The following is a 230,686-nucleotide window of genomic DNA, read 5'->3' on the forward strand; positions in this document are numbered from 1 at the left end:
CTTCTTCATCACTGTTAAAAATAATGTGGACATTTTTATAGGCATCCGATCCATTGTCCATTAAAGCCTTCAATGCATACAGGACCGAAACATGGCTTGCTTTTTCATCACTGACACCAGGTCCATACGCTTTATCGCCAATGACTTTATATGGCCGTTTCTCCGCCTCTCCTTCGGGAAAGACCGTGTCCATGTGGGCAATGATGATGATTTTCGGATCACTGTCCTCCTTATACTTTATCTCAAGATGATCCCCAAATTCAGTTTCCCTGTGGACCTTTACATACATACCGAGTTCTTCAAACTTTTGCCTGATGATATCTCCAACTTGATCCACACCTTCTTTATTGTAGGATCCGCTGTCGATATTAACGAGTTTTTCAAGCAAATTGTTCATTTCAGGCATTTTCCCTTCAAGATAGCTTTCTATTTTATCCATAAAAAGCCCTCCTTCCTCTAGTTTCAATTCCTCCCTTTAGGCCAGCCTAAACGTTTTTTTACAGGCCAATAGCTGCTCCAGGCCTGCTTGAATCGGCAGCACCATACAGCTTCCCTTCTTCCTGGTCAATCAAGATCGCCTGGACATTGCCGATTGGCTTCGCACGTTCAAGGAACTCGAATCCCATATCTTCGAGCTTGATTTTTGCCTGCTCGTCCATACCTTCTTCCCACCAGATGAATGGTCCTGTACTGTTATAAATTCTCGGTTCCTCGATCGCATCTTTTAAATCCATATGATAGTCCATGATATTGATGATCATTTGGGCAACAGAAGCGATGATGGTCGGGCCGCCTGGTGAACCCACCGTCAGGACAGGCTTCCCTTCTTTAAAAACAATCGTCGGGGTTTTCGTGCTGACCGGAGATTTTCCAGATTCAATGCTGTTGATGTGATTCGGCTCAGGATAAAAATCAGTCAAGTCATTGTTTAACAGGAAGCCATAACCCGGCACCATGATTCCCGAGCCCATGACATGTTCAATGGAAGATGTACAGGCTGCAACATTTCCCCATTTATCCACCGCAGTAAAATGGGTGGTTTCTCCGCCGGTCTTAAAAGCTTTGACTTCAGCATTGCTGCTTTCAACTCCTTCATACTTCCATGGATCACCAAAGTCGATATCAGGATTCCTGGAAATCCAGTTGATCATGTTCTGTCTTTCTTTGATATATTCCGGGTGAAGGAGCCCCTTTTCAGGTATGGCCTGGAAAGCAGGATCCGACATATAGGCTAGTTTATCGGAGAAGGATAACCTCATCGTTTCCGCAAGCAGGTAATATTTTTGCCAGGATGTCTTTTCATACTTTTCCAGGTTGAAGCTCTCAAGAATTTTGAGCATCTGGATCAAAGTAATACCGCCGCCGCTTGGAGGGGCCGGGGCTGCAATTTCATACCCCTTGTAAGACCCAGTGACAGGTTTTTCGATTTTTACTTGATATTCCCGCAAATCCTCCATGGTCATGAGACCGCCCTGCTCCTGGAGTGTCCGAACGATCGCTTCGCCGATCTCACCATCATATAAGGCATCAATTCCGTCCCTTTGGATAAGTCGGAGTGTCTTGGCAAGATCTTTATTTTTCACCCACTCCCCTTCGACTCTCGGAATCCCTTCAGGAATAAAAAACTTCTTAGCCTCGTCCCCCATCCGCACCTTAAGGATTTCAATCGCCTGGTCCCATTGCCAATTAACCCGGAAACCATTTTCCGCAAGCTGGACAGCGGGTTCAATCACCTTGTCCAAAGGCATGGTCCCATATTTCTTCAATGCAGTATCCATTGCCTTAATCGTACCTGGAATCGCCACGGCCGTAGGGTGGGTGGACCTATGGAAGTAATCCATCACACTTCCGTCTTCTTTGATGAACATATCTTTTGTGACAGCTTTAGGTGCTTGCGAGTGTCCCTCTATGACCCTGGTTTCTTTCTTATGGTTGTCGTAATAGATGATGAAACCATTCGAACCGATGCCCGTATTGAAAAGTTCGACCACACTAAGAGCAAATTGCACGGCGACAAGTGCATCCATCGCATTTCCGCCCTGTCTTAAAATCTCTGTCCCTACCTCAGTCGCTTCACGGACGGCACTTGCCACCATGCCGTTCTGACCTGCTCCCCTTTGGCTTTCTACAGTCGTTTCCGTACTTTTTTGATTACGATAAATTCCCTTCATGTCCTATAACCTCCTGAACAAAATGCACAAGCGCCTTGTCCCGCCCCGACAAGCACTGGAGGGCCGACCAGTGAAGTTGTTCTTTGACTTCATTGGGCGGACCGAAATAGAATGTTTAGCACACTGTCCAGAAACGCAGAAACTGGAGACTCCGACAAAGAAGCGCTTTTTGCTTCTGCCGGCGGAGTTGAAGTTTCAGAGTTTCTAGGAGGCGACACTGGACAAGTCTGTCGAGGGGCTGGGCGCTGGAGCTAGATTAAAATACCTTTTGCTGTTATCCACAACTAAATCATTTTATAATTTGCAAAAAAACTATGAAAAAAACACACAGCCGTGTGTTCTCGTTCTATAAACACTCGTTAGATCTATGTCAGCGTAACCATGCTTGTATCTTCATAGCTATCCAGAATTCTTCTGTATAAAGAACAAAGTACCCGGTATCGATTTCTGTAAAACAATTGTGAGTAAAATGAGAAAAACCTGGCAGACCAGGAGCTAAAAGTATGTGATTATAGTAGACTAGTGCTACCAGATGATAAAGGCAGGGGAAAAATATGGATCGTCATGTCGTTTTTGACTGGATTGGAAGCCAAAATTCTTTCGTCGACCAGCCAAACATCCTGGAGCTGGGACATATCGTGATTGGCAGGTATGGAGGAAATTCCAGTTCAGGGCAGTATAAAAATGAAGATGGGTGCTTTGTGTTAGCAGACCTTGAGCAAGATTGGGAGTTTATGATTCTTTTAGATGCTCATAATACCGCAGCAAGTGCAGAATTGATTGTACGGAATTTTAACCAGCGAAAGAAAGATATTGAAGAAGCATTGGCTCGCACTCCCAATCTTGCATTTCAGGAGGTCCATGCGCTCGTGATCAATCTTTTTCAGAGCCAGGACTTTCTGGAAGAATGCAGGAATGTCCAGGGAGAAACTGCCTGCCTGATTGTTGCCCGCAAAAGCAAATATTGCTGGTGGTTCTCTGTAGGAGATTGCCTTTTATACCTACACCATCCCGAACTTGCCAGCCTGGGGCAATACCAACTGAATCAACGCCATTTTTACGAATGGATCGGGCAGGTGAATACATTCGATCTCCCCATACCTTGCTACAGCAGCGGCATCAGGGAATTGAGGAAAGGGTTGAACCACCTTTTCATGACAACAGACGGGTTGGTTGAATGTCCTGGAGAACCGTATCTTGAACCGAAAGCAATCTTCGAAGAATTTAATGTAGAAGCCAACACAGCTGCGGTACGCACCTTGCTTTCCAAGATTCAGGCTCACCAAGTAAGGGACAGCACGACCATCGTTTCCTGGATGGTCGAAGTGGAAGAAGAAGCGAGTGAACCTAGTGATATGTGAAATAAGGTCGAGGGTATGAGTAATTACCTTGCTTTTCCTGTCCGTCATAAGAGTTATGACGGACACTTTTTCTGGTTTTTCCGCTTTTTCTGTCCGTCATCGCGGGTTGTGAAGGACACTAATACATCCCTACTATTATCCTAAAAAAATTCCCAGTGAGAGATGGTCTATCATTCTATATAATATAAAACTGGCTTTAAAATTACGTGGTTCGAAACCATCCCACGATAAAAAACTAGGAGCGATGAAAAATGAATACGAAGATGATTGTCCGGAACGGGATTCTCGCTGCTTTATATATTGCCGTTTCCGCGATTATCCAGCCTTTTGGCTTCACTAACGTGCAGTTCCGCGTCTCAGAAATGTTCAACCACCTGATTGTCTTCAACAAGAAATACTTCTTTGGAATCGTTTTGGGTGTGTTTTTAACAAACCTGCTCTTTTCTCCAATGGTCGCTTATGACCTTGTCTTCGGAGTAGGACAGTCCGTGATTTCACTGCTGATTGCGATTTTTACGGCAAAATATATCAAGAATATCATCGGCCGCATGGTTGTGAACACTTTGGTTTTCACGTTCACCATGTTCCTGATTGCCCTTGAGCTGAACCTGGCATTCGGGCTGCCATTCTGGTTCACCTGGCTGACAACAGCAGCCGGCGAGTTCACGGTAATGGCTATTGGCATTCCGGTCATGCTTGCGATCCATAAGCGTGTGAACCTGGAAAAATTGGTCTAATTATGATTAAAACGCATGGATTTGGAATCCATGCGTTTTTTCAATGTTAAAGCTTTTATTATTCCCATGCCGTTCAAACTATGAATAGACGAGTTCTTTCTTGCTCCTTTTCGACTGATACATATTTGCATCGGCAGCAGACATCAACTCTTCCATTTTCCCCAAGGATTTGCTGGAATAGGCGCAGCCTATTGATATTTCTATCATGGGACCTATTTGATCCAAGTTTGCACGATTTATTGCAGACTCAATGAATTCTATAAAATCGAATACCTCCTCTTCCCCTTTCCCATTGATCAGTATGGCGAATTCATCGCCGCCAATCCTTGATGCAGAGATGTTCTTAGATGAAAAAGAAGCTAGTACCCGGGCTGTCTCAATGATGAGCTTGTCTCCTTGTTTATGTCCAAGTGAATCATTCGTTTTTTTCAGGTTATCCAAATCGCATAAAATGATGGCGATTCTGTCATTCTTTTTTGAATTGAAGAATTCTGCCTGTTTCTCGAAGTAACTCCGATTGAAGATGCCCGTCAATCCATCATGGTTTACCCTGTATTCCAAGTCTTCCTGCAGCTTTATTTTCTCATCAATATTCCGGATGATTCCCTGAACCGCCACCAGCTGTCCACCCTCGTAAACAGGTGTGGCATATTCCTCAAACCAGAGGTATTGGCCATCCGGTCCCTGCCAGCGCTGGAGAATCGTTTTGGTAAAGTCGAGATTGCCTGTTACTTTATTATGAAGCTTGTCAACATCATCCGGATGGGAGCGTTCAAAACAATCATACGGATTTTCCATTGCCGCTTTTACGACACCCTTCCCTAAGTAGGTATCCAATGACGGGCTTATGTATTTGAATTTATACTCTGGCTTTACTTGATAATAGTAAATGACATCCTTTGAACTTTCGACCAGTCTCGCGATCCTGTTTTCCTGCTTATCTTTTTCTTTAAGCTCAGCCTTTTTTCTTCTTAAACAGAAAGCAAGCGTAAGCCCTATTCCCATAACCAGTCCTAAAATAACCTCCATAAACACCCATCCTCTGTACGTACAAGATGTTAACTTCCCATATACTGGATTTTACCATACTAGAGTAATAGGAAAACAGTAGGAGAATCTTCTTTTAAAAACTATATTTTATGAAACTGCCCCCCACATCCATGATCGGCACTGTGTCTGTGATGTCTAGCTGACTGCAATAGCGGACGTCCTCTGCAAACCCTCGTTCCCGCAACTCACGTCCACTGCCGCATTCCCATACCAGATCCTTCATTCTTCCTGCAGAACCGTTAAAAGCTGCCGCACATACTTCTGCCTCGGGTGATTTCTCTCCGTTCATCCTGGAGATGATGGCACCTGCCCCCAAATAGTCTTCGACCGAGGGGCGCAAACTGCTCTCATTTTCTCGCACATCATTCCACATTTCACCGCACGGGACCACCGTAATGGCTGCGCCTGTTTCCTGCTGGAGCTTCTCGGCTGCTGCTGCCGCTGCTGATGCATTGAGCAATGACCCTGTTAGCAGCGCTGGGACTCTGGAGACAATCCAGCAACAATGTGCTCCGTTCAGTGATGACAGAACATAGCGCTTGTTACGGTGAACCTCACTGAATGACACAGGAGATAAAGTTGGCCTCCCTGCTCTGGCTGCTTCTGACCTGCCAAGAATATACTCGGCATCTATGCTTTCTGCAAACTTTTTCCCATCCAGATCCGGTGGATACGGGAAAATGACAGCCCGTGATTTTAACGCTGAAACGACCGTGGACGAAAAGCTGAGCACATCGACAATGATGACAATGTCCCCTCGTTCTGATGCCTCGCGGGCCCCGCGTCTTCCCCATTCCATTTTCACTTTAAAAGGAGCCTGGCTGAACATGAAACTCACCTCGTATTTTTTCTAACGAAAATATATTCTCGTTTTACATGCCGATTCCTTCTCAGTGTTAAGCCCTATATGAAAATCTGTCTCTGGCTCATTATGAAACTTCAGCATGAGGGATAAAATGGAAATATCTAAAAGGACAGAAAAAATTTCTTGATTTTGCCCAAAAAATCATACAGCACCAAGTATAAATATGAAAAAATATCAATAAAACCGAAAAAACTAGTTATTTTTTCCTATTATTATGTGTATAATCTGTTTTTGGGTGAATAAAATAGAATTTTTTTACAATCCTATTTTGCAATAATATTGGGGAGGATTTTATGAGTTTATTGAGATTCATTGTTCAAAGAAAAATTTTGGTCAGTTTAATGGTTGTATTAGTTTTATTGATTGGCAGCTTTTCAGTTTTAAAGCTGGATAAAGAGCTCTTTCCATCAATAAAGATGGATGGTGCTTATGTGGAAATCTATGCCGGGGAGATGCCGGCAATTGAAGTGGAACGAACAATCACTGCTCCGCTTGAAAAAAAGATCCTCGGAATTGAAGGCGTAGAGGAAGTCCTTTCGAGCAGCAACATCGGGAAAAGTTCCATGCAGCTCACGTTTGAACGGGGACTTGGTGAAGAAGTTTTCAAAGAAGTCGAGTCAGTGGTGAATTCCACAACCTCCGACATTAGCGGTGTCAAAGACGTGATGACAGGACAATTCGGCACAAGCCAGGCTTACGATTTTTTCATGGATGTTTCTGGCTCTGACATGGAGAAGATGACCGCCTTTGCCAAGAACACCCTGGAACCGAGGCTGGAAGCTCTGCCTGAAGTACATGATGTATTGCTGTCAGGCAGCCTGGAAAAAGAAGTGACTGTTGAGCTTAAGCGTGACGAACTTGCAAAAAATGGGCTGGACGCTGCACAGGTGATTGGTGCAATCCAGCAGGCAAACAATGAAGCAACCCTGGGCCAGCTGAACAATGAAACAAACTCTCCTTCCCTAAGATGGAATACACAGCTGGAATCAGTTGAGAATGTTAAAAATTTGCAAATTCCGGCAGCGAGCGGTTTTATCAAATTATCACAGATTGCGGACGTAAAATTACAGCCGCTCGAAAGCTCCTCATTCGTTTGGAAAAACGGCTCAAAGGATTTCATTTTTGTCCAGGTAGGCAGAGTAGCCGATGCCACACAAATCGAGATGGCAGAAGCGGTACGTGCAGAAATCAAACAAATCCGCGAAGAAGGATTGGTCAGCGGCGTTGAATTGAACGAAATGGTCGCCCAGGCGGATTATGTCAAGGACTCGATTGATGGCGTGACGAGCAATATCCTGATTGGTGCCGCTATTGCCGTTGCTATCCTGATGCTGTTCTTGAGAAATATCCGCGCAACATTGATTGTCGGTTTATCAATTCCAACATCCGTACTGCTCACTTTCGCTTCGATGTGGGTTTTTGGTTACAGCTTTAATATGCTGACACTGATTGGCCTTGGACTTGGAATCGGAATGATGGTCGATTCATCCATCGTTATCCTTGAATCCATTTACCGTAAAAAAGAGCTTGGCATCAAGAATATGGAGGCAGTCATTCAAGGAACGAAGGATGTAGCTACAGCTGTACTGGCTTCAATGCTGACGACGATTGTCGTTTTCGTGCCGATTGGCCTGCTTGGCGGGGAGATGGGCTCGTTCATGATCATCCTTTCCGTTGTCGTCGCCATCACACTCATTAGCTCTGTCATTGTTTCGTTCACGCTGATTCCTTCTCTATCCGAGAAGTTCCTGAAGCTGAAAAAGAAAGAAAAAACCAACCAAGAAGGTAATCTTGTACGCGGATACAGCAAAATGATTTCCTGGACCATCAAGAAAAAACGCCACAGCTTTGCTGTCATCGGCCTGTTCTTCCTTATGCTCGTCGGTTCCCTTATGCTGGTGACAAAAATTCCAATGACCATCATGCCTGATATGATGAACAGATATGCTGAGCTTATGGTGACCGTTGAACCTGGTCTAAGCCTGGAAGAAAAACAGGAAATCGTAAGTGAGATGAACAAAGCATTAGATGAGATTCAAGATGTTGAATCAAACTATGTAATGGATAACGGCAACATGTTGTATACGATCATCAACATGACAAAAGGCGATGAAATAACAAGAGAACAAAAAGATGTAAATGAAGAAATTTTCAAGTCATTAAGAAGCCTTGAAGGGAAGGTTCCTTTGAAGAGCGCTGTGGCAGCCATGTCTGGAGGCGGGGGTTCCCCTGTTCAAATCAATATTTCAGGTGAAAGCTTTGATGAACTCCAGTCCATTGCTGATGGGTTTATAGAAGAGCTTAAGTCTATTGAAGGAATTGTTGCGGTTGAAAACTCGATTGAAAGGACCTCTGTTGAACAGGTCGTCCAGCTGAAAGAGTCTGAAATTGAAGAAGCAGGATTGTCCCATCCTCAGATCAAGCAATTCATCGAGCAGGCCTTTTTACAGATGCCTGTGGGTGAACTGAAAATCAATGAGGAAAACGTTCCGTTAAAAGTGAAGTGGGATGAAGAGATGGCAACCAAATCCGCTCTGCTGGATTTGAAAGTCCCGACCCCCTCAGGTGAGAAAAAGTTATCTGAGTTCATCTCATTGAAGAGTGTCGAAAATCCGAACGAAATTTCCCACAAGGATGGCGAAAGGTACATCTCGATCTCAGCAGATATTGAAGGAAAAGACCTTGGCACCATCAACCGTGAAGTCCAGAAGCTGATGGACCGGTATGACGTGCCAGCAGGCTACAGCATCGCACCTGCTGGCGATCTCGAAAAGCAGCAGGAACTGGTTCAGGATATGATTCTGATCCTTGCGATTTCCATCTTCCTTGTCTACCTGGTCATGGCCGTCCAGTTCAATCATCTTGGCCACCCGCTGATCGTCATGTCTGTCATTCCAATGACCATCGTCGGCGTCATACTTGGATTATTCCTGACCCAGCAAGAATTAAGCATCATGTCTGGAATGGGTATCATCATGCTGATCGGGATTGTCCTGAATAACGCAATTTTGCTGATTGACCGCACGAATCAACTGCGCAACGAGGGCCATTCAGTAGAGGAAGCCCTTGTCGAAGCAGGCAAAAACCGCATCCGACCGATCCTGATGACCACCCTGACAACTGTTGGCGGCATGCTCCCGCTGGCCTTGGCTTCAGGAGGATCAGGCAACTACCAGGCGCCAATGGCAACAGCCATCATCGCCGGTTTGAGCTTCGCCACCCTGATTACTCTGCTGCTGATCCCGGCTGTATACCGCATCTTCACGCGGAGTGCAGTCAAACGCAGCTGGTTCAGCCGGAAAGCCAGGAAAAATAACAGCACGGCAAATCCTGTTCCAGAAGCATTGAGCTAGGATTAAAAAAGCAAAGCGAATTGGATTCGCTTTGCTTTTTTGTATTATTGCAATGTACCCCCAGCTTGAATGTATCGGGCATTGAATTCCTGTACGAACTGATTGGTAATTGCGGCGTCATGGATGATCAGCATGTTTTCATCGTTTACATTGTTGCCGTTGTTACTCCAGTTGGTTGACCCTACTATAACTGTAGGATCACTGTCCGTATCGGCATCAATCAGCATGGTTTTGCTGTGGAGCTTACGAGCTTCTGCATCTTTATAAACGGGCGCTGGATTGTTCCAGCGTGTGTTCGGGTTATTGGCGCTTGTTTGTGAAGCCGTACGGCCCGTCATATCAACACTTGCAGACCACCACTGGTTCCAGAAATCGGAATCGAACAATCCTTTTACATCAAATCCAGTCAGATTCCCCTCCATATCATTATATGAACCTTCCCATTTATTCTTAAGTTCATCAACGAGCTTCTGTTCACTCCATGCGAAAATCGAAAAGTATGTATTGTAGTCAGCTTCGTTACGAATCAAGTCGGCCATTTTACCAACAGCATTATCACCTGCTGAAAAATAAATCTCCACCTTTTTTCCATTGATATCAATGATGTGTGTCGTGTTGTCCGTTTTCCGCGTGCTGAAGTTCGAAGCAACAGGGTCAGGCTCTAATAAATGACTGCCCCACATTTCATTAAATTCCGTTTCATAGATACCTGCGAGCTGAGGCCAATTGACTTCAACAATATGATTCTGGTTGCCGTCAAGGATGCCATTTTGCATATTTTCTTCAGTGCCATACAGACCTGTGATGGTAAAGTTCCAGGTACCCGTAAAAACCCAGCGGTTATCTACTATAGCAAATTTATTATGCATTTGGTTACCAGGACCATAATAGCTTCCTGCTGCTTTAGCCTCTGCATCGACAAACAGGCGGCCTGTGGTCTCACTATTCCCTACATTCACCGTTACTTGCTTAATATCATCCGCACTTGCCGGCAATCCTTTAGCCGTTCTTTTTTCTTGATCCTCGAGCGCAAACATCGGGGAATCGGAAAAAACAGTGATGTCATCTGCTGTGCCAATTTTCCCATCCTGCCCGCGAACCATTTTTTCAAGATACATCCGCATCACTTCAAAGCGTTCAGCGTAATGAGGATCTGCTGCATCCTTTGAGTCAGCAATGACACGGACATCAATCCCCTGGGCTGCCTTCTGTACCAAGGTATCAACCACTCGTGGAAGGTTGATTTCATATGTAGCAAAATCAATGCTTTTTGTAGCCGATTTGAGCCTGTTGATTAATACATCTTCAAAATTTACATTATAGTTCGCTTCGTTACCTGGCGATGCATACTGCGGGAAGGCGCACTTATTAAAATAAACATTTATGGCCCCTTCAGTCTCGTTTACATTATTAAGTCGCTGTGTCCTGTCACCGCATACGCTCGGGGCTTCAGGAGAAGGTGTACCGCCACCTGCATCTCCACCCGATCCGCCTCCATCAGTCCCGGTTGAATTGAACGCTTTTGGTGTTCCAAATCCATCTGCATAGCTTGCATTGGCAGTCGCCCAATTGGATGAATCCAATCCAGAAACGGCTGGGTCAATCCGTTCCATCGTTGCCTTTTTCGTATTGTCTCCACCATACCAGGAGTCAACTTCATCGACGACAGTCCCCGATGCATCCAACAGTTTCAGATGCTCAGCTGAATTTCCCAGTGTGCCGCTATATATAAGGTCTGCTTCTATCTCCGTTACCGATTGGTCATCTGTTTTTTCAAGTAAGAAATAGCCATTGGCTGGGATTGTCCCGCTTAGCGGAATTGCAGGCGCTCCGTCGACTGCGTTCAGGTGCCAACCGTCAAGGACTACATCAGACCCGGAATTGTTATAAAGCTCAATCCATTCATCACTATAGCTCTTGTTCGTCCCCATCCAGGCAATCTCACTGATGACCACCTTTGCATTCTCAGCTGCATTCACTGTTGGACGCTTTTCATGAATGATGGGTAAAGAGTTGAAAACAATAAGATCATTACGGTTAATAAAGAATTCAATTTCTTCAACTTAACTACCTCCTCAAAAATAAATCCAAGATAATCATAATGTAAAAATGTTGTCGAAATATGATGAAAATGTAAATAATGCGAAAAATGAATCTTTTTGAGGAGTTTAATCAACCTGTAATTTTCCCAATCAAACAATTGACCCAAAAAACTGCCAGCATGTTCCCAAGTATAATAAAAAAAACGATTCCAGCTAAATGGAATCGCTGTTAACTATTATATTGAGGATTTCTTGCCGAAACAAAACGCTATTCTATCACCTCGGCGCCAAAAGCACGATGGAAACGCCGATCAATCGGATTCCAGCGCCAAGCCAACCAAATAAATCCAGGGCTTTCTTTTCGATTCCCTATCCCCAAAGGACTGCAAGGATGATAATGACTCCGCCATATGCTGCATACACCCTGCCAAAGGTCGGGAAGTTTTGCAGTGTAGGGATGACTCCGTACAGAATGAGGATGCCGTTGCCCAGTAATCCGTACCAATAAGGCTTCCCTTCGCGAATCCACAGCCAGACAAGATAGCCTCCGCCGATTTCCGCCAGTCCGGCGCGATAAATAATAGTATAGCCAGAATCTTAACCACCTCCAATCACTTTTACAGGTAATAATCGGTTATCCCCCAATCTCCTGGATCTGTTCAGAAGGATAAATCGTTACTCCACTCCTATTCAACTGTGCGGCACGATACATGGCAGAAGCCACCGTCTTTCCTTCAATCGCTCTATATTTCTTGAAAGGGCCTGCAAAGAGGAATGGTACTTTCGTAAAAATAGCAGCAGCCGCCTTTTCTCCAAACCTGAACTCCTCCCTTTCGCCCAGCAGGAGCGAAGGGCGGAAGATCGCTGTTGTTTCAAAAGGTATCTGTTTGATTTCCTCTTCAAGTTTTCCTTTCATTTTAGAATAGAAAATCGGCGAATTCGGATCAGCATTCATCGAACTGACCAGCAAAAATCTCTTTGCTTCCTGTGAGCTGGCCAATCTGGCAATCGCTACAGGATAATCAACGTCGATTTTCCACATTGCTTCCTGAGTCTTGGCCTTTTTAATGGTTGTGCCGAGGCAGCAGAATACATCATCCACTGCAAAACTCTCTATATATTGATCCAGGCGATCGAAGTCCACGATTTTTTCTTCCAGCTTAGGATGAGCATTTTCCAACGGCCTTCTCACAATGGCGATTACCTTTTCATATTCGCTCCCATTCAAAAGAAAATGAAGCAGTTCCTTTCCAATCAATCCGGTCGAACCGGCAATTAACGCCGTTTTTCCTGCCAATTACAAAACCCCCTGGCAAAATAGTTTTATCATTATTATTTCACAAAAAATCTTTTAGTCTACAAAAAAACCTGCCCGATGTTTCTGAGGGCAGGTTTCGTTCTAATCAATCTTCCGTTCTTTTTGCATTTGTGTCCTTCTGGCTGCGATGATTAAATTCTCAACTGGAGAGACACGGCCCAATTCGTCTTTGTGGACGATATGCTTCCGTTCGAACTTTGTTGGGCTATCCAGGCCTGCTGCGGCGGCCAGGTTATACAGGCCTTCACGGAGAGAAACGATATAGTTGCAGACCCGGTACATCTTCTCGTCCACCACCAGGCCGTCCTGAAGCTTCTTATCCGTAGTCGCAACTCCGGCCGGGCATGTATTCGTGTGGCAAACCTGCGCCATGATGCAGCCGACGCTGATCATCATCCCTCGGGCGATGTTCACAAGGTCTGCTCCCATTGCCAGCGCAATTGCGACCTTATCAGGCGTAACCAATTTCCCTGACGCTATCAGTTTCACCCTGTCCCTGATTCCGTATTGGCGCAGCATTTCATCCACTACCGGGAGGGCTGAATGGATCGGCAGCCCGACAGTGTCTGCGAGTTCCTGGTAAGTCGCACCGGTTCCGCCTTCGCCTCCATCGACCGTGATGAAATCCGGGCCTTTTCCGCTCTCCTTCATATAAGAAATCATGTTTTCCAGTGCGTCCATGTCGCCGACGACAATCTTGATTCCAACCGGCTTTCCTCCTACCGAGCGCAATTCTTCAATCCACTCAAACATCGAAGGCACATCGCTGAATTCATAAAATCGATTCGGACTGTTGATGGTCTTCCCGACTTCAACAAGGCGGATCCTGGCGATTTCCTCGGTTACTTTTTCCCCTTCAACATGGCCGCCGCGCGTCTTTGCACCCTGGGCCAGCTTAATCTCGAAGGCTTTTACCTGAGGCATTTCACTTTTCTTCTTGAACTCTTCCCATGAAAACTCACCGCTTGGCTTACGGACGCCAAAGAGGTCCGGCCCGATTTGCATGATGATATCAGGGTTTCCGACTAGGTGATGGTTGGATAATCCGCCTTCCCCTGAATTCATCCATGTCCCTCCTGCCAGTCCCAGGCCCTTTGAGAGTGCCTGGATGGCTCTTTCACCAAGTGCCCCGTAACTCATTGCCGACTGACCGACCTGGCCTTTCACCCTGAAAGGATAACGGCACGAATGCTCTCCCAGGACAACTGCATCGTCATCCTGCAAAAGATATGGATCCACCAGTTTTTCCTCACTATGTTCCTTTCTTGTAAAAAGGCCTTCACCATCAATCTTATAAACTCTCGTCTTTATCTTATCCGCATTATCGACCTTCATCTCATCTGTCAGCTTCGGGAACAGCGTATTCCTGATGTAAAAGCCCTCTGCATCGAAATCACGCAGCGACCCGAACCCGATTAATCTCTCCTTATACTTCCCTGCCTTTACGACATCCTGGTATTCCTTCCTTGAAAAAGGTTTCCCTTCATTATCAGCGTTGAATAAATACTGCCTTAGCTCCGGGCCGATATGCTCGGTAAAATAACGAACCTTTCCGATCACAGGGAAATTCCTTAGGATGGAATGCTGCTTTTGCCTGTCATCTTTAAAATATAAGTAGATAAAGAGAAGGACAGGAACAAGGATAATCAGCGTGATGAAGATGAACAGGCCAATCACTAAGTAGTCTGTCAAACCCATTAAAATCCTCCTTTCCTATAATGAAGCAAGCGCTTTCGAAACTGTCGTATCCCCATCCGCCACTTCAAACGTTTTGTTGAAGGTTGCCTCGATTTCAAGCGATTGGACAAGAACTTCCGCAAGGTCTTCACGGGGGATTTCCAGCTCTGCTGATTCCAATGTTACCGCTGCTGATACTTTTCCATTGCCTGGCTTATCGGTTAACGCACCAGGCTGCACAACAGTATATGTCAGCTTCGACTGCCTTAGTAATTCATCGGGCATTTCTTTCGCAGCAATTTCACGGCTTTCATCTCCAATCGACTCATTGGCCGTGACAGCACTAAGCATCACAAAACGTTTGACTCCCTGTCTTTCCGCTTCTTTTACCGTCTCAATGACTGACTGATGGTCCACCATGACCGTCCTTCCTGAAGATCCCTTTGGACTGATCCCGGTAAGGTAAATGGCGGCTTCGTATCCCTCGAAAAGAGTTGGCAGCAAGCGTTCTTCATATACCACGACTTCGGCCGCTCCGCGTTTTTTAAGCAGGCCGATTTGGTTTTCATTTCCTACAACAGCACAGGATTTATATCCATTCTTCAGCAGCCTGCTGACAACATGCTCACCCACACTGCCATGTGCACCAAACACGATGACTTTCATCCGTTCCCCTCCTTTGGTTAACCAGGATAAGTTTTTAAAAAAAGAGAAACAGATAAAATCCGTTTCTCTTTTTTCCGTCTGTCACTAATTACACCATTCGATTCCAGTGGCGGTGTGCAACGACCGCATCGATAAATTTCTGGCTCTCGCCGGTTACTTCCTTGCTGTTCTCGAAAATAACCACACCTGATGCGCCTTCAGTACTGATGCCGGCAGCGGCGAGCAGATCAGAGCCCTCTTTTCCAGCTCCTACTGCCTTGAAGTGGCTGAATGCTTCATCCACGAAATAAACCGCTTCCTTCTTCTGCTTCAGGCTGTCCACGCTATGCTGCCCACCTGCGATATACAGGGCATCATACAACACCGAGCTGCTTGTAAGGAATGTGTGGTCCACTTCGATTTCTTTGCCATCATCGCCCTTAAGCATGCCCAGCTTCTGGCTGATGACTTCAGCGGTGATTCCGCTCTTTTTCAGCATCTCCATCAAGCCTGAAACTTCAGCACCATTGAAGCCATTGTCAGCCAGGAGTGCTACCTTCCTTGTGTTTGGCAGCTTTACAGTGTTCATTTGGCTCAAGGCTGGTGATGAAAGCGTCACTTCCATCGGTTTATTATCTGTCGGTGCCTTCATGCCAAGGCTGTCGGCAACCTGTTCCGCCAGGTACAAGTCAATGTTTGTGAGCATTTTGACTACCTTCATCCGGATATCCTTGCTTTTCACTTTGCCAAGCTCGAAGCTGTAAGCCTCGATGATATGCTGTTTTTCCACATCAGACATACTGTTCCAGAAAAGAATCGCCTGTGAATAATGGTCGTTGAAGCTGTCGCTGCGCTGGCGGACCTTCCTGCCTTCCACCTTCTCCTGATAATGCTCAAAGCCGCCATCGTTCGAAGGTGCAGGATGCGGATCATTATTCTGCAGGGAGTTCTTATGATAAGAAACCTGTCCGCGGTCAATCGTCATCCGGTGCATACCGTCACGCTGATTATTATGGAACGGGCATACCGGCCTGTTGATCGGGATCTCATGGAAATTCGGACCGCCCAGGCGGGTCAGCTGGGTGTCTGTATAGGAGAACAGACGTCCCTGCAGTAGCGGGTCATTTGTAAAATCAATCCCTGGCACGACATGCCCCGGGTGGAATGCGACCTGCTCTGTTTCAGCAAAAACATTGGTTACGTTTTGGTTCAAGGTCATTTTTCCAATGATCTTGACCGGAACCAATTCCTCGGGCCAGATTTTCGTAGGGTCCAGGACATCAAAATCAAATTTGAACTCATCCTCTTCCTCAATCAACTGGACGCCTAGTTCAAACTCCGGATAATCCCCTTTTTCAATCGCTTCATAAAGGTCTTTGCGGTGGAAATCCGGGTCTTTACCGGCAAGCTTTTGTGCTTCATCCCAAACCAATGAGTGTACTCCCAGAACAGGCTTCCAGTGGAACTTTACAAAACGTGCCTTCCCTTGCTCGTTGACAAGCCGGAAAGTGTGGACACCGAAGCCTTCCATCATCCGGTAGCTTCGCGGAATGGCACGATCTGACATCGCCCAAATAACCGTATGCGCGGACTCGGTGTTATTTACAACGAAATCCCAGAATGTATCATGGGCGGTAGAGGCCTGCGGCATCTCATTATGCGGCTCCGGCTTGAAGGAGTGCACCAAATCAGGAAATTTGATTGCATCCTGAATAAAAAAGACAGGAATATTGTTTCCGACAAGGTCGTAATTGCCTTCCTCGGTATAGAACTTCGTCGAGAACCCGCGGACATCGCGGACAGAGTCTCCTGACCCGCGTGAGCCCGCCACCGTTGAAAAACGGACAAAGACCGGCGTCTTCTTGCCTGGGTCCTGCAAAAAATTAGCTTTCGTATATTCAGCCATTGGCTCGTACACCTGAAAATATCCATGTGCTGCATACCCTCTCGCATGGACAACACGCTCAGGAATTCGTTCGTGATCAAAATGGGTCATTTTTTCGCGGAAATGGAAGTCTTCCATTAGGGTCGGCCCCCGCACTCCCGCTTTCAAGGAATGCTCATCATCGGTAACGCGGACACCCTGGTTCGTCGTCAGCGCCTCGCCATCATGTCCAGACCTGAATTGCTCAAGCTGCTGATCTTTTGAATTTTCGTTCACAGATTGATTCTTCTCGTCTTTCTTCACTGATTCATTCCTCCCGTTTCTGTTCTGGAAGCATGTCAATATGTATGAAACGTTCATAAGTTGCCATCCTATTGATCACCGAACCTGCGGCCATGCCCCTCTATGGACGTATACCACAACAAAAAGCCCGCTAAACGGATATTTAGCAGGCGCATTTGTTGCTAGAGGTTTTCCTCAACATATTGTTTCGCATCTTCAGGAGAAGCGAATGGTTTTACAAAAGTGATTTTTGTGCTGTCATACACCACGAGCAGGAAGCCATCTGCAACCTGGATAATATCAGCAGTTAGGTTTTCATCACTTGGCGGCCTGACTGTTTCCTGGATGGCCGCTTGTCCTTTGTCCTGCCATGTTTGTATTTCAACTGCATATGCATCGACACTCATTCCTTCGGTGAATCTTTCCTGGAGGTAATCGACTGTCACCGGATCCTCCTGCGTCTTTACTTCCGTTTCCGGCGGCCCGTCCTGTCCGTCCGAACTGCATCCCGCAAGCAGGCCCGCTGCTGCTAATGATAATAGTAGTTTCTTCATAAGATCCTCCTTATCGTAAGATTCTCTTATCGTATTGATACCCGTTTTGAGGAAGTGGAAAAGGGATTTCACGCATTTGGTTGGAATTGGCAGGTTAAAAAACAGGATTCCACGAGGAACCCTGTTTGCTCATCCTATTTTACTCTGGAGCGGTGAATGTGCGCTGTGCCAGTTCGTTTTCCAGCATGAAGAATGCATTGCTGTCCTGATCGATTCTGCGAAGCTTCTGGATCAGGCTGTCAAATAGAGCTTCTTCCTCCACCTGCTCTTCGATGAACCATTTCAGGAAGGTCATCGTCGCGTGCTCACGCTCATCCAAAGCTATATCGGCAAGATTGTAGATTCGGCGTGTTACTTCCTTCTCGTGCCCAAGGCCTTTTTCAAAAACATCGAGCACGGATGAGAACTCGTTTGATGGGGCTGGGAAACCATCGAATGTCACGCGCTCTCCCATATCATTGATGAAGTTGTAGAACTTCATCGCATGGAAGCGTTCCTCTTCTGCCTGAACCAGGAAGAAGTTTGCGAATCCATCTAGATTTTCCGCAGAGCAATAAGCTGCCATCGCCATATACGCATGTGCAGAATAAAATTCATAATTCATTTGTTCAATCAAACCATTAACCAACTTTTCACTGATCATCAGTCATTCCTCCTCTTTCTACTTTAAAACCAGTCTCGTCACACTCTCGATCTGGCTGGTGTGCGGGAACATGTCCACTGGCTGTATATATTCTACTTTATAATGGCTTCCTAATGTATGAATATCCTTTGCCAGCGTCGATGGATTGCAGGAAACGTAAACAAATGTCTTTGGCTTGATTTTCAGGACCGTTTTCAGGAATTCCTGGTCACAGCCTGTCCGCGGCGGGTCTACAACGATTACATCATGCCGCCAGCCTTCGTTCAGCCATTTTGGAAGCAGCTCTTCGGCTTTGCCCACGTAAAACTTCGCATGCTGAACCCCATGCTTTTCGGCATTTTTTTTCGCATCATCAATTGATTCGGGAATGACATCCATTCCTCGGACCTCACCGGCCTGATCTGCCATCCATAAGCCGATTGTTCCGACTCCGCAATAAGCATCCACCAGTTTTTCTTTGCCCGTGAGCTTTGCGGCGGACTTTGCCTCATTGTACAGCTTCACGGTCTGTTCAGGATTCAGCTGGAAAAATGTCCGCGCGGAAAGCTCGAACTGAAGGTCGCCAAGTGTTTCCTGGATAAAGTCGCTTCCTTCCAGGGTTGCGGTATCCTTGCCAAAAATGACGGACGTTTTCTCGCCGTTGACATTTTGGACAATCGAGTTGACCTCCGGAAGACGCTTCTTGATTTCCTGAATAATAATGTCCTTTTTCGGAAGTTCTTTTTTCGTCGTGATCAGGACGATTTGCAATTCCCCCGTCTTCACCCCTGTTCGGGCAACGATTGTCCGGACCAGGCCTTTATGCTTTCGCTCATTGTAAATCGGAATCTTCAAATCCTGAAGGATGCCTTTAACCACTTCTGTCGCCTTCGTCGTGGCCGGATGCTGAACGGCACATTGCTCGATGTTGATCAGATTGTGTGAGTTCAAGCCATAAAGGCCGGCCAGCACCTTGCCATCTCTTTCGCCAACCTGGAACTGGCTTTTGTTGCGGTAGCCCCAAGGATTCTCCATGCCGATTGTCGGCCTGATGTCGAGCGCATCGATCTTCAGTTTCGAATGGCGTTCGAGAGCCTGGATGACAATGTCACGCTTTTCATTCAGCTGCTGGTCGTAGCGCAAATGCTGGAGCTGACAGCCGCCGCACTGGTCATACACCGGACAGAGCGGCTTGATTCGATGCTCTGACTTTTTGCGGATTTTCTTGATTTTTGCTTCGGCGAACTTGGGGTGGACCTTCGTCGCTTCCACGACCACTTCCTCACCTGGCAGCGCACCAGGAACGAATACGACCTGCCGTTTAAAATAACCGACACCCTCGCCATTGATTCCAAGACGCTTGATTGTCAGCGGAAAAGTCTGCTTCAGCTGCAATTTCGCTGTTGTTTGTTGTTCTTTTTTCATAAAACTTCACTCCAATTACTCAATGCTTCTCCATAAATAGAGCGAAGCATAGCTCAAATAAGGATTCCATGGTTCTTTCCACTTTTCCATCTCGGCTGGTGTCGGCTTTTGCTCCATGTTGAAGAATTTCTTCAACGCGTTCTGGATGCCGACGTCCCCCATCGGAAACAGGTTCGGCCTGCCTAAAGCAAACAGCAGGAAATTCTCCACTGTCCAGGGGCCGACGCCGCGTATTTTGATCAATTCCTGGGCAATTTCTGCGTCTGATTTTGCTTTTATTTTTTCAAAATCAAGCTGCCCTGATGCCGCCAGTTCTCCGATGCCAATGACATATTCCGCTTTCCGGCCGCTGAACTGCAATTCCCGCAGCTGTTCGACCGTGAGCTCTGCCACCTTTTCCGGTGAAGGATAAAACCAGACACCGTCTATTTCATCGCCAAACGTTGTGACAAACCGTTCTGTTAAAGTAAACGCAAACTTCAGATTCAGCTGCTGATGGATGATGCTTTTAATCAAGCTCGAAAACGGATCGAATTCCAGCACCAGCGGAGTTCCAAAGTGATCGATGAACAGATTCTTAAGTTCGGTCGTTTGAAAATGCTCATGGACCTTGATCAATTCCACATCCCATTGAAAAATTTCCGTCAGGCGCTGAATCGTTCTTTCTTGATCATGATTGGCGCGAACGAGGAATTCAGGCTTCTCCAATGTACCAGTTCCGATGACCTCAGCGACTAATTTTTCGTTCCCGAACCTGAGCGGCACTTTTACGAGACGCTGTTCGATATTAACTATGTTTAAAGGATCCAGCGCCAGCCTGCTCAGCGCGAGATCAAAATCATATGGACCTGGAATTGCAACCTTCTCTTCCCACATACAAGTAACCGCCCTTTAGTATTTTCCCCGTATTATAGCATTTTCACGTCTTTTTTACGAAAAATAGACGATTTGCTGCACATCTTATGGACGGGAAACTAGTTTATTGGCGAAACCAGGCCACATATTGGCGATAATCTTTTTTTATTGACGAAAATAAAATTTTATTGGCGAAACTGCACCGTTTATTGGCGAAAACAAAGATTTATTGGCGAACTGGAAAAAATCCTTGTTTCTTTCCAGTTCAAAAAGTCCCGGCACCTTAAAATGCCGGGACAAAAATGATTAATACATCATCGGGTGCTTTATGCCGTTTTTGCTTAGCATCAGGTCATCGAGGCTTTTAAAAGTATATCCTTGTTCCTTAAGGTCGCGGATCACTTTTCCGAGCGCGTCGGCATTGTCTTTTGATACGGTATGCAGAAGCAGGACCGCACCTGGATGGATTTGGCTCATGATTTTATCGTAGGAATATTGTGCGCCTCTTTGCTGGTCGGTGTTCCAATCGACAAACGCGAGCGACCAGAATACATGGGTATAACCTGCCTCCCTGGCTATTGCCATTGTTCGTTCGCTGAAAATTCCGCGGGGCGGTCGCAGATAAGCCATGTCCTTCTTGCCGGTGATCCTTTCGGTTTCGGCCCGGACCATTTCAAGCTCCTTCATGATTTTTTCGTCGCTGATTTTCGTCATGTCCGGGTGATGCCAGGAATGGTTGCCGATGATGTGGCCTTCATTGGCCATCCTGGAGACAAGCTCGGGGGCACTTTCAAGATAATGGCCTGTCACAAAAAAAGCTGCCGGCACTTTTTCTTCCCTTAAGGTATCAAGGATTTTTTCGGTATAGCCATTTTCATAGCCATTGTCGAATGTAAGATAAATATCCTTTGATTTCTTGTCCCCTTTATAAACCGCTCCATGGTCTTCGAGGATGACTTCGAACATTCGGCCCGCATCTGCCTGCCTTCCGTTCCGCCCTTTCTTGAAGCCCCAATGCAATGGGGAATTGGAATTTTCCTCCGCGCTGACCGCTGCCGGCAATGCAAATAACAACAGTATATTCAAGGCAATCAATAGTTTAAAGATTGTTTTCATGATGTTCCTCCATTGATGTTTTCCCTTATTGTTTGCCAGCAGGAGAAAAAAATTCTTTCTAAAAAAAACACGCAACACAAAAAAGGAAGCTCGCGATAAAGCGAACCTCCTTTGTCATTTTATTTATAAACTCTGTCAGCGAACTGAGCCAATTTTTCAAGAGAAGATTTTTCTACATCTTCATGCAGGCTGTTGCCGTGGGAATCCATTGTGACCACCGCTGTGAAGCCTTCGACATTCAGGTGCCACATTGCTTCTGGAATACCGAAATTCATCAGGTCAACACCCTCGACCGATTTGATGCAGTCAGCATAATACTGTGCAGCTCCGCCAATCGCATTCAGGTAAACGCCGCCGTGCTCCTTCAGTGCAGCAAGCGTCTTCGCGCCCATCCCGCCTTTTCCGATGACTGCGCGGATGCCAAACCTCTTCATGATGTCACCCTGGTAAGGCTCCTCACGAATACTTGTCGTCGGTCCTGCAGCCTTCACATGCCAATTGCCTTCTTCATCTTTTAGCATAACCGGACCGCAGTGGTAAATGATCTGCCCATTCAAATCTACAGGTGAATCATGGTCTGACAGGTATTTGTGAATCGCATCGCGGCCAGTGTACATCATGCCGTCGATCCTGACCACATCGCCAACCTTCAATCCGCGGATTTGCTCTTCAGTAATTGGAGCTGTCAGGGTTACAACGTTCTGTTCAACCGGTGCTTCAACTGCTGCAGCGATTTCTTGTGCCGCAGGCTGAGCGAAGTCGATCTTTTCTCCCTCCTGGTACATCCATTCTTTGATTTCCCCAGTTTCAGGATTTACCGCTACACCAAGACGTCGGTATGCCCAGCAGTTGTAAGCTACAGATACGTAAAAGCTTGCGGGGATGCGGTTCATGACACCAATTTTGCATCCAAGCAAAGTTGTCTCTCCGCCAAATCCCATCGTGCCAATTCCTAGCTTATTGGCATTTTCCATCACATATTCTTCAAGGTCGCGCAGTTCCTCGTTCGGATTGACATCGTCAACTGAACGGAATAGCTGTTCCTTCGCCAAATCGTAACCGGAAGAACGGTCGCCGCCAATGCCGACACCGATGAAGCCGGCGCTGCAGCCTTGTCCCTGTGCCTGGTAAACGGAGTGCATGATGCACTTGCGGATGCCGTCAAGGTCACGGCCTGCACGTCCAAGTCCTTCAAGCTCAGCTGGAAGGCTGTACTGGATATTCTTGTTCTCACAGCCGCCACCTTTTAAAATCAGGCGGGCATCAATATAATCTTTTTCCCATTGTTCGAACTTGATGACTGGAGTGCCGCCGCCGAGGTTGTCGCCGCTGTTCTCACCTGTCAGTGAATCAACGGAGTTCGGACGCAGCTTGCCATTCTTAGTCGCAAGGGCAATTGCATTATAGATCGCCTTTTTCATTTCAATTTGGTTCGCTCCGACCGGGGTCTTGATTTTAAAAGTCGGCAGGCCAGTATCCTGGCAGATTGGCGAGACATTGTCATCAGCCATTTTGATATTATTCGTAATCGTATCAAGGCTCATCGCTGAACGGGTACCCGCATTTTCGCGCTCCGCAGCCGCTTTGATCGCCCTGCGCACATCCTTCGGCAGGTTCGTGGATGTTTCAACTATCAGCTCGTACATGCTTTCCTGAAACTTCTCGATATTCATCAGTTTACCCCTCTCTGCTCCCTGTTCGTGAATCTTATATGTGTAAATTTTATAACAATTTCTCCGATATCATTATACTCCTATCATCTATTGATTTAAAGATAGAATATGGAATCGGTTACAAGGAAATTAAGGGCAGTTTCTCATAAAATAAAAAGAGACCCGTAAAAGGGCCCCTTACAAATCGCGATTCTTGAACTCGCGGCATTTTGCATCCATTTCTTCAACAATCTGGATCATGCGGTCGATATCCTCAAGATCTGCCTCTTCAGGATCGATTGCTTCCAGCAATTCAGAGAACATATCCAGACGCTGTTTCAAAAATACAACCTGTGTATTTTTATCGTTAATCGGATTTCCCAAACTTTCTCGCTCCTTTCACTATCGTTAACATCCTACCTAAAATCTGTCTATTTTACAATAAATAATCAAACAGTTGGTTCTATTATTCCCCGAAGCTGGTCTGCAACAACACGTTTGTGAATGTCTTTTAAAGCAATAGTTTACGACAGGGACATTAAGTTAAAACATACATAGAGGTGAAAAGTATGTTTTTCAATTCCTGGGACGCGATTTTCCGCACATTGATTGTCGGGGTGCTGGCGTATAGTGGTTTAGTGATCTTGCTGCGGATTTCGGGTAAAAGAACTTTATCGAAAATGAATGCCTTTGACTTGATTGTGACGGTTGCACTTGGTTCGACTCTGGCATCAATCCTTCTGAATAAAAATGTGGCCCTGATGGAAGGCCTATCGGCATTTTTCATTCTGATTGCACTTCAGTACCTGGTTGCGTGGCTGTCTGTACATTCCGACAGATTCAAGAAACTAATCAAGTCTGATCCGCAGTTATTGTTTTACAGGGGAGAATTTTTAACTGATAAGATAAACAAAGAGCGTGTTCTCGAAGTGGAGATTCTCCAGGCAGCCCGGTCGAGCGGTATCCAATCATTGGATGATGCTGAGGCAGTTGTGCTCGAAACGGATGGCAGTATCTCCGTCATAAAAAAATCCGATTCAAATGCTGATACAATAGCTAATGTCAAAAAATAAGAAAGCAGGCTGATACACTCGTCAGCCTGCCATTGTTTTATTCATCGAGTCCGACGGCTTTCCCTTCCCTGCTTGAATCTGCAGCTCCGTAGAGAACTCCTTTTTCACGGTCAACCTGGATCGCCTGGACGTTGCCAATCGGGAATGGTTTTTCAGCGAATTCAAATCCTCTCGCTTCCATCTCACCCTTTGCCTCCATGTTGATGCCTGCTTCCCAGCCGATAAGCGGGCCGGTACTATTGAAGATTCTTGGCTCTTCAATCGCCTCTTTCAAATCCATGCCGAAATCAAGAACATTGACGATGGTCTGGAACACGGAACCCACGATGGTCGGGCCGCCCGGAGAACCAAGTGTCAGTACCGGCTCATCATCCTTAAAGATAATGGTCGGCGTCTTGCAGCTGACAGGGCGTTTGCCTGGCTGGATTTCATTAAGGCCGCCCGGCATTGCATCAAAGTCAGTCAGTTCATTGTTCAGCACGAAGCCATAATCATTCACCATGATTCCCGAACCAAATGGATGCTCGACCGTTGACGTGCAGGCAACAATATTGCCCCACTTGTCCATAACGGTAAAGTGGGTGGTCTCGCTTCTTTCCCTTTCTGGCTCAAACATCTGGCGGACCACCTTGATTTCCTTGCTGCCGGTATAGGCCCAGGGGTTGCCGAAATCCACTGCATCATTTCTGCGATCAAAATTGATTAATTTCCTGCGTTCAGCCAGATATTCCTCATTCAGCATTCCTTTTAGCGGGATATCACCGACTTCTGGATCTCCTGAAAAGGCAATTTTATCTGAAAAAGCAATTCTCATTGCTTCTGTGAACAAATAATACTTTTCCCATGATTTCGCATCATATTTGCTGAGGTCAAAACCCTCGAGCAGCTTTAAAATTTGCAGCATCGTAGTCCCGCCTGCGCTTGGCATATTGGACGAGGCAATCTTATAGCCTCGATATGTCCCCCATACCGGTTGATCGATGGTAATCTCATAATCCCTCAGATCGGACATTTCCATGATGCCGCCAAGCTCCTTTAGAGTCGAAATCAACGCTTCGCCGATTTCCCCCTCGTAAAAAGCCTCAATTCCGTCACGCTGAAGGATGCGGAAAGTTTTCGCCAAATGCTCCTTCTGGTAAACATCGCCTTCCTTAAGCGACTTGCCTCCAGGCATGAATAGTTCCTTCGCATGGTCTCCAAGACGGTAATCGAAGGTATTGAGGATTTCTTCCATCACCCAGTTGACCTCTACACCCTTTTCAGCAGCCTGGGCGGCAGGTTCGATCAATTCAGCCAGCGGCTTCGTGCCATATTCCTTCCTCGCAGCTTCCATAGCCTTCAGAATTCCAGGAACTCCGACTCCTATTGCATGTGTCGACCTTTCTTTAAAAGGAATGACCTCTCCCTTCTTATCCAAAAAAAGCTCTGGATGTGCTGCCTTCGGTGCCCGCGTGTGCCCGTCAAATATTTTTGTTGTTTTGGATTCAGCATGGTACACCATAAAAAATCCGCTGCCTCCAATGCCCGTCATCATCGGTTCTCCGACATTAAGGCCAAATTGGATAGCAATGGCTGCGTCAATTGCGTTACCGCCTTCTCGCAGGATTTTCTCTCCTGCGTCTGTGGCGATCGGATGCGCCGAAGCGGCCATCGAAATCTTTCCTGTTGCTGTTTCTCTATCAAAATCGCACTTGGCATTGCGCGGTTGAAAATCTTTTCCCATCGTCCTTCATCCTCCATTGGCTTGTCATATCTCAACTTTGTATAAGTAAATTACCCCTTTGCGTAAATTAAAAACTACCGAAATAATGGATGCCGCATTTCAGCATAAAAAACCAGCCCTGAAGAATCAGGGCTGGTTCATCATCTGAACTTATCGGTTATTGTCGTTCTTCTGCTCATCAGGTGAGACAGTGAAACTATTGGATGTTTTGCCTAGACCTGTTGTGTCGGATGGCTGGCTTTCCATGCCTGTTGCATAGCTGCTTGCAGCGTTATTCGAGCTTGAAGTGGATGAAGCAGAATCAGTTGCGGAATTCACTACAGGGTTATCCATAGCAGTTGTTCCCGCTTCCTTCACCTTAGAACCCACTTCTTTCAGCTCTTCCTTTGCGTTCATCACAGTCTGGACAACATCTGAAGAGTTTGATTTTGCCTCGTTCATTTTGCTGAATACATCCTCGTTAAGACGCTGGTAAAGGTTCTGCGCGTCACTGATTGCTTCTTTAAGGATGCTGGAAGCTTCTTTGAAGCTGTTCATCATCTGTTCCTTCACATCTGTCGGGTTATTCTTTACCTCACTGATGACATTCATGGAAGTATCCTTCACATTCACTGCAGTATCCTTTACTTTCGTACGAGTGTTGGAATCCAGCATAGCAAGAACACCGCCGATTGTAGCGCCGATCAGCAGGCCTTTCATCAGCTTGCTGTTGTTCGAGCTGCTTGTGCTGTCTGATGAATAGCTGTCAGAGTAGCCGCCCATGGAAGAATTGTTAGAGTAAGCGTTGTTCGCGTATGAATTATTTGAGTAAGAGTTGTTCGATGATGTGCTGCCATAGGTAGTCGTTCCAGTCGTTGGATCATAGCTTGCGTTCTGTGCTGATGAAGTGTACATATTGTCATTCAAATTGTATTGTCCGTTTGATTGATTGTTATTTCCGTTTGGTAAAATGTTCTGTGACATAATGTATTTCCTCCTTAATTTATGGTGGATTTAATTGTTATGCCTATCTATTTCCCGGGACGGACAAGAGATAAACAGGATTTATATACCATTTGTCAAGAGGGAAAAATTATCGGTAAGTTCCAAGAAAAAAACCTGACCGATTTTGATCAGGTTTTACTTCTATTCTATAAGACGTTCACCTGGATTCACGCTTATCCAGGTATTGTTGATCGTGCACTACAGCCAACCCTTATCTAGGTCTTTCACTGGAGACAAACCCGAAGCTGACATGGTCCTGAACAGGAATCCACGCTCCAATGCCCTGAGAAACGACATTTTTGACGACGATAAATTTCTTGCTTCCTTTAAGCATGAGGTAGACCTCGCCATAGGTCACCTTGCCTTTTTCATTAATAGCAGGCGCGTAGGCGTATAAATAGCCTAATCGTTTTGGCTGGATATTATAGATATGGTCTTTTTTCGTACCGGCACCGACTATGGTTTCAAAGGCAAGCGGAAGTCCTGATTTCTGCGCTGCTTTTAACAGCATCATCTTCTGGACATCCTCCGCATTCTTGATTTTTGCCGTCAATCCGCCTTTCACGACCTTTTGCTGCTCCTGAACATAATGAATTTGATAAATAGCATTTCCGCCGCGGTTATCATAATAGTTGGTATTGATCTTCTGAAACTCCCAGTTTGGCGAGGTTTCCGTCGACTCGTAATTCAATGGCCACTCCCCAAGGTACACGATCGCCCGGTAGCCAATCGCAAACGGTGTGCTGTTGATCGATGTTTCATTCAGCATCCTGATCAAATCAGGGTTTTCGATTTTCACCTTCGACGTTTTTAGCAGGCTCTTTGTCAGCTCGCTCGGCTGCAGGAACGGCAAATCCTCCGTCGGATTCGGATACGTATTATCCTTGGTGATGTTCATGACTGAACTGGGAACCGTATACTTCGCCTTCTCAGCCTGCTTCGGCTGCTGAGGTGCCTTCTTCTCCTTGTTTTCCTCAGCAAAACCCGGCATCAGTATGGACATCATGAAAATAACTGTCATAACAAGGATAGCTGCTGCTTTTTTCATGCTGTTGAACTCCTTTCACTACAAGAAACTTATAAGTTTGCTTATAGTGTTTTCGGAGTCGTGTGACTTTATCCAAACTTTCCATGAAAAAAAAGAAAAGGCTCTTTTCGAAAAGAGCCCTGCTTAATATGGATTATTTTTCAGACAACAAAACAAGCTTGTTCAATAATTTTTCGCAATATGGGAAGAAAAATTGAATCAATGGCCCAATCGCAAATGTGACGATCAAGGTACCGATGCCAATGGGCCCTTTGAAAATGAATGCTGCCGAAAGGGCAATCACTTCACCCAATGTTTTCGCCACCATCAGATTCAGTCCAAACCTCTCACGCAATGCCATCATGAAGTTGTCAATCGGGATCAGCGGGAATCTTGGCTGCAAGTAAACCGCAAGCCCAAAGCTCAGCGCAACCATCCCCAGCAAAAATACTGCAAACTGCTTCAAATAACCTGTAACCACCAGGTCATCAAACACTCGCAAAATCCAGAAGTCAATCAGCACGCCTGTAATCAAGAGAGTAATAATCGCTGCGAAATCCGGGCGCCTTTTTACCAGGACCGCATTGACGAAAATCAGGATGATTCCTACGATCACAACCCAACTGCCCGGTGTCAGCCCCACCGTTTGGGAAAGCCCGACGTTAAGCGCATCCCACGCCCCAGTGCCCAAACCAGCTTTAATGGTCATCGATACTCCAAAAGATAGAATCGTTAACCCAATGATGAAAAATAGAGTGCGATAAACAAAAGCCATATGATAAATTCTCCTCTTCTATAACCTTGCTGTTTGGAGGCTTGTTCAGCCTCAAGCTTTTACTAGAAATTTTGAAGTGATTACAACTCTGAAATGTCCTTAAAACACTTGCCTGGCAAAAGCCAATCCTCTAATGTCTTTCTTGTTGGATCCATCCTTTTTACTGCGAAAAAAGAACCCTGTCCTCCCGGAGCAGAGTTCATTAGTTCTATTATATTAAAGCAGGTTAAATCCAATACCGATTATACCATACAGGCCTGCAGGTGTAACGCCTGCTTTTTTGTCATTTTATTGAACGATTTCGAACGTCTCTTCGACTTCAATGCTGCCGACTACCGATTGGACCATTGAGCAATTCTTCCTTGTAAGAACCATGGCTTTCTCGATTTTCTTTTGGTCGAGATTGTTACCGGCAATACGGAAATGGACGATAATCTTGCTCACTCTGTTTGCTTCTTCCTCGACGCGTTCTGCATCTGCCTTGATATGGATGTCCTTCACGTCCATCCTCATTTTCTCCAGGACCTTGCGCAGAACTCCGCCGCTGCACACGGCAACCGAAGAAACCAGCAGCTGATAAGGCCTGAATCCGTAGGCATCATCACCTGCGACATCCAGTCTGCCAAAGTCTGTTTTTGTATAAAAACCCACATCAGGTTTCATTGTAAATTCCATAATACCTTCCTCCTCCAACGTATTTAACAGGAAAAACAAAATAGTAAATATTTCCGAATACCAAGAGATTACACTATTTTTCCCGCAATTTAAAATAAAAACCATTGCACTAAAAATTTTAAATCGTTAACATCTAAAGAGTACAAAAAGCTTAGGAGATCTAAATATGAATATAAACATAAATCTTCGTTTCTGGATTTTGGTTTCAATCGTCGCGATTTCTGGTTTCTCGCAGGGAATGCTGCTGCCGCTGATTGCGATCATTTTTGAGCAGGATGGCGTGTCGTCGTCCATGAACGGCCTGCACGCAACCGGCCTGTATATCGGGATCCTGATTGCCTCGCCGCTGATGGAAGCACCGCTCCGCCGGTTTGGCTATAAGCCGATCATCCTCATTGGAGGGTTGGCTGTCGCCCTGTCGCTGGCGCTATTCCCGGTTTGGAAGTCATTCTGGTTCTGGTTTGTGCTCAGGCTGGTCATCGGGATTGGCGATCACATGCTTCATTTTGCCACCCAGACATGGATCACTTCTTTTTCAGCGAAAGAACGGCTCGGGCGGAACATTTCGATTTATGGGTTGTTCTTCGGTCTCGGATTCGCTGCCGGTCCGCTGATGACAGGTCTAATAAAGGTGAATTCAGCCCTGCCCTTCATTCTTTCCTCTGCGATCAGTCTTGCCGCCTGGCTGACGGTCTGGCTGCTGAAAAACGAGCGCCCTGAACACGATATGGACAGTACCTCTTTTTTCGGGACGATGAAGCGGTTTGGAGTCGTCTTTAAATATGCATGGATTGCGTTCCTGCCGCCATTTGGCTATGGTTTTTTGGAGGCCAGCCTGAACGGGAATTTCCCGGTCTATGCGATGAGATCGGGGATTGGCGTCGAGGCGGTCGCGCTGTTGCTACCGGCATTCGCGATCGGCGGAATACTCTCCCAGGTGCCGCTTGGCATTCTGAGCGACAGGCTTGGCAGGCGGAATGTGCTAATCGCCATTACTCTATCTGGTTTTCTTTGTTTTACGGCGGCCGGTTTGTTCGAAAACTCTACAACCGGGCTGCTCATCTGCTTCTTTTTAGCGGGGACAGTTGTAGGATCTACTTTTTCACTCGGAATCAGCTACATGGCTGACCTGCTTCCAAAACATCTACTGCCGGCTGGCAACCTGATGTGCGGCATCTTTTTCAGCTTTGGAAGCATCAGCGGCCCGTTCATTGGCGGGGTGGCCATTGAATGGCTGAAAGGGATCAGCTTCTTTTACGTCATTAGTACCATGCTCCTGCTGATCTTCATCGCCCTGCTTGCTTTCCGGCATGAAGCGACAGTCCGCCAGGCAAAGTCGGCATAAGGAAACAGCCTCCCTATCTTGCAGGGAGGCTGTTTTTTGTACGGCGTGCTGGTCTGTTGACGAGGACGATTCCGGCAACGACCAATATCAGTCCGGCTATGACAAAGTAATGGAGCGGTTCCGCCAGAAGCACCGCTGATAAAATAACCCCAAATACAGGGACAAGGAACAAATACAGCGACACCTTGCCTACCTGGTTGTACTTCATGACATTGTTCCATAAAATGAAGCCTGCCGCTGATAGGAACGCCAGGTAAATCAGCATCAGTCCGGACTTCAGGTCAAACTCAAAGGGGAAAAACCCTACAGAAAATGCCCCAATCGCGATCAAACCAAGCGACCCCAGTATCATCTGGTATGCCGTTAAGTAGATGACTTCCATCTTGGAACTTCCTTGTTTCGCGAGGATGTTTCCATATGCGCCTGCGAGCATGGCCAACATCAGGAGAATCTCCCCGATCCCGAAACTGATCTCATACGCTCCGTTCGGCCAGTTGGCAAAAATAACCCCGGTGAAACCGATCATCAATCCAGCCACCTTCAAACGGTTCATCCGGTCATCAGGATACAGGAAGTGGGCAAGCAGGATTTGAAAGAACGAGGTTGTCCCAGCAATGATCGAACCCTGAATACCCGTCGAATAACTCAGCCCAATATAAAACAGCACATATTGCAGGAAAGTCTGGAACAGTCCGATTTTTAACAGCGGCATCGTCGTCGATGGCCTGAACTTCATATTTCGTTTCAGAAGCAGGAACATGATCAAAATCAGCATCCCGGCAAGGAAAAAGCGGTATCCGGCAAACAGCATTTGTTCCCCGATTTCTTCAGGCCTGATATCGAGGCTGCCGTAGCTTAATTTAATGAAGGGGAACGCACTTCCCCATAAAAAAGTCGCACCCACTGCGGAAACGGCGATTCCCAGCGGATGGGAAAAAAAGTCTTTTGTTGTCATCAAACAATCTCCTTAGACAAACGCATTATTCTTTTAAAAAGCATATAGTGTATGGTAACATAATAGTGAAAACAATATGTATTTTTGTGCTCTGGCTTTTCGCTGTCACCATTCTGGTGGCAGCTTTCGTGTTTTTTAAGGGTATTGATTGTGATTATTAGTATCATTTAGAGATTGATAAAGGAGGAGAAAAGGATGGCCCAGGGAGCAAATGCTTTAGCGAAGCAGAACCATGTACCTGAAATGAGTTTTTTGGAAAAAATGAAGCCGCACGCAGAATTGATCGCTGCCATCATAAGCGGAATCTTGATTGCCGCTGGATGGATTCTTGGCAAGGGTGATGCTCAGACAGCCTCCGTGGCTGCTTTTATCCTTGCTTATGTGATTGGCGGGTTTGCAAAAGCCAAGGAAGGCATCGAAGCAACGATTGAAGAAAAAGAACTCAATGTTGAAATGCTGATGATCTTTGCTGCAATTGGATCAGCGATCATCGGGTACTGGACAGAAGGCGCGATTTTGATCTTTATTTTTGCGATGAGTGGAGCGCTTGAAACGTATACCATGAACAAAAGCCTTAAGGAAATCTCGTCATTGATGGAGCTGCAGCCAGAGGAAGCGCTCAGGATTACTGACGGAGTGGAAGAAAGAGTCCATGTTTCAGAACTGACCATTGGCGATTTGATTTTAGTGAAGCCTGGCGAACGAATCCCGTCTGACGGAAAAATCGCCAAAGGACTGACAACAGTGGACCAGGCCGCGATTACCGGCGAATCAATTCCGGTTACAAAGGATTCTGGTGATGAGGTGTTTGCTGGGACTGTAAACCTGACCGGTTCTCTTACTGTCGAGATTACGAAGCCAAATAATGAAACGCTTTTTCAAAAAATCATCCAGCTTGTGCAGAACGCGCAGAGTGAAAAGTCTCCTTCACAGCTGTTCATCGAAAAATTCGAGGGCACCTATGTAAAAGTAGTTCTCGCTGTTGTCGTCTTGATGATGTTCGTGCCCCACTACCTGCTCGGCTGGAGCTGGACAGAGACATTTTACCGCGCGATGATCCTGCTCGTTGTCGCTTCTCCATGTGCGCTCGTTGCTTCGATCATGCCGGCTACACTGTCCGCCATTTCCAACGGAGCAAAGCATGGAATTTTGTTCAAGGGCGGCGTCCACCTGGAGAACCTCAGCCACCTGAAAGCTATTGCATTGGATAAAACAGGCACGCTGACAAAAGGAAAACCAGAGGTCACCGATGTAATGGTCGCGGAAGGACTGGATCGGGATGAAGTGCTGCTCAAGGCCGCATCGATTGAGAGCCACTCCAATCACCCGCTTGCAAACGCAATCGTTAAATACGCGAAGGAAACTCTTGGCAGAGAGCTTGTTCATCCGGAGAGCATCGAGGATGTTTCGGGCTGGGGTGTAAAGGCTCATTATGAGAACGAGGACTGGAAGATCGGCAAGGCCGACTTTGTCGGCAGGCACACTGCGGAAGCATTCAATGACGGAGCATCTTTAAAGCTTGCGGCGGCAGGAAAAACGATTGTTTTTATCGAACGGAACGGCGATCTCGCCGGTTTGATTGCTTTGAAGGATGTCGTCCGTGAAGAAACGAAGCAGGCAATCGACCTGTTGAAATCGGAAGGCATCCACACCATCATGCTGACCGGCGACAGCAAGAACACCGCAAAAGCGATTGCTGCCGAAAGCCATGTGGACGCCTATATCGCCGAATGTCTTCCAGAAACCAAGGTCGATGAATTGAAAAAGCTGAAGGAACAATACGGCCATGTCGCGATGGTCGGCGATGGAATCAATGACGCCCCTGCCCTGGCCACCGCGAACGTCGGGATCGCCATGGGGGAAGGGTCCGATGTCGCTCTTGAAACAGCAGATGTCGTCCTGATGAAAAACGATCTGCCGAAGATAGCCGAAGCGATCAACCTGTCACGCCGGATGAACCGGATCGTCAAACAGAACATCGTCTTTTCGATTCTTGTCATCATGGTCCTGATCGCGTCCAACTTCCTGCAGCTGCTCGACCTGCCATACGGGGTCATCGGACACGAAGGAAGCACAATTTTGGTTATCTTGAACAGCTTAAGATTATTGAAGTAAATTGTGAATCCCGCTGGATTAAGTTCAGCGGGATTTTTTTGTTTTTACCCGGATTTTTTTACAATATTAGGATGAAGAAGAGATTATAGACGATTTTCGCGCAATTAACTCGTATTACTAATTAATTAATTGGTTTAACCGTGCAATTAGCCCCTTTTATTAAGAGAATAATTTTTCCAGTTTTATTTTATCCTCGATTCTGTGATTCATGACCTTGATGACGAACAGTTTTTCTGTTTCCCCGCCAATTTTTTGTCCTTCATGAACCTTGATGACGGACAGATTGTCTGTGTCCCACTAATTTTTGTCCTTCATGAGCTTGATGATGACAGTTCTTTTGTTTTTCCCCGATTTTTATCCGTAATGACTTTCCCTGAGAATTATTTCAAATGTCGGGACACAGAAAAAGCGCCCTCCGATTGAGGGCGCCTCGTGTTAGTGATAGCCGTTTGATCCGTTTGCAGAGCCGGATGTTTTTTGGCTGTGGTTGCTCTTGCCTTTTTGTTTGGTGCTGCCGTCTTTTTTCGTCTTTTTAGCCATCCTGAAATCCCCCTTAGTCAATCAAAATGAGGAACATGCCTCGCTTATATCTTCCGCAATTTGCGGGGCTGTTATTGAGGTAATTTCAGGATACTTTAATCTTCAGCAGCCTTCTTTCTTTTCGCTGAAGTATGCATTGATTTCTCCGCCGATGATGATGATGTACGCGGACAAGTAGAGCCAGATCATCAGGACGATGATCGCACCAATGCTGCCGTATGTAGCGGTATAGTTGGCGAAATTGCTGACATAGTAGGAAAATCCGAGTGACACGAGCACCCATCCGCCCGTAGCAAAAATCGAACCCGGAACGCCGCTGATACAGCTCAGTCTCTTATTCGGTGCAATCCAATACAGACCAAGGAACACAATAAAAAGAATCAGGATACTGATCAGCCAGCGGAGCGTATTCCAGACGGTGATGAATTCTTCCTTCAGCCCGAAATTGGCAAACAGCCAGCCCCCGATCTCTTTCCCGAATACCGGAAGGAGCAGCGCAACCAGAAATACAAAGATCATCGCGAATGTAAGCAAGATCGCCATCAAGCGGCTGACGATGAATGACCTCGTCTCTTCCACCCGGTATGCTCTGTTAAAAGCCCTGACAATCGCGTTGATTCCGTTAGATGCTGTCCATATCGCCGCAATCAAACCGAATGATAACAGTTTACCGTCTTTTCTCATGATATCTGCCAGACTGTTTTTGATGAGCTCCATCGAATCGCCGGGAGCGTAATCATCGAAAAACGCAAGGATATCCAATTCGGAAATGGGCAGATATGGGACCAGTGTGACCACGAAAATCAACAGCGGGAACAAGGAAAGCAAAAGGAAGTATGCAAGCTGGGCAGCAAGTGCCGGAACATCGTCTTCCTGTATCCTGTGCCACATTTGCCTGAAAAATGATAAATCAACCATTGATTCACCTCGTTTTTGCTTCCCTTGCTGTAAAGGGGAACGTCATACTGCATCCTTCCACATAGAAGTGTTTTGCTGTTTCTTGTTCCTATAAAAGAGTTTGTCATACGTTATTCTCGCACGAGAAAATCGCTTGTCATACTTTAATCTTAATGTCTTGTCATTCTTTATTCTTATACGTTATATGGGTTGCCATATCTCATCCTTACACGTTAAATTGCTTGTCATTCCTTATTCTTGTTCATCTATATGCTTGGGTGTCTGGCCTGATGCGGCGATTTTCCGGAGCGTTTCTTTTGTGCCCTGGACCAGTTCGGTCACCTGTGGCGGAACATCCCTGATTTCTTCAACCTTCTCGGTGATGAAAGCAACGTCCTCTGTTACTTGTTCCACTGTTGTGCGGACTTTATTCGCAGCTTCTTTAATATCCTCGATCATTTCGTTTGGATTTTTTATCGCGTAGGCGACACCGCTGGATACTTTGCTGAAATCCTCTTTCACAGCCTGACGCGTTGGTTTGTCCAAAAGGCTCACTGCTCCTCCTGCCAATGCACCCAAAAACATGCCCATCCAGAACTTTTTAGAACTTCCCATGTTAACTCCTCCTAGATTGATCGTTCTTCTCTCGCAGGCTTCCTCTCTTGCCTGCTTCCTACCTAACATTTTCCACGATTGCCATCACTTCATGCAAGTGTTGAGAATTTTTTTATTTGCTTAAGTATCATTTTTCTCCTTTTAAAAGCTTGATGGCGACAACGTCCACAGCTTTTCCAATAATAATTTCTAACAATTACCTAGTGGTTATCGCTTGACTACCACCAATTATCAGAATATTCTTGTTGAAGAACATTTTTCGAAAATAGTTTTTTAGGAGGAGCAACATGACGTTTGAAGATTGGATTGGAAAAATCAGCGGCTGGGTCTGGGGACCTCCTTTGCTTGTCCTGCTTGTCGGGACAGGGATTTATTTGACTGTCAGGATTGGATTCCTGCAGATGAGGCTCCTGCCTTATTCACTTAAGCTCGCTTTTACAAAAAGACAGGATAAAAAATCCGAAGGGGACATTTCGCATTTCCAAGCCTTGATGACCGCACTGGCAGCCACCGTGGGAACCGGTAATATTGCCGGGGTCGCGACCGCGATTTTCACAGGCGGACCTGGTGCCGTGTTCTGGATGTGGATCACTGCCTTCTTTGGAATGGCAACTAAATATGCTGAAGCCGTTTTGGCGGTAAAATATCGGGTTGAAAACGAAAACGGCGAAATGTCCGGGGGGCCAATGTACTATCTTGAACGCGGCCTTGGCCAGAAATGGCTTGGTGTCCTGTTCGCCTTTTTTGGGGCGATTGCTGCGTTTGGAATCGGCAATCTCGTTCAATCGAACTCTGTAGCCGGAGTGGTACAATCGACTTTCTCGGTACCTGCATGGGTGACGGGACTTGCATTGACCATTTTCACTGCTCTTGCACTCCTTGGCGGCATCAAGAGCATCGGAAAAGTAACCGCCTTGTTCGTACCAGTCATGGCCGCATTTTATCTGCTGGCCGGCCTGGCTGTCATGATCATGAACTTTGACCTCGTTCCGGCAGCAGTCGCGCTTATTTTTACCGATGCCTTCACTGGTGAAGCAGTGGCCGGCGGTGCGCTTGGTACTGTCATCCGTATGGGTGTCGCGCGCGGTGTGTTCTCGAATGAAGCAGGTCTTGGTTCTGCACCGATTGCCGCGGCAGCTGCGAAGACAGATCTGCCTGGGCGCCAGGCTCTGGTATCGATGACACAGGTATTCATCGATACAATCGTCATCTGCTCGATTACGGGGATTACAATCGTGATGGGCGGATTGTATACAGGAGATGCAACAGCGGCAGACCTGACGTCGGCTACCTTCGCGAAGTTCCTGGGGCAATCTGGAGCCGTCATCGTCTCTGTAGGATTATTGTTCTTCGCCTCCTCGACAATCATTGGCTGGTCATACTACGGAGAGAAATGTTTCACGTATCTATTCAGAAATAATATCGTAATTTATTACCGTATTGCTTACGTGGCGGCTGTATTCATGGGTGCGATTACCCAGCTGGACATTGTCTGGGGCGTAGCCGATATCATGAACGGCCTGATGGCCTTCCCGAACCTGATTGGACTGCTTGGCTTGTCAGGTGTGGTCGTAGTCGAAACAAGGAATATCCTCAAGGCGATCAAGGAAGAGAAAAACCAATCCTTGAGTGCCTGACCAGAATCCGGCGTCATCCAGGCGCCGGATTTCTGATTGACTTTTTTTAGCGAACGTGGAAAGATGTTGGTACAACCATTGAAAGGATGAACGGAGTGGACTTAACTAAAAATTCACCTGAAAACGTTGATTTCATGATTGAAAAAATCAAGGAAAAATTGAATGTCATGAACTTTGGCGCAATCAAATCTTCTCATTTTGACGGCGAGATGTATGAAGAACTGAAGGAAATCTACGAGATGATCATGAGAAAAAGCAACTTCAGCCCGAATGAGATGCAGGCAATTGCTGAAGAGCTTGGCAATTTAAGAAAGCAGTAATGGAAGGCAGGCCCCGGTGAAGGTGCCTGTTTTTTGTTTTTGAGAAAAATGTCAAAACTTTTTAGTTTCCACTATACACATATTGTTATACGATAGTGTTACTACTTGTGAGGGAGTGAGGAACTGTGAAAAAGCTGTTGTTACCACTTTTCCTGTTCAGCCTGGTATTAATCAGCCACGGGTCACTTCCTGCCGAAAAAGCAAAGCCAGTCGACGACCAGGCGAAAGTCATCATCTCCATGGAGCACATACACGAAGAATTGCCCGGCTCCCAGCATGATGATAAGAAGTCCCCTTTCGCCCTGACTCCTGTAGCCTTGCTTGTATTAACCGGCGTCCTTCTCAAAAAACAATACCAATACAACAGGACAGCCTTTAAACCTCCATTTCTTACGCCAGTCTTTTTCCAGTCTAATTATGTGATCAAACCTCTTTGATTTAACGAACTAAAAATCAAGGAGGAATGAATATGTGGTTTCGTTTTTTGATGATTGGATTCTTTTCCCTGACTGCAGTGAGCTTCATTTTTTATCAGGGTGTCGAATTTTATCAAGCGTTCATCGATTTTTTCAAACAAGATAAATAAACATAATAAAACGGTCCTCTTAAATGATAAAAAGGGTCGGATTTCGAGTACAAAACAGTAAATAACAAGTCAATTAGCAGTTCATTCTTAACAGAATTGAACTGCTTCTTTATTGGTATTATGGATTTCCAAACAAATTTCCAATGCATCTGTACCTCTGAAATGGGAGAATGAGTTAGATTCCCCATTCTGCACTGCTTGGATGCCAAAAGGCAGATAGTGGAAGAAGGAATAAGTATTAATGTAAGAGAATTGATTATCAGTGGAACTTTTTATTAAATAAAAGTTGGTGAATTATGGAGTTGATTGATAGGCTTAAGGAATTTATTGATAGCCAGTACAGAACACCAAAAGGACTGATTGGAACTTATATCGGTGAAAAGATGGTACGACAACATAAGCCCGAAACATTATGGACTATTGAATTATTAAATATTCAACAAAATGAAAGTGTTTTAGAACTTGGATGTGGTTCTGGTTATGCAATAAAACTTATCCTGGAGCAAAATATGGCAACCAAAGCAGTAGGATTGGACCTCTCTCCAACTATGATTCGATCTGCTATGATCAGAAATAAAAAGGCTGTAAATGAAGAAAAGGCAGATTTGGTACAAGCAAACGTAAAGAGTTTGCCTTTCGAAGATGAACAATTCAACAAAGTATTTAGCATACATACAATATACTTTTGGGATGATTTATCTTTAACTCTATCGGAAATATTTAGGGTTTTAAAGCCTGGAGGGAGCTTCATACTGACCCTATGTGATGGCAAAAACGATGTGATATGGGATGGAATAAGAAAAATGATAGATGAGCAATTAATTCCTCTTATGAAGAACAAGGGCTTTTATGACGTGGAAGTTGTAAAAGGTCCAAATTCAAGACAATTTCATACTGTTGCAGTTTTGGGTAAAAAGAAACTTTAACTATTTTGCACCTTATTCCACTATTGGTACTTTCACTTAACAAGATAATGTATAGAAAAAATGCTCAGAGCTATTTTGCCTGAGCATTTTCTGCTGATTATTCTGTTATTCTGGAGCAAACGCAGGTGAAAATGACAGTATCTAATTTGCATTTTTGCATTCAAAACCGAACCAGTTAATAAAGTGAAGACCGTTTTTTCAGTATGTCAGGCCGCTTCCATCCACTCTTCGTTCATTACCTCTGCGTAAAAGCGGAGGAATTCCCTGAAGAACTGATGCTTGATTTTTGCATCCGCATACTCAAGCATCGGCTTGAGGACTGGCTTGATGTATTTGTTCAGCATCTCTGCTTCAATGTCTTCGAGCTGCTTCAGATGGTCACTGTCACCTTTTTGCTCGGCCTCAATTTCCCCCTGTAAAATTGAGCTCAGGAATGCGATCATGCTGCCGAAGTGGTCTGGCAATCTGTCCTGCTCGAGCGGGAAATAGAAGGCTGTTTTTTCATACAGGCCGATCAGGCATAATAAATCGTGCCTGCGTGCTTCCTCATCTTCATTATTTGTTACGTAGGATGAGAAATAAGGGGAAACAAAGTGGTCTCCCGGTATGAAAAAGTGATTGTCATACCAAAGCTGCACTTCATCCCGTTCATACGATGAATGAAAGGCAAGCTCCTCCCGCAAACCTGCAGGGACATTGTTCATGAATTCCTCGTATGTGCCCCAGTCCCCAAGCCAGATGCTTGTCATGATATTCGCAATCGCGAGCTTTCCATATCGTTCTTCCATCATTGTCTCCACCTTCATTTTTTAAGAAATTTCGGAGTTACCCCCGATGTTGTTAAGCTTTTTCCACATCCACGAAGACGTCCTGCTGGGCCGGCCCGCCGATGAGCAGGTCTGCAAGGTAACCTTCAAAGTAGCTGCCATCCCGGTCTGACAAGGCGTTGACGGAGAATCCGAGACCGCGTGGTTTCGCGTAGCCTGATTCTTCATGGAGCGGTTTATTGAATTCGTAGTTAGTGTGGCCGTATTTGCCGGCAGGTTCAATCGTTTTGCCATCGACTTTGACTGCTTTGGAGCCATAGGCGTCATGTCCGAAGCTGAAGTTTGCCCCGACTACACCCGGCTTGATCCCTGGGGTCACGAGTGCCCGGCCTTTCACTTTTGCATTGTTGGACGAAAGGACAATTTCATCGTCTGTCTTGATGCCCTTTTTCTTCGCGTCGATCGGGTTGATCCATACATAGTTTTCCGGCTTAATTTCACGCAGCCAAGTGTTGCCTTCGGTCCGGTGCGTCGACATATTCCTTGATTTCCAGTTGATGAACTGCAGCGGCTTGTTTGGCTTATAGATCTCGCCGTCGTAAGTCTTGATTTCCTCTGCGACCGGAACGCCTTCGAAGAACTTGCCTGTGTAGGCACTCTTGAAGCCTGCTGCCTTTTCATCGTAAAAATACACCTGTTTCGCCCACTGGTATTTGAGCTTGTTGCCGATATATTCATCCCCTGCTGCCTCAAAGCGGCCGCCGCGATTCAGTACATACACAACTTTTTTCCATTCATCTGGTTTGACTGCATTTTTCAGCTTGTTGATGTCGAAATACTTGCCGAGCGCTTTCTGCCTTGCTTTTTCAAAAATAGCCAGTTCTTCTGCATTCGCATCCCTGACTGGTTTCTGTCCGTCAAACGCAATGTTGACAATCCGTTTCAGATAGTAGTCTTCAGGCGTGTTGAGTGCTGAGCCATCGACGAAAGCATTATCTCCAACACCTGGAAGGCCCATTCCTTTTAAAAGATCGATGTAGACTTGTTCCGTCGGACGTGCGTCAGGAACAACTCTTGTCACCGGCTGGATGACACCGGCGAACTTATGCTTCAGGATCGGGAAGATATCCTCCGCATTCCAGCTTTCAAGGTAAGCAAGGTCCGGTAAAATAAAGTCTGCGTACTTGGATGTTTCGCCGATCATCGTATCAGATGAGACAACAAGTTCCACGACTTTAGGGTCTCGGATGAATTTTGCCTGCATATCCGATCTTGGTCCTGCCATGACAGGAGATGTCCTGTTGATCAGCAGTGCCCTGATTTTATAAGGATAGCCTTCAGCCGAGCTTGGAAGGACGTCCTGGATGAGCTTGTTACCCAACGGATACCAAGGGCGTTTCGCCGGGTAGCCATCTTTCTCAAACAATGATGTTTTTTCATAAGGAATCTTATGTCTTGTCACCGGGATTCCCCAGGCTGTGTTCGGAGCCGGAACTGTTGCCAGATCATAGCGGCCTTCTGTTGCCTTGAACTTCGCCCCTAATACCGTGTCTCCGCCCTTCCAGTCATGGTTTCCGACAAGGTGGTTCAGCATGTTTATGGCACGGACGCTGTAGTAGCCATTCGTGTGCATCGCCGGTCCGCGGTAAGCATGGATGCCTACCTTTTTCCCATGTGATGTGAATTCACGGGCAATCTGTATGATTTGGTCGACTGGCACATCTGCCAGCTTCGCATATTCCTCGATTGATTTTTCCATTACTTTATCCTTGAAAATCCTGAAGACGGATTTCACCTTGATTCCATTGATGGTTGTATCAACATCAAGCTCGCCGTTCCTTGCTTTTGTATGGGGAACAGGCTTGCCATTTTCAAGTACAACGAACTCCTCGCCGCCGATTCCCAGCTCCTGGGCACGGACAAACGGGCGCTTCTTCTCGTCAACATTGACCAGGAAGGATGCGTCGCTCCATGTTGTCTCGCCGTCTTCATTCGCTGCTTCCTGATTCGGATTGCGAAGGTAAATATCGTCATAGCGATTGTTCTCGATGATCCAGCGGCACATCGCCATTGCGAGCGCGCCGTCGCCGCCTGGTTTTACAGGAACCCAGACATGGGCTTTCTCTGCAGTCTTGCTGTAGCGGGGATCGATGACGACCATCTTCATGCCGCGGTCAATCGCATTTGTGATCTGCGGAGCGAAGGTAGTCGGCCCGCGGTTTGCGACCATTGGGTTTGTTCCCCAGACGATGACCATCTCGGCATTATCGTAGTCAGGGATCATCCGCTTCTTCGGCTTTTCAGAGTCATGCGACCTGGCATTGCCCTGGACGCTTGTGATTCCGCAGTAGCCGCCATGATCGTAATAGTTCGCTGTGCCAAGGCTTCCGATGGCCAGGCGCTCAATGAATTCGCGTCTGTGTCCTGCCATGATCGCGATCTGGTTCGCTTTTGGCCCAAAATCGGGATGGTTGGTATCAATCAACATATCCTTGTACTTTTTATCAAATTCCGCTTTCGTCATTTCACCGGCCTTCAGTTTTTCCCAGTCGGCCATGACGGCAGCTTCAGGAACGTATTTCCACATTTCTTTTAACCCAGGAGTTCCAAGATCCTTGCTGCCCCCAAGGATTTCCTTGTACGCCTCTTCCCAGCTGACCGTTTTCCATACACCGCTGCCCCGTTCGCCAACACGTTTCAAGGGCTTTTGCACCCTGAAGGCATCATAGTTCGTCTGGATTCCGGCCTGGCCCTTCAGGCAGGTACGCCCGCCGCGAAGGCCGCGGCCCAGTTTCGCCACGTCACCGGTGCCTTTTACCGCCTGGGTGATCGGGGTGTCATAATTGATATGGCCGATTTGCACCATATTAATCGGGCTGTATTGATTGCCGGCAATCTTGCGGACGATTGATGAATAAGCTCCGCCCGCGGCTCCGGCTGTGATATACGTTTTAATCGTACATGTGGCATTACATTGCTGGCATGATGTGAAGATGACGTTTTCGGCTGTGTAATCCTGATAATCGGTGCCTGTTCCGTGTGGTTCATCAATCCAGACATCGCCCATTACCTGCTTGATTGGCCCGACGAATGCCGGACCGACGAATGCGACTGCACCCAGCGTTCCGAGCGCTTTTAAAAAGCCCCGCCTTTTCATTGGTTTATTTTGCATGATGGTTCACCTCGTCAGAAGTTTCTTCAATTGGCAGCAGCAGCTCGCCAAATGAATAGATTAATAATCCCATCGCGACAACGCCGACACTGACCATCCATTCCTTGATTGTCGGTGCGTAATTGCCCCATGGCAGTTCGTGGAAAACTGGCACGACAAGCGGTGGCAGCACGATATTGAAGCGGACACCGATGATGCCGATGACGATCAGGACAGCGGCTGCGAGCAGCGCGTTGACGTTCTGGCTTGTTTTTTTCCAGAAGACGATTGTGATTGGCACGACAGCGCCGAGGAACATCTGCACGATCCAGAACGACCACGCTTTCTCGCTCGCCATCATCGTGGCCAGCGTATCAAGGTGTTCAGCTTCAAGTCCGTACCAGCCAATCAGATATTCATAGAATTGAAGACCCAGGTCGATGATCAGGAACCCGACCATCAGTTTTGATAAAGAAACAACCATGTCCTGATTGATGTGCTGCTTCTGGACTTTTTTCTTGATGATGTACATCGCTAAAAGCAAGGCCGTTCCCGAAACCATTGCGGATACGACGAAGATGATCGGGAAGAGCGCCGTATTCCATGCCGGGCGCGCTTTTACGACCGCAAAAATCGTTCCTGTTCCGCCGTGGACACCGAGTATCGCCAGCGGAATACCGATGGTGCCGAGGATTTTCATCCACATATGGTCACGCTTTTTCGTAGCGGCATTGATTGTTGCGTTATTAAAAGTTATGAATCTGGCAATAAAACCTTTTAGTGAGTTTGTTTTTGCCGCGCGTACAAGGTCTTCTCTCATCGCAATGTAAAGCTCAACCGTTAAAAGGCCGATGTAGACGAGATAAAAATGGACTTCCCATGCGAGCGGTGAAGTGACGTTCCAGTAGATGATCGCGTTCAGCATCCGCTCCGGACGGCCAAGGTCCATCAGCACGAATGTCAGCGCGACGATCATACAGACGATCGCTGTGAACAGCGCGGCCTTTCCGACTCTCTCGTATTCTTCCATTCCGAATACGTAAATCAGGGTTGATAATAAGAACGACCCGGCACTCAAGCCGACAAAGAAGATGTAGAAAGCAATCCACGCTCCCCACGGTGTGATGCTTGATAGATTCGTAGCTGCCAAGCCTGTGATGAAGCGTTCCACAATGAAATACCCGCCGACCAAAAAGGCAACGGTCAGAGCAGAAATCCATATTTTAAAAGCTTTTGACACGGTAACGTTTATTTTGGTTTTGGATGTGCTTTTCTGTTTTAAATCAACAGCAAGATTGGACATCGCCAGTCCCTCCTATCGTAAATAAATGACGTTTGGATGCGTTCCAAGCTCTTCCTTCAGGCGGAATGCTCTTGGGCTCGCAGCCAGCTTGGATACAACACTGTTTGGATCGCTGATATCGCCGAAGAAGCGGGCATCGCCAATGCAGGTTTCCACACATGCCGGCTCTTCTCCTCTCTGCAGGCGGTGGAAGCAAAAACTGCATTTGCGGACTGTTCCGATTGGCGTCTTGCCTTTTTCACGGTTTCCGCGTTCGACTCCGTATTCTGGGCTGGTTACATCATTTGCTCCGAGCATTTCCTGTTCATAACTGTCGCCGAAATCGAAGGAACGCGCGCCATAAGGGCAGGCCACAATGCAGTAACGGCAGCCGATGCAGCGGTCATTGTCGATCGCTACAATCCCGTTCTCCATTTTATAGGTCGCTCTCGTAGGGCAAACCTGCGCACATGCCGGTTTGTCACACTGCATGCACGGCCTCGGCAGGTTGACTGCCTTGATGTTTGGGAACTCGCCTTCGAGCGATTCCATGACGACGTTGTAGGAGATTCCCGGCGGCGTCCTGTTCTCAGCCTTACAGCTGACTGTACAAGTATCGCAGCCAACGCATTTTTTCAGGTCGATGACCATCGCCCATTTCGGACCGTCCCCTTTCCTGATGTCCGGACCATCTCCTGATGCGTAATAATTGCCGAATTCCTTTGTCAGCGAGGAAGAGTAAATTTTATGGAAGTCCTCGATGTTCAGTTTTCCGCTGATGACCTTCCTGGCATCCCGCGCCATGTTCAGGCCAAGCGCTGTGTCATACTGCGATTCATCCATTTCTTTCTTTCCGTCAGGCAGCATCTTGTCGACAATTTTGTCGTAATCTACTTTTTTCTCATTTGAAAATAGACCCATTTCCCGTCACCTCTTTTTGCGATTATATTTCCTTCTTGATTTCCTTGATGTCATCCGCAATGTCGTCGGTAATATCACTAGTCAGCTCTCTGGTCGACTTCTTGAACTCCTTCAGCGTCTGGCCGAACGCCCGGCCAATTTCCGGCAGCTTCTTCGGGCCGAAGATGATCAATGCCAACGTTAAGATTAAGATCAAACCAGGAACACCAATATTGGATAGCATAGTGCCACTTCCTTTTTTCAAATTTTTTCTTTGCTTATTTATAATGCAAGTGGTGTGCCAAGTTTTTCGGATTGGTGGTTTTGGTTGTTATTGGGGTGCTGTATTCCTTGCGGGAGTAAGGCTCCGGTAAAAGTGACACCTTTGTGAACAAGAAAAAGCGGCTGGAACGAGGTGGATGCTCGCTTCTCAGCCGCTTGTTTGTGTGCCATTTTGTCATGGTCTTGCAAATTTGGCATGTGCCATTTTGTCAGGGTGTGCAATCTTGGCATTCGTCTTTTCTTCAGGGGACTTTTATTCTGGCACGCTGTAGTTGAAACGGTTCAGGTAGGGATAATCGGCTCTCAGCTCCACAAATCGAAGTTTTTACCTGGTTTATAGACTCTTCCTTTTTTAGTACCGCTGCTGTCCAGGTCCATGGATAAAAGCAAACGCTTGGCCTGGTGGATGGATGAGAGTTGGAGGAAGTCTCTAAATTGCTTGTTCGTAATAGATGGGCCATAAATGAGATAGTAATCCTTCAGAGCATTGATATGAGCATCCTTTGAGAGGTGGCCGCACTTTCTACAGCCCCATACGCCATGGATTCTCTCCATGCCCAGAGTATGGCATGACGGACATTCAACGCCTGTCTGTAATTCATCAAATGGTGGATTCATAGCCTTTAAGTCAGGCAGATAAGGTGTATTTTTTCTCATCAACAGCCTAGCTATTTTCTTCACATCTTGATCCGTCAGTATCTCCTTTTGGTATTTTTCGAGGTATGGTGAGAGTTTATAGAAGATGCCTGGGGTCTTGAACACTCTTTGGCTAACTTCTTTATTCTGTGTAGGGTTTTTAATCAGGGCTTGTGAATAAGTTATGGCGACGAGCGGTTCAAATGGGGGTGGTGAGAATTGCTGGCTTTTAAGGAAAGCTTGGAGTTGCCGTGCTTGGGTTTTTGCCTGGAGGATGGGATCAAGATATGCCTTTTCAAACCCATTTAAATATTGGATCATTTGATTGAATTCCGGGTAAAATTCCAGCGTTCCTGCATAATATTTTGAGTCGATTGGGATGATTAAGGAGTTTGAGAGTAGTAAGGAATCGATTTGGAAGTGTGTACCGTTATAGGGGATTCTTAAATCATGCAAGATTGTAAGATTGTAGTGGTCGATTTGCGAGATATGGTAATCTAATTCTTTTTCACCTTTGTATCCTGCCCGTTTTCGGGATAACTTGTTCTCAAATTCTGCTTTCCGTGGATGATTTGCCGGAAATCGTCTTACAATTGCTTCGTAAACTCTTATTTCTTTTGGAATGGATCGGTTTTTTATGATCAAAAGCTTCCCTCCTCTTCTAATGTCCACCTAAATATTCGATTCAGTTGCTTAAAATACCTTCTTGCTTGTTGGTGAAAATTTTTATTGGCGAAGTTCACAACTTTATTGGCGATAATTTGATTTTATTGGCGAAAATCGATTTTTATTGGCGAAACCAACCTGTTTATTGGCGAAAATCAATTTTTATTGGCGAACTGGAATTCTGAGCGTTTTTTTCCAATTCGTCGAGCCACAGGAACCCCAACTTAGCAGCATTGCCGCTCTCCACCCAAAAAAAAGCAGGAAGCATGCTTCCTACTCTTTCAACCCATATTGATCGATTTTCCGATAAAGATTGCGGACGCTGATTCCTAACACTTCGGCTGCTTTTGTTTTGTTCCAGTTCATCTGCTTCAAGGCGTTTTCGATGTGCACCCTCTCGACTTCTTCCAGCGAGCAGAGCAGCGGGGCGGCACTAGCATTTGCCACCACAGGTACCACACCTTTAGCAGCATGCGGCAGGAGCAAATCCTCCGCTTCAATCAAACTGCCTTTTGACAGCAAAACGCCGCGTTCGATCAGGTGGCTTAGCTCCCTGACATTGCCGGGGAAATCATAGTGTTCGAGCGCTGCCAGGGCATCGGCAGATAGCTGTTTTGATGATGCTTTTGTTTTACCAATAAAGTGCTCAATCAGCGCAGGCAAATCCGATTTGCGTTCGCGCAGGGGCGGGATGGTCAGCTTTACCACATTCAAGCGATAATACAGATCCTCCCGGAAGCGTCCTTCTGCGACTTCTTTTTCCATATCGCGGTTCGTGGCGGCGACGACGCGGACGGAAACATGCCGTTCCCTCACATCACCGACGCGGCGGAATTCACCGGTTTCAAGGAAGCGCAGCAATTTTACCTGTAGGGCCAGCGGCATTTCGCCCAATTCATCAAGGAAAAGTGTGCCGCCTTTTGCCGCTTCAACCAGGCCCTTTTTCTCCTGGCTCGCACCAGTAAAGGCACCGCGCGCATGGCCGAACAGCTCGCTTTCCAGCAGATGCTCCGGCAAAGCACCTGAGTTGACCGGCACAAACGGCTCATCTGCCCGGCTGCTCCAATAGTGGAGGGCCTTCGCGAACAGCTCCTTCCCGGTACCGCTCTCCCCCTCGATCATCACGGGAACCTCGCTGTCGGCAATCCTCCTTGTCATCTCCAGCACTTCTTTAAAATTCGGGCTGTTGCCGATGATGTTGAATTCATTATGCTGGGCGATGATTTTCTTCATGCTGGCATTCTTTTCTTTGAGCGACTTATTTTCAGCTGCCTTTCCAATGGTCAGCTCCAGCTCGGACAGATTATACGGTTTCGTAATATAGTCAAATGCGCCAACCTTCATCGCTTCAATCGCGGTATCAATCGTTCCGTGCCCGGTCAATATCAGGACCTCGACATCCGGCTGGATCGCCTTTGTTTCTTTTAACAGCTCAATGCCATCCATGTTCGGCAGGCGGATATCATAGACGCCAATGTCATATTCGTTCTTTTTTACCAGCTCAAGTGCATCCTCGGCAGTGCCGGCGCTGTCCACATCAAAACCTTTCCGCTTCAGCCGCCTGATCAGCAGCTCAAGCAAATCCTGTTCATCATCAACGACTAGCAATCTGGTTGCTGACATTGTCTCCCACCTCCATTGATTCTCGTGCTGAATACGGCAGCTGGATTTCAACCGTTGTCCCTTGATCCGGCTTGCTGTCGATCTGGATATTCCCGCCAAACTGCTGGATGATGCCGTAGCAGACGGACAAGCCAAGTCCAGTCCCCTTGCCAACAGGCTTCGTTGTGAAAAATGGATCGAACAGCTTATCCATCGCTTCGGCCGGTATGCCGTGGCCATTGTCAGCCACTTTTATCGATACAGCTCCATCATTGTTCACGGCTGAAACGATCAGGCTTCCTTCGTTCTCCAGCGCATCGACAGCATTGTTGATCAGATTGACAATGACCTGCATCAACTTGAGTCCGTCACCCGTAACAGCCGGAAGCCCTGCATCAACTTGAAGCTCGAGCTGGATGCGCCGCTTTTTCAACTGATGTTCCACGAGGCTGATGCTGTTTTCGATAACTTCATTCACCTTGATCTGGTCATCTGTCCAATCACTTTTCCGTGAAAAATTAAGCAGATTCCCGGTAATCCTCTTGCAGCGCTCTGTATTTTCTTTGATTTTCCTCAGGTAAAATTCCATCTCATCTTCGTCCAGGTCCTCATCTCCCGCCTGGATCCGGTCAATCATATCCTCTGCGTATACATTGATCGTTGCCAGCGGATTATTGACTTCATGTGCGAAGCTTGAGGCCATTATGCCGAGCGCGCTTAGTTTATCTGTCTGGATCATCGTTTCCTCCATCTGCTTCTGCTCGGTGATATCCTCCAGAACGACGAGGAATTCTCCCTCTTCCTCAATGGCGTGATTGAGCGGGAATACTCTGTGCCTGAAAATCCGCTCACCATTCACTCCATCCTTGAATTTCATGACTTCATCGGCAATCCTTCCAAGATCAGGGCAGGTGATTGGGCAATTCAGGCAAGGGGCATTCTCTCCGCCAATCACGGCATAACAAGGAAGCGTCAGCCTCTCGTCCTTGAGCCAGCCTTTCAATATCGGGTTCATCCAGGTGATCCTGTATTCCTTTGTCACGAGCGCAAGCCCGGCGCCAATCCCGTTGACGACGACGTCCAGTCTTTCTTTTTCCTGCTCAAGCAATCTTGATTTTTCAAGTAGTTCCTTGCTCATCTCATTGAAGGAATCTGCAAGCTTCCCGAGTTCATCGGTCCGATTCATTTTCACCGGGGAGATGTTCCGTCCCTGTTTCAGGTTGTTCATCTCTCGGTCAATCGACACGATCGGCTTCGTAAAATAAAGCCCGGCCCACACACTGATCAGACTGACTGTTAAAATCAGCAGCGCCACTGCCCCTATGCCGTTTTGCAGCATTCTGTTGATCGGTGCGAAGGCAGTGGATTTCGGCTGCTCCATGACGAGCACCCAGTTCAAATCCTCTATTTCAGAGGTTACGCCAATTTCTTCATTTTGCGATTCGGCGAGCTGTTTTTGCCAGAGTTTGCTGTAATCCTGATGGGCAATGACCCGATTTTTTTCATCGATTAAATAAATGTAGGAGGAATGATCCTGGCGCAATGACGAAATCTTGCCGATCATTTTCTGCAGCTGCACCACGACACCAATCGCTTTTTTCGAATCCCCCTCGTAAAAAGGAACCGCAAGCTTCATCACCGGCTGGCCGTACTGGTTGAATTCCACCTGCCCGTAAACTTTGTCCCCGGTCCGGAGCTGGAACCACATATCATCGGAGAACCAGCGTTCAGTGTCCCCGGCGATATTCAGTTCATAGCGCGAAACCCTTTGTTCCACGATTCCCTTGTCATCGGCGACGATGACTTCCTCGATTGAATCGCTTTGCTGCAGCAACTCATACAGTGCGCTTTTTTCGCTGTTTAATTGATTAAGAGATGCAAGGACGTGAATGCGCTGGAATGTCTGGTTGAATTCAAACTCGATTTCGCGGGACAGATTCTCGAGCACAAGATGCTGTTTTTCAACAATCCTCGTTTCCAGGTCCGTTTTTACAAAAGAATAGTAGTATAAGCTGATGAGCAGCAGCGGAATCGTCGACATGGCCACCCCGAATACGAGAACCTTGTTGCGGATCGTCTGCGAATGCATGAAATTCAATAGTGCCTTCATCGCTTCCGCCCTCCCTGAATTTCAGGATGAATCAGTTCGGCGATATAAAGCAGTTCCTGATTGTACTGAAGTCCGAGCGAATCCTTTGTCTGCTGGTTAACGACAAAGCGGATTCCGTCCGGCAGCTCGACAGGCAGATCACCTGGCTTGTTTCCCTGAAGAATCAGGCTGACGAACCTTGATGCCTGATAGCCTTGCGAATAAAAACTCGAGCCGTAACTCGCCAGCAGGCCTTTTTCCGCCTCGAAATCATACAGTCCCATCGCCGGAATTCCCTTTTCTTCTGTGAGTTCCACGATTTCATCTGTCAGTGATTCGATCCTGTAGCTTGGCAGGACAAGGATTCCGTCATCCCTACCGGTTCCCTTCCATAAGGATTCAAGACACTTCCTGCTCGCATCACAAGGATTGATTTCAACCCCAAGGGTCATGGCCGCATTCTTTGTTTCTTCAAGGCTCAGCTTGCTGACATCAATTTTGCTGTCATAAATTACGTGTACCCTCTCAATCGTGGGCACAAGGGACGTCAGCATCTCGAGCCGCTTGCCAGAGATGCTGGTGTGATAATTATTGATTCCTGTAAAAAGTCCGCCCGGGGACTTGTAATCTTTGATTAACCCAAGTTCCTTCGGCGCAGCAAGGCCCGCGAATACAATCGGGATTTCAATATCCTGCTCATCCATTTTCGCTTTCAATGCCTGCGTTTCAATCCCGCCAAGCGTGACAATTAAATCCGGTTCGATTGCCAGGAGCTCACCACTCAACCGGCTTAGCTGGGTTTCATCGTCATTCGCGTTTTTGACAATGTATTGGACTTCTTTCTCTGTGAACCCCAGATCCTTCAGCCCAGACTCCAGACCATTGAGCTTTTCATAGCGATTCTCCCCGATCATCAGCACGCCGATCATGGCTGTCTTCTCCTCCTGCAATCCCAGAAAAGCATATAGAATAGCCGAAACGGCAATCGTCGTCAGAAAAAAGAAATACCACTTCGTTTTCACAGGCCGCGCCTCCATTTCCATCTTCACTACCACTATAACGGAAAAACCAACGTAGCCATCTTGCAAAAAAGGATAATTTTATGAACGTCTGTTAAATTCAGGCGGTTACAGAGCCGAATAAAAAAAGGCCCTCCTCAATAGAGGAGAACCAGGGGGAATCTTAGTTTTCTTTTCTTTCAACCGCATGGCCGCCAAACTCGTTTCTTAACGCGGCAACGACTTTTCCTGTGAACGTGTCGTCTTCAAGTGAACGGTAGCGCATCATCAATGAAAGGGCGATGACTGGTGCTGCCGTTTGCAGGTCAAGTGCAGTCTCGACCGTCCATTTTCCTTCGCCTGATGAATGCATGACACCTTTGATGCTTTCCAGCTTAGGCTCTTTAGAGAAGGCATTTTCCATCAGTTCCATCAGCCAGCTGCGGATGACGGATCCGTGGTTCCAGACGCGGGAAACTTCTTTGTAATCGTAATCGAACGGGCTTTTCTCGAGGATTTCGAACCCTTCTGCGATTGCCTGCATCATGCCGTACTCGATTCCGTTGTGGACCATCTTCAGGAAGTGGCCGCTTCCGACCTTGCCAGTGTACAGGTATCCATTTTCAATCGAGATGTCCTTAAAGATTGGCTCCACATGGGCAAAAACTTCTGCGTCGCCGCCGATCATCGTACATGCTCCGTTGCGAGCACCTTCCATGCCGCCGCTCGTTCCGACATCCATGAACTGAATGCCAGACGCAGCTAGCTTTTCAGCACGTCTTAATGTGTCCTTATAATTAGAGTTGCCGCCATCAATCAAGATGTCGCCTTCTTCGAGGTGTGGGGTGAACTTCTCGATCATCTGATCGATCAGTTCGCCAGCCGGAATCATGAGCCAGACCACGCGAGGCTTTGGCAGCATTTCGGCCATCGCTTTGTAATCTGCAGCGATTTGTGCCCCTTCTGCTTCGATTTTTTTCATTGCTTCTTCATTAATATCATTTGCCACAACCTCGTGGCCGTTTTCCATCAAATTCAATACCAGGTTATAGCCCATTTTTCCAAGGCCGACCATTCCAAGTTTCACGTAGATGCACTCCTTTTATCATTCTTGCTGTTTGCATAGTTTCGTCGCTACAAAAATAGTATCAAATATTTTTTCATATGTATATGATTAAATAGAAAAATATTTTCATCAGTACCTTTTTATCGAGATCGCTTCCCGGATTTTTTGCAGATTCCCCAGCGTTTCTTCCTGCCTGCGAACAGACACAGCCACATGAAGTACATCGATGAGGCTTAACTGGACAAGTCTCGAAGCAAGCGCCTCCGAGCGGAATGATGTCTCCTTCGAAGTCGTATACAATACATAGTCTGCTTCCTTCGTTAATGGGGATTTAAAATGATTCGTGATGGCGATGGTTGCCGCTCCATTAGCTTTTGCAATCCGCAGCGCTTCTATGACATCTTTATTGCTGCCGCTGTGCGAGATTCCGATTGCAGCTTGTCCGGGACCCAGCAATGCCGCAGAGATGATTTGCTGGTGCCCGTCGCTGTGGGCATTGCAGTTAATGCCTGTCCGCAAAAATTTATGATAGGCATCCATTGCGATTGCCGAAGATCCGCCCGACCCATAAAAATCAATCCTAGTCGCTTTGCTTAATATACCGACGATGCTTTCGAGCACTTTACCGTCCAAAAGGTTGAGCGTATTTTTCATCGCTTCAACATGGCCAGCAAACACTTTTTCCGCCATCGTAAAAACCGCATCGTCTTCCTTGATCTCTTCGTGAATATTCTTAATCGGTTCGACCACTTCGCTTGCAAGGGCGATTTTAAAAGCCTGGTAGCCCCGGAACCCAAGCCTCTTGCAAAAACGGAAAATCGTCGCTTCCGCTACAGAACTTTGTTCCGAAAACTCGGTGATCGACAAGTGGATGATTTCCTGCGGGTTATTCAATACATAATCTGCTACTGCCTTCTCCTTAGATGACAGCGATGGATACATGGCTTTAATTTTTACCAAGACATTTTGTCCATTCAATTCGCTCGCCACATGTATGCCCCCTTTACTGACTCATTTATTTTACCGTAAGATTTTCATGATTATCTGCTGAGGGTGAAAATTTTTTTCATCCTTTTCGTAAAAAATCGAGCCAAATCTGATTTGGCTCGATCGCCGCACACTAGCCCTGCTCGGTTAAAATTACGGGTCCGTCCTTTGTGATTGCGATAGTGTGCTCATACTGTGCAGAAAGTTTTCCATCAATGGTTCTTGCTGTCCAGCCATTGCTGTCCATTTTCGTCTTCCATTCGCCGATATTGACCATCGGTTCAATCGTAAAGACCATGCCTTCCTTGAGTCTTAGGCCCTTACCAGGCAATCCGTAGTGAGGAATGTCCGGCTTCTCGTGAATCGACGCCCCGATGCCGTGACCAATGAATTCGCGGACAACCGAGAAGCCTTCCCCTTCGACATACGATTGGATCGCGTGACCGATGTCGCCTATGCGATTTCCCGGTACAGAAGCCGCAATCCCGCGGTATAAAGACTCTTTTGTCACATCAAGCAACTTCTGGGTCTGCTCACTGACAGTGCCGACCGGATAGCTCCAGGCTGAATCAGCCAGGGCACCGTTCAGGTTAACGACCATATCAATTGTCACAATGTCCCCTTCAGCGAGGGCTTCTTTTCGCGGAAAGCCGTGGCAAACCTCATCATTGATACTCGCGCATGTTGCGTATTGATAATTGCGATATCCTTTTTGCTCTGGAGTCGCTCCATGTTTTTTTAAATACTTCTCAACAAACTCATCGATTTCCCAGGTCGTGACGCCCGGCTTGATCAAGCTGCGGAGCTCTCTATGGACAGAAGCAAGCAATTTTCCCGCTTCCTTCATATTTTCAATTTCCCGTGCCGATTTTAAAACGATCATACCTTCATCTCCCTGATTCAAACATCTCATTCTATCTTATCTTATACAATCCTTTTAGCAAAATGAACAGAATGGGCGGGTGTTAGGGAAAAATTAGGCAACCGCCCAGAAATTAAAAAGTTCGGCTGCGATTGATGTGTTTTGTGCAAGTACAAGGCGGCCTTTCCTTTTATACATTTTATGGAAAAAGTAGTGAAAATAGCGAAAATCGTAGTGATAAGTGGTTATTTCGTAGTGAAAGGCAGCTATTTCGTAGTGAAAGTCAGCTATTTCGTAGTGAAAAAGGTGATTTTCGTTGTGATGAACTGCTGTTTCGTGGTGATCAAGTCGAAGTTCGTAGTATTGGACAGCATTTCGTCGTGGTAATTACGAATTTAGATGATTTCCGTAGTAATGCCAGCTTTTTCTTAGTAAAGAAACCATTACTCATAGTAAAAAACCAACATTCATACTGCAGGACAGCTATTTTACAGTCTGAACCTAATTTTCATAAGGTTATGAGTCAATATCGATGTGATGTGATGTGCTTCATCTTCATCCCAAAGCAAGAAGGATGACAAAATTGTTATTTTTCATTCAAAAAACCCTCTTGCATCTGCAAAAGGGTTCTTGTTTAACTGTTTATTTTAACAGATTCAGTGCTTCTCGGTTGAATGCGGGGATATCTTTAGGCTCCCTGCTGGTTACCAGCTGGTTGCCGCAGACCATGACTTCTTTGTCCTGGTATTTTGCTCCGGCATATTCCATGTCGACGCGAATGGATTTATATCCGGTAGCGTCCCTGCCTTCCAGTGTCTTGGCTGTCAGGAGGAGCTGCGGTCCGTGGCAAATGGCGAAGACTGGCTTTTTCTCATCCATGAAGGCTTTGGCGAACTGGACGAATCGCTCATCTTCACGCAGCTGGTCTGGTGAAAAGCCTCCCGGGATGAATAATGCATCGAAATCTTCTGGCTTGACGTTATCAATGCTTTCATCGACTTTAACCTCTGATTTTCCTTGCTTGCCTTTAACGGTCTTTCCTTTTTCCTTTTCGATTGTCATCATTTCATGGCCCGCTTCGGCAAAAGCCCTTGAAGGTTCCTGGTATTCCACATCCTCGTATAAATCGGTAATTAAACAGGCAATTTTCTTACCCATGTATTAACAACTCCTTTTTTATATTCTCCACTATATTAGATTTCCCTGTACTGGGCCGGTGAAACATGCAGCGAACCTTCCATTTTATAGTATAAAACTGGTTCATAAGACCTATCTTAAAACAAAACTAAAAAAACGATTTTTTATTTCTCACATTGCTCTATAATTTACTTTAGGACATCAATAGGGAGAGAAGGAGCACCATGAATTTTAGATATGTTAACGTTATGGAAGAAGTGGTTTCCACTCTTGTCAATGTGTTGATGATGAGTCCTGATTACCAGACTTTCTGCAATTGCCAGAAGTGCCGGAACGATATCATCGCCATCAGCCTGAACACTCTTCCAAGTCACTATGTCACAACAGAAGATGGCCGCAAAATGGTATTCGAACAGCTCAATACCGCGGAAAACAGATCCTGGATCAATAAGAGGATCATCAGCGCCATCCATCTTGTCGGAAAATATCCGAAGCATTAAACAATAAGCTCTGTTAAACCTGGCTGTTGATTTTCGTTCCAGGCGCTTCGCTTTCCGCGGGCAGTCGGGGAGCCTCCTCGGCGCTTTATGGGCCTACGGGGTCTCCCCATGACTTGCTCATCCCGCAGGAGTCTACGCGCCTTCCACTACAATAAACAGGACTTTAAAACAACATTTTGTATTAACAGAGCCAAAAAATAAAAGCTGCCAGCTGGTTTGCCCCATTGAAAGGATGCAGCCAGCATGGCAGCTCTTTTTTTATATTTACAGTGATTTCGTATCCATACGCCTGGCGAAATCGACAAACCGGAATTTATCGGGTCGGTGCCTGGATTCTGTGTACTGGAATAGCGTGGCATCGTCGAAGTAAATATAGTTTTTCACAATGACGATCGCATGAAAGCCTTCCATATCAAGCAGCTGCTTATCTTCTTCGCTCGGTGCCTCCACGGTGAACTCTTTCTTCGCAAAGCTTATTTTCCGCTCCAGCTTCTTTTCGATAAACTCAAAGATCGAATTTTCACAGTGATCCCTTGTCAGGCCTGGAACGTGCTGTTCCACAAGGAAATCCTTGTCGAGGATGACTCGTTCCCCATTGATATGGCGGACCCTTTTCACCTTCCAAATCTGATCGTCATCTGCAACATTCAATTCCCTGGCGATCTCCCGTCCTGCGGGGTCGAGTTTGAATTCCTCCACACTCGTTTCCGCTGTACCGCCCATGTTCTCCGCCAGTTCTTTAAAACTGATCAGCCCTGAAATCGGGAATTGGTGACGCTTTAAATCGAGCACAAGTGACCCTTTGCCGCGAATTTTTTGGATAAAACCATTTTGAGCGAGCAGGTTCAATGCCTTGCGAATCGTTTCCCGTGAGGTTTGATAGCTGTCCGCAAACTCGTTCTCTGACGGCAAAATGGTCTTTGGAGCATAATGTCCATCCTGGATTTGCCTGGCGATTTCTTCATATATCGATAAATACTTTTTCTGCATCTTATCACCCGTACCTTGTCTGATTGCTATCATTTTACCTTTTTTTCAGTACTTTGAACAATGTCAGCACTTTATAAGTGCTATAAAGTTCAGAAAAAAAGTCGATAGTATGGATAGCAGAATATTTCCCAATACGACCTCCCCATTTTCTTGCCCAAATGGAGCAGGGTTTCGATATAATTGTTCTATAGAGTGTTCTTAATATGGAACTATTCATGATGATTTGTTATGATAAAAATATAAACTGATAAGGTGTGTGGATAATAGTGATTGGTGAGCGCGTCAAAAAACTACGACAAGAAAAGAGAATGTCCTTATCCGAACTGGCAGAGCAGGCTGGCGTTGCAAAGTCCTATTTGAGCTCCTTGGAACGAAACCTTCAAACGAATCCATCGATCCAGTTTTTAGAGAAAATCTCTGCTGTACTGAATGTCCCCGTGGACCATCTCATCCATGAACAGGCTGACAAGGAAAATATGGATTCTGACTGGGTGAATCTTGTCAAAGAAGCAATGGACTCAGGAATTACGAAAGACCAGTTCCGCGAGTTTCTGGAATTCAATAAATGGAGAATTAATAATAAATAGACGATCAGTGGACAGCACATGCTGTCCATTTTTTTTTATAAAAATAAAAAGCACCTCGATGAGAGCTGCTCGATGGCTTTGCTATGTTTTTATGTATGAGTCGTCCCTGCTCTGTTTGAATTGGCTAAAAACTCCCTGATTTCTTCTTTATTTATCCCCATTTCCAATGCTTCCATAATAAGCTGCATCCATTCTGTATCCAGTTCTTCGTTAATTACCTGTTCTTTTAACAAGTTCTTCCCCCCAAAATACGATTAGTATTCCAGGCAGTCCGGCCATCATAGTACCTTTACCTTAGATCCGTGACTTTGCGTCCTGATTTTTCAACCAGTTTGCCTTTTTCTGTACCTTTTCGCTTATCTCTGACTCACAATGTTATTGTATATGGTTCCTTTTCAGGACATTGTAAATATTTGTCGGTACATATGAAAGGATTTCCCCCTTCATATTCCAAAGATTTACAAAGTTTCATGCCAATCTGTTATTTTTCTGAAAATTAACAACATTTATCGCTCATAATTTGTCAGAAACTGCACAGAATTGTTGAACGTTTTTATAAAATTCACCCCCAAAAACTTGAACTTGGTGCTTTTTATTCAGGTGGATTTTTATAAAGGTTCTTTTTCCAACGGGAAGATATGGAGACTTTTTCAAGACTCACAGCATTGAAGAAAGGATAATTTGTTAGATCATGCCCACATACAGGGCAAAGCCATTCCCCCATTTCACTGCTGCTAAAAGAGGGGCGATTGCAGTGATCACAATTTTTACGGTACACGGTGAACCAGCCTCCTGTCATCTCAAATCCTTTCCAGCTTCCATTCGAGTATAGTCCATTGGAATCATTTATGAAAAAGCCCAAAATAAGCCGAATTTTCTCAAAAAAGAACGTTTTACGTTCTTTTTTAAGAAATACCTCCAAATATCTTACTTTTTCGTATTTTCTAAAGAACTATTTTGTTCGTTATAATGAATTTACGTTAGTTTAATAACAAGGAGATAACTATATGGTGGTTGGAGAGAAAATTAAAAACTTAAGGTTGAAAAAGAGGTATTCGATTACTGAGCTATCCGAAAAAGCCAATGTTTCGAAATCTTATTTAAGTTACATAGAAAGAGGCATCCAGGAAAATCCTTCCCTGCAGGTTTTAACAAGACTGGCAAAAACTCTCGATACCACCGTAGAATTCCTGATGGGCAACGAAATTTCGGGCAGCAATGGTGGGCAAGTTGATGCAGAATGGCTCTTGCTCGTGGATGAAGCCATCAAAAGTGGAATCAGCAAAGAGGATTTCGCCTATTACCTGGATTTCATGAAGTTTAAAACCCAACGAAAAGAGGGGCAGTAAATATCGTATTAATACTCTACAATCCTCATTGCGCTTTTAGACCACTTCCATAAAAAAAAGAACCAGCCCTTAAGGCTGATTCCTTATTCTGCAAGGCTGGAGGCGATTGCTGCTCCCACCCTGGCATTATTTTTCACGAGTGCGATATTCGCAACAAGACTCTTTCCTTCTGTTAACTCCTTCACTTTTCCGAGAAGGAACGGGGTTACCTCCTTGCCGGTGATTTGTTTTTCCCTTGCTTCAGCTAACGCTTTTTCAATGACATTCGCCATGAAGCTTTCCTCAAGGGCATCTTCCTCCGGAATAGGATTCGCGATGACGATGCCTCCATCGAGTCCGAGCTGCCATTTGGTTTTGATCATTTCAGCAGCCGCCTCGGCAGTATCAAGGCGAAAGTTCACCTTGTACGGACTTGTCATCGTATAAAATGCCGGAAGGATGTCTGTTCCAAATCCAGCGACAGGGACCCCCTGTGTTTCAAGATATTCAAGCGTCAGTCCAAGATCCAGTATCGACTTCGCGCCGGCACAGACGACAGCCACATTTGTCTTGGCCAGCTCCTGAAGATCGGCGGAAATATCCATCGTTGTTTCTGCCTCCCGATGGACACCGCCGATCCCGCCCGTCACAAACACTTGTATCCCCGCAAGCTCCGCGCAGATCATGGTCGCAGCAACCGTCGTCGCTCCGTTCTTTTTCATCGACAACAGGAATGGAAGGTCACGTCTGCTCGCTTTTTCAACATCCTTGCTCTGTCCCAGAAATTCCAACTCTTCATCTGACAAGCCGATCTTTATTTTACCATCAAGGATGGCAATGGTCGCAGGCACCGCCCCGTTCTCCCTGACGATAGCTTCAACTTCCCTTGCTGTCTGGACATTCTGCGGATAAGGCATCCCATGAGATATAATCGTAGATTCGAGGGCGACGATTGGTTTGCCCGCTGCTCTGCCTTCTGTTACTTCCTGTGAGTATTCTAGCCACTGCTCCAGCATGCTGTACCTCGCTTATTTAAAGTTTTGTTTATAGGTGTCTAGCAATTGTTCATTATTCAAAACAGGATTCACCGTTTCGATCGATTGTAATGTCAGAATCGAACAGGCCATGCCGATTTTGCATGCATCCTCCGTCTGGATCCCGTTCAAATGGGCATATATGATACCGGCAACGAGCGAATCCCCTGCTCCCGTCACATCAATGATGGAAATCGCCGGCGGAATCAGCACGCCAGCTTCCCCTTTGGCTGTAAAATAAATCAGACCCTTATCACCTCGGCTGATCACAACCTTCTCTACACCCATATGAATGATGATTTCAGCAGCTTTGAAAAAATCGCCCTCATTACGGATATCGATGCCGGCTAAAGCTTCTGCTTCCTCTTTGTTGGCAATCAGCCAGGTCACCCCGGATAAATCCTGAGGGAGCTTCTTTGCTTTCGGCGAAGAAACTGGGGTAATGCCTAGCTGGATATTTTCTTTCCGGCACCGGTCTATGATTCTTTCAAGAACCTCACCTGGAAAATTCGTATCCAGCATAATGAAATCAGCCGAGGCAAAATAACTCCACTTTCGGTCAATGAATTCTGGAGTGATAGAATCATAGATTGACATTTCTGCCAGCGCCACGGTCATCTCGCCATCATGGTTCAGTACTGCCGTATAGGTTCCGGTTGCATGGCCCTTGAGTGTTTCGGATGGAGACACATCGGCAAACGCCTTCGTGTATTGCATCAGCCAGTGGCCTTCATGGTCATCGCCAACTGCGGTCAGAACACTGACATCGTTACCGAGCCTGCCTAAATTCTCCCCGATATTCCTTGCAACACCGCCGCATGATTTAGAGCTTTCTGCCGGGTTCGAAGTACCAAGCTCAAGCACGCCTCTTGACCAGATTTTCCGGTCCACATTCGCGCCGCCCACACATAGCACCTGCCGCTTTTCCGGTAATATGTATGCCCGTCCAAGAATCTTCCCCTGCTTGGTTAATGATGAAATATAGCCGGCAACTGCTGAACGCGATAAATCTGTCTTCGCAGCAAGATCAATCAGTGAGATAAACGGATCCTCTTTTACTAGCTTTAAAATAAGGGCCTCTTTTTCGTTCATGTTGCGCACCTCGCTATTTCCAAAATATAGCTTACATGTAAATCTTAAACCTTTGTCCGAATATAAACAACTTTATTAAGATTATATTAATTTATTTGTCATGCCAGGAAATTCCCTAAAAGATTTGTCACAAAACCGCCATAAAAATCGTGTGCATCTCACTCTTTCCCCACCGTTTTTTCGTATTTTAATCACAACTGCCTGATAGGATAAGAATCGATTAAAGGAGGAGATTGCATTGAAGAAATTATTCGCTATGATGTTGGCATTCTTATTATTGATAATCGTTTCAGCCTGCGGGAATGAGGCTGCAGAAGAGAGTGAAAAGAAGGACGGCCAGGAAGCAGCACCAACAGAAGTGAAGCACGACCATGATGAAGACCATGCTGAAGGACCGCATGAGCCCGGGGCGGAGGATGTATGCGCTTTTTGTAACATGAAGGTATATACGGAAGCCGATCCAATGGGCGTATTCACGGCCCAGGCAAAAACAAAGGACGGAGAATATGTATTCTTTGATGATTCCGGCTGTCTGTTAAACTGGCCGAGACGGGACGAAGTCGAATACGAGGAAAAATGGGTGCAGGATTACCTAACCTCTGAATGGATCGAAGCAGACTCTGCGATTCCGGTAAAGGCCGACCTGAAAACGCCGATGAAATACGGCTATGCATTCTTCAAGGACGAAGATAGCGCAGAAAAATTCGTGTCTGAAAACGTGGATAAGAACCCTGTAATGGCAACATGGCAGCAAATAGATGAGATATCAAAAGAACGCTTTATGAAAAAGATGCAAATGGATGGCGGCAGCATGGACAAAAAGGAAGACAGTGATATGGAAAAAGAGAAAAGTGAAGAAAGCGGCCATTAATATAGAAACCCGGTGCAGTATCCCATGCACCGGGTTTTTCATTTTACAGAGGCCCTTTACCTAACGATTGCTGCTTTCTGGACCAAAACTAGAATTTCACCATTTTACTTGCATGGTAAGTGAAGGAGAAGCAAGAAAAGAGCCCCAAAGCTGGATAAAATGCGGGTAAAAAGCTGCATCTGAAATGAAGAATAAATGCGAAAGCAGCCTTAACCGAAGAAGACTGTTTCAAGAGGAGTATAGACGCCATCCTTGTGTACAAGGTATTCCACTGAATCGCAATAATGAAGTTTTCCTTCCTGCATGAAGGCCGCTCTGTCCGCCAGTTCCTCCACAAGACTGAGAATATGCGTTGTAAAGAAAATGGTCCTTCCCTGCTTTTTCTCTTCCAGGATGATTTCCTTGAAACGGAACACCCAGAATGGATCCAGCCCATTTGTCGGCTCATCAAGAAACCTCAGCGGAACATCAGGCAAAAGGGCCTGCGCGAGCGAAAGCCTTTGCTGCATTCCTTTTGAATACTGCTTGATTGGCATATTGCGCACGTCATACAATCCAACCTGATTGAGCCCTTCCAATACCTTTTCATCATGGATTCCTCTTAATCTTGCAAAAAACGTCAACACCTCAAGACCTGTCAATTGGCGTGGAAACAGCATTTCATCGGGCATGTAGGAAAAGTGTTCCTTAAACCCGCGGCTTCGAGGATCTACGGGCTTGCCTTCCATATAAACCTTGCCGGCTGTCGGCTTCATGATCCCGGTCAGCATCTTGATCAGCGTGCTTTTTCCAGCGCCATTGCCTCCGCAAAGCGCAAAGATTTCAGGTTTTTCAATCGTAAGGTGGATGCCGGTGATTTTCTTTGTCTCGCTATAATGTTTGGAAAGACCCTCAAGGCGGATCCATTCTTTACTGCTCATCAACAGCCCCCCTCTTTATTCTTCTGACGGTATACAGCAATGGCAGGACGGCCCACAGCGTAACTGCGCCTGCGAACAGTATTTTTCCGGTTAACCCGTTTGCCCAGATCGTCAGGTCATATAAACGCGGCCCGAAAACAGATGCTCCATCCAGCGAAAGGATGGACTGGACCCTGATCAGTTCAACAGGGTTCAGAAAAATGGATACTGTCAGCATTGGCAGCAGCCACTGCTTCAACATGATTAGGCTCAGTCCCATAATGACGAATTCGTAAAACAGCACGAGGAAGGCCCAGGCAATCAGGCTGACTCCCAGGGCCTGAAAGCGCGTTTTCGAAATGACTCCAATCAACATGGCCAATGACAGGAAAATAGCTGAAAGCAATACAGAGTATAAATAGAATAAAATGAGCAATGAAACGGAGACTGAGCCCCCAGTAAAGAAAATCACAAGCAAGGCCGCACCATAGCCAAATGTCAAAACAGACCAGACCGCGGCAAACAATCCGATATATTTTCCGAGGATGACGCTCCAGGGAGATACCGGATAGGTCAGCAGCAACATCAGCCCCCTGTCCTCTTTTTCCCCGGACAAGAACAGGCTGCCGACCAGCAGGGACAGGAGCGGAATCAACAGTAAATTAATATTCAGCAGGCTGGCTGTCATCCTGTTAAAACCATCAAAACCAGAGGAGCCTGTGTTCCCCAAGAACGCTACCAAGACAGCAAGGGCAGAAAACAGCAGGCCAAAGCCAGCCAGCCAGTGGCTTCGCATCATAAGTGTCAGCTGCTGCCTGGCGATTTGCCTCATTGACCCCAGCTCCACTCATGCTTTTTTAAGGCTTCATAGTCAAGCACATCGCCCATTCCCTGTTCCTTGACGTACCGGTCGGCACTTTCCTGATCCTTGAAGCTGACAACCCCATTGGCCATGGGTGTCCAGAAGTCTGGGTGGAAGGCATGATAGGCCTTGTGAAGCTCGACCCACTCACCACTGTCCACATCGCGTACATACTTCTTCGCTTCTTCCTTCCCCTCCAGCTCTGATTCCTTCTCAAGGAATTCCTCCATGCAGCCTATATCATCGAATTTATAAACTTCACCATCTGCCGTAACTACCTCTGTTGCGAAATGTTCGTGGGCGATTCCCATGTTGCAGACCTCACAAACGTCGATCTCTGGATTGATTTCCTCCGGTTCCATCGAACTGTTCTGGCAGCCTGTTAATGATGCTAATAGCAACAAGACGATTCCAAGTTTTTTGATCATGACATTTTCCTACCTTTCACAATGACGAATAACGAAATCACTATAAAAAATGCCCCGGCAGCAAGCGGAATGAACGGACTCTTCCTTTGCTGACTGTCTTCCTGCAGGATGACTGCAGGTTCAACGAGCGGGCGTGCATCATATACATTGGCAGAGCCGAATGACGGAAACAATGACTCCGCCTTTGTCCACAGCTTGATTGACGGGCTTTCGAAGAAAAACTGCCAGTAAGGCTGCTTTCGCAACAGACGATCATATAAAGACCCTGCCTTATAGGCTTCTTCGCCGATCCCATCACCTGAGAGGTCAAAGCTGCCATAGTCATCCCAGTAGTTCCCTTTCTCACCATCGTCCAGCCTCATAGCATTACCTGAAATCTTAGTCTGGACAACATTGCCGATGAAGTTGTTTTCGGTGAACGTGTTCTTCTCGTTCTTGCCCATGAACTCCAGGCCAATCTGGTTCGCGGCAATGAGGTTTCCGTTTATTTTCGTATCAACAGCGTATTCCAGTGATAATCCTGTGCTGTTCCTAAGGATTTCATTTCGTTCAACGAGCACATTCTTCGCCTCATAAGTCAGGATTCCATACCCCCTGAAATGAAAATGGTCATTGACCTTGTTTTCAATCAAGCTGATCCTGGCTGAATCCATCACCATGAAACCGGTCACGTTATGGTCAAGCCGGTTCTTCCTGGCCTCAATCTCGTCACTGTACATGAAATGCATCCCATATCGTGACTGGAAAATATGATTGTCTGTAATATAATTACTTTTTGTAAAATCAAAATAAATTCCATCCTGCACATCAGCAATCTCATTGCCTTCAACCAGATGCTCCCCACCCTTGAACAGATGGATGCCGTTCCCCCGTTTTGAAAAATGAGCTTCATAGCTGGTGATGGTATTTTGCAAGATCTGGTTCTTGCTGCTGTTGGCTATAAAAATACCGAAATGGACATTGTTGATTTGATTGCTTTTGAGCACGACTGCATTGGCTTTTTTAATGTAGATTCCGCTATTTTCCTGCCCGTCTCCACTGTGTTGGATCGTCAGGCTTTCAATTGTGACATTGGATGCCGTTACGGTGATCACATTTCCTTTACCTGATCCATCAATGACGGACCCATCTTCACCAATCAGCTTAACTTCCTTATTTATTTCGATATTTTCCTTGTAAACTCCAGGAGAAATAATGATCGTATCCCCTTTTTCAGCCATATTGATGGCAGCCTGAATGGATTGGCCTTCCCCCACCTTTAATTCTTCAGCCGAGGTGTGGACGGGAGCCAAAACCATCAGCAATACAATATAAAATGTCATCATTAATGGCTGCTTCAGCATAAGCCGCCCTCCCAGGAAGATAGTCTCCTATAAAACTAGCAAACAAATGTGATAAAACCTTGAAATTATTGTTGGGAAAAGTTGAAGATATCAAGGGGAATAATAGGGGGACGCAACGCGAAAATCAGATTTTCGTTAAGTTTTCAGAATCATCAAAACAAAATGTGTCTATTTTGTGACAAATGCAATATAATGTAATTAATATGCATACCTTATTAACCTTTAAGGAGGCCATGAACGTGACGATTGTTCATATCTTGAATTTCTCCATCCCGATTGCTATGATGCTCGTGATCGGCTTTACAGTAGATAAGATGTGCCAGCCAGATACGCCGAAACAGGAAGCCGAGTGATCGTGTGCTTCCTTTTTTTATTTGGTAAGTGAAATTAGCAGTAATTTAGCTATTGAAGCAGTCCTGCTTTCCCTGCAAGTTAGTTTTTATTTTTTTCGGGCAATGGAGCAGCAGCCAGAATTTAATCTATTCACCAATTGAAAAAGAGCAAAATCCCGCTGCCGGGATTTTGCTCTTTTTTCATTAACTCTTTGCTACAGCAGGGCTCGTTTTTACAAAAACCTTATTGCCCTGCACGAAAAACAGGATACTGCCTAGCACAGCGATGGCGACTACGGTGAATAAGATTGTTCCTCCTGCTTCCTTTAACAAGAATCCTCCTGCAATCGGGCCGATGAAGTGACCGATTTTTCGGAATTGCGCTGCCCCGAAATAAGTTCCTCTCAGTTCATCTGTTGCCAGCTGGTCGACAAGGTAGCTGCTCGACGGAAAGATCAGGATTTCACCGATTGTCACGAATACAATCGCCACAATGGCCATGAACCAGCCTGAAACAAACCCGAAGCTCAGCATTCCCACGGACAGGAAAACGGCCCCGGCCATCATTACTTCCATCGTCTTGAACCTCTCCGCAAAATGGCTGATTGGCATTTGCAGCAGGACCACCATGACGGCATTTATGGAGAGCATGACGGAATAGACAACCACACCGTTAGCAATCGCTGAATCAAAAAATTGAGGAACATTGGATTCCATTTGCGAGTAGCCGAAATTAATGATGATGCTGCCCAGAACCAGGTATCTTAATGCTTTATCTTTTCCGATAATCCTTAAAGAGCTGGCGATGGTCACTTTTGAAGCCCCTTCACTTACCGGGTTGCCAAGATTGTACTTGTTCATCATCAACGCCAGGATCAGGACATACAGGAAGTACATAATGCCTGTCACCATAAAAGCGGACTTCGCGGATACCACTGCCAGATAAGCCCCAAGCAGCGGACCGACAGATGCCCCGATATTGATCGCTGTATACCTTAGTGAAAAAGCCCGCATTCGCTTACTTTTTTCCGTCAAATCCGCAATCAGTGCCTGGCTGGTCGGTTCAAAAAACGAGCCGCTCAGCCCATTCAAGGCATTCAGAATAATGAACCACGCAGGAGTTTCGGCAATCATGAAGCCAAAATAGACGAGTGACATGGAAAGCAGCGACCCGATCATAATTGGCTTGCGGCCAAATTTATCCGATAGATGTCCGCCAATGAAGCCGCCGATCACACCCGAAAGGGGGCTGATTCCGATCGTAAGCCCGATCAGAACTGGGTGCAAATCAAGATTCCTGGTTAAATAGATTGCCAAAAATGGCAGCGTCGCAAACGCCGAACCCCTTGCCAGTACCGTTCCGCTCAGCAGCACCCACACAATCGGATGGAACTGCTTGTAATAGTTTTTCAGTTTATTCATCTGTTTTTACCTCGAAAAAGTTGGATTTCTAAATCATAGCAAATATCCAAAATTATGAAAATACCTATTTTATAGAAAATTCATTTAGGACCCTTGCAACATAAAAACCGCTGCCAGGGAATATTGGCAGCGGTTCTCTTTATTGTGGATTATTGCTTGTCCGAGGCAAAATCAGGATTTCGACCCGTCGGTTCCTGGCTTTTCCTTCCACGGTATCATTCGATGCCACCGGCTGGAATTCGCCAAATCCTTTGGCACTGAACCAGCGTGGCTCAAGCTGGTCTTTTTTCAAAATGATTTTCATGAATTCAACCGCACGCATGACGCTCAGTTCCCAGTTTGACTCATATCTGGCGGTCCTGATTGGCACATTGTCAGTATGGCCGCTGATGATGATATTCCGCGGCGGCTCCATGACGAGCATGTCCGCGATTTCATTGGCGATTCCCAGGTCGGCCACCCTTACCTCCGCACTTCCTGATTCAAAAAAGACATTGTCCCTGATTGTCAGGAGCAGCCCTTCGTCCGTCAGCTTCGTATTAAGCTTGTCGGTCAGCTTTTTGTCTTTTATATACGTATTGATTTTATGCTGCACCGCCAAAAGCTCCATCTGGTCCTTGGCGATTTCTTCCTTGTCATTCTGTTCTTCATCGTTCTTCTCGACATCTTCCTTACGCTCATCGGGCGACTCCATCTGTCCTTCTGGCATTGGGCTCTGGAATTCCAAAACGCCGGTACCACCAGCAAAAACATCATTGAAGGCTTTTGACAGCTGCTGGAATTTGACCGCATCAACCGAACTCATCGCAAACAAAACGATGAACAGCGCCAGCAAAAGGGTTAGCAGATCCGCATACGGAATCAGCCAGGACTCATCCATATGCTCCTCATGATGCTGCTTCTTCTTTTTCCTACTCATCCTTCGTCACGCCGCTTTCTTCAAGGATCAATTTACGTTCGCCAGCAGGGAGATAGGAAGCAAGCTTCTGTTCGATCACTCGAGGCGCTTCCCCTTCAAGAATCGAGAGAATTCCTTCGATCATCATATATTTCACTTTCGCTTCTTGCTTTGACTTCCGTTTCAGTTTATTGGCAAATGGATGCCATAGCACGTACCCCGTGAAAATCCCGAGCAATGTGGCCACGAAAGCCGCACTGATCGCTTTCCCCAGCTCTCCCGTGTTATCCATATGGCTGAGGGCTGCAATCAGACCGACTACCGCACCAAGAACACCCAGCGTCGGTGCGTACGTACCAGCCTGTGTGAAAATAGCCGCTCCTGATTGGTGGCGCTCTTCCATCGCTTCCACTTCTTCCGTAAGAACGTCCCTGATGTAATCGGCGCTCTGTCCGTCAACCGCAAGTGTCAGGCCATTTTTTAAAAACTCATCATCAATTTCACTTGTCTTCGCTTCAAGTGCAAGCAAGCCTTCTTTACGGGCTAGCTGTGCCCATTCGGAGAATAAGCGGATCAGCCCGGGTAAATCTGCACTCTCCTCTTCCTTGAAAAGGATTTTAAAAAGCTTTGGAACCTTTTTCAGCTCTTTTGCGGGGAAAGCAATTGTCACGGCTGCGACAGTCCCTACCAATATAATTAAGATTGCAGCTGGATTCATGAGCGCGGCGACACTTACACCCTTCATTACCATCCCGACTCCAACTGCAATGATCGCTAATATGACACCAATGATTGACGACTTATCCATTTACGACTCCCCTGTCTGCTTTACTTCTATTTCTGTCTCAAAATTTCATTTGCCATTATTTATCTTTATTTATTTCGACATATTTTCCTAATTCTTAAGTGATTCGCTCGGAAAAAATATTTTTATTGAAGAGTTAAAAAAATAGAATTTCTTTACCGATATAACATTTGTAAAGACATTCAACCTTGAGGAGGATTTAACGTGGAGGCTATTGAGAATCTCCGCAGACAGGATACGAAAAAGAAGAACATTTTGATGCTGAGCACTTATTCGGTATCCCTGGTTGCGACATCTGCATATACCATCCTGGAAAAAGAACCATTTGCGAAGACAATGGTTTATCTAAGTGAATTATCATTTTTCGTCTTGTTTTTCCTTCTATTTCAGCTATGGCTTAAGAAGGAATCCTTTTTCCCTTATGCGGCACTGGCTGCGATCTTTGTTCATCATTTCGCTTATATAGGAATGTTTGGAGGGAACGGCGGGTTCCTGCTTGTCCTCTTATTCCTGGCAATTTTCTCAGCCATCCATTTTGACACAAAGGTTTTTCTAACAGGCTATACGCTTGGTTTTGTGGCGTTGGTACTGAACACTGTGCTGGCTGCCGATGATAAGGCCTTTTTGGATGCCTATTTCTCGGCGATCCTGCTGTGCTACATCCTGATGGGCGCCGTGCTGTTCGTTTTAATCCGTTTAAACCGAAATGCGTTTAAATCGCTGGAGTCATTCCTCGCCGATTCGGAAAACGAAAAGACACGCAAGGAGCAGCACAGCGCACTGCTCCATGGCGAACTTCTTGTTGTGACTGAGAGTCTTGGAAAAATCAATGAACAAATCCAGACTCATCTTACTTCCCAGACGGAAATGAAAATCGCCGTCAATGAAATTTCTGCAGGAAGCCAGGTACAGACGGAGCAAATCAATCAAATATCTGAAAATGCGGAACTGACAAAGCAGAGGATGGATGAAATGTCCGAAATGTCTGTGCAGCTCTCTGAAAATACTTTGCAGGCTGCCAAATCTTCCGACAGCGGTTCTGGAAAAATAAGTGAGCTTCAGGGAGATATGAAGGAGCTTGCAGCTTCAATATCTGAATTGAGCCAGACATTCTCCATGCTAACGAAGAAAATCGAAGAAACGAATGGCTTCATCGTCAACATCCGTAATATCACTGAGCAAACAAATCTGCTCGCACTGAACGCTTCGATTGAAGCAGCGCGTGCCGGCGAGGCTGGAAAAGGCTTTTCCGTCGTTGCCAATGAAATACGCAAGCTTGCTGAAATGACGAAAGAAACCGCCCTTCAGATAACCGAAAACCTGACTTCGGTTAATGAAACAAACTCAGCAGCACTGGAAAAAATGAACGACAGCAGTGAAAAGCTGGCTGAAAGCAATGCAGCTGTCGAGGAAGTATCCGGTTTCTTCGCTGATGTCAGTTGCACTTTGCAAGTACTGACAAATCAATTCAGTCAATTCGAATTGATGGTCGGCGATGTCAAGAACCAGACAGGAGATGTGGAAGCCTCCACACGCGAGCTCGCCGCCATCATCGAGCAGGCAACCGCTGGCCTCGAGGAAATGAACGCGACAATCGAAACATTGAACGATGACAACCAGACCATCGCTGCTTACGTGAGCCAAACCGCTGCCGCAGCTGAAAAAATCAAAACACTGGGTGCATAAAAAAGGGCCAGGCTGGATTTCTCCGCCTGGCCCTTTTTCATTCATAAATTTTAGAGCAGCTTCTTCTCAATCTTCCGCTCGTAGTTCTTAAACAGGGAGGAATTTGTTTTCACTCCCCTGCTGGACATGATTTTATTGTACTTTAACAGTTTATGGCTTAGTTCCTGGTTGAGCCTGTCTTTTTCTTCTGGATTCTCACATGTGCGGATCAGGTCCTCGATCGACATAACTTCCTGTCTCAGCTTTTGCTCTTCCGGAGAGAAACCCGCGTTTTGCAGCATCTTGTATGCCATCCTCAATTCCTCGGGTATCGCTGACAAATCCTCAAGGTTCAAAGGCTTCCCATATCCCGGCAAATTTTCAAACTCCCCATCCTTATACGCACGCTTGATCCGATCCTCTGAAACCACCATTGAAAAATCCATCAGAATCCCCCCAGGTCTATTATTCAGCATATCTACTATTAGTATATTACTTACAGCCATTTTTTTCTAATTTTAAAAACTGGAATAAACATTTTATCGCTTTAAAGGTTTAGCAAGTTAGCAAGCGGGCTATTTAATATGTAAATAAATTACACAACAAGGGGTGTCAACAAAGATGATTTTTGGGGGTATTGGATTCACTTTGCTTTCGGCTGCCTTTTTCATGGGGCTGGTCGCATGGTATTCGTATGTAAAAACGAAGGGAGAAGTCAGCGATACTGCGGGATATTTCCTTGCAGGGCGCGGCCTCACCGGCGGATTCATTGCTGGATCGCTGCTTCTGACAAATCTGTCCGCAGAACAGCTGGTTGGCTTGAATGGACAAGCCTACCGAACCAATCTATCAAACATGGCCTGGGAGGTAACAGCCGCTTTTGCCATCATCATTATGGCGATTTATTTGCTGCCTAAGTATCTCGGCGGCAATTTCACGACACTTCCGGAATTCTTGAGCAAGCGATACGATGAAGGTGTCAGACAATACACCGTCCTCCTGTTCATGCTTGGATACATTCTGGTTACCGCGCCATCGATGCTTTATTCTGGCGCGCTTGCTGTGTTGCAGCTGTTCAACTTTCCTGAATTGTTCGGGATCTCTTATGAAGCTTCCGTATGGATCGTGATCTGGCTCATTGGCATCATCGGGGCCATCTATGCGATTTTCGGCGGACTGAAAGCTGTAGCGATTTCGGATACTTTGAATGGCATCGGCTTGATTATCATTGGGCTGCTCGTTCCAATCCTTGGGCTGATTGCTCTTGGGGATGGCAGTATCGGCGATGGAATGAAACAAATCGCTACAACGGACACGGAAAAAATGAACTCGATCGGAACGAAGCAAGATTCCGTTCCATTCGGAACCATTTTTACCGGAATGATATTCGCTAACCTTTTCTACTGGGCTTCAAACCAGTATGTAATCCAGCGTACATTAGGAGCGAAAAACCTTGCCGAAGGCCAGAAAGGTGTCTTGATCTCTGGATTCTACAAACTATTAGTTCCACTGACCATGATGATTCCCGGCGTCATCGCGTTCCATATGTACGGAGATGGGCTGAAGTCAGTCGACCTTGCGTATCCCGCGCTGATTTCCGACGTATTGCCAACCTGGATGTCCGGCTTCTTCCTGGCCGTCCTGCTGGGTGCCGTCTTAAGTTCATTTAACTCCTTATTGAACAGCGCAGCAACCATGTTTGCGCTTGATATATATAAAGCACGCTTCAACCCTAAAGCGGATGATCAAAAATTGATTTCCATCAGCAAAATAGCTGGCACATTGCTGGCCGTTGCTTCTTTATGCATTGCTCCGCTGCTGATGAACGCACCGGAAGGGCTATGGGACTTGATCAGAAGATTCACAGGCTTCTTCAACATCCCGATCATCGTTATCTTGCTCGTCGGAATCTTCACCAAACGAGTACCGGCGCTTGCAGCCAAATTCGTAATCATCTTCCATGTCATCACGTATTATATGCTCGTCTGGGGAACACAGCACCTGTTTGATTACGCGGTACCGATCCACTTCATCCACATTTACGCTATTTTATTTGTCGTTGAAGTGGCAATCATGATTGTCATCGGCTTCTGGAAGCCAACAGCCAAGCCATACACATTCCATTCCGACGCAGCCGTCGACATGGTGCCATGGAAATACTCATTGCCAGTATCGATTGTGCTGCTGGCACTAGTAGCAGTCATCTATGTCACGTTCTCGCCAATCGGATTGGCGTATGCAGGCGGGTATGTATCGTCAGCATTCTGGCCGATTATTGCCGGAATCCTTTTAGTCACAGTCGGGCTTTCCTATTTGGCGGTTAAAAAGTGGAACAAAGCCTATGCCGGATATTTACAAAAAGAAAATGCCGTCAAAGCGGATAAGGGAAGGACAACTCCACGAACAAAGCTTAAGCCGACCACGACAGAATATTGATTTGATATTGAGACCTATCAGCGTGCTGGTAGGTCTCTTTTGTTTATTTCCGGATTCATCAGGATTCCTCCAAAGGAATTTGGTCATTCCTTTTTGCGTCTGCCCTTACCTATGCTATTTAACTAGGCATTTGGAGTCTGCAGCCTTCAGTAATGGCCTGTCCAATTCCTTGAAAGTGAAAATCAGAACTCGTTTACTTCCTCAGAAAATGGAAAAGCGCCTGGACACACCCAGACGCCTTTTTTCATTGATATCCTTTTGCGGTTTCTTTTACGATTTTTTCCTTGAAGAGTGTGTAGCTCCACGATTGGTAGGCGATGATGATTGGCACGAAGACGATGGCGACGATGAACATGATGGTCAGGTTCAGCTTGCTTCCGGCGGCATCGAACAGAGTGACGCTATAGGCGCTGTCGATTCTCGATGGAAGCATGTTTGGGAACATGCCGACGAAGCCGAAGGCCATTTTTGTGAAAATCGTCACGCATACGGCTGTGAAGGCATAGCCGATCTTCTTTTTAAAAATAAAGAATGCAGTGAGCAGCATGGCGGCCAAAGTCAGTACTGGCACGACCCAGAGGACCGGCTGCTCTGAATAGTTATCGAGCAGCGGGGTCCGATTGACGGTAGCCATGAAAAACAGTGACAGCATCGCTGGTGCCACTCCCGCTAGAATACGGGAGAAGCGATAGGCACGGGTGGCCGTTTGTCCGGCTGTTTTCAATTGGATCCATAATGACCCTGACAACAGGAATAAGGAAACGAACAACAGGCCTCCGAGGATTCCGTATCCGTTCAAGAGGCTGAACAGATTGCCTTCATAGCCATTGGCGCCGATCAGCAGACCCCGGTACAGATTGGCGAAGGTCACCCCGAATAGGAAAGCGATCAGAAAACTGCCTGTGAAAAATCCCCATTTGCAGGCTGCCTGCCAGATTAGATTGTCGTCCTTATGCATGAATTCGAGCCCGATTGCCCGGATGAACAGGGCGATGAGCACGAGGAATAATGGTGTATATAAAAAGCTGAACATATCGGCATAGACTGACGGGAACGCCGCGAATGTCGCCCCTCCCGCGGTGATCAGCCAAACTTCATTGCCTCCCCAGAAGGGACCGACCGCCTCCTGAAGCTGATTGCGCTCCTGACGGTTTTTCGCAATGAACGGGAACAGCATACCCGTTCCAAGCGTGTATCCATCAAGAATGAAGTAAACCGTCCAGATCAAGCCCCATAGGCCGAACCAAATGATCGCAAGTGTATCATGAGACATGCTTCACGCCTCCTCCAACGCCAAATTGAACCTCTGATTCAGGCCCTTTTTTCGCATACTTAATGATCAGGTACACATCCGCAATCAATAATACGGTATAGAAAATGACCAGGGATGCCATTGAGAAGATCACCTGGGACAGGGCGATTGGCGAAACGCCTTCTGCCGTTTTCATCAGCCCGTAAACAACCCATGGCTGTCTTCCTGCTTCTGCGACCATCCAGCCGGCATTGATTGCGATATACGGCAGCAGGACCGAATAGAGAACAAGCTTTAAGTAGCGGGGCGAGTTCTCCAAATTATTTTTCCGGTAAAGGTAAAGGCCGTACCAGGAGACGGCCAGGAAGAAGACTCCGAGCGCGACCATCACCCTGAACGCGTAAAAGACCAGCTCCACATTTGGACGTTCATCCTGTGGGATATCCTTCAGACCTATGACTTCCCCATCAAAAGAATTGGTGTAGAAAAAGCTGCCGAGCCTCGGGATGCTGATCGCTTCAAATGCATTTCGCTCGTTCTCCTGGTCCGGAATCTGGATGAGGTGGAATGGCATATCCTTTTGGGTTTCCCAGACTGCCTCCATTGCTGCACCCTTTGCCGGCTGCATTTTTGCTGCGAACACGCCGGACTGGTGGCCGATGAATGGTGTCAGCGTCGCTGAGAACAACGCCATTGCCAGACCATACTTGAACGACTTTTTATAAAATGAGGTTTCATTTTTACGCAAAAGATGATAAGCGCTTATGGCCATCATAAAGAAGGCTCCGACGATATAGGCACTCACGACAGTATGAACGAACATGTACCAGGCATAAGGGTTGGTCACAAGCTCCCAGAAGTTATCGAGCTCAACCCGCCCATTTTTCAGGACATAGCCGACCGGGTTTTGCATGAAGCCATTGGCCGTTATGATCCACAACGCGGAAATATTGGTGCCCAGTGCGACCATCCAGATGGAAAACGCCCTGAGCTTAGGCGAAAACTTATCCTTTCCGAACAGCCAGATTCCCATGAACGTCGATTCAAGGAAAAAAGCCACCAGTGCTTCAATCGCAAGCGGCGAGCCAAATATATCGCCCATATACTTCGAGTACTCAGACCAGTTCGTGCCAAACTGGAATTCCATCGTGATGCCGGTAATGACGCCAAGCACGAAATTGATCGCGAAGAGTTTTCCCCAGTAATCCGCCATCCGCTTGTAGGTTACGTCAAGCGTGCGGGCATATTTCGTTTCCATGATGGCGACGAGAATGACAAGCCCAAGTGTCAATGGCACAAATAGAAAATGATAGAACACGGTGACAGCAAACTGGATCCGGCTTAATAACAGGACCTCATCCATTTTCGGTTCCTCCTAAATAATTAGTTTGTGAAATAGTTAACATAATGATAATTCTATTTTAAAAAAACTTCGTGAGTGATATCGAAGATTTATGTAGATATTTTGTGACAAATTTATCCTTTAACTGTGATTGGTATCACAGACAAAGAAAAACAGGCCCGGAAACGGACCTGCTTCTTTTAAATATTGCCAATATTGGAGGGGTCCGTGCTAATTCCCTCCTGGCCCGGCACCCAGTTTGCCGGGACTCCCTTGCCTGTTTGCTTTGCATACTCGAAGGCCTGCAGCATCCTGACATGCTCAGGAAGATTCCGGCCGACATTGCCCGGGTAAACCAGTTTCGCCCTGATTACCCCTTCTGGATCAATGAACACTGAGGCCCTGAAGGCTGCCCCTATATTTTCATCCAGCACCCTGTAAGCGCGGCTGATAACATGGGTTCTGTCGCTGACCATCGGGAAGGTGACATTTTTCAGCGATGGAGAAGTTTCCTTGAAAACCTTGTGGGAAAATGCACTGTCTGTGCTGATTGACAAAATCTCTGCATTTAGTGCTTTTATATAAGGATAAACAGCGGCGACCGCCGCCAATTCAGTCGGTCAAACAAAGGTAAAATCACTAGGGTAGAAAAATAAAATGACCCACTTGCCGCGGTACTCCTCCAGGTTGATTTTTCTGATATCCCCATTGATCACCGCATCCGCTGTGAATAATGGAGCCTGATCATCTCTTGTCGCACAAAAAACAGTCGGGCATTGCGATAAGTCCTCTGCGTACAATTTTTCATCCATTGCCGCCGCCCTCCTTTCGTAAAATTGGTGTCTATAAATCATATGCAGTTAATTGTTTATATTTCAGGTTCCATCAGGAAAAACTACTGTGGACAAGAAAGGAGGGTTCATGAATGGGCAGAGGCAAAGAGTTCAACCACAAGAAAAAAGGCCATCCTGGAGACTTGCCATCAGGAGCTTTGAAAGCGAAGCGCCCTGAGACCGAAGCGCAGGAGGACGAGGAATTCCTGGTCGTCCAGGAAGCATTCAAAAACCGTGTAGAGGAAGACGAAGTATAACTGGCAAGGACCTGGCATTGTTTTGCCAGGTTCTTTTTTGGGTGAAACTTTTCGTGACGGGTATCGTATATATTGTTATACACAGTTTATTCACAGCTTACATAAAAAACGGGGAGGAATAAGAGAATGATTGTATCCACAACACCAACATTGCAAGGAAAAGAAATCGAGAAGTACATGGGGATTGTATCCGGCGAAGCGATCATGGGCGCGAATGTCGTCCGTGACTTTCTGGCAAGCGTCACCGATGTGATTGGCGGCCGAAGCTCAGCTTATGAAAACAAACTCGCAGAAGGCCGTGAAATCGCGATACGCGAAATGGAAGACAAAGCACGCCGAATGGGCGCAAACGCCGTCGTCGGCGTCGACCTTGACTTCGAAACACTCCGCGAAGGCATGATGATGTGCATCGCCACAGGCACAGCAGTATACGTTAAATAACAGGGGGACGGTTCTCCTGTTTTTGGAAAAACAGAGGGACGGTTCTTGTGTTTTAATTACCGAGATAAACACAAGAACCGTTTTCATGTTTTAGGGTAGAAAACACATCATTCTGTTCGAAATCCAGGATGATTTCTTCAGCAATAACCGTTTCAATTCATCGAGCTTGGCCCAGCAGTATTCAGAGTGCTCTTCCGAAAGCCGGATTGATGCACTTTCACTCCTGCACATATATGTCAGCAGGACAACCTGCCTGGTTGGATTGGTCTTAAAGGTGGTCGCGTAAAGAATCTTCTCCACTTTCACATTCAACCCGGTTTCTTCGAGGATTTCCCGTGCAAGTGCCTCATCGAGTTCTTCCCCGAATTCGATTTTGCCCCCAACCTTTTCCCACGTGCCTGCACCAGTCACATCTTCAGCAGAACGCCTGAGGAGGAGCACTCTTCCCTTATGTAATATAACCCCTTTTACGACCACAACGATTTTATTCTCCACATTCATTTTGACAACTTATCCTTCCTTTATCGAAATGATTGAAACAGTAGAACCGTCCCTATGTTTTCTTAAAGTTAGCGATGACGAGTCCATTTTCGACGATTGTGTCTTCTTGTCGTTGGAAGCCGAGCTTTTGGTAAAGGTTTATTGCTGGGGTGTTGGCTGCGCCTGTTGAGACGATGATTTGGGTGTATTTTTGTTTTTCTAGTTTTGCGATCAACTTCTCAGCAATTCCTTTTCGGAAAAAGTCTGGATGGACCATGACCCGGTGGATATCGAGCATGGTTTCCTCTTTTTTAAAAGACACCGCACCCGCGAGCCTGCCGCTGATGTAGCAGCCGATGAAGGTTTCGCCGCAATTCTGCAGCTGTTCAAAGGTTTCTTTTAACGGAGGAATTTCCTCTGTACCGATCAGCTCTGCTTCTACTTTGTATGCTTTTTGTTGCAGAGCGAGGACTTCAGCTGCATCCTGGATTTCGTTCAGGCGGATTTCCCTGAATTCAGGCAAAATACCGTATTGTTTAATCTTGCTTAAAATCAATTCCGGCCTGCCCTGTAACGGAGGCAGATGGTCCAATGGGAAGAAGCGTAATTCCCTGCTTTCGCCATCCAGCATTTGCAGATTCCCTTCCCAGTCTTCGCATGCGTACAAAGCGATCGCATTATAAATCTCATCACCGTTTGGATATTGAAAATAATACTCTTCTCCCGCGAGCACATCCAAAAATTTCAAGTTCCCGAGATGAAGCCCTGTTTCCTCTAATAGCTCCCTCTTGGCAGTTTGTTCAAAGCTTTCACCAGGCTCCATCGCCCCACCCGGAATTCCCCACTTGCCAGTATCTGACCGCAGCTGCAGCAGTACCTCGTGTTGCTGATTGAAAACCAGTACTGCAGAGCCAACGAGAATGAACGGCCGTCTGCCGATCAGGCCCCGAATTTCTTTAATATAATCGCTCATCGTCTCCCCCATTACAAAAAATCGCTTTTTTCTATTATACTAAGTAAAGCATAAGCAAAACTGTGGTGTTTTGAAAGGAGCAATCATGAAATCATTGGTACTTGCAGAAAAACCAAGCGTGGCCCGCGAGCTGGCGCGTGTACTTGGCTGCAATAAAACGCATAAAAGTTATTTTGAAGGCAATCAATACATTGTCACCTGGGCTCTCGGCCATCTGATCGAGTTGAAGATGCCAGAAAACTATGATCCTAAATATAAGGTTTGGCGTCTTGAGGAGCTGCCGATCATTCCTGATAAAATGGGGCTGAAGGTCATCAAGCAGACGAGCCACCAATTCAAGGCGGTCGAGCATCTGGCTGAGCGCAAAGATGTCGGCGAATTCATCATCGCGACGGATGCAGGACGCGAGGGTGAACTTGTTGCCAGATGGATCCTTCAGCGCATCAACTGGCGCAAGCCAATCAAGCGACTGTGGATTTCTTCGCAGACAGACCGCGCCATAAAGGACGGTTTTAAAAACCTCAAGCCTGGCAAACAGTTTGAAGACCTGTATGAGTCTGCTGTCTGCCGTGCGGAAGCTGACTGGCTGATCGGTTTGAATGTTTCCCGTGCCCTGACCACGAAATACAAGGATCCTTTATCCGCAGGACGTGTACAGACACCGACACTGGCGATGATTTTGGAACGCGAGGATGAAATCAACAAGTTCGTGCCGAAGGATTACTGGACTATCCAGGCGAAGGTCGGCTCGTTGAATGCCGAATGGGAGCATAACGGTGAGAAGCGGATTTTTTCAAAAGAAAAAGCGGAAGACATCCAGAAAAAGCTTTCAAATAAAAAAGCAGAGCTTAAGTCACTGGACCGCAAACAGAAAACCGAACCACAGCCGCTGCCTTACGACCTGACAGAGCTGCAGCGTGACGCCAACAAACGGTTCGGTTTTTCGGCGAAGAAAACGTCCAATGTCCTGCAGGGCTTGTATGAGCAGCACAAGCTCGTTACCTACCCGCGGACGGATTCCCGTTATTTGACGACCGATATGGAAGCGACGATGGCTGACCGCCTTCAGGGCATCATGTCCGGCTACCGGGATGAAGCGAAGCCGGCGCTGGCGCAAAAAGGGAAAGTGCAGGCGCGCCGTGTGTTCAATAATGAAAAAGTAACCGACCACCACGCGATCATTCCGACAGAGGAACGTCTTCACCTGGCAGACTTGTCTCCGGATGAACGGAAGCTGTATGACCTGATCGTCCGCAGGTTCCTGGCTTTATTTTACCCGGCCTATCAATATGAGGTTCTCCACGCAAACTTCTTAGTGGAAGGCGAATCCTTATCTGCCCGGGAAACAAACATCCTTGAACTTGGCTTTAAAAAGGTCCTTGGCAAAGACGAGGACGATGCAGCCAGGCAGTCACTAGGACATCTGGAAAAAGGAAAAAGCTATGCTGTCGGCCAGGTTACTCTGAATAAAAAGATGACTGAGCCGCCGCTTCGTCTGTCTGAATCTGATATTCTCGCTAAAATGGAGAAATTCGGTCTCGGCACACCGGCGACACGGGCGGAAATTATCGAACGATTGATTTCATCTGAAGTGGTCGAGCGCCAGAACGGGCGATTGTATCCAACGAAAAAAGGCAAGCAGCTTATCGATCTCGTAAATGAGGAACTTACTTCTCCTGAACTGACGGCAAAATGGGAAAAGGAACTTGAGGAGATCGCCCGCGGCAAGGGTGACCCTAAAGCCTTCAAAAAACGAATCCGCGAGCAGACTGCCCGCCTCGTGTCGGAAATCAAGACGAGCGATAAAACGTACCGTGCCCATAACCTTACCGGCTCCAAATGTCCGGAGTGCGGGGAGTTCATGAAGGAACGGAAAACGAAAGAAGGACGTATCCTTGTCTGCTCAAGCCCGGAATGCAGTTTCCGCAAGCACAAGGATCCAAAGCTGTCCCAGCGCCGCTGCCCTCAATGCCGCAAACGGATGGAAATCCACAACGGCAAGGCAGGCGCGTACTTCCAATGCCGACCATGCAATGTCGTCGAAAAAGCAGAGGATAAGAAAAAAGGCGTCTCCAAGCGCGAGGAGCGCAAACTCAAGGAAAAATACTCACCATCCGATTCCAATTTCGGAACAAGCCTCGGCGATTTGCTGAAAGCAGCGATGGAAGATAAAGATTAAAAACTCGGTCAGCCCCGACAGGCATATGACAACCCGCGAGGAGGCATCTTCCCGCCACCACAGAGGAGCGGCTTATGACCCGAGGGGCTAGGCGCTGGTGCTGTATTATACTTATCCACAAATTGATATTTTATAATTTCGAAGACAATGGAAAAAGCGGCCCTCGTGCCGCTTTTTTTGTTGAAGGATTTTTGTTGTAAACTATTTCTGCGAAGTAGTATGATATTCGTTGGTTGTCATTTAGAGATAAAAGGAGAAGCATCATGAGGATTAGGGATTGGGATCGGAACCTGAAGATTCGCCTGTTTGGCGAGGCTTTGATGAATATAACTTTTTGGATGTTTTTCCCGTTTTTAACGATTTATTTTGCCGAGAGCTTTGGCAAGGATAAGGCCGGTTTCCTGCTGATTTTTTCACAGGTATTCTCTGTTTTCGCAAACCTGCTTGGCGGCTATACCGCTGACCGCTTCGGGCGCAAACGGATGATGGTCATTTCTGCTTTCGGCCAGGGCATCGCCTTCCTGGTGTTCGCCTATGCGGTGTCTCCTTGGTACACCTCTCCGATGCTCGGTTTTATCTGCTTTGCCCTCGTCGGGGTGTTCGGCTCGATCTACTGGCCTGCAAGCCAGGCGATGGTCGCCGATGTCGTTCCTGAAAAAGACCGGAGCAGCGTGTTTGCGATTTTTTATACTTCAATCAATATTGCCGTTGTCGTCGGCCCGATTCTCGGAGCGATTTTTTATGTGAAATACAGGTTTGAATTGATGATCGCCGTCGCCATCATCTCCATCCTGCTTTCGCTCGTACTCGCAAAATGGACGCGCGAAACCGTCCCTCCTGCGGCGAAGCAGGCACGTGCTGAGGGCGGGAAATGGTACGATTTTCTGATAAAACAACTTGCCGATTATAAAGTCATTGTTCAGGATAAAGTGTTCCTTCTGTTTATCGTCGCAGGGATTTTGGCGGCTCAGACGTTCATGCAGCTTGATCTGTTATTCCCTGTTTACACAAAGGATACCGTCCACAATCAGACGGTGCTTGAACTCGGCAGCAAGGCATTCACCGTGAACGGCGAGCAGGCATTCGGTTTGATCCTTTCGGAAAATGGATTGCTCGTTGCCATCTTCACTGTTGCTGTGACGAAATGGGTCACACGCTTCCGTGAGCGGAACGTGTTCGTATTGTCGTCGCTGATTTATGCGATTTCGATTTTGATGTTCGGTGCGACAAACTGGATCTGGGGCTTGATTGCCGCCATGGCTGTGTTCACACTCGCTGAACTGATGACAGCCGGCCTGCAGCAAACCTTCATCTCCAACCTGGCACCCGAGCATATGCGCGGCCAATACTTTGCAGCCGCCTCCCTGCGCTACACCATCGGCAGGACGATCGCGCCAATCAGCATCCCGCTCACCGTCTGGATCGGCTACGGCTGGACCTTCACCATCCTGAGCATCCTCGCCATTTTAAGCGCGGTGCTGTTCTGGATCATGTTCAGGATGTATGAAAACCGGAAGGCTGCCGGGGTTTAAGGCTGTGGAAATTGAAGTTGGCCGATATAATGGAAAATCCGCCGATATATCAATAGCCGTGGTCGATATCTTGGTTTACCTATTCAATTCATCTGATATAAAATCCATGCAGCTGCCTAATCTGCATGGATTTTTTTAAATTCTGTTAAAGTACAATGTTGATATTAATACCTGTTGATTGTAGTGGAAGGCGCGTAGACTCCTGCGGGATCAGCTGGACAGCTGAGACCCCGCAGACGCCAACGGCGGCGAGGAGGCTCAGCGCCAGCCCCGCGGAAAGCGACGCGTCTGGAACGGAAATCAACAGCCAAATTTAATAGAGCCTAAAATTTAACTTTGCAATTTCCGAACGAAACAACGTAGATTTGTTGATAAATTCTCTTATTTTAAATACCAGTTTAACAGGCTGGAAATTCTAGACATATTGACCTTTGCTGTCTGTCACAGTCGAATGTATTCAGTTTCTTTTTTCCTATAAAGTGGTTACAATATAAAAGAAGATTCAGAAAAGGGGCGAAATTGATGAGTGATTTCAAAACGAATTTAGAGAAATACGCAGACCTAGCTGTCAAGGTTGGCGTGAATATCCAGGAGGGCCAGACGCTTGCGATCAATACGACACTTGATTCAGCTGAATTGGTGCGTGCGATTGTGAAAAAAGCGTATGAAGCCGGCGCTAAAAATGTTGTCGTGAACTGGACTGACGATGTCGTGAACAGAACCAAGTACGACCTGGCACCTGACGAGGCTTTTAACGAGTATCCAGAATGGCGTGCTCGTGAAGTCGAAGAACTGGCAGAGAACGGTGCGGCTTTCATGTCAATCGTATCTTCAAGCCCGAACCTGCTAAAAGGAGTCAAGTCTGAGCGTATCGCAAACTTCCAGAAAGCTGCAGGAACTGCCCTTTCTAAATACCGTAAATACATACAATCCGATAAGGTCAGCTGGACAGTCATCGCGGCTCCTTCTGAAGGATGGGCCAAGATGGTCTTCCCTGAGGACAGTGTTGAAACAGCTGTACAGAAGCTCTGGGATGCGATTTTCAAGGCAGTTCGTGTCGATACGGAAGATCCAGTTGCAGCTTGGAAGGAACACGATGCTTCCCTGCATGAAAAAGTAGACTACCTGAACAGCAAGCGCTACAAGAAGCTTCACTATAAAGCTCCGGGCACAGATTTGACTGTCGAGCTTCCTGAAAAGCATATCTGGGTTGGTGCCGGCAGCGTGAACGAGCAGGGCCACTCCTTCATGGCGAATATGCCGACAGAAGAGGTCTTCTCTGTTCCGTCCAAAAATGGTGTAAACGGCTATGTTTCAAGCACAAAACCATTAAGCTACGGCGGCAACATTATTGACAATTTCAAGCTTACTTTTGAAAATGGAAAAATCGTCGGTGTTGAAGCCGAAGAAGGCAAAGAAATCCTGAAGCAGCTCGTAGCGACTGATGAAGGTTCACACTACCTTGGTGAAGTAGCTCTTGTTCCATTCAACTCACCAATTTCCCAGTCAAACGTGCTGTTCTTTAACACACTATTTGACGAGAATGCTTCAAATCACTTCGCAATCGGCAGCGCCTATGCATTCTGCGTAGAAGGCGGCAAGACCATGTCTTCCGAAGAACTTGCTGAAAACGGCCTGAACGAAAGCATCACGCACGTCGACTTCATGATTGGTTCCGATAAAATGGACATCGACGGCATCTCGGCAGACGGAACTGCTGAACCAGTATTCCGCAACGGAGACTGGGCACTTTAATCGAATTTGAACCATGCCAGCCGGACATTTCGTTCGGCTGGTTCTTTTTTTACCATTATAGGGTGCGTTTTATATGAATTTTGGAGTTTATGACCTCCCGTGCTGCGGATATTCCCCGTTGAAGGCGATTTATTCCCCGTTGCGCTGCGGATATTCCCCGTTGGAGACATTTTATTCCCCGTTGCGCTGCGGTTATTCCCCTTTGGAGACATTTTATTCCCCGTTGAAGCCCGGATCTTCCCCGTTGGAATTTCAAGAGCTCAAAGCTCCAACCTCGGTTCTAAACACATACGCTAAAAAACCGTAATTAAATGGTTTTGATTCACGTTCTACGGCTTTCCATATATTTGCCTATTGCTTGTTCACAGTGCCTCGGCCTTTACCGTTTGGCAGCTTTCTACTCGTTACGCATAATGAATACGCTTCCTGGTAAATTCCCTTATCCGCCCTAGTTTCGTGTGCTATAATGGAGTTATCAATCATGTATAAAGATATCATTGTTTATCTGGGGGCGACGTCTTGGTCCAGTTACAGATCATTGTGTCAGGTGAAGTTCAGGGTGTAGGATACCGGTATTATACACAGATGAAGGCGATCCAGTTTGGAATCACCGGCTGGGTGAGGAACCGGCAGGATGGAGGCGTCGAGATTCTGGCTTCTGGTGCTCATGCCGATCTTGAAAAATTCATTGATGAGGTGCGAAGAGGCAATCCATTTTCGACCGTTGACCATATTGAAGTCAACGAAACGGAAAAGACGGAAACCTTCAAATCTTTTGCAATAAAATACTAAAAGGCAGAGGACTCCCTCTGCCTTTCTTATATTCTATGATCATTTTATTTTGATGATCGTCCCATCCGGTTCTTTTAAAAGTGCCTGCTTCATTTTCTTCAACTGTTCTTCCTCGCTTGGCTTCAACCCGAGCAATGACAGCAATCCAAGGGAATCGAGCAGGCCTTCGGTCAGTTTCTCAAGCTGGCTGGTCAGAGTCGCATCTGTTGGGCACAGCTCCTTCAGCAGCTTATCCTCTTCCAGCGCCTGGTCAATCAGCTCCAGCGCAAGCTCCTTCGTGATTTCGCCTTGGGCGATGGCAAGCTTATCGCATGATGTTTTGGCGGTTTTATCGACCGTTTTCTTGACCGGCTCCACGACTGGCTCTGTTACTGTTTTTGCAGTATCGACTGTTTTCTTGGCAGTTTCCTGTACAGGTTCAGTCACCTTGCCAACAGTACCCTTCACTGGCTCCGTCACTTTCTCGACCGTTTCCTTCACCGGCGCGGTCACCTTACTAACGGTATCCTTCAGCGGGTCAGTTACTTTGCCGATCGTATCTTTCAATGGGTCGGTTAACTTGCCGATTGTCTCCTCCAGCGGGTCGGTCACCTTGCCAATCGTGTCCTCCAGCGGGTCGGTTACTTTACCAATTTCCCCTTCAAGCGGATCGGTTACCTTCCCTATCGTTTCATCGATTGGTTCTGTTACGGAATCTGCCACATCTTCAGCCGGATCGATAACAACACCGGCCGTATCCTCCTCCCCGTCTTCCCCGCCGGCGCCTTCACAGGTTAGCGGGAGCTGCCCCGCGGTGAGCTTTTCGATTTCTTTCTTCATTTGCTCAAGTGGGAGCGAGCTTAGGTCCTGTAATATTTTCAAGGGTCCTGGTTTTTGTATGCCGCCATTGCCATTGACCGTCTGCAGCTGCAACTGGTCAAGTGAGCTGTTGGCTGCGTTCATCGAATGGGCAACCATGTTCACGCCTTCAAGGGCGGCGTTTGGAATCACTTTTCCGGCATGGAGGCATGCTCCCTTGAATGAAATCGCACTTGCATCCACCTGCATCCCTTTGATCTGGACCGGGCCGCTTGCCTTCATTGTCAGGCTGACACTACCGCCGGGCGTCTGAAATTGTTTGGTCAGCCTCATTCCATATATTTTTGCAGAGTCATAGGTAATCCGCAGCATCGGCTTTGCGTGGGAGCTTGATGTCTCACCGGCAACAATCATCGCCTTCATATTCTCGCCTTCCACCCTGTCTGCCTCGATGATGAAGCCGTCCGCATCAAGACTGGCAGCCTCACCATGATGGATAAAGGGCAGCAAGGACAAAAATGCCAGCTGTATGCTCAAGCCGAGCAATAAAATCTTGTATTTTACCAGTCTGGTATGTTTCAATTTTTTCTCCCCTTTACCCTGTTTTGGCAGGCTGAGCTGCTGCGTCTGAACGAGGTGAGGACGCTGCTTCCTCTGCCGGCACGACCCTCCATGCTGTCAGCAATGCGCCGCCGATAATACCGAAAATCGTCCCGAACAGAAAACCGCCCAATGCCCCGATCACCGAGAGGATCGACAGGAATATGACGATGATCCCGAGCGCTTTAGAGGCACTTGGCAAAAATATGGACATCAGCCCCAACAAAGTGATCAGCCCCCCGAACAGCAATCCGATGACCGCTACGGAGCCAGGAAGAAAGGTGCTGAGGTAAAGGTTCAGCGGCACCCATAAGATCATCAGCCCGCTGACAATTGTCAAAATCGCGCCGAAAAATGGCCGTGTATGTCTCCACTTTTTAAATACCATCACTTGCCACCCCGCTTATTTCTTATCGATTTTTTCCACAGTCAATTTCATGCCATTCATATTGATGGTTTCCTGGAAGAGGTAATGCGTCTTCAGTTTTGCGTTTTCCAGGATGATAGTGCTGGAAGTCTGCTGGAACTGCTTTGTCCAGTCTGTACTGTTGTTTTCTTCAAGCACAAGGTTCTGGAACTTCGCATTCGCTTCGATCAGTCCGGCATAATGCTGCAGGCCGGAAATCTGTACTGGCTTGGAAGCCTGGATCTTCACCCGGATCCATTCCCCGCCCACCTGAAAATCCTTGTACAATTGCAGGTTATCAATCGTGAGTTTTTCAATGATATTCGTTCCCTGCGGTGCTGCATCTGAGCTGCTCGTTTCACCCAGCTTCGGATAAAATTGATAGCCTTCCCCTTCAAGCTTATCGAATTCAACATAGAAATCTCCTACACCGGCAATGGGTACCGCATAGGCAACACCTGACAAACCGAATGAGACCAGCAAAATGCCCAGCGCGAGCAGCCCTGACGCGAGGGCGCCCCAAAACACCTTTTTGTTCGTCTTGCTTTCCATTACGACAGCTCCGTTCAAGGAAGCCACCTCCATTAAGAAATATTTTTAAAATTCAAAAATACATTGCTACCTTATAAGTTATCTTCAGCAAATCAAGCTTACAACCGCGAAAAATATCGTTAGCATAGTGTTAACCCCGTAAACTGTCGGGGTATACGCTGGTGGACGGACAAAAATCTGAATATTTAAACGAATAATATTTTACCAGAATCTGAGAGTGGAGGCTTCCTGATGGAACATAAAATTGAGGATTTGGCGATGAGAGGGTTACGGCTGTTGAAAGAATGCGAGAAACCCTTTCTTAAAGAATGGTCTATTTTTAAAAAGGAACTGAAGGCATGGCAAAATGAGCTTGTCATCGATTTTGAGCAGATGATTGTTTTCGGCTTCCATCATCTTGGCCGGCCGGCGATTGAATCTTCGAATGATTTCATCCTTTCCTTGGTCCTGAAATGGCAAAAACGCCATCCCGAATTCGTTGATGATTTTGATGCGATTTTTTTAGTAAGTGCCATAGAGAATCTGTTCCATAAAGTTTTGAAAAAAAGGAATGCGAGCTTCCTGGAACACCAGGCAGTACAGGTGTTTTTCACAAGAATTCTTGACAAGGTCCTGCGCACGCAGCAGCTGGAGTACCAGGACGATAAATGGCTGCGGACGATGCTCGGTTTGCGGACGGTGCCCAGCAATTGGCTTGCTGTCATCCGCCATGACAAATCACAATTCAAAGTGAGCAAAGTGGTGTGTGCAGATAAAACGAAAACAAATGAGCAGATCATCACCATGTGCGAAGGCCTTCATGCCGACCGCCCGGAGGACTTATCGATCGCCCTTTCCCGGCTGCTGTCGCCTGGCCAGGAGCAACTCCAAATCATCACCGTCCCCTGTGTGACAGAAACGTTGATGCTTTGTGTGAAGGAGCATGGAGAAACAGTGACGAAAGAGCAAAAAGACATGCTGCGGAAAATGTATTTGAAGCAGATGAAGCTGAATCACCTGGAGAGCGAGCTTGAATGGAAGGACGCCACCCTGCTGTTCCAGCAGCGCCTGATCCATTCGCAAAGTGCGACGGATGCCGTCAAAATGATTACCCAGGGACTTGTTGATTATCTGCCTTTTACACGCTGCGCCCTGTTCATTTATTCACCTGGCGAGCATAGCGGTGTCGGGGTTCACGCCCACAATGTCACTACAGGTTCAGTCCAGCATATTAAAGAAAGCATCGCTGAATTTCCGCTGCTCACCAAGTATTTAAAGCATTTCAGCCACTCGAAGCCTATCTTCATCGAGAATGCTTCCGACATTTTCCCGGAAAAATACGTGCGTGAATACAGCCTGAAATCAGTTGTGGTCCTGCCCATCTATGTACCTGCAGAAAATAAACTCATTGGACTGGCCTTGCTTGACCGCGGAGAGAATCAGGCTTTCACCGTCAACAATCAGACGCTCACCGCCCTCATCAAATTCGGCCAGTATGGAGGCGAGCTGCTCCACCAATATTATGAGGATGCCGTCCAGCTTTACGGTGTCCAGCGCACTTTGCTGACCATCCGCGAGCGGGAAGTCCTCAAGCTGATTGCCGAGGGAGCTTCCATCAATGAGGCAGCCGAGAACCTGCATCTCAGCAGCTATACAGTCCGAGACTACATCTCGGCGATCATCCAGAAGCTCGATGCCAAAAACAGGACCGATGCTGCGGTCAAAGCTTTGAAAATGAGGCTGATTCAGTAAGCATTGGAAAGCATTCTGTCTGAAAGCAGATAAGGTCTTTCATCTTACAAAAACTTCTCCCCAGGCCCCGTTTACGCGGGTCCTATTGCTTTTTACTGTGTTATCTCACAAAATAGAAGGGATATCATTTTTAGGGGGTACTTACTTAATGTGGAATGAATTCAAGAAATTCGCCTTTAAAGGCAATGTCCTTGATCTCGCAGTCGGGGTCATCATCGGGGCGGCTTTCGGGAAAATCGTTTCCTCGCTGGTTGATGACATCATCATGCCGATTGTCGGGCTGGTCTCATTTGGAGGAGATTTTTCGGAGCTTACATACAAAACGTTAAAATATGGCGCATTTATCCAGACAATCATCGACTTTTTCATTACGGCCTTTGCTATTTTCATTTTCATCAGGATCATCAGCTCCTACCGTAAAAAAGAAGAGGCACAGCCAGCAGAACCTGTACCTGATGCAAAAGAAGAACTATTGATGGAAATCCGCGATTTATTAAAAGAGAAGAATTCCATCTAAAAATGAAACCTGCTGGTCCTGTCACCCGTATAAATAAACAAATATTTTTATGAGGTGACCCATACATGTACGCTTATTCAGAAAAAAGCATGATGCCATCGGTGATGCGCACATTCGCGATGTCTCTGGCCATCGCATTCATTGGCACAATGCTGGGCGTTTTCGTCCCGCCTGCTTTGTTCCTGCCGCTTGTCATCATTGAAGTCGGAATGCTGATTGCCATTTTCTTTTTACGAAAAAGAAAGGCAATCACTTATACTTTCTTATATGTCTTTACCTTCATCTCCGGAATGACGATGTATCCGGTGATCGCTCATTATGTCGCAACTGTTGGCGGCAATGTGGTCATCAATGCGCTTGGGGCGACGACGGTCGTATTCACGGGCCTCGCGATTTACGCGACGAAGACAAAACGCGACCTCAGTTTCCTTGGCGGCATGCTGATGGCAGCATTGCTGGCGCTGATTGCCGTAGGGATCTTCAACTGGATCTGGCCGCTCTCTTCGACAGGAATGTTAGCCTATTCTTTCATTGGCATACTCGTTTTCAGTGGCTATGTACTATTTGATTTCAATCGAATGAAGCATTATGGCGTAAGTGAAGAGGAAGTCCCATTGATGGCGTTGAATCTCTATCTGGACTTTATCAATCTGTTCCTGTACATCCTGCGTTTCCTGGGCGTATTATCGAATAGGGATTAAAGAAAGGCGGCCGATTGGCTGCCTTTTTGCATCTTCCATTTTTTGGCCAAAATACCAACTTTTAATGAAGTTTATGAAGTTTTCAGTTATTTCATCCGGGTATATGTATAGTGCAAGGCCAATACAAAATAAAGAAGGGACTGGTTAAGTTGAAAAACTTTACGGCGACTTCAGAATCTGTCATTGGCTTAGCACCCGGAGGAAGATTTGCGCTGCTGTCTCAAGGCACGCTGGTCTTGAATCGATGGACTTAAAATCGATTCGTCCCAGTGATTATTTGGATAGCACAAGCAGAACACTCCTCTAAAATGTCCGCAGGATTTGAGCAAGGCCAATACTAGTAAGGAAGGGACTGGTTAAGTTGAAAGACTTCACGGCGACTTCGGAATACGTCATTGGCTATGCAAGCGGAGGAAGATTTGCGTTGCTGTCTCAAGGCACGCTGGTCTTAAATCGATACATTTAAGATCGATTTACCCCAGTGAGCAAATTGAATAGCAAAACTGAATACTCCTCCCATCGTCCGTATGTCGGACTTAAAAAAGGTGCAGGCCCGGTGGCCCGCACCTTTTTTAAGTTCTCAGCAGAATCATTAAGTAGTTTTTAAGGAGAAGGAAGCTTGCCTTATATGAAAAGCGCTCTACATATAAACGCTTCTTCATTTTCCAATCTGCTCTCCCAGGTTTACAAGATTCCCGCAGCGGATATGTAATTACTATCATTCTCAAGGAGGTAATCTCATGGAAAAAGATCATATGATTCATAAAGATGGTGACGTCGATACTAGCAAAGTGGAAGAAACGCTTGACCGCATGGACACGCAGCAGGCCGATGAGATTCTTGGCGACTTCAATGAGTTCCGAAACTATTTGAGCAAGCGCATCCAGCTTGGCAGGACGGCTGGATTAAGTGAGGAACAGCTTGCCAAAACGGCTGAAAAAGTAGCTGATTACCTTGCAGAAAAGGTGACACCGCGCAATAAAGAAGAGCAATTGCTTCAGGAGTTGTGGAAGGTCGGCACAAAGGAAGAACAGCACGCGCTGGCACATATGCTGGTCAAACTGGCTGAATAAACATATCCATACAAAAAATCGCCCATTGACTGGGCGATTTTTCTCTGTGTTCTTATTCGAAAAAAGAGTCTTTCTTCTTCCCTTTGAGGATATCCCCCATCCAGCCTTTTTTTCTCAAATAGAGATATAGGCCGAGGGTCGAAACAAGGATCAATATACCTGCAAACAAATAGCCAAGCTGCCATTCAAGTTCCGGCATGATCTTAAAGTTCATTCCCCACAGGGCTCCCCATGCCATGACGGGCGTGAACAATACGGTCATGACCGTCAGGGTTTTCATGATTTCATTTCCCCGATGGGTGGAGACCACTTCCTCGAGGCGAATCATCGTATCGATCTCCTGCTGGTATTCCTCGATCAGCATTCTCGCCCTGTTTACCCGGGTATCGACCCGGCTGTATTCCGGCTTCTTCCTGATTTCCTCACCATATGCCTCTCGCGCTATGAATTTTAGTTCTGTAATCGGGATGAGAAGGTTCTTCCAAACCAAAAGCTCATGCCGATTCTCATATACTTTTTCAAGCAATTGAAGGTTATTGCGCTCTTTCATTTTCCACAACAATTCATGGAGATTTTCCTCATACCCATCAATTCGATTCAGATAGCTTAATAAGATTTCTCCTAACAAGACGAAGAAGCCTTCAACTCCATCTTCCGCCTGTTCCATTTGTCCATGCACCCCGGCTTTGTCTGATTCGGGGATATTGAAATCAAAGTTGAATGTAATGAAAAATTCTTTTGAGATATAAAAATGGAAGACTTTCTTATCTTCCTTTTTGTCAATATCCTGCTGATACACTAAGGAACCCCAAATATACTCCTTCCCTCTCGTCTGTGTATTAAGTTCAAGGAAATTCGATTTATTTTCTTTGACGTCTTCATACCAGCTGTGACAGGCCGGGAATTTTTCCAACAGCCCCTTTAATTCGACTTCCTGGCCTTCTTTGAAGTCATACCAAGCCCATTGGTCCTGATTGAATGTATATTGCATAGGATTCAGATCCTTCCGTTCTTTAAAATTGCCTTTTACCTCTTACTCTTCCCTTTTGCCGCTTTTTAAAACTCCCATTCAATACTTGGCAATCCTTCCAGATTTAAAAGGTTTTTCAGGAGGATGCAGCGGGTAAACAAGATAATACGAGGCAGATCACAAATCGCTTCAAAGCCTCTAAGCACTTTAAAAGGCCTTTTATAAGAAGGACCTTGTATAAAGTGTAAAAAATAGGAGGGACTTAAAATGCAAAAGAATGGATCAATGAAATCTGCAGTCATGCTAGGTGTCGGTGCTGCAGCACTATGGATGGCAATGAAACCTGAAAATAAAGCAAAACTGACAGATATGGCAATGCAGGCAAAAGAAAAAATCATGCCGTCCAAACCAGATGTCATCCCGGTGCAGAAGGCCGGTAACCCTGACCCAATGGACCTTGAAGACAACAAGATGGTCAGCGAAGGCGCAATGTACGGGGTCAACTATTACAACGAGAATCTTCAACATCAATAAGCCGGTCCGGGGAATGCCTTCCCCGGTCTCTTTGTGTTTATTTCACCCCTCGAAAACAAATACTATCAAGTGCGAGGGAGGCTGGAATCATTGGGTATTCTTTTTATCTTTATCTATTTGTTCATCGTTTTTACCGTAATTGAAATCAATACTAGCATCTTTGTGGCAACCGGCCTTGATCGAAAAATCGCCCGGTTCCAGGTTATTTCCATGCTGACAGGCACTGGTTTTACTACAGGAGAATCCGAGTTGATCATCGACCATCCTGTCCGGAGAAAGCTTGGGGCTTTTTTGATCCTGTTCGGGGCGTTCTCGCTTGCCGTGATCATTTCGGCAATCAGCAACTTACTGGCTGATAATTTCTTTACGATGGAGATTGCCTATATCGCAGGAGGTCTGCTGGTGTTGCTGTTGATTCTCAGGGCCCCTTCCACCCAGAAACTCATGGAGAAGAAAATGAAGGGTGAAATGGAGGAGAATTATGAGCTGGCGGACCTCCCGATCAAAGATGTGCTGCTAATGGACGATGAGGATGAGGTCAGGGAGATCTCCATTACTGAAGACTCCCGATTCGCCGGGAAAACGTTCGATGAAATCATCGATAAAGGAGACGACCTCATGCTTCTGTTCATTAAAAGAGGCGACATCAATATCAGAAAAAAAGCCTACCATACCGAAATTGACCCAGGTGACCGGCTGGTTGTCTATGGCAATGACCCATTGATCGAGGAAAAATTTAAAGATGCCTGACCCAATGACTAGCTCAGGGACAGGCATCTTTTATTTTCGCGAAGTTGGGCAATGCCTTCCTTGCAAACGCCGTATGACAGCCACGAACAATTTTTACACAAATACTCCAAGTCATCTGGCTTCACTTTTTCCGCGGTCATTTTCAGCAAGTCTGATTTTAAATAGCTTTCCCCTGGAACGAGACCCAGGTGGTGAATGACCTTGCCGTCCATAGACAGCACGTGCTCATTCGAGCCTTCGCTCGCCTCACAGATTTCGCGTCCCCGATGAGGGCAAGCCATGCAGGCGTCATCAAACGCCGCAACGACCTTTATGTAAAAGTCCTGATCGGGATCTCGAATACCCTCGACAATGCTTTCCATCTTCCTGACAAACTCCGGGCTGTAGCCCATTCCCCTGAATCCATGCACACACAGGAGATGGTGCCCGCGCATTACTTTTTCCACTTGATCACTCCTGAAAAAATTGTCCTGCTATACTATTTCTGCACAGCTATTGAAATTCCTTTTAATACCGCGGGTTTCGAATGGTCCTTTTTGCCATCCAGGTGATGCCGATTTTTTTGCAGATCGTCAGATAATGGAGAAATAGAATCACCAGGCTGCCGGTATTCATGCCAATGATGACTCCCTCCATGCCCCATTCCGGCCGCGAGCCAATCAGATAGATCAGTGAAAAGGTGACCACGGTTGCGTAAACAGAGTGGATGAATGCATCCTTCACCAGCCCAAGGCCGATCAAGTAGGCCTGCATCGGAATCGTGAAATAATGGAACAGGAAGTACGGCGCAAGCAGCTGCAAATAAACCGCAGCCTGTTCCGAGTGAAAAAACCTGGTCGTCAAAGGCTCAGCCAGAAAATAGAACGCCGTTACGGCAGGCAATCCATAAAGGAACGTCAGCAGCATCACCTGCTGAAGCAATTTCTGCAGCTTCGCGAATTCCTTCTCTGCATATGCCTTCGAAACCGTCGGAATCAGGATGATCAAGAACGAGTGCGCGATAAAGGCTGGAAAGAAACCTATTGTCATGGCGATTCCCGCCATCATCCCAAATTGTTCTGTCGCCATTTCCGTGGACAAGCCTGCGCTTACGATGGCAAATTTTATTAAGAATGGCTGGACGGCATGTGTCAGCGAGTGGAAAATCCGCAGCCCTGTCGTAGGCACGGATACCGCCACCAGGTTTCTCCTCACCTCATGCCCGCTGACAGGCTTTCCGGGGACACGCTTGATTTTTTGATATGACATGAAGAAATAATGCAATAAATAAAGGAACACAACAAGCTCGCTTCCTGCCAGCGTACAGAAGGCCACAAGGAGAGCAGTTTCACTGCCGAATTCAAAAAACTGAAAAACAGCTGTCAGAAGGGCAAGCTGGACAGCTCTCCGCAGGAAATGAGAGACGGCAATCCTTCCCATCTCCTGTTTTCCCATAAAAAATCCCCGGGCTATCGCGGAAATCGTCATGACCGGGATGAGAGCGAGCACCACCCACTTCATCAGCGGATGATAATCATTGAAAACAGGAATGATTGGAAGCACAATGGCAGCGCCAATCACCAGGACGGCCGTAAAAACCAGCGCCATCCTGACAGCATGCCGAATCATGCTTCTATGGTACGACTCGTCCTTCTCAGCGATCATTTTCGAAATCGAAACCGGCAGCTCGAAGCTGGCCAGCATCATGATCAGGAAAATCGTCGGCAAAATCGTCATGTAATGCCCCATCCCGCTTTCGCCAAGCTCCCTCGCCAGGATCATATTGACCAGGAACTCCACCACTTCCGCAAAAAAAGTCGCAATCACAAGGACAGTCATCCCTTTTAAAAATGTATTCATAGCTTCTCTCCCAATCCTGTCTCATTTACTCCTATAAACATATGAGACAAGTCCGGACAATATTAAGAAAATGTGCAAATCAGGAGTTTGGGGATGATTTTTTCGTTGGCGGTTCGCTTTCATAGCGATTTTTTCGTTTTTATAGCGAAAATCTTATTTTTATAGCGAAAAATTCTTTTTTATAGCGATTTTCAAATTTTTTATAGCGAAAATCGCAATTTTATAGCGAATTGGAAATTCCCCTTGATTTTTTCCAGAAAAAAAGGAAGAGCTGCTTACTGAGCAGTTCTCCCTCTCTGTTCTATGAAATCACTTCAAGTTTTGAATAGAGCTGATTGCGTTTTGATTCCAATTCTTCTTTTTTGGCGTGAAGGTCCTGCAGCAAGGCAAGGTCTGTCATGGCGGCCATTTGCTGATCAAGTGCGGCAATTGCTTCTTCATGAATTTCTATTTCTTCGAAAAGTGTGTTTTCGTCAATTGATTCTTTGACTTTTGCTTGCTTCACAGGAACAGTTGGCTTTACTGCATCAGCTGTGGCAGGCTCCCATTGCTTTCGCTTCTCTGCCATTTTCGTTCTGGCCCGGTCATAATTACCCTGAATCTCCGTCAGCTCTCCATGCTCTAGCCAATGAATCTTATCAAAGAGCTTATTCAGGAAATAGCGGTCATGCGAAACCGCGAGCAAGGTGCCTTCGAATCCATCGAGCGCTTCCTCCAGCACTTCGCGGGAATCGATATCGAGGTGGTTCGTTGGTTCATCAAGGATCAGGAAGTTGAGATCCTGGTACATCAGCTGGGCAAGCCGGAGCCTCATCCGTTCGCCGCCGCTCAGCTGGGACACTTTCTTAAAAACAGCAGGGCCATAAAACAGGAAACCTGCGAGCACATTCCTGGCTTCTCCTTCATTCATGACGACCTCGCTTCGGAATGCATCAAGTACGGTGCCTTCCCTGCTGGATAGTTCCATATGCTGAGATAAATAGCCGATTTTCACGTTGCTCCCAAGCTTCACTTCTCCGAAATCGGCAGCGAGCTCGCCCTGGATGAATTTCAGCAGAGTCGTTTTACCAGAGCCATTTTCCCCGACAATCGCTGCGCGGTCCTGATACTGTAGCAGAAGGTTGAGGTCCTTAAAAAGCTGCCGTGATCCAAACGTTTTCCCTACTTCCTTGAGGACAAGGACATCCTTCCCGCTCCGGCCCCCTGTATCCAGCTCGAAATTCATTTTCTTTCTGTTTAAAATTGGGCGGTCAAGCTTCTCCATTCTCGCCAGTGCTCTTTCCATGTTCGTTGCCCGCCTGTGCAGCGCCGAGCTAGGCGGATTCGACCTGTTTGCCCAGTCGCGCAGCCGCTTGATCGCTTCCTTCATTTTCTTGACTTTCCGCTGCTGTTCTTCATATGCCTGGAATTGGCGAAGCAGCTTCTCTTCTTTCTCTTTCATAAAACCGGAGTAATTGGCATGGTAAAGTTCAATTTCGCCATCCTCCATATCGAGGATTTTCGTCGCTGTTTCATCAAGGAAATACCGGTCATGCGAGATAATGACAACCGTACCCTCATACTCCCTGAGAAATTCGGCAAGCCACTCTGCTGCCATGATATCAAGATGGTTTGTCGGTTCATCCAGCAGCAGCAATTCCGGACTCCTGAGCAAACTCAGGGCGAGCCCTACCTTCGTTTTCTCGCCGCCGCTCAGGCTGTTGAAATTCGAGTCCAAGAGGTTGGCAATCTTCAAGCCGTTGGCAATACGGTCTATATTGGCTTCCATTGCATAACCGCCGCCAAGCGTAAACTTTTCTTGCAAGATTCCGTACTTCGCCAATAACCTCTCCAATTTAGCCGAATCTTCTCCGGCCCCAGCCATGTCTGTTTCAAGCTTCCCCATTTCCTCCTGGATTCGCTTAAGTTCTTCAAACGCTGTCTCCAAGACATTCCTCGCTGTCATCGCCTCATGATAAACCGGAATCTGGGCCAAATAGCCGATCTTCAAGCCTTTTTTCCAGTGGATCTGCCCCTGGTCCAGCTCTTCGATTCCGGCCACCAAACGCAGTAAAGTCGTTTTTCCGCAACCATTCCGGCCTACCAGGCCAACCCTGTCCTTCTCGTTGATCTCAAAGCTCAAGTCCTGAAAAATCAAATTGCCGCCGTACATTTTACTTATATGGTTAACACTGCATGCGATCATTATTTATTCCTCCTAAAATCGATCCCCCTTTTCGCCAAAAATGCACAAAAAAGCCAGGGGCAGATGACTCTGCTCCTGGCTCCATACATTCAATGAATACAAAAGGAGGGCATCGGGCCCTCCCCATTCACCGAATCATGCTTTTAAGCGGGAAAAGAGATGATCATACCGTTTTGTGTTTGATATTGAGCTGTTAAAAAAGGGCATACGTATCCCGTTGGCAGCTGCAACAGCAAATTTTGCACGGCAAAAATACAGGAATTCATTCCAGAAACTCCGCACAAAAACAGTCTTGATCATCTCTCTTCACCTCCGTTCATGAAATATTCACTCTTATTTTATAATTCAATTTACATTATAGCAAGTTTTTCCTGAAAGGTTCTCTGATTTTAAACCTTTTTCCAAGGATCACTTCTTCATCAAACGTTTGATGAACATCCCTTTAGGCCAGTTTTCTCAGGCTTTTCTCAATTTTTCCCAAAGTGTGGATTTTTGTGGATAAAGCGTTTAACCCAGCTTGGCCTGCGGGTAATGATAATTAACGAAGGAGTGGGTGGCAATGCTTAAAAACCTGGAACTTTCCGATTACCAGCTCTGGATGTGCAGAAAGATAAAGGAAAAGTTGGCTGAAAAGCATAACTATATAAATTGCGCTTCCCATTTTCCAAATGAATTTGAAGAACGGGAAGTCATATCCATAGCGTTAAGCGAGATGCTTATGAAATTAGATGTAATCGACGAAAAAGCGAACTGACATCACAGGGGCCACTGGCCTCTTTTTTGTGTTTGTACGAGTGTAATGCCGGGACTCCGCTATCCCTTTTTCGGTTCTACATCCGGTTATCGGGTAATGCTTCTCTTTCGGGCAATCCAGCATCTCCGCATTTATCTTTTCACCCATTTCTGGGATCACTGATTCAACTCATTCTTCCTTCTCAGCTCGACAAGGATTTCAGTCATCAATGTTACCTGCCTTTTCGTGCTGCTGACGAGCATTACAAACAGGACGATTAAAACGATTGGCAATCCGATCGAAATCAGTATTCCGAACAGGCCGAACAAACCGAAAAATGGTTCCATTCCCTACACTCCTTTATATTCGCTTAATAAGGGTTGTTATTTTACAAGTGAATGCCTGAAGGCGTAGATGACGGCCTGGGTGCGGTCCTGTACCTGCAGCTTGCTGAGGATGTTGCTGACATGGGTCTTCACAGTCTTCAGGGCGATGAAGAGTTCGTCGGCGATTTCCTGGTTTGTTTTTCCCTCGGCGATCAGTTTCAGCACTTCCATTTCCCGTTCTGTCAGTTCTTCATGCAGCTCGGCAATGTTTTTCTGCCTCATTTTCATCATCATCTTGCCTGTTACCTCTGGCTCCAGCACTGGCTGGCCAGCATATGTAACCCGGACGGCGTTAGCGATTTCACTTGCCTTCGATGTTTTCAGCATATAGCTGGTCGCACCTGCCTCCAATGCCGGATACACTTTTTCATCATCAAGAAAACTTGTGACGATGATAATTTTCGCTTCTGGCCACTGCTCGATGATTTTCCTGGTCGCTTCGATTCCGTCCATTTCCTTCATGACCAGGTCCATCAGGATGATGTCCGGACGAAGTTCCAGCGCCATTTGAACTCCTGCTTTGCCGTTATCCGCCTCACCGATGACCTCGATGTCCGGCTGGGCTGATAAATAGGAGGATACACCGATCCGCACCATTTCATGGTCATCCACAAACACTACTTTAATCATTTTTCTCACCCGCCACCGCTAAAATTGGAACCTTGACCTCAAGCCTGGTCCCCTTCTGTTCTACACTCACGATTTTCATGCTGCCGCCGATTTCCCCGGCGCGTTCATGCATGTTCTGGAGGCCATAAGAGCCTGCCTTCGCTTCCTCCACATTAAACCCAACCCCGTCATCGACGACCCTTAAAATGACTTTATCATCACGCTTGATTAGCAGCACCTCCAGCTGTTCTGCCTTCGCATGCCTTAATGTGTTCGATACGGACTCCTGGAGGATGCGGAAAAGATGGTCCTCCACTCCCTTATCGAGCGGGAACGGCTCCACCTTCCACTTAATATTCATGGTGACTTTCTGTCTTAATTCGATTAGCAGTTCTTCAATTCCTTCCTGCAGGCTTTTCCCTTTCAGCGCAACAGGACGGAGATGCAGAAGCAGCGCCCTCATCTCAAGCTGAGATTGATGGATCATTTCCTCGACCATCTTCAGCTGCTTCGCTTCACGGTCATCCTCAGCTGGCGCCTTCGTCTCATTGATGGCAGACATCAGCATCGATGCCGCAAACAGCTGCTGGCTGACCGAATCATGCAGCTCGCGAGCCAGCCGGTTGCGCTCCTGCGAAATGATTTCCTGGATGCGCGACTCCTGCTCTTCGGCTTTTTCGGTTGCCAGCCGTTGCGAGAGCATCGCTTTTTCAGAGATTTGCTTATGAAGTTTCCGGATCCGATTCGAGATGGACTGGACTTCGGCATAAGATTGATTGGAATCAATCTCAGGCTGCTGGCCTTCCTCTAGCTCGAATAGCCAGCTGTCCACGGCCTTTAATTGCCTTCTCCAGTAAGTCCCTGATGCCATACCAAACGCGACTCCCAGCACAACACTGATGCTGAAGGTGAAAATAATGAAAGGAATGTCCATCATTTCACGGTTCCACAAATCAGAAAGACGAGCCACCGGAAAAGCGAACATATAAGACAGGGTAAGCGCGATAAACAAAATCAGTCCAAGGGTCAATCCCCATAAAATCTGGCGCATCGCTGTCGTCATATCCGCTTCACCTCGATATTCCCGACCATCATCGAAGTGAAGATTTTCACCCTTTGATCGGCCTCATCATAGCCTGGTGTCTGCACATATAAACTTTGGTTCACGACTCTGTCTTCCTCATGTTCAAACACTTCTGCCGATCCGATGACCGCTGAGTGCCTTAGTGTCACTTCCAGGTCATACGGTACGAAAATTTTCACATTGCCGATGATATTGCGGATGAAGATGACAGTTTCCCCTTTAGGCAGCATCGTCATGCTCAGGTCGATCACACTGTCGCCAATCCCGGTCTGGATATTGACATCATTCCACTCATACACATGTGGCGGTGTCTCCTGATGGCCGAACAGGCGATTGTTGAATAAAGGCGGCTTTTCAATGACCGTTTCCTTGCTGAATGCTTTTTCAGGCTCCTGTAAAACAGGTGTGATGACTTCAGGCTTCTTTTTTGACTGGGCATACTGGTAAGCAAGATACACCAGCACGGCCAGCAGGAAGAACCTGAAGGTCATCATGCTGAAAACACTGCTCAGGAAAAAGAACAAACCTGCCCAGAACAGCACCTTTCCTGATTTTTTCGGCATGGAGGAGCGACCGAAATAAATCATCGCTCCGCTGGCGAGAAGGGAGAAGATCAGGCCTTCGTTAAAAAACGAGACCTCCAGCAAAAGCAATAGTAGTCCAGTAATCACAATCCAGCTGACGAAATCTTTTTTCACGTTGTTCAACATGCTGTTTCCTCCCCTCCTCTGATTTTTTGGGAATTCTATTTTTAGAGGAATGATTTGAAGTAATAGATGAGGTTATCGCCAAAAGGCGCAGCTGCCTGCGCCTCTTTAGAATACCATGTTTTGCCTATTAAATAGAATGTGTTTCTTTGTTTTTGAATTCTTTTTCCAGCTGGGCAATCCTGCCGTCAATCGTATTCCGGTAGTAAGAGCTGTTTACTTTTTCCTCAAGGTTGTCGAGATAGTTTTCCATTTCAGCAAACCTGGAATACGCTTTATCAGAATACGCATTGTTTTCCAGCACCTGATCCATCCTGTGATGAGCGCGCGTCACATTCTCACGCCCCATTAGTTCAAGGCGGCGGATATTCATATCCTTCAGCTTATGTTTCATTTCCTCATATTTCTGCTCAAGCTCCACCTGCTGTTTGCCGGCGTTTTCCATTGCTTCCTTCAGCCTTGCTGCTCTTTCCTCATATTGAGCCTGCTCCCTCGCCGCAAATTCCTGAAGCTCACTTTCACCAGCCCGCATCGCTACCTCTGACTGGTACTTCCGTTTTTCAGCCATCTCAAGCGCTTGATGATGTTCCCTTGCAAACTGTTCTTTTAACTGCCCCTGGCGCTCAAGCAGCTTCCTGACTTTCTCAGTTTCTGCTTCGCATTCACGCAGGTACTGGTTCAGGAGCGCAATTGGATTCTTTTTTTCCTTCTGGTCAAGTGCCTCATGAAGGTCTGCCATTACTGTGTTTTTGATTCTTGTTAATAGATTTGTCATTTGATATCTCTCCTTTTTAAAAAATATTATTTGTTGTTCAACTGTGCCCATTGCTTCTCGAAGTTGACGAATGGGTCGCTTTCTTCATGGATGGTTTCGTCTTTTTTGTCCCAGTTCTTGTATACAAGATACAGGACATAAGCAGCTGCGATCCCCAGAATCGCCGGCACATTTGAAGCAGTCGCCACCAAAATGATGAATCCGGCGATGCCCCAGCCGATCTTGGCGGCTGTCGAATCTGTTTTTAAAAACTGTTTCACCACAAAATACAGCACCAGCAGGCTGACTCCGAGTCCGACAAGCGGCCCGAGGTTGGAAATCAGCACCATCGCTGCAATGAAACCAGCAACCAGCAAACCAAATTTTTTCATGTTCAATTCCTCCTTTTCTCTTATGATTACATCTTACCTTTCTGGCTAAAATTCAATAACGTGCCTGAGCTTGATTTTGAAATAGGACCTGAGGCTGAGTGAGGGGCAGGACTGGTAAATGCGTGCATTAAAAAAACCCCGGTACCGCTTCACCGGGGTTCATGCTTATACCTATTTTGTGATGAACATCTGTGTCCAATAATGTCCGTAGTTTCCGCCAGGCGCATAACCTGAGCCCATATGTGTATAGGAAGCGTTAAGGATGTTCTTCCGGTGGCCCGGGCTGTTCATCCAGGATTGAACGACCTCGTTGGCAGTCCGCTGGCCGGCTGCAATATTTTCGGCTGCGCTTCGATAATTGATGCCGAAGCTCCTCATCATTGTAAATGGGCTGCCATATGTAGGACTTGTATGGGAGAAGTAGTTTTTATCTCTCATATCAGCAGATTTATACTGAGCAACCTTGGATAATTCCCAATCGGCGGCAAGCGACTTGATTCCGTTTTTAGCCCGCTCGGCATTGGTAAGCCTGAGAACATCGCTTTCGATGCTTCTGGCCGATCCAGTGCCCGGGATATTGATTTTTTGTCCCGGATAGATCAGGCTTGGATTTTTGATATGCGGGTTGGCGGCAATGATTTCAGAAAGCCCGACCTTATAACGCACTGAGATTTTCCACATAGTATCACCTGGCTGTACAGTGTGCACCTGCTGTGCGAACGATATGGCCGGAACAAGCCAAAACAGCAGTGCTAATGCCAGTATTACTTTTTTTCCCATCATTCATTCCTCCTCGAATGTTAGGATGAGAATTTAGCTGGAAAATATACACTTTAATTCACACAGGATGAAAACATTGTATGGGAGGTGCATATAGTTTTATCAAGGGAGGAATGCAGATTATGGGCTATCTTTGGGTGGTAACCATCGGTTTTGTCATTTGTCTCGGCCTGGTTGGCGGCATTTTGCTCTATTTTATTTCAACGGCTTTTAACCTGAATGATGCCAGTTCGATTGATTTATTGGATAGGAGGAAGGAAGAATAATGCAAGAGGGCTGCCATTTCCAGGCAGCCCTTTGCTTTTTCCGAACTTAATCGTCGATGACTTCGTTCGCACATGGAGGAGTGACATTTTAGCTTATTGCTCTTATTACTAAAGATGTTCATCCTTTATCAGTAAATAAGGACGCAAATTGGTCCCCATTACTCACGTATTGAAATCTTGTTCGGCTTGTATAGGTATTCGCCAAGGAATACTGCAAATGCCCCAAAAACATGTCAAAAGGCTGCCAGGATTGGCAGCCTTCTTTTATGACATATGGTTTTAAAAGTCGCGTGTGTTGTCAAAGCGAGTGTTGGCAGGGTTGTCCGATGTCAGCGGTGCATCCACCGTGTTGCCCGTTCTTGTGCCATCCAAACCAGCCGTTCTAGTTGTATTGTCATTCAAGCCAACTCTGTTTTCATCGCGCTCGACGACAACAAGAATTTTACCTTCTTTTACATAGCCTTCATAGCGGTCAGCTTCCTCTTCAGGTATGCCCATTCCAATCAGCGCACCAGCCAGTCCGCCGGCACCTGCGCCGACTGCAGCACCTGTAAGTGTCGCAGCGATTGGTCCTGCAGCTACGATTGGCCCGATTCCAGGAATCGCAAGCGCGCCAATGCCCGCCAATAATCCAGTCAGACCGCCTAGAATGCCGCCTGTTGCTGCACCTGCAGCAAGACCTTCCTCTGTCTTCGTACCGGTAGCTTCATTTACTTCATCCACTTCATCTTCGTTTTTACCGATAACGGAGATGTCCTCTGTTGAGTAGCCCTGTCTTTTCAGGTCCTCAACCGCCTGGATTGCATCACGCTCGTTATCATATACTCCAACTAGGTGTTTTTCATGTTCAAACATATTCATAGTAAAAGCCTCCTTTAGACGAGTAGTCCTTTTTAAAGATACCCGCCTACAGGAGGCGTAAACATGTTGTCGAACGTTTTATAAGTGCTATTTTACTTACTTAGAAGCAGCAGTCAGCGCTGCCTCAAATTGTTTCACGATATCGTTTCCATGTTCGATTCCTACAGAAATCCGGACAAGGCCGTAAGTAATGCCAAGCTCCGCCTGTGCTTCGGTAGGCAGGGCTCTGTGCGATGTTTTCAGCGGATGGGAGACCGTCGTTTCGACTCCAGCTAGGGTCGGGACAATTTTTACCCAGCCAAGCGACTTGAAAAACAAATCTGTATCAACATGTTCGGCTAGCTCGATCGTTACGATGGCACCGTATCCTTTTTCACCTTTTTCAAAAGGATAATAGACCTTGGCTACATCCTTATTTCCTCGCAGACTATCAGCCAGCAGCCTCGCATTTTCCGATTGGGCCTTTATCCTTAACGCCAGCGTCTTCAAACCTCTGCAGGTCAGCCACGCTTCGAACGGGCTCAAATTCGCGCCCAGGTTGACGATTCGGGCACGTGCTTCGGAGATGAGGTCTTTCCTTCCAACGACGACACCTGAAGTCACATCACTGTGGCCGCAGATGTATTTCGTCGCGCTGTGGACAACAAGATCAGCCCCCAGCGTATATGGACGAACGTGCAGCGGAGTGGCAAAGGTGTTATCAATCAGCACGACCAGATTGCTATTTTTCGCAAGCCCGATGACTTCCTCCAATTTTTCCACCCGCAGGAGCGGATTCGTGATCGATTCGGTATACAGCAGCCTGGTATTTTCCTTGATTGCAGCTTCCACATTGCTTAGTTCGGAAAAAGAGACAAATGAAGTCTCTATGCCAAACCGCTCCAGCTCTGCTTTTAACAGATGGAAGCTGCCCCCGTAGACATCATCAGCAGCGACGATGTGGTCGCCATTTTTCGCCACGGCAAGCACCCCCGCAAGGATTGCTGCAAGTCCGGAAGAAGCAGCAACTCCGTCTTCCGCCTGCTCAAGCGCCGCAACAGACTGGCCCAGTTCATCCGTATTGGGATTGCCTACCCTCGAGTAGAGGTAATTTCCTTCACCCTGGTAAAAGCCTTCGAGCTCATCAAGATCATTAAACGTGAAAGCCGATGTCTGATAAATCGGCGTTACCTTGCTTTTTATTCCTTGCGTCTTTTTATGTGCCGAATGGAGCACCTCTGTTTCAAAATTCCCTGCCATTTCTTCCACCTGCTTTTGTATGTAATAATGCTCTTCGTAAGTGTTCTGCTTCTCCTATGTAAAAAACCTCTCCAAATAAGGAGAGGTTTCGCACGCAGCCTCTCTTATCTTCAGAAATGAATCTTCAGGAATTAGCACCTTTTTCATGAAAAATGAAGGTTGCCGGGCTTCACAGGGCCTGTCCCTTTGCCGCTCTGGATAAGAGTTTTTATCGATTATTAGCTGCAGTATATCAGTCTGGCTGGCGCTCCGTCAATGCGGAGATACCAGTATTTTTTAATCCTCCGCCGGATCGCTGTCGAGCAGGTCCCATGGCGTGATGACGCCAATCGGCTTTCCGTGGCGGTCACCCGTTTCCGTAATGATGACCGCCTGGAGCTTCTTGCCCCTTGTATGGTAACGCTCGAATAACTCTTCAATATGGTATAGAGATGCATCTTCATCTACAAACGTGACGAAATAGTTTTTCCCCTTCGTCAGCAACTCTTTTACACGCACATCCTCAAAATGGACGACATTATCGGAAAAATGCTTCGCCATCCACTGGATGATTTCTGTCGAAGTCAACAGGGCGACATACTTATCTTCCTTGTCATAGACAGGGAATCTTGTAAAATCAAACTTGTTGATCACCTTAAGGACATCCTTAAGATACGCATCTTCATAATAATAGAATACCGGACTGGTCGCGATGGACAGCGCCGTCTGCGGCTTCTCAAATTCCTTCGCGATTTCCTCGATCCGCACCACCACTTCGATATGCGGCTCAGCAATATAATAATCCGCGTTCACACGTTCATGGACAATCGCATTGCGGAGCTTGGCAAATTGGTGCAGCTCACTTTTGTATTTCCGGATCAAGGCATGATTTTTATAGCCGGAATATAAGAGCTCGACAAACGCATCGCTGTCCGTTTCCCCCACCATCTCCCTGAGAGCCTTGTGAATGCGGTTGAACGCCGTCTCGAATTTCCCGGACTGCTCCTTATGCTTGACCTCATGATCCTCATATTTATGGCGGGTATCTTTTTGATTGGACGAATTCTTTCCGTTCTGGTTGGGAGTCTTTTTCCCGTTTTGTTCGGTATTCTTTTTTTCATTTTTTTCCGTATGCTTTTTTCCATTTTGTTCGAAAATCTTTTTTTCCAGTTGATTCAGTGACCTTCTTTCCGTTCCGGTCTGCACTCTTTATGCCGTTCTGGTCGGAATTCTTTCTATCATTCTGGTTAAAATTCTTTTTACCGTTCAGATTGCCGGATGCCTTGCTGTTTGTCTTTTTGCTGCTACCGTTCGAATTCGCATTCGATGCAGCCATCTGCTTTTTATTTTGGTCCTGTGTTTTTTGCTGAACATCCACGCGCTTCAGCTTGTTTTCTTCGTACTTTTCCTTCGGTTTAGGGTTCGTGCGGAGATACTGCTGGCTGTTCCGCTTTTTGTTTGCTTTGCCACCCTGGTGATTTTTTCGTTTATTTGAACCTGACTGGTTTGATCTATGTTTAACCTGTGTTTCATTAGCCAAAATGGTCCCTCCAAAATTTCATATAACTTACCCATCTCCATACCCCAAATCACAGCTTCTCTAATCCTGGTTAATTAAGGCTAGTTTCGCAAACCTTGGTGTTTTTTTGGCACAGCCCTTTTTTATTGCCCGATGTTGTATACCAAAAATTAATTGTAATGGAAGGCACTCAGACTCCTGCGGGCTTAGCTCGAAAGCTGAGACCCCACACACGCTAACGGCGGCGAGGAGGCACAGCGCCAGCCCCGCGGCAAGAGAAGTGCCTGGAATAAAAATAACACAAAATATAACAAAGCCTTGGACACAATAAACCATCATACTGTAAAAATACCAGAAAAACATAAAGGTTTGATACAATTAATACGGTAAAAACATTGTAAACTTATTCGAAAAGGGTTTGATATGAAATGGCAGCAACGAAGAAAAAGCGGGTCATCAAAGAAGTGACTCAGCTGGTGACAATCACCATCGGGGCAATTATCGCGGCCTTCGGTCTGGACATGTTCCTCGTTCCGAATGCGATCCTCGACGGCGGCGTCATCGGTCTATCCATCATTGCGGCAGAACTGACCAATGTCTCGATGAGTATATTTTTGATTGTATTGAACCTCCCCTTCCTTTATATCGGATATCGGCGGATGGGCTTGCGGTTCACGCTCCGCACCTTGTATGGCGTTATCATTTTGTCAGGGGCGACGGCATACTTGCATCATTTCGAGCCAGTCACCGATGATTTATTTTTGGCAACCATCATCGGTGCTGTAATCCTGGGAACAGGGGTCGGTCTGGTCATCCGGGCCGGCGGAGCGTTGGATGGAACCGAAATCATCGCCATCCTCGTCAGCAAGAAGCGCACCGTATCTGTCGGGCAAATTGTCATGGTCATGAATCTGTTCATCTTCATCCTGGCAGCATTATTGGTGTTCAGCTGGGAAACAGCAATGTACTCGATCATAACCTATTTCATCGCTTTTAAAATGATCGATGTCGTCGTCGAAGGTATGGAGGAACTGAAGTCGGTCACCATCATATCCGATGTACCTGAGGAAATTGCGGAAGCTTTGCTGAAACAACTCGGCCGCGGCATGACCTATATCCAGGGCCAGGGCGTTTTTTCGAACGAACCAAAGAAAATCATCTATACGATCGTCAGCCGGATCGAGCTATCCACTCTGCGCTCGGTCGTTAATGAAATCGATCCAACTGCGTTAGTCGCGATCGAGAATGTAGCAGACGTTTCCGGAAGCAATTTCGATAAAGCAGGAGGGCATTGATTGGGATTTTGAGGATACATAATTTGGATGTGGCCGATATATTCGGAAATTCGCCGATATAATTCAAAATGTGGTCGATATATTGAAAAATCCGCTGATATATCTCTGGATGTGGTCGATATATCTAAAATTAGCTAATATTTTACCATGCTGGGGACAATTTTGTTTATGAAATTACTGATCTATACCTGCGTGCCGGATTAAATTTTCTAAACCCACCATATTTTCCTGGATTTCTGCAATATATTCGTTAATATCATCCAGATATTCCTTAACTTCTGAATATATTCCTTAAACTTCTTAATATATTCCTTAATTTCTGGATATATTCCTGATTAACGTAAATCACCAAAAAATGAAGTGCCCCGGCAACACGCCAGGGCACTTTTTTAGTCAATTGGGTTGTTGAATTTCTTTTCTTTTTGGCCGGTTGTGAACTCGACTAGTTCTTCCGGTGTGTTATTGCCTTTTTTCTTGTTGTTGTTGCGCTGGGCGTTGCCGTTGCCTAGCTTTTGTTTACCCATGCTTCCTCGCTCCTTTTGATGGATTCAAGAAGTAGTATGGATTTTTTCAGTTGGCTTTATTCCCAGTTCAGGGGCCCGGCGTATGTTGGTTGCCTGTTCGTAGGCATATGCTAGCTTGATCAGCAATGGTTCGCTGAAGGCTGTTCCGGTGAAGGTGATACCTACCGGCTCGCCGTCAGCGGTAAAGGCTGTTGGCACTGTCACAGATGGATAGCCGGCTCTTGAAGCGATTGTCGAACCATCCATCGGAAAAAGGATCGCGTCGACTCCGTATTCTTTCAGGACATAGTCAATGCCCTGCTCTCTTGCCATATACAAGCAGTATTCTAGCTCTTCCAGGTATTCTGCCTCAGTTAAGGTGCCGCTCGTTGCTTCTGATTCGATCAGGATTTCCTGGCCGTACTTCAGCATTTTTTCACAGTGTTCATAGTTATAGGCGATGACGTCTGCCAGCGTTTTAACCGGAACACGCGGTGACAATCGATTGAGATAGGCATTCAAACCAGCCTTGAATTCATAGCTCAACACCTTGTATCCCCACTCTGCCTTGGCAGCCGGAATTGCCGCTTCCACCATCTCGGCACCGAGTTCTTCTAGCAATTCAACCGCTCTTTGGAAAATCTCTTCCTTTTCCTGAGACAGTTTTCCAATATACTCTTCTCTTGCGACACCGATTTTTGCGCCTTTTAAAGCTTGTTCATCAAATAATTGCTGAAGCTCCGGCATTTCAACCATTGTTGCCGGATCTTCCGGGTTCTTTCCGGCAATCGCCTGTAAAAGATAGACGGCATCCTTAACCGTCCTAGCCATTGGGCCAGCGGTATCCTGCGTATGGGAAATCGGGATGATCCCGCTGCGGCTGACGAGCCCGACTGTCGGCTTGATGCCGACCAGGGAATTTTGTGAGGCCGGATTTAAAATCGAGCCATCCGTTTCCGTCCCTACCGCAACAGCTGCCAGGTTGGCTGCAATTGAAGCACCAGAGCCAGCACTGGAACCGCCGACTTCGAATTTTTCAGGTCCGTATGGATTCAATACTTGTCCGCCGCGCGAGCTGTAGCCGCTTTTCATGTTATTTGCCATGAAATTGGCCCACTCCGTCATATTCGTTTTCCCAAGGATGACGGCACCCGCTTCCCTGAGCTTCGTAGCCACGAATGAATCCTTAGGTGCAATCGAATCCTTTAGCGCCAGCGAACCGGCGCTCGTGTGCAATTTATCTTGTGTATCGATATTGTCTTTTAACAGGACAGGGATTCCGTGCAGCGGCCCTCTTGGACCCTTTTGATTCCGTTCCGCATCAAGCGCAGCTGCGATATGCAGAGCATCCGGATTCAATTCCAGTACTGAATTGATCTCCTTATCATAAGCAGCGATCCTTGCCATGTACATCAGCACAAGATCATGGGAAGTCATCTCGCCTTTTTCCATCTTGTCCTGCATGTCATCAATCGTCGCTTCCGGAAGCCATTCTTCCATTAATGTATTTAAACGAGGATTTTTCACCATCAACAATTCCTTTCCAACATAAACTCCGTTATATATATTCTAAACCATTGTGGAATAATCCTTTTTCCACTGTAAAAAAGCTACAGGCCGTGAGCCTATAGCTTTTAAGACTTATTTTTTCACATCGACGATTTTGCCATTGTAAAACTCTTTAAGAGCTGGCTCAGCATTGAGTGCCTTGCTGAACTTTTTCAAATCGCGTTCTTCACGTTCATTGACAATCGAGATGACAGTTCCCTCTGCACCGAAGCGGCCGGTGCGTCCTGAACGGTGGACATATTGTTCCTGCTCCCTTGGAAAATCAAAGTGAAGGACGTGCGTAACGCCTTTGATATCCAGTCCGCGTGCGGCAATATCCGTCACAAGCAGCATTTCACTGTCGCCTTCACGGAATTTCGTTAGATAACGCTGACGGTCCTGCTTCGTCAGGTCGCTGTGCAGCTGCCCGACGTGTATGTCCTTGAACTTCAGTTTTTCAGCAGCGATGGTCAGGTTGGCGATATCCTTAATAAACACAAGCGTCTTGATCCCTTTCAGACGTGCGATTTTCTCAAGGATCTTAATCTTGTCACGCTGTTCGCTGCGGAAGTAAATATGCTCGATTTTAGCAGCATCGATGGTTTCATCCTTTTTCACCCGGATGATCTCGGGCTCATTGGCAAGGTTTTTTATTCCCTGCTCAATCGCTGGCGGAAGCGTTGCAGAGAACAAGAGCAGCTGGCGCTGGTCTGCAAGCGTCGATTTCACGATATTTTTTACCGTTTCATTGTGCTTCGGTGTCAGCAGCTGATCGCCTTCATCAAGCACTACCGTCTGGACCTTATGCATCTTCAGCTTTTTCTGCTTGATCAGTTCGTATGTCCGGCCAGGTGTTCCGATAATGACGTGCGGACTCTTCTTCAGCTTGTCGATCTGGCGTTTCAAGTTGGCCCCGCCGATCAGAGTCGCTGCCTTTATGTCACTGCCTTCTCCCCATTTCTGGATTTCGGACAGAATCTGCATCACCAGCTCCTGAGAGGAGGCAAGGATCACGGCCTGCGTATTCTGCCTTTTCGGATCGATTTTATTTAAAACAGGCAGCAAGTACGCCAGGGTCTTGCCCGTCCCGGTCGGTGATTCCGCGGCCACATCTTTTCCTTCTAAAATAAGAGGGATTGCCGTCGACTGGACAGAGGTCATCGTCTCGAATTCAGCCTTCTCCCAGGCCTGCTGCAGGAACGGCTTCAATTGTGGAATAATTGGTTGTGTGTCTGACATGATATTCTCCTTCAAGTTAAACATTCTAGTAATGATACTAGCTAAAAAGGGTGTATAAGTCCAGTATTCCCCTGCTCCATGTGATTTCTTCAAAAAAAGAAGAGCGCAAAGTCTGCACTCTTCCTTAAGAATTTTAATTTAATTTCGTTACACGGCCTTCGACTTTTGGATCAACACTTTCGTGTGCTTTGAGATAATTGACCAATGCGTCAAGGTCAACCACGTCGATTGTGCGGTCTGTAATCGTTGCGAGGATGGCATAGCCGTCACCGCCGCCAGCCATATAGTTATTGACTGTGATGGAGTACTTTTGGTCCATCGCAAGAGGAGTGCCGTCATTCTTCACGACAGAAACAATGCGGTCTCCAGCTGCTCTCGTTTCATCATACGTCACTTTAAGACCGGAAAGCGGCATGATGCGGACTTTGCTGCCCCATTGCTGTTCAAGCAATTCCTTGATTTGAGCGCCAGTTACATTCATTTTTACAAGGTCGTTGCCGAATGGCTGTACTGTGAAGGCTTCCTTCCAAGTAATTTCTCCTTCGTTAATGTCTCCGCGGACTCCGCCAGAGTTCATGAACGCAAAGTCTGTTCCTGTCTGCCAGCGCATCGCATCAGCGATCAGGTTGCCCATAGCCGACTCGCCTGCAGCGTTGGCAGTACGGCTGATATAGTTTGGCGTGTATCCAATTACTTCGTTTAAAATCGGGGCCACATCATCAACATAGCGGTCAAGCATCGCTTTGATTTCTGCATCTGGTTCGATCTTGTCACGGAAAGTTGAGACGATTGCAGCAGATCCGGACATGACATCCTTCGTTTTAGGATGGATCAACAGGTCTACATCAGAGAAAGCAGTACCTGAAGAATATGACTGGACAACAATTTTGCCGTCTACCACTGTATTTGTGTAAGCGTGGTTGTGTCCGCCTAATAATACATCGACTTCGTCGTCTACATTCTTAGCGATTTCCACCAGTTCTTCCCCTGCACCCGATCCATCAGGTTTTGAGAAAGATGGGTTATGAGCTAAAACAACAATCGTTTCGACACCTTGTTGTTTCAATTCCTCTGTGTATGTGTTGATTGCTTCTGTTTCGTCAGTAAACACAACATCTTGTACTGCGCTTGGAATAACAATGCTTGGTGTATCGGAAAGTGCGACACCGATGATTCCAACAGGAACACCATTTACTTCCTGGATCGTGTATGGCTCTACAATATGTTCGCCAGTCGCTTTATCCAAAACATTTGCAGCAACATATGGGAAGTTCGCGCCTTCAAATTCACCATATTTTTCAACTGTATTCGGATGGCTGCCGCCGTTGATCAGGCGGAGCATTTCCTCAACACCTTCGTCAAATTCGTGGTTTCCTAAAGTACCTGCATCAAAACCAAGCTCGTTAAGGATTTTGATTGTAGGCTCGTCCTGCAGCAAAGCAGAAACAGGAGAACTTGCTCCTACAACATCTCCAGCATGGAGCAATAAGGTGTTCGGGTTTTCTGCTTCATGTTTCTTAAGGTATGCGGCAAGGTATTCTACTCCGCCTGCATTGATACTCTGATTATACGTATCAAGCTGACCATGGAAGTCATTGATGCCTAGAAGCTGAAGGCCAATCGGCAAGTGCAGCTGGAACTTAGCGAATCCGCTGTCCAGCGTTCCGAGATAATCAACTAATCCATTCTCCGGCAATGCGTTCTGTGCAGCTGGCGTAGAGTTGAACGTGACGTTCAGCTCTTTGCTTACGCCGGCAAAACTCCAGTTCTGATCAGCAGATGGGTCGATTGTTCCCACTTCACGGATATAATCGATAATGACCTGGCGATTTTCATCGGGATACATTTCAACCGCTGTCATATTTTTGACCCCAGGGAATGTACCTGTTGCACGGTAGTTGTTTGTGACAACAAGGAACTCCTGCTCAAGGTTAATTGGCTGGCCGTTGTACTGAAGGTTCTTAATTCGGCTCGCATCAGCGTTCACCAACTTGCCATCCTTATCGTACTTAGCCGGTCCTGTGACATCAATCTGATACGTAACACCATCGATAACATCATAGTTGTAAACAGGGTAATTCGGATTGATCAGCGCTTGTTCTTCTGTTCTGTTTTCATCAATTTGGTTGAATTGTCCTGCAGACATTTCAAGCCATTCTTTTACATCGCTTCCCTTGATCTTAATTGTCGCAACTGTATTTGGATACAGATAAAGATCCGCTACGTTCTTGATGGCAATTGTTCCAGCAGGAATATAAGTATAATCACTTGCCCCGCCTCTGCCTGATTTGAATGGTGCACCAGCAGAAAGGATCGGAAGGTTTTCATCAGGCGTGCCCTTCACTTGCTTTTCCACATACCACTTTTGCGCATTTGTCACGATCTGGATGGATGGATCGTCCTGCACCAATGCGAAGTAGCTGTGGATGTCCCCAGCTGTATTTCCAACAGGCTGGTTGACATATTTAACCGTACCTTCGTGATCTTCTTTTACCGCCTCTAAAATGGCTGGATCAGCATCAACTAAAGGTTTCTTTGCTACCTTGTCCCAAATAGCTCTTAGTTCTGACTTGGAACTCTTAACACTCCACTTGCCTTTTTCCTTGGCAATCGTCAAGTCCATGACTCCTAGCTGGTTGCCCCAGTTTCCTGCCATGACAACAGGCACGCCATTGATTGTTCCATTGGCTGGGTCCACGCCTGGAAGGTTCTTGAAATCTCCTGGGAATGTCAGGTGGTTATGCCCAGTGATAATTGCATCGATGCCATCAACCAAAGAAAGGTCATATGTTGCATTCTCTTCCATCTCGACAATCTGCTCATCGCCAATACCTGAGTGGGAAAGTGCGATGATCAGGTCTGCACCCTCTTCTTTCATCTTAGGAATCTGCGCTTCAACAGATTTCACAATATCCTTCGTAATGACCTCGCCTTCAAGATTTGCCTTGTCCCATTGCATGATCTGCGGCGTCACGGCACCGACAACACCGACCTTGATGACATGCGTTTTACCGTTTTTATCGGTTACTTTCTTATCAAAAATCGTATATGGCTTAAAGTAGTTTTCATCGTTGTCAGGATTGTCGTCACCATCATCTTTGTACACGTTTGCATTCACGTATGGCATTGGCGCGTCATTCAGTACTTCATCAAGGAAGTCCAGGCCGTAATTGAACTCATGGTTTCCGACTGTCGCTGCATCATAGTCCAGCAGTTCCATTGCTTCGAAAACTGGGTGCATCTCGCCATCCTCGAGAGGATCCACCTTCGCTTTGTAATCGCCAAGCGGATTTCCCTGAATCAGGTCGCCATTATCAAAAAGAAGATTGTTCTTTCCTTCCTTTTCTGCCCTTGCCTGTTTGATTAATGTAGCTGTTTTCGCAAGGCCGAACTCATGCGAAACAGTATCTTTGTAATAATCATAGTTATATAAATGTGTATGAATATCTGTCGTTCCAAGAATTCGCAGCTGTACTTCATGCTTTCCAGCCTGTTCTGGCTTTCCAACCTGAGCAGGTTTTCCTGCATGTTCAGGCTTTCCTGCTGCAAATGCTTGCCATGAAACCGGTCCTGCCAATACAGATAATGCCATTGTTGTCGCAACAACGGATTTTCCAAGTTTGCGCAAAGGCTTGTTCAAGAAATCCATCTCCTTAATAAATAGATTGATAGCATACGTGTTAATTATAGTAGGATTGGAGAATAAGCAAATGGACTATAAGACCTGAATTTTCTTAACTTTTTGTAAAGTTCCAGTAAAAAAACAGGACTTTACTACCTGTATTTGTAAATACCCCTCGAAAATTGTCAGCTGAATCGAATTATATTATTAATATTTTTACTGAAAAAGCCCTACCGAAAATATTCCAAGATTGATAGCACACTTGAGTGGTAATGTAAAAGACAGACCTTTATGAGGAGTGTTTGCGTGATGAAGGAATTATTGAAGGAATTGCTCTTGATTGACAGCTCCACTCAGGAAGGTGCAAATCAGGCGGTGGAGTTTTGCAAGCAATGGCTGCTGGAGCATGAATTAGAACCCAATCTGATTGAAAACAAGGGCTATAAAATGCTGGTTTGCGAGATTGGTGAAGGCGATGCAACGATTATTTTTAACGGACATGTCGATGTTGTCAGCGGGAAAAAGGACCAGTTCATTCCTGTTGAAAAAGACGGCAGGATGTACGCAAGAGGGGCAGCTGATATGAAAGCTGGCGTTGTGGCAATGATGGTTGCGATGAAAGAGCTGCGCAACGAAAAACTCGGCGTGAAAATTCAGCTGCAAATCGTCTCGGATGAGGAAACCGGCGGCAGCAATTGCACTGGCTACCTGGCTGAGAATGGCTACCGCGGCGACTTCGTTATCTGCTCGGAGCCTACCCAGCTGGGACTTGCGTTGCAGGCCAAGGGTGTTTTGCGTCTTGAAGTAGAAGTGCACGGGAAATCAGCGCATGGCAGCAGGCCGTGGGAAGGCGACAATGCGATTGTCAAAGCCTATCAAGCCTACGAAAAGGTGCTCGAGTTGCCTTTTACAAAGGAAAGCTCGGAATTCTATCCCTCCCCCTCTGTCAACCTGGCGATCATCTCCGGCGGCGAGGTATTCAACAAGGTACCTGACCGTTGCGTCATGTCCCTCGACATCCGCTACCTCCCGGGACAGAATCCGGATAAAATTGTCCAGCAGATTGAAAGCGTCACGGATGGAGAGGTACGAATCAGCATGATGGGAATTCCTGTGGCAACCGAGAGCGACAACCCATTCATTCTCGAATTAAAATCCATTTTGGAGAAGCATATCGGCGGTGAAGCCGTCATGTTCGGACAGCACGGGGCAGCAGACACCCAATACTTCTCCGCCCACGGAATCCCGGCAATTGAGTTCGGACCACAAGGAGGCAACTGGCATGGCGATGATGAATTCGTAGTGCTTGAATCCATTGAGAAGTACAAAAACATTCTGGTCGATTATGTAAAAATATACTGATGAGAAAAGACAGCCGACCCGGCTGTCTTTTTAACTGCTGTAACGATATTTCTTGGACCATGAATAAAGCAATAAACCCAAAACGATCACGATTTGCAGCAAAAAGACAACCGAATCCCAAAAACGAATGCTGTTGATTGGTTCCGTTAAACCAGGCACCATAATTTCTTTAATAGCGAAAATCATTTGTGGAATGTAGTAGTAGGCGGTGATGGTTAGGGTGAGGAGGATGCCGGATAAGTAAAAACCAGCATACCTGCGGACGATTTTCTCTTCCCCAGCAAATGTTTCCGTTTCTTGCACACGCAGGAATGGCAACCACCTGGCTAAGAAGTTGCGACCATTCTCCATCAGATTATAGCAGCCTGTTTTGTTTTCCATTACATAGTATAAATCCGTCTTCATGAATACGGCTGCCTGATAAATAAGTCGGATAAACGTATTCAGCACAATCAACTTCAGTATCCCCATCCCGAGGCTACTTTCGCTCACGAATAACTGGGCAGATAAAGCCAGGAACAATACAACAATATCAAAATACATCCCCGCCAGGTAAAGCTTATTGCGCTTTTCAGCAGGCAATTCCCACACATGGGACATATCTGTCTGTAAAACAACGTAAAACAACCGATGTCCCAATTCAATTTTAGCCGGCAAACCCTCTGACCTGGCCGCAAGCACATGACCAAATTCGTGCAGGATCACAAGCAAGAAGCTGATTAACATCAATGCGATGATATTTTGGAACATTAGGTCAAACGCAAACAGGTCAGAATACCGTGGAAATATATCGGGATTAAACAGAGTCAAACCTGTACTTGCTATGAGTAAGAGGAAGTACAGCTTTGAACTGATATTGTTGAAGAAGAAACGACCAAAGCTTTCTGGGAGCCAGGAGAAGCCTGGATAGTTACTCTGTCCTGAACTACTTGATATTTCTTCACCATCTAGCTTGCTAATTAAATTGAATTCAAGGAGCTGGGAGACAAAGTTCAATAAATCTATATCTTCATGTGGATATCTAATAACCAATGCTTTTTCCACTTCATACAATGGTTTTTCTTGATTAATCAGTTCAATAGCACTAATACAAACCTCTGGCATTTCGTAAAACTCGCCATTCATTACATCTTCGACAATAAAATGTTTTTGATCTTTACGAATAGCTAGTTGTTTAAGTGTAACCTCTGTCTCATAGGTAAAAACCATACCCATCACCTTACCAAAGTAATGTAAAGAGGGATGTTTGCAGAAACTTAACATCCCCCTTCTTAATTATTGTTTAGAAAATGGACACCACCAGCAAGTTGTTTTGATTTTCTTTAGCTTACGAATCTTCATGCTCTCACCTCCTCTAAACTACTATGTTTTTGATCAAAATGATTTTGATTCCACACGGAATTCGTATGGAATGCAACCCATTCAGAAAAAACCTCCTTAAACTTTTCAACAAGTTCAGGATCAAATTGTGTACCTTGACCTTCTATTATCCTGTTGTACGCCACTTCGAAAGGCATGGCTGAACGATAGGAGCGGGAGGAAGTCATAGCATCGAAGGCATCCGCAATGGAGACTACTCTTGCTGAATAAGGAATTTCATCTCCCTTTAATTGTTCAGGATATCCCTTCCCATCCCACCTTTCGTGATGAGATTTTATAATATCAATACTGTCTCCTAATACATTCACCTTAATAATAGCTTCTGCCCCTACTGCTGGATGTGTTTTAATAATCTCGTATTCTTCTTTTGTCAATTTTCCAGGCTTCATAAGTATCGAATCCGGGATATTCACTTTTCCTATATCATGTAATAAACACGCATATGTAAAGGAACGCAGTTGGTCTTTTGTAAATCTGCCAGTAGCTTCAGCGAGTGAGTTTGCATAGTAAGCGACTCTTTCGCTGTGACCCTTGGTATAAGGGTCCTTTAACTCAAGTGTTGCAATTACGCCCTTAACAATTCCAGATAGTTGATTATCATAGGATTCTTTAATAGCTTCCACATATCCTTGATATCTCCTTAAAATAATGAACCCTAATAAAGATAGGATTATGACTACTGCTATCGGGAATAAAACTTCGGTTGTATTAAGTAATAATCCTATGTACGAGTACTTAAAAATAGTTCCTAGTGAAACTGTCCAAAAAAAAGCAGTATTTACGAAAATGGGTGCAAAGAGAATGAGGAAGACCTCAACGATATTTCCACCGTCATAGCCTACATCATTACCAACGTATATTAGTGAATCATTAAGTATGGTAATTGCTATAAAACCCAGAAAAAAAATAAACTTAACTGAATAAAGTTTTCCTTTTTTCAACAATAGAAACACACCTGGTAATAACAGTAGGATTAAAAGATGATAATAGTATCTATAGTTCGAGAAAATCGAAATATCCTGGTGCGTAACATATGTTGGATTTATATAATAGTAGAATATCTCAAAGGAAATGAACAAAATATAAAATAAAGTTACAAACCACTTTAACGCTCTTTTTTCCTCATGATACAAAGATGGCTCTTCAAAAGAATTTTGCATAATAGTACCTCTTTTTCTGTCAATATACCTACGTGTTTTCCCTTCATATCGCCATTATTCTTGACATATTAATAGTTTTATTGAAATAAGAATAAATTGAGTACATCGACCTATGCATAATCGTCGACATTCGACATTTTTCTCCATTATAAACCAAAAGGACTATTTTATAAAATAGTCCTTTTGGTTTAATTATTGATTTGTTTTTCATTATCCAAATATAACTTCACCTTACGATAGGTAAAGTTATATTAACACTTGTTCCTTTATCTAACTGACTCTCAATATTAAATGTACCCTCATGTTCTTCAATAATTTTTTTGGTGACCATCAGGCCTAGACCGTTTCCATTTTGCTTGGTTGTATAAAAGGGTTCTCCTAATTTAGCTAGTTTCTCAGGAGGAATTCCACATCCTTCATCCCTTACCGAAATGATAGTTCGATCACCTTTAACTTCGGAGTCTATTTTCACCATTCCTCCATCCGGCATTGCTTCCATCGCATTTTTAATTAGGTTGATAAATACCTGCTTTATTTGATTTTCGTCACATAAAAGTACAGTAGAATTATTAACGTCATACTTGATATTAATTTCTTTTCTTTGAGCATGCGGATTAATAACAGATACAACATACTCGATAATCTCCATTAGACTTTTGGGCGTTTTAACAGCCGTATTTGGTCTTCCTAGAATCAACAAGTCATTAACGATAGCGTTGATTCTATCAATTTCATTCAACATAATCGGGTAATACTGTTCATCACCCTTATCCTTTTCTTGCTGTAATTGAGTGAAACCTTTCAAAGAGGATAAAGGGTTTTTAATTTCATGAGCTATTGCAGTTGCCATCTGGCCAATGACAGCGAGTTTCTCCTTTTCTCTCATATCCTCATACATTAAGGTAATTGCATGTAGATATGATTGGAAACGAGTAAGTAAAATCCAGGCAATTATTCCAATAAAGAGAATCAAGCCTAGAGCAAAAAGGACTTTAGCAGATTGATAGATCAAACCAACTGTTAGATACTTTAGAGAGAAGCCCAATGTAATAATCCAAAAGAACCTTTTACTTACAAACATAGGTGAAAATAAAATGAAATATACTTCTAGAACATGTCCACTATTGAACTCTCGATTAGTACCCCAATAAATTAAAATATTATTGATAGTATCCAATATTATAAAAGCAGCGAAATACATATATTTCACTTTTTCAGGATGCCCTTTTTTAATTATAAAGATGGCCAAAGGAAGCAGAGCAAACAATAGCAAATGAAAATAGAATCCCAACCCTCCATATGGCAATCCTGTCTTTACATTGTTGAAATATGGATATATATAATAAATTGTGAAATCATAAGGAACTAATATTATATAAAAAGTCCATAAAAAGAACTTTACTGCCTTAACTTCTTCATAGATTAAAACGGAATTTTTTTTAACTGGTTCCATAAGGAATCTCCTTGCATTTCACAATTTGATAGCCTTATTATATCAGCAAGTGTCACTTCTTGTTACAATTTGTCTTATTATAGGGTCGATTTTTCATAAATATTTTTTATAGATAGAAAGGAATTCTTTATATAACAAAAATGGACCAGGCATTTTGTGCCTGGTCCATTGTTTAAGCTGTTCCACTTAAGTTATATTCATTCAAGATTCCTTCGAGCTTTAGCGCCAGTCCCATGCTGCCCTGTATTTTGAGTTTCCCGGTCATGAAGGCCGCTGTTCCGTTGAGCTTGCCCATGATCATTTTCTTGAAGTTTTTATCTGTGAGCTTCAGGGTGCAGTTCGGTTCTGCTTCTGTTCCTTCGATGACCCGGGCGATTCCGTCGTTGATCTGCAACTGGAATGTGCCGCTATCGTCACCGGTAATCTCATACTGATAGACAACGTTCATGCCTTGAATAGGCTCCGGTTTTTCTGTCATAACCTTTTCGATTTCCTGCCACACTTCTCTGATCGACTTGTTTTCCAACACTTGGGACACCCCTATCAATCTAGTTTTCTTTCATCATACCCGACTGAAGTCCCAGAGGGCAATCCGAAAATGTACGTATTGACTGAAAATTGTCTACATTTATCAGGTTGCTCGATTTTAACTGCCCGTACTCGCGAAAGCCTTGAGCCCTCGGTTCCAGAATGCATAGGCAAGGACACAGCAGACAATCGCAGCTACCGGAGTCCATAGCGCGAATTCCTTGTAGCCGGACTTATCGATAAAATAAGCAGCCGGGTAGAATGCGGTGAAGCCATATGGAATGATCCATGTCAAAAACATGCGAATTCCTTTGTGATAGATCGTCAGCGGGTATCTGGCAAAGTCGCTCAGGTTGAAAACTGCCCAAACAATCGGCAGGCTGTCGATCATCCAGAAGCTGAACGTCGCGAAAAACAGGTTGATCGCCACGAAAATCAATCCGGATGAGATGATCATAATGACCAACATCGCGATTTCTGCTGCTCCCCAAACAAGATCAAGCTGTGGAATTGCTGTTCCCAGGATAATCAAGCCGATGATCAGCTGCCCAAAGCCATCCTGATGCAGTCGGTCAGCTACCACATGGAATAACGGATTGACCGGCCTGATCAGCAATCGATCCAGCTTACCTGGCCGGATATACTGCCAGCCGAGCGTCCATAAATTATCAAAGAATATCTGGTGGATCGAGCGGCCCGTTGCCGCAATTCCGTAGATGAATAATATCTCATAAAACGACCAGCCATTGATCTGCTCAATGTGGTCGAACACCACTTTTACAAAAAAGATCGAAGCAAACTGCTCAAGCATGACGGAGGCGACACCGATCAAAAAGTCGATTCGGTACTCCATCATCACCTTCATATGGCTCTTCGCAAACTCCCAATATAATCTTGTATAACGGCGCATTAAATCGCCTCCTATCCTCCAAAAATCGTAATCTGCTTAATCGCCTGCGACCAGATGAACCTCACCAATACATATAGCGATACCAGCCAGAAAAGCTGCACACCCAGTGCCATATAAGCTTCCGTTCCGCTGATCAAGCCAGAAAAAATTGAAACCGGCAGATAAACCATTGCCTGAAATGGCAGAAATTCCGTAATCGTCCTAAGCCAGTCAGGGAAAAGCGTGATCGGCACCAATGCCCCTGAGAAAAACGTAATCAGCGATTCCTTCAGCACGCGTACTCCCCAGACATTGACCGTCCAGAACGCCAGCACGCCTACGAGGAAGTCAAAGAATGTTCCAATCCAGATGCCCGCGAGCGCACTCACACCGAATAGCAAGATTGTCTCAGGTGACTTCGGGAAGCTTATATCCATGAAGAAGTATGCGATCAAGAGCATCGGGATGGTCCCCTGAATCAAATACATAATCTTCCCGCCAATATCCACCGCGAACATCTTAAAAATCATATCGTAAGGACGCATCAGCTCTATTGCGACCTGGCCATCCTTGATGTTTTCCGCCAGTTCGTTTCCGACACCGCCGACAAATCCCTGCAGCAGCATGGCAATCACGATATACGTCAGCATCGTTTCAAGATTGATATTTTGAATCGTTGTCTGGTTCGCATAAACCGCTTGCCAGAAAAAATAAATAATCAACAGCCTCATGACTGCAGAGGCAGTTCCTGCCCAGTACCACGCTGAATACGCCGTGTTTTCCTGCATCCGGCCTTTAGCTATTTGCCAGTACTTTCTCATGCTCTTCCCCCTGTTCCTGCTTGTTGTAAAGGTCCTCCACAATCGTTTCGATCTTAGGATCGGCAATATTCAAATCGCCAATTTCATACATGCTCATCATTTCTGAAATGACGAACGAGCTTTTGACCGCCTCATGATCAAATGACAAGCTGATTTTCGTCTCTTCTTCGTTCGGCAGCACTTCCACCTGGCCGTTAAGTGCAGAAGGCAGCTCAAATTTTTCTTTGTCTGCCAGTTCAAAATGAATGACCCTCTTCTGGCCGAATTGCTTTTTGATTTCATCAAGCCCTCCGTCATACAGAATCGTCCCGCCATCAATAATGATGATCCTGTCGCAGATTTCCTCGATGTCCTGCATGTCATGTGTAGTCAGCAACACTGTTGTGCCCCAGCGCTGATTCATTTCTTTAATAAACTTGCGAATCTTTACTTTTACGGCGATATCCAGACCGATTGTCGGCTCATCCAGGTAAACAACCTTTGGCCTGTGAAGGAAGGCCGCAGCCAGCTCGCAGCGCATTTTTTGCCCGAGCGATAGCTGTCTGACCGGGATACCAAGCAACGACTCGAGGTTCAAAACCTCAGTGAACATCTCGATTGTCTCCTGATACTCCTGCTCCGGAATCTCGTAAATATGCTTCAATAGATTGTAAGACTCACGGACAGGAATATCCCAGAACAGCTGCGTCCTTTGCCCAAAGACCGCCCCGATGTTCACCGCATTCTTTTGGCGATTCTCATAAGGCACCAGCCCATTCACCGTCACCTTGCCGGACGTCGGTGTCAGGATTCCCGTCAGCATCTTGATCGTCGTCGACTTCCCAGCACCATTCGAACCAATATAACCAACCGTCTCACCCTGCTCTATGGTGAAATCAATCCCCTTCACCGCATGCTTCGTCTCATATTTACGGTTAAACAGAGACTTCATCGCTCCCTTGAGACCAGGATCCCGTTTAACCAATTTATATTCCTTTTTCAAATTTTCCACTGTAATCATCCATATCACTCCCCAAGAACATACATTCGATTTTTAGGCACAAAAAAACCACAGACATCCCAGTCCGTGGTTACGCAGTTATTTTAACATGACAAAAATAAGCGCTACTTCACACAATACAGGCAGGTCGAGGGTAAACCATATGAAATTGATTTAGTTGCTTGATTACGATCAATCATTTCGACTGCCTCCTTTGGTTATTTCAATACTTTCATATTGTACCTGATAGGGAAATTTTTGGCAATAATTTTTGAATAAAAAAACGGTGCACTCAGGCACCAGTTTTATCATGAAAGAGTGATTTGTATTTAATTAAGTCATCCATTGTATCAAAGTGACCAGCATAACCGAATTTCTGGAAGATATTCATCTTCCGCAGGATTCCTCCAAGATCTAAATCATTGCCAACAAGGTAAAGGTTCTGTCCGCGTTCCTTTAGCTGATCCCTGAGCTGGATTAATAGCAGAGCCCCAGAAGCATCCACAATGGTGACTTTTTCTATATCTATAGCGATTTGCCGACTGTCATCCGCGGTGATTGTCCTGGTGATCAGCTCAGTCGCACCAAAATACAAGGGACCTTCCAGATTGTAGATTTTAAGATCTTCTTTTATTTCGCTACTAATCTTAAAGCCTTCCTCGCTCATCCGCTTCATGAAGATCAGCGCACTCATGACAATTCCGACACCAACTGCCACCATCAGGTCGATTGCAACGGTTAAAATCATCGTCACCAGCATGATGGCTGCATCGGTACGCGGCTCATCTTTAAGAATTTTAAAGCTGTCATAATCAAACATCGTGATACCAGTCATGATTAAAATTCCGGCAAGCACAGCGAGTGGAATTTCCTCCGCTAGCGGCCCAAAAACGAGCATGAACAGCAGCAACGCAACACTGTGAACCATTGTCGACAACGCAGTCTGTCCACCACTTCTCAAGTTTACGACAGAACGCACTGTAGCGCCGGCACCCGGCATTGCACCAAACAACCCGGCAAGGCTGTTGCCAATCCCCTGGCCAATCAACTCTTTATTGCTCTTGTGCTTGGTACCTGTCATATTGTCCATGACAACCGATGTTAGCAATGAGTCAATCGAACCCAGAACTGCAATGCTTAATGCTGCCGGGATCAACTGGATGATGACACTTAGGTCCGCAATTGGCAACTGGAGTTGAGGCAACCCTTTTGGAATTTCGCCAATCCTTTCAACACTGTCAAAGAAAATAAAATCATTGATGAATGGCAGTGTAAAGTGGACGGAAGGGACCACTTTTTCCAAAAGAATTACCGCTATTGTACCTAAAATCAGCGCCATCAAGCTTGGTGGGATAATCTTGATCCACTTCATTGCAACCAGCATAAAGACAATCGTCAACAGCACGACCAAAAAGCTGCCCGTCACATACTGCAGCTGTCCCATGATAATGATGATGGCGATTCCGTTCATGAACCCGCTGACAACCGGTAACGGAATGAACTTCAAATAATTGCCCGCTTTTAAAATCCCGAAGACAATTTGAAAAAGCCCTCCCATGAACGCAGCAATGAACGCATACTCCAGCCCCTGGGTCGCAACAATCCCCGTAAAGATAATTGTGATCGGCCCAGTAGGCCCTGTCACCTGCCCCTTAGTCCCGCCAAACAAAGCCGCAAAAAAACCAGTGATGATGGCACCATACAAACCAATGATGGCTCCATCCGAATTACCCGTCGCCTGCATCCCAAAAGCCAATGCAAGCGGCAGCGCAACAACCGAAACCGTAATCCCGGCCAGCAACTCACGCTTTAGGGTTTGAAACATGTGTGATACGCCTTCTTTCTTATTTTATATAAGAAAATTATACGCCTGTTAAAATGGATTCTGAATATGAAAATAGTAAAAAGAAATGAACTTTTTCGAGGGAGATAATTAGGCTGACTAGTCACACAATCTGGAATAGCCAGTGGGCATTCAAGCAGAAAACCGCTGTATAGGTTAGAGATGCGAATACTGTTAGACCTTTGTCCAAAATTGAACGAGGGACTTTATTAATAATAATAATACAAGGAATAGGGAAAGAGTAGATTTTGTGATGATGAACAATAAAGGATAATGTCGTAGATTGCATGCATCAGTTGATTTAGTTCGACGATAAAAGTATTTTCGAGTCCGTAATATGTGAGGGCAGCGTCGAGAAGGTTGAGGATCAATAGATAATAAAAGAGGAAAGTCATTTGAATACACCTCGTTTGAATTTAATGAGCCTACAAATTAAGGCCTTGAAGTTATCACTTCAGGCCTCAATCAGTTATTTCGACGTTTTCTTCTCCTGTTGATTAAAAGAAGAACGCTCCCTCCACCCAGCAGTACAACGCCAACAAGTAGTATATTGTAATTATTAGTAGCCGTGTTCGGCAGTCGATTAACATCTTTAGGAATCACAACTACATCTTTGACATCCGGTACTTCTGGATTCGGGTCGCTTGGAGTACCTCCCGGCGGCTGCTCACATCCTACCTGGGATGGATCTTCCTCGCAGCTAGGGGAAGTGTCAGTTATTCCCTCAGCATAAAAAATAATCTCAGCCTCAGCAGCAGATCCCTGAAACTCGTTTCCCAGCTCATAAGGCATCTTCACCTGAAGCAATAATCTCTCTTGTGAACCCTTTGATAGCACCCTTGGATTTAGCCCTTTAAAGTCTTTTAGTTTTCCTTCGAAAAGAAGGAAGCTGTCTTTTTTAACCAGAAGCTCTAGTTCTTCAAATAGACCTTTGTAGGAATTAGTTTCCCCAAGTTTAGCAATATACCTAAAGTCTTGATTCCCTTGGTTCATAACCATTAGCTCTTTTTGCATCCAATCTCCTGGTGCAAGGTTCTCAATTTTAAATACTACATTATTTGATATTTCGATATTTACAATACTTTGCAATGCTGATGCATTTTTTATTGGGTTTGAGAGTAATATTAAGATTACTAGAAAAATAATCGGACTAAATCTTGTGATTAGAGTACTTTTCATATAATATCCCTACTTACTTAATAAGGTTTATTCTCAAAAAAAGGCGGGTACTCCCGCCTTTTCGTTTACTTATTATGTTTTTTATCTTTCCACTCCATCACGTTGAACTGCTTCTAAATCAAATTTAACTTGGATAGAATCTCCTTGGAAACGATTTTGGTCTCCATTATCCATAAAATGTACGCGCATAGTTAAAGTGTCAGATTCCCCAACAGGCAACCTATTATTTTGGAAGAAATATGATGAAACTTCTACATCACTCATTTGACTTAATTCATATAATGTCTTGTCTAATAAAACCACCTGCAAATCACTCGATAAAAATACAACTTTTAACTGTTTTGCAAAGTCATCTGCGCTGAGGTGATCATCTCCACCAGCTGTAACTTGATAACTAGTATCCATTAAGACTTTCTTAATGTCCAGAGTCCCAGCATTTTTAATTTCAAGTTGTCGTGTCATTTTGTCCCCTGGCGCTAATTTATCAATATCGAACCAGTACTCTTTATTAGTTTCTAAGTCAATCGTACCAGATGCGAAATTTGCTTTTGCTTGTTCAGTATCATTGAAATATGCAAATGTTCCTCCACCAATTAGTGAAAAACCCAGTGCAGCAGTTGCAATCCCCATACCTAATTTCTTTTTCAAACTCATTACAATTTCCTCCTCTTACCCCTCGGGTATGTATTATTTTATATATTGACCCTTGTTAGAAAACAAAGAGTGCAACCATGTTAAGCAGTTTTCCCTTCTGGATCATCTTTTTTCTGCTTCGGGTCGAGTTCTCTAAGTGCTTGCGTAATAGAGAAACCTGCGTAACCAAGAAGCAGTAGTCCTGGTCCGATTAATAATAATGCGCTTCCCTCTTTAGATTGAGCAAAATCTATGAAATAACCTATATAGGGAATGGTAAAACCTGAATACACTGCTTTTACATTTGATGAGAGGACTGGGTCCATGTCGGCTGTTTTATTGTTATCACCTTTTGTCTCGTACATCACATTGTTCTCACTAGTTTTAACAGCAATGATTCGGTGTGTTACAAGTTTATCTTCACTAGCCTGGAAGGTAATAACATCGCCTTTTTTTAGTGTTTCTCTTTCTTTTGAATCAACTGGCTTGACTGCAATAATTGATCCTGTTTTAAAAGTAGGCTCCATGGAACCCGAGAGAACAGTCTTTAACTGGTAACCAAATGCCTGAGGCTCTCCACCGGAAGCCTTTGAAGAAACAACCAGAAAAGCCATTAGTATTAGATTGATAAATAAGACAGCAGTTATTAAATTGCTAAATATTTTCATTGCCTTTTTCAAACTATTTACCCTCCTTAGAACCCTGTTCATTGCTTCCAGTACTATCAATATTTTCAGTAATAACTTCTTCTTGTTTAGCAGCCTGATCAGATTTTTTTACATCTTCTTCTTCCTTTTTATCTTCTTGGGTTCCGCCATCTTCTTCCTCTTTCTGTTCCTGCTCAGGTTGCTCTTCAATCTTCTCTACACTGGAGGTGTCTTTGTCAGTATTTTGAACACCATCATTGCTGCTAGTATCTTCTTCGACATTAGGTTTTTCTTGCGCTTTTTGATCCCTAGATTCTTCTTCCTTTTCGTCATTGGCAGGTTGTGAAACCTTATTCATAATGACGATAATCTCATCACTCCATAGTTCTCCTCCACCAGGATGATCTTTATGTTGATATACTTTAAACTTATAGTTACCACTTAATTCAGGTGTAAAAGTTAACTTTACTTCTTCACCTTTTTTCAGAGCTTTAAAAGAAAAAGTTTCAGAAAGTTTCTGACCGTCCTTTGGATTTCCATTCTCGCTATAAAAAACTTCGTATTTCCCACTTGCCTTCATATCAGATCCGGTATTCTGAATAGTAGCAATTATGTTTTGTCCATCAAATTCACTGCTTCTAAACTCTAATGAACTACAATCCCAATCTCCATGTTTCTTATTACTTGAACAACTGTTTTTCTCCTGCGTCTCCCATATCCCGGCTTTTATAGTTCCACTTACTGAATTTGAGTCACTGAAATAGGCATCCGTTTGTCCTGTTAATGTGGAAGATATCCCTATAAGTAAGTAGCATACAGCCAAAAATTTTATCAAAAGAAAATGATAACCTTTTTTCTTTCTAAACTTTCCTAGTCTACCGTATCGTATAGGGCCCACCTCCAGTCAGTAATCGTTTGTTCAGTTGTTCTTTTTAACGAACTTTATATTGAGAGTATATGCCAACCTACTAGTTTTGAAAAACCTCAAAATCAGCCATTTTTTCTTAATAACGCACAAAATTCATTCCTTATCTCATTATTCCTCCGGTTTTCTTAATATTTCGTTTCCTTAAAAGAACATAATGTTATATATATAGAACGAAAGGCGCAATAAAAAGACGCCTCCTTTGCTGGAAAGCGTCCTCTATTGATCATTTTAATATTGGTTCTTTTTGATTGTTGTTGTTCCTGACGATCTTGTTGAAGAAATCGACTGATTTCAATTGCTCATTGTATTCATACTCCGACTTCCAAGTTTCTTCAATATAAACCTCCATCACCATCCGAGCCCTCTCATCCCCACCAACGCCATATTCCAGCGCTTTCACACTCTCAAAAACCTTAACCATCAATTCAGCCACACGCTTGGAATGGAAAGTCTTATGGTTGTACGAAGCCCCCTGCAGAGACACCAGCAGTTTCTCCAGCTGCAATATTCCTCCTCGCACCTGCTCAACATACTCACCCTCCACTCCAGAAATCCGCTCCTTCATCTCCTCCAAAAACAATTCCCCAGCATTAAACTTCTCCATCAACCTCAACACTTCGAGGCCGAGAATGTTAGCTGTTCCTTCCCAAACAGTCAATACCTGCGCATCCCTCAACAACCTTGGTGTTACAAAGTCCTCAATATAACCATTCCCGCCATGCATTTCAATGGCTTCATGAGCAAAATGCACGGCTTGTTCTGCGGTTTCTTTTTTCAAGAGGGCGATGTAGAGTCGATTCAATACGATGTCTTTTTCCGTTACTCCCGGATCATTCCTCATGACTTTTTCGAACAATGGCAGATACTTGAAGACCGTTCTGGTTTCAACTTCAAGTTTGACGGCCATTTTAACCAATGTGTCTTTGATCATCGGAAAGTCGGCGAGCTTTTTTCCGAAGGCGCCGCGCTTTAGTGCGTACTCCCGTGCTTCCATATAGGCGCGGCGCATGATGCCGAGTGAGGCGACGGTGTTGCAGACGCGGGAGAGGTTCAGTGCTTCCATCATGTAATAGAAGCCTTTCGCTGGATCGCCAACTACATAAGCTTCTGCTCCTTCAAACTCTACTTCAGCAGATGGGACAGCGCGCACTCCGAGCTTATCCTTGAGTCTGCGGATTTTAATCCCGTTCAGTTTTCCGTCTTCTCTCCTCCACGGGACTGCGAACAGTGTAAGCCCTTTTGTGCCGGATGGGGCGCCTTCCTTTCTTGCTAACACCATGGCGACACCGCACATTCCTGCATTGGAGGCGAAGTATTTTTCGCCGTATAGTTTGTAGCCTTCCGCTGTCTGGACGGCCTTTACTACGTTAGCCCCTACGTCTGATCCGCCCTGTCTTTCGGTAAGGAAGGTCGCGCCTTCGTAAAGGGTGGTTTCTCCGGTGGACAACACATGGGGCAGGAATTTCTCTTTTACCTCTTGAGACGCGTACTGATCCAATAGATAGGCTGTCGCCATTGTCAGGGTCACAGGACAGTAGAAGCCTGGCTCTGTTTGGGATAATAAATAGCCTTGGGCATAGGAATAGATATAATTCCCACGCCGCCCCAGTTCTGGAATTTCCTTATGGACGTATCCGACGATCCCGGTATTATAGGAGTCCTCCACCGTCTTCCGGTAGCCATCGTTCACCCACACTTCTGAAATGTCCTCACCATAGGCATCGAATTTTATCAGCTTTGGCTGGCCTTCCCGATCGGTGAATCTGGCGCGCTGGTCGATTTCATTTGTGCATTTTTCTCCGAAAGCCAGTAATTCCTTCTCTGCATACGCAAAAAATTCATCATCCAATAATTCCTTCAATAATTTCCGAAACTGCGGTTCTTCCTCGTAAAAATTCATCCTTCCAGCCTCCCCTTGAATTCAGTCATCAGCCTTTCGATTTCTTCTTTGATCTCGACCAGCTCGGCAATTCTTTCGTTCACTTCTGCCAGTTTTTCTTCCCCGTACTGTATCGTCACCTTCAGTTGTTTTTCGCCTGTCCGGTCCTCGTCGAACAGCAGCACCATTTCCTTGATTTCCTCGAGCGAAAAACCGAACCGTTTACCGCGGAGGACCAGCTTGAGTCTTGCCAGATCACTGCTGGAATAGATTCGCCTTCCCCCTTCTGTACGGGAAGGCTTCAACAATCCAAGCTCTTCATAGTAGCGAATGGTCCTTGTGGTGATCCCGAACTCCTCGGCCAAATCAGAAATACAGTACATATGCAAAACCTCTTTTAACAGAATTATCAGTCAATTAATTATAGCATTGACGTTAACGTAAAGAGCAAGCCAGATTCCCAATGGAAACCTGGCTTATTTTTTCACATATAAGAGCGGGTCGACGCTGTTGGATTTTTCGTAATTCCACTGTCCTTCATGGATTTCGAAGTGAAGATGCTTTCCCCTGCTGTCGCCAGTGTTGCCCAGATAGCCGAGCATCTCCCCTTTGCTGACGGATTGCCCTGTGGTGACGGCGCTACTTTCCAAATGGGCATACAAGGTGGTGAAGGTCTTGCCGTTGATTTTATGGGTTATCAAGACGCAGTTTCCGTAGCTTGCGGAATAATAGGAGCGGATGACCGTCCCGGAAGCAGCCGCAACGACGACAGAGTCCGGTGATTCGTCAGCAATGTCGATTCCGGCATGCAGCCTGCCCCATCTTGGTCCATACTCGGAAGTCAGCTCGCCTGCTGCAGGTATTATGAAGTTATCTTCAGAATCCACCGAATTGTATTCGACTCTCTGGCTTTCTTTTAAAATTGCAATCTCCTGGGCAGCAAGGTTGACGTACACTTCATACATGTCCATCAGCTCAGATTTACTTTCCTGCTTTTCCTTGCGAACCGAATTCAGGAAGTGCTGCTTTTCCTCGACTTTCTTTTCTAACTGAGCCTGTAATTTCTTCAACTCTGCCTGTTTATTCTCTAATAAAACCAGCTCACTTTGAAGCTCTGCTTCCTGCTCCTTCAACAGCTGTAAGTCTGTCTGGTGTTTCGCCAGCAAATCTTTATCCGCTTTCAGGATGGTGCTGACCAGGGTGGCGACATCGTATAATTGAGACAGGTTTTTCGAGTCAAAAATCAAATCCACGTACATCCCAAGGCCGTCCTGTGCCTGCATGGTCTTGAGCCTCTGCTTGATCAGCTGTTCCCTTTGTACGATGATGCCGCTCAATTCTTCGATTTCCTTCTTCATTTCGGTCACACTTTTTCCTGAAGACTCCAGCTCTCCTTGCAGCTCACGGATTTTTTCATTGACCTCTGCTACCTCATCGTCCAAAGCCTTCAATTCTGCGAGGTATTTTTGCTCTGCTTCGTCCATTTGCTGGATTTGCTCTTCCTTTTTGGTAAAATCCTGCTTAACATCGAGCCGTTGCTGGCGAATGTCCGATAGTTCTGCCGACTCAACTGTATGTACTCCCGTCAAGACTAGTCCAATTGCTATTGTGACTGCCCAACCTTTTTTCCTCATTTCATGCCCCCTGAGCTTCAATTCTATTAACTAGTATATCTCTGTCAGACTTCTAAACCTGTCGACTCTTGTTGTCGGTTTATAATTTTCATAGAGGCTGCAATAGAAACTTTCTCATGTTAAATACCCGTGCAACATTCTCACCGCAAAGTCATAAAGTAAATGGATGATTGCGTATATACACTAAAGTGCTAAATGAATCTGGAGGGATCAATGAATTGTACAATGCGGCTTTGAAGTATCAGTCGAAATTGAATTTGAGGGAGACTGAAATCGCGATTAAGAAAACGAAGGATTTTTTTGAGAACAGCCTGGCAGAAGCCCTTGATTTGACGAGGGTATCTGCTCCGATTTTTATCAGGGGCGGGAAGGGAATCAATGATGATTTGGCGGGAAAGGAAAGGATTGTATCCTTTGATGCGCTTGACGTGAAGAATGAGCGGCTTGAAATTGTCCAATCGCTGGCCAAGTGGAAACGGCTGGCCTTGAAACGATATGGCTTCATTCATGGCGAAGGACTTTATACCGACATGAACGCAATCCGGCGCGATGAGACTCTTGACCATCTCCACTCTTTATACGTGGATCAGTGGGACTGGGAAAAAACCATTTCCCGAAAACAGCGGAATATGACCATGCTCAGGACCACTGTTGAAAAAATTTATGAGGTCATCAAGAAAACTGAGAGCATGGTGGCAAGACTTCATCCCGTTCTGTTGCCGATTCTGCCGAAAAAAGTAAGCTTTATCTCTTCACAGGAGCTGGAGGACTTATATCCGGAACTGACCCCAAAGGAAAGAGAAGATAAAATCACAGAAAAGTTGGGTGCTGTGTTCGTTACTCAAATTGGACACGATCTGCGTTCAGGCAAGAAGCATGATTCCCGTTCACCTGATTATGATGACTGGAACTTAAACGGCGACCTTCTGCTCTGGTATCCGCCATTGGGCCGGGCAATCGAAATCACATCGATGGGTGTGAGAGTCGATGAAAAAACGCTTATCGAACAACTGAAGCTGGCCGGTGAAGAACAGCGGCTCCAGCTGGAGTACCACCAGGCACTATTAAATAAAGAACTACCCTATACGATTGGCGGCGGAATCGGCCAATCACGGCTTTGCATGCTTTTGCTTCAGAAAATTCATATAGGCGAAGTCCAGGTTTCGGTATGGAATGAAGAAACGATTGAGGAATGCAGCAAAAGGAATATTCATCTATTATAATAGAAAAAGCCACCTTCACAGGTGGCTTTTCGTCTTATTTCTGAATCAAGTAATCTACCAGCTTCTTCTGAGGGGAGCCAAAGATTTCTTCTTCTAACCTGCGGCCTGTTGGCGTAGCGGCAAGGCCGCCTTCTGCTGTTTCCCTTAGTGCGGAAGGCATCGATTGTCCGATGGCGTACATCGCTCCGATGACTTCGTCGCATGGGATTCGGCTTGTGACGCCTGCGAGTGCCATGTCGGCAGCAGTGATTGCGTTCGACGCACCCATTGCGTTCCTTTTTACACATGGAACTTCAACAAGCCCGGCAACTGGGTCACACACTAAGCCAAGCATATTTTTCAGAGTGATCGCGAATGCATCAGCTGACTGCTGTGGGGTTCCGCCGGCCATTTCAACAATCGCGGCAGCGGCCATTCCGGCAGCTGAGCCGACTTCTGCCTGGCATCCGCCGGCAGCTCCGGAGATGGAAGCATTGTTAGCCACAACAAAGCCGAACGCTGCAGTCGTGAATAGATACTCAATCATTTCCATGCGTGTTGGGTTCAATTTTTCCTTTACGGCAAAAAGCGTACCAGGGACGACGCCCGCTGATCCGGCTGTCGGCGTGGCACAGATGATGCCCATCGCCGCGTTCACTTCATTGGTTGCGACCGCTTTGCTGACAGCATCCAATAATAGATTGCCAGACAATGACTTGCCGCTGGCAATGTAGTTTTGAAGCAATACTGCGTCCCCGCCGGTAAGTCCGGTCTGGGATTTGACGCCATTCAGTCCTCTTTCCACTGCCTGCTCCATGACTTGCAGATTATTGTCCATCTGGGCAATAATATCTTCCCGGGAACGTCCGGATACTTCTATTTCCTGCCGAATCATGATTTCGGCGATTTTCACTTGATGTTTTTCAGCTAATTCAACAAGCTCGGCGACATTGCGAAACATGGCTTGCCCTCCTGAATTTTACTTATACCACTATGGCAATAGTGCCATTTGAACAATCTATTTGATACCGGGCACAACAAGATGCCCTCCCAGCTTAGTTGACTAAACGAATCACCTGGGTAACGCCCTCAAGCGCATTTAGTTCCGAAACCACACTTTCGTCGAGTTTGTGGTCCATTTCGATGACCATCACCGCGATGTCTCCCTTTTCCTTACGGGAAACTTCCATATGGCCAATGTTGATCTGATATCTTGATAAAACAGTCGTTACGGATGATATCAGCCCGAAGCGGTCCTGGTGGACAACCAGGATTGCCGGGTTCGCGCCCGACAGCTTCAATTTGAAGGAATTGATTTCGGTAATTTCAATCGTACCGCCTCCGATGGAGATTCCGACGATTTCAAGCTCCTTGCCTTTTCCATCAAAAAGATTGATTCTTACCGTGTTTGGATGCTCAGTAACGGCATCCTCCTCAATAAATTCAACCTCGAGACCAACTTCCTCCGCAATTTTTAACGCGTCAGGAATCCGTTCGTCGAATGTATCAAAGTCCATGATGCCGGCAACCAGCGCCAGATCGGTGCCATGCCCTTTATAGGTTTTAGCAAAAGAGCCGTATAAGTGGATCACTGCTTTTGTCGGCTGCTTTTCGAATAATGTGCGGGCTACGCGGCCGATCCTTGCAGCGCCCGCTGTATGTGAACTTGAAGGCCCGATCATCACCGGGCCGATAATATCAAATGCAGAACGATATTTCATCATTCAACGCTCCTTCGTTGCCATTTAGACAGCAAGCTTGCCAGCAGGAACTTCTTCCGCTTCTTCTTGCTTATTGCTTTCATTTAATTCATCAACTGTTTTGATCTTATAATTTTTGAAAATCATCGATCCAAGGAATCCGCTCAACAGACCGACCACAGCACAAGACAGAGCAACGAGCGTTACCTTCACTGGATCATTGAATCCGTACATAACCGCAAGACCGGCGATTGGTGTCGCAGTGCCCGTGGCATTGTTAATCAAGCCTGACATCGAGATGATCACACCTGCTGTTGCGCCTCCGATAAAGTTGGTCACATAGACCGGAATCGGGTTGGCCGAGATGATATGGGCTTGTGTCAACGGCTCGATTGCGACAGCAATTGTCGTCTTTCTGTCACCGAACTTCATGCGGTCAAACAGGACATAGTTCATGAAAGACGAACCGAATACTGCCAACGCCCCAATCGCCATTGGTACGCCAGTCAGTCCAAGCATCGCAGTAAGCGCCATTGAGCTCAACGGTGCCGTTGCGACGACTGTGATGACTCCGCCTAAAATGATCCCCATCAGGATTGGGTTGCTGTTCGCTGTTTCTGTGATGATTCCGCCAATATTCAATAGTGTGGCATTGACCACCGGCGTCATGCCTACGGCAATCAAACGCACCAGTGGAGCCGCAATTAAAATTACCACAATTAAGTCCAAACCGCCAGGAACTTTTCTCTCAATCAATTTTACAAGAAAAGCCACTAAATAACCTGCGATAAATCCTGGAAGAAGCCCCAATCCTGCTACGGATACGCCAAGCAGCAATGCATAGACAGGCGACACGCCGACAGCCAGTGCCACTAGAGCCGCTGCTGCCACGCCGCCCATGCTTCCGGCAGCGTCCCCCACTTCTCCTAAAAATTCGATTTTCAACAAGTCTCCGCCTACAAAGCGCTGAAATGCTTCCACGAGGAATGCCGCAACAGCAGCGCCTGCCAGCGCGCCCATCGCCTTCATTCCTTTCGGTGCCTTATAGCTGAAAAGCGAGAATAGACCTAAAACCAATAGCAATAATGCCGTACCTTTGATGATTTCCATGATGTTCTCTCCCTTGGATGTAATGTTGGTTTATCGTGATTTGACTGGTTCTTCTAAGTGATACTCGTTCTGTGTCCTGATTTTTTGCAGATAATTATAGATGGTGAATTTTGAAACACCCAGCACGGAAGCCAGGTATTCGGTGGAGCCTTTGATTAAAAAAGCCCCCTTCTCCTCCAGCATCCGGACGCACTCGATTTTTTCCTCCAGCGTCAAATGTGTAGGCGCTTTCTTAAAAACTTCCAAAACCTGGTCCACCATGTTTTGAATGACATCCTGAACCGTCGTATAGAAGTTCTCTGATTTATCCTGATTGGCATCGAAATTAATGAAATTCTGGATTTCAGCTCCATATTGGATCATCATCGAGATATCATAATTAATACACAGCGCGCCAATCACCTTATCCTGATCATCCCGAAGGAAGACCGTAGAAGACTTCATCGTGATTCCCTTGCCTGATTTCGTTTTATAGTTGGGGATATCCTCGATTTCTTCAGGCTGCTTCGCGAGCTCCTGCAGCACCAGGTCTGTAATGGGACAGCCGATTTCCCGGCCGGTTACATTGCCCGCAAGGTAAATGAGTGATTTTTTCAAATCGGCAAAGTCGTGCACCGCCACTTCACAGCGGGATCCGAACATTTTTACGAGCATGTCCGCTGTCCGCATTGCCAGATTGAACACATGTACATTTTTCCCTTCCAACTCCAGCCCCCCTTTTTTATATGTAAGCGATTGCAAACTCTCTCAAAAAAAAATTTAAATCTATAAATCTAACGCACAGACATCATAACACAAAATTACTAGAGTTCAAATAATATTTTAATGGTTACAAAAAAATTGTAATAATCTTTTAAAATAAAAAAACCATCCTCGGTGTTGGAGAATGGTTAGTTCATGGTTACTTTATTCCTGCCGGTATTTTTTGAATGATACAAACCTTCATCGGCCCGGTTCAACAAGGAATCGATGTTGTCACCTTTCTGGTAATCAGTGACACCGAAGCTTGCGGTCAGACTGCCTGCTCCCTTGAAGCAGTGATTCTCGACCATGCTGCGGAATCGCTCTGCTTTATCAAGTGCCTGCTCACCGGTGCTGCCGGAAATCAGGATGAATTCCTCTCCGCCCCAGCGGCCGAAGAGATCACCGTCCGCCAGATTGCCAGATACAACCGCCGATAGTTCCTTCAGGACACAGTCACCAATTTTATGTCCATATACATCGTTGACCTTTTTAAAATGGTCGATATCGAAAAAGACGATTGAAAATCGCTTGCCTTCCTCTTCCGCATCTTGAAGCTTTTCTTCGAGCCAGACATCAATCTGGTGCCGGTTGGCGACACGCGTCAGGGAATCGATATAGGCATGTTTTTTAAAGAAATCCCTTTCCGTAAAAGCGCGGAACATATTCTGCGCATAAAAGAGCACGAGTATATAAACAATGTTCGCTGCATGGAATTGTGTCAGCGAATCGATTGATTCAGGAGGCAATTGCCCGCTGTAGATCACCGCGATGGTGATCGTGATCAGGAAAATGAAGATGGAGTAATACATCCCTCTTTTCGTCCCCAGGACCAGGAAGAAAAACATGATGATCAACGGCATCCAGACGATGAAATCGCCAAGGGATCCACCGGTTGTCGCCAGGTCGTTGTGGACTACATCGAGCAGTGTCAACACATGGTAAAAACTGACTAATAAAAGATTTGAATATTCACCGAATATGATTCCCCGATTCAAAAATGCCAGGACCCAGCTGACCGAGAACCAGAAAATGAGGGTCGAATTAATCATTGTATCAAATAAACTCTGATTATTCAGGAAGCTGTTGATGATGAGCGCAACGGTGATAATCGGCAAAAGCCACATATACACACTTCTTTTCAGCTCGGCAATCGTATCGAATTTATGGAACATCCTTCTCATCTCCCCAGCAGCCGCATGATGGGCGGTCTACACCTTTTCGGCTGCCAAATGGCCCACAGCCATCCTTCAATCTTTCTCGAAAATAACTATTTTGAAATCGAGGTAAATGACGTTAAAAAAGCGTTACCCCTCTAGTTTCATTTTACTAGATAACTCTAATCTAGTATATTTCTATTTTCATCAGTTCGAATGAAAATCTTGGAAAACACCAGGGTTGTCGAGCTAGTTTCCTTCCCTTGCTCAAAATATGGTACATTATATAGGAGCAAAAGGAAGGGAGCTTTTACAATGACTGAACAAAACAATGCTTTGCCGCCAAAAACGTGTGAGATCGAGCGTCTTGTTACGATGGAAGACGACATCAATAAAGTGTTAGAAGGCAAGAAAACAGCGACTCGCCGCAACGGCCGCTATGCGGATGTGGGTGAAATCATGGATTTGAAAGGGAAGAAGTTCGTCGTGGACAATGTCTATTCCCAGTCACTTGGTGAATTGACGGATGAAGATGCTCGCCGTGAAGGCTTTGAAACCGTTGAGGAGTACAAGCAGTCGATTTTATCCTACCACCCTGGAATGCCTTGGCTTCCGCAGATGAGAGTCTGGGTCCACGAATTCAGCCCTGCTGCAGAATAAAAAATGGACTTGTTGTATCGAATCATCATTTATTTGCATGTTTCAAGCGCGATTGCATCCATCGGACCATTTTTTATCCTGATGCCAATCGTGAAAAAACTTCCTGTTGCTGAAGGAAAGGAATTAGATGTATTTCTTGGGACATTGAAGTCGGTCGTCCGGCTTTCGATGCATGCCGGCCACGTGCTGGTTGGGACAGGGGTGCTGCTGGTCGTCCTTGGTCCATGGACATGGAAAACACCGTGGATCATCGCGACACTGGCGCTGCTGTTCTCCTCCCTGTTTTTCCTGGCACGGGCCTTCTCGCCGACACTCCGGAAATTCACCGAAGAAGGCGCGAACAAAACAGAATTGGCAGCAAAGCTGAAACGCACCATCTGGACCTACATCATCTTATTGATGGCGATGCTCTGGTTCATGGTCGTGAAGCCGAATTTGTGGTGAATGGATTTGATGCCCGGGTGGAGTTGCCCGGGCTTTTAAGTGTGCATGATCGACTTGGTCGATATATCTCAAATCCTCTAATAAAAAGTAAAATGTGGTTATCATAATTTGCATTTTCATTAAATAGATTATGGATTTACAAGTTCTGCTTGGACAATGAGGCGATGGGTTGGGTTTTTCATTGGATGACAGGTGATTAGCGTCAGGATCGAAGTATCTTCAGATGGAGCTAAAACATGGACATCCTCGGGAAGGACAAGGAAGGAATTCTTAACTTTATAGATGAATGATTGATGTGTTGTTTCTATTATAATTTCATTTCCTTTAGCCATTTCATTAAGCCGGTTAAACAGCTTGCCATACTTGAAGCTTCGGTGAGCGGCAATCGCAGCATTCCCGATGTTCCCTGGCATGGCTGTTCCAGGAATATGGCCCGCAGCAAATTCAAGGCTAGCTTCGTCTGCTCCTTCGACGATCGGCAAGGTGGCATCAATAGCAGGAATCTTTAACACACCTAAAGCAGTGGCATTCTTTATAACATTTTCATTAATCACAAAAGATACATTTTCCTGTGAGTAGTTAAAAAAGATTTGATCCAAATCAAGAAATTGTTTTTGGATGTTTTCTTTTTCCTTGATGGGATTATGATAAGATGCCAGCAACCTCTTCTGTTGATAACCTCCATAAAAGTCATTCGCCAATGGAAACAACATAATCATTACCCCTATTATCATAGTTGCAGCAGCCATCTTTTTATACAAGGCAAATTTCCTCCTGAAAAAAGAGGGAGTCGCCTCCCTCTTCTAATTGGTAGTATTACATATCAAGGCGTCTTCTCCGGCTTTTAACCCACAAGAATGCTCCACTAATAATGAATAGCAGGCCAGTTGTATAATAAAGAGCAGGGTCAGTTTCCCCTGTTTTCGGCAGGCGTTTTGTAGGAACCTTTGCTGGTGGATCAGCCGGCTTATTTGGATTCACTGGATTTTCCGGGTCAGTCGGATCTTCTGGGTCTACCGGATCTTCTGGATCAACCGGATCTTCCGGATCTTCTGGATCAACCGGATCTTCCGGGTCTACCGGATCTTCTGGATCTTCTGGATCTTCCGGATCAACCGGATCTTCTGGGTCTACCGGATCAACCGGATCTTCTGGGTCTACCGGATCTTCTGGATCAACTGGATCTTCTGGATCAACCGGATCTTCTGGATCAACCGGATCTTCTGGATCAACCGGATCTTCTGGATCGACCGGATCTTCTGGATCAACTGGATCTTCTGGGTCCTCGCAGGCTGTTAAATCAACTGTAAGCTGACTGCTCCATATTGGATCAAATTCTTGGGTCCCACCTGTTTGATATACTTTTAAAATGTATTCACCTGATTCAGTTGGAGTATATGTGAATTGAGTACTTCCGCCAGCGGCCAGAGGTTCAATTGGTCCAGAATCCACTACGGTTCCTTGAGTTGCACTCCCTGATGCAGCCCAATAAATTTCATACACGGCACCGGCCAGCATATCTCCGCTTTCTTCATCATTTTTAATGGTTGCCGTCAATGCTTCACAGTCTTCATAGCTAAGTGCAATAGAGAGATTCGGGTACTCCGGTTCAACTTCTTCACATTCAGCTAAATCAACTTCGATTGCCCCGCTCCAAAGCTCTCCCTGTCCTGGATGGCCTTCCCTTTGTTCTGCCCAGAACATATATACACCCGACTTTTCAGGCGTATAGGTCAATGTGTGGCTTTCGCCTGAGCCGAGTGCAGGAATTTCTCCGCTGTGCACTACAGTACCGTTCTTCGGATTGCCGTTTTCGATGTAATAAACCTTGTAGCTAACTGCTCCTGCCATTGGCCTGCTGTCAGCGCCGTTCCTTACTATGGCGCTGATTTGTTCGCAACTGCCCCCATTGCTGATAAATTTTAGAGAGCTCTTATCCCATTCATCTTCAGGATCTGGTTCCTTGCAATCTGCCATGTCTACTGTTATTCCATCACTCCAGAGTTCTCCTTGCCCCGGATGACCTTCCCTTTGTTCTGCCCAGAACATGTAGGTTCCTGATTGTGTTGGGGTGTAGGTCAGCTTATGGCTATTACCCGTACCCAGTGCAGGAACCGTGCCTGCTGCTACAACGGTCCCATCTTTTGGGTTCCCCTTTTCACTAAAATAGACCTTATAGGAAACGGTTCCATCCATGGGACGGCTGTCATTCCCATTCTTTATTGTGGCAGTGATTTGAGTACAACTGCCCCCACTGCTGATGAATTCAAGTGAGCTCTTATCCCACCCTGTTTCTTTTTGACTATTTTTCTCCTTTGAATCCTCTACTACAACAGTTTCATCCTGGGATGACGATCCTGCTGCATTTGCCAACTGTGGCATTCCAAGCATTTGAGACATGAAAAGAATCAAAACTAAGGACATGGTGAAATGCTTGGCACCAGCCCTGCTTTTTCTGCAGCCGCTCAACTCTACTCCCCCTCATACTTCTTATTTGTTTTAAAAATGAGCTGCCATGATACCCAAATATACTTTCAATGGAACTCATCTATTCCATCAGAATTTTCTCAAATAAGAACTATTGGCGAGTGTTTTCGACTGCATATGTCGTTTCTTGTGTTCTATAAAGAACAAAAAGATGAAAAAAAATCGTTCTATTTACAGAACTACTTGATTTTAATTCCTCAGCTGATGACCCTAATGAATATATAGCCTAAAATTCACAAATAAAAAAACTGCCATCCCAAGATGGCAGCAATCCAACTATTTTCGTGCTTCTTCTAGCGCTTCACTCTCTACTCGATCCATAAAATCGGTGACGACTTTTTTGTTATTCTTCTCGCCGCCGAGTTTCAACAGCACTTTGCCGACGAAATTCAAGCCTGTGTTCTGCCCCTGATAAATGAACCTGGTTTCATTTTCCCCGGCCTTGATCAGCGTGTATGCCGCTTCGACCTGAAATGCTTTAGCAAGCGTAAAGCCAATTTTATGGTGTTTTTTATCAGGAGTGTTTTCATGCTCGAGATCTTCAACGATATAGGTTTCGACCCTTTTGCCTTCTTTATATTTCTGCTCGTATTTGGTGCCGACGACTCCGTCTTTCTTTTCAATCACCTTGTTTTCTACCACATTGGGCATGATCCTCTGGATGTTCTCCAGCTGAAATAATGTCCAGATTGTCTCAATATTAATCGGAATGATCTGCTCTTCGTACCACTTAATCATCTTCTGCACCCTCCATCCCAAATTCGAAAAAATCATCCATTTCTTCAATGAGTTTATTCAGTTCTTCCACTTGTTTGACGATTCCCTGTCTCTTTTTCCATAATATTTGTTCCAGGTTTTCAAACGATTCATCGTTCACTACGGTCAGCATTTCCTGGATTGTAAAATTAAACCGCCTAAGTTGCACCAATAACCGTGCAATCAAAAAGGATCCGTTGTCATAATAACGATACTTATTATTAGGGTCGATGAACACAGGCTCAAGCAGCTTGGTTTCCGCATAATACCTGAGCGTCTCCTTGCTGAGCCCCGTCATTTTGGAAAATTCGCTTACCTTATACATCTCGGCCTCCTTATAAAACTATCTTAAACTATGCAGTGCACCACAGGGTCAAATATTTTTCTGAAAAAAAGCCGGTGCATGAACTTTACACAGTTCATACACCGGCTCTATGATCTTAACAGCAATCTCTCTCATTCCCTGATAAAACGAACCCGTTTGCGTCAGCGTCAAAATCGAGTGTCGATTCCTTGGCTTCGATTTCGATCGATGGGTCGATTGCTACTCTGATTCCATTTGATTCAATGACTTCATCATCTGATTCCGGCTCATCCAGAGCCAGTCCTAACTTAGGCCTTCCTCAACTGATGCCTGCAAAAAACACACGAATGCCGGTCGCATTTTGCTCCTCTAGCAGCTGCTTTAGGCTGTCGCGAGCTTGATCTGTGATTTTCAAAACAACTTCCTCCTATCTTAAGCGTTCGGGAACAATCTTCCGAGCGCTGCCTTCATTTCTGGATTCACCTTTATGACGTCACGGATTCCTTTTGCCTTTGTTTCCGCTTTCTCGATGCTGTCCGCTTCTCCAAGTTTAAGCAATGTACCAATCGCGACGGTTCCAGTACGGTTTTTCCCGCCAGAGCAGTGGAAATAAACATTTTTTCCGGATTCGTATGCCTTGATAACCTCATCGATGGCCTGTTTGACAGACTCATCCTGGTGCTCGGCATTGTCAACGATCGGCTGGTGTTTCCGATTATAATCATAATCGCCTTCCGTGTTTTCTGCACGCAAATCGTACACGACATCCACTTTTTCCTTTTCCAGTAATTCTGGGATGGCGTCTGCTCCGCCAATGTAAATCCGTTTAGGGATTAACTCCTGGTATCCACTCATCTTTGAGTCCACCTTTCAATGATTGATTAAGTCCTTCATTTTATCGTACCCCAGTTTTTCTTCTGGCTGCCATGGAACGATGCTCGTCTTCTCAGCAATCTCTTCGCTGACCTTTTTGATCCATACTTTTTCCGCTTCAGCTTTGCTCTGTAAAATAGAATCAGAGGTTTGCTGTGCGTAAAGGCTCTGATTGATCACCCACCACCGGGGTTCAATGGAGGCCCGCTTTAAATCATCGCGCAAGCGCGATGCCTCCAGAACAGGAGTCGCTTCTGGCAAAGTTACAATGACCACGCTCGTTTCTTGAGGATTCCTCAGCTTCGGCAGCAGGTTCTGGACGCTTTCCGAAACTGTCCCCGTCGAGCGCGAGATTTCTTTATGATATGATTCAGCCGAATTCAACAGCAGCAATGTATGTCCAGTAGGCGCTGTATCAATGACCACGACCTCATCCTTCGACTTTTCCACGATATTGGCAAAAGCCTGGAATACAGCAATCTCTTCTGTACACGGAGAATTGAGGTCTTCCTCCAAGTAAGCAAGTCCAGCTTCATCGAGCTGGTCCTTATTTTGTGACAGAACAGCTACCTTATATGCTTCCACTTCTTTTTTCGGATCCAGGCGGCTGATTGACAATCGCTCATAGGCATTTTCCTGTTGGAACGTATATTCCAGGTGCGCAGCTGGATCTGTCGTCGTCAAATGAACCTTCATGCCTTTTTCCGCAAGACCAACAGCGATTGCAGAGGCGATTGTCGTTTTTCCAACACCGCCCTTCCCCATTGTAAAAATGATCCTCATATCCCTTTGCGCAAAATCATCAACGAGGTGCTGCAGGGTATGCAGGCGTTTTTCAGAAAGTTCTATTTCACTGATTTCAGCAGAATGAGTGGCACTCTTGAACATATGGCGGAGATTTTTCACTCCGGTCAACGAAAAAGGTACATATGGAATCGAGAACATCCCGACTTGCTTCAAGCGGGAGGGCATTTCTGCCAAAGCGCTTTGCTGGCGATCAAAGAATGCTTTTGAAATGCTGTCTTCCTTTATATGCTTCTGCCACAGCCCGTTGATGATGACGACCTGGTTTACCATCCCGATTTCCTTCAGCTCAGCCGAAGCCCGCTCTGCTTCGAGCATCGAGGAACGTTCTGGCCTTGTCACGAGGATCAGTGTCGTCATTTTCGGATTGGACAGTGCCTTTACCGTCGAACTGTACAGCTGCTTCTTTTCCCCAAGACCTGATAATGGTCCGAGACAGGATGCGCCGTGAGTGCTTTCTTCCAAAAAGCTGCTCCAGGCGGTTGGCAGCTGAAGTAGCCTCAAGGTATGGCCAGTCGGAGCTGTGTCAAACAAAATATGGTCATACTGGCTGATCAGCTCTTGGTCGGTTAGCAGGTTGGAGAACTCATCAAAAGCCGCGATTTCCACGGTGCAGGCACCGGATAGCTGTTCTTCCATCGTCGCGACCACACTTTCCGGCAATGCGCTTCGATAAGGAGAAATCACTTTTTCCCGGTATTGGCGGGCGGATTCTTCAGGATCGATATTGCATGCAGAAAGATTTGGTACGGATGGAACCTCAACTGGATCATTGCCGATTTCAATATCAAACACATCCTGCAGATTGGACGCAGGATCCGTGCTGACGATCAATACTTTTTTGCCCGCATCTGCCAGCGCAACAGCAGTGGAACAGGCAGTAGATGTCTTGCCGACTCCGCCTTTCCCTGTAAAAAAGAGATATGGAGTGTTGACAACATATTTCGGGTGAAATGTTTGAAACATAGCGGTTCTCCCTCCTTACAGCAATTGATTCCGAGGCTTTTCGAGTGTCAGCTCTTTCACGTCCACGCCAAACCAGATCGCAAACTCCTCATTGGAAGGATAGCTGCCCACTTTCTCCACTTTTCCGTCCACCAATACAAGCGGCAATGCATCTGTCCCTTTTTCATGCAATACCTGATTCACTTCTTTATGGTCTACGAATGCAGCGGGGTCATTGGCTAGATTATAACGGCTGATGGGGAAGCCTTTTTTCTCCAGGATAAAAATCGCAGAGGCAACCCTCGTTAACTCAGGATCCACGCTTGGTCCGCACACGCCTGTCGGACAGCACAGCGCAGGGTCGAAAACCTTGATTATCTTCATTGCCATTTCTCCTCCCTTAAAACAACAGCCAAGAGTTCCCCCTTGGCTGTTGATTTCTTCTTATTTACCTGTCTCAGCAAACGTTTTGATACGGTCGCTGATTTGGTCGCGGACGTGCTGGAACACCGCCCACTTTTCTTCTTCCGTTCCTTCTGCCTTCGCAGGGTCGTCAAATCCCCAGTGTTCGCGTTTCACATGCGGAGGTGTTACCGGGCAATGCTCATCTGCATGGCCGCAGAGTGTGACAACCAGGTCTGCGTTGTTCAGGATTTCAGGATCGATTACATCAGATGTGTGTCCTTTTATATCAATGCCGATTTCATGCATGGCGTTGATAGCATTAGGATTCAGGCCATGCGCTTCAAGACCTGCACTCTTTACTTCCCACTCGTCACCCAAATATTTTTTGGCAAATCCTTCTGCCATTTGGCTTCTGCAAGAGTTTCCAGTACATAAGAAGTAGATTGTTTTTTTATCCATAGTAGAATCGCTCCCTTGTATTAAATAATGAGTAACCAAATATATAGACCTACCAAAGTGATGAATAGCGTAGGAATGGTTAGAATGATTCCTGTTTTAAAATATGTGCCCCATGAAATCTTGACGCCTTTTAATGAAAGGACGTGCAGCCACAGCAATGTTGCCAGTGACCCAATAGGCGTGATTTTCGGCCCGAGGTCGGATCCGATGACATTCGCATAAATCAGTGCTTCCCGGATAACTCCAGTGGTATTAGTATCTGCAATCGCCAGTGCGTCAATCATGACAGTTGGCATATTGTTCATCACAGAAGAAAGAATCGCGGCGATGAAGCCCATCCCGATAGTAGCGACAAATAATCCCTGGTCAGCCGCAGCCTGGATGATATCGGCAAGGATATTGGTTAATCCAGCGTTGCGCAGTCCGTAAACGACCACATACATCCCGATCGAGAAGAAGACAATCGCCCATGGCGCTCCTTTGACGACAGTCGCTGTATGGACAGCAGGGCTCCTTCTTGCCATCAACAAGAAGAAGATCGCGACGATCCCGGCAATGAACGATACAGGTATGTTCAGGAATTCACTTGTAAAGTAGCCGACAAGCAACACTCCCAACACAATCCATGATAAGCGGAACATCTTTGCATCCTTGATCGCTTCAACCGGCTTTTTCAAATGTGACATCTCGTAATTTTTCGGGATGCTTTTTCGGAAAAATAAATACAAGACCAGAATACTTGCACCCAATGAGAAGAAATTCGGCACAATCATGCGGGACGCGTATTCAACGAATCCAATGTTGAAGTAGTCAGCAGACACGATATTGACGAGGTTGCTGACGACCAGTGGCAATGAAGTCGTATCGGCAATGAATCCACTCGCGATGATAAAAGGAAATACCATTTTTTCTTCAAATTTCAGGTTACGCACCATCGCCAGAACGATCGGCGTTAAAATCAGTGCGGCTCCATCGTTCGCAAACAGCGCAGCCACAGCCGCACCAAGCAGTGTCACGTAGACAAACATCTTGACGCCATTTCCCTTGGCAGCCCTCGCCATGTGCAGGGCGGACCATTCAAAGAATCCAATCTCATCTAAAATAAGTGAAATGATGATGATGGCGATAAATGCGAGTGTTGCGTTCCAGACAATCCCGGTAACATCAATGACGTCCTGGAAGTCAACAACACCGAAAATCAATGCTAAAATCGCTCCCCCTACTGCCGACCAGCCGATGCCGAGACCCTTCGGCTGCCAGATGACCAATGTCAGAGTCACGAGGAAAATCAATGAAGCGATAATCGGTAATGACAAAATCCACACACCTCCGTTATTCGCAGGAAATTCGCTTACCCTGCTTTTCAAGTTCCGTTAATTTTTCTTCCTGGCTTGGAAGTGCATCCGTGAGCAATTGAACAAATTCAAAATGCTCGTACTGCCGGTTCAGTGAATAAAATACCCACTGCCCTCTCCTGCTTTCTTTTACCAAACCCGCGTCCTTCAGCTTGCGGATATGCTGGCTGATCGCCGGCTGGCTGGCATCAAATATTGCTACAAACTCACAGACGCAGCAATCATGGTCTGCAAGAATCCTCATCATCGTCAAACGCGTCTTATCGCCAAGCAGCTTCAGAATTGCAGCAGCCTGATCCATTTCAATACTTTGCTTAATCAATTACTCCACCTCCAATTACTGTATTATCATATAATGATTTGCTTATATGTTCAATATGTATTTAGCATGTTTACATATTCTTAACATTCCTCAAAAAATTATTTATCAATTTTTTTTGATTTATCAGTTGCAAACTGGTTTCAGAGGAAATATAATACAATATATCAAGAGATTTTGATTTAAGGAGAGCTGAAAAGTGGAAAAATTCATTCCTATAACCGATCTGATCAATGACAACAATGCCACTAAGGAACCGCCGCTTCAAAGCACCTTTGAAAAATACGAGAAGAAGTTCAAAGCCCTTGCCGACCAAAAACGCCTGCACATCCTCAACCTTCTATGCCAGCAAGACTCCAGCTGCGTTTGCGACCTCAGTGAACTGATTGACATGCCACAATCAAAACTCAGCTATCACCTGAAGATTTTGCTTGATGCCAATCTGATCCAGAAAGAAACAAAGGGAACCTGGAGCTACTACACAGTAAACACCAAAGAAATCAACCACCTTTTATCTCCAGAGCTTTGCTGCCTTTTCAGACCTAGCAACTGTTGTTAGGTTTACTTTTCAAAGTTTAAATCAATTTTTTTTGATAAATAAATCAACATAATTTGATTAAGGAGAGGATATAGATGTTTTATCAAGACTATCAAACAATGGCACAGTTAAAACAGCAGGAAGTGGAACGGAAAGCCAAACATGCTTGGAAGTTCTTTGAGCAGCCGGAAACAAAACCTTTCTGGCCAGCTCGCACGAAAAAACAGCAGCCGAAATGCTGCACTGTTCCAGCAAACGCCTAAAATAATATGGAAGAAGGTTAAGGAAGATGATTGAATTTCTGAAAAGCTTTTTAATGATTGCCCTTGAATTGACGGTGCTTTTTATCGGGATCTCCTTTTTGATCAGCCTGCTGCAGGGTTACATCCCCTACGAAAAAATCGAGAAGAAGTTAACTGGCCGCAATAAGGTGCTTGCCAGCTTTGCCGCCATCCTATTCGCCTTTATCACACCATTCTGTTCCTGCTCCACGATTCCAGTGGTCGTCAATATGCTGAAAAAGAAAATCCCGTTTTCAATCGTCATGGTTTTCCTTTTCGCTTCTCCCGTCCTTGACCCAACCATTTTAACCATCATGGGGGTCGTGATGGGCTGGAAAGTGACCATCATTTACACGGTCATCACGAGTGTTTTCTCAGTCGTCATCGGTTTTACCCTTGATAAGCTCGGCTTCCAGCGCTATGTCAAAAATGTCATCATGTCCGGTTATGAGGAAAAAAACGAGAAATTCAATTGGCGATTTGCTTTGAATGAAACATGGGCCTTGATGAAAAGCGTGTATCCTTACTTGATCATTGGTGCTGCGATCGGTGCCGTTATCCACGGACTTGTTCCGACGGAGTTCATCACGAAATGGTTCGGGCACGACGCCTGGTGGCTGATCCCGGTTGCTGCAATAGCCGGCATTCCCTTATATATCCGATTATCAAGTATGATTCCGATCTCGCAAATGCTGATATTAAAAGGAATGGCCCTTGGACCGGTGATGGCGATGATGATCAGTTCTGCCGGTGCCAGCCTGCCTGAAGTCATCCTGTTAAAATCAATCTTCAAGAAACAGCTTGTGCTAGCCTTCATCGCTTCTGTCGTGACGATGTCAACCGTCTCTGGATTCGTGTTCTATTTTGTATGATTAATCAATTTTTCTTGATGAAAGGAGGTGAAAAACATGGCTAACTTTATCAAAATCCTGTTAGGCAACTCAAAGTCAGACTGTTGCAGTGTAGAAATCAAGGAAGTCGAGGAAACAGAAGAGAAAAGCGAGGCTTGCTGCGGCGGCGACACTTCATGCTGTTAGGTTTATTTTACAATAAAAGGAAGAAGACGCAATTATCGTCTTCTATCGTGCAATTACTGTAAGTGAACGTGCGATTATTCAACATCTCTGTGCAATTACAGCTCTTCTTCACGCGAATATCACTGTTCATTAAGAGAATAAATTTTCCAGTTCTAAGTTTAGTTAAGTTCCCTCCATATTAAACGCAAAAAAGGTGGAATCCGGCACCAAAATGCCTGATTCCACCTTCTTTTTTACTCTTCTACTTCAACAGCCGGCATGATGTCCACTTTGATTTTACGAATCCGGTGATTTTCTACTTCCTTGACGATAATCTTCAGGTTTTCATAGTCAAATGTATCACCGTTTTCGGGAATGCTCTCGAGCGTCTCGAAAATCCAGCCGCCGAGATTGTGATACGATGTTTCCGGCATCGGCACATTGAATAACTCGGCAAAATCATCCAGATCATACTGGGCATCAAATTCGTAAGTGCTCTCATCAATCTTTGTCATGATGTTTACTTTTTCATCATGTTCATCCCAGATCTCGCCGACGAGCTCTTCGAGGATATCTTCAAGCGTGATCAGGCCTGATGTTCCGCCGAATTCGTCAACGACGATGGCCATGTGGCTTTTCGTCCTCTGCAGTTCAGGCAGCAGCGTCGCGATCTTCATCGATTTCACGACGAACATTGGCTGACGCAACAGCTCGCGGACCTTGACTTCTTCTTCGTTTTTGATCAGTGCCGCAAAAAATTCACGCTCGGACAGGAATCCGATGATGTTATCTATATTGTCCTCATAAACCGGAATCCGCGAAAAACGCTCCTCAAGCAGGACCTGCTTGATTTCCTCCAGTGGCTGGTTTACTTCAACGGTTATCATATCCATTCGGTGGGTTAACACTTCACCAACGAGGATTTCATTGAACTCGAGCGAACGGTGCACAAGCTCCCTTTCATCCTTATTGATGACGCCTTCTTCCTCACTGATATCCACCATCACTTTGATCTCTTCTTCGGTTACAGATGGCTGTGCATCTCCCTTGGAGAAAACCCTCGACACAAATGCCTTCAATTTGCTGAACAGGAAATTGACCGGCGTCAGTACCTTAATCAAAAGCAAAAGGATACCAGAGATTTTCAGCGAGTAGGTCTCTGCATTTTCCTTGGCCATTGATTTTGGCAGGATTTCACCGAAAATCAGGATGAGGACAGTCATACCAAAAGTGCTGACAATCAGTCCTGTGCTTGCTCCGAAAAGATCGACGGCAACTTTGGAGGATATACTTGCGGCAGCAATGTTCACAATGTTATTTCCTACTAGAATCGTAGACAGGGCGTCATCGAAGTTTTCGGATATATGCAATGCATTCTTGCTTCCAGAACGGCCTTCTGATGCATAATTCCGCAGCCTGATTTTATTCACGCTGGAGAAAGCCGTTTCTGCCGAAGAGAAAAAGGCAGATAAAAGAATTAAAACACCTAATAAAATGACTAAACCTATGGGAACTTCCAAAAAAATTCACTCTCCAAAAAAATATTGTCAGAAATAATTTTACTGTTCTGACGTTAATAAATCAAATAGTCTACCTCGGACTAGCTATTTACGATATACCCGGTCAAAAGGTTTCATAATCAGATGTTTTTGGTTTCCTTTTCGGACACCCCTACCTTGGTACGGTTTTTAAAAAGGCCCGGAATAAGTAGGAAGCCTAGATACGCAGTTGCCGCTCCAATACTCGCTCCAACAGCAACATCCGCAGGGTAGTGGACACCCACACCGACACGCGATAACCCTACAAGCACAGCAAGCACGATCCAGAGGTAGTTATGCTTCCTTTTAAACAGCCAAAACGTAACAGCCATGGTGAAAAAGATAATCGTGTGGTCACTTGGAAACGAGTTGTTCACGCTTTTCTCGACCAATTGATTCACATTTGCCAATTCCGCGAACGGCTGGTTGTTCGAATGGAACAGGCCGGCGAATTTACCCAAAGCGATGGCAATGACCACGGACAACAGCCCGCTTCCCACCATCAGACGGCTCCCTGGTTTTCCGCTGATCAAGTAAAACAGGACCACTGCAGCCAAAAGCAAAATCGTATATTCCGCAATAAAAACGAAAACAGGATTTAAAATCTGGTATTCCTTCCCCAGATTGTTGATCATCCTGAAAAGTTCAACATTCATACTTGGTGTACCACTCCTTTGCAAATTACTTCGATTATACAATAATCCTGAATTTTTCTCTCCAAAAAAATAAACCAGATACCAAATGGTATCTGGCCAGAAATAGTCAAACCGGCAAATATTTACTGTTTTTATTGAAAGTATCCGCGAATTCCCTGATGGCCTCTTCATCAAGATTGGATAAATCTGTCGTTCCTCCACTTACGCTTTTGGCGATGACTTTTTCAAAAAAATTCATCTTTGAAAAAATGAATTCTCCACCGAACATTCCTCTGGCAATCGCCGATTCTCTGATTCCAGGAGGGAAAACGTGCTCGAATTGCTGGAGTGCTTCCTTCCCTTCTCTCATGCAGCATAAAAACAAGCCGAGATTTTTCCTTTTCAGGACCTCTTCATTTTCCTTGATGAATTTCTTGATCTTAGCCTGGATGCTGCCGGCGTGGATGGAGCCTCCCACGATCACGGAATCAAACAGTTCCAGATCAGAATGGAGCTTCGTTTTATCCAGATTGATCGCAATGACATCGCCTTCAATCTGCTTCCGTAAAACATGCGCTGCTTTTGCAGTTGTACCATGTGTTGAGCAATAAACAATCAAACTCTTCATTAGATCGCCCCCATCATGCTCTCTGGTAACATACGCCACCGTACAATTGTCCATTTGGTTTCATTATACCCTTAATGGAAATGAAAAGAGTGATCGGAGTATGGCAATTTTCTTACAATTCGATACTCGTGTTTACCTTGTTTCCAGCTCCAGCAGTTGCTGCTTCATAGCAATTCCACCCCGATAGCCGGTAATTTTACCATTTTTCCCGATGACACGATGGCATGGAACAGTGATCAGGACTGGATTCGCTCCGATGGCCGTTCCCACCGCTCTCACCGCTGAAGGTTTGCCGACTTTTTCTGCTACCTCTGTATATGTACACGTCTTTCCATAGGGGATTTCCTTCAATGCTGCCCAGACCGCTTCCTGGAATGGTGTCCCTTTTACATCGAAAGACATCGAGAAGGTTGTGCGACTTCCCTCCAGGTATTCAGCCATTTCGTCCATGAACGGCTTCAAAACCGCTGTGTTTTCCTGAAACCTGGCACCCGGGAAACGTTTTTCCAGCTCCTCAAACCCCTCATCAGGTGAACCCACATAGCATAAACCATTGGCAGTAGCCGCGATCAGTATGTTTCCTTCATTGTATTGAAGCTTGTCATAATATACTTTCCGTTCCATGATACTCACTCCTCTGCTGTCTTCATTATATCTCATATAAACCAATTACAAGAACAACCGCCAAGAATAAACTCTATTTTCTAAATTTTCTTTACACGCTACAAGGAAACCATTACGATGAATATGGAATGGAAAAACATTCCTACTAAAACAAAGGAGGTTCAGGAGCATGGACAATGCAGCAAAAAAGAAGCTTATTTTATCTAAAAAGGAAGATGGCCCATAGTTAGGGGAGGAGAATGAACGTGGCACAATTGAACAAGGTAATTCAAATCGTGAAGTATCATGAAGGCCTGGCGGCGGGGGTCGCCAGGATGTGGAATCTGAGTCGTGATGGCTGGGGCGGCGATACGCGCGTCATGACGGAGGAACAGGTGAAGAAGAAGGAAGCCAACTCGGACAATATCGAGCTTTATCTTGCACTCGATGGCGAGGAGGTCGTTGGTTACTGCGGTCTGTCTGAGTACAAGGAGGATACAGGCTCGCTGTATATCCCCCTGCTCAATGTACGCCCGGATTATCAAGGACATAAGATCGGCAAAAAGCTTGTGCTTCAGGCGCTGGATAAAACGGTGGAGCTGGGCTGGCCCCGCCTTGACCTTTACACCTGGGCCGGGAATACAAAGGCTGTTCCGCTCTATAAAAAATGCGGCTTTTTCTGGGAAGACAGGGATGATTCAACCCACTTGATGAATTTCATTCCGCAGGTCCTGAACACACCGCTATTAAAACCGGTTTTTGAAAAAGTGGATTGGTATGAAAACAGTACAAGATTAATAGAAGTGAAGCCGGATGGCATCAAAGAGAATGAGTTCACGTTCTATGAATACAGCTGGCAGAACGGAGACACATCAGCGAGGGTTCATTTCGAACGAACAAGCCGCGGCATCAGCCTGATCGAAACGGATGAGTTCCTCCTGCAGATGAAGATGGCGGACCATGAAGTGATTCAGGAGGAAAAAAGAGATTTCGAGATTACAGTCGTTAACAAAGGCGGATCTCCCCTTAGCTTTAAAGCCGGCGGCACGGATGACGGGCGCGTGAAGTATGATTTTACGGCGGAAGAAATCGTAGAAGAGGAGCTGACCATCTCTGCTCCATTCACGGTGGAAAAAGGTGAAGAACCAAGCCACTGGCGGACGCATCCAGGAATTAAGGCCACAGTTTGGATCAACGGGCTTGCATGCGAGTTGAAGCTGGGGGTTTTCCCGATCAACCCGGCTAAAATAGAAGCCAGCTGCTCTGGCAATCTATCTTTCCTGGAAAACGAAACGTCTATTGAAGTAGAAATAACCAATAACCTGAGAGAGTCTGCAGAATTTCTAGTAAACTTTCCTGAAGACGACCAGGTCGTCCTGGAAAATCGGTCGTTTACAGTGGATGTTCCTGCCGGCGGACGGAAGTCGGTGTCTGTCCCTTTAACGGTAAAACAGCACGGCTTTTACAATCCTGAGCTGACCATTACAGCAGCAAAAGCGGATGGCCAAAAGCTTGTGTTCGAGCAGGAGGTCTCTGTTGCTTTCAAAGGTCTTGGCGAAAAATTCGGCGGTGAATCAAAGGATTTCTGGCATATTTTCAACGGTCTGGGACAAATCAATGTCCGCAAACGGGACCTGTTGACGACCGCAGCTAGAAACACTAAAAAGAATCAGCCAGTTGCTTTCCTGACGCCGAAGCTAGGCAAACCCTATTCTCTCGAGTTCACCAAGAAAAAACCTTCCTCGGTTACCTGGGAGAAACAGGATTCCTGGATTGATTTGAAAATTGTCCTGGAATCGGCCGAGATGGAAGGAATGCATGTGACCCAAACCTACCGTTTATTTGGCGATGGAATTCTCCACACCTGGGCAGAAGTTGAAAATAAGGGTGGTAGCATTTTCCCTGATGTTGCTTTTAGCCAGCCTGTTTATCATGACCTCGAGCAGGTATACTTCCCGCTTGACGGCGATGTTGTCTATTTTTCCGAAAATCGGATCATGGAGATCGGCGAGCTGGATTCGAAGAGAATCACCGGAAACTGGTATTTTTCTGAAGGGCCGTCTGGCAAGATCGGTTTGGCGTGGTCTGAAGACAGCAGCGCCGGTCCGGAAAGCTGGCAGTTCATCATCGAGGACCAATTTGGCAAAATGGAGCCGGGAGATAAAGCTGCGTCAGGCATCATCACCCTGTCACTCGGTGCGTTCCAGCATGTCGATGAATTCATCGAATATGCACAGCAGCGGCCAGTACAGAAGAAGATTGACCCGGCGAATGAGCTAAGCTTCAAGGTTGATGAGCTCGTCATCACTCCAGATACGGACCCGGCTGTCACGTTAAAAACATACCGAAACAGCTACCTTGATGGAGTACTAACGGTCGGCAATGAGACCCATGCCATTGCTGCAGAGACGGAGAAAACCGCCTATTCCACGACGGTGCCACATTCAGCGGCAGAACCCGTGTCCATTTTAGAAGCCGCATACGCAGGCAACGGGACGGAAGCCAGATTCAGAGAGCTGCTTCTCTCTCCTTCAGGAAGCGTTTCTGCTGAAATGCAGGATGGTACTTTCGTTATTGATAACGGTGTTGTCACTTTGAAGGCAGACCCTGGTTTTTATCCGGGACTCTATTCGCTGATTGTGGATGGACATGAATGGCTCGATCATTCCTATCCTGAGCTGGCGGCGAAAAGCTGGTGGAATCCATGGGCAGGCGGCATGAAGACCGCACCTAATGGGATCAATACTTTTTCGTTATTAAATGAAAGCAGCCATGCTAAAGTAGTGGAAGTGACGGACAGAGAAGGCAACAAATGGTCCGGCCTGGGGATCACCACCGAGTTCAGTGAGCATAAACAGTGGAAAGGCGTACAGTACACGCAATATTATTTGATGCTTCCGGGCGTGCCGGTTGTCGCTTCTTTTACAGAAGTGAATGACCATGCTGGGAAAAACCTTGTTGATGAAGTTTGGATCACAGACCTGTTCCTCGGTGGAAACAAGCTGACAGATGTGCAAATTTCAGTCAATGACAGACAGCAGGGATATGCCTACCATGCAGGCAGCCAGGAAATCCCGCTGCTTTTGGATGGAGATTCCTATTTTAGCTCGAATAGCTCGAAGGATAAGCTATACTTTGTTCCAAACAATGAAGCCCTTCCGACAGAAGCGTATACCAATAAAGAAGTTCTGCAGCTCGCCTCCAAACATAAAGGCGAATTCACAAAGAGTTCCCCTCTATTCATGCTGTTTGATAAGCGCAGGCTGACCGGCGACTTGCTGAAGAAACTGAGAAGAGTTCAATTTTAAAAGGAGAAACCATGAAAATCATCGATGCCCATATGCACCTTTCAAACATAAAATCCTTTTATGAGACAGCAGAGAAGCTGTCATTCGTGGATTATTCCAATGCCGGCATCCTGAAGGAATACAAGGAAGCCAACGTCGTCCTCGGGATCGGCATGGGGCTTACGGAGACCGGGAAGATGGGCTTCCCGGATTATCATGCCGTGACGCCAATGGGGCTGGATTTGGAGGCTGAAGTTCCGGACAATATTTTCTGCTGTTCCGGAGTCAATCCTTATGATCTAGACGAAGCGGCACTCACCCGCCTTGAGGAATCGCTGCAAAACCCGAAGACGGTCGGGATCAAGATTTACCTGGGCTATTACCCTTTTTATGCCTATGATGAAGTGTACGAACCGGTCTACAAGCTGGCGGCGAAATACCAGCTTCCAGTCGTATTCCACACCGGTGACACGTATTCTGAACGTGGTTACCTGAAGTATTCACATCCGCTGGCGATTGACGAGGTCGCGGTCAACCACCGAGATGTGAATTTCATGATGGCCCACTTTGGAGACCCGTGGACGTTGACCGGGGCGGAAATCATCTATAAAAATCCGAATGTCTATGCCGATTTGTCAGGACTGATCGTCGGCACGAAGGCAGAGCTGGATAAACGCAGCCAGGGCCGGTTCCTTGACCACCTGCGCCACGCACTGGAATTCGCCGACTCGTATGACAAACTGATTTTCGGCACAGACTGGCCTCTGATTCCAATCGGTCCTTACATCGAGTTTATCAAGAACCTGATTCCACCCGAGCACCATGAAGACGTATTTTACAATACCGCTTTGAAGGTTTTTCCGAAGATTAAGCCGTTTTTAAAGCAAATTGAGTGAAGTCCTATTATCTTTATAGTGAAATCATTAGATTCAAAAAAGAGAGAAGTCCCATTATCACAATGATAATGGGACTTCCGCTGTTTATAAATACCTTTCGAGCCAGGAAGTCAGATGCTTGGCGGCTTCTGGATGAATTGGCTTGCCGACCGTATTGAGATAATCTTTTTTATAGTTCGATGGGGCAATCGGTGTAAGCTGCTCCTTCAGGCCATGGTCCATGTTTTCGACCACATGCCACTCGTACTCGCCTTGAATGAATTGCTCAGCTCGTTTTAAATTCTCCGTATTCGTCTGAAAATCCTTTGATCCGCTGATGGCAAGTACCGGGCAGTTCGCTTTTGTTAGGACTTCTTCTATGTCCAGGGCAAAATGCTCCCTGAAATACTTGGCCGGCATTTTAATGAAGCCCAGTAGTTTAATGACATCTTTATCTGAATCTAACATCTTCTGATAAGTTGACTGGGACTGCTTTTCATTTTTTTCAATTGTATTGAACTTGTTAATGATAAAACCCTGGATTCCCTTTTTCCCTCTTAGTTCTTTATAGAGCTGCTGTCTCTGATAATCCAGTGCTTGCCTCGCATTTTCCCCAGCCCCGCTGAGCAGAACCAGACCAGCTGCTGGCCTTCTCGCATTGAGGGCCGTCCCGACCATGCATCCCTCGCTGTGACCGACAATGATCATTTTCGAATCGTCTACCTTCGGATGGGCAGCAAGCAGATCCAGCGCTGCTTCGGCATCATTCAGCGCATCAGACAGTCCGGCAGTATGATAGTCTCCCCCGCTTTCGCCAATTCCCCGTTTATCATAGCGGAACGTCACAAACCCCATTGATGTACAAAGTTCAGCCAGGTCTTTATAAAGGTCAAACTTAAATTTCCCTTTCGGCGTGCTGCCATCGCGATTCAGTTTGCCTGAACCCGCGAGGAACAGGACCGTTGGATAGCTATCCTTGCCTTGGTCTGGAATCAATAATGTACCTTTTAATGTGACATCACTGTTAAATGAAATTTCCTCTTTAACCATCTGGGCGTTCATTATCCTTATTTCCCTCTTCAATGCTATGTTGGGTTGTTAAAATATTCGTGACCGTACGTTTCTTTCGATGCGGCGCTTCCTCATTGTGAAGAAGCGGCGTGATCAATTCCACATACTTCCTGATGAATTCACTGTACTCCTCGTCGCTTGCGTAAATAGACGCCTGCCTAAAGCTCACCATATCTTTTTCAAAGTCGTAATCTGGCTGGCTCAGATACGCTTCAAAATCCATAAGCACTAGGCCAAGGAATTTCATGAAATACTCAAGGTGCTCCTCCGGTCCAGCGTTAAGCACCTCTTCCCTTGAAAGAACTTCATTGTTTTTCGGCAGGGCATAGACTTTTTCAACCGTTCCCCTTATCTGATTCTCCTCCACCACCTCAATGATTTCAGCATCAAGCAATTTTTTCAGATGGCGATACAATGTCGCCTGTGGCACCTCCGGCAGCTTCTCCGCAATCTGCTGGACCGTCTTCCTCCTCCCGCTGGCTAACGTTTGAAGAACCTTCATCCGTACTGGGTGTAAAATCAAATCTGCTTTCGTTTCCTTCATCGTGATCACCTGCTGTGTATAAGTTTGCGATTATTATCATTATCAATAATAATAATATAATTGGTTTTGAAATTATTGTCAATATCGTTTTGAAAATTTTATAAAAAAACTCCTGCGCACTGCAGGAGTCTTCGTTGTTATAAAAAGAAAATCAAAATCTGTGAGGCGATGGCGACGGAGATGAGCGCGAATGGATAGGCGGCTGCGTAGGCAATCGATGGTTCTTCAGAGTCCATGAGCTGGTTTGTTGCTCCCAGTCCGGGTGTGCTTGTCATTCCGCCGCATAGGGCTCCTAATGAATGGATGATGCTCAGCTTGAACAGTTTTCTCGCGATAAAATAACCCGCGATGACTGGGAGGATTGTGATGATTGCACCGCCAATCACGAGATTAAAGCCTTCCTGCTGGATGACCTGGACAATCCCTTGTCCAGCCGTCGTGCCGGCGCCTGCCAGGAATAGCACCAGGCCGATATCACGGATCACATGGTTTGACGGCTGGTAATAGCGTGCATGGAACGGACCGAGTTTGCCGAAATGGCCAATGATCAAGGCAATGAACAGCGGCCCTCCGGCAACACCAAAGGTTATCGTGCCGAGCTTAGGAAAATGGATCGGAATCATGCCGGCGAGGACTCCAAGCAGCAAGACCAGACTGAGCGAAAGGATATGGATATTTGTAACGGTCAGTTTTTTCCTGGTGAACAGTTTCTCGACGTCGTCCAGACGGTCTTTACTGCTGACCAGCGTCAGCACATCCCCGCGCTCCAGACGCCATTTTGAGTTCTGATTAAACTCAAAACCGCCGCGTTCAATCCTGGTAACGGTCACGCCATAGGTTCGTCTCAACTCGAGCTCCCTGATCGTTTTTCCAATCAGTTCGTGTGAATCCACCGTCACCTTGCGCAGCTCGACATGGTCATGGTTCTCGACATTGGTCTCGACCTGCCTGCCGATATCCTCACAAAGCTTTTCCAGATCATGACCCAGTCCGACGGCAACGAGCCGGTCTCCAGTCAGGATAACTGTATCGTTCAGGGCAATGATGTTGCGATCGCCGCGGATGACCCGGCTGATGACGACGGAATTGTACTGATTGAACTGGAGTTCTTTTAATGTCCTTTTATTGATTGCCGGATCTGTTACTTCGATCGTCATCGCTTCCGGCGACTCTTCGTTGCGAACAGGACCAGATTTCTTTTTCAAATCCTCTGCTAAATCAGCCTTCAGCACCCGCGGCAATAGCTGCACAAACAGCACGACTGCGAGCACACCAAATGGATAGGCAATTCCGTATCCGACCGATGCGAGCGGATCCCCCGTTGCCTGAAGCGCGGCTGCCAGACCCGGCGTGCTTGTCAGCGCCCCGGTCATGATCCCGATGCTCAAAGCCGGTGACAGATTGAACAGCTTGGACACGATGATCGTCGTGACGGAAGCCACAAGCACGACCAGCAGGCTGATGATCCCGAACACCACCCCGCTCGTTTTCATCATCCTGAAAAAGCGCGGTCCGGCTGATAAGCCGACTGCGACTATGAATAGCCCGAGACCGAGCTGCTGGACGACCGATGAAACCTGGTAGCCGAAATGGCCGAACACCATCGCGGCCAGCAGCACACCGGAGGTCCCGAGACTGAGCCCGCGGATTTTCACTTCGCCCAGAGCTGAGCCAACGAACAATATGACAAACAATAAGATCAACGGTTCCTCAAGCAAACCAATTATGCCATCCACTGATGATTCCTCCAAATGAGTAAAAATCTATACCACCTAGATTATCACGCTGGCGAGCTATTTCATAACTTTAGCGTGACGAATTTGGTACAAAACAGAGGGACGGTTCTTGTGTTTTGAGTGGCGTCAGGGCCCAACGGGGAATATATCGTCTTCAACGGGGAATATCTTTCATCCAACGGGGAATAAATCGTGCTCAACGGGGAATATCCTCGTCCCAACGGGGAATAACGTCCTGATTTTAACTAATAGTTGTTATATAAATAGAAAAAACTCAACCCTTTAAGGGCTGAGTCTTCATTTTATATCGCTTCGTACACTTCCTGACTGGATTCTACAATATAATCCGGCTTTGGCTGGCCGATTTTGGCTTTGTGACCGGCAATATGGTCGGGATTCTTCTCCCAGTTCTTCCAGTCCTGCTCGGATTTCCAGCTGATCATGACGAGGACTTCTTCGTCACCACGGCGGCTCTTTTTTACCAGGACCTGCTTATCAAGGAAGCCTTCCTGCTGTTCAATCAGCATGCCCTTTTTCGAAAAGCGGTCGATGACCTGGCTGGAGTGTCCTTCCTTCACGACGATTCTCTTCATTTGATAAAACATTATAGCGCCGCCTTCAGTTCTTCGATCATGACCTTCATCGATTGCAGGCCGCCGCCGCTCAGGTACCAGTTGTCGCCGGCAAGGTAGATGATCTTTCCGTCTTTATGGGCGTTCGTTTTCTTCACAAGTTCGTTTTCAACCGTTTCCTTCGCTCCAGCATCGCCGCCGATTGCTGCCGTGCGGTCGATGACAAAGAGGATGTCCGGGTTCTTTTCAAGGATGTATTCGAATGTGATGCTCTGGCCGTGCTGGGAAACTTCGATATTTTCATCAGCAGCTTTGAATCCGAAAACATCGTGGATGAATCCGTAACGGGAACCGGCACCATATGCGCTGACTTTCCCTTCGTTCGCCAAAACTAGAAGCGCCTTTTTCTCAGAAGCTGATGTCTCAGCCGAAATTTCTTCTATGCTTGCATGAACTTCTTTCAGTTTATCAGCAACCAATTCTTCTTTTTCAAAAATTTCGCCGATCAGCTTCATGTTTTTTTCGAATGATTCCATGTAGTTTGCGTAATCCATCGTGATAAACACAGTTGGGGCGATTTCAGCAAATTGGTCGTAAAGCTCTGCCTGTCTTCCGGAAATGAAGATCACATCTGGCTTCATCGCGTGAATCGCTTCAAAGTCAGGCTCCTTTAGGCTTCCCACATTGGTGTACTCCTTGCCAGCGTATTTTTTCAAGTATTGAGGAACTGTAACCTGTGGAAGTCCAGCGACTTCAACACCTAGCTCATCAAGCGTATCGAGCACACCGAAATCGAAGACAACTACTTTTTCAGGGTTCTTTTTGACCGTTGCTTCTCCGTATTCATGCTTGATTGTCATTTCTTCTGTCTCACTTTTTCCTTCTGCGGATGTTGTTCCTGCTCTCTCTTCTGAACCGCAGGCTGCCAGCATGATTAACATAGTGAACATTAAAATAAGTAAGCTTAGTTTTTTCATGGGAATACTCTCCTTTAGGGTTTGAATTAGCTCTGCACCGAGGTGCTGGAGCTTTTTTTTCGTATAAAATCAAAAGGCACTTCGTTAAGAACTAAAATAAACGCAAATCCGGCAATTGTTCATTTCCTGGATCGGGATATCCATATCGTAAATCTCTTTTAGCGTGTCGGATTGGATGATGTCCCTTGTGGGTCCGTCCTTGACGACTTTCCCGTCCTTCAGCGCGACGATGCGATCCGAGTAGACGGAGGCAAAGTTGATGTCATGCAGGACGATGACAACGGTTTTTCCGAGATCATCGACCAGCTGGCGAAGTATCTTCATGATCTGGACAGAGTGTTTCATGTCCAGGTTGTTCAGCGGTTCATCAAGCAGGATGTACTCTGTATCCTGGGCGATGACCATCGCGATGAACGCACGCTGCTTCTGCCCTCCCGACAGCTCATCAAGGTAACTGTCCTGCATATCGGTGAGATGCATGTACTCGATCGCCTGGTCGACGCATCGTTCATCCTCCTCGGTCAGACGTCCCTTTGAATAAGGGAACCTGCCGAATGAAACGAGCTCGCGAATCGTCAGGCGGACATTCATATAATTCGACTGCTTCAGGATCGAAACAACCTTTGAAAATTCATTCGACTTCATCTTCCTGACATCAGTCTGGTCGATAAGCACTTCACCGGAATCAGCATCGAGCAACCGGCTGACCATCGAAAGCAGGGTCGATTTCCCGGCGCCATTCGGTCCGATGAACGAAGTGATCTGGCCCCTCTGGATATTGACGGTCACATCTTCGACGACACTCTTCTTTCCGTAAAATTTGGAAAGTGAACGAACCTTGATCATGTTGATCGACTCTCCTTCAGCAGTAAGTAGATGAAATAGACGCCACCGACGAAGTTGATGATGACACTAAGCGTGGTGGAGAAGGTGAAGACTCTTTCTACGACCCATTGGCCGCCAACCAGGGAAATCACGCTGATTAAAATGGCTCCGTTGATCAGGACGCTGTGCTTGTAGGTTTTGAAAGCTTGATAGGATAGATTCGCAACGATCAAACCTAAAAATGTCAGCGGTCCGACAAGGGCGGTGGAAATCGAAATGAATACGGCAACGAGCACGAGCATTTTTTTTACAATAGAATCATAGGAAACCCCAAGATTGATCGCATTCTCCCTGCCAAGTGACAGGACATCGAGGTAGGCTGTGAACCTCCAGGCATAAATGATCAGCAGAACAATCAGGCCGATCGCCAGCCAAACCAGGTCAGTGTTGATGTTGTTGAAGCTGGCAAACATCCTGTCCTGGACCACCTGGAACTCATTCGGGTCAATCAGCACTTGCAGGAATGTCGTAATGCTGGAAAAGAAGGTTCCGACGATAATTCCGACTAGCAGCAAAAAGTAGATAGGTTGATTTCCTTTTTTAAAAAGAAGCCGGTAAAGCAGTAAGGCGAACACAACCATGATGGCCACTGTTAAAATGAAGTTTACCTGTTTATTGACGACTGTCACATGGCCGGAACCGAGGAAGAAAATCAGTACGGTCTGCAGCAGCATGTAAAGTGAGTCCAGGCCGATGATGCTCGGCGTCAGGATCCGATTGTGGGTGATTGTCTGGAATACGACCGTCGAGTAAGCGATGGCCACACCCGTTATCACCATGGCGGCTACCTTGATTGCCCGTTTTGGAAGGGCGTAATCAAAGCTGCCATTCAGGTCATGGAATAAATACACTGCGCTTGCACCAATGGCGAGCAAAGCCAGGAGGATTAGTTTGAATGAGTTACGCATAGGCCTTCCTCCTAAACAGCAGATACAGGAAGATTCCGCTTCCGATGACCCCGACCATCAATGAGATCGAAATTTCGTACGGATAAATCAGAACGCGGCCAAGGATGTCGGTGACGAGAAGGAAATTCGCGCCAAGCAAGGCTGTGTGCGGCAAAGTCTTTTGCAGATTGTCTCCTTTGAAAATCGAGACGATGTTCGGGATGATCAGCCCGAGGAATGGAATCATTCCGACAGTCAGCACGACGGTCGCCGTAATCAGGGCGACAAGGACCAACCCTATGTTGACGACCCGTTTATAGGCGAGCCCGAGATTTTTCGAGAAGTCCTCTCCCATTCCCGCGACCGTGAAGCGATTGGCGAACAGATAGGCAATCACCAGGACGGGAATGCTTATGTACAGCAATTCAAAGCGGCCTTTCATGATCATCGAAAAATCTCCCTGCAGCCATGCAGACATGTTCTGGATGACATCGGCTTTGTAGGCAAAAAACGTCGAGATCGATGAGAGAATGTTCCCGAGCATCATCCCGACAAGCGGAATGAAAATCGCGTCCTTGAACTTGATGCGGTCAAGGATTTGCATGAACAAAAACGTCCCTGCCAGAGCGAAGGCAAAGGCGACGAGCATTTTCTCGATGGTGGATGCGTTTGCAAAGAAGAGCATAGAAACCAAGATTCCCAGTCTGGTAGCATCCAGCGTCCCCGCCGTCGTTGGCGACACGAACTTATTGCGGCTCAGCTGCTGCATGATCAGGCCCGCAATGCTCATCCCCGCTCCAGCGAGCAGGATCGCAATCAGCCGCGGAACCCTGCTGATCAGGAAGATTTCCGTCTCCTCAGATTGAAAATCAAGCAGCGCCATGGGGCTGATGCTGCTTACCCCGACAAAAAGCGAGACTAGTGAAAGGATAATCAAAGAGGCAATCAAGTAACGTTTTTTCATGGCCATGCTCCTAATCTGTCGATAGATAATGATAATCATTATCAGTTAACCTGGTATAATCTTAAAATGTTAACCACTTGGAAGTCAATACCTAATTGAGAATTTTTTTCATTTGGATTGGGAAATCGTAACAATTTGGACAATATGGAGGTAATGGGTATGGAAATTTAGACGCAATAAAGATTTTGGGGACAAAGTGAAGGTTCGGGGGAGAAAATGAATGCTCGGGAGTGAGAATTGAGAGAAAAAGCGTGTCTTCCGCTTGTATTTATGATGAAATCCTGGCAAAACGTACTCATCCAACACTTCGTTTCCCCTTTCGTGAGATTTAATTTACCTTTTTGCTGAGTTATTTTACTTTTTCGGTGATTTAATTTACCAAAATCCGAATTTAATCTACCAAAACTTGATTTTAATTTACCTTTTCATCGTTTTAATTTGCTTTTTTCCAGAAAAAGCAAAAAAGCTCCCCTGAAAAAGGAGCTTATTGAATATCGAGTGTTTTTTTTACAAAGAGCTGGTGCCTGATCTCGAGATGGTGAATATGGTTTAATTCCTCGAGCAGGTCATGAAGCGAAATCAACTCGTAATAGATCACCGTTTCTTCCGAGAAGCGGTGCGAGCAGGCTTCCCTTCCCTCTACCTCATTTCGCAGCAGATCGAGCAATTCCCTTACGACGGCATCATGATATTCGTCCATCGAAAAATCGGGATGATGAAGCGCTTCTCTGATGGATTTAACCATTGCAGCGACGATTCTCGCTTTCGGTTCCGGCAGCACCACGGAAGGAAGCGCCAGGAGGTTTCCGAGATGGTAATGAATTTGTCTGATTGTGGTCAGTTTTTTGTACCCATAGTGGAAATCCCGCATGTCTTTCCGGTTGTATTGATGGAGCTTCCATTCTTTTTTCTGGTACTTGCAGAGCGTCTCTATTGTTTCCGTGTCCTTCAGGATCCTTTGGAAATCAGCTCGCGTTTCCTGGTGCAGCGGCTGGTTGCGGGTGATTTCCGTGCCGCGGGCTTCAATCACCTCTCCTGTATCCTTCAGTAACTCCTGAATTTTTGACAGTATTGATTTCGAATAATCCGGCCGGATGACGAGCAGATTCACGAGCGTCGACACCGTCAGCCCAGTGAGCGTCGTTCCAAGGCGGATAAAAAAGTTCGACAGATAGTGGTCGTGGACGGTCGAGATCATGGCCACCCCTGTCAAAACAGCTACCAATGCACCATCTTGCAGGCGCAGTTTGGTGCAGGCAATGATGGTCGCGACTGCGACGAGCATATAGGTAAGCGGACTATCGCCGAACGCAAAGTTGAACACAACCGAAAAAGCAGCACCAATTGCTGATGCCGGAAAACGGACATACGCTTTTTTGATCGAATCCGCTGCCGTCGGTTCAACCGTCACAATCGCGGTGATGACCGCAAACATCGGCGGCCAGCCCAGCAGCTCGCAGATCAGCGCCGTTATAAAAACAGCAATTCCCGTTTTAAGGACCCTGCCTCCGACGAAGTTATATTTTTTTAGAAATGCTGCAGTCGATGCTTTTCGAATAGGAATTCCCCTCGCTATTCATTGTTTTCCCGAACTTTTTTCGCGAAGCTAGGACCAGGCGAAAACAGCTTTTACAGATTGGTCGGACGTTGTTGTATAGAAACATTATAGCGCAAAATTTCCCATTTCCGAATTCCGCGTTGTAAAAGGGGTAACTTTAACCATTATATGGAAAAAGGAGTGGAAAGCCGAAATTTCGTAGTGTAAAGGGGAAAAATCGTAGTGAAAAGGACGAATTCCGTAGTGATTCTTAGCTTTTTCGTAGTGAAAAAGCCGGAAATCGTAGTGTAAAGAGAATAGGAAGTCAAATCCATTAGTTCTTTTCGAAAGAGTTCTGGTTAAAACATAGTAATCCGTAATGCTCCTTTACTTTTCTCGTAATTTTTCAAGATAATGCATCCGGTTAAACAAAAAAAACGCCCGGCACAGACCGGGCGCATCGCCAACTACTTCAGTATTTCATCAATCTTCCTAAGCTCTTCCGCGGAAAACTCCAGGTGATTCAATGCCGCGACGTTTTCTTCAATTTGGCTTACTTTGCTTGCGCCAATCAATGCCGAGGTAATTTTCTGATCCCTCAGCACCCATGCCAGTGCCATCTGGGCGAGGGACTGCCCTCTTTCCTGGGCAATCTCGTTCAGCTTCCTGACCTTGCTGATGACCTCATCTGAAACGTCCCCTTCATTCAGGAAACTATTTGGCTTCATGGCCCGGGAATCCTGCGGAATGCCTTCGAGGTATCTGCTAGTTAAAAGACCCTGTGCAAGTGGGACGAACGCGATGGCTCCTGTTCCTTCTTCTTCAAGCAAATCAGTGAGTCCGTTTTCCACCCAGCGGTTGAACATGGAGTACGCTGGCTGATGGATCAGCAACGGGGTTCCGAGCTCTTTTAGCACTTGGATTGCTTGCTTCGTTTCTTCGACGCCATAGTTAGAAATTCCAACATATAAGGCTTTTCCCTGTCTGACAATATGGTCCAGAGCCCTCATCGTTTCCTCGATCGGTGTCTCCGGATCTGGCCGGTGATGATAAAAGATGTCCACATAATCAAGGCCCATTCGCTTCAAGCTTTGATCAAGGCTGGAAACTAGATACTTTCTCGAACCCCAGTCCCCGTATGGCCCTTGCCACATGCCGTAGCCCGCTTTGGTCGAAATCACCATCTCATCACGATAGCCTGTAAAGTCCTTGCGCAGGATTTGGCCAAAGTTTTCTTCGGCAGAACCCGGAGGAGGTCCATAGTTGTTGGCGAGGTCAAAATGTGTGATTCCCAGATCAAAGGCCCGGCGGATCAGTCCGCGGCCATTCTCAAAAGGATCCTGGCCGCCAAAGTTGTGCCATAAGCCAAGTGAGATGGCCGGCAGCTTCAGGCCAGATCGCCCGCAGCGATTGTAGATCATCTTTTCATATCGTTGTTCATTCGGTTGATAGTGCATTTTTCTACCTCCAAAAAATAGGGCAGAATGCTTGGTGGCAATCTGCCCTTATTACCTTAGTTTTTAGTCACCACAACATTGTCTAAATAGATGTTGGTTGCGGCGTTTCCTCCCTCAATATTCCCCAGTTCAAAGACAATCTTGCCATCTTTGTATGTTGCTTCAGACATGTCAAAGGAAAAGCTGTATCTTTCCATCTCCGTCGTTAAATCGAACACTTGCCCCGGTGCAAAGCTGATGAACCATGGGTCATAGCTTAATTCCTTGCCAATATTGACGATCATTTTTCTTGGAATGTCTGCCCTTGCATCAAACTCGACTGTGTAGCTGTTGCCATTTTCAAAAAGAAGGCCTTTTTGGAAAAGCTGAGGTGCATAGGAGGCACCACCGACCTGTGTAATGGCCACCTTCAGTTCGCCATTTTCCACAGTAGCCTCTCCTGCAGCATAGCCACTCCACTGGTCTCCCCACTAGGTCGACCATTCATTGGTTCCTGCTGAAAAATCGCCATTGTCTATTCCTGGCGTTGCAATCGGTTCTTCCTGTGCTGGTGCATCCTTTACCTTCAGAATCACATCGTCAATGAATACTTCATGGCCGCCAACTGGAGACTGAGCATTTTTGCCGAGAAGCATTTTTAAGGATGCCAGATCTGCTGCATCCATCACGAACTCGAATGAATACTGATGCATCTCTTCATTCAAGTTGATAGTCTCGCTGAAGTATCGTCTATACTGGGCATTCTCGATCGTAACCTCAGCAGCTCTCGCACTGGTTGAACGTGCCTTGAATGAAAGCTTATACCTTACGCCCTTCGCAAGGTCGAGGTTTGGCTGCTCAAGAATCACGCTCCATGCTTCGTTTCCTTCATTGCCGATCGACGCCTTTGCTTCCCCATTCTCAACACTCCAGTGGGCATTTGCATCATAATGAATGTAGTTCGACCATGATGATAGTCCGTCAGCAAAGTCCCCATTTTTCAATGGATAGAGATCAATATCTCCATAGTCTGGTACTTCGGTCGTTTTTAACAAGACGACATCATCGAGATAGACATCGCCATTTTCCTTTCCGAAATTAAACACCAGTTGTGCTTCAGGATCTGAAAGTTCATCGACCATGGTAAAAGTAAACACTTTCTCTTCCATATCGGAAGTAAGCACAATGGTTTGGATTCCGGAATAATTGACTGTGCCATCCTTATTGAGAATGCCTGCCTGAATGCTTCTTGTTTTATCAGCTCTTGCTTTAAAGGATAGCTTATACTCATTTCCTTTCACCAGGTTAAGGCCTTGTTGATTAAGCTGGATTGCTTCCGGCTGATTGCCGCTGTCCTCGAGCGCCACATGCAGTTCACGCGTTTTCTCACTAACGGTTGCCTTCGCGTTTCCATCGTTCACTTTAAAATTCCAGAAAATCATCCGATCCAGGCCGCCCTGATCGAATGTCCCGTTATAGACATGATTGCCATCCGGGAGCGGCTGCTTTGCTGCGTCATTGTCAATCAAGGTCCCCGTAATATCCTCAACTCGAACATTTCCGATCCAGACAGGTGCGGTGCCATTGCCGCCAAGGTTGAATTCCAGCCTTGACTGGATGTCGGTTTCATTCAGCATATCAAAAGTAAATTCATAGGATTGAAGCTCGCTCGTGAGCTTAAAGGTTTCTTCATTTGAGTATTTCACCCAACCCCTCGAAGCACCAGCTCCGGCCTTGACCATGATATTTCTTGCCGAAGTGGATTTTGCGTCGAAACTGACTTTATACTTCCCGCCTTTACCCAGCGAGATATTCTGGATCATTTGCAGCGAATACAGCTGCGACCCCGGCTTGGAAATATCGGTCTTTGCAAAATTCTTGCCATTGAGTTCTTCAACAGTTAACGTACCAGCTCCGCCGAATTCCGGTAAAGAGACAAAATTCCAGTACAGCGGATTCATTTCTTTTCCAGGCTGGTCGACAACAGTAATAGCTTTCTCGTAATTCTGATCATAGATCAGGTTTCCATCCTCAAGCGGCTGCTTTGCATCTGCCGGCAAGGTAACAGGCTCCCTGACTGGCTCAACCGGCTCACGATAATCCCGTTTCTTCAAATCATAGACTCTCACATAATCGATTTCCATCTGGCTTGGGAATGGAGTCGTTTCATCCGTTTCTCCATCGAACCAGCCGCCGACTGCAAGATTCATAACCAGGTAGAATTCCTGGTCAAACGGAGCTGGATAGGAGAAGTCTGCGGCATTGCCCGTTCTTTTTGAATACCAGTCATTCTGAGTTTGATAGAGTTCGCCATCTACATACCAGCGCAGCTCGCCCGGTTCCCACTCCAAAGCATAAGTGTGCCACTTGTCAATTCCTCTATTTTTAGGAAACTCGTATTCTTTGCCAGTATACTTATTATTCGGCCAGCCTTCTCCATAGTGGATGGTTCCTGCAACCTTATGCGGCTGGCTGCCCCACGCCTCCATAATGTCGATTTCTCCAGAAGCGGCCCATGTTCCATACTTGTCTTCTTCAGGCAGCATCCAGATCGCTGGCCATAAGCCCTTTCCGGTCGGAAGCTTTGCCTTGATTTCATAGCGACCGTATTTCTTGCTGAAAAGCCCTTTCGACTTGAGTTTTGCAGAAGTATAGTCATATGTTCCGAACTGGTCTGTTACCTGCTCCTTTTTGGCCTTGATGACCAGCTTGCCATCGTCGATAAAAGAATTTTCCTTTGAATCGGTATAATATTCTTTTTCATTGTTTCCCCAGCCAGGAGTGATGCCGTTCCCGTCTTTATCTACGATCCAGTTGCCGATGTCATAGGTCCATTTGGTACGGTCGATTTCCGTACCGTTGAATTCATCTGACCATACGAGTGACCATTGGGATTTATCCTGTCTGGACTCTTTCGTTTTTAAAGCGGTTTCATTTTCTTGCCCGGTATTTGCACCAGCGAATCCTGTGCCCGGCAATAACAACACAGCACTTAATAAAATCGCGAGCTTCTTCAACCTGATTCCTCCTTGTGTGTAATACTTTTTTCCAAAATGCATGTTAAATCAGACTGTTGATTTCCGTTCCAGGCACTTCGCTTTCCGCGGGCTGGCGGTGAGCCTCCTCGTCGCTAATCGCTCCTGCGGGGTCTCACCTGTCCAGTTGATCCCGCTGGAGTCTTCGCGCCTTCCACTACAATCAACAGAGTTTGAAAACAACTTTTAAGAAAATCTTTAATCAACTGTTTCAACAAAGTAAAAAAGCTAAAAAAACACCACCTCCTTCTATTTCAGTTTTGTTATGAAATATCCAGAGGTGGCTTTGAAACACGGTTTACTTTTTGATGATGAAAGTTGAGATGGAATGTTCGGGCAGTTCTGCGGTTGTTGATTGTTCTCCTAGTGTTACATTGACCTTCTGTGATTTGTCGCTGTCGTTCATAACAACGGCGACGATCGATCCATCTTCATTTTGGAATGTTACCGTTTTTAGTGATTCATGGTTTAACTGGTGGCCGATCCTGACTGCACCTGGCTTGATATACTTGCTGAAGTGGCCGATGTAGTAGTAGGAGCTGTTGTAGTGGATTTCCCCTGTCTTTGTATCGACAATGACCGGTGCGTCACAGTAATTTCCTACATGGTTCGGACCGCCTTGTTCATTCAGGACAATGTTCCAGTCAATCCAGCCTTCAAGCCAATTGTTGATATCGCCCATGATGTTCCTGCCGTAGCGTTCGCCGGTGTGCCAGGCCCCAAGCTGTACTCCGCCTTCTATGCAGCCTTCGGTGAAAATAAGGTGCTTGTCTGGGAAAGCTTCATGGATTTTACTGAGGTTTTCGAATTCTTCGGATACGTACCAGTGGATTCCTGTGCCCCAGATGTATTTAGCCGCCTCTGGGTCGGATAAAATCGTCTCCGCACGCTCGTAGGCGATACCCCTGTTATGGTCCCAGATGATGATTTCCTTATCACCCAGCCCTTCCTCATGCATGATCGGTCCGAGGTGATTTTTGACAAAGTCGCGTTCCTCTTCGGCAGTGTAGCGGCATGAATCCCATACCTGTGTCGCCTCTGGTTCATTTTGAACGGTGATTCCCCAGATCGGAATGCCTTCCGCCTCCATTGCTTTGATGTATTTTGTATAGTACTTGGCCCATACATCGTAATATTCAGGCTTCAGTTTCCCGCCATGGTTCATTTCATTGTTCGTTTTCATCCAGGCTGGCGGACTCCATGGAGAAGAAAGGATGGTCAGGTCCTCTCCTCTCGCCTTTACGGCATCCTTGACGAGCGGAAGGACGTATTTCTTCTCTCTCTCGATGGAGAATGTCGCCAGCTCTGTATCATTGTCCTCGACATACGTATAGTTCCCCAGCGCAAAGTCACAGCTGTGAATATGGGTCCTGCCAAGTGTGTAGCCCAACCCTGTTTCAGGATTGAAATAGCTTTCGATGATTCTCTGCCGGTCTTCCTCTGGAATTTGCGCAAGCGTGTAGGCTGCCGCCTCTGTAAAAGCTCCGCCAAATCCCATGAAGCGCTGGTATGTCTTTTCTGGTTCAAGTTTCAGGTTAATTTTTTCTTCGGTTGCGCTGCCAAGAGGAAAACTCCCTTTTTCAGCCAAGCGGTCGCCTGTGTTTTTTGCACTCTGAATGATTTTCATTTCCATGTCTTTTCACCCCGGTTTCTATTCTAAATACGCGTCAATTCTTGCAATTTTTCCTTCTCGTACTTGTTGTGCAAATGGAGCAGGGATTCTGTCTCCAGCAATCTCGATTTCTTCACCATCCAGCTCGAGGGTATACCTTGCCGTCTTCACGCCCTCTGATCCATATGTGTTCTTTCCATATGGATTATGGAAGGTTACTGCTGTATGGCCAAGGAAGGCAAAATGCACTTTTCCTTCGCCATCAAAAAGCCACGACGGCAGGATTGGCTGCAGTTTTAACGTCAGTTCTTCATTTTCCACTGCAAAGAATTCCTTGCCCGTCATCATCACTTGCCAGATGCTCAAAAATTCTGCCGTTGTTCCACTAAGCCTTGCGACGAAACCCTGTCCATGCAGAGATTCGTCCGGATTCACACTGCTGGCGATGAATGAGGAATTTTCAAGGATACTCCTTCCATAAACACCAGGATCCATGAATGGCGGAAGGGTAGTCTTTAAATCTTCGAAGAACTCATCATACAAGCCAGATTTCAGGACGCTGAGCAGGTACTTGAACTCCATATGCATGAAGATCGATTCCCGTTCAAGCCAGCCTGGTGTAAAGGCACGTGCCCGGCCAATTTCAAATGTTTGGTCTTCAAGTGACCCGGACGTTTTGTACATCTTCAGCTTCGCGTCGAAAATGTCGGAATTCCTGACATGCTGATAAATGCCTTGTGCCGTCTCGGAGTCAGCGCTCTTCAGTTCACGAGCCGGGCCTTCAAGGAAGTGAGGCAGCATCGAAACAGCAAAAGACTGTACCTGAACGAGTGGGAGGTTCTTTTTGTTCACCAGTTCCTGTCCTGTTTCATCACTTAACGGTTTCCAATCTTCCGCTTCGAAGTAGAAATAAGTTGGTGTAAGGCCATTGCCGATTTCCTTTGCCTTCCGGATCCCTGCCATTGTTTTTTCGAGGAATTTTTCAGCATAGGCCGCCAGTTCAAGGACGGAAACGGCTTTTTCCTCACCTGTAAAACCATTCAGGACACGCTGGCGATATTGTTCCCTTGCAGTCGCCACCTGGTCCCAGTAACGGAAGTCATCGACTTCACCAGCAGTGAATTCATCAAGGATGTGGTCTACCTGAACCAGAAATTCTGCCACTTCTTCTGGGAGTTCCACGGCCAAATCTTTATCCTTTCCTGCAGCTGCGACAAACTCGAGCAGGCGCTTGAGCTCCAGGGTTTCACTCATTGCCGACCCAAACAATCCAGGAAGGCCATTCATCGAGTCATTCCAGCCTGGCTTGTTCGCTTCCATTTCAACACCCATTCCATATGGATCGATTGTTGCGAACTTGATCAGCCCAAGCATGAACAGCTTGCTGTACAGGTTCGACGTATAGTAACCGCCGTCTGGTTTCATCAGCCAGTTTGAACCTTTCTGGTGTCCCATTTCGGTAATGGCTTCGTATTGGCGGACCTTTCCGTCTGCCAGCACGTACTTCTCTGAACGCGGATTGACGAACACCGGACTGGAGAAATAGCGGTAGCTTTTGTCTCCAAACAGCAGCCGCTGTTTATGATCCGGAAAGACCTTCAGGTAGTTTTCAACAAGATCAAGGTTATAGGTCCAGTGATCCATCCAGTAGCCTTCGCCGAATTCCGCTTCAATGTTCTGGCTGCTTCTTGACAGGACTTTTTTCAGAAAATCCGATAGCGTTACTTCCAGCTGGAGTTCCTTATCAGAAATGCTTTGCAGCAGGTCACCCGGTGTAAAGGTGCCTTTCAGCTTGCCTTTGATAAATGCCAAATGTTCAGGCTGAGAGACGATTTCCTCAAGCCAGGTCCAGTCTGTCTGATCCTCCAGCTCAAAGCTTGCCCCTTTTACAACAAGGGGGTTGTATCCGTCTGCCTGGATCAGGCTCATGAACAGCTTGATATTGTAATCACCCGTTTCAGGATGGAAAAAGACATCATTGCGGCGATTCTGGTTTACATCACGGAAATTGCCATTGCCCTGTGAAAAGAATTCAGGAGCAAGCGAGAAGAAATTATAGTCCCTCTCCAGATCGCCGTGCTTTCGGGAAAAAACATAATAGATAAAGCGTTCGGAATCTGTCTCCAATGCGATCGGGAAGCCTCCGCGCAGCACGTTATCCAGATAGCTTTGCTTCACATACGCATCAAATAACGGAGCACCCGTCTTCGTCCTGGCGTCATCGGTAATGTCCTCGACAAGGCCCTGGCTTTCCGTGTACTTGCGTTCGATATAGTCTTTATTGATCATGTGAGCAGCCTTGCCATTAATAATTTCCATGTCATTCACATGTCCGACCAATGTGTAAAAAGTCAATGTATCGCCATGTTCAAGTTCTGACCCTGCCGGGGTGAAACCGCATGGCACTTTATTGGCCGTCACCTGCTTCGCACAAGCCAGGTCTTCAATCGATTTGGCTGCAAATTCATGCGGGTAGGACAGGGATGTGTCATAGCCAAAAATAAGATCGGCAGAAACAATTGGCGCAAACAATTCGCCATCTTCACTGAAGCTTAGATAAAAATGCCCTTTTGAGACTTCCTCGACCTCAGCTGAATCATTCGTGGAGGAACGGACCCTGTAATACGGGATCTTGTTTTCAAGGTTGAAGACATCCATCCAGCTTTTCAGCGTATTCCCGACGGCTTTATACGCGGCGTCCTCAATCCCGTACGGTATGATTGCCGGAAGTCCATCTAGCACCTCTAGTTGTTTCTTTTCCCCGCCGAGATTCGTGACTTCCACTTTCCTGACCAAAGCCCCAAGGTTCTCGTTTGGCAGCGTGAAATACGTGACGGTTGTTTTCACTCCATGCACTTGGTCGATTTCTTCAATCTTCAGCTCATTTTCCTTGATGTACATATTTCTCTGGCGCTCTTTTGAACCGCCGTAAGGCGAGAATGGCTCGAAAACGGTATTTCCTTTTTCCCCTGCGATTTTCACAAAGGTGCGGAATCCATTCGTCGATACGCGCTCATATGCCTGGTTCGCAGGGAAAAACTCGGTAATGGCATTGTTTTTATCCTTCACCCCAAAGCTGACGATTCCCTGGCCGCGGTTCACATAAAAAGACCAGATTGGAATGCCGTACAATCCTGCCAGCCCGGGCAGGAAGCTTGAAAAGGTCTTGGCCTGGTCAAACTGTTCAATTACGAAATAATTGTTTTCATCGATGCGATACTTCTCCATTATTCTCACTCCGCAGGTATCAGATTTAGATGGATCGTTCCTTAATGATTTCAGCGTAGCGATAGCCGCTGTCCTTAAGGATTCTTTCCTGTGTTTCGAAATCCACATAAGTGATGCCGAAGCGCTTTTCATATCCGAAGGCCCATTCAAAATTGTCCAGCAGGGACCATAGATAATAGCCGGCGATATTCATTCCTTCTTCATTGAGCTCGGCAACAGCATGGATATGCTGCTCTACGTATTTCTGGCGCTCCGTGTCACGCACCCTGTTTCCATCGGTGACCTCGTCATCGAAGGCGGCACCGTTTTCGGTGATATAGATTGGCAGATTCGTATACTCTTTTCTGAGACGGCGAATCAAATCTTTGAATTCGGCCGGAGAGATGTCCCAGCCCATTCCTGTCTTCGGGTAATCGGAGTAGGCCGATTTATATAAGAAATCTGATGCAGCATTGAATTCAACAAGCCCTCTGCTGTAAAAATTGATGCCAAAGAAGTCACATTCAATCGAAATCTTCTCCAAATCACCTTCATGGATAAAATCATAGGAATGGACATATTTAGAGAACAGGTTCATCATGTCGACCGGATAGGAACCCTTCAGCACTGGATCAAGGAACCAGCGGTTGGAATAGCCATCGGCATTGTTGGCCGCCAGCTGGTCATTTGCCGATTCACTCGCCGGATACATCGGGGACAGGTTCAGGGTGATACCGATCGGTGTTGACGATCCGAATTTGCTCTTCAGCAGATCCACTGCCTCGCCGTGTGACAGAAGGATATGGTGGACGGCCTTAAGCGCTTCCTCCATATTCGTATGTCCCGGGGCATGGATGCCCTGGTGATAACCCAGGAACCCGGCGCACCATGGTTCATTGTGGGTAATCCAGTATTCAACCTGATCGTCCAGCTCCTCAAAGCATTTTTCCGCATACTCCAGGAACCATTGGACGGATTCACGGTTGGTCCAGCCGCCCTGTTCGTGTGCCCACATCGGCAAATCCCAATGATAGAGGGTCACAGCTGGCTTTATGCCATTTTCAATCAAACGTTTGATCATTTTTTTATAGAAGGCCATTCCAGCCTCGTTATACTTCCCCTGCTCCGGGAAGATCCTTGGCCAGGCGATGGACAAACGATAGGAATCGACTCCAAGCGTATTCAGGATCTCAATATCTTTTTCATACAAATGATAATGGTCACAGGCAACATCGCCGTTATCCATATTCACCACTTTTCCTGGGATTCTCGAAAACGTATCCCAAATCGACAGACCTCTTCCATCTTCTTTGTACGCCCCTTCGATCTGGTACGAGGAAGTGGCGGTGCCGAAAACAAACTCACTTGAAAATTTCTTCATCTATCTTCACCTCTATTAATCTTCTTTTATAAAAACTTTTATATAATCAATGCTCATCTGCTGTGGGAAGGTTGTCGTCTCGTCGGGATATCCCGGCCATTTCCCTCCTACAGCAAGATTCAACTGCAGATAGAATTCACGGTCAAAAGGAGCAAATCCCGCGTTCTCCACTCCAGTACCAATTGATTTGCTGAACCATTCATTTTGCGTGGCATAAAGAATTCCATCGACATACCACCTGAATTCCCCCGGCTCCCATTCCAGCGTGAACTCATGGAATTCATCCGAAAATTTTGCCTCGTCCGGGAGCTATAGCTTTTACTTGTATAAGTGTGCGGCACACCATAGTGGAGCGTTCCATAGACGGTGCCAGGCTCGTGGCCAATCTGCTCCATGATGTCAATCTCACCGCATGCCGGCCAGCCTGTATAACGTTCCATGTCTTCAGGCATCATCCAGATGGCCGGCCAGATTCCCTGGCCTTCCGGCAATTTAGCAGAGATGGAAAACCTTCCGTATTTCCAGGCTGCCTTTCCCCTGGTCGTCAGTTTGGCCGAAGTATACTCCATGCCTTGATAGGCTTCCTTCCTGGCTTCCAGGATCAGCTTGCCATCCTCTATCCTTGCGTTCTCCGCCCTGGCGGTATAAAACTGTGATTCCTCATTCCCAAACCCCCAGCCCCCTTCGACAAAATTCCATTTGTCCTGATTAATCACCGGTTCGCTGAAGGAGTCTTCCCAAACAAGCCGCCACGATCCTTCTGTTTTTGAAAGCGCCATCATTTCTGTGTTCAGAGCAGGGTGCATGCTGTCGTTCTGATTGTCTCGCTTCATCGGGACTGCTCCTTTCCAACATTCAATAACTTATATCCACTTTAATTCTACCTTTGCCCTGCCATCTTATTGAGATAGTGAATTTTGTATAGGGTGACGATATTTTAGGGAGTGGCGCTGTAAGACTCCGATGTGCTACTGGGAATAGGACAGCTTTTTAACTGCAAACTCGTAACCTGTCCTTTTGAGCCGCCATACGGACAGCTTTTTAACTGCATCCTCGTATCCTGTCCTTTTGAACCTCCCATACGGACAGCTTTCCTTCTGCATCCTCGTATCCTGTCCTTTTGAACCAGCCATACGGACAGCTTTTTAACTGCATCCTCGTATCCTGTCCTTTTAAGCAGACCATACGGACAGCTTTTCTCCTGCATCCTCGTATCCTGTCCTTTTGAACCTCCCATACGGACATCTTTCCTTCTGCATCCTCTTAACCTGTCCTTTTGAACCTCCCATACGGGCAGCTTTTTAACTGCATCCTCGTATCCTGTCCTTTTAAGCAGACCATACGGACAGCTTTTCTCCTGCATCCTCGTATCCTGTCCTTTTGAACCTCCCATACGGACAGCATTCCTCCTGCATCCACATGACCTGTCCCTTTAAGGCTCTAATACTGACATCTACCAACATCTCGTAATCTGACTAAAGAAAAAAGGATGCGTGATCCACGCATCCTCAGTTTAATTCCCGGTATTCTTTTGGGGAGATTCCTTCGATTTCCCGGAACACTCTTGCGAATTGCTTCGGGTTTTTGTAGCCTACCATTTCACTGATTTCGAGCACTTTGTAATCGGAGCCCTTGAGGAGCTGTTTGGCTCCTTCGACTCTTACCATCTTCAGGTAGTCGACGAAGTTCTGGCCGGTATACTCCTTGAACATGTGGCTGAAATAGGAGTAATTCAGCGATATATAGTTGGAGACTACAGCGAGATTCAAGTCTTTGTGATAATTTTCCCGGATGTAGGTGATCGCCTTGTCCATATATTTTTGCTCGGAATAAACGGACTTCAATTGCTTATTGTACTCATGGATCCTCATGATCAGATCCTCAAGCGCATGGAAGTAATCATGGAAGTTATCGAAATTATAGATATTGCCCATTTTATTCAGAAGCTTGAAGGTCTCCAACGACTCTTCCCCCAGCTTGGAAAAGAAGCTTTTAAAAATGATGTCGTTGATTTCTTTGTTCAGCGTTTCCAGATAGGTGATATCGTTGTTGGCGATATAGTCAAAATCCAGGAGCCGCAGGAGATTCGATTTGATCTCGGTGTCCCGATCGGTCCCGAGCATATTGGACAGCTTGTTGATGATATCAACAGGAAGCTCGGATACCTCGGGTTTGTCTTTCACATTATCGAACAGAATGACCTTGCAGCGCGGAAAAAGAAAATGGTATTTCATGGCGGCTTGCGCCTGCTCATAGGTGGATTTCAGCGTTTCGAGACCGTGGGCCCTTCCGCTGACACCAATTGAAAAAGCGATATGCCTTTCCCTGCCCAAATAATCTTTTACATCTGTAAAAACCTGCGGATCTCCTGAAATGATCACCACGGAGTCATCTTTATCAATAAATGGGATGATTCCTTTATCAGAGGAAAGCAGCTGATTCATGTTGGCTAACAAATCAGAGCCTTCGACTTGCCCGCCGGTATGCAATATTCCAACAAAATAGCCATCAGGATAGGGTTCCATCTGCATTTTTTGATAAAGGTCTTCCAAATCCACTTCCCGAAGGTTCGGATTAAGCAAGATGTAATTCAACTGGCTGGCACGAAAATCCTCGAGATGCTGTTCCGCGATTTTATGTTTGTGCTCAAGCTCCTCGATGATCGTGTTGATCGTTTTCGAGAGTTCCACCCTGTTCACTGGTTTCAGTAAATAATCTTTCACCCTATTCTTGATCGCTTCCTTTGCATAGGCAAAATCATCGTAGCCGCTAAGAATGACGATGGACGGCTTTTTATCCAGCCCCTGCAGCTCTTTGATCATTTGGATCCCATCAAGCTGCGGCATTTTAATATCCGTAATGACAATATCGGGTTTGAAGTCCCCGACATGTTCCAACGCTTCTTTTCCATCTGCCGCGACGATGGTCTCAAAAGACGGAAACTCCCTTTTGACCATCGCCTGAATGCCAAGGCGGATGTTCTTTTCATCATCTGCTATCAAGACTTTATACACTTCGGCTTCCTCCTTTGAGGATTTTACTCGGTACAGATACAGTCACCATGGTGTATTCGCCTTCAACACTCGTTACCTTCACACCATATTTATTCCCGTAATAAAGTTTGATCCTCTCATTTACATTCCTGATTCCAATTCCATTGCCGCCATTGCTGGAACTTTTTCCATCTGGGTCCTGCTTGGTCTGGATCGCTTCGTTCAGCAACTCACACTGTGAAGGGGACATCCCGATCCCATTATCCTTGATCGCAATGAAGACCGTCCCTTCTGATTGGCGGGCGGTGACATCAAGAACCCCCGGTTCGTTCTTAGGAATGATTCCGTGTTTAATCGCATTTTCAATGATTGGCTGCAGGGACATCTTCAGGACTTCCTGCTCAATCAGGTCCTGAGGGATTTCAATATTCAGGGTTATCAGTCCATCTAACCTCAGATTCATGATTTCAACATAGTTTTTTATATAATTTAGTTCTTCCTCGAGAAGGACGAAATCGTTTTTCCATTTAAGGTTATACCGCATCATTTCACCCAGCGATGTTACTGCATCTGAAATCTCGAACTTCCCCTCAATTTCAGCCATCATTTTGATATTTTCCAGGGTGTTGTACAGGAAATGGGAATCGATTTGCGTTTTCAACGCCTTCAATTCTGTTTCCTTGGCTGCTGCCTGTTTGTTGACAGCTTCCACAATCAGGCCATTTATTTTTCCGACCATGCTTTTAAAATGGTACCCGAGCTCAGCAATCTCATCATTGCCGCTGATTTCAAGATCGAAATTGAAATCGCCCTTCTCTACCCGTTTCATGGACGCTTTCAGCTGGTACATTTTCTTGAGCAATAAAGAAATGAGTACATAAGTGAACAACGACAGGACAATGACAAGAAAAATGATCCCGCTCAAGAAAACGTTCCTTGTCTTGGCGGTTTCCGCATACAGGGACTCAAGAGAAATGACATTCAGCATATATGCATCCAGATCATCCAAATAGGCGGTGATCACAAGGTATGGGGTGTTATTGTCCTTGTATTCGAAACTCCCGGTTCCTGTATGCTTGAATTGCTGAAATTCACGTTTCAGCTTTTCGGTATTGATCCCCTCATCTTCAAAGAAGGTGTGATGATAATTCCTGATCATATTCATATCCTTATCCAGGACAACATACACCGACCCGGAATCATTTACAGTCCCAAACATCTTTGGAAAGAAATTTTTGAGGAACATATTGATTTCAATGATTCCAAGGTGCTCATCCTTGGGATAATCAAGCTCTCTCAGCAACGAGATTTTGGACGTATTTTGCGAAGGCAGCCTGTCGAGGACATCCTCGGTTTGCTGGTCGAACCACCAGAGCTCCATGCCGTTCCTTTGGATGACATCTTCCCTCCATGGCTTATTCAAGACTCGCTCCTCCTTGAACAGGATCGGCCACATTTCAGTGATATGGGGGTTTGTCGTATATAAACGGATATTCTCAATCGCTGGATTATTGTGCTGCAATCTCGTTACATTCGAAAGTTCATTCATTTTAAAATCGATCAGTTCATTGATATTGGCTTCATTTCTCGATCGGACAAAATCGATGAATTCCACGTCCGATACGACCATCTGGGCCGTGCGCCTCATCGTCTCGATATTGTTTTTTATATGAATCTGTTCGATCTCCAGGGCATTTTCGTTCTTGATCCTAATTTCATTAATCGCTCTGTCATATACATCGTTGGAATAGATGCTTGTAAAAATAATAATAGGAATGATGATGATGACAATATATAACGCTATGAGTTTCTGCTGCAGCGACAGGCTGTTAATTCCATTAGTGATCCCTTTAAGCAGTCGAGCCACTCTCATGTTCTCACTTCCATCTTTTTTAACATAGTTAAAGTATAAAAGTTTTAGGGAGTACAAAGATAGGGGAAGTGTTGCAAATTCATGAATTATCTGTTAATCCCAAATATCGCTTTAGACAGGAATAGACTGTCCCTTTACAGAATTTTCATTCCGAGGAGACAGTCTGGTCCTGCTTACTTATTTTGCTGCATCAAGTTTGCTCTTGTTCAGCTCGTAATACTCTTGCTGATACTTTGCAACTTTATCGTATCCGAATGATTCACGCTTCTTCAGGAAGTCTGCAAAGATTTTATCGAACTCTTTATCAGATTTCGCAAGTAACAGCTTCGGAAGAGTCTTGCCCCATTCCTGGGCAATCTTGCTTGCGGCCACACCCTCAGCAGATGTACCTGTCGGGCTAATTCCATCGAATTCAGCAAAGCTTACAGTCTTGCCTTTTGTCCAGTCTTCCATTTGCTTGAACGGTTCTGAAGCTGGCGGCAGCCATTGGAGGTTCATATTTGTATCCATCAGCATCCAGTACTTATAAGAAGCACCGTATTGCTGGTCAAAAGCTGCACGGTCTTTATTCAGTAGATCCAGCACTTCCGGCTTGAATTCCGGCTTGCCGTTGACGACATCATATGTTTCGCCTTCTTTACCCATATAAAGGTCTTTTTGTCCTTCTTCACTGATCAGGTAAGTCAGGAATTGAATCGCTCTTTCTTTATCTTTTACATCCTTGGAAATCAATGTCACTGTCCATCCAGAGATGCTGTCTCCTGCTAAAGTAGGAGCATCTCCTTTGGAGTTCGCTGGTCCATCAACTGCGATATAGATCGATTCTGGATCTTTCGCATACAATGCATGCTGCTGTGCTGCAAGGTCACTGCGCTGGTAAAGCATAGCGAAGTATCTACCCTGAGAGATCTTTTCTTCCATTTGCGGACGCTTGTCGATGAAGATATCTTTTGCAAGGAGACCTTTGTCATTTGCTTCTCTGAACACTTTCAGCCAGCGAAGGTATTCAGGATCCTGGCTGCGGTCATATACTTTTCCATCCTTCTCCATTGGAATGGCAAGGAAGTTTTGAAGATAGCCTTCAAGAGATGTGTTTCCTACATCTGTAAACTCATTCATACCGAATGGAATCAAAGGAGCTCCATTCACTTCAGGGAACTTTTTCTTTGCCTCTTCAAGGGCTTTCAGGAAGCCTTCAGGAGTCGTCATGTCAGGGCTTCCAATCGCTTCATACATATCTTTCCTTACAAGGAATGTCTGATTGGAAGGTTTAAGGTCCTTGTACTTGTCAAAATCCTTCGGTGAAGATGAAGCATTTGGATAACCATACGTATTGCCATCCTCTTGCTTGTACCATTCAATCTTCGCTCCGTCTGCTACTTTATAGAAATAAGGATCATATTGATCTGCCAGTTCATTTAATGGAAGAACAAGCTCACCTTCAATCATCTTCTTGACTGCATCTTCCCACCAGCCAATCGTGATGAAATCTGGAAGTTTGCCAGAAGCAATCATTGTGTTCATTTTCTCTGCTTCGTTGCCCGCAGGTGAAATGAAGTTAACGGAAACGCCTGTTTTGTCTGTTACGTATTTCGAGACAACATCATCGCCCCATTTATGAGCGTACCATGAAAAATTGACATACCAGTCGAAAGTGATGGGATCCTTGTTTGACTCCCAGCCAGGTGCATCAGCTGTCGCTTTTGGCTTGTCGTTCTCTTCTTTATCGGAAGCGTTTTCATTCGTCTTGTTAGAACAGCCTGAAAACAGGGCTAAAACCAATGAAAGTATAAGCAGCACTGAAAAGCCTTTAGATAAGAATTTTCTCCTCATTTTTGACCCTCTCTCTTGTTTTGTTTTTTTGGGCCTCATTATTAACTGTACACTCCTTTAAAGAAGGGGGAAAGACCTAATGTGTATTACCAGTCTTTCCCTATATCCCGAAGGAGGGGGCACCTTCATGGTCAAGCAGTGTCGATTAACAATGAGTATATCTAAATTCTTCAAGGAAGAATTTAAATCAGAATGGAATCAGCCTTTTACAGAACCAATCAGCATGCCTTTGACGAAATACTTCTGAAGGAACGGATAGACCAGCATGATTGGCAATGTTGTCACAACCATTGTTGCAAGTTTGATTGATTGAGATGTGACGGTTTTAGTAGCCACTGTTCCGGAGGCATTCATCATCATCTGGTTGGAACTGGACTCTGCTACAACCTTGTACAAGTACGTCTGGATCGGCTGCAGGTCCGGATTGTTCACGAAGATGACGCCGGCAAAATAGTCGTTCCACTGGTAGACACCCTGGAACAAAGCAATCGTTGCGATAACTGGCATTGATAACGGGATGATGACCTTGATGAAAATCATGAAGTCATTGGCACCATCCATTTTTGCGGCTTCTTCAAGGGACGTCGGAAGCTCCCTGAAGAACGAAACGAATATGATCAAATGGAAGAAGTTGAACAAGGTCGGAATGATATAAACCAGGAAGTTATCGAATAATCCCAGGTCCCTGATCAGCAGGAAGTAAGGAATCAATCCCCCGCTGAAGAACATCGTGATGACACCGACCAGCATGTAGAAGTTCCGTCCAACCAGGTCTCTCCTTGAAATCGCATAGGCAACCATCGCTGTAAAAAACACGTGCGTGATGGTACCGATGACCGTTTTGGCAACCGTCACACCAAAGGATGTAACAATTCCCGGAGTCTGGAAAACCGCTTTGTAATTCTCTAAGGTGAATTCCCTCGGCCACCAGTAAATCCCGCCTCTCATGGCATCCACCCCGTCATTCAGGGAGTTCACTACTACGTACCAAATCGGGTAAAGCGTGATGCCGCAGATGAAAAGCATGATGAGAATGTTAACGTTATCAAAAATGTACTCACTGGTGGTTCGCCGGTTCCGTTTAAAAAGCTTGAACATCGACCCTCACCTCCTAAAATAAAGATGTTCCGTTCAGTTTCTTGACAATCTTATTAGCAGACAGAAGCAGGATGAACGCAATGACCGCTTTCAGCAAGCCAACTGCTGTTGCATATGAATATCTCGCATTCTGCAAACCTGTTTGGTATACATAAATATCAATTACATTACTAGCGCTTTCATTTAACGAGTTTCTTAGAATCAAAATCTGATCGAAGTTTGAATTCAAGACACCGCTTACAGCAAGAATGAAAAGGATCGTGATCGTCGGACGGATGGATGGCAATGTGACATGCCACATTTTCTGGAAACGGTTGGCTCCATCAATCGTCGAGGATTCATATAATTCCGGTGATACACCTGCGATCGCTGCAAGATAGATGATCGCTGACCAGCCTAGCTCCTTCCAGATATCAGAAAGAATGACGATGGCCCAAAAATTATCAGGGTCTGCAAGGAAGTTTGTCCGCTCACTGATCAAGCCCATTCCGAGCAAGATATCATTGATGATCCCGATATCAGCAAGCCATGTTGTCAGGATTCCGCCAAGGACAACCCATGAGATGAAGTGAGGCAGATAAGATATCGTTTGAACCGCTTTCTTCAGCTTCATCGATGTCAGCTCGTTAAGAAGAAGAGCGAATATGATCGGAAGCGGGAACCCGATAAAAAGCTTAATCAACGAGATTCCGAGAGTATTTTTCAGGACAATCCAGAAATTCTCGTCCTGCAGGAATTCCTTGAATTGCATCAACCCTACCCACGGGGCTTCCGAGATTGACCGGATGATGCTGTACTCCTTAAAGGCAATGATTAATCCGTACATCGGGATATAGTTGAAAATGAACATCCATACTACACCTAGCAGGGCCATGACCTGCAGGTATTTCTGGTTAAGGAAGTTTTTCTTGATCTTCTTAAATCTTTCTTTCTTCGTGCTTAATTCGGCAATGGGGTCATTCACGGCTGGTTCGACTGGCTGTTGTATTTTGACTTCCATTTTTTCACCACCTTAGCTGCTCTTGTCTTTCTATAGCTATATCTTAAAAAAAAGCAGAGGCCGATATAAGCCATCGAATTTTGCTTATGGTACCAAATTTTTAGATTTATTTTTACAGTCGAAAATATTGATACCATCGCAATGGTATCGTTTACAAAATTTCATTGAAGTTTTTATAAAAATAGAAAAACCCCTCCTAAATAGAGGGGCTTAACCTACAATTCTAGTTAATCACATACCCATCGCCGCTGAGCTCGATATCAGCTGGTACGCGAATATAAATGAAATCCATTCCTTGCATCATGCCATATCCGTTTGAAATCTGCTCTCCGTATTCGTAGAACTGGGTGAAAGGAAATGCTTTCGAGAACTTTACAAGCTTGATGGTCACATGATCAGGAGGAAAGATTTTAAGAATGGTGCCATCAAGCTGGATGTCTGGTGATGGAAATCGATCAGTGATATCAATATTATCCATATAAGAATAAGTGGAGTAATGGGTCACTTCAACGTTCTCTTCAAGAGAATCCACCTTCTCAATGAAAATCTGTGCATGCTGGTTCATGATCTTTACATCCAACAATCGACCCTTGAGCGGGAATTCCCAGGATTCTTTTTTTGTGAGCCCTTCGGCTTCGTCAATTTTTCCGGATTCGATCGTGGGATAAATATCGCTATTCAACCGGTCGTTTTCTTCTATTTCTTTATCAGTCAGAAAATCGCCTTTGAAGGTTTCATCTACTGAAATCATTAGGGATAGAATGCCGGCCCCCAGCAGGATGATGAAGTAGCCTGCGAATACTTTCGTAATACCGCTTCCGCTCATGATTCGTGTTCCAAATATCTTATTGGAAAAACCTCCAAAACTAAGTGCCAGCAAAATGATCAGGAGCAACAGAAACACAATACTCATTTCCTCACCTCCAGACTATTCGAGACCCACGCCGCGATTCCATAGGTCAGCGCAGATGCGAGCAGCACTTTTAGCGTAAACAATAAGAAGGATGTTTCTCTCACGAAAAATTGTCCGATATCAATTACGAAGGTCGACTCACTGCCCAGCAGTACATTCAAAAACAGGCTGCCGAAAAGGAGCCCCGGCAGGATGATCATAAAAATTTTGTTCCATTGAACAAGCATGCCTACCAGGTATCCGATTGCAGTGAACAGGAACAGATACAGGATGGTGGCAGCCAGGCCTTCTGTCATTTGCAGCAGTGTCAATGGGTGGCTCTCGATGAATTCCCGATCTTTCAGGAAAAGCACTGACAGCTTCAGGGACTGGCTTGCAAGTGCAAAAGTGACCCCGCCGATGACACTTGCCCAGCCCAGGAACAGGATATTCGCTAAATGGCTGCTCAGCCTGTTGGCGACAAATGCGTAATCATCATAGCGATAAGCCTGGGTCGTGACGACAATCGCTGAAATGAACGCCCAGATCAGCATGAAAGCCATAATGATATTTCCCGAATAGAATTTCATATCATAGCTGAATGTATCAGAGCCGCCGCCACCTCCGCCTTCTCCTCCAAGAGAGAACAGAATCGCCATGACCTGCAGAAGCATCAGCGAGGTGAACATGCCGCGGAAAGATTTCAGCTTGAAGCGGAACTGTTTTGCCACAACATCCAACAGACTAACCTTTGTTAAATACATCATCGATTCCCCCCTTCTCCTGGCTCGTCAGGTACAGACAGAGATCCTCGTTTGAAATCGTCGAGAACTCAAGACCGCTCTTCATGGCCACACCAATTTGATCATCGGTAAGGTCATTACGGATGACCGCATACGACCGGCCGAAAGCCTGATCGCTTTTATGGAATACTTCATGGCCGCGGAGCCAGCTGTTGATGGCTTCTTCTTTTCCGCTGACGACCACCGCATACTCACGCAGCTCTTCAACCGGCATATGCAAAAACTGCTGTCCATCCTTCAAGAGCAGGATATCCTCAAGAATGTCCTCCACCTCGCTCAAGTGATGGCTTGAAATAATGATCGTCCGAGGATAGGCGATATAATCCTTCAGAAGTGCCCGGTAAAAATCCTTCCTGACCCCTGCATCCATGCCGTTCGTTGGCTCATCGAAAATCGTCAGCGGACAGCGTGAGGCCAAACCCAAAATTGCGTTGAACGTATTCTTCATTCCCTTGGAAAGCCCGGTATGTGTCTGTCTAGGGTTAAGCGAAAAATAGTCAAACAACTTTTTAGCCAAATCCATATCCCAGTTGTGATAAAAATCAGCCGCGCTCGCCATAATTTCTTCCAGGTCCAGCGCCGTTGGCATGTTCATATCGTTATCAATCATGATCATATTCGCCGACACCATTAAGTTATTGAATGGGTGTTCCCCAAACGCCCGTACATCCCCTGATGTTTCCTTCATAAAACCGGCTGCGATTTTCAGCATCGTCGTCTTGCCGGCACCATTCCTGCCAATCAGTCCGGTAATCTTGTTTTCCCCCAGTGAAAAACTGAGATTATCCAGCGCTTTTTTCCTCCCATATGCCTTTGTCACCGAATCGAACTCAAGCACACTCATCACGAATCCCCCTTCAATTCCCTTTTGGCCTCCTGGATCATGGCGATCAATTCTTCTTCCGTCACTTTTAGGTGCTCAGCCTCCCTTACCAATTCCGCCACCAATGACTTCAATGTCTGATTCCTCCGTTTCACCGCAATGATTTTTTTCGCCTCTGCAGATACGAACATCCCCAGTCCGCGTTTTTTATAAAGAATGTTTTCATCCGCTAAAATATTCAACCCTTTTGCCGCTGTCGCTGGATTGATGTTCAGCATTTCGGCAAGCTGGTATTGCGAATACACCTTTTCATCACTCTTGATGCTCTCGCCGAGAATCTCCGTTTCCAGCCACTCAGCAATCTGGACATAAATCGGCTTCATGCTTTCTGAATTAAGGATCAATCCCGCACCTCCTCTAACAGGTTACATAGTGCATTACTGTTGTAATGTACTATACATTATCTTATGCAGTGTTACAAGGAAAATTGCGCCAATTTTTGAATAATAGGAGTGATTTATTTTATGAATTAGGATGAAATCCAGCATTGAAGGTGCAAATCTAAAGATTAGAGTCGCTTCTGTAAGTGGATTCTGTTGAAATTTTAAAGGGAAAGTTTGTAGATCATTTGGTGATTGCACGAAGATAAACATTAATTGCACAGTCCTTCTTCATAATTGCGTAAAGAAGTACTTGGATTATTGCACAGTAAAGCTTATTAATTGCACGATAAAACGAGATAATTGCACCGCCCATCCAATTTTGGAAATCCATTTAACCAGCCACATGAAAAACCCTCTTGTTTTCACAAGAGGGCAAACGGTCATAGGTTGGTTTTTTCTAGCGGGCTTTCCAGCTTCATTTGTGTTAGCTCGAGTTTCATTTTTTCTGTTTCCAGCAGGTAGTTCTGATGCTTGAGTTTTTCGAGTTCAATTTCGTCTTTAATCATGTTGTGTTTGATTTTGGCTACTTTTTGATAATGGCTTGTGACGATGGCGACCAGCGGAATCGAAAATACCATTATGATCGTTATCGTTCCTGTCATGGAACTTCACCCCGAATCTCTCATGATATATTTCTATTATAGCTAACACAGGAAAAATAAACCAACCCTAAACGGAAGTTTCAAACTGCACTTTATGGAGGTTGGCGAAGATTCCTCCCTGCTCGATCAGTTCATCATGGCTGCCCTGCTCGGCGATTCCATCCTCCGTCACGACCACAATTCGATCCGCATTTCTGATCGTGGCCAGCCTGTGGGCGATCACCAGCGTCGTGCGGTTTTTCGAGAGTTCCGTCAGTGCTTTTTGGATGATTCTCTCGGTTTCAGTATCAAGGGCCGAGGTCGCTTCATCCAAAATCAGGATCGGCGGGTTTTTCAAGAACATCCTGGCAATCGCGATCCGTTGCTTCTGTCCCCCGGACAACTTCAGGCCGCGCTCGCCGATCTGTGTTTCATACCCATCAGGCAAAGCCGCAATGAAATCTTCCAGATGTGCCTGTTTTGCCGCTCTGACAATATCCTCATGTGTCGCTCCAAGCGAGCCATAAGCGATATTCTCACGCAGCGTTCCGGTAAACAAGAACACATCCTGCTGCACGATCCCAATTTGTGAGCGCAGCGATTTTTTCGACATATCCCGGATATCGATGCCATCAATCGTGATGCTGCCATCATTCACATCATAAAAGCGCGGAATCAGTGAACAAATCGTCGTTTTTCCCGCTCCGGAAGGCCCGACAAATGCAATGGTCTCTCCACGGTTGATGTTTAAATCGATCCGATTCAGCACCGGTTTGTTGTTGTCATAGCTGAATGTCACTTTCTTGAACTCGATATCTCCTTTCAGCTGCGGAACCTCCACCGCATCTTTACGGTCCAATACGTCTGGATTTTGGTCCATCAGCTCGGTGAACCGCTTGAAGCCAGCCATTCCTTTTGGATACAGTTCAAGAATTGCACTGATTTTATCGATTGGCTTGAACAGGACATTCACATAAAGCACAAATCCGACGAGTTCTCCGTAACTCAGGCTTCCCTGGAAGCTCAAATATGCTCCATACACAAGAACAACCAGGACAATCAGCCGCGTCAGCATATAAATGCTAGAGGAACTGATGGACATTACCTTGTATGCACTCAGCTTCGCCTTGCGGAATCGGCGGTTGTTCGCTGTGAATCTTTTAATCTCAAAATCTTCGTTTGTAAAAGACTGGACCACTCTGATTCCGGAAACGCTGTCTTCGACTCTCGCATTGACATCCGCAATATCACTGTACATATTCTTCCAGGCTGCATTCATTTTAATATTCGTATACGTAATCAGCCAGATCAGGAATGGCACGATAATCATTGTGGTCAGTGCCAGTTTTACATTGATCGTCAGCATGATCCAGAACGCCCCGACAAATGTCATCACGGCAATGAATAAATCCTCTGGTCCGTGGTGGGCTAGCTCTCCCAAATCAAAGAGGTCATTTGTGATCCGACTCATGATATGGCCTGTTTTCGTGTTATCGAAAAAGCGAAAACTCTGCTTCTGGACATGCTGGAACAGCTGCTGCCTCATGTCCGTTTCAATATTGATCCCCAGTTTGTGCCCCCAATAGTTGACGATGTATTGCAGAAAGGTGCTGATGACATACAACAGCAGCAAGCCGATGCTGACACTGACAATCATGTTCCAATTCCCGCCAGGCAAAAGTGTGTCAATGAACCACTGGACCGCCAGCGGGAAAGCCAGCTCAAGCAAAGCAACGATCACTGCACTGCTGAAATCGATGACGAATAACCTCCGGTGAGGCCGGTAGTATGTAAAAAATCTTCTTATCATGTTGGGTTTCTCCTTTTCTATCTTCATGTGATTATATGCCAAGCAGTCCCAATTTTTCAATAATTCTCTCTAAATTTTAATTGATTATTTTACCAAAATTACAGGTTAGATTTTGGCTGGATTGGACATTTTAGGAAGAGAAGAAACGCAGAGGTGAAGAATGGATGATTTCAAAACGACATTTCACATTTAACATCTTGATGATTGTCCTTCCCTGGCTGTCACTATTATTCATAGGGAAGCGCAGTTTTAAAAGATATTCATTATCGGGCATTTTCATCATTATCTTTGAAATCATCAATCATATGTATGGGCACAAAAGGAACTGGTGGAAGTTTTACAACAGGAAGAAGTCATTCCTAAGAGATGAACTCCCTTTCAGCATTGGCCCGTATATGCCATTGTCGATGTGGCTGCTGAAGTATTCCTACGGGAACTTCAAGAAGTTCATTACGCTGAATGCCATTGCGGACGGTATTTTTGCCTTCTTTTTCATCAATTTTTTGAAAAAAATCAAGATTGTCCGCCTCCACAAATTGAGTAATCTCCAGTTCTTTTTTTACCTGCATTATAAAGCATATTTATTATATGGCGTGCAATATTTGTATGAGAGGGCTAATCGATACAGGTTTTTTTGACGAGGCTCTTATAGGAAAGATCGCTCAGTTATATCCAAAAACGCTCCGCGGCATAGAAGCCCGGAGCGTTTTTTCTGCTGGATATTAGGATGGAACAAGGACGCCTTCCAGTTCTCGATTGATTTCTTTCGAACGGTTCGCAGCATGATGGACTGCCTGCGAAATGGCTGTTCCGCCGTTGTATTTTCTTAATGCATTTAAGCCTGAAGCTGTCGTTCCGTTTGGGGACGTGACATTTTCCCTGAGGACCTCTGGCGTCTCGTCTTTTTCAATAATCATCTTCGCTGCGCCAAGGATTGTCTGGGCAATGATTTCCCGCGCCATTTTTCCGTCCATGCCGCTTTCCCTGCCAGCTCGCTCCATATGCTCCATTAAATAATAGAAATAAGCGGGGCCGCTGCCGGCGAGGCCAGTGAAAATGTCCATCTGCTCCTCTTCGATCAGGAATACCTTGCCCATGCTGCTTAGCAGTTCTTCCACTTCCTTGATGTGATCCTCTGTTGTAAATCGGCCAGGTGAGATGGCGGTAGCTGATTCCTGAATCATGCTTGATGTGTTCGGCATGACGCGGACTACTTGCTGCCCCGAATTCAAGTTTTCTTCCATATAACCTGTGGAAATGCCTGCAAGGACAGATACCACTACTTGGCCAGGTACAATTTTATCCTTCAAACTGGCGAGTGCATCTGCTGCGCCATTTGGTTTCATCACCAAAACAAAAATATCCATATCAGCATAGGGCAATTCCGATTGCGGCACTGCATTGATTCCGTACCTTGATTCTAAACGCTCAAGCCTCGTTGCATTGCTCTTGTTCGTTACGTAAATGTGCTCCGCCCGAATTTTCCCAGACTTCACTGCTCCCGAGATCATTGACTCTGCCATTGAACCTGCACCTAAAAAAGCTACTTTCTTCTGTTTCAACAAACCGCATTCACCTCGTCAAAGTTTATTTCCGTCGCATTTTATCAACGGTACCTATGGTAACATCCTGAAAATGAGATTCAAGGGACTCGGAACAATTCGGGAGGAAACGGGCGAGATAGTGAATGTAAGCGGAAACATCAGGACCTTAAGGGGTATTTCGCGGGCATAATGAGCTGATATCCTCCTACATGCTAAAATATAGAGAGATATGAAGACTCATAATCTATTGAATTTGCGGGTACTAGTATACTAGAAAAAAAGGGGGCGAATTATGAATAAGAAAGAAAAAATCAAAAGCCTTCCATTATCAGCGGGTGTCTATCTCATGAAGGACCAAACAGGGACAATCATCTACGTCGGAAAAGCGAAAAGTCTTAAAAAGCGTGTGCAATCCTATTTTTACGATTCAGCAGCCCACCCACAAAAGATTCGGAAGCTTGTCGCAAACATCGATGATTTTGACTATATCCTTACAGATACAGAGTTTGAAGCTTTTATGCTTGAATGTAAATTGATCAAGGAAAAGAAGCCTCTTTTTAATAAAAAGATGAAAAGTCACCTCGCCTATTCCTATATTGCGATTAAAATGGACGGCTTATATCGAAAAATCATAATGGTTCCTGAGAAAAGCGATACTGATAAAACCCTATATTTCGGCCCTTATACCAGCTCGATTTATGTCAGGAAAGCAATCGAGAATTTGAAGGAGTACTTGAACATAAACTGCCTGCATCCACTTAAGGGCACTCCCTGTCTGAATTTCACACTGGGAAAGTGCATGGGGATTTGTTTAGGGGGCAATGCTGTCGACCGGTACAATGAGGTTGTCGACCAAATTGCTTCATTGCTCAGCGGTTCCGACACGAAGCTGCTCGAGGAACTTCAGCAAAAAATGGAGCAGGCTTCTGCAGATTATCAATTTGAAGAAGCCGCGAAACTGAGAAATTATCTTAGGTCCTTCTCCGTGCTATTATACAAGGAAAATATGATCCAGTTCACCGAAGGGAATCAGAATATCGCCGTGGTGGAGCGATTAACAGACGATACTCTGAAACTATTTTTAATCAAAGGGCATAAGGTCATCCACAGTGAAAAGCTGGAAAGCAGTGAAAATCTCTCTGAAACTATTCCTTCGAGGATTCTAGCTACTTTCAGGGAAGTTAGCTATGGAGAGCCAGTCAGGATTGGAAAAGAAGAACTGGATGAAGTCCAGATCATCTATAGTTATTTGAACGGAAGCAATGGTGCTCATTTCATGATCATTCCTGATTACTGGCTGGAAACTGAAAGCAGTTTTGATTTCGAGCATCAAATCAGGGATCTGCTAATAAAAGTTTGAGAGCTGCCAGTACAGGCAGCTCTCTACTATTTCCAAACAATCGAAAAGGTGGTTCCTTGCTGATCGCTTTCTTTTAAAATCAAGTCAGCTCCGAGAGACCTCGCCAGCATTCTGCTGAAGGAAAGTCCGAGGCCGAGTCCCCTGACCTTCAGCTTTTTCTTTTCACCTCTGAAGAATCGTTCGAACACAAGGGCTTGTTCTGCTTCGGGTATCCCGCTGCCTGTGTCCTTCACATCAATTCTTCCCTCTGAGAGAATGATGGAAATGGTGCCTTCATGATTGATCGCCTGGTAGGAGTTATTCAGTAAATTGATCAGGATTTGCTGCAGGCGCAGCGGATCGGTCATTGCATAAATCGCTTCAGCCGGTGTGAACACTTCGAGGTCCACACGTTCACTTTGCGTCACCTGCCACTGCCTCCCGATTTCTTGGACAAGCTTATTCAGATCGCATCTTTCTGTCCGGATCGTGAAGGCGCCCGCTGCTAATGAATTGAACTCCAGCAGGTCAGAAATCATTGTCTGCAATCTCTGGATTTCTTTCAGAGTGATATCAAGGAATTCCTGTCGCTCTTCTCCTGTTACGATTCCGTCCCTTACTGCCTGCACGAGGCCGCTGATTGAGGTGACAGGCGTCTTCAGATCATGTGTCACACCTGCGAGCAGCTCAGCCCGCATTTGTTCCAGCTGAGTCAAACGGCTTGTCATTTCTCTGAAGGAAGTAACAAGTTCGCGGATCTCAAGCTCTTTCGGATCAGCATCGAGTTTGATTTCGTAATCCCCTTCTCTTACCTGTGCCGCTGCATGGGCTACGTCCTGGATCGGCTTCAGGATTTTTTTCGAGAGAAAGTAGATGACAATCCAGCCGAGCAATCCCAATCCGACCAATAGCACGATCAATAGCCGGTATTCCTGGTTCACATCACTCAACTCACTTGCGCTTTGCATAGCGACGACCCAGCCGGTTTGCTGATTGTCCACCATGATAGAAGATTTGGCTGAGTAAAAAGCCTCTCCATCCATCATCAGCTTCTTAACGGACTCTTCATTATCAAAGACCTCTGAAGGTATGACTCCTGAAGAACGATGGTGACCGCCTCCCCTCATCGGCCCCGAATTCAGGATATTGCCATCCAAGTCAGTTACAAATAGCTGGGGCTGATTCTCCATTTGCAGGATCCTGGCACGATCATCCAGCCTCCGGTCCAGCCGGCCAAAATCTTGATTGCCAAACGACTGCCCCAGCCGGTCGGCCGTTTCCACTGCCAGGTATTCCATCAGATTCAATCTATTTTGCAATGTCGTTTCCTTTATCCACCACATCGAGCCCGCTCCGAGCAAAAGAAGCCCAATGACAAGAGTCAGGAGATACCTGGTTGTCCAGTACCTCAGCAATGAAATAGGCTTTTTACTTTTCATAAACACTGAACTGATACCCCAATCCTCTTAGAGTCCGGATTTCCCCCTGCGTGGAAGACCAATCCAACAATGCCTGACGAATTCGTTTGACCGACAAATCCACCGCCCGGTCGCTTCCGTCATAATCCATCCCCCAAACATTTTCAATAAGATCTTCTCTTGTAAAAGTCCGGTTCGGCCTTTCAGCCAGAAACATCAGCAGGCTGAGATCCTTTGGCGTTAAAATGACCTTCTCGCCGTTGACTGTGACCACATGTGAATCCATATTGATTTTCAGGCTGCCAAACTGCTTCGTACTTTCTGTATCAAGGACATGGGTTGAGCGACGCAGCACGGCATTCACCCTGGCAACTACTTCTTCGCCAATGAACGGCTTTGGAATATAATCGTCCGCTCCCTGATTCAGCCCTTTCAGCTTATAGTCAATATCCCCAAGCGCCGTCAGCATGATGACCGGGCATGAATTGACTTCACGGATTTCCTTCAGCACTTCCCAGCCGTCCATGGCGGGAAGCATGACATCCAGCAAAACAAGATCCGGCTGAAGCTCCGTGAATGATCGCAATCCTTCCGAGCCATCGAAAGCCTGTACCACTTCATAACCTGCATGCTTCAAGTAAACAGCCAGCACTCGTGAAATCGTCTCTTCATCTTCTACTATTAAAATGGTTTTCATCGTTGCACCACCCGTTATCCTAAATATAAAGAAAACCTCCAGCATCTTGGTCAGCCCACCCGGCAAGCGCTGCAGCAGGACAATTTGAGTAACTTCTCGTCCTCTTCATCTTACAAGAAAAATCCCCCGCTTGATACGAGGGATGCCTTGATTACATATTTTTTTAGAATCCGAATCCGCCGCCATTTTGATGCATCCCGCGACCGCCTTCAGCTCCGAAGCCGCCTTTGTGATCCATGCCTTTTCCTCCGGCACCGCCTTTGCCGCCGAAGCCATCACCTCGTCCCATGCCGGCACCCAGTCCGAAGCCTTCTCCATGACCCATACCGCCGCCTTTTCCGATGTGCCCGAATTCGTCTTCAAAGAGTTCTTCAAGTTTATCTGCATCTTTATTCCTGATTTCCTCAATCAGCTCACGTGTATATTTATCAGTTGTTGAGATGCCAAGCTCCTTCGCCAGGTTCACGATTTTCTTTTCCTGGACTTCCTGGGCTATTTCACCAATTGTTTTCCCGTCAATCGTAATATTCAGCTCTTTAGCATCTGCTTTCACCTTGGCAGATTGGACTTCCTGGGCGACTTCGCGGATATCTCTTCCGTCTACTGTGATTCCATGCTCCTTCGCCTGTTTAGTGATATAAGCTGTTTGCACTTCCTGCTGAAGAGTCTGCAGGTCTTTTCCTTCCGGTGTAACACCAAGTTCCTTGGCTTTTTTATTCAATGTCGCTGTCCGGATTTCTTCCATTAAAGTTTGAGCATCTTTGTTATCAGCAGAGATGCCCAAATCTTTTGCTTCATTTTTCAGGTTGGCTAAACGGATGGCTTCATGAAGCGCGGCAGCATCCTTTCCATCTGTAGAGATGCCAAAGTCCTTCGCTGTTTCCTTAAGCTTGGCCAATTGTACTTCCTGAGCAATTGTTTCAATATCCTTGCCGTCTGTTTTGATACCCAGTTCCTTTGCTTCCTTCTTGATCGTCACATCACGAATTTCACTCATCAATGTTTGAGCATCTTTTCCGGAAGTGCTGATGCCAAGGTCTTTCGCCTTTGCGATTAATTCCTCTGAATTGCCCCCGAAGAATCCTTTATGCCCGAACCCCTTTCCAAAGAAGCTTTTCACAGAACTGGCAGTTGAGCTTGCCGTACTGTCATCATTCGCCAGAGAAGTAGTAGCGTATCCTCCAATTAATAATGCGCCTGCAATCGTAAAACCGATGACTGATTTCTTCATATTTGACATCCTCCTATAATCTCTCTTCTTTAAGACTCAAGTTGTCCCCTGAACCTTATACTCAAAGTTTAACGAGTGATTATGTCAGCAAAATGTCAAAGCAGCAGTTTTTTTGAAATTTTTCCGAGGAGGTTTCAGCTATTTTGAGCTGGTTCATGTCAGGACAAAGTCAAACGTAAAAAGGAGAACGGCCCGGCCGCTCTCCGCTGTTTAATGTAGGTTCACTTTGATCGTCTTGTCGGACCAAAAGCTCGGATTGTACTGCAGTTGCAAACCTGCATCGCCAGCCGGCTGTTCAAAGGAAATCGTTCCGGATACTTTTCCGCCTGGCGCAAGTTCACCTGATTGGAGTGCCGTATTTGTATCAACCGTCGTGAATGCCTGGTCGACAATCTGGCCCTGGCTGTTGGACATTTTAAAATCAAAAGGATTATAAGAGATATTCTCATCGCCTGCATTTTCGATTTCGACGGTGACGATTACATATTCATGTCCATCCTTTGGCTGGTCGAATTCACTTCCAGGCGATTTTTCCACTTTTGTGACCGTCAGGACGTTATCCTCCAGTTGAACCTTTTCCCCAACAGCGAATTCTTCCTTGGCTGGCGCGGCTTTTTCGTCTTGCTTCTTCTCTGTCGCCGAGGCTTCCGAGGCTTTCGAGGCTTTCGAGGCTTTCGAGGCTTCCCCGTCCACTTTTGTTGCCGTCTCCTCTTCACCGCCACCGCTCGCCATGGCAACTACGACAATAATCGCTATCAACCAGAACCACCATTTTTTAAAGATTTTCATCGTCGTATACTCCTTTCATTCTTTTTTCCGTAATCGATTCGGAAACCATGTCATACATGCTCTCGATGCCTTTTTCAGAAGCTTCGAAGCTAAAAGAATTCTCAAGATTGATTCCAAGGCTGTCAGCTTCCCTGGCGACATCGATATTTGCGCCCATGAAAATAAACTCCCAGCGATACTTTTCCTGCTGATGTCGAATTAGTTCTTTTACCTTTCCATAGGTGAATTCACGGCTGGCGTTTTCCATGCCGTCCGTCGTAATGACAAATATAACTTTTCCCGGCTTTCGGTCTTCGCTTGTTTTTGCCAGACGGTAGCCGACATCCAGGATGGTCTTGCCTATGGCGTCCAAAAGGGCAGTCGACCCGCGCACATAATACTCATCCTCGGTCAGTTTTACATTTCTCGCTTTAATCCCATTCCATAGTACTTCATACTCGTCGTCGAACAAGACCGTGGTCAGGATCGTCTCCCCTGGCAGTTCCGCCTGCTTTTTCACGAAGGCATTAAAGCCGCCGACCGTGTCGCTCTCCAGTCCGGCCATTGAACCGCTCCTGTCGAGCAAAAAAATGATTTCCGTTAAATTGTTGTTCATCCCTATCAACCTCCTAAGCTGAATCTGCTATAATCATATCTAGATTCATCCATAATTTGGTCGCCTGTTAAGCGACATTTGGAGGAGGCTGGCTCCGTGCTGGATCAAAGAATTATAGAGGAATTACAGAATTATCTGGATCAGAATCTGGTTTATGTCTTATATGAAAAATCCATCGAATCGTTCGATGATTATGTACTTGAGAGCATTTCCCCGATGGAAATTGAGAATTTCATCACCCAAAAACGAAAGCCGACGCTGCAAAAAGTGTTGTTTGATTACATTGATCGAAAAGGCGCGGCAGACGCTGAAGTTTATAAAAAAGCCGGCATCGACCGGAGGCATTTTTCCAAAATCCGCTCGAACCCCGAATACAGGCCGAGCAAGAATACCGTGCTGCTGCTCGCCCTCGCCCTCGAGCTGAACAAAAAAGAAACCGACAAGCTCTTAAGCTCTGCCGGCTACTCGTTATCGGACAGCGAAACATCCGATCTCGTCGTCCAGTTCTGCATCGAGAGGAAAATATACGATATCCACCAGGTCAATTACGCGCTGGATTATTTTAGCCAGAAGCCATTGGGCGGGGTGTCATAATGGCAGAAGGTGTACTGGGTTCGGACATTTCTAGTGGCTTTCTCTCCGAAAATTTCCGAAGGTGCACTGGCTTCGGACATTTCTAGTGGCTTTCTCTCCGAAAATGTCCGAAGTTGCACTGGCTTCGGACATTTCTAGTGGCTTTCTCTCTGAAAATGTCCGAAGATGCACTGGCTTCGGACATTTCTAGCTGCTTTCCCTCCGAAAATGTCCGAAGGTGCATTGACTTCGGACATTTCTAGTGGCTTCCCCTCCGAAAATGTCCGAAGTTGCACTGGGTTCGGACATTTCTAGTGGCTTTCTCTCCGAAAATGTCCGAAGATGCACTGACTTCGGACATTTCTAGCGGCTTTCCCTCCGAAAATGTCCGAAGGTGCATTGACTTCGGACATTTCTAGTGGCTTTTCCTCGGAAAACGGTGACATCCCCAATTATTTCTCTTCACTAACTACTCATCAAAAGAGAAGCCTGGAGATTAAGGTGATCTCCAGGCTTCGATTATTAGTGGATGACTGTTCCGCGCTCGAAATGGTTCATGCAGGTCAATTCGATTATATAATCATAATTCGCAATCGCCCGTTGGAGCTCTATTTTTTCATCTATAGACAGGTTTGGATTCTGCATTTTATTCACGAGCTGCATTTGCAAGGCTTCTAATTGTGATTTTACTTCTTGATAGTTCATGTCCAACACCCTTCCTTATTAAAATGTGAAATCGCTTTCTTACTATAATTATATCCCGCAAACCCCTGCGGGTACCTTAATAATTATTTCATTTTTGTGAAACCTTTTTATAGAAATCGGAGTCAAAATTGGATGAGATTATTAAATGATGAAAGGTGGCTAACGATGAAATTCCTAAAAGGTCCGTATGATTCTTTTGATACTTTACTCGAAACGCTCCCAACCTTGCCCCGCAAAGCCAGGACGCTGCTGATTGGCGTGGATGGCTGCGGGGGCTCGGGAAAGAGTACGTTTTCGAGGGAATTGCGTGAAAGTCTTGCTAACGTAACGGTTGTCCATAAAGATGATTTTTATCTGCCTTCAGGCAACATCATTAAAGACCGTCCTGAAAACAAGCCGATTGGGGCTGATTTTGACTGGAGGCGTCTGAGAGAGCAGGTTCTTGAACCTTTAAGCTCCAACCAGGAAGGGCATTATCAGCGCTATGACTGGAATGAAGATCGTTTGGCGGAATTCCATACTGTTCCGGTTGGCGGCATTGTCATTATTGAGGGCGTCTATTCCACGCGTGATGAACTGCAGGATTTTTATGACCTGAAAATCTGGGTGGAATGTCCTCGTGAATTGCGGCTTGCGCGCGGCATCGAGAGGGATGGCGAGGGTGCACGCGAGATGTGGGAAGCCAATTGGATGGTGGGTGAGGACATGTATGTGGAACAGCAAAAACCTTTGGAACGTGCGGACATTGTATTAAGCGGCACTCCATAAAAATGACGCTCAGATACCTGAGCGTCATGAGTTTCTTCTGCAAACAATCACTTCTCGGATAAAGTTTCCTTTCCGCACAACACCCCGATCGACAATTTCAAAACCTGCTTCAACAATCACCGGATCGATTGGTTCAATGGTGACGATGACCAATTTCTCAGCGAACTTCCTTGTCCTTTCAAGCATTTCGAGCTGTTCTTCGGCGGTAATGACGGAGCAGAGATTGTATGGCATATCAATTATCGCCACATTATATTCGCCTGTCACATCACGAAGGTCCATATATTTAATCTCGGTCTCATAACCAAAATGTGCGATGTTCTCGCGCGTTCCGGCCAAAATAAGCGGATTATTGTCGCTGCCGACGATACCAATGCCCATCGACAGGGCCTCGACGACTACAGTTCCAATTCCGCAGCAAGGATCGATCGCTTTCACGCCTGCTGGATTTGGGACGGCGATATTCGCGACCGCCCTGGCGACACGGGTGCTCAATGCGGTGGAATAACTGTGCGGCTTTTGCTGGTGGTGCAGCCAAATCGCCTCACTGCTGTGGTATAAACCAAACACCCAGCGACCGTTCACCTTTAAAAATCCGAACAGCAAGTCCGGCTGGTCTAGCTCTGGCTGACCCGGAACAGCCAGGCCAACCTCCCGCTCGATTCTCCGACGATCGGCGAATGCCCATTTTTCATCTCCGGCATCTTTTACAAAAATAACCTTGAAGGTCGCACCCTCTAGCTGCAATTCTTTTACCTTGGCGATGATATCGTTAATATCAGCCCCTTCAATAATCACATCAATTCTTTCTCTTATAAAAGGACTCCTGCTTGGGTCAATGTTTATCATACTTTCAATCACTCCGGTCTCAGAATCCTTCCCGAAAAACGACCGCATCTCCAGCATGCATAATGATTCTTCCTCTTTATGGAACGCATATGTATAGATAAAAGAGCGAGGTTCACTCAGCAAATTATCAAATCCTTTCAAAAGTCATTCCGGCTCAACATGCACATGAACGTCATAAATTTCGTATTCTTCCACAAGCTTCTGCTCAACGCGTGTGGAGATGTCGTGTGCCGTGCTGATGTCGAGTGTCGGGTCCACGGTGATGACGCAGTCGACAACGATATTGTTTCCATAGCTGCGTGCTTTTAAATCTTTGATGCCGTTGACGCCGGGAATCGCACAAATCGTTTGTTTATACTCTTTAACGAGGTCGACATCAAAACCGTCTGTGAGCTGGTGCGATGCTTCCCGGAAGATTCCCCAGCCTGTTTTTACAATAAGGACACCGACGATGACTGCGGTAACGGGGTCAAGCCACGGCAACCCGAATTGGGAGCCGATGATGCCAACGGCGGTTCCGATGCTCACCCACGAATCGGACAGATTATCCTTTGCCGCAGCCATGACCGAATGGCTTTTTATTTTGCGCGCAAGGTTCTGATTATAGCGATAGACCATATACATAACAAGTGCCGAGAATACGCCTGTCCAGACAGCGATCAGATCTGGCGCTTCCACAGCACCTTTAAAAATCGAGGTGACCGCACTGAATAAAACTTCCACACCGACAAGGATCATGATAAACGACGCGACCATCGAAGCGACCATTTCTGATTTCCAGTGGCCGTACAGATGGTCTTCGTCTGCCGGCTTTTGCGACAGCCTCAGGCCGATCAAGACGGAAACCGAGGCTAAAATATCGGTTGTATTGTTGAGCCCATCGGCCTTCAATGCCTCTGAACCGCTGATATGCCCCACGAATAGTTTTAATGCGGATAGGATTAAATAAGCGGCGATGCTGATGATTGCCCCGCGTTCGCCTAACTTTAGATTTGAGTAACGTTGTTCATCCATGGACCTGCCTCCATTCAACTGCTAGAACATTTTAACAATCAAGGAGCGAGTGGGTCTACAGCAACCTTTTTATCCTCGGGCATGTAAATGAAAGACGCGCAAAAAAGTTTCCTTTGGCAAAATAGAAAATATTACCTGAAACCTTCAGCATACTTTTGCAGTACAATAACTATCGGAAAATTATGCGTATAGCGGTCGGGCTACAAAACTACCTGAAATTGTGTTAGAATGGAAACTTCAATAGATTCCTAGGAGGGATTGCATGGGGACAAAGAAAAACAAGTCCATCCACTTTGTATTGCTTGCCATTGTCCTTTTATGGCTCAAAACCTACACCGTTTATAAAATCAATTTTGATATAGATATTGAAAATAAACTGCAGGAGTTCATCCTGTTCATCAATCCATTAAGCTTCCTTATGTTTATTATTGGCATCGGGATCTTCATGGCAAACAGGAAACAAAAAATATTTGTCGTAACTGCAAGCTTCATCACTTCGTTCGTCCTGTATGCGAATGTCGTCTACTACCGTGAATTCAGTGATTTCATCACGATTCCGCTGTTGACTCAGACAAGCAATATGGGCGATTTGAAAAGCAGTGTCGGCGAGTTGGTCAGCTGGGCTGACATCCTGTATTTCATGGATGCGTTATTGATCCTGGCTCTGGCTTTTGTCAAAACACCGAAGATTTCCTTCAAGAAGTACAGAAATGTTGGCGCTGCAGCTTTCTATTTCAGCGCATTCGGCCTCGCCTTTTTCAATCTTGGGCTTTCCGAGTCTGAGCGTCCGGAATTACTGACACGTACTTTTGACCGGGAAATCCTGGTTAAAAATATCGGGACTTACAATCACCACATTTACGATGCCTACCTGCAAACGAAGACAACGGCGCAGCGTGCGCTTGCAGATGGCAACCAGTTAACGGAGATCGAGAACTATACTCGCGCTCAATATACAGAACCATCGAAAGAAATGTTCGGTGCGGCAAAGGGAAAAAACATCATTGTCATCTCAATGGAATCAACCCAGAGCTTCGTCATCGGACAAAAGGTGAATGGACAGGAAATTACACCATTCCTGAATGAGTTCATAAAGGACAGCTACTACTTTGATAATTTTTACCATCAGACAGCACAAGGGAAAACGTCTGATTCAGAATTCCTATTGGAAAACTCTTTATATCCACTTGGCCGCGGTGCCGTGTTCTTCACGCACTCTGGCAATGAATATGTATCACTTGCGGAACGGCTGAAAGAAAACGCCTATTACACAGCAAAGCTTCATGCGAACAACAAGAGCTTCTGGAACCGCGATGTAATGTACAACAACTTCGGCTATGACCGTTTCTACTCATTGCCGGATTATGAAGTTAACGAAGAGAATTCAGTCGGCTGGGGCATGAAGGACATCGAGTTCTTTGATCAGTCGGTAGAACACTTGAAAGATATGCCGAAGCCATTCTTCGCTAAGTTCATTACGCTGACAAACCACTTCCCGTTTGAACTGGACGAGGAGGACAAATTCATCGATGAATATGATTCACCAAGCGGCACGCTGAACCGCTACTTCCCAACTGTCCGCTATACGGATGAAGCATTCAAGCTGTTCATTGAGGATCTGAAGGCTGAAGGTCTTTATGAAGATTCCATCATCGTCATCTACGGTGACCACTATGGAATTTCCGAAAACCACAACCGTTCAATGGCTCAATACCTTGGAAAAGAAATCACGCCATTTGTTTCAACACAATTGCAGCGTGTGCCATTGATCGTTCACATCCCGGGCCATGAAGGCAAGACGATCTCTACTGTTTCAGGACAGATCGACCTTCGTCCGACATTACTGAACCTGGCAGGGATTGATACGAAGCAGGATATCCAATTTGGTTCAGACCTATTCTCTAAAAAGGATAACTTCGTTGTCCTGAGAGATGGCAGCTTCATCACAGACAAAGTCGTGTACACGAAAGGCACTTGCTACGATAAAGCAACCGAAGAGCCGACCGAAATGGCAAGCTGTGAACCATATATCGAGCACGCCAAGAATGAACTGAGCTACTCAGACCAGATCATTTACGGCGACTTGCTTCGCTTTTACGGTAAAGAAGAAGAACAACAAGAATAATCTTAAACTCCGCTGAATGTACAGCGGAGTTTTTTTGTTCATTAAAAAACGCTCCCGTTAAGGAGCGTTTCATTGTGTATTATACTTCCATTATTATCGGCAGAATCATCGGTCTTCTGCCTGTCTTGCTGTACAGGAATGGGTTGACGACGTCAATGACGGCCTTTTTGATGCTTGACCAGTCCTTCGTTCCGCCTGCCAGTTCTGTGACAATTTTATCGGTGATGATTTCTTCGAGATTCTTCATCAAATCGCCTGATTCCCTGACGTAGACAAAGCCTCTTGTTACGACGGTCGGCTTGTTAACCATCACTTTCTTCTCGCGGTCGATCATCATCGTGACAATCACAAGACCATCCTGGGACAGCACTCTTCTATCTTTTAACACGATATGCCCGATATCGCCGATGCCACTGCCGTCAACATAAACTGGCTGTGCCGGAACCTTGCCGGCTACCTGGCCGCCATCAGCCGATAATTCAAGTACATCGCCATTGTCTAAAATAAAGCAGTTTTCGCGTGGGATTCCGCATTGCTCCGCCAGCTTCACATGCTGATCGAGCATGCGGAACTCACCGTGAATCGGAATGAAGTACTTCGGATTCAAGAGCTTGATCATGAGTTTCTGCTCTTCCTGCTTCCCATGTCCGGAAGTATGGACTTCACTGATTTTATGGTGAATGACATCTGCCCCGATGCGGTGCAGCTTATCAATCACGCGGTTCACACTGACGGTATTCCCTGGAATCGGTGAAGATGAGAATACAATGGTGTCTCCTGGAATGACTGAAATCTGCCGATGCGTCCCATTCGCGATTCTCGCCAGTGCCGCCATCGGTTCCCCCTGGCTGCCCGTACAAATGATAGTCAGCTCATTGCTAGGTATCTGTCCTATTTCATTCACGCTGACGAATACCTCATCCGGTGCGGTAATGTACCCCAGTCTGCGCCCGATTTCGAATGTCTTCTCCATGCTGCGTCCGACAATCGCCATTTTGCGATTATGCCTTAAGGATGACTTCACGACCTGCTGGACACGGTCGATATTGGAAGCGAATGTCGCAAAAATCACACGTCCGTCGACCGTCTGGAAAATATCCTCGATCGCTTCGCCAACTCGTTTTTCAGAAACGGAAAAACCAGGAACTTCGCTGTTCGTGCTGTCCGATAATAGGCACAGCACGCCCTCGCTGCTCACTTCCGCGATTTTTTGAAAATCCGTGCCTGCTCCAACAGGCGTCAAATCAAATTTAAAGTCACCTGTGTGGACAATATTCCCTTCCGGAGTGGTGACGACCACACCGAAAGAATCCGCGATACTATGCGTCGTCCGGAAAAAACGCACCTTGATATGCTGGAATTCGACGACGGTATCGTTGTTGATCTGATGGAACTTGACGCCTTTGATTCGGTGCTCCTGCAATTTGGACTTGATCAGCTCAACAGCAAAATCACCGCCATAAATCGGCGCCTTCACGTCCTGAAGCAAAAACGGCAGCCCGCCGATGTGGTCCTCATGCCCGTGCGTCACGAAAATCCCAACCAGCTTGTCCTGGTTTTGCTTCAAGTAGGTGTAATCCGCGAGCACATAATCAATGCCCAGCAGCTCATTGTCCGGGAACTTGATTCCGCAGTCCACCAGCACCATTTCATTTTTGTATTCGATTACATACGTGTTTTTACCGATCTCACCAAGACCGCCTAAAGCGAAAATCTTGAGATCCTTTTTCAATTTCGTTTCCATAGTTCAGCTCCTGTTTGTTTGTACAAAGATATATCAATTCCCTCGGGAATCTTTTAATTATTTTATCGTTCAGGACCTTCGCGAAAAGAATCCTGGAAATGCAGAAAGAAGGTTACTGCGAATAGCAACAATCAATACCTTTTTTTAAAAGAATAATGAAGAAATAAGTTGGAGAATATAAGAGGTTGAATTCTTAAAATATAACACAAAGTGGAGAATTCAACAAATAATGCTCTTCTAATAGTGAGACGAACCAATTCGGATAAAGTTTCCCTGGCGGGGATAAATTTTATGGAGGGCATGATGTTTGGCGATTTGCCGTTTCCTATTTTATGGAAAAAGTAGTGTAAAAGAGGAAAATCGTAGTGGAAAATGTAATTTTCGTAGTGATAAGGGGCAATTTCGTAGTGAAAATGCGGAATTCCGTAGTGAAAATAGCATATATCGTAGTGATGAACATTTTTTTGCCAGTGAAGAAGCCTGTCTTCGTACTGATGAGCATTTTTTTGCCAGTGATGAAGCCCGTTTTCGTAGTGAGGAGCGTCTTTTTGCCAAAGATCAAGCCAATTTTCGAAGACAATTCGTCGCTTTTTCGTATTTTGAAGCTCCTTCCGTAGTAATACACGGCTTTTTCGTAATAGTGAAGCCACCTTCAGTAGAAATTTGCGGCTTTTCCGAATTAATGAAGCCAGCTTGCGAATTTATTCCCGGCTTTTCATATCGATTAAGTTGTTTCCGTAACGCATTTCAGCTTTTTAGCCCTGGGTGAGCAAGTTTGCGTCATCATAAAAAAAATAAACACCGGCGATAGTAAGCCGGTGCCCAATTTATAATAAATCTTTAAACGTTCTGGCCTGCTGGTCGAGTTCGCGTGCGGCATTTACGATTTCTCGGAAGGCTTCGACGGCTTGTTCATTGAGGCCCTGGTTATTGGTGATGCCTGATTGTGAGCGGATGGTGGCTTCGCTGATTTTACCGATTTCCCCGGAGATTCCTTCGATATGGGCATTGACTTCCTGGATGGAGTCCTGGACGCGGGTGGCGAGTTTCCTTACTTCGCCTGCCACCACGTTGAAACCTCTTCCATGCTCACCCGCGCGTGCAGCTTCAATCGCAGCGTTCAAGGCAAGAAGGTTGGTCTGGGCGGCGATTTCGCGGATGGTCTGGACAATGCTGCCGATTGATTTTGCCTGGGATTTCAACGATTCAAGGATTTCAAGGTTTTCCTGGGATTGAGCAACAAGTTTGCTGGCTGCAGCAACCGCTTCTTCGCTTCTGGTGATGCCTGCCTCTGCCCGGCCACTTAAATTTTCCGACATTTGCAGCAGCCGTTCTGCTACCCTCGTTGCATTCTGCTCACGTTCGGAAATGTCGGTTGCTACCTTTACTACTCCTGCTACTTTTCCTGAGGCATCATAGACCGGTGTATACGTTGCCTCCAGCAAGATTCGCTTGCCTCGTTTTGTGACTCGTTCGATTTTTTCCTGAAAGCTTTTGCCTGCGCGCAGGTTTCTCCATAATTCCATGTACGCTCTGCTCGCTGCAAATTCCGACGTGCAGAACTGCTTGTGAAGAAGGCCAGGCATTTCATCCACTCGATACTCCATCGTTCTGGCGAAGTTTTCGTTCGCCCATAGCACTTTTCCGTTCGGATCGAACTCAATCATTGCCAGTGATCTCTCTATAGCAGCCAAAACAGCGTCTTCCTGAAAAACCTGTGTACTTTTTACCGGTGCACTTGTAAGCATCGTATTGATCATCCTCTTTCTCAATTCTTGATTGTCTTCGATTGGCCTTTGACTAAAGAAAGACTCTCTATTTTGCGGCACTTTATACCTATCCTACTATTCACTCCCACATGGCACAATTTTGAATGTGTTAAGCTGTTCCACCAGCCTATGTATGATAAGATATTGGATAACTTAATTTTAAGGAAGGGATCCGCTTGAACCAAAAAATCTTGCCCGCCTCCTCCAACATGAAGGAGTTCGAACAGTTCCTGAAAAGCCCTTTTGAAATCGGCGTGTTTTTAGAACTGCATATATCGCAATTAAAGCATGTGAATGCCATGGCAAAACAGCATGGCAAAAAAATGATTTACCACGTGGATATGATCCAGGGACTGAAGAGTGACGATTATGCGACGGAATACATCTGCCAGGAATACAAGCCGTATGGATTGATTTCAACGAAGTCGAGTGTGATTCTGAAGGCAAAGCAAAAAGGAGTCATCGCCGTCCAGCGTGTTTTCCTGATTGATTCGCATGCACTGGAAAAGAGCTATAAGCTCTTGGAAAGAACCCAGCCTGATTATATTGAGGTCCTGCCTGGCGCGATGCCCTGGATGATCAAGGAAGTGAAGGAGCGAGTGAACATCCCTATTTTTGCCGGAGGTCTGATCCGGACTGCTGACGAAGTGAAAAGTGCATTGGCCGCAGGTGCCTCTGCCATCACGACTTCTAAAAGGGATTTATGGGAAAGCAGCCCTTTTTAAGAATCCGACACATGAAATGTTCGAATGTATATGATATAATAATTACAAGTTAATAAATCGGGTAGGAGAACTGGAGAGACCACAATAACATTTCGGCTTTGGGGCGATAATGTTGTTTGTGGTCTCTTTTTTTTCAGACTAAGGAGGAGTATCATATGAGATTTTCAAATCTTGATCGCAATCATATCGTCACGAAACTTAAAAAGGATGCATTCGATGTTCTTGTCATCGGCGGCGGGATCACTGGTGCCGGGATTGCTTTGGATGCCGCAACCCGAGGAATGAATATTGCCCTCCTGGAGATGCAGGATTTCGCAGCGGGCACTTCCAGCCGTTCCACTAAGCTTGTACATGGCGGCCTTCGTTATTTAAAGCAATTTGAAGTGAAAATGGTCGCTGAAGTTGGGAAAGAACGAGCCATCGTTTATGAGAATGGCCCGCACGTGACAACCCCGGAATGGATGCTCCTCCCCTTCCATAAAGGCGGGACGTTCGGCAGCTTCAGCACTTCCATCGGACTGAGAGTATATGATTTCCTTGCAGGCGTGAAGAGATCGGAACGCCGGAAAATGTTCAGCGCAGCCGAAACACTCTCAAGGGAACCGCTCGTGAAAAAAGAAGGCTTAAGGGGCGGCGGCTACTATGTCGAATATCGTACAGACGATGCCCGCCTGACGATCGAGGTCATGAAGCAAGCTGTTGCAAAAGGCTCCACTGCATTGAACTATTCCAAAGTTAAAAACTTGATTTATACTAACGGAATTGTTTCAGGAGTCCTTGTCGAGGATCTTTTAACAGGCGAGGAATATGAAGTCCATGCCAAAAAAATCGTCAATGCGACGGGCCCATGGGTTGACGGTATCCGTGAGATGGACGATTCGAAAAAAGGAAAAACGCTGAAACTGTCAAAAGGTGTCCACATCGTCATCGACCAATCCCGTTTCCCGCTCAAGCAGGCGATTTACTTTGATACACCTGACGGCCGGATGGTTTTCGCGATTCCGCGAGAGGGAAAAACGTATGTCGGCACAACTGATACTTTTTACAACGAAGACCCTAAACATCCGGCCATGACGGAAGAAGACCGAACTTACCTTCTGAAAGCCATTGCCTACATGTTCCCGGATGTGATGGTGACGGAAAAAGATGTAGAGTCCAGCTGGGCAGGCGTAAGACCGCTCATCCACGAGGAAGGCAAGGCCCCTTCCGAAATTTCAAGAAGAGATGAGATTTGGGAGTCCGACTCAGGATTGATCACCATTGCCGGCGGCAAACTGACTGGCTACCGTAAAATGGCCGAAACGATTGTCGATCTGCTCGCTGAAAAGTTCACCAACAAAGAGGGACGCAGCTTCCCATCGAGCCAGACCAAACATCTGCCGATTTCCGGCGGAGATGTAGGCGGTTCAGCAAAGCTGGATTCATACGTTGACGGACAAACCGATGCCGGCATGAAGGCTGGATTCACAAAAGAAGAAGCACGCCGCTTGGCATACCAGTACGGCTCCAACGCTCCAATTCTGTTCCAGCTCGCATCCGCACATAAGGAAGAAGCAACTCGATATGGCCTGCCCCTGGAATTGTTCGTGAAGCTGATTTATGGAATTCAATATGAAGCAGCCGCAACTCCAATTGATTTCTTCAACAGGCGTACAGGTGCGATTTTGTTCGATATTCACACCGTGCGAAACTTCAAGGAAAATGTGCTCAGCTACATGACCGATCAATTCGACTGGAGCCAGCAGCAGACAGAAGCCTACGCTTTAGAATTGGAAGAAGCCCTGACTGAGGCAGTCACTCCGGTAAAATAAACAAACAAACCCTGATCACGCGAATGATCAGGGTTCTTTTCTGCTTTGTGCTGACATAGTGCAATTTTAATTGGCAAGCTCTGTTATAGCTTATCGACTGGAAAAAACCCGCGTTTTTTTCCAGTTCGCCAATAAAATCAGGATTTCGCCAATAAAGTGGTGAAAGTCGCCAATAAAAACTGATTTTCGCCAATAAAAATTGATTTTCGCCAATAAGTTAAATCTCCAGGCAACAGCGAGTGCAAAACCAGGCTTTGTAAAAGAATTTTACCGGTAACCAGGCAACCACACTGAAAAAATCACGCGATTTGCTTTTTCTCGATTAAAAATCTCGCTAAAATCATCGACAGCACAAGGATAACCACCGCTGCCGCGACCCCAATATATGGCGCCATCACTACATTGCCAAAAGCGCTGACTGATTTGAATTGCATGAACAATCCTTCTACTTTCATGATATTGGTCAGGGTGTATCGCAATGTGTTCTCGACCCACGCCACGTTCAAATCCATGATGCTTTCCGCGAGGATGGGCAATCCGAAGAGGAAGCCGGATACGAAAAATGAAACAACTGTCGACTTCGCCAATGTGGAGACCACAACAATCAGGCATGCAAACGCAATGGCTGCCAGCAGGTGGATGGCTAATTGAATCAAATGGTATTCCATGAATGTAAAGCTGTAGGGAGATGAGAAGTACTTGAATGAATACTGAATCGGCAGGTCCCAGCCGCTTGTTCCATACACAATTGCCCTTGCTCCCAGGTTGAACAGCTCCCAGGCCAGCACGACCACTGTCGCAAAAATAGCAGCGGCCGCGAGCTTGGCTCTCATCGTTGCGGTCCTGCCATTTTTCGCGCTTAGAATATAATTTTCCACACCCGAGCTGTGTTCATTAGAGTAAATCCCCGCCAACCCGATCAGCAGCAACGCGCCTGTCAACATCAGTCCGAACACATTCACGAAGTCAACACTTTCCAATGGGCCTCTGTAATAGGCGATTTTGTTCATTTCGAGTTCATTTAGCATTTGTTTTTCCAGTTCAAGCCGATCCGCAAGTGCACCGTTCCCCTTTGCCTCGGCAGCGGAAATCCGTGAATTGAGCTCTTGGACTTTTTCGTCACGCCTCATTTCGATATGCTGGCTTTGCGCGATATTTTCTACGACGGCCATTTCAGCCATGAAACGTTCATCCGGGAAAAATTCTTCCTGCTCAAAAGAGGCACTCTTTTCCTCATTTACTTTTGCAGCCCTGTCAATCTTTTCTGCCGTAAGCGGGCCTTCCCATTCTTTATACACTTGGCGTGTCAGGCCGGTACCGCTCGTATTGGAAAACAACACGTAGGCAAACCATGCGAACAGGAAAATCCCAATGAAATACAGGCTCTTTTGTTTAAAAATTTTCACCAGTTCCCATTTGATCAAGCTCATGCCCCTACCTCCTCATCAAAATAATAGAGATACAGATCTTCGAGGTTGACCGGGACATTGACGGCATTCACAGCAGGTTTTTCCTCAGAAATGATTCTCAGCTGGATTCCGTCCATTTGCCTCGAGATATTGCCAACCTTGTAGTTCGCCTGGTAGGCCGGAACCTCAGCTTCCTCCGCGTTTACGCTCCACACCTTCCTTTCGATGTGGTGGACCAGATTTTGCGGGGTATCTTTTTCAATCAGCCGGCCGTCCTTCATGATTAGAATTTCCTTGGCGATGTATTCGATATCGGACACGATATGGGTCGACAGCAGCACAATCCGGTCCTTGGCGATGGCAGCCAAAAGATTGCGGAAGCGAATCCTTTCCTTCGGGTCGAGTCCGGCAGTCGGCTCATCGACAATCAGGATTTTCGGATCGTTCAGCAACGCCTGTGCGATGCCTACACGCTGCTTCATGCCGCCCGAAAGCTTGCCCATTTTCGTTTTTCTTTTATCGGTTAGGTTCACCATTTCAATCAGCTCAGTTATTTTTACAGCAGCTGTTTTCTTTTCCAGTCCTTTGAGGCTCGCAATATAAGCAAGAAATTTTTCGACGGTAAAATGCTTGTAATATCCGATGTGCTGCGGAAGATAGCCAAGCATGTCACGATACCGGTCCCCCATTTTGCCGATGTCTTCTCCATTCAAGGTAATCGTTCCGGAAGTCGGCCTCGATACTGCAGCCAGCATCCGCATCAGAGTGGTTTTTCCTGAACCGTTCGCTCCCAGAAACCCGTAGACTCCGTTGGTCAGCTCTGTTGTTACCCCGTCAACTGCCCGCTTATCGCCGAACACTTTCGTGACATCCTCAAGTTTAACTCTCATATTTTTCCCCACCTATTCCCATCTTTCTGATACTTGCGATATTTATGACCCAAACCAGGACTCCTGCGAAAATCAGGCCTGCAGCCGGCAGGACGCCGATCTTGATGAACATTTCGGATAAGCCCGGCAATCTGAAACCGGCAGCCGAGACAGCAATCCATAGTGCGATGAACGTGGCGCTAGCCGGAATTCCCTTCGTTTTTAACGCCAGAAGAAACGCGATACCTGTCACCAGTACATATGGCACTGTCCATGACAGGAAAAGCCTGGCGATCTGTATTTCCGGATTGACTGTTAAAAGGACTGCTGAAAGGCCGGCGTTCATCAGCAGATTGTAGAGCCCGACCACAAACAGACGGGAAGTCAGGATCTGCTGGGCATTATATTTGAGCGTGAGCTCCAGCTCGATCATCCCTTTATCCCGGCTCTTCATGATTTCAAAGATCCCCACGATAAAAGGCAGCGGAGCCAGCATGAAAATCATCGTATACGGTTCATCACTCCATTGAATCAGACTGATCATGCCAAGCAGCAGGAATGCGCCATTCAATGTCCAGAACGCCCAGCCGAAGTTCAACAGTTCCCGCACACTATTGAGCATGAGGGAATTTGCTTTGCGCTTAATGACTTCGCTTCTGGTTTCCCTCACCGGCACCTTGGCCATGATGAATTCGATGGAAGCCTCCAACTCGTCTTCATTCGGAAAATCCACTTTATAGGAATCGAGATACTCTTTGACGTCATGATCCATTTGTGTGCCGCTCATCCATCTCACTCCTGTCCAAATATAATTTCAGTTTGCCAAGACCCTGCTTTAGCCGCGATTTCACTGTCGACTCAGTCGCATTGGTCACTCTGGCAATCTCGGATATTTTCATATCGTTATAGTATTTAAGTAATATGGCTTCACGCTGGAAATCTGGCAATATATCGAGTGCCTCTTTGATCTCTTTTCGTTTCTCATTTTTTTCAAATATGGAGGATACACTTTTATCCGTTTTCGCATCGTGTTCATGAAGCTCGTATGTATGCCGGCTGTTTTGATGTGCCTTGCTTTTGAAATAATCCTTCGCGTGATTGCTAGCAATTGTCAGGCACCAGCTCTTAAACTCCCCGGAACCCTTGTATTTCCCCAGATTGTTCAGGATTTTAATGAACACCTCCTGGGTCAAATCTAGCGCAATCTCCTTCTCCCCCGTCATCCGGTAGATAAAACTGTACACGAGCTTATAATGCCGCCTCACCAGAACCTCCTGGCTCGACCGGCTCCCCCGCAATATCTCAGCAATCAATTCCTGATCGGTCATATCCTCACCTCCATTAAGCTAACGAGAATTTTTGAAAAAAGATTTAAAGAGACGAAAAATTTTTTCCATGTCTTATTATACATCCAGAAACTGGTTTCTTTTATAATATAAAAAAACCTAATCACCGGCGGATTAGGTTTGCTACCCGTATTTTCTTTGATGTTCCTTCTTCATATCCAGATACTCAGGGTCTGTTCGGGCCTGCTTCCATTTTTTCATAAAGATCGCTGCAGATTCAGCCTTCACCGGATCGTTCTGGCGCTACTTCACCTTGCCGTCCTCGTCATATTTCCGGCCGCCTTTATAATTCGTATAGCGGCGCGCGCGCGTGTAGCCCATCTGCAGGAACTTCCTCGCCATATCCATGCCGACAAAATCATTCTTCGCTTTATAATTGAGGAACATCTCATAGATTTTTTCAGATGATTCCCGGGCAATATCCGGAGTCTTGAATCGCCAATGCGGCAGGATTTCACCTTTATAAGGCTCAACAAGCAGAACACCCTGCTCGCCCCTGCCTACTCGATACAGTTCAGGCTGCTCACGGAAGTCAATGGTGTCAAAATCGAGATCATAATTGAAAGGCATCGTACCAGTCCTTTTTAATCTTGTTTTACCCATTTTAAAAATACATTAACGAACACCAGAACTATTTTACGAATAGGATATAGGCATCAGGATGAGGAGTGTGGAGTCAATGATTCAATACCAGTCTTTCAGCGGGACGATTGTCAGCATCAGCGATTTTCCGATTACAGCAAACGGAGCGGATGACGGATGCTACAAAATGGTGGCCGTGATCGACGGGACCGGCCGGCAAGTCAATTTCATCGTGGAACCAAAGACATACTTCCTTGACCGCGAAATGGTCAGAGTCGGCGACCGGGTAACAGGCTACCATGATGCCAATGCGCCTGTCCCGATGATTTATCCGCCGCAATACCGTGCGCTTATTATGGTAAAAGAAAGGACCGACCGTAATGTGAAAGTCGACTTTTTCAACAGTCAGCTCATCAGCAGTGATGGAATGCTGAAACTCAATCTTTCAACTGGAACGCAGATTCGTTTGGAAAACGGGCAGGCCTTTACAAAAAGTCCGGCCAACAGGAATTTGCTCGTCGTGTATGGTCCCTCCACCTTCAGCATTCCCGCGCAGACGACGCCTTACCAAATCATCGTTTTATGCTGAAAAATAGGCAGCTTTACCTGCCTCTTTTCTATGCCCCTTTTTTAATCAAACGTTTGATTAAGAATGGCTTACCGCCTGCTGTCTCAAATATCCATATAAAAAATTCAGATTCCACTCATAGACATGAGGACTATCCATCTTCCTGTATTTTTCCAACATCGGCTCAGCAATCAGTTCTTCCATCGATTTGCCCTTTTCGTTCATTTCAGAAACAAAGTGAATCATATCCCGAATATAATCCTTCGTGTTTTGAATATCCTCATGACCGCCTGCCTTGCCGTGGCCAGCAATGAGGCTGCTGACATCAAATTGTTCCAGCTTCTCCAATATAGTGAGCCATTCATGAGGGTTGCCATGGCCCATCCAGGCATGGTTATTCACGAACACTAAATCCCCGGCAAATAGTACTTGCTCCTCTGGCAGGTACATAAAGAGGTCACTTTCTGAATGGCCTCCTCCAAAATGGTAAAGCTCGACTGTCCTTTCACTGCCTTGAAGGACAAGTTTCTCTTCAAATAAAACTGATGGGAGAACTTCTTCTATTAAATCCAGCGACTCTGCGTACTTGCGCTTATCAGAGAGATCGTATTCAAGCGCGATCCGCAACTGCTCATTTTGTTCGTTAGCGATTCGCTCTTCAAGCTGAGCAAAATAGGAAGCCATACTTGCCTTCAATGCTGGGATATCATGGGTCTGGTAGCTTTCCTGCATTCTCTGCCTTGTGACTGCAGTAGATATGATGACGGCATCCTTGAAGATGACATTGCCATTTGTATGGTCACCGTGATAATGGCTGTTCACAACATATTTTACTTTTTTGCCAGTCTGCTCTTCAGCCGCCTTCCGCAGCGCTGAAGCAGCCTCGGGAATCATGAAGGTATCGAAGATTAGGACCTCATCGCCGAGATCAACAAAACCTGCATTGCCGAGAGCACCCTGTCCACCCTTTACAATTGCTGCAAATACTCCCTTTTCAATTTCAGTGCATGTGAAAAATTGATTTTCCATTCAAATTCCCCCGCTCTGCTTCTTTTTTAATCGCTGAATAAAATGATTTTCAAAACAAAGGATTCCTCTTCACATCAATCCAGTTCTCGGATTCCTCAAGCTCACCTGCCAGTTGGAGCAATAAATCCTCGCGTCCCCTGGCTGCCATGAATTGAACGCCGACTGGAAGTCCGTCTTTGGTTTGGTGCAGCGGCAGCGACATCGCTGGCTGTCCAGTAAGGTTGGCAAGCTGGGTGAATGGAGTTCTAGACAGATTCTTTTGAGCAATCTGATCGACGATTCCCGCTTTCTTTAAAACTCCTCCGAGCCCCATCTTTCCTGCAGAACTGATCAGGAACTTTTCGGCTTGGGTCGGTTGCAGTTCGCCGATTTTTGCTGGAGGGTACGCCGTTGTTGGCGTTATATACAAGTCGTACGTTTCATGGAAGGTTTCCATCTTTAATGCTGCTCGATCCCACTCTCTTAAACTCAAAACAAATTCTTCTGCGGAAGTCGCCTTGCCCAGCAATCCGAGCAGCCACGTCGTCGGTTCAACATCGGATGCAGTCGCTTTTCGGCCAAGGACCTCTTCTAATGACGCTAAAAGAGCGGCCGTTTCTCCGAAGTACATTGTCAGATAACTTGTCGCGATTTTGTGCCCGTCAACTGGCGCCTCGACCTCTTCGATTTGATGGCCCATCGATTCAAGCAGCCTGACTGTTTTCAGAACCCCTTCCCTGCAGTCAGCATCCACCTCCGTGCCAATCGGTGATTTTACAGAAAAAGCGATTCGCAGTTTTTTATTGATAGGAGTAGCTGCCGCTTCCAGATAGCTTCCTTCGAATGGCGGGGCAGAAAATGCACCGGCTTTTTCATGGCCGTGGAGGGCGTCCAGCATCGCTGCGCTATCCCGGACCGTTCGCGTCAGGACATGCTCAGCGGAAGCTCCCTGCCATGCCCGTCCATAATTCGGACCGACGGGCGTTCGGCCGCGGGTTGGCTTCAAGCCGAACAATCCGCAGTAGGCGGCCGGAATCCGGATCGAGCCTCCGCCATCATTGGCCCCTGCGATCGGGACGATTCCCGCTGCTACAGCAGCAGCCGACCCGCCGCTGGACCCGCCTGGAGTGTGTCCAAGATTCCATGGATTGCGAGTCGGACCATAATGAGCGGGCTCCGTTACCGCAACCAATGCGAACTCCGGCACATTCGTCTGTCCCAGGAAAACGACTCCTGCTTTCCGCAGGCGTCTGGCATACTCTGAATCTGCTTTCGCCCGGTATGTTAAAAACGCTTTGGATCCTGCCGTGATCGGTTCCCCTGCAATTTCCTGCGAGATGTCCTTCAGAAGCATCGGCACTCCGGCAAAAGGACCGGCCAGCTGCTGGCCAGCATCCTTACGCGCCTGCTCGTACATCTTATTGATGACCGCATTCAATTTCGGATTCATGGAATCTGTTAATCTAATTGCTTCCTCTGCCAATTCAATCGGTTTAACCTCTTTCCTCCTGACCAGCTCAGCCAGGCCCAAACCATCATACGCTTTATAATCGAAACCCTCCATCGCCCTCACCACCGTCTGTTTTTATATCTACTTTCTGTAAAAATATTAAAATTCCTCTTTGGGTATTCCTTGATAAGCTACTTTTTCTTATGGTGGGGGCTTTTTGTTGCTATTTAGTTTTTTGGGTGACCTGTTTTTTGTCCAGTTACAAGTTTAGGGCACTAATACGCCCTATTGATGACCTGTTTTTCTCCTGACTGTGATTTTTGGTCACTAATACCCCCTATTGGTGACCTGTTTTTCTCCTGGCTCTGATTTTAGGTCACCAATAGCCTCTATTAGTGACCTGTTTTCTCTCTGGCAACGTTTTTGTGGCACCAATCGGCTCTATTGGTTACCTCTTTTTCTCCTGGCAACGTTTTGGAGCACCTTTTTTTCTCCTGATCGCGTTTTTGGTATGCCAAACAACCTTCTTGAAAAAGATTTTAGTAGGATATTCCTTAAAAATTGTTTTTTTTCCTTAAAACAGTAGATTTATTCCTTAATTCTTGGATATATTCCTTAAAACACAAACTATATTCCTTAATTTTTCAATATATTCCTAAATGACCTATTCCACGGAAATAGTTTGCATAAGGTTATCCCCTAAAAAAAAGAAGCATGAAAGCCTAAACCGGATCTTCATGCTTCTCATGCTATTAAACTTTAAATCTCTTGTTCTTTCACTACGCCATTAAGGCTCTTGCCAGCCGTCATGCAGGTTGAGACTAAGGGATTCTACTTCTTCGCCGTCCACATAGATTTTCCCATCTGCGATCGTAAATCGCTGGTCAAAGTAATATGGTCCGTTTTCGAAATCATAGATCTCTGAAACCTTATAATCACCATCTAGAAGGCGTCCGTTGAATGAACCTTCATAAATCCAGCTGTTTGTAATAAATTCACCATCGACTGAAGTAATGGTCACATAACCTTCTGTCAACGGACTTTCGCCTTTGTACACTGCACCTGTCAAAGTTACAGGAAGTACGATAACATCCAGCTGGTCAGCTAATTCATCTTTGATATAGAGTTGCCCTGAAACAACACTGAATTCAGTTCCAGGATTGAAGCTTGTTCCATCCTCCAGGTATACCTCTATAACTTTGTAATCTCCATCCGGCAAACGAAGCTGAAAAACACCATTGTCTGCCCATGTCCACGCATAATAAGGATTCTCGTCATTATTGATTTCTGTAACGGCAATACCACCGTGAACAGGCATCCCTTCCTCCGTCAGCGTTCCTGTTACTGAAACCGGAGGGGCTTCTATGTTTAGCTGTGCTTGCTTCTCGCCATTTACATAAAGCTCTCCTGATTCCACGCTGAAAACAACATTTGGATGAAACGAGCTATTGTCAGAAAGATATACACTATATACAGAATATTCCCCATCAGGAAGTCTGAATTCGAAAGTTCCATTCTCATCTGTATATCCCCATATCTCAATTGGCATGTCCGCTTCATACCTCTGCATAATGTATATCTCACCCATCAGCGGAGTACCTGCTTCGGAAAGCGTACCTTTTACCGTCACTGGCGGAACGTTGACCTCCAGGACTTCCTTTAGCTCTCCAGCTACATAGGTTTTACCATCCTGCACTGAAAATTCAAGATTCATTGGACCACTGCTGCGATTCAGATGAATTTGGCTGATTCTATATTCGCCATCAGGCAAACGCATGGTGAATGTTCCATCTGATTTAATGCTCTTTCCTATATATATATCGTAATCTTCTGAAACAACACTTAAATACCCATTTTCAACAGGTACCCCATTATCTTTCACCAATCCATATACACTTACTGGAGGTGCCTCTATTTCCAGGACTGATTGTTGCTTTCCATCGACATAGAGCTTGCCGCCTTTGATCTCAAAGTCTAAGGACAAAGCTATTTCTTCTTCTTCTTCAAATAAGTAACCGAATACTACCCGGTAGCTGCCATCCTTCAGGCGTAATGACAGTAAGCCTTTTTCATCTGTATAGGCATCATACCACTCATAATCGCCATTCTCAGACACAGCTTCTACAGCGATTACTCCTTGCATAGCAGTACCATCTGCTGTAAGCTTTCCAGTAAATGTTACCGGTGGCAGAACAATGTTCAATGAAGAAACTTCAATCCCATCCTGAAACATCTTTCCGTCCCGGATTTCAAATGGGATGTACACCATTGTAGTACGGTTTTGTTCATCAACCATGTAAACTGTGTAATGACCATCTGCCAGGCGGTATTGGAATTTCCCTTTTGAATCGACTGAAGTCCAATATCCAAAAAAGTCCCCGTCCGCTTCCCCTTCAATCAGGAGATAGGCATTCCCAATTGCTTTCTTCCCATCTGTTACTGTGCCCTTTACGTTCAGGTCAGGAACTAGAATTTGAAGGTAAGAAGACACTTCTCCATCTATGTAGATGTCTCCATCGACGACTTCGAAGGTCAACTGATTCCAGGATGAGTAGGTGTCATGGTAGATACCGATGGAGTAAATTCCATCCTCCAGTTTTCTTAAAGAAAACTCACCCTTCTTGTTTGATTCAACATACTCAATGAATTCACTTTCGTATTCATGGCCCAGGACCAGTTTTTCCAAGATGACAGCTGCTCCTGCTAACGGATATGCGGAATCGCCCACTTTACCACTGTGTGCTTTAGCAGGTATGGCAATCTCTAATTTTGCTTGTGGCTCTCCATTTACCAGCACTGCTCCGTCAGCTACAAAAAACTGTTTCTCATAGCGGTAAAAACCACCTGATTCTTCAATTCCTAAAAAATAGTAATTGCCATCGGGAAGGTAGGCAGAGAAGCTTCCATTACTTTTGGAAGAGACCACATAGATTTCTTCATCATATTCGCCAGCTCTAGCAATGATTAAGTCACCTTTGAGACCCTGGTCTCCTTCCTTAAGCACGCCTGTGAAATTGCTAGTCTTAGCTGTCGGATTCTTCTTTTGCGTTGTGTCTGAAAGCTGGATGTCCCCATCTTTATTTCCTTTGATTTTTCCTTCTTTTACTACGAAGGTTTTGTTCACACTAAACCAGTCACTGTTCTTTCCTTTTACTGCTTTCACAGCATAGGTCCCGTCTGCAAGGTTCGCTTTGAAAGCTCCGCCCGCATCTGTGGCTGTAAAAATATGCTCCCTCTTCCCCTTTTGCTGCAAAATCACGAGACTGTTTTTAAGAGACTTTCCATCCTCTTTAAAGGAACCCTTAACGGTTTGTGGAGTTCCTTCCTTTTTTGGAGCAGCACTGACGCTCCCCAATGCTGCAGACATGACAAAAACCAGCGACAACAGCAAAAACACTACTTTTTTGACCATTCATCTTCCCCCAAATTAATAGTTGAAAAAGTAGAAAATTCTACTTTTTCCAATTAATTGTATTCGATGGGTTCCAGTCTTTTCCTCGTCCGTTATACCCAGGAAAAATATTTTTATTTCGACAAAATTCCCCTTGATTAGAAAAAAACAGCCATTACTGGCTGTTAATGAAAAGACCCTGCAATACTTCCTCAATCAACTTCCTATGCACTTCCAGATCAAACTGCGAATTATCCAGAACCGATATAGGGATCGGCAGATGGTCTAGTATCTTGTTTTCCAATTGCGCTCTAACCTTAAGCACTTCAATCGTACCTTCCAATCCGTTTAGGCTATTTTCGGCACCGTACCCTTGAGATGTATAATAATGAACGAATCCCTTGAACCAGTCCTCAGGCCTTTCAGCTACCGCCTTACGGAAGGATGTCTCAATGTCTTTCTGTTTCACATAGATCATCAGCGGATGCAGAGGTTCCACAGCTTTTGCGAGTTTTTGAACGTAATCTATGCTCGCCTGCTCCAGTGCTCCGTATTTGACCATGCCGATGGTAACTGGGTTTTGAATGAAGCAGCATTCGAAAACATAGACCTGTTCTTCAGCTGCCGCCTTCTTTGCAAACTCTTTCCAGCTGTCCGTAATGATTTCGACATTCTGCTGAAAAGGCAACTCATATATATCATTTCGGGAAATCCTGACCAGCAAATCGTCCGGAAATGCATGGCCAAGCTCTTCTTTCAATTTCATATATGGCACGAGCAATCGTCCACTCTTAAGCATAGCCTTCTCTTGAAAAATCCCCCTTAAATCTCCGCACTCTGCAAGGAGTTCTTCAAATTCCGTTTCGGTAAAAAAAGCAACTCCCTCATAGTCGGCGGGATGATCCAGGTTGCCTTCCATGTAAAGCTCGGCATCCATACCTTTATCCGTGAGGATCTCATGGACCAGTCGCGCGGTGGTTGATTTACCTGATCCAGGAAGTCCTTCTATTAAAATCAATTTCGGTTTCATTTTATGCACTCCTACATTTCAATTCATCAGGATAATTCGCCAGGCTTTGATGCAAATCCTTCAAAAAAAGAGCATAATCACGTGGATTAAGCTCTTTCAGGTATTGTTCACTTTTCGTTCTCTTCCAACTCTTTAATCAGCGTCTTCATTTCACTGATTTCTTTCCGCTGTGCTTCGATGATCTCGTCAGCAAGTTTTTTTACCCGAGGGTCTTCAATTTTTGCGCGTTCACTTGTCAGGATGGCAATTGAATGGTGCGGGATCATCGCTTTCATCCAGGATTGATCGTCAACAGTTGTCTGGCTGCGCACGAGAAACAAGGAAACCGCAATCAGCAATGCACTCCCGGCGTAAATCCCCAAGTTGACTTTTTTATTGGTGTACATTTTATGCATGAATGCGAGCATGACGATGGCCATCACTCCGCCCATGATCAAGGCCATATAGAATCTTGTTTCACTAAAGAAAACATGATCAATGCTGTAGGCATTTAAGTACATAAGAATCAGCATAATGACCGTCGATGTAAGGACCATCAAGCCAAATCTGCCGTAATTATTTTTCATCTGAATTCCTCCTTACATAATCCTTTATACCTCCCTTACCCTGTCGAGTGCGATTTATTCACTCGCTACTACAAATAGCCTATGGAGTATTTGGTTTAAGCGGTATTATTTCCCTATATTTTCAATTTATTTTGTATATTGATATAAATTAAATGATTTTAAATAAACTTTCTTTTTATTAAACACAAATGAAAAACCTTGATATAACGGGAAATATTGAAATTTCCGCCTGAATTTGTTTTTGACATTTCGTTACACTAAAAGTATCCTGAAATAGAAATTAGGAGGGGTAATCATGTCAAACTTTAATAGGCAGAAAATTGTGGATAGTGTGCCTCAGACGGGATTCTTTGGACATCCTAGAGGGCTTTTCACTCTTTTCTTCACTGAGTTTTGGGAACGTTTCTCTTACTATGGAATGAGAGCGATCCTTGTTTTCTACATGTACTATGAAGTGTCAAAAGGCGGATTGGGTCTTGATGAGACACTGGCTCTTTCCATCATGTCCATCTATGGCTCACTTGTGTACATGTCCGGAATCATCGGCGGTTGGATGGCTGACCGTATTTTCGGAACTTCACAGGCTGTATTTTACGGCGGAATCTTAATCATGCTCGGTCATATCGCGCTTGCAATACCAGGCAGTGTGGCCATGTTCTTCGTTTCCATGGTCCTGATTGTCATCGGTACTGGTTTGCTGAAGCCAAACGTTTCGACCGTTGTCGGTGAAATGTACAGCGAAAAAGATACTCGCCGCGATGCTGGTTTCACGATTTTCTACATGGGGATCAACGCAGGTGCCTTCCTTGCACCACTTATCGTCGGTGCTGTATCCGACGCCTACAACTTCCATTACGGCTTCTCGATCGCCGCGATTGGGATGTTCCTTGGTCTAGTTGTTTTTGTTTTAACAAAGAAAAAGAACCTTGGGCTTGCTGGTACGAATGTACCCAACCCGCTATCACCGGCTGAAAAGAAAAAAACCTTCACTTGGGCCGGTATTGCAATTGTCGCAATTGGTATTTTAAGTGCTATTTTAATTCCTGCTGGACTTTTAACATTTGAAAGCTTCATTAATACTGTAACGATCCTTGGAATCCTGATTCCGACTGCGTACTTCATCATTATGTACCGCAGCCCGAAAACAACAGAAGTGGAACGTTCACGCGTTCTTGCCTATATCCCGTTATTCCTTGCCGCAGTCATGTTCTGGGCGATCCAGGAACAGGGCTCAACGATCCTTGCGAACTATGCGGACAAGCGTACACAGCTTGAATTTGCTGGTATGACAATTTCACCAGCCTTTTTCCAGTCATTGAACCCACTGTTCATCATCATTTTCGCACCAATTTTTGCTGGATTCTGGGTGAAGCTTGGAGACCGCCAGCCATCCATTCCGAAGAAATTCTCTTTCTCATTGATGTTCGCGGGCCTTTCATTCCTTGTCATCCTGATCCCTGGTTACTTAACAGGCACTGAAGCACTGGTTAGCCCATTATGGCTTGTCCTGAGCTACCTGATTGTCGTATTCGGAGAGCTGCTGATTTCACCAGTTGGTCTGTCAGCAACGACGAAGCTGGCGCCAGCTGCTTTCTCTGCCCAAACAATGAGCCTCTGGTTCCTTGCAAGTGCCGCAGCCCAGGCGATCAACGCACAGATCGTTAAGTTCTACTCACCTGCAACCGAAACAGCTTACTTCGGAACAATCGGCGGAGCATCGATCATACTGGGAATCATCCTGTTCGTCCTGTCACCTAAGATTCAGGTATTCATGAAGGGTGTAAAATAAATCGCACTTATAAAAGACGGCCTACTCCTACTAATGGAGAGCCGTCTTTTTCATACTCGAAAAAAAAATCAACCTGTCCTCCCCCTTAAAATTTTTCAAAAACCCCAATTTTTGCTATTGTGTCTTTTATAGAGGAGGGATTGTTACTTGAGTTATCTACTTTTGATTATAGGATTCGCGTTGTTGATCAAGGGGGCGGATTTCTTTGTGGAGGGGTCCTCGAATATCGCAACGCTTCTGCGGGTTCCTCCGCTTTTGGTCGGGTTGACCATTGTGGCTTTCGGAACGAGTTCTCCCGAGGCAACCGTCAGCATCATCGCAGCGCTTGAAGGCAGCAGTGAGGTTTCGATGGGGAACGTTATCGGAAGCAATATTTTCAATATCACACTGGTGGTAGGGATTACGGCCATGATTACGCCCCTCGCTGTCGAGTCAACCACCATCCGCAAGGAAATTCCATTTACAATGCTGGCAAGTGTGGCGTTGGCAGTGGTTGCCAATGATATTGCATTGCAAGTGACAAATACAAATCTGATTACGAGAAGTGAAGGAATCATCCTGCTCCTCTTCTTCATGATCTTTTTGTATTACATTATTGAAATTGCGCTTAACAATCGGGAACCGGTTGCGGATGCTGCCGCTGTAAAAGCGGGAGGCACATGGGGAAAGAATATTCTCTTCACGCTCGGCGGCCTGGCTGCAATCATTTTCGGCGGCGATATGGTCGTCGACAATGCTTTGACAATCGCCTTATCATGGGGGATGAGTGAGACATTGGCTGGACTGACGATTGTTGCTGTTGGCACGTCGCTGCCTGAATTGATTACTTCAATTACCGCTGCTTTGAAAAAGAAAAGCGAAATCGCGCTCGGCAACATCGTTGGCAGCAATATCTTCAATATCCTTTTCGTCCTTGGAACGGCGGCAACCATTTCACCGCTCGCGGTCAATGATAAAATTTTCACCGACATCGGCATCATGATTGTGTTGACCATCGTCCTGCTGATGTTCTCACGGACCAAGTTCAAGGTTTCAAAGGTAGAAGGCGCCATCCTTGCTGCAGGATATATAGCCTACTTGGTTTATATCATTTTAAGGAATTAGCACAAAGCAAAAAGTGCCTGGCTCATACGATTGAGCCAGGCACTTTTTTTACCATTATTATGGCATGTAGATGGAAGATCCAGGACCGATGTCGACGCCTGTCAGCATCCAGATGATCAGCATTAATACCCATGCAATGGTCAATGCGATGGAGTACGGAAGCATGGTTGCGATCAGTGTACCGATACCAACCTTCTTATCGTACTTTTGCGCAAACGCGATGACGATTGCGAAGTAAGGCATTAATGGTGAGATGATGTTCGTAGTTGAGTCTGCGATACGGTATACAAGCTGAGTGAACTCAGGAGTGTATCCGATTTGCATCATGATTGGCACGAATACCGGAGCCATGATTGCCCATTTAGCTGACGCACTGCCGATGAACAGGTTGATGAAACCTGAAATGACGATGAACGCCAGGATTAACGGGATTCCTTTGAAGCCTGTGCTTTCAAGCAGTTCTGCACCGTTTACAGCCAACACCAAACCAAGGTTTGATTCCTTGAAGTAAGCAACAAATTGAGCTGCAACGAACGCAAGAACGATGTATGAACCCATTGTTGCCATTGTGTCGGAAAGCTGGTCCGCTACATCCTTATCATCCTTGATGGATTTTGTGATTCTTCCATAGACAAAGCCAGGAACGAAGAACAGGATCAGGATGACTGGAACAAGGGAGTGGAAGAATGGCGCATTGATGATGTTCTCTTCGCCGCCACGCAGTGGTCCCCATTCAGGAATAACAAGCAATGCGATCCCGATTGATGTGATGATGACAGAGATCAACGCACCCCAAAGACCTTTTTTCTCGACAGCAGATAAATATTGAACCTCTTCTTTTACATCGCCTTTGAATGTGCCAAGGCGCGGTTCAACGATTTTATCAGTTACCAATGTTCCGACAATTGTGATCAGGAATACAGAAACCACCATAAAGTAGTAGTTCATTGCATAGTTGATGTTTTCAGCGTATGCAGGATCAAAAATCGCCGCAGCATCCTTCGTCAATCCGCCCAAAAGCGGGTCAAGCGAAGTCAGAAGCAGGTTCGCACTGAAGCCGCCGGATACACCAGCAAAGGCTGCAGCCAAACCGGCAAGCGGATGCCTTCCAAGACCTGCGAACAATACCGCACCAAGCGGAGTCAAAACAACATAACCAGCGTCAGCTGCCATGCTGGACATAACGCCGCCGAATACTAATGCAGCAGTCAATAATTGTTTAGGAACGGAAGTAACCAGGCCGCGCAGTGCCGCACTGATCAAGCCAGTACGTTCCGCAATCCCGATTCCAAGCATCGTCACAAGAACCGTTCCAAGCGGAGCAAAGCCCGTGAAGTTTGTGACAGCGCTTTCAAACAGGTAGGCTATCCCTTCCTTGCTTAACAAGTTCTTGACTGTTAAAAATTCCCCTTCATTCATAGGGTCCGCCACTTTCACGCCTATCGCTGAGAACATCGCAGACAGCACGATGACCAACACAGAGAAGATCGCAAACAGCGTGACCGGATGAGGCAATTTATTTCCCACACGCTCAATCACATCAAGTGAACGCAGGATAAAACCTTTTTTATTTGTCGTTTCCAAGATATGCCCTCCTTCAAATTAATATAAATATTCAGACAAGTAATCTAACAGAACGGTTTATATTATAGAGGGTATCTGACATAAATGAAAGGCTTATCCTTTAAGACGGAATAGTAAAAGTCTTCAGAAGCTGTAGAGCGGCGAAATAAATACTATTCTAGTATCTGTTCACTAAAATATGCAGGCATGAGTCGTGGTTTTCTAATAAATTCATAGCTTATTTACGGTTGACTATGCTTTAATTCCCCTCATGTCTGCTGATTATACCTCGTTCGCAACGATTTATCCTGCGAGAGCTGGTATATTCCCCGTTGGCGGCGTTTTATTCCCCGTTGGGTTACATTTATTCCCCGTTGGCCGCGACATATTCCCCGTTGAGCGGCATTTATTCCCCGTTGGCTGCTGTGGCTCAAGGTTCCCTCGCGAAAAAAGCCACGGCCATCCTCCTGCCAAGGTTTTGCCCGATTATGCGGCGGCACCCTCTCTTTTTTTTCGGAAGGGCCATGACTTCTCAGTTCTTCCCTCTATTTTTGTCCGAGGTAACCCTAACTTCGGATATTTTCTCAGCTCCTCCCTTTCATTTTGTTCGAAGAGGCGTCATCCTTCTTTTCCGAATAAAAAAGAAGCATGCTGAACATGCTTCTCATTGTTTATTTCACTCTTTTCCGTCTCATCCATTGCGTTGCGGCCCATTTGTCGCCGATGACAACTGGTGCTCCGCCATGCAAGGTCAGATCGTTCAGAGTTTGATTTTCATAAAAATATTCAAAGTAGACGGCCATTCCCTTTTGAGGGGAAACAGAGAAATTGAGCTTTGGAAAATAGGTTTCTCCTCCCTCTTCCACGTCATTCAGGTACATGACCAGTGTGCTGATTCGCGGATTGCTTACGTTAGACGCAAAAAAGTCAAAATGAGCCTTATATTCCTGGCCGACCTTATAATTCAGAATCTGCAGACCTTCACCATGTTCGTCTGGTATGTTCATAATCTGCGAGACTCTCTTTTCAATCCGTGCGACAATCTCGTTTTCAGCCTCTTCGATAAACGTGCTGCTGCTTGTCCTGAGCTGGTCCACCTCACGGGTATTCCCGATTTTCGAGCGCTGCAGCCTGTCTTTCGACAGCTTGATCAGCTCGTCGCATTCCTCATGGCTCAAGACATTCCCAAGGATGACGATAAGCGGTTCTTCCATTCTGGCAATAATGTTGATCTCTCGATCGTCGGTTTTGATTTTGTTCCCTATATGATTAAAAATCGTAGATTCTTTCGTTGCCATTACATCCATAGCATCCATTGTCAACTTTCATCAACCTCTTAATTAATAGATTTTTCAAAAAATTAGATTGATAGTTAAGCGAAAGTATCATTCATTCTTATTGTCTGTTGGTTCCTCCTGTAATTCAAAATGGATGACAAAACCGAATCTTACACTCTATTCAATTTTTCAATTTATTTTACAACGCGGGAAGGTGATTTACTATCTTTTTTTTGAAAAAACAAACAAAAAAACGAGAGCATTACACTCTCATTTTCACATTCAGGAAATCTGCGTCTGAAAAGGCTTTTCGGAGCAGTTTCCTAGCTTCGATATGATCCCAGTACAATGCGGTGTCCAGGCTTATGGCCCCGCATTCGAGGGCATCCGAAACAACCGTTAATTCCTGTTGAATTTCCTGGTCCGCTGTGATTAAAATGAACTTCTGAATCGAATCCAGGTAATCGGCGAGTTTATTTTCGATGGGTTCGCTCATTTAGGTTCACGCCCTTTCTCCTTTGCCAACAGCTTCGCTTCCTCCAGGAATTCCTCGTTTGTGATTTCTTTGCTTAAAACCTTCCTCACCAATTCAGTGTGGTGAACCTTTACCTTGTTGCCTGAAAGTTCCAGCTGGGCCTTTGCATTTTTCATGGCCTGTTGTATTTGATCCGCCAACCGCCGATTCCCCTTCCTATCTGGCTTCTGCCGCTAAATCATATAATCTATTGCTTAGCTCAACGATCAGTTCTTTAAGTTCCACTTGCTCCGTCCATTCCTGGGGCACAGCCTCAAGTCCATTATGTGCGCCCATGATATTCCCGCAGATTGCTCCCGTCGAATCGCTGTCTCCATCATGATTGACAGCCATCATTAACGCCTT

Annotated in this window: 218 protein-coding genes, 5 pseudogenes and 3 riboswitches (2 of these 226 running past the window's edge); of the genes and pseudogenes, 53 read left to right on the forward strand and 170 right to left on the reverse strand. The window is 45.9% G+C overall.

Translation table 11 applies throughout. From position 1 onward, the window contains the following. Together EJA10_RS12335 and ggt (EJA10_RS12340) are read right to left on the reverse strand one after the other, a co-directional pair. Nucleotides 1-439 carry the 5' end (the start) of a M20 family metallopeptidase gene (locus EJA10_RS12335; RefSeq protein ID WP_342773914.1) on the reverse strand. 710 nt of this gene lie to the left of the window's left edge, so 439 of the gene's 1,149 nt are visible here — the first part of the coding sequence; its start codon is at nucleotides 437-439; its stop codon lies beyond the left edge, outside the window. A gap of 58 nt (nucleotides 440-497) precedes the next feature. Next, nucleotides 498-2,171, reverse strand: a complete 1,674-nt coding sequence (gene ggt, locus EJA10_RS12340; RefSeq protein WP_125480317.1) for a gamma-glutamyltransferase — start codon at nucleotides 2,169-2,171, stop codon at nucleotides 498-500. A gap of 554 nt (nucleotides 2,172-2,725) precedes the next feature. Here ggt (EJA10_RS12340) and EJA10_RS12345 point away from each other — a divergent pair. After that, the gene (locus EJA10_RS12345) at nucleotides 2,726-3,532 is read left to right on the forward strand and encodes a PP2C family serine/threonine-protein phosphatase (RefSeq protein ID WP_125480318.1); all 807 of its coding nucleotides are present in this window, start codon (nucleotides 2,726-2,728) and stop codon (nucleotides 3,530-3,532) included. 200 nt (nucleotides 3,533-3,732) lie between these two features. Next, a riboswitch (PreQ1 riboswitch) is annotated at nucleotides 3,733-3,777 on the forward strand. A 6-nt stretch (nucleotides 3,778-3,783) separates the two neighbouring features. Next, on the forward strand, nucleotides 3,784-4,269 hold the full coding sequence (locus EJA10_RS12350) for a QueT transporter family protein (RefSeq protein ID WP_125480319.1): 486 nt from the start codon (nucleotides 3,784-3,786) through the stop codon (nucleotides 4,267-4,269). Between the two features lie 78 nt (nucleotides 4,270-4,347). On the opposite strand, the gene EJA10_RS12355 is transcribed toward EJA10_RS12350, so the two are convergent. Together EJA10_RS12355 and EJA10_RS12360 are read right to left on the reverse strand one after the other, a co-directional pair. Further along, nucleotides 4,348-5,298 (reverse strand): sensor domain-containing diguanylate cyclase, encoded by a 951-nt coding sequence (locus tag EJA10_RS12355; protein WP_125480320.1) that lies wholly within the window; start codon nucleotides 5,296-5,298, stop codon nucleotides 4,348-4,350. Nucleotides 5,299-5,392: 94 nt separating this feature from the next. Continuing rightward, the gene (locus EJA10_RS12360) at nucleotides 5,393-6,148 is read right to left on the reverse strand and encodes a 2-phosphosulfolactate phosphatase (RefSeq protein WP_125480321.1); all 756 of its coding nucleotides are present in this window, start codon (nucleotides 6,146-6,148) and stop codon (nucleotides 5,393-5,395) included. 329 nt (nucleotides 6,149-6,477) lie between these two features. Here EJA10_RS12360 and EJA10_RS12365 point away from each other — a divergent pair, with 329 nt between their 5' ends. Continuing rightward, nucleotides 6,478-9,537, forward strand: a complete 3,060-nt coding sequence (locus EJA10_RS12365; RefSeq protein WP_125480322.1) for an efflux RND transporter permease subunit — start codon at nucleotides 6,478-6,480, stop codon at nucleotides 9,535-9,537. A gap of 44 nt (nucleotides 9,538-9,581) precedes the next feature. On the opposite strand, the gene EJA10_RS12370 is transcribed toward EJA10_RS12365, so the two are convergent. The 13 genes and pseudogenes from EJA10_RS12370 to EJA10_RS12430 all read right to left on the reverse strand — a co-directional run bounded on the left by EJA10_RS12370 (nucleotide 9,582) and on the right by EJA10_RS12430 (nucleotide 23,994). Further along, on the reverse strand, nucleotides 9,582-11,516 hold the full coding sequence (locus tag EJA10_RS12370) for a phospholipase D-like domain-containing protein (RefSeq protein WP_246017775.1): 1,935 nt from the start codon (nucleotides 11,514-11,516) through the stop codon (nucleotides 9,582-9,584). Nucleotides 11,517-11,855: 339 nt separating this feature from the next. After that, nucleotides 11,856-12,175, reverse strand: a pseudogene (locus EJA10_RS12375) (YnfA family protein). Between the two features lie 38 nt (nucleotides 12,176-12,213). Beyond that, nucleotides 12,214-12,876 carry an oxidoreductase gene (locus EJA10_RS12380; RefSeq protein WP_125480323.1) on the reverse strand — a complete coding sequence of 221 codons (663 nt, stop codon included), beginning with the start codon at nucleotides 12,874-12,876 and terminating at the stop codon, nucleotides 12,214-12,216. 102 nt (nucleotides 12,877-12,978) lie between these two features. Further along, nucleotides 12,979-14,595 (reverse strand): FMN-binding glutamate synthase family protein, encoded by a 1,617-nt coding sequence (locus EJA10_RS12385; protein ID WP_125480324.1) that lies wholly within the window; start codon nucleotides 14,593-14,595, stop codon nucleotides 12,979-12,981. 15 nt (nucleotides 14,596-14,610) lie between these two features. Further along, on the reverse strand, nucleotides 14,611-15,240 hold the full coding sequence (locus EJA10_RS12390; RefSeq protein WP_125480325.1) for an SDR family oxidoreductase: 630 nt from the start codon (nucleotides 15,238-15,240) through the stop codon (nucleotides 14,611-14,613). Between the two features lie 88 nt (nucleotides 15,241-15,328). Further along, nucleotides 15,329-17,407 (reverse strand): catalase, encoded by a 2,079-nt coding sequence (locus EJA10_RS12395; protein ID WP_246017776.1) that lies wholly within the window; start codon nucleotides 17,405-17,407, stop codon nucleotides 15,329-15,331. Nucleotides 17,408-17,568: 161 nt separating this feature from the next. Continuing rightward, nucleotides 17,569-17,940, reverse strand: a complete 372-nt coding sequence (locus tag EJA10_RS12400) for a hypothetical protein (RefSeq protein ID WP_125480327.1) — start codon at nucleotides 17,938-17,940, stop codon at nucleotides 17,569-17,571. Between the two features lie 139 nt (nucleotides 17,941-18,079). After that, nucleotides 18,080-18,583 (reverse strand): ferritin, encoded by a 504-nt coding sequence (locus EJA10_RS12405; protein WP_125480328.1) that lies wholly within the window; start codon nucleotides 18,581-18,583, stop codon nucleotides 18,080-18,082. An 18-nt stretch (nucleotides 18,584-18,601) separates the two neighbouring features. Further along, on the reverse strand, nucleotides 18,602-19,987 hold the full coding sequence (gene rlmD, locus EJA10_RS12410) for a 23S rRNA (uracil(1939)-C(5))-methyltransferase RlmD (RefSeq protein ID WP_125480329.1): 1,386 nt from the start codon (nucleotides 19,985-19,987) through the stop codon (nucleotides 18,602-18,604). Nucleotides 19,988-20,002: 15 nt separating this feature from the next. Then, nucleotides 20,003-20,863, reverse strand: a complete 861-nt coding sequence (locus tag EJA10_RS12415; RefSeq protein ID WP_125480330.1) for a DNA-3-methyladenine glycosylase family protein — start codon at nucleotides 20,861-20,863, stop codon at nucleotides 20,003-20,005. Nucleotides 20,864-21,148: 285 nt separating this feature from the next. After that, the gene (gene pdaA / locus EJA10_RS12420) at nucleotides 21,149-21,958 is read right to left on the reverse strand and encodes a delta-lactam-biosynthetic de-N-acetylase (protein ID WP_125480331.1); all 810 of its coding nucleotides are present in this window, start codon (nucleotides 21,956-21,958) and stop codon (nucleotides 21,149-21,151) included. Nucleotides 21,959-22,077: 119 nt separating this feature from the next. After that, nucleotides 22,078-23,631 carry a fumarate hydratase gene (locus tag EJA10_RS12425; protein ID WP_125480332.1) on the reverse strand — a complete coding sequence of 518 codons (1,554 nt, stop codon included), beginning with the start codon at nucleotides 23,629-23,631 and terminating at the stop codon, nucleotides 22,078-22,080. 177 nt (nucleotides 23,632-23,808) lie between these two features. After that, entirely contained in the window at nucleotides 23,809-23,994 is a 186-nt protein-coding gene (locus EJA10_RS12430; protein WP_125480333.1) for an SE1561 family protein, read from the reverse strand. 185 nt (nucleotides 23,995-24,179) lie between these two features. Here EJA10_RS12430 and EJA10_RS12435 point away from each other — a divergent pair, with 185 nt between their 5' ends. Beyond that, nucleotides 24,180-24,683, forward strand: a complete 504-nt coding sequence (locus EJA10_RS12435) for a DUF421 domain-containing protein (RefSeq protein ID WP_125480334.1) — start codon at nucleotides 24,180-24,182, stop codon at nucleotides 24,681-24,683. Nucleotides 24,684-24,720: 37 nt separating this feature from the next. Here EJA10_RS12435 and ggt (EJA10_RS12440) read toward each other — a convergent pair whose 3' ends face one another. From ggt (EJA10_RS12440) to EJA10_RS12460, 5 genes are all read right to left on the reverse strand, one after another. Then, the gene (gene ggt / locus EJA10_RS12440; protein WP_125480335.1) at nucleotides 24,721-26,406 is read right to left on the reverse strand and encodes a gamma-glutamyltransferase; all 1,686 of its coding nucleotides are present in this window, start codon (nucleotides 26,404-26,406) and stop codon (nucleotides 24,721-24,723) included. 150 nt (nucleotides 26,407-26,556) lie between these two features. Further along, entirely contained in the window at nucleotides 26,557-27,369 is an 813-nt protein-coding gene (locus EJA10_RS23660) for a YtxH domain-containing protein (RefSeq protein WP_211340565.1), read from the reverse strand. A 232-nt stretch (nucleotides 27,370-27,601) separates the two neighbouring features. Then, a complete protein-coding gene (locus EJA10_RS12450) occupies nucleotides 27,602-28,438 on the reverse strand; it encodes a YfkD famly protein (protein ID WP_125480336.1) in 837 nt (278 codons plus the stop codon). A 133-nt stretch (nucleotides 28,439-28,571) separates the two neighbouring features. Next, nucleotides 28,572-29,192: a YczE/YyaS/YitT family protein gene (locus EJA10_RS12455; protein ID WP_125480337.1), complete on the reverse strand. Its 621-nt coding sequence runs from the start codon at nucleotides 29,190-29,192 to the stop codon at nucleotides 28,572-28,574. Nucleotides 29,193-29,480: 288 nt separating this feature from the next. Beyond that, nucleotides 29,481-29,867 (reverse strand): OsmC family protein, encoded by a 387-nt coding sequence (locus EJA10_RS12460; protein ID WP_125480338.1) that lies wholly within the window; start codon nucleotides 29,865-29,867, stop codon nucleotides 29,481-29,483. A gap of 166 nt (nucleotides 29,868-30,033) precedes the next feature. Here EJA10_RS12460 and EJA10_RS12465 point away from each other — a divergent pair, with 166 nt between their 5' ends. Continuing rightward, entirely contained in the window at nucleotides 30,034-31,212 is a 1,179-nt protein-coding gene (locus tag EJA10_RS12465; RefSeq protein WP_125480339.1) for an MFS transporter, read from the forward strand. A gap of 13 nt (nucleotides 31,213-31,225) precedes the next feature. Here EJA10_RS12465 and EJA10_RS12470 read toward each other — a convergent pair whose 3' ends face one another. Then, nucleotides 31,226-32,167, reverse strand: a complete 942-nt coding sequence (locus tag EJA10_RS12470; RefSeq protein ID WP_125480340.1) for a DMT family transporter — start codon at nucleotides 32,165-32,167, stop codon at nucleotides 31,226-31,228. A gap of 195 nt (nucleotides 32,168-32,362) precedes the next feature. On the opposite strand from EJA10_RS12470, the gene EJA10_RS12475 reads away from it, so the two are divergent. Beyond that, nucleotides 32,363-34,282, forward strand: a complete 1,920-nt coding sequence (locus EJA10_RS12475; RefSeq protein ID WP_125480341.1) for a heavy metal translocating P-type ATPase — start codon at nucleotides 32,363-32,365, stop codon at nucleotides 34,280-34,282. Between the two features lie 642 nt (nucleotides 34,283-34,924). On the opposite strand, the gene EJA10_RS12480 is transcribed toward EJA10_RS12475, so the two are convergent. Together EJA10_RS12480 and EJA10_RS12485 are read right to left on the reverse strand one after the other, a co-directional pair. Then, nucleotides 34,925-35,740, reverse strand: a complete 816-nt coding sequence (locus EJA10_RS12480) for a YihY/virulence factor BrkB family protein (RefSeq protein WP_125480342.1) — start codon at nucleotides 35,738-35,740, stop codon at nucleotides 34,925-34,927. Nucleotides 35,741-35,971: 231 nt separating this feature from the next. After that, a complete protein-coding gene (locus EJA10_RS12485) occupies nucleotides 35,972-36,334 on the reverse strand; it encodes a YtxH domain-containing protein (RefSeq protein ID WP_125480343.1) in 363 nt (120 codons plus the stop codon). A 287-nt stretch (nucleotides 36,335-36,621) separates the two neighbouring features. Between EJA10_RS12485 and EJA10_RS12490 the strand changes: the two genes are divergently transcribed. The 4 genes from EJA10_RS12490 (at nucleotide 36,622) to EJA10_RS12505 (ending at nucleotide 39,803) form a co-directional block, all read left to right on the forward strand. Beyond that, entirely contained in the window at nucleotides 36,622-37,971 is a 1,350-nt protein-coding gene (locus tag EJA10_RS12490; RefSeq protein ID WP_125480344.1) for an alanine/glycine:cation symporter family protein, read from the forward strand. Between the two features lie 95 nt (nucleotides 37,972-38,066). Beyond that, nucleotides 38,067-38,291, forward strand: coding sequence for a DUF1128 domain-containing protein (locus EJA10_RS12495; RefSeq protein ID WP_125480345.1), 225 nt, complete (start codon nucleotides 38,067-38,069; stop codon nucleotides 38,289-38,291). Nucleotides 38,292-38,416: 125 nt separating this feature from the next. Next, nucleotides 38,417-38,728, forward strand: a complete 312-nt coding sequence (locus EJA10_RS12500) for a hypothetical protein (protein ID WP_125480346.1) — start codon at nucleotides 38,417-38,419, stop codon at nucleotides 38,726-38,728. Between the two features lie 445 nt (nucleotides 38,729-39,173). Continuing rightward, nucleotides 39,174-39,803, forward strand: a complete 630-nt coding sequence (locus EJA10_RS12505; protein WP_125480347.1) for a class I SAM-dependent methyltransferase — start codon at nucleotides 39,174-39,176, stop codon at nucleotides 39,801-39,803. 206 nt (nucleotides 39,804-40,009) lie between these two features. Here EJA10_RS12505 and EJA10_RS12510 read toward each other — a convergent pair whose 3' ends face one another. The 12 genes from EJA10_RS12510 to map form a co-directional block, all read right to left on the reverse strand. Then, nucleotides 40,010-40,594: a molecular chaperone TorD family protein gene (locus EJA10_RS12510; RefSeq protein WP_170169125.1), complete on the reverse strand. Its 585-nt coding sequence runs from the start codon at nucleotides 40,592-40,594 to the stop codon at nucleotides 40,010-40,012. A gap of 49 nt (nucleotides 40,595-40,643) precedes the next feature. After that, nucleotides 40,644-43,742: a molybdopterin-dependent oxidoreductase gene (locus tag EJA10_RS12515; RefSeq protein ID WP_125480349.1), complete on the reverse strand. Its 3,099-nt coding sequence runs from the start codon at nucleotides 43,740-43,742 to the stop codon at nucleotides 40,644-40,646. After that, entirely contained in the window at nucleotides 43,732-45,024 is a 1,293-nt protein-coding gene (gene nrfD / locus EJA10_RS12520; protein WP_125480350.1) for an NrfD/PsrC family molybdoenzyme membrane anchor subunit, read from the reverse strand. Before nrfD ends, EJA10_RS12515 begins: the two co-directional genes overlap by 11 nt. A 12-nt stretch (nucleotides 45,025-45,036) precedes the next feature. After that, the gene (locus EJA10_RS12525) at nucleotides 45,037-45,924 is read right to left on the reverse strand and encodes a 4Fe-4S dicluster domain-containing protein (protein WP_125480351.1); all 888 of its coding nucleotides are present in this window, start codon (nucleotides 45,922-45,924) and stop codon (nucleotides 45,037-45,039) included. A 22-nt stretch (nucleotides 45,925-45,946) separates the two neighbouring features. After that, complete coding sequence (gene tatA, locus EJA10_RS12530; protein WP_125480352.1) at nucleotides 45,947-46,147, reverse strand: twin-arginine translocase TatA/TatE family subunit; 201 nt, start codon at nucleotides 46,145-46,147, stop codon at nucleotides 45,947-45,949. Between the two features lie 341 nt (nucleotides 46,148-46,488). Next, nucleotides 46,489-47,466 carry an NERD domain-containing protein gene (locus EJA10_RS12535; protein ID WP_170169126.1) on the reverse strand — a complete coding sequence of 326 codons (978 nt, stop codon included), beginning with the start codon at nucleotides 47,464-47,466 and terminating at the stop codon, nucleotides 46,489-46,491. A gap of 294 nt (nucleotides 47,467-47,760) precedes the next feature. Next, nucleotides 47,761-49,110, reverse strand: a complete 1,350-nt coding sequence (locus tag EJA10_RS12540; protein WP_125480354.1) for a sigma-54-dependent transcriptional regulator — start codon at nucleotides 49,108-49,110, stop codon at nucleotides 47,761-47,763. Continuing rightward, entirely contained in the window at nucleotides 49,082-51,199 is a 2,118-nt protein-coding gene (locus EJA10_RS12545) for an ATP-binding protein (RefSeq protein ID WP_125480355.1), read from the reverse strand. The genes EJA10_RS12540 and EJA10_RS12545 overlap by 29 nt, the downstream gene beginning before the upstream one ends. Next, nucleotides 51,196-52,200, reverse strand: coding sequence for an ABC transporter substrate-binding protein (locus EJA10_RS12550; RefSeq protein WP_125480356.1), 1,005 nt, complete (start codon nucleotides 52,198-52,200; stop codon nucleotides 51,196-51,198). Before EJA10_RS12550 ends, EJA10_RS12545 begins: the two co-directional genes overlap by 4 nt. Before the next feature lie 160 nt (nucleotides 52,201-52,360). Continuing rightward, on the reverse strand, nucleotides 52,361-53,263 hold the full coding sequence (gene gnd, locus EJA10_RS12555) for a phosphogluconate dehydrogenase (NAD(+)-dependent, decarboxylating) (protein ID WP_125480357.1): 903 nt from the start codon (nucleotides 53,261-53,263) through the stop codon (nucleotides 52,361-52,363). A 108-nt stretch (nucleotides 53,264-53,371) separates the two neighbouring features. Beyond that, a complete protein-coding gene (locus tag EJA10_RS12560; RefSeq protein ID WP_425462090.1) occupies nucleotides 53,372-54,232 on the reverse strand; it encodes a MurR/RpiR family transcriptional regulator in 861 nt (286 codons plus the stop codon). A 130-nt stretch (nucleotides 54,233-54,362) separates the two neighbouring features. Next, nucleotides 54,363-55,112 carry a type I methionyl aminopeptidase gene (gene map / locus EJA10_RS12565; RefSeq protein WP_125480358.1) on the reverse strand — a complete coding sequence of 250 codons (750 nt, stop codon included), beginning with the start codon at nucleotides 55,110-55,112 and terminating at the stop codon, nucleotides 54,363-54,365. 192 nt (nucleotides 55,113-55,304) lie between these two features. On the opposite strand from map, the gene EJA10_RS23110 reads away from it, so the two are divergent. Then, nucleotides 55,305-55,478 carry a hypothetical protein gene (locus EJA10_RS23110; RefSeq protein ID WP_170169127.1) on the forward strand — a complete coding sequence of 58 codons (174 nt, stop codon included), beginning with the start codon at nucleotides 55,305-55,307 and terminating at the stop codon, nucleotides 55,476-55,478. Between the two features lie 255 nt (nucleotides 55,479-55,733). Here EJA10_RS23110 and EJA10_RS12570 read toward each other — a convergent pair whose 3' ends face one another. Beyond that, complete coding sequence (locus EJA10_RS12570) at nucleotides 55,734-56,249, reverse strand: type 1 glutamine amidotransferase domain-containing protein (RefSeq protein ID WP_125480359.1); 516 nt, start codon at nucleotides 56,247-56,249, stop codon at nucleotides 55,734-55,736. A 203-nt stretch (nucleotides 56,250-56,452) separates the two neighbouring features. Between EJA10_RS12570 and EJA10_RS12575 the strand changes: the two genes are divergently transcribed. Further along, entirely contained in the window at nucleotides 56,453-56,728 is a 276-nt protein-coding gene (locus tag EJA10_RS12575) for a late competence development ComFB family protein (protein WP_246017777.1), read from the forward strand. A gap of 264 nt (nucleotides 56,729-56,992) precedes the next feature. On the opposite strand, the gene treR is transcribed toward EJA10_RS12575, so the two are convergent. Continuing rightward, a complete protein-coding gene (treR, locus tag EJA10_RS12580; RefSeq protein WP_125480566.1) occupies nucleotides 56,993-57,718 on the reverse strand; it encodes a trehalose operon repressor in 726 nt (241 codons plus the stop codon). A gap of 266 nt (nucleotides 57,719-57,984) precedes the next feature. On the opposite strand from treR, the gene EJA10_RS12585 reads away from it, so the two are divergent. Next, complete coding sequence (locus EJA10_RS12585) at nucleotides 57,985-58,305, forward strand: helix-turn-helix domain-containing protein (RefSeq protein ID WP_125480360.1); 321 nt, start codon at nucleotides 57,985-57,987, stop codon at nucleotides 58,303-58,305. Nucleotides 58,306-58,394: 89 nt separating this feature from the next. Here the strand turns inward: EJA10_RS12585 and EJA10_RS12590 are convergent, their stop codons facing one another. Further along, the gene (locus EJA10_RS12590; protein ID WP_170169128.1) at nucleotides 58,395-58,538 is read right to left on the reverse strand and encodes an anti-repressor SinI family protein; all 144 of its coding nucleotides are present in this window, start codon (nucleotides 58,536-58,538) and stop codon (nucleotides 58,395-58,397) included. Between the two features lie 29 nt (nucleotides 58,539-58,567). After that, nucleotides 58,568-58,652, reverse strand: a riboswitch (cyclic di-GMP riboswitch). A gap of 245 nt (nucleotides 58,653-58,897) precedes the next feature. Then, nucleotides 58,898-59,083, reverse strand: coding sequence for a hypothetical protein (locus EJA10_RS12595; protein WP_125480361.1), 186 nt, complete (start codon nucleotides 59,081-59,083; stop codon nucleotides 58,898-58,900). 229 nt (nucleotides 59,084-59,312) lie between these two features. Here EJA10_RS12595 and EJA10_RS12600 point away from each other — a divergent pair, with 229 nt between their 5' ends. Continuing rightward, nucleotides 59,313-59,654 (forward strand): helix-turn-helix domain-containing protein, encoded by a 342-nt coding sequence (locus EJA10_RS12600; protein WP_425462091.1) that lies wholly within the window; start codon nucleotides 59,313-59,315, stop codon nucleotides 59,652-59,654. 83 nt (nucleotides 59,655-59,737) lie between these two features. Here EJA10_RS12600 and EJA10_RS12605 read toward each other — a convergent pair whose 3' ends face one another. Continuing rightward, entirely contained in the window at nucleotides 59,738-60,649 is a 912-nt protein-coding gene (locus tag EJA10_RS12605) for a pseudouridine-5'-phosphate glycosidase (protein WP_125480362.1), read from the reverse strand. Nucleotides 60,650-60,661: 12 nt separating this feature from the next. Then, nucleotides 60,662-61,759 carry a carbohydrate kinase gene (locus tag EJA10_RS12610; RefSeq protein WP_125480363.1) on the reverse strand — a complete coding sequence of 366 codons (1,098 nt, stop codon included), beginning with the start codon at nucleotides 61,757-61,759 and terminating at the stop codon, nucleotides 60,662-60,664. A gap of 238 nt (nucleotides 61,760-61,997) precedes the next feature. Between EJA10_RS12610 and EJA10_RS12615 the strand changes: the two genes are divergently transcribed. Beyond that, a complete protein-coding gene (locus EJA10_RS12615; protein ID WP_125480364.1) occupies nucleotides 61,998-62,630 on the forward strand; it encodes a nitrous oxide reductase accessory protein NosL in 633 nt (210 codons plus the stop codon). Nucleotides 62,631-62,839: 209 nt separating this feature from the next. On the opposite strand, the gene EJA10_RS12620 is transcribed toward EJA10_RS12615, so the two are convergent. The 7 genes from EJA10_RS12620 to motA form a co-directional block, all read right to left on the reverse strand. Further along, a complete protein-coding gene (locus EJA10_RS12620) occupies nucleotides 62,840-63,550 on the reverse strand; it encodes an ABC transporter ATP-binding protein (protein WP_125480365.1) in 711 nt (236 codons plus the stop codon). After that, complete coding sequence (locus tag EJA10_RS12625) at nucleotides 63,540-64,361, reverse strand: ABC transporter permease (RefSeq protein ID WP_125480366.1); 822 nt, start codon at nucleotides 64,359-64,361, stop codon at nucleotides 63,540-63,542. Before EJA10_RS12625 ends, EJA10_RS12620 begins: the two co-directional genes overlap by 11 nt. Beyond that, a complete protein-coding gene (locus EJA10_RS12630) occupies nucleotides 64,358-64,819 on the reverse strand; it encodes a nitrous oxide reductase accessory protein NosL (protein ID WP_125480367.1) in 462 nt (153 codons plus the stop codon). Before EJA10_RS12630 ends, EJA10_RS12625 begins: the two co-directional genes overlap by 4 nt. Continuing rightward, nucleotides 64,816-66,162, reverse strand: a complete 1,347-nt coding sequence (gene nosD / locus EJA10_RS12635) for a nitrous oxide reductase family maturation protein NosD (RefSeq protein ID WP_125480368.1) — start codon at nucleotides 66,160-66,162, stop codon at nucleotides 64,816-64,818. Before nosD ends, EJA10_RS12630 begins: the two co-directional genes overlap by 4 nt. Nucleotides 66,163-66,698: 536 nt before the next feature. After that, the gene (locus tag EJA10_RS12640; RefSeq protein ID WP_125480369.1) at nucleotides 66,699-67,916 is read right to left on the reverse strand and encodes an MDR family MFS transporter; all 1,218 of its coding nucleotides are present in this window, start codon (nucleotides 67,914-67,916) and stop codon (nucleotides 66,699-66,701) included. A gap of 139 nt (nucleotides 67,917-68,055) precedes the next feature. Beyond that, entirely contained in the window at nucleotides 68,056-68,835 is a 780-nt protein-coding gene (gene motB / locus EJA10_RS12645; protein WP_125480370.1) for a flagellar motor protein MotB, read from the reverse strand. Further along, on the reverse strand, nucleotides 68,828-69,622 hold the full coding sequence (gene motA, locus EJA10_RS12650) for a flagellar motor stator protein MotA (protein WP_125480371.1): 795 nt from the start codon (nucleotides 69,620-69,622) through the stop codon (nucleotides 68,828-68,830). The genes motB and motA overlap by 8 nt, the downstream gene beginning before the upstream one ends. Nucleotides 69,623-69,823: 201 nt before the next feature. Here motA and EJA10_RS12655 point away from each other — a divergent pair, with 201 nt between their 5' ends. Further along, on the forward strand, nucleotides 69,824-71,305 hold the full coding sequence (locus tag EJA10_RS12655; protein WP_125480372.1) for a methyl-accepting chemotaxis protein: 1,482 nt from the start codon (nucleotides 69,824-69,826) through the stop codon (nucleotides 71,303-71,305). 50 nt (nucleotides 71,306-71,355) lie between these two features. On the opposite strand, the gene EJA10_RS12660 is transcribed toward EJA10_RS12655, so the two are convergent. Continuing rightward, entirely contained in the window at nucleotides 71,356-71,730 is a 375-nt protein-coding gene (locus tag EJA10_RS12660) for a DnaJ family domain-containing protein (RefSeq protein ID WP_125480373.1), read from the reverse strand. Nucleotides 71,731-71,905: 175 nt separating this feature from the next. On the opposite strand from EJA10_RS12660, the gene EJA10_RS12665 reads away from it, so the two are divergent. Next, entirely contained in the window at nucleotides 71,906-73,720 is a 1,815-nt protein-coding gene (locus EJA10_RS12665; RefSeq protein WP_125480374.1) for a solute:sodium symporter family transporter, read from the forward strand. A gap of 244 nt (nucleotides 73,721-73,964) precedes the next feature. On the opposite strand, the gene cydB is transcribed toward EJA10_RS12665, so the two are convergent. From cydB to EJA10_RS12680, 3 genes are all read right to left on the reverse strand, one after another. Continuing rightward, the gene (gene cydB, locus EJA10_RS12670) at nucleotides 73,965-74,993 is read right to left on the reverse strand and encodes a cytochrome d ubiquinol oxidase subunit II (RefSeq protein WP_125480375.1); all 1,029 of its coding nucleotides are present in this window, start codon (nucleotides 74,991-74,993) and stop codon (nucleotides 73,965-73,967) included. Then, nucleotides 74,983-76,335, reverse strand: coding sequence for a cytochrome ubiquinol oxidase subunit I (locus EJA10_RS12675; RefSeq protein ID WP_125480376.1), 1,353 nt, complete (start codon nucleotides 76,333-76,335; stop codon nucleotides 74,983-74,985). Before EJA10_RS12675 ends, cydB begins: the two co-directional genes overlap by 11 nt. A 179-nt stretch (nucleotides 76,336-76,514) precedes the next feature. Beyond that, nucleotides 76,515-77,126, reverse strand: coding sequence for a peroxiredoxin (locus tag EJA10_RS12680; RefSeq protein WP_246017778.1), 612 nt, complete (start codon nucleotides 77,124-77,126; stop codon nucleotides 76,515-76,517). A 113-nt stretch (nucleotides 77,127-77,239) separates the two neighbouring features. On the opposite strand from EJA10_RS12680, the gene EJA10_RS23365 reads away from it, so the two are divergent. Both EJA10_RS23365 and EJA10_RS12690 read left to right on the forward strand, forming a co-directional pair. Beyond that, the gene (locus EJA10_RS23365) at nucleotides 77,240-77,404 is read left to right on the forward strand and encodes a hypothetical protein (protein WP_170169129.1); all 165 of its coding nucleotides are present in this window, start codon (nucleotides 77,240-77,242) and stop codon (nucleotides 77,402-77,404) included. Between the two features lie 126 nt (nucleotides 77,405-77,530). Next, a complete protein-coding gene (locus tag EJA10_RS12690) occupies nucleotides 77,531-77,845 on the forward strand; it encodes a YbjQ family protein (protein WP_125480379.1) in 315 nt (104 codons plus the stop codon). Between the two features lie 90 nt (nucleotides 77,846-77,935). Here EJA10_RS12690 and EJA10_RS12695 read toward each other — a convergent pair whose 3' ends face one another. The 3 genes and pseudogenes from EJA10_RS12695 to EJA10_RS23785 all read right to left on the reverse strand — a co-directional run. Next, on the reverse strand, nucleotides 77,936-78,346 hold the full coding sequence (locus EJA10_RS12695) for an NUDIX hydrolase (RefSeq protein WP_342773918.1): 411 nt from the start codon (nucleotides 78,344-78,346) through the stop codon (nucleotides 77,936-77,938). 52 nt (nucleotides 78,347-78,398) lie between these two features. Then, complete coding sequence (locus tag EJA10_RS12700; RefSeq protein WP_425462095.1) at nucleotides 78,399-78,881, reverse strand: GNAT family N-acetyltransferase; 483 nt, start codon at nucleotides 78,879-78,881, stop codon at nucleotides 78,399-78,401. Further along, nucleotides 78,867-79,298 (reverse strand): annotated as a pseudogene (locus EJA10_RS23785) (NUDIX hydrolase); the annotation flags it as partial. The pseudogene EJA10_RS23785 and the gene EJA10_RS12700, both read right to left, overlap by 15 nt. Before the next feature lie 85 nt (nucleotides 79,299-79,383). Here EJA10_RS23785 and EJA10_RS12705 point away from each other — a divergent pair. From EJA10_RS12705 to EJA10_RS12720, 4 genes are all read left to right on the forward strand, one after another. Continuing rightward, the gene (locus tag EJA10_RS12705; protein WP_125480380.1) at nucleotides 79,384-81,477 is read left to right on the forward strand and encodes a DNA topoisomerase III; all 2,094 of its coding nucleotides are present in this window, start codon (nucleotides 79,384-79,386) and stop codon (nucleotides 81,475-81,477) included. A 263-nt stretch (nucleotides 81,478-81,740) separates the two neighbouring features. Then, entirely contained in the window at nucleotides 81,741-83,009 is a 1,269-nt protein-coding gene (locus tag EJA10_RS12710; RefSeq protein WP_125480381.1) for an MDR family MFS transporter, read from the forward strand. A 522-nt stretch (nucleotides 83,010-83,531) separates the two neighbouring features. Next, nucleotides 83,532-84,764: an aminopeptidase gene (locus tag EJA10_RS12715; RefSeq protein WP_125480382.1), complete on the forward strand. Its 1,233-nt coding sequence runs from the start codon at nucleotides 83,532-83,534 to the stop codon at nucleotides 84,762-84,764. Between the two features lie 519 nt (nucleotides 84,765-85,283). Beyond that, a complete protein-coding gene (locus EJA10_RS12720) occupies nucleotides 85,284-85,556 on the forward strand; it encodes an acylphosphatase (protein WP_125480383.1) in 273 nt (90 codons plus the stop codon). Nucleotides 85,557-85,595: 39 nt separating this feature from the next. Here the strand turns inward: EJA10_RS12720 and EJA10_RS12725 are convergent, their stop codons facing one another. The 3 genes from EJA10_RS12725 to EJA10_RS12735 are packed head-to-tail and all read right to left on the reverse strand — an operon-like array spanning nucleotide 85,596 to nucleotide 87,930. Then, nucleotides 85,596-86,936 (reverse strand): hypothetical protein, encoded by a 1,341-nt coding sequence (locus EJA10_RS12725; RefSeq protein WP_125480384.1) that lies wholly within the window; start codon nucleotides 86,934-86,936, stop codon nucleotides 85,596-85,598. 13 nt (nucleotides 86,937-86,949) lie between these two features. Beyond that, complete coding sequence (locus tag EJA10_RS12730) at nucleotides 86,950-87,342, reverse strand: DUF6114 domain-containing protein (protein ID WP_125480385.1); 393 nt, start codon at nucleotides 87,340-87,342, stop codon at nucleotides 86,950-86,952. A 15-nt stretch (nucleotides 87,343-87,357) separates the two neighbouring features. After that, nucleotides 87,358-87,930, reverse strand: a complete 573-nt coding sequence (locus EJA10_RS12735; RefSeq protein WP_125480386.1) for a DUF6230 family protein — start codon at nucleotides 87,928-87,930, stop codon at nucleotides 87,358-87,360. A 213-nt stretch (nucleotides 87,931-88,143) separates the two neighbouring features. On the opposite strand from EJA10_RS12735, the gene EJA10_RS12740 reads away from it, so the two are divergent. From EJA10_RS12740 to EJA10_RS12755, 4 genes are all read left to right on the forward strand, one after another. Continuing rightward, nucleotides 88,144-89,643: a response regulator transcription factor gene (locus tag EJA10_RS12740; protein ID WP_125480387.1), complete on the forward strand. Its 1,500-nt coding sequence runs from the start codon at nucleotides 88,144-88,146 to the stop codon at nucleotides 89,641-89,643. A gap of 148 nt (nucleotides 89,644-89,791) precedes the next feature. After that, nucleotides 89,792-90,160 carry a large-conductance mechanosensitive channel protein MscL gene (gene mscL / locus EJA10_RS12745; protein ID WP_125480388.1) on the forward strand — a complete coding sequence of 123 codons (369 nt, stop codon included), beginning with the start codon at nucleotides 89,792-89,794 and terminating at the stop codon, nucleotides 90,158-90,160. A 65-nt stretch (nucleotides 90,161-90,225) separates the two neighbouring features. Then, on the forward strand, nucleotides 90,226-90,861 hold the full coding sequence (locus EJA10_RS12750) for a Bax inhibitor-1/YccA family protein (RefSeq protein WP_125480389.1): 636 nt from the start codon (nucleotides 90,226-90,228) through the stop codon (nucleotides 90,859-90,861). Nucleotides 90,862-91,601: 740 nt separating this feature from the next. Further along, nucleotides 91,602-91,934: a DUF3243 domain-containing protein gene (locus EJA10_RS12755; protein WP_125480390.1), complete on the forward strand. Its 333-nt coding sequence runs from the start codon at nucleotides 91,602-91,604 to the stop codon at nucleotides 91,932-91,934. A gap of 52 nt (nucleotides 91,935-91,986) precedes the next feature. Here EJA10_RS12755 and EJA10_RS12760 read toward each other — a convergent pair whose 3' ends face one another. Then, entirely contained in the window at nucleotides 91,987-92,925 is a 939-nt protein-coding gene (locus EJA10_RS12760; protein WP_125480391.1) for a magnesium transporter CorA family protein, read from the reverse strand. Nucleotides 92,926-93,171: 246 nt separating this feature from the next. Between EJA10_RS12760 and EJA10_RS12765 the strand changes: the two genes are divergently transcribed. Both EJA10_RS12765 and EJA10_RS12770 read left to right on the forward strand, forming a co-directional pair. Next, complete coding sequence (locus tag EJA10_RS12765) at nucleotides 93,172-93,438, forward strand: hypothetical protein (RefSeq protein WP_125480392.1); 267 nt, start codon at nucleotides 93,172-93,174, stop codon at nucleotides 93,436-93,438. Nucleotides 93,439-93,528: 90 nt separating this feature from the next. Continuing rightward, nucleotides 93,529-94,188: a TrkA C-terminal domain-containing protein gene (locus EJA10_RS12770; RefSeq protein WP_125480393.1), complete on the forward strand. Its 660-nt coding sequence runs from the start codon at nucleotides 93,529-93,531 to the stop codon at nucleotides 94,186-94,188. A gap of 8 nt (nucleotides 94,189-94,196) precedes the next feature. Here EJA10_RS12770 and EJA10_RS12775 read toward each other — a convergent pair whose 3' ends face one another. The 4 genes from EJA10_RS12775 to EJA10_RS23920 all read right to left on the reverse strand — a co-directional run bounded on the left by EJA10_RS12775 (nucleotide 94,197) and on the right by EJA10_RS23920 (nucleotide 98,512). Next, nucleotides 94,197-94,622, reverse strand: a complete 426-nt coding sequence (locus EJA10_RS12775) for a DUF1284 domain-containing protein (protein WP_125480570.1) — start codon at nucleotides 94,620-94,622, stop codon at nucleotides 94,197-94,199. A 73-nt stretch (nucleotides 94,623-94,695) separates the two neighbouring features. After that, nucleotides 94,696-96,027 carry a polysaccharide biosynthesis protein gene (locus tag EJA10_RS12780; RefSeq protein ID WP_125480394.1) on the reverse strand — a complete coding sequence of 444 codons (1,332 nt, stop codon included), beginning with the start codon at nucleotides 96,025-96,027 and terminating at the stop codon, nucleotides 94,696-94,698. Between the two features lie 301 nt (nucleotides 96,028-96,328). Continuing rightward, nucleotides 96,329-98,212, reverse strand: coding sequence for a ribosomal protection-like ABC-F family protein (abc-f, locus tag EJA10_RS12785; protein ID WP_125480395.1), 1,884 nt, complete (start codon nucleotides 98,210-98,212; stop codon nucleotides 96,329-96,331). 135 nt (nucleotides 98,213-98,347) lie between these two features. Next, on the reverse strand, nucleotides 98,348-98,512 hold the full coding sequence (locus tag EJA10_RS23920; RefSeq protein WP_281274499.1) for an RAxF-45 family protein: 165 nt from the start codon (nucleotides 98,510-98,512) through the stop codon (nucleotides 98,348-98,350). A gap of 259 nt (nucleotides 98,513-98,771) precedes the next feature. Between EJA10_RS23920 and EJA10_RS12790 the strand changes: the two genes are divergently transcribed. Continuing rightward, nucleotides 98,772-98,966 carry a hypothetical protein gene (locus EJA10_RS12790; RefSeq protein WP_125480396.1) on the forward strand — a complete coding sequence of 65 codons (195 nt, stop codon included), beginning with the start codon at nucleotides 98,772-98,774 and terminating at the stop codon, nucleotides 98,964-98,966. Nucleotides 98,967-99,121: 155 nt separating this feature from the next. Here the strand turns inward: EJA10_RS12790 and EJA10_RS23370 are convergent, their stop codons facing one another. The 7 genes from EJA10_RS23370 to safA form a co-directional block, all read right to left on the reverse strand. Continuing rightward, a complete protein-coding gene (locus EJA10_RS23370; RefSeq protein WP_170169130.1) occupies nucleotides 99,122-99,292 on the reverse strand; it encodes a hypothetical protein in 171 nt (56 codons plus the stop codon). Between the two features lie 36 nt (nucleotides 99,293-99,328). Continuing rightward, nucleotides 99,329-99,961, reverse strand: coding sequence for a response regulator transcription factor (locus EJA10_RS12795; protein ID WP_125480397.1), 633 nt, complete (start codon nucleotides 99,959-99,961; stop codon nucleotides 99,329-99,331). Beyond that, nucleotides 99,954-101,003: a sensor histidine kinase gene (locus tag EJA10_RS12800; RefSeq protein WP_125480398.1), complete on the reverse strand. Its 1,050-nt coding sequence runs from the start codon at nucleotides 101,001-101,003 to the stop codon at nucleotides 99,954-99,956. Before EJA10_RS12800 ends, EJA10_RS12795 begins: the two co-directional genes overlap by 8 nt. Further along, nucleotides 101,000-101,734, reverse strand: coding sequence for a cell wall-active antibiotics response protein LiaF (gene liaF, locus EJA10_RS12805; protein WP_125480399.1), 735 nt, complete (start codon nucleotides 101,732-101,734; stop codon nucleotides 101,000-101,002). The genes EJA10_RS12800 and liaF overlap by 4 nt, the downstream gene beginning before the upstream one ends. 127 nt (nucleotides 101,735-101,861) lie before the next feature. After that, a complete protein-coding gene (locus EJA10_RS12810) occupies nucleotides 101,862-102,506 on the reverse strand; it encodes a PspA/IM30 family protein (RefSeq protein ID WP_125480400.1) in 645 nt (214 codons plus the stop codon). 26 nt (nucleotides 102,507-102,532) lie between these two features. Then, the gene (locus EJA10_RS12815) at nucleotides 102,533-102,877 is read right to left on the reverse strand and encodes a lmo0954 family membrane protein (RefSeq protein WP_125480401.1); all 345 of its coding nucleotides are present in this window, start codon (nucleotides 102,875-102,877) and stop codon (nucleotides 102,533-102,535) included. 171 nt (nucleotides 102,878-103,048) lie between these two features. Then, on the reverse strand, nucleotides 103,049-103,657 hold the full coding sequence (safA, locus tag EJA10_RS12820; RefSeq protein ID WP_125480571.1) for a SafA/ExsA family spore coat assembly protein: 609 nt from the start codon (nucleotides 103,655-103,657) through the stop codon (nucleotides 103,049-103,051). Nucleotides 103,658-103,779: 122 nt separating this feature from the next. On the opposite strand from safA, the gene EJA10_RS23375 reads away from it, so the two are divergent. After that, entirely contained in the window at nucleotides 103,780-103,923 is a 144-nt protein-coding gene (locus tag EJA10_RS23375) for a hypothetical protein (protein ID WP_170169131.1), read from the forward strand. Between the two features lie 279 nt (nucleotides 103,924-104,202). On the opposite strand, the gene EJA10_RS12825 is transcribed toward EJA10_RS23375, so the two are convergent. From EJA10_RS12825 to EJA10_RS12840, 4 genes are all read right to left on the reverse strand, one after another. Beyond that, nucleotides 104,203-104,778 carry a general stress protein gene (locus EJA10_RS12825; RefSeq protein WP_125480572.1) on the reverse strand — a complete coding sequence of 192 codons (576 nt, stop codon included), beginning with the start codon at nucleotides 104,776-104,778 and terminating at the stop codon, nucleotides 104,203-104,205. 102 nt (nucleotides 104,779-104,880) lie between these two features. Then, nucleotides 104,881-106,023 carry a trans-sulfuration enzyme family protein gene (locus EJA10_RS12830; protein ID WP_125480402.1) on the reverse strand — a complete coding sequence of 381 codons (1,143 nt, stop codon included), beginning with the start codon at nucleotides 106,021-106,023 and terminating at the stop codon, nucleotides 104,881-104,883. A 101-nt stretch (nucleotides 106,024-106,124) separates the two neighbouring features. Continuing rightward, a riboswitch (SAM riboswitch) is annotated at nucleotides 106,125-106,228 on the reverse strand. Nucleotides 106,229-106,299: 71 nt separating this feature from the next. Then, nucleotides 106,300-107,208: a CBS domain-containing protein gene (locus EJA10_RS12835; protein WP_246017780.1), complete on the reverse strand. Its 909-nt coding sequence runs from the start codon at nucleotides 107,206-107,208 to the stop codon at nucleotides 106,300-106,302. Beyond that, entirely contained in the window at nucleotides 107,120-107,542 is a 423-nt protein-coding gene (locus EJA10_RS12840) for a hypothetical protein (RefSeq protein WP_125480404.1), read from the reverse strand. Before EJA10_RS12840 ends, EJA10_RS12835 begins: the two co-directional genes overlap by 89 nt. 407 nt (nucleotides 107,543-107,949) lie before the next feature. On the opposite strand from EJA10_RS12840, the gene EJA10_RS12845 reads away from it, so the two are divergent. After that, a complete protein-coding gene (locus EJA10_RS12845) occupies nucleotides 107,950-108,816 on the forward strand; it encodes a YitT family protein (RefSeq protein ID WP_125480405.1) in 867 nt (288 codons plus the stop codon). Between the two features lie 389 nt (nucleotides 108,817-109,205). Here the strand turns inward: EJA10_RS12845 and EJA10_RS23925 are convergent, their stop codons facing one another. The 4 genes from EJA10_RS23925 to EJA10_RS12860 form a co-directional block, all read right to left on the reverse strand. After that, nucleotides 109,206-109,340 (reverse strand): hypothetical protein, encoded by a 135-nt coding sequence (locus tag EJA10_RS23925; RefSeq protein ID WP_260983522.1) that lies wholly within the window; start codon nucleotides 109,338-109,340, stop codon nucleotides 109,206-109,208. Nucleotides 109,341-109,364: 24 nt separating this feature from the next. Further along, nucleotides 109,365-110,846: an amidase family protein gene (locus EJA10_RS12850; RefSeq protein WP_125480573.1), complete on the reverse strand. Its 1,482-nt coding sequence runs from the start codon at nucleotides 110,844-110,846 to the stop codon at nucleotides 109,365-109,367. Between the two features lie 114 nt (nucleotides 110,847-110,960). Then, complete coding sequence (locus tag EJA10_RS12855; protein ID WP_125480406.1) at nucleotides 110,961-112,106, reverse strand: DEAD/DEAH box helicase; 1,146 nt, start codon at nucleotides 112,104-112,106, stop codon at nucleotides 110,961-110,963. A gap of 133 nt (nucleotides 112,107-112,239) precedes the next feature. Then, nucleotides 112,240-115,755 (reverse strand): bifunctional 2',3'-cyclic-nucleotide 2'-phosphodiesterase/3'-nucleotidase, encoded by a 3,516-nt coding sequence (locus EJA10_RS12860; RefSeq protein WP_125480407.1) that lies wholly within the window; start codon nucleotides 115,753-115,755, stop codon nucleotides 112,240-112,242. Between the two features lie 279 nt (nucleotides 115,756-116,034). Here EJA10_RS12860 and EJA10_RS12865 point away from each other — a divergent pair, with 279 nt between their 5' ends. Continuing rightward, nucleotides 116,035-117,090, forward strand: a complete 1,056-nt coding sequence (locus EJA10_RS12865; protein WP_125480408.1) for a M20 family metallopeptidase — start codon at nucleotides 116,035-116,037, stop codon at nucleotides 117,088-117,090. 30 nt (nucleotides 117,091-117,120) lie between these two features. Here EJA10_RS12865 and EJA10_RS12870 read toward each other — a convergent pair whose 3' ends face one another. The 16 genes from EJA10_RS12870 to EJA10_RS12940 form a co-directional block, all read right to left on the reverse strand. Then, nucleotides 117,121-118,299, reverse strand: a complete 1,179-nt coding sequence (locus tag EJA10_RS12870) for a hypothetical protein (protein WP_125480409.1) — start codon at nucleotides 118,297-118,299, stop codon at nucleotides 117,121-117,123. Nucleotides 118,300-118,427: 128 nt separating this feature from the next. After that, nucleotides 118,428-119,630 (reverse strand): HD-GYP domain-containing protein, encoded by a 1,203-nt coding sequence (locus tag EJA10_RS12875; RefSeq protein WP_125480410.1) that lies wholly within the window; start codon nucleotides 119,628-119,630, stop codon nucleotides 118,428-118,430. Nucleotides 119,631-119,856: 226 nt separating this feature from the next. Next, the gene (locus EJA10_RS12880) at nucleotides 119,857-121,083 is read right to left on the reverse strand and encodes an ATP-binding protein (RefSeq protein ID WP_125480411.1); all 1,227 of its coding nucleotides are present in this window, start codon (nucleotides 121,081-121,083) and stop codon (nucleotides 119,857-119,859) included. A gap of 172 nt (nucleotides 121,084-121,255) precedes the next feature. Further along, nucleotides 121,256-121,612: an SCP2 sterol-binding domain-containing protein gene (locus tag EJA10_RS12885; protein ID WP_246017781.1), complete on the reverse strand. Its 357-nt coding sequence runs from the start codon at nucleotides 121,610-121,612 to the stop codon at nucleotides 121,256-121,258. Between the two features lie 117 nt (nucleotides 121,613-121,729). Next, a complete protein-coding gene (locus tag EJA10_RS12890) occupies nucleotides 121,730-122,521 on the reverse strand; it encodes an ABC transporter permease (RefSeq protein ID WP_125480413.1) in 792 nt (263 codons plus the stop codon). Between the two features lie 11 nt (nucleotides 122,522-122,532). Then, a complete protein-coding gene (locus tag EJA10_RS12895; RefSeq protein ID WP_125480414.1) occupies nucleotides 122,533-123,321 on the reverse strand; it encodes an ABC transporter permease in 789 nt (262 codons plus the stop codon). Further along, nucleotides 123,296-124,321 (reverse strand): ABC transporter ATP-binding protein, encoded by a 1,026-nt coding sequence (locus EJA10_RS12900; protein WP_125480415.1) that lies wholly within the window; start codon nucleotides 124,319-124,321, stop codon nucleotides 123,296-123,298. The genes EJA10_RS12895 and EJA10_RS12900 overlap by 26 nt, the downstream gene beginning before the upstream one ends. Nucleotides 124,322-124,592: 271 nt before the next feature. Beyond that, on the reverse strand, nucleotides 124,593-126,125 hold the full coding sequence (locus EJA10_RS12905; RefSeq protein WP_125480416.1) for a SulP family inorganic anion transporter: 1,533 nt from the start codon (nucleotides 126,123-126,125) through the stop codon (nucleotides 124,593-124,595). 227 nt (nucleotides 126,126-126,352) lie between these two features. Next, entirely contained in the window at nucleotides 126,353-126,538 is a 186-nt protein-coding gene (locus EJA10_RS24065; RefSeq protein WP_425462092.1) for a DUF5658 family protein, read from the reverse strand. A 70-nt stretch (nucleotides 126,539-126,608) separates the two neighbouring features. Continuing rightward, the gene (locus tag EJA10_RS12910) at nucleotides 126,609-127,322 is read right to left on the reverse strand and encodes an LPXTG cell wall anchor domain-containing protein (RefSeq protein ID WP_125480417.1); all 714 of its coding nucleotides are present in this window, start codon (nucleotides 127,320-127,322) and stop codon (nucleotides 126,609-126,611) included. A gap of 81 nt (nucleotides 127,323-127,403) precedes the next feature. Beyond that, a complete protein-coding gene (locus EJA10_RS12915) occupies nucleotides 127,404-127,976 on the reverse strand; it encodes a TasA family protein (protein WP_125480418.1) in 573 nt (190 codons plus the stop codon). A gap of 80 nt (nucleotides 127,977-128,056) precedes the next feature. Further along, nucleotides 128,057-128,635: a signal peptidase I SipW gene (gene sipW, locus EJA10_RS12920; protein ID WP_125480419.1), complete on the reverse strand. Its 579-nt coding sequence runs from the start codon at nucleotides 128,633-128,635 to the stop codon at nucleotides 128,057-128,059. A 1-nt stretch (nucleotide 128,636) separates the two neighbouring features. Continuing rightward, nucleotides 128,637-129,500, reverse strand: coding sequence for an amyloid fiber anchoring/assembly protein TapA (tapA, locus tag EJA10_RS12925; protein WP_170169132.1), 864 nt, complete (start codon nucleotides 129,498-129,500; stop codon nucleotides 128,637-128,639). 253 nt (nucleotides 129,501-129,753) lie between these two features. Then, entirely contained in the window at nucleotides 129,754-131,430 is a 1,677-nt protein-coding gene (locus EJA10_RS12930) for an acyl-CoA dehydrogenase family protein (protein ID WP_125480421.1), read from the reverse strand. After that, on the reverse strand, nucleotides 131,427-131,798 hold the full coding sequence (locus EJA10_RS12935) for a MerR family transcriptional regulator (protein ID WP_125480422.1): 372 nt from the start codon (nucleotides 131,796-131,798) through the stop codon (nucleotides 131,427-131,429). The genes EJA10_RS12930 and EJA10_RS12935 overlap by 4 nt, the downstream gene beginning before the upstream one ends. Before the next feature lie 87 nt (nucleotides 131,799-131,885). Next, nucleotides 131,886-133,043, reverse strand: coding sequence for a murein hydrolase activator EnvC family protein (locus tag EJA10_RS12940; protein WP_125480423.1), 1,158 nt, complete (start codon nucleotides 133,041-133,043; stop codon nucleotides 131,886-131,888). 233 nt (nucleotides 133,044-133,276) lie between these two features. Between EJA10_RS12940 and asnA the strand changes: the two genes are divergently transcribed. Then, nucleotides 133,277-134,266 (forward strand): aspartate--ammonia ligase, encoded by a 990-nt coding sequence (gene asnA / locus EJA10_RS12945; RefSeq protein WP_246017796.1) that lies wholly within the window; start codon nucleotides 133,277-133,279, stop codon nucleotides 134,264-134,266. Nucleotides 134,267-134,300: 34 nt separating this feature from the next. Here the strand turns inward: asnA and sdaAA are convergent, their stop codons facing one another. The 5 genes from sdaAA to EJA10_RS12970 form a co-directional block, all read right to left on the reverse strand. After that, complete coding sequence (gene sdaAA, locus EJA10_RS12950; protein WP_125480424.1) at nucleotides 134,301-135,206, reverse strand: L-serine ammonia-lyase, iron-sulfur-dependent, subunit alpha; 906 nt, start codon at nucleotides 135,204-135,206, stop codon at nucleotides 134,301-134,303. Between the two features lie 94 nt (nucleotides 135,207-135,300). Continuing rightward, nucleotides 135,301-135,966: an L-serine ammonia-lyase, iron-sulfur-dependent subunit beta gene (sdaAB, locus tag EJA10_RS12955; protein ID WP_125480575.1), complete on the reverse strand. Its 666-nt coding sequence runs from the start codon at nucleotides 135,964-135,966 to the stop codon at nucleotides 135,301-135,303. A 24-nt stretch (nucleotides 135,967-135,990) separates the two neighbouring features. Continuing rightward, complete coding sequence (locus tag EJA10_RS12960; protein ID WP_125480425.1) at nucleotides 135,991-137,055, reverse strand: PTS sugar transporter subunit IIC; 1,065 nt, start codon at nucleotides 137,053-137,055, stop codon at nucleotides 135,991-135,993. Between the two features lie 30 nt (nucleotides 137,056-137,085). Next, a complete protein-coding gene (locus tag EJA10_RS12965) occupies nucleotides 137,086-137,760 on the reverse strand; it encodes a helix-turn-helix transcriptional regulator (protein WP_246017783.1) in 675 nt (224 codons plus the stop codon). A gap of 185 nt (nucleotides 137,761-137,945) precedes the next feature. Beyond that, a complete protein-coding gene (locus EJA10_RS12970; RefSeq protein ID WP_170169133.1) occupies nucleotides 137,946-138,971 on the reverse strand; it encodes a GGDEF domain-containing protein in 1,026 nt (341 codons plus the stop codon). A gap of 297 nt (nucleotides 138,972-139,268) precedes the next feature. Between EJA10_RS12970 and EJA10_RS12975 the strand changes: the two genes are divergently transcribed. Together EJA10_RS12975 and EJA10_RS12980 are read left to right on the forward strand one after the other, a co-directional pair. Next, nucleotides 139,269-139,613: an ASCH domain-containing protein gene (locus EJA10_RS12975; protein WP_125480427.1), complete on the forward strand. Its 345-nt coding sequence runs from the start codon at nucleotides 139,269-139,271 to the stop codon at nucleotides 139,611-139,613. Between the two features lie 3 nt (nucleotides 139,614-139,616). Then, nucleotides 139,617-140,057: a hypothetical protein gene (locus tag EJA10_RS12980; RefSeq protein ID WP_125480428.1), complete on the forward strand. Its 441-nt coding sequence runs from the start codon at nucleotides 139,617-139,619 to the stop codon at nucleotides 140,055-140,057. A 128-nt stretch (nucleotides 140,058-140,185) separates the two neighbouring features. On the opposite strand, the gene EJA10_RS12985 is transcribed toward EJA10_RS12980, so the two are convergent. From EJA10_RS12985 to EJA10_RS13030, 10 genes are all read right to left on the reverse strand, one after another. Continuing rightward, nucleotides 140,186-140,770 carry a class D sortase gene (locus EJA10_RS12985; RefSeq protein ID WP_170169134.1) on the reverse strand — a complete coding sequence of 195 codons (585 nt, stop codon included), beginning with the start codon at nucleotides 140,768-140,770 and terminating at the stop codon, nucleotides 140,186-140,188. Between the two features lie 103 nt (nucleotides 140,771-140,873). Next, nucleotides 140,874-142,526: an LPXTG cell wall anchor domain-containing protein gene (locus EJA10_RS12990; protein ID WP_211340567.1), complete on the reverse strand. Its 1,653-nt coding sequence runs from the start codon at nucleotides 142,524-142,526 to the stop codon at nucleotides 140,874-140,876. A 294-nt stretch (nucleotides 142,527-142,820) separates the two neighbouring features. Then, a complete protein-coding gene (locus tag EJA10_RS12995) occupies nucleotides 142,821-143,282 on the reverse strand; it encodes an SRPBCC family protein (protein WP_125480430.1) in 462 nt (153 codons plus the stop codon). Beyond that, nucleotides 143,275-143,625: a MerR family transcriptional regulator gene (locus EJA10_RS13000; protein WP_125480431.1), complete on the reverse strand. Its 351-nt coding sequence runs from the start codon at nucleotides 143,623-143,625 to the stop codon at nucleotides 143,275-143,277. Before EJA10_RS13000 ends, EJA10_RS12995 begins: the two co-directional genes overlap by 8 nt. Before the next feature lie 411 nt (nucleotides 143,626-144,036). Next, complete coding sequence (locus EJA10_RS13005) at nucleotides 144,037-144,459, reverse strand: protein-tyrosine phosphatase family protein (protein WP_125480432.1); 423 nt, start codon at nucleotides 144,457-144,459, stop codon at nucleotides 144,037-144,039. 15 nt (nucleotides 144,460-144,474) lie between these two features. Continuing rightward, a complete protein-coding gene (arsA, locus tag EJA10_RS13010; protein ID WP_125480433.1) occupies nucleotides 144,475-146,247 on the reverse strand; it encodes an arsenical pump-driving ATPase in 1,773 nt (590 codons plus the stop codon). 15 nt (nucleotides 146,248-146,262) lie between these two features. Beyond that, nucleotides 146,263-146,610: an arsenite efflux transporter metallochaperone ArsD gene (gene arsD / locus EJA10_RS13015; RefSeq protein ID WP_125480434.1), complete on the reverse strand. Its 348-nt coding sequence runs from the start codon at nucleotides 146,608-146,610 to the stop codon at nucleotides 146,263-146,265. A 60-nt stretch (nucleotides 146,611-146,670) separates the two neighbouring features. Further along, nucleotides 146,671-147,090 (reverse strand): arsenate reductase (thioredoxin), encoded by a 420-nt coding sequence (gene arsC / locus EJA10_RS13020; protein ID WP_125480435.1) that lies wholly within the window; start codon nucleotides 147,088-147,090, stop codon nucleotides 146,671-146,673. Nucleotides 147,091-147,110: 20 nt separating this feature from the next. Continuing rightward, nucleotides 147,111-148,409, reverse strand: a complete 1,299-nt coding sequence (locus tag EJA10_RS13025; protein WP_425462096.1) for an arsenic transporter — start codon at nucleotides 148,407-148,409, stop codon at nucleotides 147,111-147,113. 13 nt (nucleotides 148,410-148,422) lie between these two features. Next, nucleotides 148,423-148,767 carry an ArsR/SmtB family transcription factor gene (locus tag EJA10_RS13030; protein ID WP_211340568.1) on the reverse strand — a complete coding sequence of 115 codons (345 nt, stop codon included), beginning with the start codon at nucleotides 148,765-148,767 and terminating at the stop codon, nucleotides 148,423-148,425. A gap of 226 nt (nucleotides 148,768-148,993) precedes the next feature. On the opposite strand from EJA10_RS13030, the gene EJA10_RS13035 reads away from it, so the two are divergent. The 4 genes from EJA10_RS13035 to EJA10_RS23930 all read left to right on the forward strand — a co-directional run bounded on the left by EJA10_RS13035 (nucleotide 148,994) and on the right by EJA10_RS23930 (nucleotide 150,620). Further along, nucleotides 148,994-149,323, forward strand: coding sequence for an ArsR/SmtB family transcription factor (locus tag EJA10_RS13035; RefSeq protein WP_125480579.1), 330 nt, complete (start codon nucleotides 148,994-148,996; stop codon nucleotides 149,321-149,323). Between the two features lie 74 nt (nucleotides 149,324-149,397). Further along, the gene (locus tag EJA10_RS23380; RefSeq protein ID WP_170169135.1) at nucleotides 149,398-149,565 is read left to right on the forward strand and encodes a hypothetical protein; all 168 of its coding nucleotides are present in this window, start codon (nucleotides 149,398-149,400) and stop codon (nucleotides 149,563-149,565) included. Nucleotides 149,566-149,591: 26 nt separating this feature from the next. Continuing rightward, a complete protein-coding gene (locus EJA10_RS13040) occupies nucleotides 149,592-150,455 on the forward strand; it encodes a permease (protein ID WP_125480437.1) in 864 nt (287 codons plus the stop codon). A 36-nt stretch (nucleotides 150,456-150,491) separates the two neighbouring features. Continuing rightward, entirely contained in the window at nucleotides 150,492-150,620 is a 129-nt protein-coding gene (locus EJA10_RS23930; RefSeq protein WP_281274502.1) for a hypothetical protein, read from the forward strand. A 233-nt stretch (nucleotides 150,621-150,853) separates the two neighbouring features. On the opposite strand, the gene EJA10_RS13045 is transcribed toward EJA10_RS23930, so the two are convergent. From EJA10_RS13045 to EJA10_RS13060, 4 genes are all read right to left on the reverse strand, one after another. Then, nucleotides 150,854-152,119, reverse strand: a complete 1,266-nt coding sequence (locus EJA10_RS13045; RefSeq protein ID WP_125480438.1) for a hemolysin family protein — start codon at nucleotides 152,117-152,119, stop codon at nucleotides 150,854-150,856. Nucleotides 152,120-152,238: 119 nt separating this feature from the next. Beyond that, entirely contained in the window at nucleotides 152,239-152,793 is a 555-nt protein-coding gene (locus EJA10_RS13050; RefSeq protein ID WP_170169136.1) for an undecaprenyl-diphosphatase, read from the reverse strand. Nucleotides 152,794-152,899: 106 nt separating this feature from the next. Next, complete coding sequence (locus EJA10_RS13055; protein WP_125480440.1) at nucleotides 152,900-153,400, reverse strand: flavodoxin domain-containing protein; 501 nt, start codon at nucleotides 153,398-153,400, stop codon at nucleotides 152,900-152,902. Between the two features lie 132 nt (nucleotides 153,401-153,532). Beyond that, nucleotides 153,533-154,024: a methylated-DNA--[protein]-cysteine S-methyltransferase gene (locus EJA10_RS13060; protein WP_125480441.1), complete on the reverse strand. Its 492-nt coding sequence runs from the start codon at nucleotides 154,022-154,024 to the stop codon at nucleotides 153,533-153,535. 245 nt (nucleotides 154,025-154,269) lie between these two features. On the opposite strand from EJA10_RS13060, the gene EJA10_RS13065 reads away from it, so the two are divergent. Together EJA10_RS13065 and EJA10_RS13070 are read left to right on the forward strand one after the other, a co-directional pair. Next, on the forward strand, nucleotides 154,270-157,311 hold the full coding sequence (locus tag EJA10_RS13065; RefSeq protein ID WP_170169137.1) for a GNAT family N-acetyltransferase: 3,042 nt from the start codon (nucleotides 154,270-154,272) through the stop codon (nucleotides 157,309-157,311). 11 nt (nucleotides 157,312-157,322) lie between these two features. After that, nucleotides 157,323-158,186, forward strand: coding sequence for an amidohydrolase family protein (locus tag EJA10_RS13070; protein ID WP_125480443.1), 864 nt, complete (start codon nucleotides 157,323-157,325; stop codon nucleotides 158,184-158,186). A gap of 84 nt (nucleotides 158,187-158,270) precedes the next feature. On the opposite strand, the gene EJA10_RS13075 is transcribed toward EJA10_RS13070, so the two are convergent. From EJA10_RS13075 to EJA10_RS13215, 29 genes and pseudogenes are all read right to left on the reverse strand, one after another. After that, nucleotides 158,271-159,227, reverse strand: a complete 957-nt coding sequence (locus EJA10_RS13075; protein ID WP_125480444.1) for an alpha/beta hydrolase — start codon at nucleotides 159,225-159,227, stop codon at nucleotides 158,271-158,273. After that, entirely contained in the window at nucleotides 159,208-159,780 is a 573-nt protein-coding gene (locus tag EJA10_RS13080) for a helix-turn-helix domain-containing protein (protein ID WP_125480445.1), read from the reverse strand. Before EJA10_RS13080 ends, EJA10_RS13075 begins: the two co-directional genes overlap by 20 nt. 137 nt (nucleotides 159,781-159,917) lie before the next feature. Next, entirely contained in the window at nucleotides 159,918-161,516 is a 1,599-nt protein-coding gene (locus EJA10_RS13085; protein ID WP_246017784.1) for an aspartate:alanine exchanger family transporter, read from the reverse strand. Between the two features lie 302 nt (nucleotides 161,517-161,818). Beyond that, nucleotides 161,819-162,121 (reverse strand): antibiotic biosynthesis monooxygenase family protein, encoded by a 303-nt coding sequence (locus EJA10_RS13090; protein ID WP_125480446.1) that lies wholly within the window; start codon nucleotides 162,119-162,121, stop codon nucleotides 161,819-161,821. After that, nucleotides 162,121-163,065 carry a siderophore ABC transporter substrate-binding protein gene (locus EJA10_RS13095; protein WP_125480447.1) on the reverse strand — a complete coding sequence of 315 codons (945 nt, stop codon included), beginning with the start codon at nucleotides 163,063-163,065 and terminating at the stop codon, nucleotides 162,121-162,123. Before EJA10_RS13095 ends, EJA10_RS13090 begins: the two co-directional genes overlap by 1 nt. Before the next feature lie 84 nt (nucleotides 163,066-163,149). Beyond that, nucleotides 163,150-163,911, reverse strand: a complete 762-nt coding sequence (locus tag EJA10_RS13100) for an iron ABC transporter ATP-binding protein (RefSeq protein ID WP_125480448.1) — start codon at nucleotides 163,909-163,911, stop codon at nucleotides 163,150-163,152. Then, a complete protein-coding gene (locus EJA10_RS13105) occupies nucleotides 163,908-164,858 on the reverse strand; it encodes an iron chelate uptake ABC transporter family permease subunit (RefSeq protein ID WP_125480449.1) in 951 nt (316 codons plus the stop codon). The genes EJA10_RS13100 and EJA10_RS13105 overlap by 4 nt, the downstream gene beginning before the upstream one ends. Next, on the reverse strand, nucleotides 164,851-165,801 hold the full coding sequence (locus tag EJA10_RS13110; RefSeq protein WP_125480450.1) for an ABC transporter permease: 951 nt from the start codon (nucleotides 165,799-165,801) through the stop codon (nucleotides 164,851-164,853). Before EJA10_RS13110 ends, EJA10_RS13105 begins: the two co-directional genes overlap by 8 nt. A 484-nt stretch (nucleotides 165,802-166,285) precedes the next feature. Continuing rightward, nucleotides 166,286-167,377: an aromatic acid exporter family protein gene (locus EJA10_RS13115; RefSeq protein WP_342773921.1), complete on the reverse strand. Its 1,092-nt coding sequence runs from the start codon at nucleotides 167,375-167,377 to the stop codon at nucleotides 166,286-166,288. 428 nt (nucleotides 167,378-167,805) lie between these two features. Next, a complete protein-coding gene (gene mgrA / locus EJA10_RS13120) occupies nucleotides 167,806-168,795 on the reverse strand; it encodes an L-glyceraldehyde 3-phosphate reductase (protein ID WP_125480452.1) in 990 nt (329 codons plus the stop codon). Between the two features lie 56 nt (nucleotides 168,796-168,851). Then, nucleotides 168,852-169,247, reverse strand: a pseudogene (locus EJA10_RS13125) (carbohydrate binding domain-containing protein); the annotation flags it as partial. An 18-nt stretch (nucleotides 169,248-169,265) separates the two neighbouring features. Beyond that, the gene (locus EJA10_RS13130; RefSeq protein ID WP_246017785.1) at nucleotides 169,266-171,791 is read right to left on the reverse strand and encodes a carbohydrate binding domain-containing protein; all 2,526 of its coding nucleotides are present in this window, start codon (nucleotides 171,789-171,791) and stop codon (nucleotides 169,266-169,268) included. A 316-nt stretch (nucleotides 171,792-172,107) separates the two neighbouring features. Further along, nucleotides 172,108-173,442 carry a glycoside hydrolase family 30 protein gene (locus EJA10_RS13135; protein ID WP_125480455.1) on the reverse strand — a complete coding sequence of 445 codons (1,335 nt, stop codon included), beginning with the start codon at nucleotides 173,440-173,442 and terminating at the stop codon, nucleotides 172,108-172,110. Between the two features lie 18 nt (nucleotides 173,443-173,460). Next, nucleotides 173,461-176,649 (reverse strand): cellobiose phosphorylase, encoded by a 3,189-nt coding sequence (locus tag EJA10_RS13140; protein WP_125480456.1) that lies wholly within the window; start codon nucleotides 176,647-176,649, stop codon nucleotides 173,461-173,463. Nucleotides 176,650-176,674: 25 nt separating this feature from the next. Then, the gene (locus EJA10_RS13145; RefSeq protein WP_125480457.1) at nucleotides 176,675-178,009 is read right to left on the reverse strand and encodes a GH1 family beta-glucosidase; all 1,335 of its coding nucleotides are present in this window, start codon (nucleotides 178,007-178,009) and stop codon (nucleotides 176,675-176,677) included. A gap of 15 nt (nucleotides 178,010-178,024) precedes the next feature. Then, nucleotides 178,025-178,273: a LamG domain-containing protein gene (locus EJA10_RS24070; protein WP_125480581.1), complete on the reverse strand. Its 249-nt coding sequence runs from the start codon at nucleotides 178,271-178,273 to the stop codon at nucleotides 178,025-178,027. Continuing rightward, nucleotides 178,261-178,842, reverse strand: a pseudogene (locus EJA10_RS13155) (glycoside hydrolase family 16 protein); the annotation flags it as partial. The pseudogene EJA10_RS13155 and the gene EJA10_RS24070, both read right to left, overlap by 13 nt. Before the next feature lie 104 nt (nucleotides 178,843-178,946). Beyond that, complete coding sequence (locus EJA10_RS13160) at nucleotides 178,947-179,402, reverse strand: hypothetical protein (RefSeq protein ID WP_125480459.1); 456 nt, start codon at nucleotides 179,400-179,402, stop codon at nucleotides 178,947-178,949. Between the two features lie 115 nt (nucleotides 179,403-179,517). After that, on the reverse strand, nucleotides 179,518-181,023 hold the full coding sequence (locus EJA10_RS13165) for a response regulator (protein WP_125480460.1): 1,506 nt from the start codon (nucleotides 181,021-181,023) through the stop codon (nucleotides 179,518-179,520). Continuing rightward, complete coding sequence (locus tag EJA10_RS13170) at nucleotides 181,016-182,875, reverse strand: sensor histidine kinase (RefSeq protein WP_125480461.1); 1,860 nt, start codon at nucleotides 182,873-182,875, stop codon at nucleotides 181,016-181,018. The genes EJA10_RS13165 and EJA10_RS13170 overlap by 8 nt, the downstream gene beginning before the upstream one ends. A gap of 177 nt (nucleotides 182,876-183,052) precedes the next feature. Beyond that, complete coding sequence (locus tag EJA10_RS13175; RefSeq protein ID WP_125480462.1) at nucleotides 183,053-184,708, reverse strand: type 2 periplasmic-binding domain-containing protein; 1,656 nt, start codon at nucleotides 184,706-184,708, stop codon at nucleotides 183,053-183,055. 198 nt (nucleotides 184,709-184,906) lie between these two features. Then, nucleotides 184,907-185,806 (reverse strand): carbohydrate ABC transporter permease, encoded by a 900-nt coding sequence (locus tag EJA10_RS13180; RefSeq protein ID WP_125480463.1) that lies wholly within the window; start codon nucleotides 185,804-185,806, stop codon nucleotides 184,907-184,909. Between the two features lie 13 nt (nucleotides 185,807-185,819). Continuing rightward, nucleotides 185,820-186,806, reverse strand: a complete 987-nt coding sequence (locus EJA10_RS13185) for an ABC transporter permease (protein ID WP_125480464.1) — start codon at nucleotides 186,804-186,806, stop codon at nucleotides 185,820-185,822. Between the two features lie 223 nt (nucleotides 186,807-187,029). Further along, nucleotides 187,030-187,719 (reverse strand): hypothetical protein, encoded by a 690-nt coding sequence (locus EJA10_RS13190; protein WP_125480465.1) that lies wholly within the window; start codon nucleotides 187,717-187,719, stop codon nucleotides 187,030-187,032. Next, nucleotides 187,716-188,465, reverse strand: a complete 750-nt coding sequence (locus EJA10_RS13195; RefSeq protein WP_125480466.1) for a hypothetical protein — start codon at nucleotides 188,463-188,465, stop codon at nucleotides 187,716-187,718. Before EJA10_RS13195 ends, EJA10_RS13190 begins: the two co-directional genes overlap by 4 nt. Continuing rightward, nucleotides 188,443-189,345, reverse strand: coding sequence for an ATP-binding cassette domain-containing protein (locus tag EJA10_RS13200; RefSeq protein ID WP_125480467.1), 903 nt, complete (start codon nucleotides 189,343-189,345; stop codon nucleotides 188,443-188,445). The genes EJA10_RS13195 and EJA10_RS13200 overlap by 23 nt, the downstream gene beginning before the upstream one ends. Continuing rightward, on the reverse strand, nucleotides 189,345-189,728 hold the full coding sequence (locus tag EJA10_RS13205; protein WP_125480468.1) for a GntR family transcriptional regulator: 384 nt from the start codon (nucleotides 189,726-189,728) through the stop codon (nucleotides 189,345-189,347). The genes EJA10_RS13200 and EJA10_RS13205 overlap by 1 nt, the downstream gene beginning before the upstream one ends. Before the next feature lie 419 nt (nucleotides 189,729-190,147). Further along, a complete protein-coding gene (locus EJA10_RS13210) occupies nucleotides 190,148-190,369 on the reverse strand; it encodes a hypothetical protein (RefSeq protein WP_125480469.1) in 222 nt (73 codons plus the stop codon). A gap of 67 nt (nucleotides 190,370-190,436) precedes the next feature. After that, nucleotides 190,437-192,158: an ABC transporter ATP-binding protein gene (locus EJA10_RS13215; protein ID WP_125480470.1), complete on the reverse strand. Its 1,722-nt coding sequence runs from the start codon at nucleotides 192,156-192,158 to the stop codon at nucleotides 190,437-190,439. Between the two features lie 164 nt (nucleotides 192,159-192,322). Here EJA10_RS13215 and EJA10_RS13220 point away from each other — a divergent pair, with 164 nt between their 5' ends. After that, nucleotides 192,323-192,796 (forward strand): hypothetical protein, encoded by a 474-nt coding sequence (locus tag EJA10_RS13220; RefSeq protein WP_125480471.1) that lies wholly within the window; start codon nucleotides 192,323-192,325, stop codon nucleotides 192,794-192,796. Between the two features lie 84 nt (nucleotides 192,797-192,880). Here EJA10_RS13220 and proC read toward each other — a convergent pair whose 3' ends face one another. Further along, on the reverse strand, nucleotides 192,881-193,723 hold the full coding sequence (proC, locus tag EJA10_RS13225) for a pyrroline-5-carboxylate reductase (RefSeq protein ID WP_125480472.1): 843 nt from the start codon (nucleotides 193,721-193,723) through the stop codon (nucleotides 192,881-192,883). A 271-nt stretch (nucleotides 193,724-193,994) separates the two neighbouring features. Between proC and EJA10_RS13230 the strand changes: the two genes are divergently transcribed. Continuing rightward, nucleotides 193,995-195,062 carry a UvrB/UvrC motif-containing protein gene (locus EJA10_RS13230; protein ID WP_125480473.1) on the forward strand — a complete coding sequence of 356 codons (1,068 nt, stop codon included), beginning with the start codon at nucleotides 193,995-193,997 and terminating at the stop codon, nucleotides 195,060-195,062. Nucleotides 195,063-195,088: 26 nt separating this feature from the next. On the opposite strand, the gene EJA10_RS13235 is transcribed toward EJA10_RS13230, so the two are convergent. The 5 genes from EJA10_RS13235 to EJA10_RS13255 form a co-directional block, all read right to left on the reverse strand. Then, complete coding sequence (locus EJA10_RS13235; RefSeq protein WP_246017797.1) at nucleotides 195,089-196,480, reverse strand: HAMP domain-containing sensor histidine kinase; 1,392 nt, start codon at nucleotides 196,478-196,480, stop codon at nucleotides 195,089-195,091. Next, the gene (locus EJA10_RS13240; protein WP_125480475.1) at nucleotides 196,470-197,156 is read right to left on the reverse strand and encodes a response regulator transcription factor; all 687 of its coding nucleotides are present in this window, start codon (nucleotides 197,154-197,156) and stop codon (nucleotides 196,470-196,472) included. The genes EJA10_RS13235 and EJA10_RS13240 overlap by 11 nt, the downstream gene beginning before the upstream one ends. Before the next feature lie 163 nt (nucleotides 197,157-197,319). Then, a complete protein-coding gene (locus tag EJA10_RS23665; RefSeq protein WP_211340569.1) occupies nucleotides 197,320-198,387 on the reverse strand; it encodes a hypothetical protein in 1,068 nt (355 codons plus the stop codon). A gap of 210 nt (nucleotides 198,388-198,597) precedes the next feature. Beyond that, nucleotides 198,598-199,176 (reverse strand): DUF4352 domain-containing protein, encoded by a 579-nt coding sequence (locus EJA10_RS13250; protein WP_125480476.1) that lies wholly within the window; start codon nucleotides 199,174-199,176, stop codon nucleotides 198,598-198,600. Then, nucleotides 199,163-199,771, reverse strand: a complete 609-nt coding sequence (locus EJA10_RS13255) for a vWA domain-containing protein (RefSeq protein ID WP_125480477.1) — start codon at nucleotides 199,769-199,771, stop codon at nucleotides 199,163-199,165. The genes EJA10_RS13250 and EJA10_RS13255 overlap by 14 nt, the downstream gene beginning before the upstream one ends. 96 nt (nucleotides 199,772-199,867) lie before the next feature. Between EJA10_RS13255 and EJA10_RS13260 the strand changes: the two genes are divergently transcribed. Next, nucleotides 199,868-200,365, forward strand: coding sequence for a hypothetical protein (locus EJA10_RS13260; protein ID WP_125480478.1), 498 nt, complete (start codon nucleotides 199,868-199,870; stop codon nucleotides 200,363-200,365). A 501-nt stretch (nucleotides 200,366-200,866) separates the two neighbouring features. Here the strand turns inward: EJA10_RS13260 and EJA10_RS13265 are convergent. Beyond that, entirely contained in the window at nucleotides 200,867-201,049 is a 183-nt protein-coding gene (locus EJA10_RS13265) for a DUF3896 family protein (protein WP_125480479.1), read from the reverse strand. Between the two features lie 165 nt (nucleotides 201,050-201,214). Between EJA10_RS13265 and EJA10_RS13270 the strand changes: the two genes are divergently transcribed. Continuing rightward, entirely contained in the window at nucleotides 201,215-201,817 is a 603-nt protein-coding gene (locus EJA10_RS13270) for a uridine kinase family protein (RefSeq protein WP_125480480.1), read from the forward strand. Nucleotides 201,818-201,841: 24 nt separating this feature from the next. Here EJA10_RS13270 and EJA10_RS13275 read toward each other — a convergent pair whose 3' ends face one another. Together EJA10_RS13275 and EJA10_RS13280 are read right to left on the reverse strand one after the other, a co-directional pair. After that, nucleotides 201,842-202,789: a TRM11 family SAM-dependent methyltransferase gene (locus tag EJA10_RS13275; RefSeq protein WP_342773920.1), complete on the reverse strand. Its 948-nt coding sequence runs from the start codon at nucleotides 202,787-202,789 to the stop codon at nucleotides 201,842-201,844. A gap of 21 nt (nucleotides 202,790-202,810) precedes the next feature. Then, a complete protein-coding gene (locus tag EJA10_RS13280; protein WP_125480481.1) occupies nucleotides 202,811-203,680 on the reverse strand; it encodes a cation diffusion facilitator family transporter in 870 nt (289 codons plus the stop codon). 262 nt (nucleotides 203,681-203,942) lie between these two features. On the opposite strand from EJA10_RS13280, the gene EJA10_RS13285 reads away from it, so the two are divergent. After that, nucleotides 203,943-205,805, forward strand: coding sequence for an LTA synthase family protein (locus EJA10_RS13285; RefSeq protein ID WP_125480482.1), 1,863 nt, complete (start codon nucleotides 203,943-203,945; stop codon nucleotides 205,803-205,805). A 79-nt stretch (nucleotides 205,806-205,884) separates the two neighbouring features. Here EJA10_RS13285 and rnjA read toward each other — a convergent pair whose 3' ends face one another. Then, nucleotides 205,885-207,549 carry a ribonuclease J1 gene (gene rnjA, locus EJA10_RS13290; RefSeq protein WP_125480483.1) on the reverse strand — a complete coding sequence of 555 codons (1,665 nt, stop codon included), beginning with the start codon at nucleotides 207,547-207,549 and terminating at the stop codon, nucleotides 205,885-205,887. 307 nt (nucleotides 207,550-207,856) lie between these two features. Between rnjA and EJA10_RS13295 the strand changes: the two genes are divergently transcribed. After that, nucleotides 207,857-208,318, forward strand: a complete 462-nt coding sequence (locus tag EJA10_RS13295; RefSeq protein ID WP_125480484.1) for a hypothetical protein — start codon at nucleotides 207,857-207,859, stop codon at nucleotides 208,316-208,318. Nucleotides 208,319-208,376: 58 nt separating this feature from the next. Here EJA10_RS13295 and EJA10_RS23935 read toward each other — a convergent pair whose 3' ends face one another. Beyond that, a complete protein-coding gene (locus EJA10_RS23935) occupies nucleotides 208,377-209,297 on the reverse strand; it encodes a methyl-accepting chemotaxis protein (protein WP_125480583.1) in 921 nt (306 codons plus the stop codon). A gap of 191 nt (nucleotides 209,298-209,488) precedes the next feature. Here EJA10_RS23935 and EJA10_RS13305 point away from each other — a divergent pair, with 191 nt between their 5' ends. Next, nucleotides 209,489-210,043 (forward strand): glycerol-3-phosphate responsive antiterminator, encoded by a 555-nt coding sequence (locus EJA10_RS13305; RefSeq protein WP_125480485.1) that lies wholly within the window; start codon nucleotides 209,489-209,491, stop codon nucleotides 210,041-210,043. A 155-nt stretch (nucleotides 210,044-210,198) separates the two neighbouring features. Then, nucleotides 210,199-211,854, forward strand: a complete 1,656-nt coding sequence (locus EJA10_RS13310; RefSeq protein WP_125480486.1) for a glycerol-3-phosphate dehydrogenase/oxidase — start codon at nucleotides 210,199-210,201, stop codon at nucleotides 211,852-211,854. Nucleotides 211,855-212,153: 299 nt separating this feature from the next. Here the strand turns inward: EJA10_RS13310 and EJA10_RS13315 are convergent, their stop codons facing one another. The 5 genes and pseudogenes from EJA10_RS13315 to EJA10_RS13335 all read right to left on the reverse strand — a co-directional run bounded on the left by EJA10_RS13315 (nucleotide 212,154) and on the right by EJA10_RS13335 (nucleotide 216,048). Beyond that, on the reverse strand, nucleotides 212,154-213,284 hold the full coding sequence (locus tag EJA10_RS13315) for a hypothetical protein (RefSeq protein WP_125480487.1): 1,131 nt from the start codon (nucleotides 213,282-213,284) through the stop codon (nucleotides 212,154-212,156). Next, nucleotides 213,281-214,153 carry an ABC transporter ATP-binding protein gene (locus EJA10_RS13320; protein ID WP_125480488.1) on the reverse strand — a complete coding sequence of 291 codons (873 nt, stop codon included), beginning with the start codon at nucleotides 214,151-214,153 and terminating at the stop codon, nucleotides 213,281-213,283. Before EJA10_RS13320 ends, EJA10_RS13315 begins: the two co-directional genes overlap by 4 nt. After that, nucleotides 214,143-214,919, reverse strand: a complete 777-nt coding sequence (locus EJA10_RS13325) for a hypothetical protein (protein ID WP_125480489.1) — start codon at nucleotides 214,917-214,919, stop codon at nucleotides 214,143-214,145. The genes EJA10_RS13320 and EJA10_RS13325 overlap by 11 nt, the downstream gene beginning before the upstream one ends. Further along, nucleotides 214,894-215,460: an RNA polymerase sigma factor gene (locus tag EJA10_RS13330; RefSeq protein WP_125480490.1), complete on the reverse strand. Its 567-nt coding sequence runs from the start codon at nucleotides 215,458-215,460 to the stop codon at nucleotides 214,894-214,896. The genes EJA10_RS13325 and EJA10_RS13330 overlap by 26 nt, the downstream gene beginning before the upstream one ends. Nucleotides 215,461-215,601: 141 nt before the next feature. Beyond that, nucleotides 215,602-216,048, reverse strand: a pseudogene (locus tag EJA10_RS13335) (DUF4385 domain-containing protein). Between the two features lie 109 nt (nucleotides 216,049-216,157). Here EJA10_RS13335 and EJA10_RS13340 point away from each other — a divergent pair. Then, on the forward strand, nucleotides 216,158-216,649 hold the full coding sequence (locus EJA10_RS13340) for a hypothetical protein (RefSeq protein WP_125480491.1): 492 nt from the start codon (nucleotides 216,158-216,160) through the stop codon (nucleotides 216,647-216,649). A 57-nt stretch (nucleotides 216,650-216,706) separates the two neighbouring features. On the opposite strand, the gene EJA10_RS13345 is transcribed toward EJA10_RS13340, so the two are convergent. From EJA10_RS13345 to EJA10_RS13365, 5 genes are all read right to left on the reverse strand, one after another. After that, entirely contained in the window at nucleotides 216,707-217,657 is a 951-nt protein-coding gene (locus EJA10_RS13345; protein WP_125480492.1) for an MBL fold metallo-hydrolase, read from the reverse strand. 49 nt (nucleotides 217,658-217,706) lie between these two features. Continuing rightward, nucleotides 217,707-219,200, reverse strand: coding sequence for an amidase (locus EJA10_RS13350; protein ID WP_125480493.1), 1,494 nt, complete (start codon nucleotides 219,198-219,200; stop codon nucleotides 217,707-217,709). 673 nt (nucleotides 219,201-219,873) lie between these two features. Next, nucleotides 219,874-222,498 (reverse strand): carboxypeptidase-like regulatory domain-containing protein, encoded by a 2,625-nt coding sequence (locus EJA10_RS13355; RefSeq protein WP_125480494.1) that lies wholly within the window; start codon nucleotides 222,496-222,498, stop codon nucleotides 219,874-219,876. A 154-nt stretch (nucleotides 222,499-222,652) separates the two neighbouring features. Continuing rightward, nucleotides 222,653-223,507: a P-loop NTPase family protein gene (locus EJA10_RS13360; RefSeq protein ID WP_125480495.1), complete on the reverse strand. Its 855-nt coding sequence runs from the start codon at nucleotides 223,505-223,507 to the stop codon at nucleotides 222,653-222,655. A gap of 107 nt (nucleotides 223,508-223,614) precedes the next feature. Next, nucleotides 223,615-224,073, reverse strand: a complete 459-nt coding sequence (locus tag EJA10_RS13365) for a DUF305 domain-containing protein (protein ID WP_211340570.1) — start codon at nucleotides 224,071-224,073, stop codon at nucleotides 223,615-223,617. 295 nt (nucleotides 224,074-224,368) lie between these two features. Here EJA10_RS13365 and EJA10_RS13370 point away from each other — a divergent pair, with 295 nt between their 5' ends. After that, the gene (locus tag EJA10_RS13370) at nucleotides 224,369-225,862 is read left to right on the forward strand and encodes a peptide MFS transporter (RefSeq protein WP_125480496.1); all 1,494 of its coding nucleotides are present in this window, start codon (nucleotides 224,369-224,371) and stop codon (nucleotides 225,860-225,862) included. A gap of 147 nt (nucleotides 225,863-226,009) precedes the next feature. Continuing rightward, nucleotides 226,010-226,966 carry a calcium/sodium antiporter gene (locus tag EJA10_RS13375; RefSeq protein ID WP_125480497.1) on the forward strand — a complete coding sequence of 319 codons (957 nt, stop codon included), beginning with the start codon at nucleotides 226,010-226,012 and terminating at the stop codon, nucleotides 226,964-226,966. A gap of 57 nt (nucleotides 226,967-227,023) precedes the next feature. Here the strand turns inward: EJA10_RS13375 and EJA10_RS13380 are convergent, their stop codons facing one another. From EJA10_RS13380 to EJA10_RS13400, 5 genes are all read right to left on the reverse strand, one after another. Further along, nucleotides 227,024-228,550, reverse strand: coding sequence for an AbgT family transporter (locus tag EJA10_RS13380; RefSeq protein ID WP_125480498.1), 1,527 nt, complete (start codon nucleotides 228,548-228,550; stop codon nucleotides 227,024-227,026). Between the two features lie 650 nt (nucleotides 228,551-229,200). After that, entirely contained in the window at nucleotides 229,201-229,845 is a 645-nt protein-coding gene (locus EJA10_RS13385) for a 2OG-Fe(II) oxygenase (protein WP_125480585.1), read from the reverse strand. Nucleotides 229,846-230,068: 223 nt separating this feature from the next. Beyond that, nucleotides 230,069-230,302: a hypothetical protein gene (locus tag EJA10_RS13390; RefSeq protein ID WP_125480499.1), complete on the reverse strand. Its 234-nt coding sequence runs from the start codon at nucleotides 230,300-230,302 to the stop codon at nucleotides 230,069-230,071. Then, complete coding sequence (locus EJA10_RS23385) at nucleotides 230,299-230,481, reverse strand: hypothetical protein (RefSeq protein WP_125480500.1); 183 nt, start codon at nucleotides 230,479-230,481, stop codon at nucleotides 230,299-230,301. Before EJA10_RS23385 ends, EJA10_RS13390 begins: the two co-directional genes overlap by 4 nt. A gap of 16 nt (nucleotides 230,482-230,497) precedes the next feature. Next, nucleotides 230,498-230,686: the final stretch of an ADP-ribosylglycohydrolase family protein gene (locus EJA10_RS13400; RefSeq protein ID WP_125480501.1), read on the reverse strand. Its footprint extends 861 nt past the window's final position; 189 of the gene's 1,050 nt are visible here — the last part of the coding sequence; its start codon lies off the right edge, out of view; the stop codon is at nucleotides 230,498-230,500.

Source organism: Mesobacillus subterraneus (assembly GCF_003937825.1).
In the GTDB taxonomy this organism is placed as follows: domain Bacteria; phylum Bacillota; class Bacilli; order Bacillales; family Cytobacillaceae; genus Mesobacillus; species Mesobacillus subterraneus.

Coding starts and splice junctions, on each gene's coding strand:
- ggt (WP_125480317.1), bottom strand. CDS start 2,171: ATGAAGGGAATTTATCGTAATCAAAAAAGTACGGAAACGACTGTAGAA.
- EJA10_RS12345 (WP_125480318.1), top strand. CDS start 2,726: ATGGATCGTCATGTCGTTTTTGACTGGATTGGAAGCCAAAATTCTTTC.
- EJA10_RS12350 (WP_125480319.1), top strand. CDS start 3,784: ATGAATACGAAGATGATTGTCCGGAACGGGATTCTCGCTGCTTTATAT.
- EJA10_RS12355 (WP_125480320.1), bottom strand. CDS start 5,298: ATGGAGGTTATTTTAGGACTGGTTATGGGAATAGGGCTTACGCTTGCT.
- EJA10_RS12360 (WP_125480321.1), bottom strand. CDS start 6,148: ATGTTCAGCCAGGCTCCTTTTAAAGTGAAAATGGAATGGGGAAGACGC.
- EJA10_RS12365 (WP_125480322.1), top strand. CDS start 6,478: ATGAGTTTATTGAGATTCATTGTTCAAAGAAAAATTTTGGTCAGTTTA.
- EJA10_RS12385 (WP_125480324.1), bottom strand. CDS start 14,595: ATGGGTTTGACAGACTACTTAGTGATTGGCCTGTTCATCTTCATCACG.
- EJA10_RS12390 (WP_125480325.1), bottom strand. CDS start 15,240: ATGAAAGTCATCGTGTTTGGTGCACATGGCAGTGTGGGTGAGCATGTT.
- EJA10_RS12400 (WP_125480327.1), bottom strand. CDS start 17,940: ATGAAGAAACTACTATTATCATTAGCAGCAGCGGGCCTGCTTGCGGGA.
- EJA10_RS12405 (WP_125480328.1), bottom strand. CDS start 18,583: ATGATCAGTGAAAAGTTGGTTAATGGTTTGATTGAACAAATGAATTAT.
- rlmD (WP_125480329.1), bottom strand. CDS start 19,987: ATGAAAAAAGAACAACAAACAACAGCGAAATTGCAGCTGAAGCAGACT.
- EJA10_RS12415 (WP_125480330.1), bottom strand. CDS start 20,863: ATGTGGGAAGAGAAGGTTGCAATTCCAGGTCCATATGATTTTGATCTC.
- pdaA (WP_125480331.1), bottom strand. CDS start 21,958: ATGAAAACAATCTTTAAACTATTGATTGCCTTGAATATACTGTTGTTA.
- EJA10_RS12425 (WP_125480332.1), bottom strand. CDS start 23,631: ATGAATATCGAGAAGTTTCAGGAAAGCATGTACGAGCTGATAGTTGAA.
- EJA10_RS12435 (WP_125480334.1), top strand. CDS start 24,180: ATGTTTTTCAATTCCTGGGACGCGATTTTCCGCACATTGATTGTCGGG.
- ggt (WP_125480335.1), bottom strand. CDS start 26,406: ATGGGAAAAGATTTTCAACCGCGCAATGCCAAGTGCGATTTTGATAGA.
- EJA10_RS23660 (WP_211340565.1), bottom strand. CDS start 27,369: ATGTCACAGAACATTTTACCAAACGGAAATAACAATCAATCAAACGGA.
- EJA10_RS12450 (WP_125480336.1), bottom strand. CDS start 28,438: ATGAAAAAAGCAGCAGCTATCCTTGTTATGACAGTTATTTTCATGATG.
- EJA10_RS12455 (WP_125480337.1), bottom strand. CDS start 29,192: ATGGCTTTTGTTTATCGCACTCTATTTTTCATCATTGGGTTAACGATT.
- EJA10_RS12460 (WP_125480338.1), bottom strand. CDS start 29,867: ATGGAATTTACAATGAAACCTGATGTGGGTTTTTATACAAAAACAGAC.
- EJA10_RS12465 (WP_125480339.1), top strand. CDS start 30,034: ATGAATATAAACATAAATCTTCGTTTCTGGATTTTGGTTTCAATCGTC.
- EJA10_RS12470 (WP_125480340.1), bottom strand. CDS start 32,167: ATGACAACAAAAGACTTTTTTTCCCATCCGCTGGGAATCGCCGTTTCC.
- EJA10_RS12475 (WP_125480341.1), top strand. CDS start 32,363: ATGGCCCAGGGAGCAAATGCTTTAGCGAAGCAGAACCATGTACCTGAA.
- EJA10_RS12480 (WP_125480342.1), bottom strand. CDS start 35,740: ATGGTTGATTTATCATTTTTCAGGCAAATGTGGCACAGGATACAGGAA.
- EJA10_RS12485 (WP_125480343.1), bottom strand. CDS start 36,334: ATGGGAAGTTCTAAAAAGTTCTGGATGGGCATGTTTTTGGGTGCATTG.
- EJA10_RS12490 (WP_125480344.1), top strand. CDS start 36,622: ATGACGTTTGAAGATTGGATTGGAAAAATCAGCGGCTGGGTCTGGGGA.
- EJA10_RS12505 (WP_125480347.1), top strand. CDS start 39,174: ATGGAGTTGATTGATAGGCTTAAGGAATTTATTGATAGCCAGTACAGA.
- EJA10_RS12510 (WP_170169125.1), bottom strand. CDS start 40,594: ATGATGGAAGAACGATATGGAAAGCTCGCGATTGCGAATATCATGACA.
- EJA10_RS12515 (WP_125480349.1), bottom strand. CDS start 43,742: ATGCAAAATAAACCAATGAAAAGGCGGGGCTTTTTAAAAGCGCTCGGA.
- nrfD (WP_125480350.1), bottom strand. CDS start 45,024: ATGTCCAATCTTGCTGTTGATTTAAAACAGAAAAGCACATCCAAAACC.
- EJA10_RS12525 (WP_125480351.1), bottom strand. CDS start 45,924: ATGGGTCTATTTTCAAATGAGAAAAAAGTAGATTACGACAAAATTGTC.
- tatA (WP_125480352.1), bottom strand. CDS start 46,147: ATGCTATCCAATATTGGTGTTCCTGGTTTGATCTTAATCTTAACGTTG.
- EJA10_RS12540 (WP_125480354.1), bottom strand. CDS start 49,110: ATGTCAGCAACCAGATTGCTAGTCGTTGATGATGAACAGGATTTGCTT.
- EJA10_RS12545 (WP_125480355.1), bottom strand. CDS start 51,199: ATGAAGGCACTATTGAATTTCATGCATTCGCAGACGATCCGCAACAAG.
- map (WP_125480358.1), bottom strand. CDS start 55,112: ATGATCGTTTTAAAATCGGCACGGGAAATTGAAAATATGAAGGAAGCG.
- EJA10_RS12570 (WP_125480359.1), bottom strand. CDS start 56,249: ATGGGTAAGAAAATTGCCTGTTTAATTACCGATTTATACGAGGATGTG.
- EJA10_RS12575 (WP_246017777.1), top strand. CDS start 56,453: ATGAATTTTAGATATGTTAACGTTATGGAAGAAGTGGTTTCCACTCTT.
- treR (WP_125480566.1), bottom strand. CDS start 57,718: ATGCAGAAAAAGTATTTATCGATATATGAAGAAATCGCCAGGCAAATC.
- EJA10_RS12600 (WP_425462091.1), top strand. CDS start 59,313: ATGGTGGTTGGAGAGAAAATTAAAAACTTAAGGTTGAAAAAGAGGTAT.
- EJA10_RS12605 (WP_125480362.1), bottom strand. CDS start 60,649: ATGCTGGAGCAGTGGCTAGAATACTCACAGGAAGTAACAGAAGGCAGA.
- EJA10_RS12610 (WP_125480363.1), bottom strand. CDS start 61,759: ATGAACGAAAAAGAGGCCCTTATTTTAAAGCTAGTAAAAGAGGATCCG.
- EJA10_RS12620 (WP_125480365.1), bottom strand. CDS start 63,550: ATGAGCAGTAAAGAATGGATCCGCCTTGAGGGTCTTTCCAAACATTAT.
- EJA10_RS12625 (WP_125480366.1), bottom strand. CDS start 64,361: ATGAGGCAAATCGCCAGGCAGCAGCTGACACTTATGATGCGAAGCCAC.
- EJA10_RS12630 (WP_125480367.1), bottom strand. CDS start 64,819: ATGATCAAAAAACTTGGAATCGTCTTGTTGCTATTAGCATCATTAACA.
- nosD (WP_125480368.1), bottom strand. CDS start 66,162: ATGCTGAAGCAGCCATTAATGATGACATTTTATATTGTATTGCTGATG.
- EJA10_RS12640 (WP_125480369.1), bottom strand. CDS start 67,916: ATGAATAAACTGAAAAACTATTACAAGCAGTTCCATCCGATTGTGTGG.
- motB (WP_125480370.1), bottom strand. CDS start 68,835: ATGAGTAGGAAAAAGAAGAAGCAGCATCATGAGGAGCATATGGATGAG.
- motA (WP_125480371.1), bottom strand. CDS start 69,622: ATGGATAAGTCGTCAATCATTGGTGTCATATTAGCGATCATTGCAGTT.
- EJA10_RS12660 (WP_125480373.1), bottom strand. CDS start 71,730: ATGGATTTTTCAATGGTGGTTTCAGAGGATCGGATCAAGCGTGCGTAT.
- EJA10_RS12665 (WP_125480374.1), top strand. CDS start 71,906: ATGATTTTTGGGGGTATTGGATTCACTTTGCTTTCGGCTGCCTTTTTC.
- cydB (WP_125480375.1), bottom strand. CDS start 74,993: ATGTCTCATGATACACTTGCGATCATTTGGTTCGGCCTATGGGGCTTG.
- EJA10_RS12675 (WP_125480376.1), bottom strand. CDS start 76,335: ATGGATGAGGTCCTGTTATTAAGCCGGATCCAGTTTGCTGTCACCGTG.
- EJA10_RS23365 (WP_170169129.1), top strand. CDS start 77,240: ATGGGCAGAGGCAAAGAGTTCAACCACAAGAAAAAAGGCCATCCTGGA.
- EJA10_RS12690 (WP_125480379.1), top strand. CDS start 77,531: ATGATTGTATCCACAACACCAACATTGCAAGGAAAAGAAATCGAGAAG.
- EJA10_RS12695 (WP_342773918.1), bottom strand. CDS start 78,346: ATGAATGTGGAGAATAAAATCGTTGTGGTCGTAAAAGGGGTTATATTA.
- EJA10_RS12705 (WP_125480380.1), top strand. CDS start 79,384: ATGAAATCATTGGTACTTGCAGAAAAACCAAGCGTGGCCCGCGAGCTG.
- EJA10_RS12710 (WP_125480381.1), top strand. CDS start 81,741: ATGAGGATTAGGGATTGGGATCGGAACCTGAAGATTCGCCTGTTTGGC.
- EJA10_RS12715 (WP_125480382.1), top strand. CDS start 83,532: ATGAGTGATTTCAAAACGAATTTAGAGAAATACGCAGACCTAGCTGTC.
- EJA10_RS12730 (WP_125480385.1), bottom strand. CDS start 87,342: ATGGTATTTAAAAAGTGGAGACATACACGGCCATTTTTCGGCGCGATT.
- EJA10_RS12740 (WP_125480387.1), top strand. CDS start 88,144: ATGGAACATAAAATTGAGGATTTGGCGATGAGAGGGTTACGGCTGTTG.
- mscL (WP_125480388.1), top strand. CDS start 89,792: ATGTGGAATGAATTCAAGAAATTCGCCTTTAAAGGCAATGTCCTTGAT.
- EJA10_RS12750 (WP_125480389.1), top strand. CDS start 90,226: ATGTACGCTTATTCAGAAAAAAGCATGATGCCATCGGTGATGCGCACA.
- EJA10_RS12755 (WP_125480390.1), top strand. CDS start 91,602: ATGGAAAAAGATCATATGATTCATAAAGATGGTGACGTCGATACTAGC.
- EJA10_RS12760 (WP_125480391.1), bottom strand. CDS start 92,925: ATGCAATATACATTCAATCAGGACCAATGGGCTTGGTATGACTTCAAA.
- EJA10_RS12765 (WP_125480392.1), top strand. CDS start 93,172: ATGCAAAAGAATGGATCAATGAAATCTGCAGTCATGCTAGGTGTCGGT.
- EJA10_RS12775 (WP_125480570.1), bottom strand. CDS start 94,622: ATGCGCGGGCACCATCTCCTGTGTGTGCATGGATTCAGGGGAATGGGC.
- EJA10_RS12780 (WP_125480394.1), bottom strand. CDS start 96,027: ATGAATACATTTTTAAAAGGGATGACTGTCCTTGTGATTGCGACTTTT.
- abc-f (WP_125480395.1), bottom strand. CDS start 98,212: ATGATCGCATGCAGTGTTAACCATATAAGTAAAATGTACGGCGGCAAT.
- EJA10_RS23920 (WP_281274499.1), bottom strand. CDS start 98,512: ATGATCAAGACTGTTTTTGTGCGGAGTTTCTGGAATGAATTCCTGTAT.
- EJA10_RS12790 (WP_125480396.1), top strand. CDS start 98,772: ATGCTTAAAAACCTGGAACTTTCCGATTACCAGCTCTGGATGTGCAGA.
- EJA10_RS23370 (WP_170169130.1), bottom strand. CDS start 99,292: ATGGAACCATTTTTCGGTTTGTTCGGCCTGTTCGGAATACTGATTTCG.
- EJA10_RS12795 (WP_125480397.1), bottom strand. CDS start 99,961: ATGATTAAAGTAGTGTTTGTGGATGACCATGAAATGGTGCGGATCGGT.
- EJA10_RS12800 (WP_125480398.1), bottom strand. CDS start 101,003: ATGACGACAGCGATGCGCCAGATTTTATGGGGATTGACCCTTGGACTG.
- liaF (WP_125480399.1), bottom strand. CDS start 101,734: ATGTTGAACAACGTGAAAAAAGATTTCGTCAGCTGGATTGTGATTACT.
- EJA10_RS12810 (WP_125480400.1), bottom strand. CDS start 102,506: ATGACAAATCTATTAACAAGAATCAAAAACACAGTAATGGCAGACCTT.
- EJA10_RS12815 (WP_125480401.1), bottom strand. CDS start 102,877: ATGAAAAAATTTGGTTTGCTGGTTGCTGGTTTCATTGCAGCGATGGTG.
- safA (WP_125480571.1), bottom strand. CDS start 103,657: ATGGGAAAAAAAGTAATACTGGCATTAGCACTGCTGTTTTGGCTTGTT.
- EJA10_RS23375 (WP_170169131.1), top strand. CDS start 103,780: ATGGGCTATCTTTGGGTGGTAACCATCGGTTTTGTCATTTGTCTCGGC.
- EJA10_RS12825 (WP_125480572.1), bottom strand. CDS start 104,778: ATGTTTGAACATGAAAAACACCTAGTTGGAGTATATGATAACGAGCGT.
- EJA10_RS12830 (WP_125480402.1), bottom strand. CDS start 106,023: ATGGCAGGGAATTTTGAAACAGAGGTGCTCCATTCGGCACATAAAAAG.
- EJA10_RS12845 (WP_125480405.1), top strand. CDS start 107,950: ATGGCAGCAACGAAGAAAAAGCGGGTCATCAAAGAAGTGACTCAGCTG.
- EJA10_RS23925 (WP_260983522.1), bottom strand. CDS start 109,340: ATGGGTAAACAAAAGCTAGGCAACGGCAACGCCCAGCGCAACAACAAC.
- EJA10_RS12855 (WP_125480406.1), bottom strand. CDS start 112,106: ATGTCAGACACACAACCAATTATTCCACAATTGAAGCCGTTCCTGCAG.
- EJA10_RS12860 (WP_125480407.1), bottom strand. CDS start 115,755: ATGGATTTCTTGAACAAGCCTTTGCGCAAACTTGGAAAATCCGTTGTT.
- EJA10_RS12870 (WP_125480409.1), bottom strand. CDS start 118,299: ATGGTTTTTACCTATGAGACAGAGGTTACACTTAAACAACTAGCTATT.
- EJA10_RS12875 (WP_125480410.1), bottom strand. CDS start 119,630: ATGCAAAATTCTTTTGAAGAGCCATCTTTGTATCATGAGGAAAAAAGA.
- EJA10_RS12880 (WP_125480411.1), bottom strand. CDS start 121,083: ATGGAACCAGTTAAAAAAAATTCCGTTTTAATCTATGAAGAAGTTAAG.
- EJA10_RS12890 (WP_125480413.1), bottom strand. CDS start 122,521: ATGCGCCGTTATACAAGATTATATTGGGAGTTTGCGAAGAGCCATATG.
- EJA10_RS12895 (WP_125480414.1), bottom strand. CDS start 123,321: ATGAGAAAGTACTGGCAAATAGCTAAAGGCCGGATGCAGGAAAACACG.
- EJA10_RS12900 (WP_125480415.1), bottom strand. CDS start 124,321: ATGATTACAGTGGAAAATTTGAAAAAGGAATATAAATTGGTTAAACGG.
- EJA10_RS12905 (WP_125480416.1), bottom strand. CDS start 126,125: ATGTTTCAAACCCTAAAGCGTGAGTTGCTGGCCGGGATTACGGTTTCG.
- EJA10_RS24065 (WP_425462092.1), bottom strand. CDS start 126,538: ATGACTTTCCTCTTTTATTATCTATTGATCCTCAACCTTCTCGACGCT.
- EJA10_RS12910 (WP_125480417.1), bottom strand. CDS start 127,322: ATGAAAAGTACTCTAATCACAAGATTTAGTCCGATTATTTTTCTAGTA.
- EJA10_RS12915 (WP_125480418.1), bottom strand. CDS start 127,976: ATGAGTTTGAAAAAGAAATTAGGTATGGGGATTGCAACTGCTGCACTG.
- EJA10_RS12930 (WP_125480421.1), bottom strand. CDS start 131,430: ATGAATTTTTACGAGGAAGAACCGCAGTTTCGGAAATTATTGAAGGAA.
- EJA10_RS12940 (WP_125480423.1), bottom strand. CDS start 133,043: ATGAGGAAAAAAGGTTGGGCAGTCACAATAGCAATTGGACTAGTCTTG.
- sdaAA (WP_125480424.1), bottom strand. CDS start 135,206: ATGTTTCGCAATGTCGCCGAGCTTGTTGAATTAGCTGAAAAACATCAA.
- sdaAB (WP_125480575.1), bottom strand. CDS start 135,966: ATGAAATATCGTTCTGCATTTGATATTATCGGCCCGGTGATGATCGGG.
- EJA10_RS12960 (WP_125480425.1), bottom strand. CDS start 137,055: ATGGAAATCATCAAAGGTACGGCATTATTGCTATTGGTTTTAGGTCTA.
- EJA10_RS12970 (WP_170169133.1), bottom strand. CDS start 138,971: ATGTTCCATAAATTCGATACGATTGCCGAGCTGAAAAGAAGTGTGTAT.
- EJA10_RS12975 (WP_125480427.1), top strand. CDS start 139,269: ATGACTGAACAAAACAATGCTTTGCCGCCAAAAACGTGTGAGATCGAG.
- EJA10_RS12980 (WP_125480428.1), top strand. CDS start 139,617: ATGGACTTGTTGTATCGAATCATCATTTATTTGCATGTTTCAAGCGCG.
- EJA10_RS12985 (WP_170169134.1), bottom strand. CDS start 140,770: ATGTTGTTTCCATTGGCGAATGACTTTTATGGAGGTTATCAACAGAAG.
- EJA10_RS12995 (WP_125480430.1), bottom strand. CDS start 143,282: ATGATTAAGTGGTACGAAGAGCAGATCATTCCGATTAATATTGAGACA.
- EJA10_RS13000 (WP_125480431.1), bottom strand. CDS start 143,625: ATGTATAAGGTAAGCGAATTTTCCAAAATGACGGGGCTCAGCAAGGAG.
- EJA10_RS13005 (WP_125480432.1), bottom strand. CDS start 144,459: ATGAGTGGATACCAGGAGTTAATCCCTAAACGGATTTACATTGGCGGA.
- arsA (WP_125480433.1), bottom strand. CDS start 146,247: ATGTTTCAAACATTTCACCCGAAATATGTTGTCAACACTCCATATCTC.
- arsD (WP_125480434.1), bottom strand. CDS start 146,610: ATGAAGATAATCAAGGTTTTCGACCCTGCGCTGTGCTGTCCGACAGGC.
- arsC (WP_125480435.1), bottom strand. CDS start 147,090: ATGGATAAAAAAACAATCTACTTCTTATGTACTGGAAACTCTTGCAGA.
- EJA10_RS23380 (WP_170169135.1), top strand. CDS start 149,398: ATGTTTTATCAAGACTATCAAACAATGGCACAGTTAAAACAGCAGGAA.
- EJA10_RS13040 (WP_125480437.1), top strand. CDS start 149,592: ATGATTGAATTTCTGAAAAGCTTTTTAATGATTGCCCTTGAATTGACG.
- EJA10_RS23930 (WP_281274502.1), top strand. CDS start 150,492: ATGGCTAACTTTATCAAAATCCTGTTAGGCAACTCAAAGTCAGACTGT.
- EJA10_RS13050 (WP_170169136.1), bottom strand. CDS start 152,793: ATGAATGTTGAACTTTTCAGGATGATCAACAATCTGGGGAAGGAATAC.
- EJA10_RS13055 (WP_125480440.1), bottom strand. CDS start 153,400: ATGAAGAGTTTGATTGTTTATTGCTCAACACATGGTACAACTGCAAAA.
- EJA10_RS13060 (WP_125480441.1), bottom strand. CDS start 154,024: ATGGAACGGAAAGTATATTATGACAAGCTTCAATACAATGAAGGAAAC.
- EJA10_RS13070 (WP_125480443.1), top strand. CDS start 157,323: ATGAAAATCATCGATGCCCATATGCACCTTTCAAACATAAAATCCTTT.
- EJA10_RS13075 (WP_125480444.1), bottom strand. CDS start 159,227: ATGAACGCCCAGATGGTTAAAGAGGAAATTTCATTTAACAGTGATGTC.
- EJA10_RS13080 (WP_125480445.1), bottom strand. CDS start 159,780: ATGAAGGAAACGAAAGCAGATTTGATTTTACACCCAGTACGGATGAAG.
- EJA10_RS13090 (WP_125480446.1), bottom strand. CDS start 162,121: ATGTTTTATCAAATGAAGAGAATCGTCGTGAAGGAAGGACACTCCAGC.
- EJA10_RS13095 (WP_125480447.1), bottom strand. CDS start 163,065: ATGAAAAAACTAAGCTTACTTATTTTAATGTTCACTATGTTAATCATG.
- EJA10_RS13100 (WP_125480448.1), bottom strand. CDS start 163,911: ATGATCAAGGTTCGTTCACTTTCCAAATTTTACGGAAAGAAGAGTGTC.
- EJA10_RS13105 (WP_125480449.1), bottom strand. CDS start 164,858: ATGCGTAACTCATTCAAACTAATCCTCCTGGCTTTGCTCGCCATTGGT.
- EJA10_RS13110 (WP_125480450.1), bottom strand. CDS start 165,801: ATGAAAAAACGTTACTTGATTGCCTCTTTGATTATCCTTTCACTAGTC.
- mgrA (WP_125480452.1), bottom strand. CDS start 168,795: ATGCACTATCAACCGAATGAACAACGATATGAAAAGATGATCTACAAT.
- EJA10_RS13135 (WP_125480455.1), bottom strand. CDS start 173,442: ATGGAAATGAAAATCATTCAGAGTGCAAAAAACACAGGCGACCGCTTG.
- EJA10_RS13140 (WP_125480456.1), bottom strand. CDS start 176,649: ATGGAGAAGTATCGCATCGATGAAAACAATTATTTCGTAATTGAACAG.
- EJA10_RS13145 (WP_125480457.1), bottom strand. CDS start 178,009: ATGAAGAAATTTTCAAGTGAGTTTGTTTTCGGCACCGCCACTTCCTCG.
- EJA10_RS13160 (WP_125480459.1), bottom strand. CDS start 179,402: ATGGGAGGTTCAAAAGGACAGGATACGAGGATGCAGGAGAAAAGCTGT.
- EJA10_RS13170 (WP_125480461.1), bottom strand. CDS start 182,875: ATGAGAGTGGCTCGACTGCTTAAAGGGATCACTAATGGAATTAACAGC.
- EJA10_RS13175 (WP_125480462.1), bottom strand. CDS start 184,708: ATGAGGAGAAAATTCTTATCTAAAGGCTTTTCAGTGCTGCTTATACTT.
- EJA10_RS13180 (WP_125480463.1), bottom strand. CDS start 185,806: ATGTTCAAGCTTTTTAAACGGAACCGGCGAACCACCAGTGAGTACATT.
- EJA10_RS13185 (WP_125480464.1), bottom strand. CDS start 186,806: ATGGAAGTCAAAATACAACAGCCAGTCGAACCAGCCGTGAATGACCCC.
- EJA10_RS13190 (WP_125480465.1), bottom strand. CDS start 187,719: ATGAGTATTGTGTTTCTGTTGCTCCTGATCATTTTGCTGGCACTTAGT.
- EJA10_RS13195 (WP_125480466.1), bottom strand. CDS start 188,465: ATGATGTATTTAACAAAGGTTAGTCTGTTGGATGTTGTGGCAAAACAG.
- EJA10_RS13200 (WP_125480467.1), bottom strand. CDS start 189,345: ATGAGTGTGCTTGAGTTCGATTCGGTGACAAAGGCATATGGGAGGAAA.
- EJA10_RS13210 (WP_125480469.1), bottom strand. CDS start 190,369: ATGACAGGAACGATAACGATCATAATGGTATTTTCGATTCCGCTGGTC.
- EJA10_RS13215 (WP_125480470.1), bottom strand. CDS start 192,158: ATGATAAGAAGATTTTTTACATACTACCGGCCTCACCGGAGGTTATTC.
- EJA10_RS13220 (WP_125480471.1), top strand. CDS start 192,323: ATGATTTCAAAACGACATTTCACATTTAACATCTTGATGATTGTCCTT.
- EJA10_RS13230 (WP_125480473.1), top strand. CDS start 193,995: ATGAATAAGAAAGAAAAAATCAAAAGCCTTCCATTATCAGCGGGTGTC.
- EJA10_RS13235 (WP_246017797.1), bottom strand. CDS start 196,480: ATGAAAAGTAAAAAGCCTATTTCATTGCTGAGGTACTGGACAACCAGG.
- EJA10_RS13240 (WP_125480475.1), bottom strand. CDS start 197,156: ATGAAAACCATTTTAATAGTAGAAGATGAAGAGACGATTTCACGAGTG.
- EJA10_RS23665 (WP_211340569.1), bottom strand. CDS start 198,387: ATGAAGAAATCAGTCATCGGTTTTACGATTGCAGGCGCATTATTAATT.
- EJA10_RS13250 (WP_125480476.1), bottom strand. CDS start 199,176: ATGAAAATCTTTAAAAAATGGTGGTTCTGGTTGATAGCGATTATTGTC.
- EJA10_RS13255 (WP_125480477.1), bottom strand. CDS start 199,771: ATGAACAACAATTTAACGGAAATCATTTTTTTGCTCGACAGGAGCGGT.
- EJA10_RS13265 (WP_125480479.1), bottom strand. CDS start 201,049: ATGAACTATCAAGAAGTAAAATCACAATTAGAAGCCTTGCAAATGCAG.
- EJA10_RS13270 (WP_125480480.1), top strand. CDS start 201,215: ATGAAATTCCTAAAAGGTCCGTATGATTCTTTTGATACTTTACTCGAA.
- EJA10_RS13280 (WP_125480481.1), bottom strand. CDS start 203,680: ATGGATGAACAACGTTACTCAAATCTAAAGTTAGGCGAACGCGGGGCA.
- EJA10_RS13285 (WP_125480482.1), top strand. CDS start 203,943: ATGGGGACAAAGAAAAACAAGTCCATCCACTTTGTATTGCTTGCCATT.
- rnjA (WP_125480483.1), bottom strand. CDS start 207,549: ATGGAAACGAAATTGAAAAAGGATCTCAAGATTTTCGCTTTAGGCGGT.
- EJA10_RS23935 (WP_125480583.1), bottom strand. CDS start 209,297: ATGCTTACAAGTGCACCGGTAAAAAGTACACAGGTTTTTCAGGAAGAC.
- EJA10_RS13310 (WP_125480486.1), top strand. CDS start 210,199: ATGAGATTTTCAAATCTTGATCGCAATCATATCGTCACGAAACTTAAA.
- EJA10_RS13315 (WP_125480487.1), bottom strand. CDS start 213,284: ATGAGCTTGATCAAATGGGAACTGGTGAAAATTTTTAAACAAAAGAGC.
- EJA10_RS13320 (WP_125480488.1), bottom strand. CDS start 214,153: ATGAGAGTTAAACTTGAGGATGTCACGAAAGTGTTCGGCGATAAGCGG.
- EJA10_RS13325 (WP_125480489.1), bottom strand. CDS start 214,919: ATGAGCGGCACACAAATGGATCATGACGTCAAAGAGTATCTCGATTCC.
- EJA10_RS13330 (WP_125480490.1), bottom strand. CDS start 215,460: ATGACCGATCAGGAATTGATTGCTGAGATATTGCGGGGGAGCCGGTCG.
- EJA10_RS13340 (WP_125480491.1), top strand. CDS start 216,158: ATGATTCAATACCAGTCTTTCAGCGGGACGATTGTCAGCATCAGCGAT.
- EJA10_RS13345 (WP_125480492.1), bottom strand. CDS start 217,657: ATGGAAAATCAATTTTTCACATGCACTGAAATTGAAAAGGGAGTATTT.
- EJA10_RS13350 (WP_125480493.1), bottom strand. CDS start 219,200: ATGGAGGGTTTCGATTATAAAGCGTATGATGGTTTGGGCCTGGCTGAG.
- EJA10_RS13355 (WP_125480494.1), bottom strand. CDS start 222,498: ATGGTCAAAAAAGTAGTGTTTTTGCTGTTGTCGCTGGTTTTTGTCATG.
- EJA10_RS13360 (WP_125480495.1), bottom strand. CDS start 223,507: ATGAAACCGAAATTGATTTTAATAGAAGGACTTCCTGGATCAGGTAAA.
- EJA10_RS13365 (WP_211340570.1), bottom strand. CDS start 224,073: ATGAAAAATAATTACGGCAGATTTGGCTTGATGGTCCTTACATCGACG.
- EJA10_RS13370 (WP_125480496.1), top strand. CDS start 224,369: ATGTCAAACTTTAATAGGCAGAAAATTGTGGATAGTGTGCCTCAGACG.
- EJA10_RS13385 (WP_125480585.1), bottom strand. CDS start 229,845: ATGGATGCTATGGATGTAATGGCAACGAAAGAATCTACGATTTTTAAT.
- EJA10_RS13390 (WP_125480499.1), bottom strand. CDS start 230,302: ATGAGCGAACCCATCGAAAATAAACTCGCCGATTACCTGGATTCGATT.